At 39.9% G+C, this 230,686-nt stretch carries 184 protein-coding genes, 4 tRNA genes and 2 pseudogenes (1 of these 190 cut by a window edge); 87 read left to right on the top strand and 103 right to left on the bottom strand.

Translation table 11 applies throughout. The features are described from left to right. A protein-coding gene (locus HCG49_RS06295; protein WP_168468691.1) for a YitT family protein crosses the window boundary here: on the top strand, positions 1–143 show its end. Its footprint begins 793 nt before the window's first position; only the last 143 of its 936 coding nucleotides appear in the window; its start codon lies off the left edge, out of view; the stop codon is at positions 141–143. A gap of 122 nt (positions 144–265) precedes the next feature. Beyond that, complete coding sequence (locus HCG49_RS06290) at positions 266–892, top strand: thioredoxin family protein (RefSeq protein ID WP_168468690.1); 627 nt, start codon at positions 266–268, stop codon at positions 890–892. On the opposite strand, the gene HCG49_RS06285 is transcribed toward HCG49_RS06290, so the two are convergent. The 5 genes from HCG49_RS06285 to HCG49_RS06265 form a co-directional block, all read right to left on the bottom strand. Continuing rightward, positions 875–1,561: an energy transducer TonB gene (locus HCG49_RS06285; RefSeq protein WP_240938644.1), complete on the bottom strand. Its 687-nt coding sequence runs from the start codon at positions 1,559–1,561 to the stop codon at positions 875–877. The two genes, HCG49_RS06290 and HCG49_RS06285, sit on opposite strands and share 18 nt — an antisense overlap. A 127-nt stretch (positions 1,562–1,688) precedes the next feature. After that, positions 1,689–2,384 (bottom strand): tRNA pseudouridine(55) synthase TruB, encoded by a 696-nt coding sequence (gene truB / locus HCG49_RS06280; RefSeq protein ID WP_168468688.1) that lies wholly within the window; start codon positions 2,382–2,384, stop codon positions 1,689–1,691. Then, positions 2,384–3,169 (bottom strand): undecaprenyl-diphosphate phosphatase, encoded by a 786-nt coding sequence (locus tag HCG49_RS06275; protein WP_168468687.1) that lies wholly within the window; start codon positions 3,167–3,169, stop codon positions 2,384–2,386. Before HCG49_RS06275 ends, truB begins: the two co-directional genes overlap by 1 nt. Before the next feature lie 3 nt (positions 3,170–3,172). Then, positions 3,173–3,439 (bottom strand): DUF3098 domain-containing protein, encoded by a 267-nt coding sequence (locus HCG49_RS06270; protein ID WP_168468686.1) that lies wholly within the window; start codon positions 3,437–3,439, stop codon positions 3,173–3,175. A gap of 9 nt (positions 3,440–3,448) precedes the next feature. Beyond that, positions 3,449–4,327 carry a cell division protein FtsX gene (locus HCG49_RS06265; RefSeq protein WP_168468685.1) on the bottom strand — a complete coding sequence of 293 codons (879 nt, stop codon included), beginning with the start codon at positions 4,325–4,327 and terminating at the stop codon, positions 3,449–3,451. A gap of 382 nt (positions 4,328–4,709) precedes the next feature. Between HCG49_RS06265 and HCG49_RS06260 the strand changes: the two genes are divergently transcribed. From HCG49_RS06260 to HCG49_RS06250, 3 genes are all read left to right on the top strand, one after another. After that, complete coding sequence (locus HCG49_RS06260) at positions 4,710–7,673, top strand: leucine--tRNA ligase (RefSeq protein ID WP_168468684.1); 2,964 nt, start codon at positions 4,710–4,712, stop codon at positions 7,671–7,673. A 127-nt stretch (positions 7,674–7,800) separates the two neighbouring features. Continuing rightward, positions 7,801–8,055, top strand: coding sequence for a SemiSWEET family sugar transporter (locus HCG49_RS06255; RefSeq protein ID WP_168468683.1), 255 nt, complete (start codon positions 7,801–7,803; stop codon positions 8,053–8,055). A gap of 141 nt (positions 8,056–8,196) precedes the next feature. Continuing rightward, complete coding sequence (locus HCG49_RS06250) at positions 8,197–8,892, top strand: zinc metallopeptidase (protein ID WP_072765187.1); 696 nt, start codon at positions 8,197–8,199, stop codon at positions 8,890–8,892. A 56-nt stretch (positions 8,893–8,948) separates the two neighbouring features. Here the strand turns inward: HCG49_RS06250 and HCG49_RS06245 are convergent, their stop codons facing one another. Together HCG49_RS06245 and HCG49_RS06240 are read right to left on the bottom strand one after the other, a co-directional pair. After that, positions 8,949–9,419: an Lrp/AsnC ligand binding domain-containing protein gene (locus HCG49_RS06245; RefSeq protein ID WP_168468682.1), complete on the bottom strand. Its 471-nt coding sequence runs from the start codon at positions 9,417–9,419 to the stop codon at positions 8,949–8,951. A gap of 48 nt (positions 9,420–9,467) precedes the next feature. After that, on the bottom strand, positions 9,468–10,841 hold the full coding sequence (locus HCG49_RS06240) for a saccharopine dehydrogenase family protein (protein ID WP_168468681.1): 1,374 nt from the start codon (positions 10,839–10,841) through the stop codon (positions 9,468–9,470). 79 nt (positions 10,842–10,920) lie between these two features. On the opposite strand from HCG49_RS06240, the gene HCG49_RS06235 reads away from it, so the two are divergent. After that, on the top strand, positions 10,921–11,313 hold the full coding sequence (locus HCG49_RS06235) for a DUF423 domain-containing protein (RefSeq protein WP_168468680.1): 393 nt from the start codon (positions 10,921–10,923) through the stop codon (positions 11,311–11,313). Between the two features lie 63 nt (positions 11,314–11,376). Continuing rightward, a complete protein-coding gene (pckA, locus tag HCG49_RS06230) occupies positions 11,377–12,993 on the top strand; it encodes a phosphoenolpyruvate carboxykinase (ATP) (RefSeq protein WP_168468679.1) in 1,617 nt (538 codons plus the stop codon). Positions 12,994–13,078: 85 nt separating this feature from the next. Here the strand turns inward: pckA and HCG49_RS06225 are convergent, their stop codons facing one another. Further along, positions 13,079–13,825: a uroporphyrinogen-III synthase gene (locus HCG49_RS06225; RefSeq protein ID WP_168468678.1), complete on the bottom strand. Its 747-nt coding sequence runs from the start codon at positions 13,823–13,825 to the stop codon at positions 13,079–13,081. 5 nt (positions 13,826–13,830) lie between these two features. Then, positions 13,831–14,487: a DUF4271 domain-containing protein gene (locus HCG49_RS06220; RefSeq protein ID WP_168468677.1), complete on the bottom strand. Its 657-nt coding sequence runs from the start codon at positions 14,485–14,487 to the stop codon at positions 13,831–13,833. Between the two features lie 304 nt (positions 14,488–14,791). Here HCG49_RS06220 and HCG49_RS06215 point away from each other — a divergent pair, with 304 nt between their 5' ends. Genes HCG49_RS06215 through HCG49_RS06205 form a run of 3 tightly spaced genes read left to right on the top strand, consistent with a single transcriptional unit; the run spans position 14,792 to position 17,263 of the window. Beyond that, positions 14,792–15,520 carry a polyprenol monophosphomannose synthase gene (locus HCG49_RS06215; protein WP_168468676.1) on the top strand — a complete coding sequence of 243 codons (729 nt, stop codon included), beginning with the start codon at positions 14,792–14,794 and terminating at the stop codon, positions 15,518–15,520. Between the two features lies 1 nt (position 15,521). Further along, a complete protein-coding gene (locus HCG49_RS06210) occupies positions 15,522–16,856 on the top strand; it encodes a dihydroorotase (protein ID WP_168468675.1) in 1,335 nt (444 codons plus the stop codon). 2 nt (positions 16,857–16,858) lie between these two features. Continuing rightward, positions 16,859–17,263: a DUF4296 domain-containing protein gene (locus HCG49_RS06205; protein ID WP_168468674.1), complete on the top strand. Its 405-nt coding sequence runs from the start codon at positions 16,859–16,861 to the stop codon at positions 17,261–17,263. 17 nt (positions 17,264–17,280) lie between these two features. Here the strand turns inward: HCG49_RS06205 and HCG49_RS06200 are convergent, their stop codons facing one another. Continuing rightward, positions 17,281–18,288: an NAD-dependent epimerase/dehydratase family protein gene (locus tag HCG49_RS06200; RefSeq protein WP_168468673.1), complete on the bottom strand. Its 1,008-nt coding sequence runs from the start codon at positions 18,286–18,288 to the stop codon at positions 17,281–17,283. Between the two features lie 265 nt (positions 18,289–18,553). Here HCG49_RS06200 and tyrS point away from each other — a divergent pair, with 265 nt between their 5' ends. Continuing rightward, positions 18,554–19,849 carry a tyrosine--tRNA ligase gene (gene tyrS / locus HCG49_RS06195; RefSeq protein ID WP_168468672.1) on the top strand — a complete coding sequence of 432 codons (1,296 nt, stop codon included), beginning with the start codon at positions 18,554–18,556 and terminating at the stop codon, positions 19,847–19,849. A gap of 92 nt (positions 19,850–19,941) precedes the next feature. Beyond that, positions 19,942–20,472 carry a hypothetical protein gene (locus tag HCG49_RS06190; RefSeq protein WP_168468671.1) on the top strand — a complete coding sequence of 177 codons (531 nt, stop codon included), beginning with the start codon at positions 19,942–19,944 and terminating at the stop codon, positions 20,470–20,472. 351 nt (positions 20,473–20,823) lie between these two features. Here the strand turns inward: HCG49_RS06190 and HCG49_RS06185 are convergent, their stop codons facing one another. From HCG49_RS06185 to HCG49_RS06160, 6 genes are all read right to left on the bottom strand, one after another. Next, entirely contained in the window at positions 20,824–21,339 is a 516-nt protein-coding gene (locus HCG49_RS06185; RefSeq protein ID WP_240938643.1) for a cupin domain-containing protein, read from the bottom strand. Positions 21,340–21,852: 513 nt separating this feature from the next. After that, complete coding sequence (locus HCG49_RS06180; protein WP_168468669.1) at positions 21,853–22,830, bottom strand: acyl transferase; 978 nt, start codon at positions 22,828–22,830, stop codon at positions 21,853–21,855. Between the two features lie 194 nt (positions 22,831–23,024). Next, a complete protein-coding gene (locus tag HCG49_RS06175) occupies positions 23,025–23,342 on the bottom strand; it encodes a T9SS type A sorting domain-containing protein (RefSeq protein WP_168468668.1) in 318 nt (105 codons plus the stop codon). Between the two features lie 174 nt (positions 23,343–23,516). Continuing rightward, on the bottom strand, positions 23,517–23,828 hold the full coding sequence (locus tag HCG49_RS06170) for a T9SS type A sorting domain-containing protein (RefSeq protein WP_168468667.1): 312 nt from the start codon (positions 23,826–23,828) through the stop codon (positions 23,517–23,519). A gap of 182 nt (positions 23,829–24,010) precedes the next feature. Beyond that, complete coding sequence (locus HCG49_RS18445; RefSeq protein WP_205764350.1) at positions 24,011–26,224, bottom strand: hypothetical protein; 2,214 nt, start codon at positions 26,222–26,224, stop codon at positions 24,011–24,013. A 96-nt stretch (positions 26,225–26,320) separates the two neighbouring features. Continuing rightward, positions 26,321–29,149, bottom strand: a complete 2,829-nt coding sequence (locus HCG49_RS06160; protein WP_168468666.1) for a TonB-dependent receptor — start codon at positions 29,147–29,149, stop codon at positions 26,321–26,323. A gap of 294 nt (positions 29,150–29,443) precedes the next feature. On the opposite strand from HCG49_RS06160, the gene HCG49_RS06155 reads away from it, so the two are divergent. The 9 genes from HCG49_RS06155 to HCG49_RS06115 all read left to right on the top strand — a co-directional run bounded on the left by HCG49_RS06155 (position 29,444) and on the right by HCG49_RS06115 (position 36,332). Continuing rightward, the gene (locus HCG49_RS06155; protein ID WP_168468665.1) at positions 29,444–30,130 is read left to right on the top strand and encodes a response regulator transcription factor; all 687 of its coding nucleotides are present in this window, start codon (positions 29,444–29,446) and stop codon (positions 30,128–30,130) included. Then, the gene (locus HCG49_RS06150; protein ID WP_168468664.1) at positions 30,130–31,185 is read left to right on the top strand and encodes a sensor histidine kinase; all 1,056 of its coding nucleotides are present in this window, start codon (positions 30,130–30,132) and stop codon (positions 31,183–31,185) included. The genes HCG49_RS06155 and HCG49_RS06150 overlap by 1 nt, the downstream gene beginning before the upstream one ends. Before the next feature lie 290 nt (positions 31,186–31,475). Continuing rightward, on the top strand, positions 31,476–32,147 hold the full coding sequence (gene trmB, locus HCG49_RS06145; protein WP_168468663.1) for a tRNA (guanosine(46)-N7)-methyltransferase TrmB: 672 nt from the start codon (positions 31,476–31,478) through the stop codon (positions 32,145–32,147). A gap of 3 nt (positions 32,148–32,150) precedes the next feature. After that, a complete protein-coding gene (locus tag HCG49_RS06140) occupies positions 32,151–32,780 on the top strand; it encodes a LysE family transporter (RefSeq protein ID WP_168468662.1) in 630 nt (209 codons plus the stop codon). Further along, positions 32,780–33,127 (top strand): MGMT family protein, encoded by a 348-nt coding sequence (locus HCG49_RS06135; RefSeq protein WP_168468661.1) that lies wholly within the window; start codon positions 32,780–32,782, stop codon positions 33,125–33,127. The genes HCG49_RS06140 and HCG49_RS06135 overlap by 1 nt, the downstream gene beginning before the upstream one ends. Before the next feature lie 247 nt (positions 33,128–33,374). Further along, positions 33,375–34,517 (top strand): Mrp/NBP35 family ATP-binding protein, encoded by a 1,143-nt coding sequence (locus tag HCG49_RS06130; protein WP_168468660.1) that lies wholly within the window; start codon positions 33,375–33,377, stop codon positions 34,515–34,517. Between the two features lie 2 nt (positions 34,518–34,519). Continuing rightward, the gene (locus HCG49_RS06125) at positions 34,520–34,759 is read left to right on the top strand and encodes a NifU family protein (protein WP_168468659.1); all 240 of its coding nucleotides are present in this window, start codon (positions 34,520–34,522) and stop codon (positions 34,757–34,759) included. 73 nt (positions 34,760–34,832) lie between these two features. After that, on the top strand, positions 34,833–35,891 hold the full coding sequence (locus HCG49_RS06120; protein WP_168468658.1) for an NAD(P)/FAD-dependent oxidoreductase: 1,059 nt from the start codon (positions 34,833–34,835) through the stop codon (positions 35,889–35,891). Between the two features lie 111 nt (positions 35,892–36,002). Next, a complete protein-coding gene (locus HCG49_RS06115) occupies positions 36,003–36,332 on the top strand; it encodes a 2Fe-2S iron-sulfur cluster-binding protein (protein ID WP_168468657.1) in 330 nt (109 codons plus the stop codon). Positions 36,333–36,565: 233 nt separating this feature from the next. Here HCG49_RS06115 and HCG49_RS06110 read toward each other — a convergent pair whose 3' ends face one another. Beyond that, the gene (locus HCG49_RS06110; protein WP_168468656.1) at positions 36,566–38,302 is read right to left on the bottom strand and encodes an ABC transporter ATP-binding protein; all 1,737 of its coding nucleotides are present in this window, start codon (positions 38,300–38,302) and stop codon (positions 36,566–36,568) included. 194 nt (positions 38,303–38,496) lie between these two features. Here HCG49_RS06110 and HCG49_RS06105 point away from each other — a divergent pair, with 194 nt between their 5' ends. Beyond that, complete coding sequence (locus HCG49_RS06105; protein ID WP_168468655.1) at positions 38,497–40,674, top strand: acylase; 2,178 nt, start codon at positions 38,497–38,499, stop codon at positions 40,672–40,674. Between the two features lie 57 nt (positions 40,675–40,731). Here HCG49_RS06105 and HCG49_RS06100 read toward each other — a convergent pair whose 3' ends face one another. Beyond that, positions 40,732–41,373, bottom strand: coding sequence for a hypothetical protein (locus tag HCG49_RS06100; protein WP_168468654.1), 642 nt, complete (start codon positions 41,371–41,373; stop codon positions 40,732–40,734). Between the two features lie 600 nt (positions 41,374–41,973). Between HCG49_RS06100 and HCG49_RS06095 the strand changes: the two genes are divergently transcribed. Both HCG49_RS06095 and HCG49_RS06090 read left to right on the top strand, forming a co-directional pair. Continuing rightward, positions 41,974–42,750 (top strand): slipin family protein, encoded by a 777-nt coding sequence (locus HCG49_RS06095; RefSeq protein WP_168468653.1) that lies wholly within the window; start codon positions 41,974–41,976, stop codon positions 42,748–42,750. 211 nt (positions 42,751–42,961) lie between these two features. After that, positions 42,962–43,687 (top strand): energy transducer TonB, encoded by a 726-nt coding sequence (locus HCG49_RS06090; RefSeq protein WP_168468652.1) that lies wholly within the window; start codon positions 42,962–42,964, stop codon positions 43,685–43,687. A gap of 242 nt (positions 43,688–43,929) precedes the next feature. Here HCG49_RS06090 and HCG49_RS06085 read toward each other — a convergent pair whose 3' ends face one another. After that, positions 43,930–44,838 carry a metallophosphoesterase family protein gene (locus HCG49_RS06085; protein WP_168468651.1) on the bottom strand — a complete coding sequence of 303 codons (909 nt, stop codon included), beginning with the start codon at positions 44,836–44,838 and terminating at the stop codon, positions 43,930–43,932. 126 nt (positions 44,839–44,964) lie between these two features. On the opposite strand from HCG49_RS06085, the gene HCG49_RS06080 reads away from it, so the two are divergent. Continuing rightward, positions 44,965–47,316, top strand: coding sequence for a GAF domain-containing protein (locus HCG49_RS06080; RefSeq protein WP_168468650.1), 2,352 nt, complete (start codon positions 44,965–44,967; stop codon positions 47,314–47,316). 38 nt (positions 47,317–47,354) lie between these two features. Here HCG49_RS06080 and HCG49_RS06075 read toward each other — a convergent pair whose 3' ends face one another. Beyond that, positions 47,355–48,542 (bottom strand): Pycsar system effector family protein, encoded by a 1,188-nt coding sequence (locus HCG49_RS06075; protein ID WP_168468649.1) that lies wholly within the window; start codon positions 48,540–48,542, stop codon positions 47,355–47,357. 56 nt (positions 48,543–48,598) lie between these two features. Between HCG49_RS06075 and HCG49_RS06070 the strand changes: the two genes are divergently transcribed. Further along, on the top strand, positions 48,599–52,312 hold the full coding sequence (locus HCG49_RS06070; protein WP_168468648.1) for a metallophosphoesterase: 3,714 nt from the start codon (positions 48,599–48,601) through the stop codon (positions 52,310–52,312). Between the two features lie 65 nt (positions 52,313–52,377). Here HCG49_RS06070 and HCG49_RS06065 read toward each other — a convergent pair whose 3' ends face one another. The 5 genes from HCG49_RS06065 to HCG49_RS06045 form a co-directional block, all read right to left on the bottom strand. Further along, positions 52,378–53,232 (bottom strand): hypothetical protein, encoded by an 855-nt coding sequence (locus HCG49_RS06065; protein WP_168468647.1) that lies wholly within the window; start codon positions 53,230–53,232, stop codon positions 52,378–52,380. 62 nt (positions 53,233–53,294) lie between these two features. After that, complete coding sequence (locus HCG49_RS18725; RefSeq protein ID WP_317167455.1) at positions 53,295–54,191, bottom strand: GyrI-like domain-containing protein; 897 nt, start codon at positions 54,189–54,191, stop codon at positions 53,295–53,297. Positions 54,192–54,277: 86 nt separating this feature from the next. Beyond that, positions 54,278–55,621, bottom strand: a complete 1,344-nt coding sequence (locus HCG49_RS06055) for a vanadium-dependent haloperoxidase (RefSeq protein ID WP_168468646.1) — start codon at positions 55,619–55,621, stop codon at positions 54,278–54,280. Between the two features lies 1 nt (position 55,622). Further along, positions 55,623–58,880: a VCBS repeat-containing protein gene (locus HCG49_RS06050; protein WP_168468645.1), complete on the bottom strand. Its 3,258-nt coding sequence runs from the start codon at positions 58,878–58,880 to the stop codon at positions 55,623–55,625. After that, positions 58,873–62,220 carry a VCBS repeat-containing protein gene (locus HCG49_RS06045; protein WP_168468644.1) on the bottom strand — a complete coding sequence of 1,116 codons (3,348 nt, stop codon included), beginning with the start codon at positions 62,218–62,220 and terminating at the stop codon, positions 58,873–58,875. The genes HCG49_RS06050 and HCG49_RS06045 overlap by 8 nt, the downstream gene beginning before the upstream one ends. Positions 62,221–62,747: 527 nt before the next feature. Between HCG49_RS06045 and HCG49_RS06040 the strand changes: the two genes are divergently transcribed. Beyond that, the gene (locus HCG49_RS06040; RefSeq protein ID WP_168468643.1) at positions 62,748–64,328 is read left to right on the top strand and encodes a solute:sodium symporter family transporter; all 1,581 of its coding nucleotides are present in this window, start codon (positions 62,748–62,750) and stop codon (positions 64,326–64,328) included. Positions 64,329–64,986: 658 nt separating this feature from the next. On the opposite strand, the gene HCG49_RS06035 is transcribed toward HCG49_RS06040, so the two are convergent. Both HCG49_RS06035 and HCG49_RS06030 read right to left on the bottom strand, forming a co-directional pair. Then, positions 64,987–66,561: a RagB/SusD family nutrient uptake outer membrane protein gene (locus HCG49_RS06035; protein ID WP_168468642.1), complete on the bottom strand. Its 1,575-nt coding sequence runs from the start codon at positions 66,559–66,561 to the stop codon at positions 64,987–64,989. Positions 66,562–66,573: 12 nt separating this feature from the next. Then, positions 66,574–69,678, bottom strand: coding sequence for a SusC/RagA family TonB-linked outer membrane protein (locus tag HCG49_RS06030; protein WP_168468641.1), 3,105 nt, complete (start codon positions 69,676–69,678; stop codon positions 66,574–66,576). Between the two features lie 378 nt (positions 69,679–70,056). Here HCG49_RS06030 and HCG49_RS06025 point away from each other — a divergent pair, with 378 nt between their 5' ends. From HCG49_RS06025 to HCG49_RS06000, 6 genes are all read left to right on the top strand, one after another. After that, entirely contained in the window at positions 70,057–71,076 is a 1,020-nt protein-coding gene (locus tag HCG49_RS06025) for a LacI family DNA-binding transcriptional regulator (protein WP_168468640.1), read from the top strand. Positions 71,077–71,081: 5 nt separating this feature from the next. After that, positions 71,082–71,744: a beta-phosphoglucomutase gene (pgmB, locus tag HCG49_RS06020; protein WP_168468639.1), complete on the top strand. Its 663-nt coding sequence runs from the start codon at positions 71,082–71,084 to the stop codon at positions 71,742–71,744. 55 nt (positions 71,745–71,799) lie between these two features. Then, on the top strand, positions 71,800–74,118 hold the full coding sequence (locus HCG49_RS06015) for a glycoside hydrolase family 65 protein (protein ID WP_168468638.1): 2,319 nt from the start codon (positions 71,800–71,802) through the stop codon (positions 74,116–74,118). Between the two features lie 20 nt (positions 74,119–74,138). Then, positions 74,139–75,920 carry an alpha-amylase family protein gene (locus HCG49_RS06010; RefSeq protein ID WP_168468637.1) on the top strand — a complete coding sequence of 594 codons (1,782 nt, stop codon included), beginning with the start codon at positions 74,139–74,141 and terminating at the stop codon, positions 75,918–75,920. Positions 75,921–76,000: 80 nt separating this feature from the next. Further along, positions 76,001–76,690 (top strand): glycerophosphodiester phosphodiesterase, encoded by a 690-nt coding sequence (locus HCG49_RS06005; RefSeq protein ID WP_240938642.1) that lies wholly within the window; start codon positions 76,001–76,003, stop codon positions 76,688–76,690. Next, complete coding sequence (locus HCG49_RS06000; protein WP_168468635.1) at positions 76,690–77,979, top strand: NAD(P)/FAD-dependent oxidoreductase; 1,290 nt, start codon at positions 76,690–76,692, stop codon at positions 77,977–77,979. The genes HCG49_RS06005 and HCG49_RS06000 overlap by 1 nt, the downstream gene beginning before the upstream one ends. Here HCG49_RS06000 and HCG49_RS05995 read toward each other — a convergent pair whose 3' ends face one another. Next, positions 77,980–78,714, bottom strand: coding sequence for an MIP/aquaporin family protein (locus HCG49_RS05995; RefSeq protein ID WP_168468634.1), 735 nt, complete (start codon positions 78,712–78,714; stop codon positions 77,980–77,982). Between the two features lie 15 nt (positions 78,715–78,729). Beyond that, on the bottom strand, positions 78,730–80,229 hold the full coding sequence (gene glpK, locus HCG49_RS05990) for a glycerol kinase GlpK (protein WP_168468633.1): 1,500 nt from the start codon (positions 80,227–80,229) through the stop codon (positions 78,730–78,732). A gap of 103 nt (positions 80,230–80,332) precedes the next feature. On the opposite strand from glpK, the gene HCG49_RS05985 reads away from it, so the two are divergent. Further along, positions 80,333–80,872, top strand: coding sequence for a DUF1697 domain-containing protein (locus HCG49_RS05985; RefSeq protein WP_168468632.1), 540 nt, complete (start codon positions 80,333–80,335; stop codon positions 80,870–80,872). A 314-nt stretch (positions 80,873–81,186) separates the two neighbouring features. Here the strand turns inward: HCG49_RS05985 and HCG49_RS05980 are convergent, their stop codons facing one another. After that, a complete protein-coding gene (locus tag HCG49_RS05980) occupies positions 81,187–81,660 on the bottom strand; it encodes a TspO/MBR family protein (protein WP_168468631.1) in 474 nt (157 codons plus the stop codon). A 94-nt stretch (positions 81,661–81,754) separates the two neighbouring features. Here HCG49_RS05980 and HCG49_RS05975 point away from each other — a divergent pair, with 94 nt between their 5' ends. From HCG49_RS05975 to HCG49_RS05955, 5 genes are all read left to right on the top strand, one after another. Continuing rightward, positions 81,755–82,837 (top strand): diphosphomevalonate/mevalonate 3,5-bisphosphate decarboxylase family protein, encoded by a 1,083-nt coding sequence (locus tag HCG49_RS05975; RefSeq protein ID WP_168468630.1) that lies wholly within the window; start codon positions 81,755–81,757, stop codon positions 82,835–82,837. A gap of 73 nt (positions 82,838–82,910) precedes the next feature. Then, a complete protein-coding gene (locus HCG49_RS05970; protein WP_168468629.1) occupies positions 82,911–83,849 on the top strand; it encodes a mevalonate kinase in 939 nt (312 codons plus the stop codon). 10 nt (positions 83,850–83,859) lie between these two features. Further along, complete coding sequence (locus tag HCG49_RS05965) at positions 83,860–84,765, top strand: geranylgeranylglycerol-phosphate geranylgeranyltransferase (protein WP_168468628.1); 906 nt, start codon at positions 83,860–83,862, stop codon at positions 84,763–84,765. 74 nt (positions 84,766–84,839) lie between these two features. Then, positions 84,840–85,715 carry a pseudouridine synthase gene (locus tag HCG49_RS05960; RefSeq protein ID WP_168468627.1) on the top strand — a complete coding sequence of 292 codons (876 nt, stop codon included), beginning with the start codon at positions 84,840–84,842 and terminating at the stop codon, positions 85,713–85,715. 127 nt (positions 85,716–85,842) lie between these two features. Beyond that, positions 85,843–86,409, top strand: a complete 567-nt coding sequence (locus HCG49_RS05955) for a hypothetical protein (protein WP_168468626.1) — start codon at positions 85,843–85,845, stop codon at positions 86,407–86,409. A 200-nt stretch (positions 86,410–86,609) separates the two neighbouring features. On the opposite strand, the gene argH is transcribed toward HCG49_RS05955, so the two are convergent. The 15 genes from argH to HCG49_RS05880 form a co-directional block, all read right to left on the bottom strand. Then, positions 86,610–87,896: an argininosuccinate lyase gene (argH, locus tag HCG49_RS05950; protein ID WP_168468625.1), complete on the bottom strand. Its 1,287-nt coding sequence runs from the start codon at positions 87,894–87,896 to the stop codon at positions 86,610–86,612. Positions 87,897–88,000: 104 nt separating this feature from the next. Continuing rightward, a complete protein-coding gene (locus tag HCG49_RS05945; protein ID WP_168468624.1) occupies positions 88,001–89,065 on the bottom strand; it encodes a M20 family metallo-hydrolase in 1,065 nt (354 codons plus the stop codon). Positions 89,066–89,067: 2 nt separating this feature from the next. Continuing rightward, the gene (argB, locus tag HCG49_RS05940; RefSeq protein ID WP_168468623.1) at positions 89,068–89,847 is read right to left on the bottom strand and encodes an acetylglutamate kinase; all 780 of its coding nucleotides are present in this window, start codon (positions 89,845–89,847) and stop codon (positions 89,068–89,070) included. A gap of 46 nt (positions 89,848–89,893) precedes the next feature. Beyond that, positions 89,894–90,868 carry an acetylornithine carbamoyltransferase gene (locus HCG49_RS05935; RefSeq protein WP_168468622.1) on the bottom strand — a complete coding sequence of 325 codons (975 nt, stop codon included), beginning with the start codon at positions 90,866–90,868 and terminating at the stop codon, positions 89,894–89,896. A 6-nt stretch (positions 90,869–90,874) separates the two neighbouring features. Continuing rightward, entirely contained in the window at positions 90,875–91,636 is a 762-nt protein-coding gene (proB, locus tag HCG49_RS05930; RefSeq protein ID WP_168468621.1) for a glutamate 5-kinase, read from the bottom strand. A gap of 200 nt (positions 91,637–91,836) precedes the next feature. Beyond that, positions 91,837–92,964: an aspartate aminotransferase family protein gene (locus tag HCG49_RS05925; RefSeq protein ID WP_168468620.1), complete on the bottom strand. Its 1,128-nt coding sequence runs from the start codon at positions 92,962–92,964 to the stop codon at positions 91,837–91,839. A gap of 52 nt (positions 92,965–93,016) precedes the next feature. After that, positions 93,017–93,820: a pyrroline-5-carboxylate reductase gene (proC, locus tag HCG49_RS05920; RefSeq protein WP_168468619.1), complete on the bottom strand. Its 804-nt coding sequence runs from the start codon at positions 93,818–93,820 to the stop codon at positions 93,017–93,019. A 55-nt stretch (positions 93,821–93,875) separates the two neighbouring features. Next, the gene (gene argC, locus HCG49_RS05915; RefSeq protein ID WP_168468618.1) at positions 93,876–94,850 is read right to left on the bottom strand and encodes an N-acetyl-gamma-glutamyl-phosphate reductase; all 975 of its coding nucleotides are present in this window, start codon (positions 94,848–94,850) and stop codon (positions 93,876–93,878) included. Next, on the bottom strand, positions 94,843–96,033 hold the full coding sequence (gene argG, locus HCG49_RS05910; RefSeq protein WP_168468617.1) for an argininosuccinate synthase: 1,191 nt from the start codon (positions 96,031–96,033) through the stop codon (positions 94,843–94,845). The genes argC and argG overlap by 8 nt, the downstream gene beginning before the upstream one ends. A 75-nt stretch (positions 96,034–96,108) precedes the next feature. Then, the gene (locus HCG49_RS05905) at positions 96,109–96,738 is read right to left on the bottom strand and encodes a GNAT family N-acetyltransferase (protein WP_168468616.1); all 630 of its coding nucleotides are present in this window, start codon (positions 96,736–96,738) and stop codon (positions 96,109–96,111) included. Positions 96,739–96,959: 221 nt separating this feature from the next. Next, a complete protein-coding gene (locus tag HCG49_RS05900; protein WP_168468615.1) occupies positions 96,960–98,321 on the bottom strand; it encodes a mannosyltransferase in 1,362 nt (453 codons plus the stop codon). A 141-nt stretch (positions 98,322–98,462) separates the two neighbouring features. Further along, on the bottom strand, positions 98,463–99,947 hold the full coding sequence (locus HCG49_RS05895; RefSeq protein ID WP_168468614.1) for a cellulose synthase family protein: 1,485 nt from the start codon (positions 99,945–99,947) through the stop codon (positions 98,463–98,465). A 2-nt stretch (positions 99,948–99,949) separates the two neighbouring features. Continuing rightward, on the bottom strand, positions 99,950–100,639 hold the full coding sequence (locus tag HCG49_RS05890) for a glycosyltransferase family 2 protein (RefSeq protein WP_168468613.1): 690 nt from the start codon (positions 100,637–100,639) through the stop codon (positions 99,950–99,952). 153 nt (positions 100,640–100,792) lie between these two features. After that, on the bottom strand, positions 100,793–102,373 hold the full coding sequence (locus HCG49_RS05885) for a 4Fe-4S binding protein (protein ID WP_168468612.1): 1,581 nt from the start codon (positions 102,371–102,373) through the stop codon (positions 100,793–100,795). Positions 102,374–102,382: 9 nt separating this feature from the next. Next, positions 102,383–103,729 carry an NAD(P)/FAD-dependent oxidoreductase gene (locus tag HCG49_RS05880; protein ID WP_168468611.1) on the bottom strand — a complete coding sequence of 449 codons (1,347 nt, stop codon included), beginning with the start codon at positions 103,727–103,729 and terminating at the stop codon, positions 102,383–102,385. A gap of 198 nt (positions 103,730–103,927) precedes the next feature. Here HCG49_RS05880 and HCG49_RS05875 point away from each other — a divergent pair, with 198 nt between their 5' ends. Next, the gene (locus HCG49_RS05875) at positions 103,928–104,929 is read left to right on the top strand and encodes a glycoside hydrolase family 113 (protein ID WP_168468610.1); all 1,002 of its coding nucleotides are present in this window, start codon (positions 103,928–103,930) and stop codon (positions 104,927–104,929) included. Between the two features lie 138 nt (positions 104,930–105,067). Here the strand turns inward: HCG49_RS05875 and HCG49_RS05870 are convergent, their stop codons facing one another. From HCG49_RS05870 to HCG49_RS05835, 8 genes are all read right to left on the bottom strand, one after another. Then, positions 105,068–105,775 (bottom strand): TIGR04283 family arsenosugar biosynthesis glycosyltransferase, encoded by a 708-nt coding sequence (locus tag HCG49_RS05870; RefSeq protein WP_168468609.1) that lies wholly within the window; start codon positions 105,773–105,775, stop codon positions 105,068–105,070. Beyond that, positions 105,762–106,514 carry a DUF547 domain-containing protein gene (locus HCG49_RS05865; RefSeq protein ID WP_168468608.1) on the bottom strand — a complete coding sequence of 251 codons (753 nt, stop codon included), beginning with the start codon at positions 106,512–106,514 and terminating at the stop codon, positions 105,762–105,764. Before HCG49_RS05865 ends, HCG49_RS05870 begins: the two co-directional genes overlap by 14 nt. Positions 106,515–106,582: 68 nt before the next feature. Next, positions 106,583–107,548 carry an arsenosugar biosynthesis arsenite methyltransferase ArsM gene (gene arsM, locus HCG49_RS05860; RefSeq protein ID WP_168468607.1) on the bottom strand — a complete coding sequence of 322 codons (966 nt, stop codon included), beginning with the start codon at positions 107,546–107,548 and terminating at the stop codon, positions 106,583–106,585. Between the two features lie 71 nt (positions 107,549–107,619). Beyond that, positions 107,620–108,435 carry a purine-nucleoside phosphorylase gene (locus tag HCG49_RS05855; protein WP_168468606.1) on the bottom strand — a complete coding sequence of 272 codons (816 nt, stop codon included), beginning with the start codon at positions 108,433–108,435 and terminating at the stop codon, positions 107,620–107,622. A 6-nt stretch (positions 108,436–108,441) separates the two neighbouring features. After that, positions 108,442–109,053, bottom strand: a complete 612-nt coding sequence (locus HCG49_RS05850) for a TIGR04282 family arsenosugar biosynthesis glycosyltransferase (protein ID WP_168468605.1) — start codon at positions 109,051–109,053, stop codon at positions 108,442–108,444. Between the two features lie 20 nt (positions 109,054–109,073). Further along, positions 109,074–109,565, bottom strand: a complete 492-nt coding sequence (locus HCG49_RS05845; protein WP_168468604.1) for a rhodanese-like domain-containing protein — start codon at positions 109,563–109,565, stop codon at positions 109,074–109,076. A gap of 530 nt (positions 109,566–110,095) precedes the next feature. Then, positions 110,096–110,168 (bottom strand) — tRNA-Phe (locus HCG49_RS05840). Positions 110,169–110,445: 277 nt separating this feature from the next. After that, positions 110,446–110,518 (bottom strand) — tRNA-Phe (locus HCG49_RS05835). A 103-nt stretch (positions 110,519–110,621) separates the two neighbouring features. Between HCG49_RS05835 and HCG49_RS05830 the strand changes: the two genes are divergently transcribed. From HCG49_RS05830 to HCG49_RS05800, 7 genes are all read left to right on the top strand, one after another. Next, complete coding sequence (locus HCG49_RS05830) at positions 110,622–111,350, top strand: type III pantothenate kinase (protein ID WP_168468603.1); 729 nt, start codon at positions 110,622–110,624, stop codon at positions 111,348–111,350. Then, on the top strand, positions 111,351–112,619 hold the full coding sequence (locus HCG49_RS05825; RefSeq protein WP_168468602.1) for a hypothetical protein: 1,269 nt from the start codon (positions 111,351–111,353) through the stop codon (positions 112,617–112,619). Between the two features lie 39 nt (positions 112,620–112,658). Beyond that, complete coding sequence (locus tag HCG49_RS05820; protein WP_168468601.1) at positions 112,659–114,029, top strand: tetratricopeptide repeat protein; 1,371 nt, start codon at positions 112,659–112,661, stop codon at positions 114,027–114,029. Position 114,030: 1 nt separating this feature from the next. Further along, entirely contained in the window at positions 114,031–114,639 is a 609-nt protein-coding gene (gene lptC / locus HCG49_RS05815; RefSeq protein ID WP_168468600.1) for an LPS export ABC transporter periplasmic protein LptC, read from the top strand. A 2-nt stretch (positions 114,640–114,641) separates the two neighbouring features. Further along, positions 114,642–114,845 (top strand): hypothetical protein, encoded by a 204-nt coding sequence (locus HCG49_RS05810; protein WP_168468599.1) that lies wholly within the window; start codon positions 114,642–114,644, stop codon positions 114,843–114,845. A gap of 2 nt (positions 114,846–114,847) precedes the next feature. After that, positions 114,848–116,137: a hemolysin family protein gene (locus HCG49_RS05805; RefSeq protein WP_168468598.1), complete on the top strand. Its 1,290-nt coding sequence runs from the start codon at positions 114,848–114,850 to the stop codon at positions 116,135–116,137. 91 nt (positions 116,138–116,228) lie between these two features. Beyond that, a complete protein-coding gene (locus HCG49_RS05800; protein WP_168468597.1) occupies positions 116,229–118,346 on the top strand; it encodes a peptidylprolyl isomerase in 2,118 nt (705 codons plus the stop codon). A 117-nt stretch (positions 118,347–118,463) separates the two neighbouring features. On the opposite strand, the gene HCG49_RS05795 is transcribed toward HCG49_RS05800, so the two are convergent. Together HCG49_RS05795 and HCG49_RS05790 are read right to left on the bottom strand one after the other, a co-directional pair. Continuing rightward, the gene (locus HCG49_RS05795; RefSeq protein WP_168468596.1) at positions 118,464–119,426 is read right to left on the bottom strand and encodes a GYDIA family GHMP kinase; all 963 of its coding nucleotides are present in this window, start codon (positions 119,424–119,426) and stop codon (positions 118,464–118,466) included. After that, positions 119,423–120,757, bottom strand: a complete 1,335-nt coding sequence (locus tag HCG49_RS05790; RefSeq protein ID WP_317167458.1) for a hydroxymethylglutaryl-CoA reductase, degradative — start codon at positions 120,755–120,757, stop codon at positions 119,423–119,425. Before HCG49_RS05790 ends, HCG49_RS05795 begins: the two co-directional genes overlap by 4 nt. A gap of 206 nt (positions 120,758–120,963) precedes the next feature. Between HCG49_RS05790 and HCG49_RS05785 the strand changes: the two genes are divergently transcribed. The 3 genes and pseudogenes from HCG49_RS05785 (at position 120,964) to HCG49_RS05775 (ending at position 126,802) form a co-directional block, all read left to right on the top strand. Next, a complete protein-coding gene (locus tag HCG49_RS05785) occupies positions 120,964–123,129 on the top strand; it encodes a S9 family peptidase (RefSeq protein ID WP_317167453.1) in 2,166 nt (721 codons plus the stop codon). Positions 123,130–123,145: 16 nt separating this feature from the next. Further along, positions 123,146–124,384 (top strand): annotated as a pseudogene (locus HCG49_RS05780) (peptide MFS transporter); the annotation flags it as partial. 633 nt (positions 124,385–125,017) lie between these two features. Further along, complete coding sequence (locus tag HCG49_RS05775; RefSeq protein ID WP_168468592.1) at positions 125,018–126,802, top strand: peptide MFS transporter; 1,785 nt, start codon at positions 125,018–125,020, stop codon at positions 126,800–126,802. A 1-nt stretch (position 126,803) separates the two neighbouring features. Here HCG49_RS05775 and HCG49_RS05770 read toward each other — a convergent pair whose 3' ends face one another. The 5 genes from HCG49_RS05770 to surE form a co-directional block, all read right to left on the bottom strand. Next, positions 126,804–128,831 carry a ComEC/Rec2 family competence protein gene (locus HCG49_RS05770; protein ID WP_168468591.1) on the bottom strand — a complete coding sequence of 676 codons (2,028 nt, stop codon included), beginning with the start codon at positions 128,829–128,831 and terminating at the stop codon, positions 126,804–126,806. A 1-nt stretch (position 128,832) separates the two neighbouring features. Then, positions 128,833–129,393 (bottom strand): C40 family peptidase, encoded by a 561-nt coding sequence (locus HCG49_RS05765; RefSeq protein WP_168468590.1) that lies wholly within the window; start codon positions 129,391–129,393, stop codon positions 128,833–128,835. Between the two features lie 181 nt (positions 129,394–129,574). Next, positions 129,575–130,696, bottom strand: coding sequence for a lipid-A-disaccharide synthase (gene lpxB, locus HCG49_RS05760; RefSeq protein ID WP_168468589.1), 1,122 nt, complete (start codon positions 130,694–130,696; stop codon positions 129,575–129,577). 216 nt (positions 130,697–130,912) lie between these two features. After that, positions 130,913–131,194 (bottom strand): hypothetical protein, encoded by a 282-nt coding sequence (locus HCG49_RS05755; protein WP_168468588.1) that lies wholly within the window; start codon positions 131,192–131,194, stop codon positions 130,913–130,915. Next, positions 131,187–131,966, bottom strand: a complete 780-nt coding sequence (gene surE / locus HCG49_RS05750) for a 5'/3'-nucleotidase SurE (protein WP_168468587.1) — start codon at positions 131,964–131,966, stop codon at positions 131,187–131,189. The genes HCG49_RS05755 and surE overlap by 8 nt, the downstream gene beginning before the upstream one ends. A gap of 301 nt (positions 131,967–132,267) precedes the next feature. Between surE and HCG49_RS05745 the strand changes: the two genes are divergently transcribed. Then, positions 132,268–134,448 (top strand): carboxy terminal-processing peptidase, encoded by a 2,181-nt coding sequence (locus tag HCG49_RS05745; RefSeq protein ID WP_168468586.1) that lies wholly within the window; start codon positions 132,268–132,270, stop codon positions 134,446–134,448. A gap of 214 nt (positions 134,449–134,662) precedes the next feature. Here the strand turns inward: HCG49_RS05745 and HCG49_RS05740 are convergent, their stop codons facing one another. The 4 genes from HCG49_RS05740 to msrB form a co-directional block, all read right to left on the bottom strand. Then, on the bottom strand, positions 134,663–136,228 hold the full coding sequence (locus HCG49_RS05740; protein ID WP_168468585.1) for a protein adenylyltransferase SelO: 1,566 nt from the start codon (positions 136,226–136,228) through the stop codon (positions 134,663–134,665). Positions 136,229–136,265: 37 nt separating this feature from the next. Continuing rightward, on the bottom strand, positions 136,266–136,535 hold the full coding sequence (locus tag HCG49_RS05735) for a GNAT family N-acetyltransferase (protein WP_168468584.1): 270 nt from the start codon (positions 136,533–136,535) through the stop codon (positions 136,266–136,268). Between the two features lie 109 nt (positions 136,536–136,644). Further along, positions 136,645–137,196 (bottom strand): peptide-methionine (S)-S-oxide reductase MsrA, encoded by a 552-nt coding sequence (gene msrA / locus HCG49_RS05730; RefSeq protein WP_168468583.1) that lies wholly within the window; start codon positions 137,194–137,196, stop codon positions 136,645–136,647. Next, entirely contained in the window at positions 137,186–137,644 is a 459-nt protein-coding gene (gene msrB, locus HCG49_RS05725) for a peptide-methionine (R)-S-oxide reductase MsrB (RefSeq protein ID WP_168468582.1), read from the bottom strand. Before msrB ends, msrA begins: the two co-directional genes overlap by 11 nt. 174 nt (positions 137,645–137,818) lie before the next feature. On the opposite strand from msrB, the gene HCG49_RS05720 reads away from it, so the two are divergent. Then, positions 137,819–138,622: a DNA/RNA non-specific endonuclease gene (locus HCG49_RS05720; protein WP_168468581.1), complete on the top strand. Its 804-nt coding sequence runs from the start codon at positions 137,819–137,821 to the stop codon at positions 138,620–138,622. Here the strand turns inward: HCG49_RS05720 and rodA are convergent. The 7 genes from rodA to HCG49_RS05685 form a co-directional block, all read right to left on the bottom strand. Then, complete coding sequence (gene rodA, locus HCG49_RS05715) at positions 138,619–139,908, bottom strand: rod shape-determining protein RodA (RefSeq protein WP_205764348.1); 1,290 nt, start codon at positions 139,906–139,908, stop codon at positions 138,619–138,621. The two genes, HCG49_RS05720 and rodA, sit on opposite strands and share 4 nt — an antisense overlap. Continuing rightward, a complete protein-coding gene (mrdA, locus tag HCG49_RS05710) occupies positions 139,892–141,760 on the bottom strand; it encodes a penicillin-binding protein 2 (RefSeq protein WP_168468579.1) in 1,869 nt (622 codons plus the stop codon). The genes rodA and mrdA overlap by 17 nt, the downstream gene beginning before the upstream one ends. Continuing rightward, positions 141,757–142,161 carry a rod shape-determining protein MreD gene (locus tag HCG49_RS05705; RefSeq protein WP_317167452.1) on the bottom strand — a complete coding sequence of 135 codons (405 nt, stop codon included), beginning with the start codon at positions 142,159–142,161 and terminating at the stop codon, positions 141,757–141,759. The genes mrdA and HCG49_RS05705 overlap by 4 nt, the downstream gene beginning before the upstream one ends. A gap of 97 nt (positions 142,162–142,258) precedes the next feature. After that, entirely contained in the window at positions 142,259–143,074 is an 816-nt protein-coding gene (mreC, locus tag HCG49_RS05700; protein WP_168468577.1) for a rod shape-determining protein MreC, read from the bottom strand. A 117-nt stretch (positions 143,075–143,191) separates the two neighbouring features. Continuing rightward, positions 143,192–144,220 carry a rod shape-determining protein gene (locus tag HCG49_RS05695; RefSeq protein WP_168468576.1) on the bottom strand — a complete coding sequence of 343 codons (1,029 nt, stop codon included), beginning with the start codon at positions 144,218–144,220 and terminating at the stop codon, positions 143,192–143,194. 54 nt (positions 144,221–144,274) lie between these two features. Beyond that, on the bottom strand, positions 144,275–145,807 hold the full coding sequence (purH, locus tag HCG49_RS05690; RefSeq protein WP_168468575.1) for a bifunctional phosphoribosylaminoimidazolecarboxamide formyltransferase/IMP cyclohydrolase: 1,533 nt from the start codon (positions 145,805–145,807) through the stop codon (positions 144,275–144,277). Positions 145,808–145,899: 92 nt separating this feature from the next. Further along, a complete protein-coding gene (locus HCG49_RS05685; RefSeq protein WP_168468574.1) occupies positions 145,900–146,352 on the bottom strand; it encodes a GAF domain-containing protein in 453 nt (150 codons plus the stop codon). A gap of 143 nt (positions 146,353–146,495) precedes the next feature. Here HCG49_RS05685 and HCG49_RS05680 point away from each other — a divergent pair, with 143 nt between their 5' ends. The 3 genes from HCG49_RS05680 to HCG49_RS05670 all read left to right on the top strand — a co-directional run bounded on the left by HCG49_RS05680 (position 146,496) and on the right by HCG49_RS05670 (position 149,751). Next, positions 146,496–146,912 carry an HYC_CC_PP family protein gene (locus tag HCG49_RS05680; protein ID WP_168468573.1) on the top strand — a complete coding sequence of 139 codons (417 nt, stop codon included), beginning with the start codon at positions 146,496–146,498 and terminating at the stop codon, positions 146,910–146,912. Positions 146,913–147,085: 173 nt separating this feature from the next. Then, positions 147,086–149,314: a TonB-dependent receptor gene (locus tag HCG49_RS05675; RefSeq protein ID WP_168468572.1), complete on the top strand. Its 2,229-nt coding sequence runs from the start codon at positions 147,086–147,088 to the stop codon at positions 149,312–149,314. 80 nt (positions 149,315–149,394) lie between these two features. Next, a complete protein-coding gene (locus HCG49_RS05670) occupies positions 149,395–149,751 on the top strand; it encodes a heavy-metal-associated domain-containing protein (protein ID WP_168468571.1) in 357 nt (118 codons plus the stop codon). Positions 149,752–150,092: 341 nt separating this feature from the next. Here the strand turns inward: HCG49_RS05670 and groL are convergent, their stop codons facing one another. The 7 genes from groL to miaB all read right to left on the bottom strand — a co-directional run bounded on the left by groL (position 150,093) and on the right by miaB (position 156,847). After that, positions 150,093–151,721 carry a chaperonin GroEL gene (gene groL, locus HCG49_RS05665; protein WP_072764009.1) on the bottom strand — a complete coding sequence of 543 codons (1,629 nt, stop codon included), beginning with the start codon at positions 151,719–151,721 and terminating at the stop codon, positions 150,093–150,095. A gap of 99 nt (positions 151,722–151,820) precedes the next feature. Next, entirely contained in the window at positions 151,821–152,099 is a 279-nt protein-coding gene (gene groES / locus HCG49_RS05660) for a co-chaperone GroES (protein WP_072764010.1), read from the bottom strand. A 145-nt stretch (positions 152,100–152,244) separates the two neighbouring features. Further along, entirely contained in the window at positions 152,245–152,598 is a 354-nt protein-coding gene (secG, locus tag HCG49_RS05655) for a preprotein translocase subunit SecG (RefSeq protein ID WP_072764011.1), read from the bottom strand. Between the two features lie 3 nt (positions 152,599–152,601). After that, positions 152,602–153,519 (bottom strand): hypothetical protein, encoded by a 918-nt coding sequence (locus HCG49_RS05650; protein WP_168468570.1) that lies wholly within the window; start codon positions 153,517–153,519, stop codon positions 152,602–152,604. 3 nt (positions 153,520–153,522) lie between these two features. Continuing rightward, positions 153,523–154,041: an LptE family protein gene (locus HCG49_RS05645; protein ID WP_168468569.1), complete on the bottom strand. Its 519-nt coding sequence runs from the start codon at positions 154,039–154,041 to the stop codon at positions 153,523–153,525. 1 nt (position 154,042) lies between these two features. Then, complete coding sequence (locus HCG49_RS05640; RefSeq protein ID WP_168468568.1) at positions 154,043–155,314, bottom strand: sigma-54 interaction domain-containing protein; 1,272 nt, start codon at positions 155,312–155,314, stop codon at positions 154,043–154,045. Positions 155,315–155,389: 75 nt separating this feature from the next. Further along, positions 155,390–156,847 carry a tRNA (N6-isopentenyl adenosine(37)-C2)-methylthiotransferase MiaB gene (miaB, locus tag HCG49_RS05635; RefSeq protein WP_168468567.1) on the bottom strand — a complete coding sequence of 486 codons (1,458 nt, stop codon included), beginning with the start codon at positions 156,845–156,847 and terminating at the stop codon, positions 155,390–155,392. Between the two features lie 659 nt (positions 156,848–157,506). On the opposite strand from miaB, the gene topA reads away from it, so the two are divergent. The 7 genes from topA (at position 157,507) to HCG49_RS05600 (ending at position 167,133) form a co-directional block, all read left to right on the top strand. Next, positions 157,507–160,008 (top strand): type I DNA topoisomerase, encoded by a 2,502-nt coding sequence (gene topA / locus HCG49_RS05630; protein ID WP_168468566.1) that lies wholly within the window; start codon positions 157,507–157,509, stop codon positions 160,006–160,008. Position 160,009: 1 nt separating this feature from the next. Next, positions 160,010–161,167 (top strand): formimidoylglutamase, encoded by a 1,158-nt coding sequence (locus HCG49_RS05625; protein WP_168468565.1) that lies wholly within the window; start codon positions 160,010–160,012, stop codon positions 161,165–161,167. A gap of 113 nt (positions 161,168–161,280) precedes the next feature. Next, positions 161,281–162,639, top strand: a complete 1,359-nt coding sequence (gene gldK / locus HCG49_RS05620) for a gliding motility lipoprotein GldK (protein WP_168468564.1) — start codon at positions 161,281–161,283, stop codon at positions 162,637–162,639. A gap of 67 nt (positions 162,640–162,706) precedes the next feature. Next, positions 162,707–163,357: a gliding motility protein GldL gene (gene gldL, locus HCG49_RS05615; RefSeq protein ID WP_168468563.1), complete on the top strand. Its 651-nt coding sequence runs from the start codon at positions 162,707–162,709 to the stop codon at positions 163,355–163,357. Between the two features lie 56 nt (positions 163,358–163,413). Next, positions 163,414–164,982: a gliding motility protein GldM gene (gene gldM, locus HCG49_RS05610; protein WP_168468562.1), complete on the top strand. Its 1,569-nt coding sequence runs from the start codon at positions 163,414–163,416 to the stop codon at positions 164,980–164,982. 98 nt (positions 164,983–165,080) lie between these two features. Beyond that, positions 165,081–165,983, top strand: coding sequence for a gliding motility protein GldN (gldN, locus tag HCG49_RS05605; protein ID WP_168468561.1), 903 nt, complete (start codon positions 165,081–165,083; stop codon positions 165,981–165,983). A 94-nt stretch (positions 165,984–166,077) separates the two neighbouring features. Beyond that, on the top strand, positions 166,078–167,133 hold the full coding sequence (locus HCG49_RS05600; RefSeq protein ID WP_168468560.1) for an NAD(P)/FAD-dependent oxidoreductase: 1,056 nt from the start codon (positions 166,078–166,080) through the stop codon (positions 167,131–167,133). Here HCG49_RS05600 and HCG49_RS05595 read toward each other — a convergent pair. Further along, entirely contained in the window at positions 167,123–167,512 is a 390-nt protein-coding gene (locus HCG49_RS05595; RefSeq protein ID WP_168468559.1) for a DUF983 domain-containing protein, read from the bottom strand. The genes HCG49_RS05600 and HCG49_RS05595 overlap by 11 nt on opposite strands. 63 nt (positions 167,513–167,575) lie before the next feature. On the opposite strand from HCG49_RS05595, the gene HCG49_RS05590 reads away from it, so the two are divergent. The 3 genes from HCG49_RS05590 to HCG49_RS05580 all read left to right on the top strand — a co-directional run bounded on the left by HCG49_RS05590 (position 167,576) and on the right by HCG49_RS05580 (position 171,016). Beyond that, positions 167,576–169,489: an ABC-F family ATP-binding cassette domain-containing protein gene (locus HCG49_RS05590; RefSeq protein WP_168468558.1), complete on the top strand. Its 1,914-nt coding sequence runs from the start codon at positions 167,576–167,578 to the stop codon at positions 169,487–169,489. Positions 169,490–169,767: 278 nt separating this feature from the next. After that, a complete protein-coding gene (locus HCG49_RS05585) occupies positions 169,768–170,673 on the top strand; it encodes a hypothetical protein (protein ID WP_168468557.1) in 906 nt (301 codons plus the stop codon). Between the two features lie 160 nt (positions 170,674–170,833). After that, positions 170,834–171,016 carry a CPXCG motif-containing cysteine-rich protein gene (locus HCG49_RS05580; RefSeq protein WP_168468734.1) on the top strand — a complete coding sequence of 61 codons (183 nt, stop codon included), beginning with the start codon at positions 170,834–170,836 and terminating at the stop codon, positions 171,014–171,016. Positions 171,017–171,328: 312 nt separating this feature from the next. Here the strand turns inward: HCG49_RS05580 and HCG49_RS05575 are convergent, their stop codons facing one another. Continuing rightward, positions 171,329–174,049, bottom strand: a complete 2,721-nt coding sequence (locus HCG49_RS05575; RefSeq protein WP_168468556.1) for a M16 family metallopeptidase — start codon at positions 174,047–174,049, stop codon at positions 171,329–171,331. A 163-nt stretch (positions 174,050–174,212) separates the two neighbouring features. Between HCG49_RS05575 and HCG49_RS05570 the strand changes: the two genes are divergently transcribed. The 4 genes from HCG49_RS05570 (at position 174,213) to HCG49_RS05555 (ending at position 178,243) form a co-directional block, all read left to right on the top strand. Then, positions 174,213–175,235, top strand: a complete 1,023-nt coding sequence (locus HCG49_RS05570; RefSeq protein WP_168468555.1) for a formylglycine-generating enzyme family protein — start codon at positions 174,213–174,215, stop codon at positions 175,233–175,235. 141 nt (positions 175,236–175,376) lie between these two features. Continuing rightward, positions 175,377–175,928, top strand: coding sequence for a YceI family protein (locus tag HCG49_RS05565; RefSeq protein ID WP_168468554.1), 552 nt, complete (start codon positions 175,377–175,379; stop codon positions 175,926–175,928). A gap of 126 nt (positions 175,929–176,054) precedes the next feature. Continuing rightward, entirely contained in the window at positions 176,055–177,050 is a 996-nt protein-coding gene (locus HCG49_RS05560) for an FAD:protein FMN transferase (protein ID WP_168468553.1), read from the top strand. Between the two features lie 8 nt (positions 177,051–177,058). Then, positions 177,059–178,243, top strand: coding sequence for a M20 family metallopeptidase (locus tag HCG49_RS05555; RefSeq protein ID WP_168468552.1), 1,185 nt, complete (start codon positions 177,059–177,061; stop codon positions 178,241–178,243). Between the two features lie 148 nt (positions 178,244–178,391). Here the strand turns inward: HCG49_RS05555 and HCG49_RS05550 are convergent, their stop codons facing one another. Further along, positions 178,392–178,862 (bottom strand): hypothetical protein, encoded by a 471-nt coding sequence (locus HCG49_RS05550; RefSeq protein WP_072764031.1) that lies wholly within the window; start codon positions 178,860–178,862, stop codon positions 178,392–178,394. 536 nt (positions 178,863–179,398) lie between these two features. Between HCG49_RS05550 and HCG49_RS05545 the strand changes: the two genes are divergently transcribed. From HCG49_RS05545 to HCG49_RS05535, 3 genes are all read left to right on the top strand, one after another. After that, a complete protein-coding gene (locus HCG49_RS05545; RefSeq protein ID WP_168468551.1) occupies positions 179,399–182,701 on the top strand; it encodes an amidohydrolase family protein in 3,303 nt (1,100 codons plus the stop codon). Between the two features lie 283 nt (positions 182,702–182,984). Then, a complete protein-coding gene (locus HCG49_RS05540) occupies positions 182,985–184,238 on the top strand; it encodes a mechanosensitive ion channel family protein (protein WP_168468550.1) in 1,254 nt (417 codons plus the stop codon). Between the two features lie 392 nt (positions 184,239–184,630). Further along, a tRNA-Met gene (locus tag HCG49_RS05535) sits at positions 184,631–184,703 on the top strand. A gap of 215 nt (positions 184,704–184,918) precedes the next feature. On the opposite strand, the pseudogene HCG49_RS05530 reads toward HCG49_RS05535, so the two are convergent. The 3 genes and pseudogenes from HCG49_RS05530 to HCG49_RS05520 form a co-directional block, all read right to left on the bottom strand. Next, positions 184,919–185,855, bottom strand: a pseudogene (locus HCG49_RS05530) (ISL3 family transposase). A gap of 19 nt (positions 185,856–185,874) precedes the next feature. After that, positions 185,875–186,228, bottom strand: coding sequence for a transposase family protein (locus tag HCG49_RS05525; protein WP_168468549.1), 354 nt, complete (start codon positions 186,226–186,228; stop codon positions 185,875–185,877). A gap of 368 nt (positions 186,229–186,596) precedes the next feature. After that, a tRNA-Met gene (locus tag HCG49_RS05520) sits at positions 186,597–186,669 on the bottom strand. A 185-nt stretch (positions 186,670–186,854) separates the two neighbouring features. On the opposite strand from HCG49_RS05520, the gene HCG49_RS05515 reads away from it, so the two are divergent. Further along, positions 186,855–188,336 carry a Na+/H+ antiporter NhaC family protein gene (locus HCG49_RS05515; protein WP_168468548.1) on the top strand — a complete coding sequence of 494 codons (1,482 nt, stop codon included), beginning with the start codon at positions 186,855–186,857 and terminating at the stop codon, positions 188,334–188,336. Positions 188,337–188,384: 48 nt separating this feature from the next. Continuing rightward, complete coding sequence (gene era, locus HCG49_RS05510; protein WP_168468547.1) at positions 188,385–189,266, top strand: GTPase Era; 882 nt, start codon at positions 188,385–188,387, stop codon at positions 189,264–189,266. A gap of 43 nt (positions 189,267–189,309) precedes the next feature. Here the strand turns inward: era and HCG49_RS05505 are convergent, their stop codons facing one another. Further along, entirely contained in the window at positions 189,310–189,804 is a 495-nt protein-coding gene (locus HCG49_RS05505) for a GTP-binding protein (protein WP_205764347.1), read from the bottom strand. An 80-nt stretch (positions 189,805–189,884) separates the two neighbouring features. Here HCG49_RS05505 and der point away from each other — a divergent pair, with 80 nt between their 5' ends. Next, complete coding sequence (gene der / locus HCG49_RS05500) at positions 189,885–191,189, top strand: ribosome biogenesis GTPase Der (RefSeq protein WP_168468732.1); 1,305 nt, start codon at positions 189,885–189,887, stop codon at positions 191,187–191,189. A 445-nt stretch (positions 191,190–191,634) separates the two neighbouring features. Beyond that, positions 191,635–194,361, top strand: a complete 2,727-nt coding sequence (locus HCG49_RS05495; protein WP_168468546.1) for an outer membrane beta-barrel protein — start codon at positions 191,635–191,637, stop codon at positions 194,359–194,361. A 371-nt stretch (positions 194,362–194,732) separates the two neighbouring features. Here HCG49_RS05495 and HCG49_RS05490 read toward each other — a convergent pair whose 3' ends face one another. The 5 genes from HCG49_RS05490 to HCG49_RS05470 are packed head-to-tail and all read right to left on the bottom strand — an operon-like array spanning position 194,733 to position 197,884. Further along, positions 194,733–195,530, bottom strand: coding sequence for a TPM domain-containing protein (locus HCG49_RS05490; RefSeq protein ID WP_168468545.1), 798 nt, complete (start codon positions 195,528–195,530; stop codon positions 194,733–194,735). Beyond that, positions 195,511–195,948: a TPM domain-containing protein gene (locus HCG49_RS05485; protein ID WP_168468544.1), complete on the bottom strand. Its 438-nt coding sequence runs from the start codon at positions 195,946–195,948 to the stop codon at positions 195,511–195,513. The genes HCG49_RS05490 and HCG49_RS05485 overlap by 20 nt, the downstream gene beginning before the upstream one ends. Before the next feature lie 10 nt (positions 195,949–195,958). Continuing rightward, positions 195,959–196,558, bottom strand: a complete 600-nt coding sequence (locus HCG49_RS05480) for a LemA family protein (protein ID WP_072764071.1) — start codon at positions 196,556–196,558, stop codon at positions 195,959–195,961. A 19-nt stretch (positions 196,559–196,577) separates the two neighbouring features. Next, entirely contained in the window at positions 196,578–196,907 is a 330-nt protein-coding gene (locus HCG49_RS05475; RefSeq protein WP_072764072.1) for a MerR family transcriptional regulator, read from the bottom strand. Beyond that, the gene (locus HCG49_RS05470) at positions 196,907–197,884 is read right to left on the bottom strand and encodes a M23 family metallopeptidase (protein ID WP_168468543.1); all 978 of its coding nucleotides are present in this window, start codon (positions 197,882–197,884) and stop codon (positions 196,907–196,909) included. Before HCG49_RS05470 ends, HCG49_RS05475 begins: the two co-directional genes overlap by 1 nt. A 104-nt stretch (positions 197,885–197,988) precedes the next feature. Between HCG49_RS05470 and alaS the strand changes: the two genes are divergently transcribed. The 3 genes from alaS to HCG49_RS05455 all read left to right on the top strand — a co-directional run bounded on the left by alaS (position 197,989) and on the right by HCG49_RS05455 (position 202,237). Continuing rightward, the gene (alaS, locus tag HCG49_RS05465) at positions 197,989–200,604 is read left to right on the top strand and encodes an alanine--tRNA ligase (RefSeq protein ID WP_168468542.1); all 2,616 of its coding nucleotides are present in this window, start codon (positions 197,989–197,991) and stop codon (positions 200,602–200,604) included. A gap of 69 nt (positions 200,605–200,673) precedes the next feature. Further along, the gene (locus tag HCG49_RS05460; RefSeq protein WP_168468541.1) at positions 200,674–201,618 is read left to right on the top strand and encodes a GSCFA domain-containing protein; all 945 of its coding nucleotides are present in this window, start codon (positions 200,674–200,676) and stop codon (positions 201,616–201,618) included. Between the two features lie 4 nt (positions 201,619–201,622). Next, on the top strand, positions 201,623–202,237 hold the full coding sequence (locus HCG49_RS05455) for a DUF4230 domain-containing protein (RefSeq protein WP_168468540.1): 615 nt from the start codon (positions 201,623–201,625) through the stop codon (positions 202,235–202,237). Between the two features lies 1 nt (position 202,238). On the opposite strand, the gene HCG49_RS05450 is transcribed toward HCG49_RS05455, so the two are convergent. From HCG49_RS05450 to HCG49_RS05440, 3 genes are all read right to left on the bottom strand, one after another. Further along, positions 202,239–203,990, bottom strand: coding sequence for an aromatic amino acid hydroxylase (locus HCG49_RS05450; RefSeq protein ID WP_168468539.1), 1,752 nt, complete (start codon positions 203,988–203,990; stop codon positions 202,239–202,241). 177 nt (positions 203,991–204,167) lie between these two features. After that, positions 204,168–204,725, bottom strand: coding sequence for a DUF4136 domain-containing protein (locus HCG49_RS05445; protein WP_168468538.1), 558 nt, complete (start codon positions 204,723–204,725; stop codon positions 204,168–204,170). A gap of 76 nt (positions 204,726–204,801) precedes the next feature. Continuing rightward, positions 204,802–204,963 (bottom strand): DUF5522 domain-containing protein, encoded by a 162-nt coding sequence (locus tag HCG49_RS05440; RefSeq protein ID WP_168468537.1) that lies wholly within the window; start codon positions 204,961–204,963, stop codon positions 204,802–204,804. 505 nt (positions 204,964–205,468) lie between these two features. On the opposite strand from HCG49_RS05440, the gene HCG49_RS05435 reads away from it, so the two are divergent. From HCG49_RS05435 to hemL, 3 genes are all read left to right on the top strand, one after another. Beyond that, positions 205,469–206,377 carry a 1-aminocyclopropane-1-carboxylate deaminase/D-cysteine desulfhydrase gene (locus tag HCG49_RS05435; RefSeq protein WP_168468536.1) on the top strand — a complete coding sequence of 303 codons (909 nt, stop codon included), beginning with the start codon at positions 205,469–205,471 and terminating at the stop codon, positions 206,375–206,377. An 87-nt stretch (positions 206,378–206,464) separates the two neighbouring features. Continuing rightward, positions 206,465–207,310 (top strand): glucosaminidase domain-containing protein, encoded by an 846-nt coding sequence (locus tag HCG49_RS05430; RefSeq protein ID WP_168468535.1) that lies wholly within the window; start codon positions 206,465–206,467, stop codon positions 207,308–207,310. Between the two features lie 7 nt (positions 207,311–207,317). After that, positions 207,318–208,607: a glutamate-1-semialdehyde 2,1-aminomutase gene (gene hemL / locus HCG49_RS05425; protein WP_168468534.1), complete on the top strand. Its 1,290-nt coding sequence runs from the start codon at positions 207,318–207,320 to the stop codon at positions 208,605–208,607. 70 nt (positions 208,608–208,677) lie between these two features. Here hemL and HCG49_RS05420 read toward each other — a convergent pair whose 3' ends face one another. From HCG49_RS05420 to lysS, 4 genes are all read right to left on the bottom strand, one after another. After that, positions 208,678–209,136 (bottom strand): DUF4890 domain-containing protein, encoded by a 459-nt coding sequence (locus HCG49_RS05420; RefSeq protein ID WP_168468533.1) that lies wholly within the window; start codon positions 209,134–209,136, stop codon positions 208,678–208,680. Positions 209,137–209,319: 183 nt separating this feature from the next. Continuing rightward, entirely contained in the window at positions 209,320–209,511 is a 192-nt protein-coding gene (locus HCG49_RS05415) for a hypothetical protein (protein WP_168468532.1), read from the bottom strand. Positions 209,512–209,703: 192 nt separating this feature from the next. Next, positions 209,704–212,196 carry a zinc-dependent metalloprotease gene (locus HCG49_RS05410; RefSeq protein ID WP_168468531.1) on the bottom strand — a complete coding sequence of 831 codons (2,493 nt, stop codon included), beginning with the start codon at positions 212,194–212,196 and terminating at the stop codon, positions 209,704–209,706. 396 nt (positions 212,197–212,592) lie between these two features. Further along, entirely contained in the window at positions 212,593–214,284 is a 1,692-nt protein-coding gene (lysS, locus tag HCG49_RS05405) for a lysine--tRNA ligase (protein ID WP_168468530.1), read from the bottom strand. A 176-nt stretch (positions 214,285–214,460) separates the two neighbouring features. Here lysS and HCG49_RS05400 point away from each other — a divergent pair, with 176 nt between their 5' ends. Together HCG49_RS05400 and lipB are read left to right on the top strand one after the other, a co-directional pair. After that, on the top strand, positions 214,461–214,616 hold the full coding sequence (locus HCG49_RS05400) for a YqaE/Pmp3 family membrane protein (protein WP_168468529.1): 156 nt from the start codon (positions 214,461–214,463) through the stop codon (positions 214,614–214,616). Positions 214,617–214,836: 220 nt separating this feature from the next. Further along, positions 214,837–215,553, top strand: a complete 717-nt coding sequence (lipB, locus tag HCG49_RS05395; RefSeq protein ID WP_168468528.1) for a lipoyl(octanoyl) transferase LipB — start codon at positions 214,837–214,839, stop codon at positions 215,551–215,553. A 70-nt stretch (positions 215,554–215,623) separates the two neighbouring features. Here the strand turns inward: lipB and HCG49_RS05390 are convergent, their stop codons facing one another. From HCG49_RS05390 to HCG49_RS05370, 5 genes are all read right to left on the bottom strand, one after another. Next, positions 215,624–216,241, bottom strand: coding sequence for a hypothetical protein (locus tag HCG49_RS05390; protein WP_168468527.1), 618 nt, complete (start codon positions 216,239–216,241; stop codon positions 215,624–215,626). 118 nt (positions 216,242–216,359) lie between these two features. Further along, positions 216,360–217,541 carry a DUF11 domain-containing protein gene (locus HCG49_RS05385; protein ID WP_168468526.1) on the bottom strand — a complete coding sequence of 394 codons (1,182 nt, stop codon included), beginning with the start codon at positions 217,539–217,541 and terminating at the stop codon, positions 216,360–216,362. A gap of 76 nt (positions 217,542–217,617) precedes the next feature. Continuing rightward, the gene (locus HCG49_RS05380; protein ID WP_168468525.1) at positions 217,618–218,943 is read right to left on the bottom strand and encodes an OmpA family protein; all 1,326 of its coding nucleotides are present in this window, start codon (positions 218,941–218,943) and stop codon (positions 217,618–217,620) included. Between the two features lie 369 nt (positions 218,944–219,312). After that, the gene (locus HCG49_RS05375) at positions 219,313–221,772 is read right to left on the bottom strand and encodes a ribonuclease HII (protein ID WP_168468524.1); all 2,460 of its coding nucleotides are present in this window, start codon (positions 221,770–221,772) and stop codon (positions 219,313–219,315) included. A gap of 19 nt (positions 221,773–221,791) precedes the next feature. Continuing rightward, complete coding sequence (locus HCG49_RS05370) at positions 221,792–222,397, bottom strand: ribonuclease HII (RefSeq protein WP_168468523.1); 606 nt, start codon at positions 222,395–222,397, stop codon at positions 221,792–221,794. Positions 222,398–222,968: 571 nt separating this feature from the next. On the opposite strand from HCG49_RS05370, the gene HCG49_RS05365 reads away from it, so the two are divergent. The 3 genes from HCG49_RS05365 to HCG49_RS05355 all read left to right on the top strand — a co-directional run bounded on the left by HCG49_RS05365 (position 222,969) and on the right by HCG49_RS05355 (position 230,015). After that, positions 222,969–226,214, top strand: coding sequence for a SusC/RagA family TonB-linked outer membrane protein (locus HCG49_RS05365; RefSeq protein WP_168468522.1), 3,246 nt, complete (start codon positions 222,969–222,971; stop codon positions 226,212–226,214). A gap of 12 nt (positions 226,215–226,226) precedes the next feature. Then, positions 226,227–227,783: a SusD/RagB family nutrient-binding outer membrane lipoprotein gene (locus HCG49_RS05360; protein WP_168468521.1), complete on the top strand. Its 1,557-nt coding sequence runs from the start codon at positions 226,227–226,229 to the stop codon at positions 227,781–227,783. A 243-nt stretch (positions 227,784–228,026) separates the two neighbouring features. Next, positions 228,027–230,015 (top strand): putative porin, encoded by a 1,989-nt coding sequence (locus tag HCG49_RS05355; protein WP_168468520.1) that lies wholly within the window; start codon positions 228,027–228,029, stop codon positions 230,013–230,015. Between the two features lie 481 nt (positions 230,016–230,496). Here the strand turns inward: HCG49_RS05355 and HCG49_RS18440 are convergent. Then, positions 230,497–230,686 (bottom strand): hypothetical protein (locus tag HCG49_RS18440; protein WP_205764346.1); only part of this gene is annotated, 190 nt, incomplete at its 5' end.

Here is a 230,686-nt window from a genome sequence, read left to right as displayed (position 1 = left end):
TTATTTTTGCAGTCATCACTCGACTCGAAATAAGTAAATTAAATACAGAAATAGAAAAAATAGACCCGAAAGCCTTTGTGATTATGAACAGTATTAATGATACCCGTGGAGGCATGATCAAGAAACGAACTTTAAATCACTAAATGGTTTTTCTTCGTTTATTTTGTAAGGATTGGTGCTAGCGTTCTACTAATGTGACTTTTGTCACTTTTTATGAATTAATAGTTGGCTAATTTTACGGTCAAATTTTTATGCTTTTCACCCTATGGAACAAGAAATACTACAAAAATCAACCAACCAAATTATCCAAGAAAGTCTTTCCAAGGCCATGAGTTACGAGGCTTACAGAGCGTTAACATCTAGTTTGGTAGCTAAAGGGGCATCAACGGCAGCAGAACAAAGCGATGACCTTGCCAATTACACCCTTATAAACGAACAGCGGATGAAGCGCTTGGACAAGACCCTTAAGATAGACCCGGCCTCTGAAGCACTGATAACTGGCGTTCAAAGAAAAATAACCTGGTTGGTGCTAACAGAAAGCTGGTGTGGCGATGCCGCCCAAAGTCTCCCTGTAATGAATAAAATAGCCAATTTAAACAGTAAGCTTACTTTGAAATTGGTGCTTCGCGATGAAAACCTGCCCCTGATGGAGCGTTTTTTAACCAATGGAGGTATGGGGATTCCTAAATTGATCGCTATTGACGAGGCTAGTGGAAAGCTTATTGGCGAATGGGGATCTAGACCATACCAAGCACAAAAAATGGTAGACGATTTTAAGGAAAAACACGGACAATTTACGCCAGAGTTTAAGGAAGATCTGCAACAGTGGTATAATAAGGATAAAGGAAAAAATACGCTCCAAGAGCTAGTGGCCTTACTTACTTTGGAATAAGTAGGTGATTGTACCCTTCTGGGATGCCTTGGCACCGTTGGTAAATTTAGATTTTAACGCATATGCAATGGCATTGTCTACCAGGCAGCCATTTAGAGTGTTCGAACTTTTTTTATTTACTTCAGCCTCCAATACCTTCCCAGTGGGGTCCACAATGATATTAATGACCACCTTGCCGCCTTCGATGCAGGTATAAATAGGGATAGGCAAACTTAAATGGGTTCTATCGACCAGGGAGTAGGAGACCGAGGTGTTTTTTCTTGCTAAATTATTGGTCATCACCTCTTTGTTGGCTTCCTTATCACCTAAAAGCGCTTGTTTCTCCCGTCGTCTGTCTGCTAATTCTTTAATTTTTGCTGCGAATTCCGAATTGGATAAAGGAGTGTCTTCGGAGGCATCGCCCTCCTCGGACATTTCTTGCTCTTCCAAGATTTCTTCTAAAGTCTTTAAAGGTTCTGGATTTCCATAGCTCGGTTTGTTGGCCTCGTTAAAAGCCATATGACTTTTTATGGGAGCTGCATTGGCCAATTCTTCCAAAGCTTTTATTTCTTCTAAAAGCTTTTGTTCAGGATCTTCTTCCTCCTCTAAATTTAATTCTATGACATAGCCATCCTCTTCGTCCTGATGTCCTAAATGTATGTTGAATAGCAACAATATAAATAGTGACATGGAAAAAAAGGTAATTAAAAGAGAAAGTTGTTTCCTGTTTAATTTCATAGTATAATAACCATGTTAGGCCTAAAATATTATAAATTCCCGACGAACAGAAAGCTTGTCACTCCTAATTTCGAAAATTTTAGGCTTCTAACTGTAATAAATCTCGGAATTTTTCCGGACTAATAGCCTTATTTACGTTGTAGTCACCAATTTTGGTTCTTCTTAAGGCAGATAAATATGCGCCAGAGTCCAATGCTTTTCCAAAATCGAAGGCCAAAGACCTAATATAGGTGCCTTTGCTACAACATACTCTGAAATGTACTTCGGGAAAATTGATCCCGGTAATTTCAAATTCGGAAATATGGATTTTTCTCGTTTTTATCTCCACTTCTTTTCCTTCTCGGGCATATTCATAAAGTCGTTTCCCATCTTTTTTAAGGGCAGAAAAAACAGGAGGTTGTTGTTCAATTTCGCCAATGAAATCTGTCGTAGTGGCCTGTATGAGTGCTGGCGTAATATGAGAAAGGGGGAAACGTTCGTTTATTTCCGTTTCCATATCATAGGACGGGGTGGTAGCACCTAAGGTAATAGTACCGGTATATTCTTTTTCCTGTCCTTGTAATTCTGTGATCCTTTTGGTGAATTTGCCGGTGCAAATTAATAATAGTCCACTGGCCAATGGGTCTAAGGTGCCCGCATGGCCTATTTTGATTTTCTTTAGTTCAAATTTCTTCCTAATAGCCCATTTTAAGGAGTTTACCGCCTGAAAAGAGGACCAGCCCAAGGGTTTGTCTATTAATAACAGTTGTCCTTCTAAGAAATCTTCTTTTGTCATTAAATTACAGTTAGTGGTCGAACAAAATAATGGATGGCTATTATGGAGAGCCCTACTATAATTCGGTAGTATCCAAACATTTTAAAACCGTGTTTGCTCAAATAGCCAATAAAAGTTTTAATGGCCACTAGGGCTACTAAAAACCCAATAACATTACCAACGATCAATAAATTTATCTGCTCATCGGTAAGGGTAAAACCGGCATTGTAATAATCGAATATTTTCTTTAGGGTAGCCCCCAACATAGTAGGAAGGGCAAGGAAAAATGAAAATTCGGCCGCTGCAGTTCTAGATAGCTTTTGGGACATTCCCCCCACAATACTGGCACCACTCCTAGAAACACCTGGTATCATGGCCAAACATTGGAATAAACCTATTTTAAAAGCCGTGGCGTAGGAGATGTCAGTGTTCTCGGCATCGCCGAACCAATTGTCTACTTTTAAAAGGATAAAACCGCCCACTACCAAAGAAATAGCTACAGTAAGAGGGCTTTCCAATAAGGAGTCTATCACATCGCTTAAAAGAAGACCAAAAACTACCGCCGGAATAAAAGCCACCAAAAGTTTAAAATAAAAGTCCATGCTTTGAAAAAAGCGCTTAAAATAAAGGACCACTACCGATAAGATGGTACCCAATTGAATGACAATGGTAAATAATTTTGTAAACTCCTCCTGTGCGATGCCAAAAAAGGAAGAAACTATGATCATATGTCCTGTGGAAGAAACAGGTAAATACTCGGTGATGCCTTCTATAATGGCAAGAATAATTGCTTGAAATATGTCCAAAACTTAGTTTTTCTTAGTTGGGTTCAACAAAATGGCGTAAATCTCAATACCTAAACCCAATAGTACTAAAGTTGGTGCTAAACGAATTCTTCTGAAATTGTAAATTTCAGGATTAAAAATGTTGGGGTCATCACTACCGCCGCCACTCATTAAAACAAAGCCCAAAATAATAAAGGCCAAACCAAGAAACATAAACTGGTAATTTTTTTTCTGAAAAATAAATTCCCGAGGAGAGTTTTTCTGCTGGGTGTTGTGAAGATTTTTACTCATGCTGCAAATCTAATAATATAAATCGTCTGTTCTAAGGTTTAAAAAGCGTTGTGTGGCAAAAAAGGTGCTTATCAGGGAAATTAAAACCCCTAAAACAAAAATGCCTACAAAAAGGAGGATGAGAATTATAGGGTCTCCAAAAAGATCGAGCTCAGGGAAATATATGGTAACATAATATAATACCACCCCCATGGCTATTAAGGCCAAAACGGCTCCTAGGATGCCCAGCTTTACATTGGTCCATAAAAATGGCTTTCTGATAAAACTTTTGGTAGCCCCCACCATCTGCATGGTTTTTATAATAAAACGCTTGGAATAAATAGAAAGTCTAATAGAACTGTTGATCAGCAAGACAGCAATAAAAGTAAATATACCGCTCGCCACTAAAATCCAAAATCCAAGCCTTTTTACGTTTTCAGTCAATAGTGAAATTAAAGGCTTGTCGTAACTGACTTCCTCTATATAGGCTTTGGCAGATATTTCTTCGGCAATTTCTGTAATTTTTTCCGCAGAAACGAAATCGGCCTTTAGTTGTACGTCAATGGAATTTTTTAAAGGGTTGTGCCCTAAGAATTCAATAAAGTTTTCCCCTATTTCTGCACTGTGCTGTTCTGCGGCCTCTTCCTTAGAAACATAGGTCGCCTTTTTGGTGTAATCGGCCATGGCTAAGGATTTTTGTAGCTGCTCTACTTCAATTTCCTTGGCGTTGTCCTTTAAAAACACAGAAATGGTAATCTGCTCCTTAAAGTGATCGGCTAGTTTTTGGGTGTTCAATACCAATATCCCCAAGATACCTATTAAAAAAAGGACCAAGGCAATACTTAAAACCACTGAAAAATAAGAAGAAATAAGTTTTCTTTTCTGAAAACGTTCAAAAGATGTGCTCATAATTTGAAATCAATATGTAAAAATAGAAAAGTAAATTGAAATAAAAATGGGTTATGCTAGTTTCGTTCGATTAATCTTTATCGCTGTGGTTGTTTTGGGAGAAATCATAGAGGTATTCTCCAATAGTGAAGGCAGAAAAAGAACCTAGCTCATGCAGTTTTAGTATTTAGGGCGTTGCCTGTGATCCCCATAAATATAACAATTGACAAAAATTAACAGCCTTTGGGCCGTAGAAGTGGTACGAAAGTATCCATTTAGTGAAGCTCCTTTAGGGAAGTTCATAATATATTTTCCCTTTTTGGGGATTAAGCCTATTTTTGCCACTGCATGTGAAAAAGAATAAAGTGCCAACATTGCGGGGCATCTAAATACAATCAACAGAATGAATTACGATTTTAAAAAGATAGAAGATAAATGGCAGAAAGAATGGGCTCAAAAAGGCACGTTTAGGGCAGTTAATAATTCTGATAAGCCAAAATTTTATGTGTTGGATATGTTTCCCTACCCCTCAGGAGCGGGCTTGCACGTAGGGCATCCGTTAGGATATATTGCGAGTGATATCTATGCGCGTTATAAAAGACACAAAGGATTTAACGTATTGCACCCAATGGGATACGATTCTTTTGGATTGCCTGCAGAACAGTATGCCATACAAACAGGGCAACATCCGGCTCTTACTACCGAAACCAACATCAACAGGTATAGAGAACAATTAGACAAAATAGGGTTTTCATTCGATTGGAGCCGTGAGCTGCGTACGTCTAATACCGACTACTATAAATGGACGCAATGGATCTTTATTCAGCTCTTTAACTCATGGTATAACAAAGACGCCGATAAGGCAGAGGACATATCTTCTTTGATCGTTATTTTTGAAAATGAAGGAAATACCAAGGTCAATGCCGTTTGTGATGACGAGGTGGCGCCATTTACCGCAGATCAGTGGAATGGATTAGCCGCCAATGAAAAACAAGAAATTCTATTACAATATAGGCTTACTTATTTGGCAGAGACAGAAGTAAACTGGTGTCCTGTCCTAGGTACTGTTTTGGCCAATGACGAAATTGTCAATGGCGTTTCTGAACGTGGCGGACATCCCGTTGTCCGTAAGAAAATGACGCAGTGGAGCATGCGTATTTCTGCCTATGCCCAACGTTTATTGGATGATTTGGCAAAAGTCGATTGGCCACAGCCATTAAAAGATTCACAAACCAATTGGATTGGACGCTCTCAAGGGGCAGCGGTAACATTCCATACCCTTCCTGTAGGCTCAGAAGGGGAGTCTTATCCCATAGAGGTCTTTACAACCCGTCCTGATACAATCTTTGGGGTCAGTTTTATGACCTTGGCGCCAGAACATGAATTGGTTGCCAAAATTACGACTCCCGAACAAAAAGAAGCTGTTCAAGCCTATATAGAAGCTACGGCAAAGCGTTCTGAACGCGAAAGAATGGCCGATGTAAAAACTATTTCAGGGGTATTTACCGGTGCGTATGCTGAGCATCCCTTTACCAAAGAACCTATTCCTGTTTGGATAGGCGACTATGTATTGGCCGGTTATGGTACCGGAGCGGTAATGTCTGTGCCATGCGGAGATCAGCGTGATTATGATTTTGCCAAACATTTTAATATTCCAATCCCAAATATTTTTGAAGGGATCGATATTTCTGAAGCAGCCTATGCCGAAAAAGAAGGTGCTGTTATCGCAAATTCGGACTTCTTAAGCGGATTGCCCTATAAAAAAGCTACCAAATTGGCCATTTACGAGCTGGAAAAACTAGCACAAGGGCAAGGGAAGATCAATTATAGGCTTCGCGATGCAGTATTCAGCCGCCAAAGGTATTGGGGAGAGCCTTTCCCAGTATATTATGTAGACGGGATGCCACAAATGATAGATGCCAAATATTTGCCTATTGTTTTACCCGAAGTAGAAAAGTACCTGCCAACAGAAACAGGGGAGCCTCCTTTGGGGAATGCGAGCGTTTGGGCCTGGGATACGGAAACAAACGAGGTAGTAGCCAATGAAAAAATAAACAACAGCACCGTATTTCCATTAGAATTGAATACCATGCCAGGGTGGGCGGGAAGTAGTTTTTATTTTAACCGGTATATGGATGCTAACAATACGGAAGAGATATTCTCCAAAGAAGCCATTAATTATTGGCAAGACGTGGATCTATATATTGGAGGTAGTGAGCATGCTACCGGCCACTTGTTATACGCGCGTTTTTGGCAAAAGTTTTTGTTCGATAAAGGAATCGTTCCTAAAGACGAGTTTGCTAAAAAACTTATAAACCAGGGAATGATCACTGGTACGAGTGCCTTTGTTTATCGATGGGAATATGGACAAACCGATGAATCGCAACCTAGAGTTCCGGTTTTTGTCTCAAAAGCTATTATTGAGGATGCCGTAAAAAACGGGAAGAAATTAACCGATAATGCAGCGGTTAAAGCCATTGTTGCTGCTATTGGAACTGACAAGATCAGTGTTGCCGACACTACAGACTGGGCTCAATTTACACCTATCCATGCCGATGTCTCTTTTGTAAATGCTTCCGACGAATTAGATATTGAAGCTTTTAAAAACTGGAGGTCGGAATATGCAGAGGCTAAGTTTGCCATGGAAAACGACACCTATTTAGTAGGTAGAGAAGTAGAGAAAATGTCCAAATCTAAATACAATGTGGTGAGTCCAGATAGTATTTGTGAAGAGTACGGGGCAGATTCGTTGCGTTTATACGAAATGTTCTTAGGGCCCTTAGAGCAATCTAAGCCTTGGAATACTGCAGGTATCAGCGGGGTACATGGATTTTTAAAGAAAATGTGGCGCTTGTTCCACGGAGGAGCCGAAGGAGCCTTTAAGGTTACCGATGCCGAGCCTACGGCCGATAATTTAAAAACCTTGCACAAGACGATTAAAAAGGTTGAAGAAGATATAGAAAACTTCTCTTTTAATACCTCTGTGGCTACTTTTATGATTTGTGTGAATGAATTGGCCAGTCAAAAATGTGATAGCAGACAGATATTAGAACCTTTGGCCATTTTGGTATCGCCTTATGCGCCCCATATTGCCGAAGAACTTTGGAGTAAATTGGGATATTCAGAATCTATCGCAACGGTAGCTTTTCCTATATTCGACGGAAAGCATCTGGTAGAAAGCAGTAAGGAGTATCCTATTTCTTTCAATGGAAAAATGCGTTTCAAAATTCAATTGCCGGCAGACTTGTCCAAGGACGATATTGAAGCTGCTGTAATGGCCCACGAAAAGACCCAGGAGCAATTGCAAGGACGAACTCCAAAAAAGATTATTGTGGTGCCTGGTAAGATTGTCAACATTGTTGGCTAAGCAACTAATTATAAGCTTCGGCTACTTGCATCAGTAACTATGTGATTTTAGTGATATTCTTATAAATATTCATGTCAACAACCCCAATTAATCGTTGGGGTTGTTGTATATTATAACATAAAAAAGGATGCAATTTATAGAGATTATAGGTTTGGTGGCAGCCGTATGTACGACTTCTGCCTTTGTGCCACAAGTACTAAAAACCTGGAGAGATAAATCTACAAAGGATATTTCCTTGCCAATGTATTGCATTTTTCTCTGCGGTACTTTGCTTTGGCTTTATTACGGACTATTCCACGACAGTTTTCCCATAGTTATAGCCAATGCGGTTACCTCTTTGTTGGTATGTGTTATGCTTTTCTTAAAATTAAAATACAAATAAGGGAATTAGACATTTTGTCATTAATTTCGTTGGTTGGAATAGGGAAGACTGGCAAGTATTAAATTGGCGAGATTTTTGCTGATGTAGTACTGTAAAGTAGAACTTAAAAAGTTAAAAAAAAACAATTTAAAAGATATAATTATGATAATGTATTACGTATTGATTGGCGCTATTGCACTGGTTAGTTGGTTGGTAAGCAATAAACTGAAAAGTAAATTCAAGTATTATTCAGAAGTGCATTTGCGCAATGGGATGAGTGGGGCCGAAATTGCAGAAAAAATGTTGGCCGATCACGGTATAAGGGATGTTAGGGTAATATCTACACCTGGTCAGTTGACCGATCATTACAACCCGGTAGATAAAACCGTAAACTTAAGTGAAAGTGTATACAGTCAGCGGAACGCTTCGGCAGCGGCAGTGGCAGCACACGAATGTGGGCATGCCGTACAACATGCAACGGCCTACGAATGGTTAACCATGCGCTCTAAATTAGTGCCTGTAGTGAGTGTTACCTCTGGTATGTCTATGTGGGTGGTTTTTGGTGGACTTATGCTAGGAGCAGCCGCAGGGGTTGGATTCGGCTATTGGGTCGCCATAGCGGGTTTAATCATGATGGGATTCGCTACGCTGTTTAGTTTTATTACCCTACCGGTAGAATACGATGCTAGTAACAGAGCCTTGGCTTGGTTAAAAAATAAGAATATTGTAACCCCGGAAGAGTATAAAGGTTCTGAGGATGCCTTAAAATGGGCAGCACGTACCTATTTGGTGGCTGCAATTGGTTCCTTGGCTACTTTGGTGTACTGGGCAATGCAGGTTTTAGGAGGCAGAGATTAGCCTTAAGAAATGGTTTTATAATAAAAAAGACGCCTTTAATGGGCGTCTTTTTTAGTTTATATCGTAATCTGACGGTCTATTTGTTGGTCCAGAGAAATAAAGGTTTCTGTTCTGGACACACCTTCAATAGGCTGAATATCTCGGTTAAGAACCTGCATCAAATGTTCGTTGTCCCTACACAGTACTTTTATTAAAATAGACCAGTTCCCAGTAGTGTAATGACATTCTAACACCTCTGGGATTTTTTCCAATTCTTTTACCGCCACCGGATTGCTCATGGCCTTGTCCAAATAAATACCAATATAAGCCATGGTAGTATACCCCAGTACCTTAGGATTGATCACTAATTTTGCGCCCGATATTAATCCGGAGCTTTCTAGTTTTCGAAGTCTTTGGTGAATAGCGGCCCCCGAAATGCCAATCTTACGTGCTATTTCTAAGATGGGTTTTCGGGCTTCTGCCATAAGGTATCTCAGAATGTCCTTGTCAATTCCGTCAATTTTTATATTATCGTTATCCGATTTCATGTATTAGGTTTCAATATTACTGTAAATGTATCAAATAAATTATAGATGTTAACTAGCGACAAAATCGGGATTGTAGCCCAAATAGGGTGTGTGTTGCTCCTTAAATAGAATTCCGTGCGATTTTAATTCCTCCAAAATAGGTTGATAAACGGCTGGTGTTATAGGGATTTGAACTCCTGGGGTATTTATTTTTCGATTTAGGATCAATAGGGTGGCAATGGCTACAGGCAAGCCTACTGTTTTGGCCATGGCAGTATAAATACGGTCTTTTCCGGTAACAACCATATGGGCGTCTATCTGTTCTTTTTTACCGTTTAGTTCGTAGCCAAACTTATGGTACATGACAATCATGTCCTTGTCTTCTTCTCTTAAGGTCCAACTGTTTTCTAAAATCTCTTGTAATATCTGGGCAGGAGAGGCATTTGACAAGGTTATTTTCTTATTCCTATCAAATAAATCCAACTCCATCAGTTTTTCCCACATAATATCGTCCTGATCTATTTTTAGATAATGACGCATTTTCAGTTCTACGGAATCGGTGGGGGAGTAAGGCAGAAATAGATTGACAAAACTACGGTAAGACATTCCCTTTGAGTTTTCTATGGTGTAGCTGTCATCGGTCATTCCCAACTGTACGAATATATTCCAAGCCTTGGAAAACCCAATTTTTCGAATGGTTCCCCTATATAAGGTCAGGGCATTGTCTAAACCATATACCTCTCTGTATTTTAAAGAATCCCTATTGGCATACGCTTCAAACTTACCGTAACCTTCCACATTTAAAAATTCCGTTCTTCTAAAGAGCTTGTGATATGGGATATATTTATAGGTGCCTTCCTGCAAAAATTTTGCGGTTCCCCCTTGCCCGGCAACCACTACATTTCTTGGATTCCAGGTGAATTTATAATTCCATAGGTTGTTGTCGCTCTCAGGGGCCACTAAGCCTCCGGTAAAAGATTCGAATAAAAGTACTTTTCCGCCTTTTTCACGTATAGAATCCAATACCTGCATAGCACTCATGTGGTCTATTCCAGGGTCTAAGCCAATCTCATTCATAAAAACGAGCCCTTTTTCCTTTACCTCCTTGTCCAGAGCCTTTAATTCATCGCTCACATAGGAAGCGGTAACCAAATGCTTGCCCAATGCTAGACAGTCTTTGGCCAATATGATGTGGAAATGCGCTGGAACCATAGATACTACAATGTCGGCCGTCGCAATGGCTGCTTTCCGGTCTTCATCATTAAATATATCGAGCTTTAATGTCTGGCATGCAGGATGGGATGTAAAGGTATCGGGTAGTAAATCTGGGCGTAAATCGCCTATGATGAGCTGTAGTTTTTCTGATTGGGCTTTGCTTAATAGGTAGTCTATTAAATAGGAAGTAGATTTTCCGGCGCCAATAACTAATATTTTTCGGGTCATTTGTTGCGTAACTTTTTAGATTAAACGGTTACTAAGGTATCAAATTGTTATATTTGTCGTGTAATTGAGTCAATAAGTTATGAACAAAACAATTTTAATCACTGCTGTGATATTTGGATGTACTGCTATTATTTTAGGTGCTTTTGGGGCTCATGGGTTAGAGAAATTGGTCGATCCCAAGGCTTTGGCGACTTTTGAAACTGGCGTTAAATACCAAATGTACCATGCGTTGTTTTTATTGGTGTTAGGAAGTTTTAATGTGTTAGCGGAAGAACAAAAAGGACTGATCTATTATTTTGTAACGGTAGGAGTAGTGTTATTTTCCTTTTCTATCTATCTCTTGGCAACGAATAGTCTTACGGGCTTTGACTTTAAAACCATTGCACTACTGACTCCCCTAGGAGGAAGCTTATTGATCGTCGGTTGGATAATCCTCGGTTTTAGGCTATTTAGTCGGAAACAATTGAGATAAAACGAATTAATAGGCCCTCAATTTATATTTTGTATAATTTTACTAAAAACTAAACTCTATATTATGAATTCATCAACTTCATCAGCGAAATCGATTTCGTTAGCCGAATATGGTATCGATAGTAAACTGATCCACTATCAATTATCACCATCGAAATTGCACGATATGTCCGTTGAAAGAGGGATGGGACAAACCTCTTCTACTGGAGCCCTTGCTATAAATACCGGCGAGTTTACTGGGCGTTCGCCTATGGATAGGTTTATTGTAAAAGATGAAATTACCCAGGACAAGGTGTGGTGGGGAAAGGTCAATATCCCCTTCGAAAGCGATAAGTTCGATGCCCTTTACGACAAGGTGATACAATATCTTAATGAAAAGGAAATATTTGTCAGGGATTGTTTTGCCTGCGCCGATAAAGACTATAGGTTAAACATTAGGGTGATCAACGAGTATCCTTGGTCCAATATGTTTGCCTATAATATGTTTTTAAGACCAACAGAAGATGAGTTGCTGAATTTTGATCCGGAATGGACGGTGATCAATGCTCCGGGTTTTATGGCCAATGCCGAAGAGGACGGTACCAGACAACACAATTTTGCAATTTTGAATTTTACCCGAAAAATCGCCTTGATAGGAGGTACCGGATATACCGGGGAAATTAAGAAAGGTATTTTTTCGGCTCTTAATTTTATTCTACCAGTATATAAAGACACCCTTCCTATGCACTGCTCTGCAAATGTGGGCGAAAAAGGCGATACAGCCATATTTTTTGGCTTATCGGGAACGGGAAAAACTACCTTGTCGGCCGATTCGAGTCGAAAACTTATTGGAGATGACGAACATGGTTGGACGAAAGAGAATACGGTGTTTAATTTCGAAGGAGGCTGTTATGCTAAGGTAATTAACCTTTGTAAAGAGAACGAACCCGAGATATTTGGTGCTATTAAAAAAGGTGCCCTTTTAGAAAATGTAATTTTAAACGCCCAAGGGGAAGTTGATTACAGTGACGTGTCCATAACCCAGAATACAAGGGTTAGTTATCCCATCTATAATATAGAAAACATACAGGAACCTTCCATAGGAAAGAATCCTAAGAATATCTTCTTTTTAACGGCCGATGCTTTTGGCGTGTTGCCTCCCATTTCTAAATTAACCCCCAGCCAGGCCGCCTACCATTTTATTTCGGGCTATACCGCAAAAGTGGCAGGAACAGAGGCAGGGGTGGTAGAGCCTGTGCCATCATTCTCTGCTTGTTTTGGGGCACCGTTTATGCCATTGCATCCAACGAAATACGCCGAAATGCTAAGTGCAAAAATGAAGGAGTCTGGCGTAAACGTATGGTTGGTCAATACTGGCTGGACAGGTGGTCCCTATGGCGTAGGTACCCGTATGAAATTAAAATATACCAGGGCCATGATTAATGCCGTCCTAAATGGGGATTTAGGATTGTATTGTTACGATAAATATCATATTCATTCCGTATTTGGTACAGCCCAACCTAGGGAATGCCCCGGAGTGCCTACTAGTGTTTTAAGCCCAAGGGCAACCTGGAACAATGATGAGGCCTATTATAAGACAGCCTTTAAATTAACGAATGCCTTCCGAGAAAATTTTAAAAAATTTGAAGCGTATGCCAATGAAGAAATAAGACGTGGCGGACCTCAACGATATGGCTTCTAAAGCAAAACCCCCGAGGCTGGCCTCGGGGGTTTGTTTTAACTGATTGTGAAGTGTTAAGCCTTGAATGGCCTTGTGTCTTCGTGTTTTATTTTTTGTTGACGGAAGTAATGTACCGTTGTAACGCCATGGTCATAGAAGGTGTCTCCGGTGTTGGCGCTTGTATGTCTATTCGCAATCCAGCATCATTGGCCGCTTTTACGGTAGAATTTCCAAATACGGCAATCCTAGTGTCGTTTTGTTTAAAGTCCGGAAAGTTCTTTAATAAAGACTCTATTCCAGAAGGACTAAAGAAAACAAGGACATCATAATATACATCCCTTAAATCCGATAGATCGCTGATTACGGTTTTATAGAATATTCCCCTTGTCCAATTAAGGCCAAGATTATCCATAGTTTCGGGTACGATAGGCTTAAGTACATCGGAAGAAGGCAATAAGTACTTTTCGTCCTTATACTTTTTTAATAGTACACTCAAGTCAATAAAATTCATCTTACCAACATAAATTTTACGCTTTCTGTATACTACATATTTTTGTAAGTAGTATGCTACGGCTTCGGACTGACAAAAGTACTTTAAAGTATCTGGAACTTTAAATCTCATTTCTTCTGCAATTCTAAAAAAATGGTCCACTGCATTCCTACTGGTTAGGATGATCGCGGTATAATTTTTTAGATCTATCTTTTGTGCCCTTACTGTTTTAGCATCTACCCCTTCCACATGGATAAAAGGTCTAAAATCTACCTTTATTTTCTCTTTATCAATAAGTTTTGAATAAGGCGAATTTTCCATCTTAGGCTCCGGCTGAGAAACCAAAATTGTTTTTACTTTCATAGGCATCAGTCTTTTAAACAACCCCAAATTATCAATAAAGGAGCTATTTCAAGAGCGCAAAGGTACAAAATAAAATACACAAAATTACTAGCTATAAACTTTTGATGATTTCTTAAGGCCGTAATCCACCCCATTATATGGATCAATAAAATCAAAATAAAACTTATAATGAGGATTGTTTTGGACTGTTTATATACGAAATTGAGCAATAAATTGGCCAGTAACATCAAGAGGCCACTGTAATTTAAATAAGTTAATTTTTTAAAAATAATTTCAGAAATAATACTCTTTGAATTAAAGATAAAACCATTAGATATTTGTAAGAAAATTTTTGAAGTCAAAAATAGCAGCAGTGCCATCAATATAAAACCGTAGACCTTAAATTCATGCGCTCCGAAGGGATCGTAGTAAATATGATAGGCAAAATAAATGAACAGGGAGAAATTCAGGATCTGAAATAGACTAAGAAAAAGGTTGAACCCACTAAATATCTTGTCTTTTTTACTGTATAAAAAAATATATTTATTGTTGAACGGCAAAATAATAAAATTCATAAACCGTGAATAAAAAGAACTCTTTGCCAAGATCATAAAAACGATACTGGTAAAGATTACCACTGTAATCCAGTCTATTGAGTAGGGCGTTCTTAATATGGGTTCCATGAATACAGGTTTTTAATTTTCTTGAGGCCCTAAAATTAAACTATTCCTTTAGTATAATCCTAAAATAAGTATTGGCTTCCATTTTTAACGGGGCAAAAGTTATAAAAAAAGTAGCCCTATTAGCGGTAATACGGCCATATAGGTAGAGGTAAGTTATAATAAAGAGCAGAACAAACACCGAAGGATTTTTAGGCTATACCTTATAAGAATCTTGGCGAGACACTTTTTAAATTAAGCATAAAACCATCCTGATGTTTCGCTACAGATTTTAAAATACTATTTTTGCTTAAATTGCAATATATAGATGGCAGATAGTTTGGTCATTATACCTACATTCAACGAGATTGAAAACATAGAACTTATTATTCGTGCTGTTTTTGGGTTGAAGAAGAAATTTCATATCCTGATCGTCGACGATAATTCTCCCGATGGTACTGCCGAAGCTGTAAAAAAAATGCAGCAATTTTTTGGAGACCGCTTATTTTTGGAAGTGCGACAAGAAAAATTTGGCTTGGGAACCGCCTATATTCATGGGTTTAAATGGGCCATAGAACGAAAATACGAGTATATTTTTGAAATGGATGCCGATTTCTCCCATGATCCAAAAGACTTAATTCAGCTGTATAACTGCTGTAAAAAAGGAGCAGACGTAGCGGTAGGGTCGCGGTATAAGAAAGGAATAAATGTAGTAAATTGGCCCTTACATAGAATATTACTGTCCTATGGGGCCTCTTTTTATGTAAGATTAATAACAGGAATGAAAATATACGATCCTACAGCTGGATTTGTGTGCTATAAACGAAAGGTACTAGAAACAATAAGACTCGATTCTATTAGATTTATCGGGTATGCCTTTCAGATAGAAATGAAATTTAGGGCCTATCTTCAGAAGTATACCTTAGAAGAGGTGCCTATTATTTTTACGGATAGGATAAGAGGAAAATCAAAAATGAGCATTTCTATTATTGGAGAAGCCGTATTTGGCGTCATACAAATGAAAATTAGAAGTGTATTTCAAAAAAGGAAATTTTAATATGGGCAAAATACTTATAAAGAACGCTAAGGTTGTTAATGAGAATAGAATATTCGAAAGTGATATTTTATTGGAGGATGGCATAATACTGAAAATTGATAATCAAATTTCAGATGACTTGGCAAAAGTGATCGATGTTAGCGGCAAGTATGTCCTTCCTGGGGTCATAGACGATCAGGTACACTTTAGGGAACCAGGGCTTACACACAAGGGAAATATCGCCTCAGAGAGCAGGGCCGCGGTAGCCGGTGGGATTACAACTTATATGGAACAACCCAATACCAATCCGCAAACCACCACCATTAAGGCACTAGAAGAAAAATTTGCCTTGGCCAAAAATACTTCCTTTGCCAATTATTCATTTTTATTCGGTGGTACAAACGACAATTTAGAAGAACTAAAAAGATTGGATAAAAATGCCTGTTCGGGGGTGAAACTCTTTTTGGGGTCTTCCACAGGAAATATGTTGGTCGATAATGAGGAAGTTATCGAGAAAATATTTAGAAATACGGAGATGGTCATTTCTGCCCATTGCGAGGACGAAACAACTATTAAAAATAATTTGGCAGCCTATAAGGAACAATATGGCGATGATATTCCTGTAAAATACCATCCGCTGATCAGAAGCGCCGAAGCTTGTTACCTGTCCTCTTCAAGAGCCATTGCCCTTGCCGAAAAAACAGGAGCCAGATTTCATGTTTTTCACCTGTCAACAGGGATAGAAACCAAATTGTTCAGGAACGATATTCCGCTAGAAGAAAAGAAAATTACCGCAGAAGTTTGTTTACATCACCTGTGGTTCTCCGAGGAGGATTACGAATCTAAGGGGAATTTCATCAAATGGAATCCCGCGGTTAAAACCGCTGCAGACAGACAACAGTTATGGGAAGCATTGCTAGACGATCGTATAGATGTAGTTGCGACCGATCACGCCCCACATACTTTGGAAGAAAAGAACAATGTATATACCTCGGCCCCTTCTGGTGGCCCATTGGTACAACATGCCCTTCCCGCTATGTTGGAAAACTATCATTCAGGGAAAATTTCCTTGGAAAAGATCGTAGAGAAAATGTGCCACAATCCGTCAAAATTGTTCCAAATAGAAAAACGTGGCTTTATTCGTGAAGGTTATTTTGCCGATTTGGTAGTGGTAGACCTTCAGGAAGCATGGACAGTTTCCAAAGCTAATATCGCTTACAAATGTGGCTGGTCTCCTTTTGAAGGGAATACCTTTAAATCTAAGATAACCCATACCTTTGTAAACGGTCATTTGGCTTATGAAAACGGTCGTTTTTCAGAAGAAAGAAATGCCAAAAGACTCACCTTTAATAGATAGTCATGAAAAAATATCTTGTAGCATTTAGTATGGTTTTTATGCTTTCCTGTGGCCAAAAAAAGGTTATTGAGAAACCAGAGAACCTTATTCCCGAGAAAGAAATGAGTGACATCCTTTACGATGTGGCCATATTAAATGCTGCCAAGGCTATTAATACTTCTATTTTACAAGAACATGAAATAGACCCAATGGCCTATATCTATGCCAAATATGAAATAGATAGCCTACAATTTGTGAAAAGTGATGCCTATTACGCTTCGGTGCCCGTGGTATATGAAAATATTTATACGTCCGTAGAAAATAGACTCGTGGAAGCGCAAAAGGTCATTGACGATGAAAAATTAAAAAAGAAGGAGGAAGATTCTAAAAAATCTAAGGAAAGCTTAAAAAAGGCAACCAATAAATAAAGACTGTTTTTTCGTATCTAAGCTTGTTCCTCCAAAAATTTTTCACAAGAAAATTTAATGGTTTCCGTTAAAGGTTCAAAAGAGAAATCTAGTTGCTCCTTTGCCTTGTCATTATTATAAAGCTGGTGCTTTCTAAGAGAATTTACCTTGTTTTTACTAAGCTTACGGCCTTTTTGCGTCAAGAGCGATCGCAACCAATCTAAACGCCATAGGATTTCCAATTGCCATAATGCAATCTTTTTGGTAGGGCCTGGTTTCATGAGTCCCTTACTTATCTTATCCAAGATTTCCTTGTAACTGGCATTTTCTGCCACGGCAATAAAGCGCTGGTTGGTTATGGAAGAATTCATCAATTGCACCATAAGACGTACCACGTCCTGTATCCCTACAAAGCCAGTCCCTCCAGGAGGATAATATTTTTGGCCCTTATAAGCAGTCTTAAAAAACTGGCCGCTGCCGCTATTCCAATAGCCTGGGCCTAAAATTACGCCCGGATTTACGATGACTACAGGGATGTTCTCTTGAGAACCACGCCAGACCTCTAATTCCGCATCCATTTTTGTTAAAGCATAGACACTGGCATTTTGGTCGTGCCAATCTGTTTCTTCATGAGCGCTTTGGTGGTTCGGAGTTTTGCCAATGGTAGCAATGCTGCTTACATAACACAGTTTTTTTACATTGTTGGCAATGCATAAATTAACAATGTTCTTGGTGCCCTCATGGTTTACCTTTTTTAGTAACTCGTAATCCTTGGGGTCAAAAGAAATTAAGGCCGCACAATGGTATACCCTGGAAACCTTTTCAAAAGCAAGCTCCAAAGCCGGAATGTCGCTCAATTCTGCCTCGATCCATTGAATTTGTTTAAACAGTATATGGGCATTTGGGGTGTAATACCCGAAGATCTTTTCGACGCCTTTTAGGTCGCTTGTTTTTCTATGGATTGCTTTAACCGTAGCACCAGATTGCACTAATTGCAAAAGAAGATGTGCTCCTACTAAACCGGTACCTCCTGTAACTAAAATCATGGCCCAAATTTACTTAATTGGATGGATAAAATAGCCCTTGAGCGGACTTATTGTCACTTAGCTCAAAATTCTAATTAAAAGAACCAAAACCTACTCCTTTATGCAAAGCTGTTCCCAGGGGTGTAGGAACCAATCCAAAGATTGCTTTTTTAGCATTTATAAACCGAAAAAAGAAATACCTGCAGGGAGATCGCTGGGTTTCATCAGGCTAAAGCGTAGTTTTTCTTTTATATTTGCAGTTATTATTGAAAATAATATAATTAGGATGACTTCAAATTTTGTAGAAGAGTTGACTTGGAGAGGCATGTTGCACGATGCAATGCCCGGTACCGAAGAACATTTATTAAGTGGTATGCAATCTGCGTATGTAGGGATAGACCCTACGGCAGACTCCTTGCATATAGGCCATTTGGTAGGGGTAATGATGTTGCGTCATTTTCAATTGGCAGGTCATAAACCTTATGCTTTAATTGGAGGGGCAACAGGAATGATCGGTGATCCTTCTGGGAAATCTACAGAAAGAAATTTATTGGATGAGCCTACCTTGCGCCATAACCAAGAAGCTATAAAAAATCAATTATCCCGTTTTTTAGATTTTAACAGTGATAAGGATAACAAAGCCATACTGGTCAATAATTACGACTGGATGAAGGATTTCTCCTTTTTAGAGTTTATTAGGGATGTTGGAAAGCACATTACGGTCAACTATATGATGGCCAAAGATTCCGTAAAGAAAAGATTAACGGCCGAAGCCAAGGAAGGGATGTCTTTTACAGAGTTTACTTATCAGCTGGTACAAGGATACGACTTTTTACACCTATATAGAACCCATAACTGTACCCTACAAATGGGAGGTAGCGACCAATGGGGGAATATTACGACCGGAACAGAATTGATCCGTAGAATAGGCGGCGGAAAAGGATATGCCCTTACTTGTCCCCTAATTACAAAGGCCGATGGTACTAAATTTGGGAAATCTGAAGGAGGAAACATCTGGTTGGATGCCGAGAGAACCTCACCTTATAAGTTTTACCAATATTGGCTGAATACTTCCGATGAAGATGCAGAAAAATATATAAAAATATTTACCTTTTTAACGAGAGAAGAAATAGAAGGATTGGTAAAAGAGCATCATGAAGCCCCACATTTAAGAGTTCTTCAAAAACGTTTGGCAGATGAAGTAACCCGTATGGTACATTCGCAAGAAGAATTGGACAACGCTATAAAAGCAAGTAACATTCTCTTCGGAAAATCTACTTCGGAAGACTTGAAAAAACTGAACGAAAAAACCTTTTTAGATATCTTTGAAGGAGTGCCACAAGCAGAAATAGCTAGGGAAGAGGTAGAAAACGGCCTGGATATGATAGGTGCTTTGGCTGCAAAGACAAACTTCTTGGGGTCTAATGGAGAGGCTCGAAGAGAATTAAAACAAAACTCCATTTCCGTGAATAAGGAAAAGGTAAAGGAAGATTACAGTATTACCGCATCGGATCTTATCAATGATAAGTTTGTTTTATTGCAGCGCGGTAAAAAGAACTATTTTGTGTTGGTGGTATCCTAAGGGCCATTAGATAAATATAGAAAGTGTATTTTTAAGTAATAAAGATCGTAAGTTTTTAGGATATAGGGCTTCGGTCAAAATTTAAATAGTATATGAAGAAGTGTTTGTTATTATTGAGTTTGATTGCTGTTTTTAGTGGTTGCGATAAATTGGATGAGCTCACCAAGTTTGAAATGGATTTCAATCAAACTGTAGTGATTCCCTCGAGCACACGAACTAGTTTGCCTTTTGATATTTATACGCCAGAAAAAGAAACTAACTCAGAATCGGAGTTTGCCGTAAACGATACTCGAAAAGATCTTATAGAGGAAATTGTCCTGAGGAGCTTAACGATGAAAGTAACGGAGCCATCCGGGGCGGACTTTAGTTTTTTAGAATCTATAGAGGTGTATATTTCTGCCGACGATTTGCCAGAAATTAAGATGGCTTGGAACGAAGCTGTTTCCGAAAACGCAGCCGGGGAATTAGAACTGAATACTTCTAACGAAGACCTTAAAGAATATATTAAAAAGGACACCTATACCCTAAGGCTTAAAACGGTTACCGATGAGGTGCTGACTTCCGATCATAAAATAGAGGTAAAATCGGTTTTCTTCGTAGATGCTAAAATTTTAGGCCTATAAAAAAAAACTCGCTTGGGCCAATACCTACAGAGCAATATTATACATCCTCCTAATTTTTTAGGAGGATGTTTTTTTTAAAATGGTTTCCTCGGACATAAGAGGTGTATACGTCCCCGGTTAGCGTTGCCCCGTCCTAGACATTTTTTATGGCTAATGGTTAATTGTTCACAGTTTATGGTAAATGCTTTGGGCGTTCCCTCCTTCGTCGGTCGGGCTCTTGGCTATATCCCTTGCCCTGCTGCGGGGATGCCGCCGCGATCCCTAACGCAGAATATTATTTAATTGAAACCATCATTCCATGGATGCATATAGATAGGGATTATTAGATCAGCTTGGCCATTTTTGACAAGATCAAACAAACGAAATTCCAAATTTACCACAGATGGCAGCAACCTTTTCTAAATCTGGTGGGCCCGGAGGTAATTGCCCCAATTCTTCGAACATATGTTCAATGCCAGAAGGAAAAACACTTAATATTACCCGAGCCTTAGTGGTGCCAATGACCTTCCATGAATGGGGAACATTCCTAGGACCAAAGGCTAAATCACCCGCTTTTAATACCGTGGTATTTCCACCAACGGTAAGTTCTAATTCTCCTTCTAAAACTTTAAATATTTCGTCCTCATTGGTGTGTACATGAAGCGGTATCATAACACCTGGCTCGTTGTGTTCTTCAATAAGCGTAAATTGATTGTTAGTGTCCTTTCCGGTTAGTTTAAAGGTCATTTCATCGCCAATAACATTGACCTTGGTGCCTTCATCATTGCGAATGATCTTTGGCTCCAAGTCAGTAGGATTAGGAAGGGCCGTTGTCTTTCTTCTAACGCCCTTGGCCAATAATGTTGTGCCTAGAGTACATGTACTCATTAGGATAGTTGATTTTAGGAAAGTTGATCTTTTCATATCGAACTGATTTAATTAATAGAAAAATAATTCAGAAAGTAGGCCAAAGCAGCCTAGGTCCAATTATGGCCGTTGCAGGGGGTGGGCAACTTCTTGATAAGTTTTTTTAGGGGAAGTTTGCTCCTACACAAAATACTTGATGCATTCAGGAGCAAAAAAAACTTTTTTAAAATAATCTGGTATAAAGTAATGAATTGAGGGAAATGATGGGTAACCTTTTTATAATTGACAGCTAATTGCTTATCAATGGTAGAAAAGGATGTAAAACAAGTAGTGTATAGCTGATTTTTAATAGCGATAATTCATTCACAAGCTTGCACTACCAGAAGATAACTTTAGCCGACCACGACTTGTGGCATATCCCATTTAAAAGTCATGTTTTAGATGACTCCTAATGATTGCTTCAAGGAAGTATCGCTATTCACGGTAGTGAAAGCTTAATGTAGGAGTGTTGCAACAGCGTGTTTAAAAAGGGAATTACAGTAACATGAGGTTACAGCCACGAACATCAGAATGATCGAACCTGCCTAAGACTTCAAAACTTCCATCAGCATGTATTTTTCCTAAATCTTGGGTGGCAATAAAGGAACAAGAATATAGGTTGGCCAAGTCTATGATATTGACACCGCCAGTTTTTCCCGGTTCTTGTAGGGATAAAGGGTCTTCGGTTTCCCTGATCAGGACTTTCATCCAATTAGGTGCTAAAAAACGACCGTCCCCTTTAGAATAGGCTTGAGACAGTAGTTCTGTCATACCGTATTCCGAATGGATGTGGGAAACCCCAAACCCTGCTCTTAAAAGCGCATGCAGTTCTTCCCGAATCATTTCTTTTTTACGTCCCTTCATGCCCCCGGTTTCCATAACAATGGTGTTTTGTAAGGCCATAGGAGCCTCTTCTGCCATATCCAATAAGGCAAAAGAAACGCCAAGGAGCAGTATCTTGGTGTTTTGTAGGTTTAGAAGCTTTAAGGTTTCTCTCAGCTGCTCAATATTGTTTAAATAAAAGCCACTATCCGGATGCTTGCTTTTCCCGATCAAATCCTCGGCCATATAAATCAAGGAAGAACCTTCCCTTTCTAAATAAGAGGGGAGAAGTGCCAAAACGCAATATTCCTCTATATCCCCATAGAAGTGCTTAAAGGCATTTAAATAACTTTTTTCGTAAAGGGAAATGTCCTGGACAAAGTGTTTGCTTACCTCACTGCCGGTAGTACCGCTACTAGTAAATAATGCTTGGTGGTTGTCCGTACCAGTGATTACCGTTTTAGTTTTAAAAAATTCAATGGGTAAAAAAGGAATATCTTCAACAACACTAATATTGTCCGGGTTTTTTCCCAAGTGATTGCAAAATTCTTGGTATACCAAATTATGCTGATATTGAAATTTAAAGACCTCTAGTGTCAAAGCATTAAATTCCGTCGTGCTTGATAAATGAAAAATACTATTGGGATCCATAATCTATTTTGCTACTGCAAAAGTAATAATATAAGCTGCTTGCCGTATCTAAAAAAATCGATTTCTTGGTGAAGGTTTTTATGGGGATTTGTTGGGGGAGTCAGAAAGCAGGAACAAAATAGAAATAGAAGGAAATGGCTGTCATGAAATATTCCTTTTGCCTTATAAAGACCCGTTTTGGCGAGATGAATCCTTTATTTTACCACTAATTTTCGGGTCATCTTTATGTTGTTCTCTGTCACTTGTATTATGTATACCCCTGGCGATAGTTTGGAAATATTTAAAGAGGTCGATGTAATCCTATCTCTTAAAACCTCAGTTCCAAAAATATCATATACTACAATATCTTTTGCATCGTTCTTCTTTGTAGTAAGATACACGGTATCCTCATAGGCGGGATTAGGATATAGTTTTAAGGAATCTACATTGGTCGAAGAATTAGTTTTAGGAAATTCTTGGGCCGCAGCGGTGAAGGAGAATACCAATAGCAAGAAAGTGTAGAATTTAGTCATAAGGCATCTTTATTATCAGGTTCTTATGCTAAAGATAATTAAAGCAAAAAAGGAGTATTTCAAAATGTTGTAAACAAGCCGATTTTGTATATGTAGCGCTTTATTTACTCTATTTTAGATGTTTAATGGAAATATAAAGGGGCCTTAGAGGCCAATAATCATCAAAAAGAAGAATTATTTGACGATCAATTTTCTGGAGATCGTTTTGTTTTTTTCAGTGACTCTTAAAATATAGACCCCGGCAACCAACTCATTCACATTAAGTTCTGTTCCTATTATAGTGGTTTCCAAAATTTTAGAGCCAAAAACATCGAATATAAGGATAGTTTTCGGAGCGTTTAAAGAAGTTGTTATCGTTACTCTGCCATTGGTTACCGGATTAGGGTATAATTTAAATCCCTCTATGTCCCCAGTTTTTTCCTTCGGAGCTTGTCCGTAGGAAAGGGAAACAAAAAAAAAGGCTAAAATCAGGTAGAGGTGCTTCATTGAATCTATGTCAAAAAAAGATTACGCTACTAATGTAATAAAATTTGAAACAGGACGTTGCACTTCTTTTAAGATTGGACAGTTATATTCGATGAAATGCAAATTAAGCTAGGTTGTATATCAAAAACAAGAACGCCCTGCTGGGGCAGGGCGTTCTGAAAAGGTTGGTTTTAAAGGTAGTTTTATAGTCCAACAGTCCAACCGGCAGCCCAATCTGGAGCCTCGGCACCATTACCGGCACCACTAGAAGTTCCTTCTGTAAAGAAAGCTTGGTTGTTACCGCTATAGTCGGTTTTGGTCAATCCAGTTGCTGGAGCGTCAAATTGGAAGTTGGTGATCGTTAAATCATTGGCCTCAATTCTTGCTGCGGCGTGGGTGTCGGTGTTCTTAACCTTTACCCCAAGATTCACACCATGGGTATATAAATTGTTAATGGTAAATTTCCCGCCACCTTCTTTAAAATATAGGGCTCCTTCGGTTACAGGTCCTACGATAGAAATATTGCTTAAAGTAGTTGTGGTCATCGGGGTAGCAGCACCGTTATCTCCATTGTTAGAGCCTTCGATACCTGCTTTTGCCCCTCCGGCAATATACCAGAAATCACCATTTCCAGCCCATCCGTCCGCAAAATCAATAGAATCGTCCCCACTGTTGATAGACACTAAATACTTGCCGTTTACCGTTCCGCCAAAGAATTCGATGCCATCATCACCACCGTTATAAGACTGTACATATTGGAAGGTAGTCCCAGCACCTACACCAAAAAGGGATACGCCGTTAAATTCCTTAGAACTGTTAAAGGTAGCACCGGTATATTCTACTCTTAAGTATTCAACACTACCAGAAGAATCGTCTACAAGAGTACCGCCATAAGTAAGGTCGGCTACTTCCGAGGTAGCAGTAGCGCCAACATTTGTCGGAGCTTTTCCACAAAGTACCAGTCCTCCCCAATCACCTGCAGCAGGGATGGCAGCACCAGAAGTCATAACTACTGGATTAGAAGCGCTACCGTTAATAAATATTTGTCCGCCTTGGGCTACGGCAATATACGCGCTTGTTCCGCCTGTAGCTTTTATGATTGTTCCGGCTGGGATGGTCAATTTTCCACCATCTTTTACCACATAGGCTCCTGTTAATTCATAGGCGATATTGGCATCTAAAGTTACATTTCCGCTAACCTCACCATTTAATTTTTCGGTAGTCGTCCCACTGTTATCCAGACCTCTTGTCCAACCTGCGGTCCAATCTGGAGCGGCAGCACCGTTGCCGGCACCAATAGAGCTTCCTTCTTGGATAAAGTCCGTGTTGGCACCCGTATAGTCCGTATAGGCAAAACCTTCGGCTACATTAGAGAACTGAACATTGGTCATGGTAAGGGCATTGGCTTCAATTCTTGCTGCTGCCTCGGCATCTGTACTTTTAACCTTTACTCCCAAATCTACGCCGGAAATATATATGTTGTCTATAGTGAAAGACCCTCCACCTTCTTTGTAATACAGGGCTCCTTCAGTGACAGGACCAACGATCGAAATGTTTTTTAAAGTCGCTTGGGTTACAGGAGTAGCATTTCCGTTATCACCATTATTAGATCCTTCGATACCTGCTTTGGCACCTCCAGAAATATACCAGAATTCCCCAGTACCTGCCCATCCATCGGCGAAGTCAATAGAGTCGTCACCACTATTGGTAGACACTAAATACCTTCCGTTTACAGTACCTCCGAAGAATTCGATTCCGTCATCACCACCGTTATAAGACTGTACGTATTCAACAGTAGTTCCAGAACCAACCCCAAACAAAGAAAGGCCGTTAAATTCTTTAGAGCTGTTAAAAGTAGCTCCTGTATATTCTATTCTTAAATAGCGGATAGAACCAGAATTGTCATTGGCAAGAGTACCACCATAAGTAAGGTCGCCCACTTCTGAGGTCGCTGTAGCCCCAAGATTTGTCGGTGCTTTTCCACAAACGACCAATCCGCCCCAATCACCGGCAGTAGGATTAGCAGCTCCAGAGGTCATTACTACTGGGTTGTCTGCGGTACCGTTGATGAAGATTTTTCCTCCCTGAGCCACAGCTATGTAAGAACTGGTGCTCCCAGTAGCCTTGATCACGGTTCCGGCAGGAATAGTCAAAGATCCTTGGTCTTCTATGATTAAAGCCCCGGTCAAAGAGTATTCTATACTAGGGTCTAAGGTAATGTCGTTGCTTAATTTTCCGCTAAGAGCGTTGTTTTGGGTACAAACTACTCCTGTAGAACCGCCACAATCTATGCCGGTTTCATCGCCATTTTGAATTCCGTCGTTGGCGGTACTCGCAGGGCCGTCATCTTTTGAACAAGACATAACTAAGGCAGTTGTGGCCGCTAGCGTCAATAATTTTAAATAATTTTTTTTCATCTCTTTTTTACTTTGAATTAGTTACGATGCGAATTAACGATTGGTGTATTAACTAAAGATTATCCAAGGATTATCTCTGGGTGATTTATACGCGATTTAAAAGTTGTAGCTTAAGGATAACTTAACAGAGCTTCCTTTTTTGTATGACAATACGGTGATCTCTTGGGTTTCCTGTATTCTTTCCATAGCCGGATTTAAAAGGTTCTTGGCAGAAAGACCCAGGCTGAGGTTTTGATTTAATTTGGTCTTTACAATTAAATCTAAGCTTCCCATACCTTTCTCTACCAGGTTTCCTTTTCCTTCCGTCCCTAGGGCAAAAATCCGATCCGAAAAATAGTTATAGGCAAGGGTAGCCTGTACGTTCTTGTTTTGGGCATATTCGGAAAAATAGCTTACATCGGCATTGAACAATAAATCCGAAGCTCCTGTAAGTTTGTCCTCTTCAACACTGAAATCGACGCTTAAAGGAAAGCCTGCTTCGGTGGTTTCCCTGATTACCTTATCGGCGTCTAATTTTTGGTTAGAGTACATATAGGAAGCGTTAAAGCCAATGCTTAGGTTGTCTTTTAAAAAATAATCCCCAGCGTCTTTTTCCTTTTCAAAGATGTTTTTTCGGAGCTCAAATTCGGCACCCCCGGCAATGGCATGGTCTCCGGTATTTACATAACTAAGGTCGTTGGTGGCAGAGTTGATGTTAATATCGTTGATTGGGTTTTGTATGTATTTTGCAAATACCCCCAAAGAAATAAGTTCGTCCGATTTAGGGAACAACTCCCATTTAAGGTCCAGGTTATAATCCGTAGAAGCGTATAGCGACGGATTTCCTCGGTAGGTAGTGGTCACTTCCTCGAACTGGAATAAAGCTCTTTCTTTAAACTGTGGCAAGGTATAGGTTTTACTCGCTGCGAATTTTAAGTTTTGTTTTTCGTTTAGTTCATATTTTAAGGACAACATCGGTAATATTTCAAAAGCATCGAAGGTGCTGGTATCACCACTAGGGTCCAAAGAAGTACTCCAAGAGATGGTTTGGTTTATTTGCTCTCCCCTAAGGCCCGCAATCATCGTAAATTTTGAAGAAAATTGGTACTCCCCAGAGACAAAGCCGGCATGTATATCCTGGTTTCCATCATAGGTCTGTGGCGCCAAAGCAATAGGGTTATTGGCATTTCCTCTAAAGGTTTCTATAGAGAATAATCCTTTAGAAAGGTTGTCTTGGTTAAAATAGGCGTCCATATCGTACATGTTTTCCACAATTGGCTGGTCTATCAGACGTCCATTAGCATCTCTTTTTGTGATCCTAAAGTTAAATTGGGTAGCTTCAAAATCGGTGGTTTTTAACCTTCCGCTATATCCCAAGGTCAGTTTTCCTCCATAAGTATCATCTTCCTCGTTTTTATTGAATTTAAAACTGGTGGCGATATTGGCCGCCAATTCATTCTCGGTTAAGGTTTGATAAAAGCGGTGGTTGTCCGATGTATTTAAGGTCTGTTGAAACGACTTAGGTCCCTCTGGGCTGTCCCAATCGTCCGGGGTAAGTGTTATTTGTCTTCTGTTGGGAATGTTGTTGTCTACCGTATTATAGGATACGCCCCAATTAAGGTCTATATGGTCTTGTAGTTTATGGTCTCCCAAAAGCTGGTTGACCAATAATGCTGTTCTTTCAAAAGAAGCCCTCTGAAGAAATGCACCGCCTTCCGGAGCATAATCAAAGGCATCGATAACACCATAGTACTCTTGTTGTTTTTGGCTAGATGTATTGATGTATAGCGAATTGAATTTAAGGCTAGTGGCCGCCGTTTTAAAACCGATATTCCCCATTAGGGTGGTATTGGTGGCGTATTCGTAGGAAATAAAATCCAAATCTTTTCTACTGAGTCCAGAAACTGTTACTCCGCCTCTGTTGATTCCTTCTTTAAGCTGGTACCCATTGTCAAATGAGGCCACCGCAAAAAAGTTTAATCGGCTATCTTCTCCGATAGAAAAGGAGTCACCTCCTTTAAGAGACAGGCTAGCATTGATAGGTGCCGGTGCTGATGTGCGATCCCAGCTACTGGTGAAATTGTAATTGTTTAATGGAAAAGCAGGGTATTTTTTGGTATAAAACCCACTGTAATTAGGCCCCTGATTTAAATAAAATTTCGATGCTGCTGCCGCTTCGGAATTTGCCCCAGTGGCAAGTCCTAATTCCAAAAATCCACTACCGACATAATTTTTTGAGGCAATATCTATATTGGCACCGGCAAAATCGCCGTAATTGGTAGTGCTATAAGTCTTATCTATTCCTATGAATTCTACAATATCGGTAGAAAATATTTCCAGGTCTATATTTTTTCTGGATGGGTTGTTCGACGGTAAGGGCAATCCGTTAAGGGTTGTATTGTTGTAGCGGTCTCCGAGCCCCCTTACAAACACGCCTCCAGAGCCTTCTTGTTTAGAGATTCCGGTGGTCTTGGTTACGGCCGTGGCAACATCGCCAACGCCTTTTCTGGCCAATTCCTGGGCTCCGATCGCCGTTTTTAGGGAAACAGCCTTTTTCTGGTCCAATAATAGGGCATTTTCAGAATCCCTTCTGGCAATGGTGGTAACAACAACTTCGTCCAAAGACATGCCTTCACTGGCAGCCATTGGTATGTTGATGGTAGTAACCTTACCCGAAACTACTTCTACATCATTTACCTCTACCGTTTGGTAGCCTAAGTAACTAAAGGATAATTGGTATTTTCCAGGAGCTAAATTGTCTATGGCATATAATCCGTCAAAATTTGTGGTAGTCCCTGTAGAGGAGCCTTTAATAATTACATTGGCAAAAGCCAAGGGCTCATTATTATATTCCTTGTCCGTTAAAGTACCGGCAATACTCCCATGGTCTTGGGCATGTAATTGAAAACTAACAATTACGAAACATAAACTTAAAAGATATTTCATTAAATCTGGTTTTAGATTTTGTGCAAAGAACGTAGGGCACTGTAAAAGCGATGTTACCTACGGGTTAAGGATTTGTTCGAAGAATGTTATCTTAATGTTACGATATTAAATGATCGTTAAGGGGTTTGGTATAATAGTATTATCTTTACTTTTGACACGAAAATTCAATGCCTTTCAGCAGAAAAATGGGGGGTTAATTAATCATTAAGAGAAGGGGCAAGACTATGACTGTGCCACGCTATTAATTAAATGGTCTAGAAAAAAAGATCAAGGAATAAGCATAAAAATTAGAAGATGAAAAAAAAGGATATTAAAATACTTTTGGTCGATGACGAACCAGACATTTTAGAGATCGTTAGCTATAATTTAATTGCCGAAGGATATGACGTGTTTACCGCTAAGGATGGTTTGGAAGCCGTGGCAAAAGCTAAAAAGAAAAGTCCGCATTTGATAATTTTAGATGTTATGATGCCAGAAATGGATGGCATTGAGACCTGTGGGATTATTAGAAAAACACCCGGTTTAGAAAATACCATCATTGCCTTTTTAACCGCCAGGGGAGAAGATTATTCCCAAATGGCCGGTTTTGATGCAGGTGCCGATGATTATATTACCAAACCCATAAAACCTAAGGTATTGGTGAGCAAGGTAAAATCATTGTTGAGAAGGTTAAAAGAAGACCAAGCAGAAACCGAGGATATTGTTAAAGTAGGTGAGATTGTCATCAATAGGGAAGAATACAAAATAATAAATCAGGGCGAGGAAATTATATTGCCGCGCAAGGAATTTGAATTATTGGCATTATTGACCTCTAAGCCTAATAAGGTCTTTAAACGCGAAGTAATTCTAGATAAAGTTTGGGGCAACGAGGTAGTCGTTGGCGGGAGGACCATAGATGTTCATATTCGAAAACTGAGAGAAAAAATAGGAGACGAGAATTTTAAAACCGTGAAAGGAGTCGGCTATAAGTTTGTACTATAATGGCCACTAGAATTAAAAAATCGTATCGGTTTGCCATGCGTTCCGCAGGCCTAATTTCAATAGTGCTCTCCGCACTCTTAGGGCTGCTTTTTTATCTGCAAGATTATATAGATTGGTTTATATGGATAGTGTTTGCCCTATTCTCCTTTTTAATCTCCCTGCTGATCATCCAGAAAAGGGTAGAGAAATTTATTTATAAAAGAATAGAACGCATGTACAACGATGTGTCCCTTCTACAATCTTCACCAATAGGAGAAAGGACCATTACAACCGATATGCGTACCCTGACCAATGAGATCGAAAAGTTTGCCAAGGATAAGAAAATAGAAGTAGACACCCTTAAAATTAGGGAAGAGTACCGAAAAGATTTCTTAGGGAATGTGTCCCATGAGCTAAAAACACCGCTATTTACCGTGCAAGGCTATATTTTAACCTTATTGGACGGGGCCATGGATGACAAGAACATACGAAAAAAATATCTTCAACGGGCCAATAAAGGGGTAGAACGCCTCATTTATATCGTAAAGGACCTTGACCTGATTACCAAATTGGAGGTGGGCGACCTACATTTAGAGCTGCAAAACTTTGATATTATAGAATTGATTCAAAGCGTGTTCGACCTTTTGGAAATGAAAGCGGCCAAAAAGGACATTTCTTTGTCCTTCGATATGGACTACGAAATGCCCATTATGGTACGGGGAGACAAGGATAAAATTCAGCAAGTAGTCACCAATCTCCTAGTGAATTCAATAAAATACGGCCATAAAAATGGCACCACGGAAGTTGGCGTTGAGAACCTTATTAAAAATAAAGTCATCGTCAGGGTAACCGATAATGGGGAAGGGATTTCTAAAGCGAACTTGTCAAGAATATTCGAGCGCTTTTACAGAGTTGATAAAAGCGGCAGTAGAACCGAAGGTGGCTCTGGATTGGGACTCTCTATAGTGAAACATATTATAGAAGGCCATGGCGAAAAAATCTATGTCGAGAGTGTAGAGGGTATAGGTTCCGAATTTTCGTTCACCCTAGAAAGAGTTCCCGATAGTAAGTCTTAGCTAACAACATTCCATACATTCACCCTTGTTTCTTCCTAGAGCTGTCCAGAGGGCATGACTTAAGTTTTTGGGGTGGATTAAAAACGGTTTTTCTGATTACTTCAACATGTTTTTTTTTAAAATAGCTCCATCTATTTTGTGCTAGGGACTAGGGAAGATAAGGGGTTATTGCGACCAATTTTAATAGGACAATTAAGATTCTAAGCGAATATGCGACAAGAGTATAGGAACTAAATAAAAAACCACCTAAGATTTCCTTAGCTTTGCAGATTCATAAAATTAACTTACCCGTGGGAAGTAAAAATAAACTTAAAAGGTTTAGGGAGAACGAAACCTTTAAAAATGTAATTCAGCCAACAAGGGAAGAGATTGCCGAGGGTAAATTTTCTATAAAAGGAAAATGGAGCGAATATTTCGGTAATGACAACCCCATTGTATTAGAATTAGGATGTGGTAAAGGCGAATATACCGTTGGTTTGGCCAAGTGGGACAAGAGCAAAAACTACATCGGAGTAGATATTAAAGGCGCCCGTTTTTGGAGAGGGGCAAAAAGTGCTATCGAAGATAGTATTGATAATGTCGCTTTTTTAAGGACGCAAATTGAGTTGATAGACGAGTTGTTTGCCGAAAATGAAGTGTCCGAAATCTGGATAACCTTTCCAGATCCTCAAATAAAATACAAACGTACCAAACACCGATTGACGAACGAGAGCTTTTTGGAAAAATACAAATTGATCTTGAAGCAAGACGGTGTGGTAAATTTAAAAACCGATAGCGAATTTATGCACGGCTATACCCTAGGGCTATTGCATGGCAAGGGCTTGGAGGTTATTTATGCCAATCACGATGTGTATAAAAACGAAGGAAGTCCTAAAGAAGTATTGGGAATACAAACCTTTTATGAAAAACAGTACCTGGAAAAAGGGAAGCCTATTACCTATATTAAATTCCGAGTTTCATAAAGTATGGAGCATTTAATTACCCTTTTCTTTGCTACTTTTTCTGCAGCTTTTATGGCAACTGTTCCCCCGGGATTGTTAAACATGAATGCCGCGAAAATTAGTGTAGAAAAGGGTAAGGTAAACGGAATAATATATAGCCTTGGCGTATCCAGTACCATCGTTGTTCAGGCCTATATTGCCGTATTAATATCCAAGTACTTGTATAACAATCCTCATGTTATAGATCTGTTGTTAAAGATAGCCCTCGTCGTTTTTGGTTTTTTTGCCATTTACTTTTTTGTAAAGGCCAAGAAAAAAACGAAGGGACTCCAAAAACCTAAAAAGGTCAGTAAAAAAAACAGTTTTTTTAAAGGGGTCTTATTGGCTGCAGTGAACCTGCTTACCATACCCTATTACAGTGGCCTCAATGCCATGTGGAATGCCTCGGGCTGGATAAAATTTCAGTTCAGGGATATTGCCACCTTTGTATTGGCGGCAGGATGTGGGACCTTTGCCGTACTGTATTTGTACACGGTTTATTTTAATAAACTGGAAACCAAAAGCAGCAAGTTTTCCAAAAACTCCAATTATATCATCAGTGCGCTTATGTTAGTGCTGCTGATCATTACCTTGATCCGGATTTTTTATACTTGATGAAGGCCGAAAACCAACATTTTTTTCAAAAAGTCTACCAAGTGGTACGGCAAATTCCATACGGTAGGGTGACCTCTTATGGGGCCATCGCAAAATATTTGGGGGCTGCCAGAAGTGCCCGAATGGTAGGGTGGGCTATGAACAACGCCCACAGCATGCCCGATATTCCTGCCCATAGGGTCGTTAATCGCCTGGGCTTGTTAACCGGAAAACATCATTTTCCCGGCACCAATCTTATGCAGCAACTGCTAGAAAACGAAGGGATCATAGTGAAGGAAGATCAAATAATAGATTTTGAGAAGTATTTTTGGGATCCTGCCAAAGCCTTGGACCAACACCTAGAGTAAGTTTTTAAAGATATTCTTTATAAAGTGCCATTGCCCAAGTTTATTAGCTTTTAGGGAGATAATGGGGGGTCTGCTCAGTGGCTTTGTAGGTTGTAATGTAGCGCTATATGCTTCCAATGAACCGGCATAAAGGAACTTTAATCTGCCATGTTCGTTTTCAATCCCAACCTTTCTTAATCTCGTTCCTAAGCCTTATCTTTGTAATTTAGAATCAGTTTTAATAAAAGCTGAATAAGAACGGTTTAGGATGAAATTAGACAAGAAAGAAATACTTAAAGCTTTAGAAAACATTACTGTTCCTGGAGAGGGACAAAATATGGTAGAAAGTGGCGCTGTAAAAAATGTTGTAGTTTTTGGGGATGAGGTAGTGGTAGATATTACCATCAATAACCCTAGTTTACAGGCTAGAAAGAAAACCGAAGTAGAAATTTTAAAGGTAATCCATGCCGAAGTGTACGAGAAGGCAAAAATTACCGTGAACGTAAAAGTTGATGCCCCGGCCGCAAAGCCAAAGGTGAACGAGATTAAAGGAAAACCGGTACCAGGCATAAAAAATATTATTGCGGTAGCCTCCGGAAAAGGAGGAGTAGGGAAATCTACCGTAACTGCTAATTTGGCGGTGTCCTTGGCAAAAATGGGCTTTAAAGTAGGCTTGTTAGATGCCGATATTTATGGTCCTTCCATGCCTATTATGTTCGATGTGGCCCAAGAAAAACCATTGGCAGTGAACATAGACGGAAAGTCTAAAATGAAACCTGTTGAGAACTACGGGGTTAAGATTTTGTCGATCGGATTCTTTACACAGCCAGGACAGGCCGTAATATGGAGAGGTCCTATGGCTGCCAAGGCTCTTAACCAAATGATCTTTGATGCCCATTGGGGAGAGCTAGACTTTATGTTGTTAGACTTGCCTCCGGGAACAGGTGATATTCATTTGAGTATTATGCAATCCCTTCCTATTACCGGTGCGGTGGTTGTAAGTACCCCGCAAGAGGTAGCTTTGGCCGATGCCCGTAAAGGAGTTGCTATGTTCCAACAAGATTCCATCAATGTTCCTGTTTTAGGAATCATAGAAAATATGGCGTATTTTACTCCAGAAGAGTTGCCTAACAATAAATACTACATTTTCGGCAAGGAAGGTGCTAAACATTTGGCCGAAGATTTAAAGGTGCCGTTTTTGGGAGAAATTCCATTGGTACAAAGTATTCGCGAAGCTGGAGATGTAGGTCGTCCTGCGGCACTACAGACCGCCACCGCAATAGAAAACTCCTTTGAAGAAATCACTAAAAAAGTGGTTCAGGAAGTAGTGGGGAGAAATGAACATTTACCCCCAACCGAGGCTATAAAAATAACCACCATGGCGGGTTGTTCGGCCGTAAAAAAGAAGTAATTATGACAGCAGTTGAACTTAGAAATAATATAGAAAAGGCTTTGGAAGAAATTAGGCCTTTTTTGCAAAGTGACGGCGGAGACATTTCCCTGATTTCTATCGATAATGAAACCTCGGTAAAGGTGAAATTGGAAGGGGCCTGCGTAGGTTGTAGTGTGAATCAGATGACCTTAAAAAGTGGCGTCGAGATGACCATTAAAAAATATGCCCCTCAAATTCAAGAGGTGATAAATGTTAGCTAAAAAACCTGATGAAAATCATAAAAAAGAGGTTGATTCCATGTTAGTTTAGCCTCTTTTTTAAGCAAACTTTTCCATGATTAAAACAGATATACTTATTATAGGCGCGGGTCCAACAGGACTTTTTACCGTTTTTGAAGCCGGTTTGTTGCAGTTAAAATGTCATCTTATCGATGCATTGCCGCAAGCGGGAGGACAGTGTTCCGAAATTTATCCCAAAAAACCTATCTATGATATTCCCGGGTTTCCGGAAGTACTCGCAGGTGATTTGGTCAATAACCTAATGGAACAAATAAAGCCTTTTCAGCCCGGATTTACCTTGGGGGAACGTGCTAATACCATAGAAAAACTCGACGATGGTACCTTTATTGTGACTACGAACAAAGGGACAAAACACCATGCCCCTGTAGTGGCTATAGCCGGTGGACTTGGTAGTTTTGAGCCTAGAAAGCCATTGATCGATAATATTAAGGCCTTTGAAGACAAGGGGATTGAGTATTTTATTAAAGATCCAGAAATGTACCGCGATAAAAAAGTACTGATCGCAGGAGGAGGGGACTCTGCCCTGGATTGGAGTATTTTCTTGGCCGATATAGCGTCTGAAGTAACCTTGGTACACCGAAGAAACGAATTTAGAGGTGCCTTGGATTCTGTGGAGAAAGTTCAGAATTTAAAGAACCTAGGAAAAATAAAATTAGTAACTCCAGCCGAAGTGGTAAGCGTCTTAGGTGCCGAAAAACTGGAGGGTGTTGTCATTCAGAAATCTGGGGATAATGCCGAAGAAATTATTAAGGAAGTAGACCATTTTATTCCTTTGTTTGGGCTGTCACCAAAATTAGGCCCTATAGGGGATTGGGGATTGGAAATTGAGAAAAACGCTATTAAAGTCGATACGTTCGATTACCAGACCAATATTCCGGGAATCTATGCTATTGGGGATGTGAATACCTATCCTGGAAAATTAAAACTTATTCTTTGTGGTTTTCACGAGGCTACTTTAATGTGCCAGAGTGCCTATCAACGCATATATCCAGAAAAGAAATATGTAATGAAATATACTACCGTTGGGGGTATATCGGGCTTCGATGGCAGTAAAAAAGAAGCTCCTAAGGCCGTTGTAAAGGCAATAGATTAAAATCACAAATTTTTCTAAGTTGTGAAAAGAGCGTATAAATCTGTGTGGGCTACGCTAAAACCCATTAAATTTGATGCTGAATAACAGCAACTAGAAAATATTCTATAACAAATGTCAGATATAAAGATAAAAATTACAGACAGGGAAGGAATTGTTCATGAGGTAGATGCACCAACTGATATGAATATGAACCTGATGGAAATAGTACGCTCCTACGAGTTGGCACCAGAAGGTACAATTGGTATTTGTGGCGGAATGGCCATGTGTGCTTCATGCCAGTGTTATGTTGCTTCGGATCACGAATTGCCCCCAATGTCCGACGATGAAGACGCCATGTTGGCCGAAGCTTTTAACGTTAAGGATAATAGCCGTCTAGGATGTCAAATTCATATGACGGAAGATTTAGAGGGCTTAGAAGTAGAATTGGCTCCAGAGAGCTAAGTCGAGACTCCTTCTACTATATAGAAATACCAAAAAGACCTGTACGGATACTATCTGCACAGGTCTTTTTGTTTTTATCCATTGAAATATTCCATCCAGGCAGCAGGAATCCTTTGTGCCTAATAATGCGTTAGGGATGGCGGCGGCATCCCCGCAGCAAGGCAAGGGATATAGCCAAGAGCCCGACCGACGAAGGAGGGAACGCCCCAATGGTTATTAAAAATTACCGGGCATTAAATTCGGGCCTGATAAGTAAATAGGTTGTAATACCTGCCTTCTTTTGCTATTAATTCATCGTGGGTACCTTGTTCTGCAATACGGCCATTTTCTATCACCAAAATCTGATCGGCATTTCTAATGGTGCTCAATCGGTGGGCAATAACAAAAGTGGTTCTTCCCTTGGTCAGGGCAGCCAAACTCTTCTGTATCAAAGCCTCGCTTTCCGTGTCCAGATTGGAGGTAGCCTCATCGAGGATCAAAATCTTAGGGTTGGCCAATACCGCTCTGGCAATCGCAATCCGCTGTCTTTGTCCGCCCGAAAGTTTAACCCCACGTTCTCCTATGAGGGTATCCAGACCCTCCTCAAACCTTTCGGTAAATTCGTCTACATAGGCCGCCTTAACCGCCTTCTGAACCTCTTCTTCCGAAGCATTGGGCCGTGGGAATAGGATGTTTTCCCGGATAGTGCCTTCAAATAAAAACTCGTCCTGTAGGACCACCCCTAAATGCTGGCGGTAACTATTGAGGTTTACCTCGGCAATATTGTGATTGTCTATGGTGATCGTTCCAGACTGTGGGTTGATGAAGGTAGCGGCCAATCCGGCAATGGTAGATTTTCCAGATCCGGAGCTGCCTACCAAGGCTACCACTTTTCCAGATTCGACTTCAAAACTGATATTGTGAAGCACCTCCTTATCTTCTTCATAGGCAAAGGAAACATTGTTAAAAGCAATATTACCCGCTATATCCTTTAAAACAACGGTTCTTTCCTCCTCATTGGCCTCTCCGGTCATGTTCATTAATTCTTCGGTACGATCTAAACCGGCAAGGGCTTCGGTAAGCTGACTGCCAATATTGCTCATCTGAACAATAGGGGCGACCATTAATCCCAATAAAAAAGTAAAGGTCAGGAATTCGCCAATAGTAATTTCATCGACCATTATCTTATAGCCACCGATACCCATTATCCCGGTGGTAGCGACGCCCAATAGAAAGGTAGAGGAACTGGTCATAAAAGCTGTGGCGGTAAGACTCTTTTTTACATTTTGAAAAAGTCGTTCCACGCCATCTTCAAAAACCTTATGTTCTTGGGGTTCGGCATTAAACCCTTTAATGACCCGAATACCTCCCAAGGTTTCCGTTAACCTACCGGTGACTTCTGCATTTATTTTTCCCCTATTTCTAAAAATGGGCCTGATTTTCTTAAAGGCCTTTAAGGCTATCAGGGCAAAAATGGCCAATGGGGCCAAGGTAAACAAGGTCATGGACGGACTTATCTGCAGTAATAGTATTAAAGAGACCACGGCTGTTATAGAGCCACCTACCAATTGCACCAAACCGGTACCGATTAGGTTTCTAACACCTTCTACATCGGTCATGATTCGGGAAACTAAGGCCCCGGATTTGGTGTTGTCGAAAAAACGAATGGGAAGGGTCAATATTTTTTTCTGTACCTGCGCCCTTAATTCGGAGATTAAAAACTGCGCCTGTACACTGAGGATTTTTGTCAATAAAAAGGAAGTGACTGCCTGTACCAAAATGGCCGCTCCAACGCCCAATACCAACCATTTTAAAAGGCTCAGGTCCTTGTTGGGGATCACATCGTCCATTAGGTATTTTATGGATAAAGGGGCAACAAAACTCGCCGCCTTACTGATGACTATTAATAGAAGACCTAGGAAAACAAGGTTTCTTCTGGGCCATATAATAGTTTTAAAGGCCGTTAGGATATTTACTTTTTTAGTAGACATATATGGTGTTCAATGATTTTTTTAAAGTGATAAAAATAAAAAATAAGAAGACGGTTTCCATGCTATAATTTTATAGGAAAAGACTTGTTATGAATAGTCTGCAAGGTACCTTAAAAAAAGGAAATCCTTGGGTTTCCTGTACCACACCTAGTTTTTTCACTTATTTTAGCGTAAACCCTTAAATCCTTCCTACTATGAGATTTTTATGGCTATTCCTTTTAATCGGACTGTGTTCTTTTACAACCGAGGACCAACTTACGGAAATTGAAGGCTGGAAGGCCCAAGCGAAGGACGTTACCATCATTCGGGACGATTACGGGGTGCCCCATATTTATGGGAAGACCGATGCCGATACCGTTTTTGGATTGCTATATGCCCAATGCGAGGACGATTTTAATAGGGTAGAACAGAACTATATTTGGGCTATAGGGCGTTTGGCGGAGATAGAAGGGGAAGCGGCGATATATAGCGACTTAAGGGCTAAGTTGTTCATGACCCAAAAGCAGGCTATGGAAAATTATGAAAACAGTCCGGCTTGGTTGAAATCCCTTTGCGATGCCTTTGCCGATGGCATTAATTATTACCTATATACCCACCCGGAAGTAAAACCAAAACTGTTGACCCGTTTTGAACCTTGGATGCCCATGTATTTCAGTGAGGGCTCTATAGGGGGTGATATAGAACGGGTTTCTACCAAAAAGATCCGTGCTTTTTACGAAAGCAACCAAGCGATCCCCGCGGCTGAGGCCTATGAGCTAAACAAGGAAAAAGCACAAGAGGAGCCACAAGGATCTAACGGAATTGCCATTGCAGGCCATTTGACAAGATCCGGGAACCCACTACTATTGATCAATCCCCACACCTCCTTCTTTTTTAGGGGAGAGGTGCACGCCGTTAGCGAAGAAGGCTTAAACGCCTATGGAGCGGTAACTTGGGGACAGTTTTTTATATATCAAGGGTTTAATGAAAAAACAGGCTGGATGCACACCTCTACCTATACCGATGTGATGGACGAGTTTATGGAAACGGTGATAGAAAAAGAGGGGAGGCCTATGTATGTTTATGGGGAAGAATTGCGTGCGGTAAAGACTTCCGAAATACGTGTAAATTATAAGGAAGGAGACCAATTAAAAACACGTGTATTTCCGGCCTACCATACCCATCATGGCCCCATTACCCATATGGCCAATAATAAATTGGTGGCTACAGCCATGATGTGGGACCCGATAAAAGCCTTGCAGCAATCCTATATACGGACCAAGCAAACTGGGTATAAAGGGTTTCGAGAAATGATGGATATGCGCACCAATTCTTCCAATAACACCGTTTATGCCGATGCGGAAGGGAATATAGCCTATTTTCATGGAAACTTTATTCCTAAACGCGATGTGCAGTTTAATTATGCCTTGCCGGTAGATGGCAGCAATCCCAAAACAGATTGGCAGGGCCTACATACAGTTGCAGAGAATATAGGGTTGTTGAATCCGAAAAACGGATGGATACAGAATTGTAACTCTACGCCCTTTACGGCGGCCCTGGAATTCAGTCCCAAGAAGGAAGATTATCCCTATTATATGTCCAAGGACCAGGAGAATTTTAGAGGGATACACGCCATAAGCCTATTGACCGATAAAAAAGGGTTTACCATAGATAGGCTCATTACCTTGGCCCACGATCCGTATTTACCAGCATTTGAAAAATTAATTTCGGGCCTAGTCCAAGCTTTTGATGCTTCGGATAAAAACACTGCCCATTTGGGTGAACCTATAAGGATGTTAAGAAATTGGAATTTAAGGACCTCCAAAACATCTGTAGGCATGACCTTGGCACATTATTATGGTACCCTTGTGGGAAAAAAGGGAGTCATCCCAGACACTATGAGCGATATGGAGGGCATGAACTATTTTGGCACCTCTTCACCATACGAGGAGCGTTTGCAATTATTTTCAGAAGTAATATCTCAATTAGAGGAGGATTTTGGGACTTGGCGCATTCCATGGGGCGATGTAAATCGATACCAACGGCTAGATGGGGCTATAAGGCAGGCTTTTGACGATGACAAGCCCAGTATAGCCATTGGGTTTGCTTCGGGGCGCTGGGGCGCCTTGGCCGCCTACGGGGCCAGGTACCACAACAACACCAAAAAATTATATGGTACCCGCGGCAATAGTTTTGTGGCCGTGGTAGAATTTGGAAAAAAAGTAAAGGCCAAAAGTATTCTGGCAGGGGGGCAAAGCGGTCATCCGAGCTCGAAACATTTTGATGATCAGGCACAGGCCTATGCCGATATGGAATTTAAAGAAGTTGCTTTTTACAAGAAGGATGTCTTAAAAAGGGCCGATAAAATCTATCACCCCGGCGAAAAGCTATAAAAAATGCACAGGGATGCTGTCCTAGTAGTAGGGTGACTTTTAAAGCGTTTTTTGTGATTATTCTTTTATGACAATAATGGTAGCCTTAGAGCCGGTTGATAAATTCCACATATTGGAATGGATTAATTTTCCTTGGTCGTCATACACATCTACCTGGGCCGTATTGGGTCCCGATGTTCCTTGGTTCAATGCCTCAAAATCGATGCGGTTAAATCCCTTTTTTAGGTCTAGGTTTAAGCCTTTAAAAGCAGCTGTTAGAAATATATTAGGTTCTACGACCACATCGTTTAGCAATATTCTTACGCGGTCTCCATCTACATATTCATGGTCACGACAAAGGATCCCAACAAATTTTCCGTTGCTCTTGATGTCGCCCAAATACATATCGCCAAAAAAAGTTTTAGAGCCTTCTTTTTCTTTTTCACGGATTTTGGGGTCTAGCTTTAAATCGTGTCCTGCCTGAACCAAATTCCGGGTCGGAAGCATATTAATTTGTCGTGCAGTTAACGAATCCCTGAGGTTGGTAGTAGGCTTTAAATCTATGATGGCCGGCAGTTTTAAGGCCGTACCTTGATTAGGGTTTTCTTTGACACCGCGGTCTCCTTCAATTTTAAGGGGTTGGGTAGTGGGTAAGTCGGTTTGGGCCAATCCCGAGAAGGATACCAAACATAGAATAACAAACAAATAGACAACTCTCATATAACCTGTTAAATATAGCTAGGAATAACAAAAATATCAAATACCCTGCCATAGGTAAACTAAATTGTTGTTAAAAACAAATTATACAGAACGGTAACTAAAAATAAAATAGCGCAGTACATAAAAAGGGCATCTTAGTCTGGCCGAAACAGGGGGGACAACCTATAACACATCGCCGGTATCCTCTAAAATATACTCCCATTGTTCATGGCCACCTCCCAGGTCTTGGGAAGTGCCCTCGACATTGAAAAGCAACAATGTGCTCAAAAAGAGGAAACCAGCTTTTCATCGTCTATATCTTAGGCTATAAAAGTTAATAAATTCTGCTGAGGTTTTATCATAATAGTACCGGGATGGTAGTTCGTAGGAATAAGGTTGCGGTTTATCCAAGTTTATTAGGGAAATGATGTTTTTGTGCATGCTAGAATTTTCGTAACTTTAATAGCGCCGTATACCGAAAAATGAAAGATACCTTTCCTTCATTTTTTGTTGTCAAAGTCCCAATTCACTTTCATTGGGAAGTAATTAAAAGTCGATCTTAAAAGGCTTTATCATTTGATTTTTGGAGCTCGTTGGCTCCCATACTTTAAAACCACATTTATGGCACCTCCAATGTTATTTGGCATCATTATTTTTTTGTTTTTATTGGCCGGGATACGTATTATTTTCGAATACAAAAGGGCTTTGAAATTCCGGTTCGGGAAATATGTAAGCACCCTAGGGCCTGGGTTCAAATGGATTATTCCCATAGTAGAGACCATACAGGTGGTCGATATTCGAGTGATCACTATTAATATTGTCTCTCAGGAAGTGATGACCGAAGACAATGTGCCCTGTAGTATTGATGGGGTGGTATTTTTTAAAATCAACGATCCGGAAAAGGCAGTTTTGGAAGTAGAAGAATATAGGTTTGCCATAACGCAATTGTCACAAGCGGCTCTTAGGGATGTTTGTGGGAAGGTAGAACTCGATACTATTTTGTCTAAACGAGAAGAAATGGGCAAAAATATCAAGGCTATAGTAGAGCAGGAAACCGAGGTATGGGGGATAGAAATCATAGACGTTAAAATTAAAGATATCCAATTGCCCGAAAACATGAGGCGGATGATGGCCAATCAGGCCGAAGCGGAACGATCTAGAAGGGCAAGGATTATCTTGGCACTGGCCGAGGAGCAGGCAGCCCAAAAATTACTGGAAGCGGGGAAACTGATAGACCAATCGCCCTCTGCCATTAAATTAAGATTGTATCAAACCTTATCCAATATAGCGGCAGAAAAGAATTCTACCATCCTTTTTCCATTTCCCGAAGAAATGGTGCCTAAAAACAAAAAAGACAAAACTTCGGAGCCCAAAAAGAATACTAAAAAGAAAAAATAAGAACCCTGAAAATAAAGGGAGACGGGGTCATAAGCAACCAATAATACGGCAGTAACCTACCAGCTTATTTTTAGGGTTGGCGCTTCCTAGGTGTCGATTCATATTGGGTTGGTGGTTGTCTTGTTTGTTAAAGAAAACTACTTTTTGTACTGATTTAAATCATATGAAATGATGTTGATACCTAATAAATTCATAGGTAAAATGCAATGTCATGGAAATTAAAAAAAATCCAAAAGTAGATTTAAACAAAAAAAGTGGTCTTTTTTTTGTGATCGGACTTGCCGTTGTATTGCTTTTGGTCTGGAGAGCCTTGGAATATAAAAGTTATCCCAAAGAAAAGACCTATATACAAACCATAGCGGTGGCAGATTATTTGGCGGAAGAAGCTCCGGTGACCGAGGCACTGAATACGCCCCCTCCACCACCACCTCCCGCTGCTCCGGCCATTATTGAAGTGGTAGAGGATATAGCCGAAATAGAAGAAACCATTATTAAAAGTACCGAAGTAAGTCAGGAAACCGTCGTGGAAAAGCCCCCCTTAAAAGCCGAGGAAATTATCTTGGTAGAAGAGGAGGAGGAAGTGCCAGAAGTACCCTTTGCCGTTATTGAAGATGTACCCGTTTTTCCGGGCTGTAAGGGCAAAAGCAATGAGGAGCAAAAAGAATGTTTCCAGAAAAAAATCCAAGAACACGTTCAAAAGAATTTCTCCTATCCAGAAGTGGCCGTAGAAATGGGGATTCAGGGGAAGGTGTACGTGCAATTTATCATAGATGATAAGGGAAATATTGGAAACTTAAGGACTAGAGGCCCTAATAAATTATTGGAGAAAGAGGCCGATAGGATTATTTCACTCTTGCCACAGATGAGTCCCGGACGCCAAAGGGGAAGGCCGGTAAAGGTGCCGTATACCATTCCCATAACCTTTAGGCTGCAATAAGACAAGCTTCGTAGGCTATGAGGTTTGGTCAAAATGTTTAGGACGTAGAATTGTTCTCTAAGGATTTTTTATTGGCTACAAACAATAAATTGGTGAATGCTTTGGGCGTTCCCTCCTTCGTCGGTCGGGCTCTTGGCTATATCCCTTGCCTTGCTGCGGGGATGCCGCCGCGCTCCCTAACGCAAAAAAACTCGAGTACACTGATGGTTCCGGCCCTGCAATGGTTGTCTAAAAGAATTTCCTTAAGATTTAAACTTATTTTTGGCGTATTCGCTTAAACTTTTTGGACCTTCTAAGAGCACTCGTACAATTTGTAGGGTGCCATCTTCCTTGGTGGCTATTTCCCATTTAATAAGGGAAATGGTGCCTTCTTGTATTTCTAGACCCGTTATGCTGCGAGGGTGTACGCAACTCCCGGTATTAAAAAAAGGTATGGCCCCAGGTGCTGGAAAACGTGGTCTATGGGTATGCCCTGCAATGGTGATGCGGTCATTTTCGGCTACGATCCACTCTTTTATTCGTCTTTCAATCTTTATGAGTTCCTTATAGTTTTTGGCCGGACTCGTAGGATCGGCAATACCCCAAAGTTGTAAGGGCTTCCAAAGCACCCGAACAAAAAAACGGCCCCAGCGCCATAGGGTATAATTCCACCAATCTGCCTGGTGACCATGGGTCAAAAACAATTCTTGTTCGGTGGTGCTATGTTTTAAAACAATAGCCTCGTGGTACTTTATTCCAGGGAAAAGGTCCTTCTGGCAATTTTCAATTGGCTCAAAATAAGAAGAAAGATGTTGTTTAACATAGGAAGGGTCTTTGTACACCATATCGTGGTTGCCCCAAATAAGCTGAAGCCGCTGATGTATATAGTACTTCCTTAAAAGCATGTACACATTTTTATGGGCCTTAAAAATGGTCTCAAAATTGATATTTTCCCAAAGCTCGTCGCCGTCTCCCAATTCACAGTAGGTGAAGCCTTCATTAAAATAATGTTTTAAGGCATGGAAATATATATTCCTATTATTGGCAAATTCGTCCGAAAAGCTATTGTCTCCTCTATGACAATCACTGAAAAGTACGATCTTAGAGGTGTCATCAAAGGGCACAACCTTAGCGTTTAGGTAAGCTCTAGAAAGTCGGGTGTACGATGTCATAGTAGATGTTTGGTATAAATATCCTAAAAATCAGTTGATTATAGAGCGCTTCTTACCTCTAAGTTTTAGGTTTCTTTTTGTAATTTTACACCTGCATAAGGGACTAATACTTCCAAGAATATAAATATGGATAAAATTTTACCACTAGAGTATCATATAAGCTTTAATAAATTGTTAGAGCGCTATGATGAAATGGCCAAAAGTGACGTAGAATTTATAGCCACCAAGGCCAAGCACATTCTGAAAGCCCAAGAACCATTTCCGGAACTACGGGAGGGGTTTTCCGATGTATCCTTGCTAGATAAGCACAAGGACCTCATAAGCCTTATACTACAAGATATTTTTAGCGATCTATTGGGGGAGAACGAAATAAAAACGGCCTCCCTACCGTATAGCAATATTATCTTTAATCGCAGTCAGCGTTTTAAAAAAATACTCGAGAATGCAGGACCTAACTTTGTTCCCGTTATTAGGAACCAAGGGGAAGAGGTGAGCTATATTATGTCTTGTGTGGTCATCCTAAATGTTTATTACGGGTTTAAGTTAGACTTTAGAAGACCGTTTTTTTATGATATTCCCGATGCCAATGGCATCATGAGGCATTACCGTATTTTGTACAATGCCGATTTTATAGAAATCACCCCCAATGGGAAACCCTTGAAAATATCCGAAGAGGATGTGGATGAGCTCTTGGAGAACATAGACGATGTATCGCTTTGGAAACAAAAGATACCACCTAATAGTTTTAAATGTAAAGGGTTTATAATCTCTAATATGTTCGATGTTACCGCGGAACATTCTATATCCGAAATTAAATCCAAACTAATTGTCAACACTAAAACAGGGGAAGCTAATTTTATCGAAGAAATAGAGGATACCTTTAAATCTCTTTTCGGTCTACCAGATATTCAGATTGGGTTTGTGGTGTACAATCCATCGGAAAATCAATTTGAAAAAAGCTATATCAAGGGAGTGAAAAGTTTTCTGTTGAACGGAAAAGATATAGAGACCTGCAATGAGGCGCTCTGCATGTCTTCTTACAAGAAACTGCTCTATAAAAACTCCAATTTTATAATTTCAGACGTAGACAAGTACAATGATATTACCGGGGGACAGGCGCCCTATAGTAGTTTGTACGAACAAAACATTAAGTCGGCCATCTTTGCACCTATTACAAAAGACGGCGCGCTCCTAGGGGTGTTGGAGCTTGTTTCTGGACAAAAAAATGCGCTTAACAGCGTTAATGCAGAGAAACTGCAAGACGTAATGCAATATATCGTTTCTGCGGTCTTACGAGATGTGGAGGAGGAAGAAAACCTCATTGATGCCGTGATACAGAACGAATGTACGTCGGTTCATCCCGCGGTTCGATGGAAGTTTCACGACGAGGCAAAACGTTTCATAAAAGAAGAATCCTTGGGGAATAATCCATCCTTTAAGGAAATAGTCTTTAAAGAGGTACACCCCTTATACGGACAAATAGATATTAAGGACTCTTCCGAATCTAGGAACCTTGCCATTCAACGCGATTTAACGATTCAGTTATCAGAAATACACAAGGTATTGTCCGCTGCTTGGGTTTTAAATAAACTGCCGGTTTATGAAGAGCTTATATTTCAGATAAGCAATTATTTAGAAGAGATAAAGGAGTCGCTATATACCAGTAGCGAACAAACAATTTATGATTTTATCAGTACGGAAATACACCCGGTTTTAGAGCATTTGGAGGATGCATCCCCCGCTCTAGAACAGTTGATAGTGCGGTATAGGACCAATATAGATCCAAGTACTGCTACCTATTATGACCATAGACGAAACTATGACGAAAGTGTTTCACAGATCAATAAAAGGTTGGCCCAAGTCATAGACAAGCATCAAGAGCAGGCACAGCGTATGTTTCCGCATTATTTTGAAAGATACAAGACCGATGGTATAGAACATAACTTGTTTATTGGAGATTCTATGGTGACCGATAGGGAATACCATACCATGCATTTAAATAATCTAAGGTTATGGCAATTACAGGTGATGTGCGAAATGGAAAATACCTTTTATCAATTAAAACCAAAACTTCCGGTACAATTAGATGTTGCATCTCTTTTATTGGTTTATAATACTTCCTTGTCGATACGGTTTAGAATGGACGAAAAACGCTTTGATGTTGATGGTACCTATAATGCCCGTTATGAAGTGATAAAAAAACGTATAGACAAGTCTTTTGTGAAAGGCACCAATGAACGATTGACGGTTCCGGGCAAACTAGCTATTGTGTACTCACAAAAGCAAGAGGAAGTAGAATACCTTCGATATATAAAATTTTTAAAATCTAAGGGATACTTTGGCGATCAAATAGAACTCCTAGAATTAGAAGGCCTCCAAGGTGTTTCTGGATTAAAAGCAATCAGAGTAGAAATTTTATATAGAAAAAAAGGCAATATCTCAAAAACCTATGATTATGCCGACCTTATGGAAGTCTAAAATTTGTTTGCATTTTTTGCCCTATCGATACGTTTTTATCAAACTCGCAAAGAGCCAAAATATTTAAAGGAAATGCCAAAGGCAATCACAGATAAAATCATGCCTATCATAAAGATCAAATAGGTCAGGCGTAGAATTTTATATTTCCTGTCGAGCACTAATCCCAAGAAATATAAGTCTTTCGTAAGGGACGAGTAAATATATTCCTTATCCTTGACCAATTCGTTGATGGCCCATTCAAAATCGGGCAGGCTCATTTTATGAAAATTGCCAAAAAACAATAAATTTACCTTTCGCTGCTCTACATCTTCTTTGGTAAACTTTCCTTGGGTAACGTTGGGGCGTGTAGCAACAATGGCCAATACCATAGAAATAACGCTAAAGGTCACAAATATGGCCGTAGGGTACACCAAATAATAATTGTGGGGATTGTCTAGTTTGGGAATTAGATTAGCAAGGACCAAGGAGATAATAATAGCATTGACAGATAACAAGATGTTGGCCTTGGTATCGGCGATATTACTTAAGGTAATGTGGTTTCTTAGGGTTACCCTATACAAGGTTTGTATGCCCCTGTCCGGACCATCGCTTTTGTATTTGGCCTTTAACCGTTCTTTTTTGGCTATATTTTTTTCGGTCTTTTTATCCTTCTTTAATTTTTGTAAATTTTTATCCTTTTCACCTTTCCAATTTTCAATGGCATAGTCCGTATTGTACTCATGTTCCAATGCCAACATTTTTATATTTTGTTCCCGCCATTTTTTAGGGGTTATTTCCCTATCTTCAATAGCGATCAGTTCTTTGCGCAATAACTCCGATATTTCCTGGAAATTAGGCTTTGAAAAATGAGCGCAATCGGCATCGCGCATAATTTTTTCAGGAAGATTTTGTGGTTGGTAATGTCTTTTTGTAGCAAGGATGTAACTACATACTTTATCGATCGAGGCTGTTGGATAGGCTTGCTCCTCCAGAAAGTCCCTGGCAATTTTACAACTTCTCTCCTCGTGATTTTCGCTTCCTTCTGTATAACCCGTGTCGTGAAGCCATGCAGCCAATGTTATCGACTCGTTTTCTTCTTCCCCTAAATCATAAAAACTTAATAATTCTTTAGTACTTTTAACCACTTGTTCTGTATGCCATAAATTATGGTATACATATTTGGGATTCAGCTTTTTAATCAATAAATCGATGACAAAGTTTTCGGTTTTATGAAGAATATCCGACATGTTTAAAAAATTATATGTCGTACAATGTACAAATTTTTTTTTCTAAAATGGTAAGTATGAAAAATCATTCCATCCTTCTAATTCTTTTTTTTCTGTTAGCCGGTTGTGCAACCTATACCTCTAAATATGGGCCTAATGAACAACTATCGGAGATGCAGGAGGACAAGGAATTGTTGCATCGTTTTTTTCTTATCGGGGATGCCGGAAGATCTGCTATGGGGGAACCTAATGCGGTCCTAAAATTGTTGAAAGTAGAATTAGAGTCCGCTCCAGAAAACAGTACGACCATTTTTTTGGGAGACAATATTTATCCGGCCGGAATGCCAGATCCGAAAGAGGCTCCCCAAGCCTATTCAGAGGCAGCCAATAACCTAGATGCTCAATTGGGAGCCCTTGCCCATTACAAGGGGCAGCCTATTTTTATTCCAGGAAATCACGATTGGTACAGCAATGGATTAAAAGGATTGGAACGGCAACAATTGTATATCCAGGAAAAGCTAGAAAGCGAAGAAGTATTTTTTCCCGAAAATGGATGTCCTATTAAGAAAATCAATATCAACGATGATATTGTTGTTATTGCCATAGATACAGAATGGTATTTGGTTAATTGGGATAAGCACCCGACCATTAACGATGATTGTGAAATTCGGGATAGGGAAGCATTTTTTGAGGAAATAGAAAGTCTTATTAAAAAAAACAGCGGAAAAACCACTATCCTGGCCATGCATCACCCCATGTTTACCTATGGGTCTCACGGTGGACAATTCTCGTTTAAGGAAAATTTAAATCCGATGGGGCGAAAATTCCCTTTTCCGGTTTTAGGTTCCCTGGTAAACTTATTGCGAAAAACAACAGGGGCATCTACCACAGATTTGCAGAATAAACGCTACAATTCCCTGAAAAATAGAATAGTTACTTTAGCTCAGTACTCTGATAAGGTGATATTTGCCTCAGGTCATGAACATTCCCTACAGTATATTGTTGAAGAAAACACGCCACAAATTGTTAGTGGATCCGGAGCAAATTCGGGAACAACGAGATTGCTGAACGGAAGTAAATTTTCGTCCGGAGAAATGGGCTACGCCATTTTGGATGTGTATGCCGATGGATCTTCAAGAGTAAATTATTATGGGCTCGATGATAAGGGACAAAAGAAATTTCTGTATACCTCCCAAGTTTTACCCCCTACTACAAGTGAGGGGGCGCAGCAGTATGCCGACACTTTTCCTTCACATGTCAAGGCCTCAATTTATACCGCGTCAGAAATTGATAAAAGTAAATTTCACAAGAGCATTTGGGGAGAGCGCTATCGCTCTTATTACGGTACCGAGGTTTCGGCCCCTACGGTGCGTTTAGATACCCTTTTTGGAGGACTAGTTCCTGTTCGAAAGGGAGGCGGGCATCAATCCAAATCCTTGCGTTTAGCCGATAAAGATGGTAAGGAATACGTAATGAGGGCCTTGCGAAAAAGTGCAGAATTGTATTTGCAATCCATGGCCTTTAAAGAACAATATATCGTAGGAGCGTTTGAAAATACGTATACAGAAGACCTTTTGATGGACTTTTACACGGGGTCGCATCCATACGCGCCCTTTACAGTAGATGTGTTGTCAGATGCCGCTGGATTGTACCATACCAACCCTGTATTGTACTATGTGCCCAAACAATCGGCTCTTAAAGGCTATAATGACGATTTTGGCGATGAACTTTATATGATCGAAGAGCATGTAGGGGATGGCCATGGGGAACTGAAAAGTTTTGGATATGCCAATAAGGTTAGGAGTACGGACGAATTGTTCGAGAAATTAAGGAAAGACGAAAAATATAAAGTAGATGCTACTACCTATGTGCGAGCACGGCTGTTGGACATGGCTGTGGGAGATTGGGACAGGCATTCTGACCAATGGCGGTGGGCAGAAATTAAGGACGAGGAAAGTGGTACAGTAACCTTTAAGCCCATTCCAAGAGATAGGGATCAGGTCTTTTCTATTATGGGCGATGGACCTTTTATGAACGTAGCAACACGGATTATTCCAGGTTTGCGACTAATGGAAGGCTTTAATAGTGAAATCAGGAGTGTTAAAGGCTTTAATTCTTCGCCGAAAGCTTTTATGTTAGACATGGTGTTGCCTCAAGAAACAAGTCTTGAGGAATGGAAAAAAGAAGCTGCTTATCTGCAAAAAGTGCTGAGCGAAGCGGTTATGGACAAGGCTTTTGAAGCGTTTCCAACAGAAATAAGAGATGAGAACATAACAGCATTAAAAAGAATACTACAAGCGCGCTTAGCAAAATTACCCGAAACTGCAGAAGAATATTATCGCTTGCTAAATAAATTTGCAGTGGTAACCGGTACCGATAAGGACGATTTTTTTGAAGTGGCGTTTTTGAAGAACAAGACAGTAGAAGTAAAGGCCTACAGGATAAAGGGGGGTAAAAAAGCAGATCTTATTTTTCAAAAAAGCTATGATCGCGATATCACCAAGGAAATTTGGGTCTACGGTTTGGATGACGATGATGTGTTTGAGGTCGAAGGGAAAAATACCAGTGGAATTAAAGTTCGGTTGATCGGCGGTCAGAACAATGATGTCTACAAAATTGAAAGCAATAAGGGTATCCTTGTCTATGATTATAAATCAAAAAAGAACACCTTTAAAAGTACCCAAGGTGCAAGCATTAAACTTACCGACACTTATGATGTAAACACCTTTCAGCCTAAAAATTTCCTTAATTCCACAAACCAGTTAATACCTACCATAGGATATAACCCAGATGATGGGGTTAAAATAGGGTTTGGAAACACCTACACCTTCAATGGTTTTCGCAAAAATCCCTTTACACAACAGCACACGGTAAACGGATCGTTCTATTTTGCGACCAGTGGTATTGAATTGGACTATACAGGTGAATTTGCCAATGTAATAGGAAATTGGAACTTGGCCTTAGCGACGCGTTTTACCAGTCCTAATTTTAGCAGAAACTTTTTTGGGATTGGCAACGAGACCCAAAACTTGGACGATGCCTTGGGAATGGATTACAATAGGGTTAGAATTCAAAACCTGAGCTTCTCTCCCTCTTTGGTTTGGAGAGGTTCATTGGGCGGAAAATTCCGTACAGGAATCTCCTTGGAAAGACTAAGGGTAGAAGAAACAGAGGATAGGTTTGTAAATACTTTTTATCAGGCAAACGGTGAAGAAAGTAATAATAGCTTTTTAGGGGTCGACGCTGTCTATTCCTTTCAGAATTACGACAATGCCGCTTTCCCGACCATGGGCATGGCTACTGAACTATTGGTAGGGTACAAGACCAGTATAGACAACAATACCCAAAATTTTGCTTATATAGTTCCAAGCCTATCCTTCGATTATAAGTTAGTGGCAGACGGAAGGATGGTATTGGCGACCAAATGGAAGGCTCATTTTAATATTGGAGATGATTACGAATTTTATCAGGCCGCCAGTATTGGTGGCACCGATGGCCTAAGAGGGTTTAGGAACCAACGATTTTCGGGAAAAACCAGTTACTATCAAAATACAGATATCCGCTATCAGCTGAGAAAAATAAAAACCGGACTCTTACCAGTTAACCTAGGGGTTTATGGAGGGTTCGATTACGGTAGGGTATGGTTGGCCAACGATACTTCGGACCAATGGCATACGGCCTACGGTGGCGGGTTCTTTTTAAATGGTGCCGATATGCTAACAGCAAGGGTAGCCCTGTTTAATAGTGTAGAAGGACCACGGTTTTCTTTCGGTATCGGATTTGGTTTTTAAGTAAGAAAAAGCACTAGTCTAAAAACTGGCATTTGGGATTAAGGGCCTTAGTTTTGTTAAAAACATTACTGCCGTAAGGAAAAGGAATATAAATTCCCGCCAGTTTTTTTAGACCGCTCGTCAGACAACAACAAGTTGTGGTTGTCGGTAAAAGTAACGGATTCTAACTGAGTGCGAATACCTAGGTCGATGACCTTGACCCGACCTTCAAAAAAATGGTCGTCCTTAAAGTCTGTGAAGACCCATAAAAAGCCGTTGCTGAGCAAGACCAATGTTTTTCCATCGGGCGAGATATCTGCTGAGGTTATATTGGCCTTCTTTTTTCCCGCCTTGGCGGTAAAAACATCTAAATATTCGGCCGCATAGTGGCCTTTCTTGGCCGGAACCCTGTAAAGGAAAGCTTCTCCATTAAAAGGATGAGAGCGATTTTTGGTAATGATATAAAGATGGTCTTTAAAATAAAATAGCGACTCGGCATCAAAAAATAGTTCGTCCTTTTTTGGTGGAAAATCTTTCTGCTCAGGATAATAAAAAGATATTATTTCGGCCGTTATCTCGTTCCCCGATACCGTTTCGGGATTGGGGATTTTATAAATGCTTAAATTTTTTCTTAGATTGTCATTGTTGCCAAAATCGCCAATATATACATTTTGTTTGTCGTCTTTGGCCAAATCTTCCCAATCGTGGTTCGCTACATTCTTTATGGTCAACTCTCTTAATAATTGCCCTTTATGATTTACCTTGTAAAGGATGTTGTCATTGCCGCTATCTTCTACAAACCACATGGTAGAATCGATAATAGTGGTCATCCCAGAATTTTCTTTGATACTTTTTGGCAGTTTTACAATATAATTCAGTTGTCCATAATTGGAGCAGCTCACTAAAAAGATCATTGAAAATAAACTGATAAATTTCATCATTTTGTACTGTTAAGATTCGGTAATGGTATAAGAGGCAAGGATAGGCGAAACCCTTCAGTATCTTATTTTTTTAAGGGCATATAAATTTCTGCCATCCAATTCAATTCGTTCCCTCCATAATTGGGGTTGCTGTAAAAAACCTCAATGGGGTTTTCATCAACCGCAATATTATTTTTTTTAGCATAGTCAAGTAAGGCATACCACGCTCTGTCCGAAGTGATATAATTACCGTTATATATGGCCTTTATAGCCTTGCCTCCCTCAAATTGTTTGTAATGTAAAGATTCGTTCTGGGGCAGGCTGTCATTTTTTATAATGGGAAAACAAAAGTTATAGGTAATGCTGTCTTTAGTTCTGTCCCAATGGGAAACCTCTATAAACGGCTGACCGTTTAACTTCACTTGATGATTTACAAGTACCGAACTTAAAAAAGGATAGTTTTTCATCATGGCCGAGGCCTTCCCAAACTGTGGTCCTTCTAAGGGAACATAGGCCGTATAGGTCGATGGAGTGTCTTCTGTGATGCCTACAATACTTACCTTGAAATTTTCAATATGATCGTGTAGCTTTTTATTAAAGTCTACCAAAGTGCTTTTGGTTCTTTTTTCAAAGTTAGTGTTGCTAAAAGGAATACTCAATCTATTAGATAGACTGTTGTTTAAATCTTTGATCAATACAGTAACCTGACTGCTAGAATCCGTTAAAGGAATGATTTTCCACCGGTACTCGTGAAGGGAATCGTTAAATTGGAGTTGTTGGTTTAGTTCCAAAAAGTTTTCTTGTTCTACGAACTGTGAATGGTTATTGGTGTTGCTCCAAAGCTTAATACTTTGGTTGATGGTACCAGGATAGGTTTGGGCTTTAAAAACTACTTTGTAGTCATATGGCTTAAGAAATAAGTACCAAACGAAATAACCAATGAGGGAGAGGCCAATAAATAATTTTAATTTATTTTTCACTAGAGTAATTTTTATGATAGTATCGTACCTATTATAAATAAAGGTATTAAAGCGTTCAAAGGTTTGTTTTTACAAAGTCTAGGGACTTATTCGGCGGTCGCCAAAGATTCGTTTTTTTTCATTTCCAAGGTGTTTACAATAAAGTTTCCAAGGTCTTTACCTTGTTTTATCCCAACTTCTACGGCAGCTCTATAGTGGATACCCCCGTACATTCTACTCATGGCCGCCTCATTAGCGGCTTGATAAAAGGAGGTGAAACTGCGAATAGGGAGTCCAAAGGGTACTTCAGTGTCATCATCAAAATCAAATTCGTCTCCAAAAATACTGGTCAAAGCGGTTGCTGCGGCACCCGAAACAACGGAATGACCACTGGTGTATTCCGGAAAAGGGGGCGTTTGTAATAGAGGTTGCCAGCTATCATCGATATATTGGTTGATCACCGTTTCTGGGCGAATTAGATTACTTCTATATTTTTCGTCCCAACAACTGATGAAGCCATCGGCAATAGCCATGGACGTTTTAGTATAAGCCATAACAGTTTTATCAAAATCGGAAGCTGTTTTTTGACAGGCTATTTTTGTAATTCCCAACCAATGGGCGCCTGGGGTAATCTTTTTGGTAGCAAACATCAAATGTCCACGGGTTACGGAAACATAAGGGTTACAGTCCCAAAATTGCGCAATAGCAACTTCTTCAGAGGTATCTCCTTTGGCGGTAATTTCTTTGTTAATATGATATACTTCCATCACCTCATTATAGAAATCAGATCCTTCTTCCATAGAAAATGCCGGAGGTGGGGCAGGCACAAATTGATTGGCAGAATCGATCACAAAGGGACGAATTTTGCTCCAATGTGGTTCTATACCATCCATATATGAGGGAGGGGTAGGTTGCCAACGAGAAGCATCGTCCGTGTTTATCGTAAACTTGGGCATGGTACGGGTTTGTTTGTAATTGTCCTTGTCTAACCAGGCTGCAATATGGTTGGAAACTCGTAAGCCGTATTCTTTAGAATTGAGAAAGTCACTTTTATTTTTTTGCTCCCAATGACCATATAAACTGTCTCTATACACTTCAATTTTGTCTTCCGAGAAAATCAGGTGTTTGCTTAGGTCGAGGTGGGCAATCAAGGCTGCCAATTGGTAATTGACGGGTTTGTCCGGTTTTGGGATAGGCGTTAAATCTGTTACCTGCCCCACTAAGGACTTGTAGCCTGTTTGGTGAAGGGCTATAATCTCATAAGCCGCTATATTGGGGTATGCATATATTCTACTGGCCACAGGAGGCGAAAATATATCGTGAATCATTACTTCGGTTACCTTATCGATGGCCTTGTGCAGTTCGTCAGCAGAAATCACTATCGGGTCTTCATTTTTATTACAAGAAACTATAAGGGCAATGACTAGAAATAGGGGAATAAGTTTTTTCATTTTAGTTGTTATTATTTTCCAAGGCGTATACTTGGGAACTATCATTATTAAATGTTACAAGCAGAAAGGGTTTTTTACCCATATAAATAATATGGAGATGCCTTGCGCTTTTGTGTTCTAGGTCTAATCCTATCTTAGTGCCTAAAATTACGTCCTTTTCTGATGTAATCAAGGCTCCTGGAAAGGAGTCGAAGCGACCATGGTAAGGTTTTACCCCAAAATAATTACCAGCGGCCAACACTTCTGTATTTCCGTCCCCATCAAAATCAAACTCCAAAAATGCCTGTATAGGCGCTAATTGTAAGGGGCTAGAAAAGGGAACAAAGGTAAATTTACCACCTTTATTTTTTAAATAGCCAGATGCGAGGGTATTTACTTCCATTAAAGTGGCTTTTTGAATAGCTGCTTCTCCTAAGATTTCGGAAATTGGTTTTCCTGCAAATTCCTTATAGTTGGTGAATTTTTTTCGGAGACTTACCAATTGAGAGGAAAGCTCGTCCAAACCGTCCAAGGTATAATAGCTGCCATTTTTTGCTATGGCCAAAATAGTTTCGGTACTGCCGTTGTTATCAAAATCTGAATAGTACATTTTTAAGGGATATTTCCTAGAGGCACTTAATTTGGTATTGGTTCCCCAATTGCCCAACAGGTAATCCATAGAGCCGTCCCGGTCTATATCAAAAGGTAGTATACGTTGCCAAAGTCCGGAATAAGCTTGGTCCAAGGGGAAATGTTCTGATAATTCCCCATTATTGTTCTTAAAAAATTTAGGAGACATCCATTCCCCTATCAGAATAAGGTCTTTGATGCCGTCTCCATCAAAATCGCTCCAAATAGCATCCGTAAGCATCCCGACATCTTGCAATTCAGTATTTTGTACCATAGAAAAAGTACCCCCATCATTTCGCAATAAATAAGATTTTGGAATCTTCCCAAAATCATTGGTGACGGCGTGGTTGCCCACAAAAATATCCAGGTCGCCATCGTTGTCAAAATCGTATTCCCGAACAATACCGGCATTTTCAAAATAGGAGGGCAGCGACATCTTTGTAAATGTATCCTTCCCTTGGCGGTAATAAGAATCCGTTAAGGGTTTCATTTGGTCATAAAAATCGCCTCCACCCGTACCGATAAAAAGATCGTTTAAGCCGTCCTTGTCAAAATCTGCAATAATGGCACTAATATCTTCTTTAATTGAGTCTTTTGCAATGGATGAAATGGTGGTTTCTACATAGGCGTCGTCTTTTTGCAAAAATATTCTGGAGGGAATGTATTTAGAACCTCCAAAGAAAATATCTTTTTTACCATCGTTGTTGAGATCCCCAATAGCCACAGCCGGACCCCGATCGGAAATCTGGTACGGAATTAATTTTTGACGGTTCACATCTAAATAATGGTCCTCTTCATGGGTAAAATTAATGCCCAGATTATCCGAGGTTCTTTTAAAAATTTGCCCAGTGTTTTTTTTCAAGGAACCATAGTTAAAAGCTTTGGTATCCTTGGGTGAAAGCGTAAGATTTTGGTTGGTAGCTACATTTTTTAATACCTGATAGGTCTTATTGGGCCATACGATCTTTATGGAATCTACGAATTTTTCTTGCCCATAACCAAAGTGAATCATCGGTTCTGACGACGCCTGAAACCCTCTCACTGTATATAGTTCCTTGTACTGAAGCTTTCCCTTGTGGTAAGAGAATACCTTAGTGCCAATACCGTATTTATTTTTATCGGTATACTTAAAATGTAGCTTTAGGTAATTAGCCTTGTCATTGGTTTTGTTGATATACAAGCTAGCCGCACTATTAATGTTATTGATCACAAGGTCCAGATCGCCATCATTGTCCAAATCGGCATAGGCAGTTGCTCCAGAAATAAGGGAGTCTTTCATGGTCCAGTGCCCAGATTCGTTTTTAAACTTTAGACCTTCTTCGCCTTTAAAAATATAATTATGCACTTTCCCCGATGGCATTAAATCAAACGCTTGCTGGTCTACCAGCTTGGTATTGTTCATTTTATTTCTGATCTGCTCGCTCGAGGCAAACTTTATAAAATCGAGATCATTAGGTCTTTTAGGAATACCGTTAGAGATAAAAATATCTTGTTTTCCATCCATATCATAGTCCCCAAAAAGGGCGCTCCAGCTCCAATCCGTGGCAGCCACTCCGCTGAAAAGGGCCGTTTCTGTAAAAGCTTTGTTCTGTTGGTTTATAAAGAGCATATTTCTAGAAAACTGATAATGGTATCCGTACCGATCTACCTTTAAATTTTGGGTTTGGGTAAGGTCGTCCCCATCCGATGATTTAAGAACGGTTTCATCTTCTGGCAGCATATCCAGGGTTAGGAGGTCTGGCCAACCATCATGATTGATGTCTGCGGCATCATTGCCCATAGAAAATCTGCTCGTATGCCCAAAATAGGTGCGTAATTGCTCGGTAAAGGTACCATCGCCATTGTTCAGGTAATAATAGTCATCTTCATGGAAATCGTTGCCTATATAAATGTCGGGATAACCGTCCTGATTAAAATCGGCTACCGAAATTCCCAAGCCATACCCATTTACCCCACCGTAAATTCCGGCCTCTTCGCTTACATCGGTAAAAATGCCGTTATCATTACGCAAGAGCTTATCACCGGTTTGTGGGTTTCTGTTTTTTCGAATATCGGCCTTGCCAAAAGAGGCTTGGGTATGTACTGCATGGTTCAGCAAATAGAGATCCAGATCCCCATCCATATCATAATCTATAAAAGCGGCGGTGCTACTGAAGTTTTCAAAATCTAGACCGTATTTTTTCGAACTTTCGGTAAAGGTATTATCGCCATTATTTATAAAAAGTTCATTGTGCCCGTAAAAGCCGTTGATTCCAACTACGGCGCATACATAAATATCTAAAAGGCCATCCCCGTTTACATCGCCCATCACGGCACCAGTGTTCCAAGAGCTATTGCCTTCAATGCCAGAACTGGCAGAAATATCCTTGAATTTTAAATTTCCTTCATTAAGGTATAATTTGTTTTTTACCTGATTGCCAGAAAAGAATATGTCCGGTAACCCATCGCCATTAATATCGCCTATGGCTACCCCGCCACCATTATAAAAATATAGGTAATCTAAAATATTAAGGTCTTCCGTAGGGGTAAGGGTATTTTGAAAAGCAATACCCGTTTCTTCAGCACTGGGATTGCTAAAAAGACGCCCTTCCTTTTGACCACAGCTCCCAAGGAGCATAATAGATAGTATAAAGAATAAGTGTTTAATCATTTAATGAAAAAATCTTAGGTTGATTATTGTTGATAGCCGTAATGATAAACCGCTTGCCCTTTTCGTCCTTAAACAATTGCAGGTGTTTAATCTCGTCCTTGATAAAAAAGCCGCTTTCATCATAATTTTGCCATTCAAAATTTAGTTTGCCATCGCCCAAAAGGACGTTGCCATGGTTAGCGTCTAAACGGGAATACTGAGGTTTAAAAGCAAAATTGTTGCCTCCCATGATGATATCCAAATGTCCATCGTTATTAATATCTGTACAGTAAATTCCACATACACATGAAAACTGAACCCGGTTGGGAAGTTTTTTAAAAACAAATTTCCCTTGCCCCTCATTGATGGCAATGACCGATTCTTGGATGCTTGCCTTCTTTACAATGGTCTGCTGTATTTTCTCCGGAGAAAACAATTCTTCTACAGTTCTCTTGGCGTATTCCGAAGCTTTTAAGTTTTGCTTTTTTAAGGACACTATCTGGTTGGTCAGTTCTTTCTTCTGATGGATGGGATAATCCTTGCCATCGAAATTTTGGGACATAATTTGTTCAATAGTACCGTTATCGTCAAAATCGTTGATCCACAATTTTATGGGATTTTCTTCTGTAGCGGCATAGGGAACATTGCTTCCCTGATTACCTAAAATAAGATCCATATCCCCGTCATTATCCAAGTCAGCAGCTTCAATGGCATTCCACCATCCTGGCATACTATCCAAACTAGTGGGCATTAGGACCAGACGTCTTCCTGTATTTTTGTACACCGTTGCCGTTCCCCATTCAGAAACAGTCACTAGGTCTTTCTTTTGGTCACCATCTATATCTGTCCAAATAGCATCGGTAACCATGCCTGCTTTTTTGGTATCAAAGGCCAATCGTTCCGTAGCGTCTACAAAAGTTCCATCACCTTTGTTTTCTAAAAATAAATGTTCGGGATCTATACCATAGTTGCCTACCACACTTCTAGAGCCTATAAATACATCCATATCGCCATCTCCGTCAAAATCATAAGGGGCAATGACCGATATGTTAGTATAAACACTTGGCAATGTGTTGGGAGAAGGCGTAAATATTCCCTGCCCGTTATTGAGGTACAGTCGGGTTCCGTACGATTTTTCGGCTCCGGTCTGGTTGCCACTACTGCCTACCAATAAATCCATGTCCCCATCCCCGTCAACATCTAAAAAGGCAGCCGCGGTATCTTCAAATACGGCATCTTTTTCCAAGGCAATTTGTTTGGTGGGCGTTAACTTTCCGTTGCCGTTATGCCTGTAAATAACCGCACTGGCAGTAGCACCGCCTCCAATAAAAACATCTTCATGGCCATCGCCATTGATATCGGCGACCGCCAAGGCCGGACCTTCTTGGGAAAGCATTTTAGAAATGAGCCCCTCGTAGTCAAAATCGTTATAGGTGTTTTCCTTATGTGCTAGAAGGCTAGTGTTATTTAACTCGGTTAGTAAGGTTTCTTTAGGAGTATTTTTAATGGGTTTATATAGGCCTTGGGCTTCCGATTGATTTAAAACCAGTAATTGGTTCACTTGTACGGAATCTAATTTTTGGGTTTGGTCATCGGGCCAAATTACCCGTAGGGAATCTATCATTTGGCGCTGGCCCAAACCGATGGTCATAACATAATCCATAGACGATTGAAACCCTCGAGAGGGAATTAGTTCCTGAACGATAACCTCTTGGTTAAGATAAAGTTTTACCGTTGCTCCTATGGCAAAAGTGTTAGGGGCAGTGCCTTTTAATTGTACCTTGATAAAATTATTTTTGCTAAATTTTTCACTGTTATTTTCAAAAATAAAGGCCTGCATATTCACATTGTTTACCACAAGATCTAGGTCTCCGTCATTATCCAAATCTGCATAGGCGGCGCCATTGGAGAAACTTGGAATCTCGAGGCCCCAATTTTTAGTTTCATTGCTAAAAGTAATGTCCCCGTTATTTTTAAAAGCGTAATTGGGTTGTGGCTCAGAAGGCATTTTATCGATAATAGAATCAATGGATTGCTTTCTCCCGGTCAGCGCCATTTTTTGGATGATTTCGTTGGCAAAAAAGTCTACAAAATCTAGATCTGTAAGGTCATGGTTAATACCGTTGGTCACATAAATATCGCGTAAACCATCATTGTCCATATCAAATAAAAGTCCGGCCCAACTCCAGTCGGTCTTGGCAACACCACTAAAATAGGCCACTTCGGAAAAGCTGTTGTTGCCATTGTTTAACTGTAAGGTGTTTTGAATGTACTGCTGGAAAAAATCCTTGCTCTGTTTTAATTTAAAAATATTATAGCCTTCAAACTCCATGACAGATTTTACACGCTGGTCTCCCTCGGGCAACATGTCCGTAATAAATATATCGTTTTTTCCGTCGTTATTAATATCGGCCATATCTACCCCCATAGCCGATAGACACAGGTGAGAGGTCCAATCCTTTATCTCTTCTTTAAAGGTGCCGTCTTGCTGGTTGATATATAGGTAGTCTCGTTCATAAAAATCATTGGATACATAAATGTCCGGGTAAAGATCCCCGTTAATATCACTCACCATTACACCAAGGCCGAAACCAATAAGACTGCCATAAATTCCGGCTTCTTCACTGACATCTACAAACTTGCCATTGTCGTTTCTTAATAGCATGTCTCCAACACCCCTAAAAATTTTGGGCACTCCTTCCCAGTCCTGAGCCCTAATGTCTCGTTGTTCGGCATAGCCCAAACTGCTTACGGGAATATTGCTGTTGTTTAAGATGTATACATCCAAGTCACCGTCTTTGTCATAATCAAAAAAGGAGGCATGGGTAGAAAATCCGGTTTTGGCCAAGTTGTAGTCTGCGGCGCTTTCCGTAAAAGTAAGGTCTCCATTGTTAATATACAGGTCATTATCGTGGTTATTGCCCTCCATGTTCCCGGCATTGCTCACATATAGGTCTAAAAGGCCGTCCCCGTTAATATCGACCATTACCACCCCGGTAGACCAAGGTTTGTTACCGGTAACTCCTGCCGTTTCGGAGATATCTTCAAATTCTAAATTGCCCTTGTTTAAATATAATTTGTTAGGGCCCATATTGGCAGTGAGATAAATGTCCGGAAGACCATCGTTGTTAATGTCGCCAATGGCTACACCACCACCGTTATAAAAATTCCGGTATTTAAAAATGTTGAAATCTTTTTGGTTAACCACCTCATTTATAAAGTCTATTCCCGTTTTTTCGGAGGGCAGTAGGGAGAACAATGTTTTTTCCGGAGCCTTTTCTACTTCTTTTTTAGGGGAACAAGAACTTATGAATGCAATGGTACATAGGATTGCTAAACTTTTTACTTTAAATATTGTCATATTTTTTGATCCTTCTTTTTATAATAACCGCAATGGTTAAATCGCCGATGATACTATTGGCTTATATAGTTGCAATAGGTTGCTAACGCAAGGATCATCGGATCTCGATGGTTTTGAAGACTGCAGTCTTGAATATAAAATGGTATTGGTCCTGTTAAGGTTTTATTGGTTATAGAAGTGCTATGTTTCCGTGCTGAGTTTTGTTTTTACAAGAAGTGAAAACCCCCATTTGGGCACATTGGATGTAAGTTTTAAAGTATGTTTTTTTGGCATGTTTTGGTTGGTGTTAGCTATATAATAATTCTTAGGATTTTCCACAATTACGGTGGTCCAAAGACTTGTGTAATATAGTTAAAGTAAAGTGAATATGGAAGCCATGGGATGTTAATTATCCTGTTGATAATGTTGTGTTTTAAGACTAATACCGTTAAATTTTAATCGAAATTGTTAGAAAATTAAATAGGGTGACTTCTATTAATAAATAATCCAATATATTTATCGGCTACAACCAAAAAATATAATAAACAATGTTGGGAATTCTTTCTTTTGCCGGCTTCACAATTCTTGTGGCCATTATAGCTTATTTAGCTACCAGAAAAACAGACGAAAATTCCTCCGATGGCTATTTTTTAGGTGGCAGAAGTTTGACAGCAGGAGTAATCGCAGGATCTTTATTGTTGACGAATTTGTCTACAGAGCAAATAGTTGGACTTAACGGACAGGCCTATACCGAAGGGCTGTCGGTAATGGCATGGGAAACTTTGGCCGCTATTGCCATGGTAGTGACTGCAATATTTTTGTTGCCCAGATACTTAAAAGGGGGGATTACAACGGTTCCTCAATTTTTAGAAAAACGATACGATACAGCTACAAAAACCATTACCTCGGCCTTGTTTTTAACAGGCTATGTGGTCGTGCTTTTACCTGTGATTCTGTATTCAGGAGCTGTTGCCATTAGTACTATGTTCGACGTTTCCCAATTGCTCGGGGTGTCGGATACTACCGCCTTAACGATATGTGTTTGGGGAATAGGGATAATAGGTTCTATATATGCGGTATTCGGAGGACTGAAAGCAGTAGCGGTATCAGATAGTATAAATGCTATTGGATTGCTTTTAGGTGGACTTTTAATTCCCGTATTTGGATTATTGGCTATCGGTGATGGAAGTATTTTTGATGGACTAAATATATTGGTCGATGAAAACCCTAATAAATTTGTATCCATAGGAGGTCCAGAAAATTCAGTGCCTTTTTCTACCATATTTACGGGAATGATGCTGGTACAATTGTTTTACTGGGGAACCAACCAACAAATTATTCAGCGTGCTTTAGGAGCAAAAAACCTTAAAGAAGGGCAGAAAGGATTATTATTGGCCTCGTTTTTAAAGATTTTAGGTCCGTTAATTGTCGTGCTTCCAGGGATTATCGCTTACCATTTGTTTAAGGGAGAGTTAGAAGTTCCAGATCAGGCATACCCGGCCTTGGTCAATGCTGTTTTGCCAGAATATTTGGTCGGATTTTTTGCTGCCGTTTTATTTGGAGCTATTTTAAGTTCGTTTAATAGTGTGCTAAACTCTTCGGTAACTTTATTTGGGATCGATATTTACAAACAACACATTAATCCGGAAGCTACAGAGAAAACCGTAGTGAAATACGGGAAAATGTTTGGGATCATCTTAGCTATAGCAGCCATGATGATTGCGCCATTAATTGCCAAGGCTGGAAGTTTGTTTGCTTATTTGCAAGAAGTAAACGGAATTTATAGTATTCCAATTTTGACCATTATCGTGGTGGGGTACCTAACCAAAAGAGTGCCTGCTATCGCTGCTAAAATTGGAATTATTTCCGGTTCTTTACTTTATATAATAAGTCAGTTTATTTTACAACCAAGGTTTGATGAGTATCCGCATTTTTTACACGTCATGGCCATACTGTTTATCCTGAATATTATCATAATGTTGGTCATCGGTAAAATTATGCCTAGGGATAAAGACTTTGAACTGGAGTATACCAAGCAGGTTTCTATAGAGCCTTACAAGTATGTAAAACAGGTAGGAATTGCTATCTGCTTGTTGGTAATTGGGATTTATATTTATTTTGCCCAATAAAAAAACGGTAAAGCTATAACAAAGGGTGTCTTGCAAAAGGCGCCCTTTGTTGTTTTATATAGGTAGTAGTAAAATTATTTGGGCGTTCCCTCCTTCGTCGGGCGGGCCCTTGGCTGTATCCCTTGCGCTGCTGCGGGGATGCCGCCGCGGTCCCTAACGCAAAAAAATGGTATTGAAACAATGATGTATTTTGCTAATCTGTCAGCATATTATGTGTGGTATTTCACAAAAGGCGGGTCTTTCTTAAAATAGGCTATGTTAGTTTCCGAGGTACAAAAGTGGGAGATACAGCTTAAAAATTATGTCCCTTCCAGTCTTTTTAAACAGGAACCTGGTTTTCAATTATGGAAATTCCATGGGATGGCGGTGGGGCCATAGCTAGCATTGTGGTATTTCCCTTGGCGATGTTTGATGAGCAATTAAAAAAACAAACGGGCTACCTTTTTTTGGTAGCCCGTTTGTTAATGAAGTTTTATTAAATGCTTGACCGAAGGAGAGAAGAGCAAATAGGCCTTGAACGGTTAATTTGCCCAGTAGAAAATGTATGGAAAATCGGTTTTAATTAAAGCCGTGTTCTTTCATTTTTTGTCCCAAAAAAAATTATCAATCTATTGTACGATAGCATCCATTTTCCCTCCTTTCGGTCCAACACTATTTTTTAATACCCATCGTTCTGTATTAAGTTAGGGTTAGACAATAAGGCTGTTTCTGGGATCGGAAATAGGTTCACCTTTGTGTCGCCGCTGACCTCTTTTAAGGACCAAGGGGCGGTAAACTTACCAAATCTTACCAAATCATTTCTTCTCCAGAATTCAATATAAAGTTCCCTTCCTCTTTCCTCTAGCAAGACATCTTCAGTTACCGAGGGTAGGGCCGGAGTGTCCGTTCTTTTAGCTCGTAGTTCGTTGACAAGGGCAGTAGGATCTCCTCCCATTCGCATGATGGCTTCGGCCTTCATCAAATGTGCATCGGCATATCGATAGATGATCTGGTGTTTTCTAAATGAATTGTTTTGGTTATCGGTATCGGTGGGGTCAAAAGGATGGTATTTTATAACCCGCATTCCCGTCTCTTCAGAGTTACCTACCAAAGATGGAATTTCCTTGGAAAATGAAAGGGGACCGCCCTGTCTATTTTTTAATTCACTTCCATCCGAATCGTATTGTTGATTAATTAAGAATCCGTAGCCAATACCTAAGTTTTGTTCGTTTGCTGTAGTAGCGTCTGGTACAAACCCTCTTCGCTCTTCTTGGCCATCACCTACATAGTTACTGTTGGGGTCACCAACAAAGGTGTCATAAAAATCGGCTAGAGTAGAAAAACCGTTCCATCCTCCACCGGTATTATCGGGAGAATTTTGGTTGTAGTGAAGCGTGTTCCATATTCTCGCAGCCACCTCACTGTTTAAGTGTAAAATGGTTTCGGAATCATCCGTAGGTTCAAAGATTTGAAAATAGCCACTTTGAATATCAAAACCTAATGCCTTAATAGCATCTACGGCATCGATCACTTTTTGCATATCGGCATTGTTAGGAGTTCCGGTTCCGTTATAGATATGGGCATTTAAATAAAGCTTGGCCATCAAGAAATTTGCTGCTGCTTTGGTAGCCTTGCTGGTAGTGGCGGTGCCTGGACTCCCATTGGCCAAATCGGCCATTGCATCCGTCAAATCCGTTTCTATAAAGCTATAGGCTTCAGTTCTGCTAAGTACTTTAGGATTAACACTAGGTCCTTCGTCTACCTCCCTAAAAGGGACAGAGCCAAAAAGGTCCATTACAAAGAACATATTAAAAGCTCTTAGAAATTTGGCTTCCGCCAATACTTGGGCACTCGGATTACTTTCGATAATTTCGGTGGCCCTAAATACATTTTGGTTTAGGGTGTTCCATGCGTTTTTTATGAATAAATGCGAGGAGGTCCATGTATGGGTATGTAATTGTCGCCAAACGCCATTGTCGCCCCAATCCGTTCCTCGGGTTGGAATTAAAAGTTCGTCAGTAGTAACCTGTTCCAGGGCATACATGTTTTCTTGCGTTTGGAAATCGCCTCCAACCTTATTGTAAAGATCGCTTAAAGAAGAGGCAGGATCTGCCAATCCGGTGAATCCGCCATCGCTACTTTCTTTACTGACGATAGAATCGGAAGCTTCAATTTCTAGATTGGTACAGGAAATAGAAGCTGTCAGTATCCCTATGGATAAAAGACCGTATTTGATATATAAATTAAATTTCATAGTTAGAGCTTTTTAAAAAGTTACGTTAAATCCTACGGTAAAAGTTCGTGGTCTTGGAAAAGCACTATAGTCTATTCCGGCAATTGGCAAACCGTTTAATAGGTCATTACCTGCAGGAACAACACTAACCTCAGGATCTAGGCCGCTATAATCGGTGATCACAAAAAGATTTTGGCCAGTAAGGTTTAGTCTCATTGTTTTAAATAATCCCTCACCGGATAAAGGGACGTTATAGCCTATAGAAGCTGTTTGTAAACGGACGAAATCTCCTTTTTCTAGGAACCTTGTCGATACAGAAGCCTCGGCAAACCTGCTTTCTTGCCCGGCAAGGCTAACCACATCCTTTGTTACATTATTACCACTTCCAATGGCACCTGCCGTGAAATAGGCGTTGGCCGTATTGTTGTAGATGTAGTTTCCAAATTGACCGTTGAAATATAGGGACGCAGACCAGTTTTTATAATTGGCACTGGTAGAAAATCCACCGGTGACATCTGGAAGGGCACTTTTTCCAAGAAATTTCTGGTTGTCGGTTCCTCCTTCGTGAACAGGGTTCCCATTGTCATCAAAACCTATAAATTCCCTTAAGTAAAAGGAGAATAATGGTTGACCAGAGGCCAAGCGCTGGGCAAAGGCATTGGTTAAACCTGCACCACGAATGGTTCCTGCGGCAATTTGTCCGGCAAAATCCTGAATCTCATTTTTGTTATAGGCAACATTAAAACCAGCAGTCCAGCTAAAATCGTTCCCTTGAAAAATATCATAATTAAGAGCGAATTCTACCCCTTCGTTTAGAACCAAGGCATCTAAATTTTGAAAAAATGTAGGTTGGGGAGAAGGTTGTGCTGCTTCTATATTTAGCAGAAGATCCCTAGTCTCCTTTCGGTACACATCTACACTACCGTTTAAACGGTCGTTGCTAAAACCAAAATCGATCCCTGCCGTGTACTGGGTGGTTTCCTCCCATTTTAAATCTGGATTGGCGAATTCTACCGTAGTAATCCCCGGGACGTTAATAGATCCTCCATCGGAGATGCTTCCGCCAGAATAACGCTCTCTTCGTATAAAACGTCCATATCCTAGACCGTCCTGATTTCCGGTTAAACCGTAACTCAATCGAACTTTTAAAGTAGAAACCGCATCGCCAATAAAATCTTCCTCGTTAATTTTCCAGGCAAAAGCTGCCGATGGGAAATATCCGTATTGATTATTTGTTCCAAATCGCGAAGAACCATCGGCTCTAACAGTGGCGGTAAATAAATACTTGTTAGCAATCGTATAATTTATCCTTGTAAAAAATGATTGTAGCTCATCTGTATTGTTAAAAGTGTCCGCAAAAACAGATTTTACAGGAATATTGGCATTGCCAAGGAAATCGGTAGTGGTGGTCGGGAAAAGTCTATTGACAAATAGGTCTTCGCCTGTGTCAAAACCGTATTGTTGGTATGGTCCTGAAATCTTCGATTCTAAGATATCGGAAGCAGTCGATAAATCCCTGGACATGTGATTAAGGTTAATAGTGCTATATCCCCAACCTTCTATGTTTCTTCCTCTAGTATTAAAGTCCTGATAAGAAAAGCCTACAAGGGCATCTAATACAGCATTGCTAAACTCTTTTTTGTAGTTTAAAGTGAATTCTACCAAACGATTCTCATTGGTAAGATCGTTAAGAGCTCCTCGTCCATTACCGCCGGCACCACGGCCAACATTAAAGGATTGGGAAGATAAGGATGCTTCACGGGTAGATTCCGAAAGGTCGTATCCTAAGGTTACCTTGGCATTCAGATCTTTAACGATATCATAATCTGCCGAGAAATTCACTAAGAATCGGTCGGTGTGGGTTAAACTTTGCCAGTTTTCCAAAAGATTTAAAGGATTAATCCTATCTCCTGGGTTAAAGGTAGTATTGGCGGGCCAAGTGGGATTAGCAGAATAAGCGGCTCCTAACAAATCTCCGGTAGATCCTGCACTTCCACTTAATGGGGGCGCCTCATCGTTAATTCTAGAAAGGGTGCTTTGTAGATTTAGTTTTAATTTGTCGTCAAATACCCGTTGTGAAAGATTAATACGTCCTGTAATACGTTCTTGAGAAGATTTTGGGACGATACCAAACTGGTTTCCATAATTTAAGGTGGCTCGGACATTTCCACTGCCATAATTTTGGGAGTAGGCCAAGTTATTGTTCGTCGAGGATGAATTTCTGGTCACTAGTGATTGCCAATCCGTATTATTTCCGAAATCGGTCGCAGAACCACCAAAAGCCTGTACCGCATTTAGGTACTCACTTCTATTCAAAAGATCGAAACTATTGGAAGGTTTGGAAAAGCTTACATCTGTGGAAAATTCCCAAATCCCTTTTTGACCTCCCGTTCTACCGCTTTTAGTCGTTATTATAACCACTCCATTGGCACCCCTAGAACCATAAATAGCGGTGGCAGAGGCATCTTTTAAAATACTCATGCTTTCGATATCATTGGGATTTAGAAAACTAAGTGGGTTACGGGCCGCACTAGTTCCTACTCCGATATTTGTTCCTTCAGAGGATGAATCCCCGCTAGGTAGCGGAACCCCGTCGACTACAAAAAGCGGATTGTTGTTGGATCTTACCGAGGAAGTACCTCGAATTCTAATCGCAACACCAGATCCGGGTTCTCCACTTCCCTGGGCTATTTGAACCCCTGCTGTTTTTCCTTGTATAAGTTGTTCGGGAGATGAAATTACCCCAGAGTTGAAATCCTCCGAACTTACCGAGGCTACCGAACCCGTAGCATCTTTTACCGTAGTAGTACCATACCCTATGATAACGACTTCCTCCAAGGCTTGGGCATCTTCTTCAAAGAGTACATTAATGGTTGCTTGTCCGGTATAAGTGATTTCTTGGGTTTTATAACCAATAAAACTAAAGGCTAAAACAGCCCCATTGGCTACGTCGCTTATAGTGTAGTTTCCGTCAAAATCTGTTTGTGTCCCGTTTGTTGTTCCTTTTACAAGGATGTTGACTCCAGGAATAGGACCACTGGCATCAGTTACCGTTCCGGAAACCGTCTGAGCATAGGCGCCACTGAAACATAAAAATGCTCCAAGAAGCCATAAGCTTTTGAGTAGTGAGTTCTTCATAAATGGTTATTTTAAGGTTGAGTTTTTGTTAAATTATGTTTAAAATTAGCGATAATAAAACGACTTAACTGTTTTATTTGGGTTTTTACCCTTCGAAAACGGTTTCGTGTTGATAACTTTTTTAAAAATTACAGATATAGCAATAAGTGTATATTATACATGTAATATTGATAAAATTTAACGTCTGTATGTTAAAAGTATTAAATATTATTTAAAGATACGATATTTTTTAATGTGTATTATTTTGACGAAACAGTGTACTATTTTGTTTTTAGTTTATTTTTAGTGCTTTTTTTGGTGGAAACGAAGGGTCTGCTATTTGTTTCGTATTTTTAGCATTATTTTTAAATCATCTTATATTAAACAGGGAAATCGACTTTGAAACAAAAAATAACTCTTAAGCATATAGCAAGGGAACTTAGTGTATCTATCTCTACCGTTTCCAAGGCATTAAAAAATAGTGAGGAAATTAGTAAGGATACCAAGGATAAAATTCAGGCCTTTGCAAAATTATACAACTATAAGCCTAACAATATCGCGATCAGTTTAAAGAACAGACGCACCAAAAATATAGGGGTCATCATTCCAGATATTGTGCATCATTTTTTTACCACCGTTTTTAGGGGGATAGAAAATTATGCCAATGCCAAAGGCTATAATGTTATTGTATGTATGTCTGATGAATCTTTCGATAAGGAGGTTATCAACATGGAACTGCTGGCCAATGGAAGTATCGATGGATTTATTATGGCCTTGTCTGCCGAAACACAAATAAAGAACGATTACAACCATTTAAAGGAAGTAACCGAGCAGGGCATTCCCTTGGTCTTGTTTGATAGGATCACCGATGAGATCGAATGTGACAAGGTTGTGATCAATGATATGGAGGGGGCTTACAAAGCAGTAACCAAGTTTATTGAGGATGGAAGAAAACAAATAGCCTTAATTACCACAGAAGATTATTATAGTGTCAGTAGGGAAAGAGCCAAGGGGTATAAACAAGCCCTTTTAGACCACAACTTGCCCTATAGGGAAAACCTTGTGCTGAAATTACCCTTTATGGATGTCGATGAATTGGCGATCAATGAATTTCTAGATAGGGAAAAGATCGATGCCGTATTATGTGTCAACGAAATGTATGCCATTCACAGTATGCGTCACGTGCAAAGTAAAGGCTTAAGTATTCCCAAAGACATATCATTTATTGGTTTTACCGATGGTATTTTGTCTAAATATTCTACTCCTGGTTTAACCGCAGTTTCCCAACATGGTGAAAGAATGGGAGAAATTGCGGCCGAAATGCTCATCGAAAAAATAGAGAGCGAAAAAGAGGAAGAATCGTATAAGACCACCGTTTTAGATACGACCATTGTGGCCAGAGGATCAACCAATAATTAAGTGGGATGGCACAACGCGGTTTTATATTCGATTTGGACGGAGTTATTGTCGACACCGCCAAGTATCACTATTTGGCTTGGAAAAAACTTGCCAACGAACTAGGGTTCGAATTTACCCAGCAACAAAACGAAATGTTCAAGGGTGTAAGCCGTAAACGCTGTTTGGAAATCTTATTGCAGATAGGGGGCATTACGGCCTCTGAAGCACAGTTCAATACCTGGATGGTAGAGAAAAACAGGGATTACCTAGCGTATATAGCCCATATGGATGCTACTGAGATTTTACCAGAAGTCCCCAAGGTTTTAAAGTATCTGAAAAAAATGAACATCCCCTTGGCTTTGGGCTCGGCCAGCAAAAATGCGGTCCCAATTTTAGAAAAGGTACACTTAAAGGAATATTTTGATAGTATTATAGATGGCAACCAGGTGACCAAGGCAAAGCCAGATCCGGAGGTATTCTTGATGGCCGCAAAACAACTGGGGCTGGCACCACAGCACTGCGTGGTTTTTGAAGATGCCGTCGCCGGAATACAAGCCGCAAATGCTGCGGGAATGGTCAGTATAGGGATTGGGGAAAAGGAAGTGCTGAAGGAAGCACACTATGTTTTTAAAGATTTTACGGAAATAACCGTGCCGTTCTTGGATCAGCTGATGAAATCGACCCATTGAAGCCCTATTTTTTAATAAAGGACACAAATACCACCAAACAACCAATACAATTACAATGAATCAGGATTACATACAGCCCAAGGAATGGTCTATCATAGAAGAAGGTTTTGAAAAGGACAGGGTAAAATCGTCGGAAAGCTTATTTAGTATTGGGAACGGTGCCATGGGCCAACGTGCTAATTTTGAAGAAGATTATTCCGGAGATAGTTTTCAAGGGAGTTATATCGCTGGGGTATATTATCCAGATAAGACCAAGGTAGGCTGGTGGAAAAACGGCTATCCCGAGTACTTTGCCAAAGTAATCAATGCCCCCAATTGGATAGGAATTAGCGTGGTGGTAAATGGAGTTCCTTTAGATCTTAATACCTGTCTTGCCGTATCCGATTTTCGCAGGGAACTCAATATGAAAGAAGGGTGGTACAGTAGGAGTTTTATTGCGACCATGCCCAATGAGGTTCAGCTTCAAGTAAAATCGGTCCGATTTCTAAGTTTAGAACACGATCAGTTAGGGGCCATAAAGTACGAGGTTTGCCCCATAAACACAGCAGCTTCGGTTGAATTTATTCCTTATTTGGACAGTGGGATAACCAATAAAGATTCTAATTGGGACGATAAATTTTGGAATACCACTAAGGTTTCCTCCCAAGATCGACAAGCTTTTATAGAAGCCCATACCATGAAGACCAACTTTAAGGTCTGTACTTTTATGGAAACTATGGTCTTTTATAATGGTACCCCTCAGAAAGCCTTGCCATATGAAACTTTGTCCGAGACCCGTGCCCTTCATTCTTATAAGAAAGAGGTAAAGCAAGGCGATCTCTTTTCCCTTCATAAATTTGGAGGCTATACCGTTGGGGCTCCTCAGAAACTGACAGATTTGCGAGAGGTAGCCAAAGCTGTTTTACAAAAGGCTACCCATCTTGGTTTTGACACCCTGCTCGAAGGACAAAAAAAGGCTTGGGCCAATATTTGGGCCATGAGCGATATTACTATCCAAGGCGACCTGAAGGCACAACAAGGAATACGGTTCAATATTTTTCAATTGAACCAAACCTATTTGGGCAAAGATTCTAGACTCAACATAGGGCCTAAGGGTTTTACAGGTGAAAAATACGGAGGGAGTACCTATTGGGATACCGAAGCCTATTGTATTCCCTTCTATATGGCTACCAAAGACCAGAAGGTGGCCAGAAACCTTCTAAAATACCGGTACAACCACTTGGAAAAGGCTATAGAAAATGCCGAAAAATTAGGGTTTTCAAACGGAGCCGCCTTATTTCCTATGGTTACCATGAACGGGGAGGAATGCCACAATGAATGGGAAATTACCTTCGAAGAAATACATCGTAACGGCGCCATTGCCTTTGCAATATTTAACTATTACAGGTATACTGGCGATTATAGCTATATCCCCGAAATGGGATTGGAAGTGCTTATTGGGATAGCCCGGTTTTGGCAGCAAAGGGCTTCTTTTTCTACCCAAAAGAATAAATACGTGATATTGGGCGTAACCGGACCCAATGAATATGAAAATAATGTAAACAATAACTGGTATACCAATTATATTGCCCAATGGTGTATTAGATATACCATCAAACAAATACAAAAGGTAAAAGACGGATATCCCGAGGATTATCATCGTATTGTTGGCAAAACTGCCCTTACCGATCGCGAGATAGCAGCCTGGGCCAAGGTGGCAAAGGAGATGTATTTTCCGTATGACGAGGTTTTAGGGGTTTACCTACAGCAAGACGGCTTCTTGGACAAGGAACTGATTCCGGTTCATAAATTACCGAAAAAGGATAGGCCCATTAATCAGAAGTGGAGTTGGGATCGGATTCTGCGTTCCCCCTATATTAAACAAGCCGATACCTTACAAGGGTTTTACTTTTTTGAAGACCATTTTTCCCAAGAAGCATTACAAAAGCATTTCGATTTTTACGAGCCTTTTACCGTACACGAATCTTCCCTGTCTCCCTGTGTTCACAGTATACAAGCTGCTAAATTGGGCCGTATGGAACAAGCGTACTCCTTTTATTTGCGAACTTCTAGGTTAGATTTGGACGATTACAACAAGGAAGTAAAGGAAGGCTTACATATTACATCCATGGCCGGGACCTGGATGAGTATTGTAGAAGGGTTTGGAGGTATGCGCATCTTGGACGATAAATTGTCCTTCCATCCAAAAATTCCAGCGCAATGGCAATCCTACTCCTTTAAAGTTAACTTTAGAAATAGGATTATAGAGCTTACGGTAAGCCAGAAAAAGGTAATTTTTTACTTGAAGGGGACCGAAGAAATGTCCCTTCGGGTCAACGGAAAAAGAATAGTACTGCAACCGGCCCAAAACGTTGAGGTTTTATTGGATTTCTAAAAACGCTAACACTAATTTTGATGAACAAATCCCAAAAGCAAATAGTTTACCAAGTCTTTACCAGACTCTTTGGCAATACCAATACCACAAATAAGCCATGGGGGACCAAGGAAGAAAATGGCGTTGGAAAATTTAGTGACTTTAGTGATAGGGCATTAAAAGAAATCAAAGAATTGGGAGTCACCCATATATGGTATACTGGGGTGCCGCATCATGCCTTAATTGGCGATTATACGGATTATGGAATATCGAACGATCACCCTGGGGTCGTAAAAGGAAGGGCCGGATCGCCCTATGCGGTAAAAGATTACTACAACGTAAATCCCGATCTGGCCGATGATCCGGGCAATAGGCTGGCAGAATTTAAGGCTTTAATTAACCGGAGCCATGCTGCCGGACTCAAAGTAATTATAGATATAGTCCCCAATCATGTGGCCCGAAAATATGAGGGGACCAATAACCCTAAGGGGGTATCCGATTTTGGGGCGAATGACGATACCACCGTTACGTATCGGAAACACAATAATTTTTACTACAATCCACAAGATTCCTTTTCGCTGCCCGAGTGGCGCGATGGGTATTTGCCTTTAGGGGGAGCCTTAGAAGGACAGCCTGAAGAGGGTTTTAATGAAACCCCGGCCAAATGGACCGGGAATGGATCCCGATTATCCCAGCCCGACTTCAATGATTGGTACGAAACGGTAAAAATTAATTACGGGGTCAGACCCGATGGAACCAAAGATTTTCAGGAACTCCCAGACGAGTACGCACAGAAAAACTGTTCCCAACACCTTGCTTTTTGGAAGGAAAAGGAAAAACCGGATTCATGGAAGAAATTTAGGGATATTGCCTTGTATTGGATTGATTTTGGGGTGGATGGATTTCGCTATGACATGGCCGAAATGGTGCCCGTAGAATTTTGGAGTTTTATGAATTCGTCCATAAAAGAACGTAAGCCCGATGCATTTTTATTGGCCGAAGTGTATAATCCGGATTTGTACAGGGAATTTATTTTTAAGGGAAAAATGGATTATTTATACGATAAAGTTACGTTTTATGATTCCCTTAAACATATTATGAAAGGCTACGGATGGACAGATCATATGCCGGTAGTGCAAAGAGATTTAATGGACATTGAACATCATATGCTTCATTTTCTGGAAAATCATGACGAACAGCGTATTGCCAGTCCCGAATTTCTTGGCGATGCGGCTATAGCAAAACCGGGGATGGTCGTTTCGGCTACCATGAGCACGTCGCCCATTTTGCTGTATTTTGGTCAGGAAGTAGGAGAGCCAGCCAGTGAACATGCAGGTTTCGGTTCGCCAAGCCGTACTTCTATTTTTGATTATATAGGGGTGCCTAACCACCAAAGGTGGATGAACAATAAAAAATTTGATGGGGGACAGCTTACCGAAAAAGAAAAGCAGCTGCGGTTATTTTATAAAAATCTTCTTAACTTTTGCCTGAATAGCAGTGCCTTAATGGGAGCGTATCAGGACATACATTATTACAACAGGGATCATACCGAATTTTACAACCACAGGGTATTATCTTTTGTTCGATGGTCAGAGAATGAGAAACTAATTATTATTGCTAATTTTGATGCCAATGATAGTTTTGCCTTCGATTTAAAGCTTCCAGAAAATATCGTAAGGGAATGGGGTCTAGAAGATGGAGATTGGCCACTGCGGGAAGTACTGTATAAAGAAAAACAAAATACGCTTAGCGTAACTCAGGGAACAGGAACAACACGGGTAGCTGTAGCTCCCTTGGAATCCCTGATTTATAGTCTAGGATAATTTTTAAATACCGGCTTATGCAACCAAAACTTAGATATGGAATCTTGTTTGTTTTACTACTCGCTTTAAGTTGTACGAATATGAATAAATCGTTGGTTATTGGGCATAGAGGGGCGATGGGACATGAGACCGAAAATTCCTTGGCTTCTATTCAGAAGGCTATGGAGATGGGGGTAGACATGATAGAGATCGATGTCTTTAAGATTAAAAGCGGCGAAATAGTAGTGTTCCATGATGATAAGGTAGACCGCCTTACCAATGGAAAGGGAAAGATAGAATCTTATGAACTGACGGAACTGCAAAATTTAAAATTAAGAGGGAACCATAACATTCCTACCTTACAGCAGGTCCTTAATTTAATAGACCATAAAGTACGGTTGAACATAGAGCTTAAAGGTGCCCATACCGCAGATAGTGTCGACTTTATAATCAATTACTATCTTAAGGAGAAAGGTTGGTCTTTGGACAATTTTTTAATTTCGAGCTTTAGATGGGACGAATTAAAACAAATGCGAGCGCTAAACAAACAAATAGGCATTGCCATTTTGGTCGAAGGCGATCCGTTGAAGGCCTTGCCTATAGCAAAGGAACTGGGGGCAGAAGCCATTAACCCGCACTATAAAGAATTAAGTCTAGAGAATGTCAAGGAGATTAGAAAAGGCGGATTTAAAATCTATCCTTGGACAGTAAATAGCAGAAAAGATATAAAATCAATGCAGGGGATGGGGGTAGATGGAATTATCACCAATTTTCCGGAAAGAATAAATTAATGTACGACGTACTGATAGTAGGCGGTGGGGCCGCCGGTTTTTATGCTGCCATTCATATGGTAGAAGCCAATCCCAATTTAAAAGTAGCCATTTTGGAACGCGGAAAGGAAGTGCTTACCAAAGTAAAAGTTTCTGGGGGCGGGCGTTGCAATGTTACCCATGCAGAATTTGTGCCTAGTGAGCTCTCTAAAAATTATCCCAGGGGAGAAAAAGAGCTTCTGGGGCCTTTTCACTCTTATTGTAGCGGCGATACGGTAGCCTTTTTCGAAAGCAGAGGTATTGCCCTGAACATAGAGGAAGACGGACGGATGTTTCCGGCGACCAATTCTTCACAAACCATTATCGACTGCTTTGTTTCGGAAACGGAGCGTTTGGGGATTAAAGTATTAAAAAACAGTTCGGTCGTTAAAATTGAACCGAGAGAGAACAATGAGGAGCCTTCTAATTATTCATGGAGCGTTACCTCCATACACGCTACTTATTTGGCCAAAAAATTAGTGGTCGCTACCGGTAGCAACCCTAAAATATGGGACATGCTTCAAAATTTGGGGCATACGATCGTACCTCCCGTACCCTCCCTTTTTACCTTTAATATCAAGGATGAAAGAATAAGCGGAATCCCGGGGGTTAGTACCAATGCCAGGATTCAGGTGATACCTTCAAAGGTCAATACAGGGAAATTTAAGGAAGCCCTTAAAAAATATGGAATTCACCAATCTGATCTAGAATCGGAAGGCCCGCTATTAATTACCCATTGGGGGATGAGCGGTCCTGGAATATTACGCCTCTCGGCCTGGGGAGCACAGTTGTTAAATGATTTGAACTATAAATTCCGTATCCGGGTCAATTGGTTGCCGGAGTATTACGAAGAAGCAGTACTGAGCCAGCTGCAAGAAATAAAGGAAATTGAAGCCAAAAAATCGGTCCTAAGAACCAAATCCTTTGATCTTCCTAAACGGTTGTGGATTAGTTTGGTAAAGGCAGTGGGTATCGCCGATACCGTAAAATGGGCCGATATGACCAAAATACAATTGCAAAACTTGGCGCAACAATTAAGTAGTAGCGAATTCCTTGTAGATGGCAAGAGCACCTTTAAAGAGGAGTTTGTTACGGCCGGTGGGGTCGATTTAAAGGAGATCAATTTTAAAACCTACGAAAGTAAAATTCATAACGACCTTTATTTTGCTGGGGAGGTCATCAATATAGATGCTATTACAGGCGGATTCAATTTTCAGAACGCTTGGACTGGTGGATTTATGGTGGCACAGGCCATCGCTGCCAAAGGGTAGTTATTGGCCAGAAAGTACCAGCATTAATACAGCGGCCAAGCCGCCACCGATTAAAGGGCCTACTACCGGGATCCAGGCATAAGGCCAATCGTTCCCGGCTTTTTCTCGCATGGGGAGCATAGCATGAACGATTCTAGGGCCTAAGTCTCGGGCCGGATTTATGGCATAACCAGTAGTGCCTCCCAGGGAAAGTCCTATTCCCCATACCAAAAAAGCTACGGGTAGTGCCCCCAAGGATCCAAGACCAATGGCGGTTTCTGTATCTGTAATGGAGGCATCGGTAAAATAAAGCACTACAAAAACCAACACAAAGGTCCCTACGATCTCACTGAAAAGATTGGAGAGGGGGTTTCTGATTGCGGGGGCCGTACAAAAAACGGCTCTTTTTGTTTCTTTATCCGGGGTGGCTTCAAAGTGGTCCTTGTACATAAGCCATACCACTAAAGCCCCTAACATGGCACCTATAAATTGCGCTACTATATAAGTAGGTAGCAGTGCCCATGAAAATTTATTGGCAATAGCCAGACCAAAGCTTACGGCCGGATTCAGGTGTGCTCCGCTATAGGGGGCGGCAACGGCTACGCCTATGTATACCGCCAGACCCCATGCCGTGGTAATCACCATCCAGCCGCTATCGTTCGATTTGGTTTTTTTTAGCACTACGTTGGCTACCACGCCCCCGCCTAGAAGAAGCAATAAAAAGGTGCCAATGATTTCTGCAATAAATGGACTCATAGGGGATGTTTTAGTTTACGAATTATTTTTGGACCAATATTGTACGGCATCTATCGCCTTGTACCAACCTTTGATGTTTTTTTCAATAACGGCCCTATTCTCGGTAGGAGTATAACGAACATCGGTCTGCCATATTTCCTGGATGTCTTCTAAACTGTCCCAAAAACCTACCGCTAGTCCGGCGAGGTAAGCAGCACCTATCACGGTTGTTTCGGTGACCTTTGGGCGTACGGTAACGGTATTGAGTACATCTGCCTGAAATTGCATCAATAGTTCGTTTACTGTGGCCCCGCCATCGACTCTTACCTCCTTTATCGTCAGGTTGGCATCGGCCTCCATGGCTTTTAGGACATCCATGGTTTGGAAGGCAATGGCCTCTATGGCCGCACGGGCAATATGGGCGTCGGTACTACCGCGGGTAAGGCCAAAAATACTGCCTTGGGCATGTTGGTCCCAATAGGGGGCACCCAATCCGGCAAAGGCGGGGATAAAATATACCCCATCGGTATCGGAGACTGACGCTGCCAAGGCTTCGACGTCCGAAGATCTTTTTATTATTTTTAAACTGTCCCGAAGCCATTGCACCACTGCTCCAGCGATAAAAATACTGCCTTCAAAGGCGTATTGGGTTTTGCCGTTAATTTGCCAAGCTACCGTAGTTAGTAGGTTGTGTTTGGAAACAATGGGCTTATCTCCTATGTTCATTAGCATAAAGCAGCCGGTGCCATAGGTGTTTTTTACCATGCCCGGTTTGGTGCACATTTGCCCAAATAGTGCCGCTTGTTGGTCTCCTGCGATTCCGGCGATCGGAATTTTTGTGGCAAAAAAGTTGGGTGTGGTATAGCCGTATATTTCGCTAGATTGTTTTACGGTAGGAAGCATGGTCTTGGGGATGGTAAAAAGGCTTAATAGCTCCTCGTCCCAAGCCAAGGTATTAATATTGAACAACAAGGTTCTAGAAGCATTGGTGACATCGGTAATATGGAGTTCGCCTTTGGTCATGTTCCATACCAGCCAAGCGTCTATGGTCCCCATTAGCAACTCTCCGGCCTCTGCTTTTTCCCTAGCACCCTCTACATTGTCCAAAATCCATTTTACTTTGGTGGCCGAAAAATAAGAGTCGAGCACTAGGCCTGTTTTTTCTCGGATCAATTTGGCTTTCCCCTGTTTTTTCAGTTCCTCACAATAGGCCGCGGTACGTTTATCTTGCCAAACAATGGCGTTATAGACCGGTTTTCCGGTTTTTTTGTGCCACACAACGACGGTTTCCCGCTGGTTGGTAATACCTATCGCGGCAATATCGCTGCCGTAAATGCCATTTTTGGAAGTGGCCTCTGCCGCCATTCCTGCTTGAGAAGACCAGATTTCTACGGGATCGTGTTCTACCCAGCCCGGTTTTGGGAAGTATTGGGTAAATTCTTTCTGGGCTATTGAAATAATAGTTCCTTTTTTATCAAAAATAACAGCACGGGAACTTGTAGTGCCTTGGTCTAGGGCTAAAATGTATTTTTCCATAGAAGAGAGCCATAATTAAATGATCTTCAAGATAATAAAATATGTCTTGCTATTTTGGATTTTTCTTGCAACTTTGGAGGGGAACTAATTAAATATTATAGCGATGCCTATTTTTGTAGCCTTTTTGAGAGGGATTAATGTAAGTGGACAAAAGAAAATTAAAATGGCCGAATTAAGGCAGCTGTTGGAAGATTCGGGATTTTTGAATGTAAAAAGCTATTTGCAGAGCGGAAATGTCGTTTTTGAATTTGAAGGAGTAGCTACAGAAATCATAGAAGGGAAAATTAAGGATGCTATAGTAGGTTCCTTTCGTTTGGAAGTTGAGGTTTTGGTAAAAACCCTATCACAACTAACAGAGATTGTCAAGAATTGGCCTTTTGAGGAAGAAGAGGAGCAGGGTCTTACAAAAAACTATTTTGTACTGCTACATACCATTCCAAACCTTGGATTAGCGCAAGAACTAACAGGGAAAAGTTTTCCGAACGAGCAATTTTTAATGACCGATCAGTATATTTATTTAAAATGCCATAACGGATATGGCAGGGCCAAATGCAACAATAATTTTTTTGAAAGGCAACTAAAGGTAATCGCAACCACAAGAAATTTTACGACCATGGAGCGGGTCTTGGCACTGGCAGAATAAGGCTTAGCGATAGTAAATTTCCAATAGGTAGGTAGCAGCATCAGATATCAATACCTAATCTTAGAAATACGGGACTACGGGGCGTTATGACTTATTGATCCATTAAATATACGTTGCCATTTTACATAAACGAATCCCTTCCCATATTGTTTAATGTTCATTGCTACCCCGCGTTAGGGACTGCGGCGGCATCCCCGCAGCAGCGCAAGGGATATAGCTAAAGGCCCGACCGACGAAGGAGGGAACGCCCAAAATATGGTGCGAATGGATACCGGGATTAGGAATACATTGAATAGCGGAAAAATCTAAAAAAATTAGTTTAATTCCCAGATTTTAAAATTTAGAACGGCCGCAAAACAAAGCCATAAAAAATAGGGGATTAATAGGTGGGCCGCGGTTTTGTTCACTATTCTAAACCATTTTATGGTGAAGCCTAACAAAACGATTAGGGCAATGATAATGAATAGGGCGCCTAAAGTGTTTTGAAAGCCAAAAAAGGTGATGCTCCAAAGGGCGTTTAGCAACAGTTGGAAGCAGAAATGGTAGAGGGCTGTTTTTACCCAAATATGATAAAATCCTTTGGCCCATACGATTCCGGCGGCAATGCCCATCATAATATATAGGATGGTCCATACCGGAGCGAAAATCCAGTTTGGGGGATTAAAACTTGGCTTGTTAAGCGTTACATACCAGCTGTTTATAGAGGATTGTGTGGCAAAACTCGATAGAAATCCAACCAGTAGGCATACCGCCACTGCTATTGTGATATAGGTTATTTTTTTTTTCAAAGTTTAGTTGTGAGACGTCTAATTTAACAATTTATTTTAACAGCGACTATGGTAAGATGGGTTAAAAACTATCTTTGTAAAAATTCTTTGTATTATGACTGAAAAAGATTTTATTCCTGTAGCGTATACAAATGACAAGGCCACGGGAGTAGTTTCGTATAAATCGCCCAGTAATATCGCCTTGGTAAAATATTGGGGAAAAAAAGACCATCAGATTCCGGCCAACCCATCGATCAGTTTTACGTTGGACCATTGTGCTACGACCACAGAAGTGGCCTATACCAAATTGGAACAGGCGGCCAGTGATTTTTCGTTCGATCTTTTTTTCGAAGGCAAGTCCAAAGAAGATTTTAAACCAAAAATTAAGACATTCCTTAATAGGATAGAAGGGTATTTGCCCTTTTTAAAGTCTTATCATTTTATTATACGCACCTCCAATTCTTTTCCCCATAGTAGCGGTATCGCGTCTTCGGCAAGTGGCATGTCGGCCTTGGCCCTATGTTTGATGGAGCTGGAAAGGGAACTGAATCCGGGTATGACGGCGGAATATTTTAATAAAAAGGCCTCCTTTTTGGCACGGCTGGGCTCTGGTAGTGCCTGTAGAAGTATCGAAGGCGATATTATACAGTGGGGCAGTCATGAAGAAACCCAGGGGAGTTCTGATCTGTATGGGATTAAATATCCGTACAAGGTTCATGAGGTTTTTAAAGATTTTCAGGATACCATTCTTTTAGTAGATAAAGGGCAAAAACAGGTGAGCAGTAGTGTAGGCCATAATTTAATGCACGAGCATCCTTTTGCAAGCCAAAGGTTCGCTCAGGCGCACGAAAACCTGTTTAAATTACAGTCGGTCTTTGAAGAAGGGAATTTATCCGAATTTATAAAGATCGTAGAAAGTGAGGCCTTGACCTTACATGCGATGATGATGACTTCTATGCCTTATTTTATTTTGATGAAACCCAATACTCTTGAGATTATCAATAAAATTTGGGCGTTTAGGGAAGCTTCCAATACCCATATTTGTTTTACCTTAGATGCAGGTGCAAATGTGCATGTGCTGTATCCGGCCAACGAAAAAGATTTAGTAATTCAATTTATTAAAGATGAGTTGGTTGCATATTGCGAAAACGGGCAGTATATTTGCGACAAAATTGGATATGGTGCAAGAAAACTGTAACTTAATATCATATCTAGGACTTTTAAACGTTATTAATAAACATTATCCCAGGTATTAATATGCCTACTTAATTATGAAGGGACCATTATTTTACTCAAAAATATTATTGTTCGGAGAATATGGGATTATTAAAGATTCTAAGGGACTATCTATTCCTTATAATTTCTTTAAGGGAGCCTTAAAATCTGACACCCAGCTTAGCGAAGTAGCAAAAACCTCGAATAGCAGTCTAAAGGCCTATGCCGAATATTTGGCCGTGATGCAGGAAGAAAATGCTGATTTGGTCTCTTTTGATATAGAGGCTTTAAACCAGGATATAGCCAACGGCATGTATTTTGACAGTTCTATTCCTCAGGGGTATGGTGTTGGTAGTAGTGGCGCATTAGTAGCCGCTATTTATGACAAGTATGCCAAAGAAAAGATTACTGTCTTAGAAAATCTTACCCGCGAAAAACTGCTTACATTAAAAACTGTTTTTGGTAAAATGGAGTCGTTCTTTCACGGAACCTCTTCGGGCTTAGATCCTTTAAATAGTTATTTAAGCTTGCCAATTCTTATAAACTCCAAAGACAATATAGAATCTACGAGTATCCCTTCCCAGAATTTAGAGGGTAGGGGCGCCGTATTTTTATTAGACAGTGGTAGTACAGGAGAAACTGCTCCTATGGTGCAATTGTTTATGGAACAAATGAAACACGAAGGTTTTAGAGCCATGCTTAAAAACCAGTTTATTAAACATACCGATGCCTGTGTAGAAGACTTTATCAATGGTAATGTGAAGTCTTTATTCGGCAATTTAAAACAATTGTCCAATGTTGTTTTGGATAATTTTAAGCCTATGATCCCGGTAGAATTCCACAAGCTATGGAAACAGGGCATAGATTCTAACGAGTACTATTTAAAACTCTGCGGCTCTGGTGGGGGCGGTTATATATTAGGCTTTACCGAAGATTTTAAAAAAGCACAAAAGGCCCTTAAGGGCTATAAATTAGAGGTAGTATATAACTTCTAAAGAATTCTTTATGCTTAATAGAAAAAACAAGCTCTTGATATTAAAATTCCTGAGCTTGTTTTCTGTAGTTCGGGGGTATAATATTGTTATCATTGTATTGGCCCAATACTTGGCCTCCATATTTATTCTAGCCCATTATCTCCCGGTCAGAAGGGTCGTTTTTGACCTAAATTTATTGTTTATAGTGATTGCTACTTCCTTAGCTATTGCTGGGGGCTATATAATCAACAATTTCTACGACGCCGAGAAAGACCTGATCAATAAGCCTAGAAAGAGCCAATTAGATCGGTTGGTGAGCCAACATACCAAGTTAAGCACTTATTTTCTCCTTAATTTCCTATCGGCCTTTATGGCCAGTTATGTTTCCTTTAGGGCAGTAGTGTTCTGTGCGGCGTATATTTTTGGAATATGGTTGTATTCCCACAAATTAAAAAGGTTGCCATTTTTAGGGAATTTTGTTTCGGCCACCTTGGCCATTGCTCCCTTTTTTGCCGTTTTTGTGTATTACAAGAATTTCGACACCGTTATTTTTGTACATGCTACCTTTTTGTTTTTATTGATATTGGCCCGGGAAATGATCAAGGACTTAGAAAATATTGTAGGAGACTTGGCGCAGAATTATAAAACCATTCCCATATTGTACGGGGTCAAATATTCCAAGATAGGGATTGGACTTTTAATAGCGTTATCGTGGCTTCCTTCCTTGCTTTTAATAGCCTATTTTGATGTGGGGTATATGTATTTGTATTTTATGGTCTGCATGTTTTTACAGTTGGGATTTTTAATCTTATTAAAGAAATCGAACTCCAAAAAACACTATGTGTGGTTACATAATATTCTGAAAATGATCATTGTTGTAGGAGTTTTTAGTATTTTATTGATCGATGTGGATTTGGTTCTCAATAGAATTTTCTAAGAATAAGGAATAAACGCCACAATAGCAATATCATATTGTTTCCTTTGCTACCTTTGCAATAAATAAAAGTACATATGAGTAGGTCAGAATCTAATAATGACAAAAAGGCTTCAGGTAGACAGGGAGGAAATTTCAAGAAAAAGAGCCATGCCAGGGGAAACGCCCCTTTAGGAAAGAGAAATGCGAGGGGGAATGCCCCAATAGAAAAGAAGGAAGCGCCAAAAAGGCCTTCAGATCCGAATACAATGAGATTAAATAGATATGTGGCGAATTCTGGGGTTTGTTCTAGAAGGGATGCCGATATTTATATCTCTGCAGGGAGTGTAACGGTGAACGGAAAACCTATTACTGAAATGGGTTTTAAAGTAAAACTTACCGATGAAGTAAAGTTTGATGGTCGTTTATTGAATCCAGAGAAAAGAGAATATGTATTATTAAACAAGCCAAAGGATTTTGTAACCTCGTCCAAGGATGAAAGAGGAAGAAGAACTGCGGCTTCGTTAATATCGAGTGCTTCAAAATCTAAACTTTCCATCGTTGGAAAAATGGATAATTTGACCACAGGTTTAGTTTTGTTCACCAATGATGGCGAACTTACCAAAAGGCTTACCACGCCAAAAAATGGCTTGCGTAAAATATTTCATGTAGAACTAAACAAGAATTTAAGAGGAGAAGACCTTCTTAAAATTAAGGAAGGGATCATGGTCGATGAAAGTATTGTTAGAGTTGATGACATTAGTTTTATAGAAAATGCCTCTAAGAAAGAAGTGGGTATTGAGCTTAAGAGCACTAGGAATAACATCGTACGTCGTATTTTTGAGCAACTGGAGTATGAGGTAGTAAAGATGGACCGAGTAGTGTATGCAGGTCTTACTAAAAAAGATTTGCCACGCGGGCATTGGAGATACCTTACCGAGCAGGAAATAATCAATCTTGGTATGATCAGATAATATTCTTTTCAACATATAAAATGCCCTTTGGAGAATTTCTCTAAAGGGCATTTTTATTTTCCCTCCTTGCTGTTTTGAGTACTCTAGATGGACTTGCCATCATTAAATAATTACATATCTTGGAGGCATGAAAAAACTTCTTTTTATTTTATTGGCAGTACCGCTCCAAATGATGGGGCAGGAGGTGCCGGGATCTGTTCAATTTTGGAATTCGTTAACGACCCATTGTGGCAAGGCATATGAAGGGGTGATTGTGGCAGGAGGCAAGGAAGGCGATGGTTTTACAGGCGAAAAATTGATCATGCACGTTCGTGCCTGTGGCGAAAACGAGATAAGGATACCGTTTTTTGTGGGCGAGGACAAGTCCAGAACTTGGGTGCTTACCAAGGGCGACGATAATTTAATCTTATTAAAACACGACCATAGAAGGAAGGATGGTTCCGATGACGAGGTAACCCAGTACGGCGGACTAAGTACGAACACTGGATTGGCGGGAATACAATTTTTTCCGGCAGACCAGTTTACTTCAAACCTGCTAGCCCATGCCTCTAATAATGTGTGGTGGATTACTTTGGACGATACCTCTTTCACTTATAATCTAAGAAGAATAGGTTCGGATAGATTCTTTTCCGTGAAGTTTGACCTTTCCAAGGAAGTAGACACCCCCAGTGCACCTTGGGGCAGTGAGGACTAATAGGGGGCAGAGGTTTGATCTAAATATAATGCCAAGCCATAAATGCTCCTTATAAGAGACAACTGGCCGTTCGGTAGTTAATTAAGCTGGTATACTAAAATAAGGACGCCAGCCAGGCTTGTTAAAAGTAAAAAGCCCCTTCTTTTTAAAAGAGGGGGCTTTTTATTTTGTGGACAAACCTAGTCTAAATGGTATGGGGATTATTTCCCGGTTATTTTGTCCATTTTTTTGCTGATCTCAGCCAGACATAAATTGCCTAAGCTGCCCTCGTGAGTATGTTTAATATCGCGCTTAGGACTGAAGGTGCCGGCATTTATTTCCTGCCCCATTTGCTTATAAGCATCTCTAAACGGCATTCCGGTCAATACCAATTCATTAAGGGTATCGACACTGAATAGGTAATCGTATTTTGGGTCTTCCAATATACTTTTGTTTACCTTAATTTCCTTTAAGCTAAAGGTAAGGATCTCTAAACATGCCTTTAAATCCTGAATAGCGGGTACGATCACTTCTTTTACCAATTGTAGGTCTCTGTGGTAACCACTGGGCAGGTTGTTGGTGATTAGGATCAATTGGTTGGGCACGGACTGTATCTTATTACATTTGGAACGGATCAATTCAAAGACATCCGGATTTTTCTTGTGTGGCATTATACTCGACCCCGTGGTAAGCTCATCGGGGAAGGAGATAAAATCAAAATTCTGGCTCATATAGAGGCAGATATCCATGGACATTTTAGAAAGGGTAGCAGCGATACTGCTCATTCCGAAGGCGGCAGCCTTTTCTACTTTTCCACGCCCCATTTGAGCGGCTACAACATTGTATTTCATAGCTTGGAAACCCAATTCCTCGGTAGTGAAATTACGGTCTATAGGGAAAGAACTACCGTATCCTGCAGCACTTCCCAAAGGATTCTGATCGGCAACCTTATAGGCGGCATCTACAAAATAAAGATCGTCTATTAAACTTTCGGCATAGGCAGAAAACCAAAGTCCGAAGGAAGAAGGCATGGCTATTTGCAAATGGGTATAGCCAGGTAATAGCGTTTCCTTATGGGTTTCGGCAAGTTGAAGCAATAAATCGAAAAGGATTTTTGTTTCTTCCTTTATTTCTGAGAGTTCATTTTTCAGGTATAAATGCATGGCTACCAAAACCTGGTCGTTACGAGAACGTGCCATATGAATTTTTTTACCGGTATCGCCCAATTTTTCAATGAGGAGATATTCAATTTTAGAATGCATATCTTCAAAAGAATCCTCAATGGTAAAATCGCCATTGGCTATAGTCACAGCTATATTGTCCAATTCCTGTACCAAAGATTCAGATTCCGTTGCAGTCAACAAGCCTATCTTTCCAAGCATTTTGGCATGTGCCTTAGAGGCAATCACATCGTATTTTGCTAAAAGTAGGTCCAACTCCCTATCGTTCCCTACGGTAAAATGGTCTATTTTTTTATCGGTGCTAAATCCTTTATCCCAAAGTTTCATGTTTTCTATACTTTTTATTATCGTTTCGGATGCTACCGAAACCGACAGATTACTCTAATTTCTTATGGCTCACTATTGCTTAAAAAGTGATTATTGCCTACTTGTTATTGTAAAAATCCTTCAAGGATCTTTATATACAACGCTACTCCTTCTTTTATTTCTTCGACATAAATAAACTCATTTGCCGAGTGAGAACGCGTACTATCACCAGGCCCCAATTTTAGGGATTGGCAGGTTAAGGTAGCTTGGTCCGATAGGGTAGGTGAGCCGTAGGTAGTACGGCCTAAAGCTATACCAGACAGTACCAAGGGATGGGCTTTGTCTATAGAAGACGAATTTAGGCGCAAAGAGCGGGGTTTTACTTCGCAAGGCGCCTCTTTGGTCAATATATCGGCGATTTCCTTGTTGGTATAACAGTCATTGACCCTAACGTCTATTACCAAGTCTATATGTGCAGGAACAACATTGTGTTGGCTTCCTCCATTAATCTGGGTAACGGTAAGTTTTACCTCGCCCAATACCTCGGAGACCTTTGGGAAGCGATAGTCCTTAAACCATTGCAAGACCTCTATGGTATTGTAAATAGCGTTGTTGTTATTGGGGTGTGCTGCATGCGAAGGGGTTCCGCTTACCTTGCCTTCAAAAACAACCAAGCCTTTTTCTGCAATGGCCAAATTCATCAGGGTAGGTTCCCCAACAATAGCAACATCAATTTTAGGAAGAATGGGCAGCATACTATTTAATCCGTTAGGACCAGAGCTCTCCTCTTCTGCAGAAGCAACAAGAATAATGTTGTGGTTTAAGTTTTTGGCACTGTAAAAATGCGTAAAGGTAGCTATAAGGGACACTAAACATCCGCCAGCATCATTACTTCCCAGTCCAAATAGTTTTCCGTCCTCAATATGTGGATGAAAAGGGTCTTTGGTATAGGCCGAATTTGGTTTTACGGTATCGTGGTGCGAATTTAAAAGAAGGGTCGGTTTGCTTTCGTCAAAATACTTATTAAAAGCATAGACATTGTTCTTTTCTCTTTTAAAGGGGATGTCGAAACTCTTGAACCATTGTTCTATAGCATCGGCCGTTTTATCTTCTTCAGAGGAAAAAGAAGGAATAGAAATGAGTTCTTTTAATAATTCCAGGGCTTTTTCCGTAAGTATTGTTTGATCCATATTTATAGGGTAATCGTGGTATATAAAGTAGATGAAGGCTGTAGCATGGAAATATCTCCAATACATACTTTGTTCACCTGTTGGTTAAGGGCATGAAAACAGTTTTCTAGTTTTGGTAGCATGCCGTCTGCAATGATGTTGTTTTGTAATAACTCCTGATATTTTTTTGGCTCTATATGGGTTACCACAGAATTTTCATCGGAAATATCCAATAGAACGCCTTTCTTTTCAAAGCAGTAGTAAAGGGTAGTCTCAAATACGCTGCTCATACCTATAGCGATTTCCGAAGCTATGGTATCGGCATTGGTATTTAAAAGCTGTCCTTGTTTGTTGTGGGTAATGGCACAAAAGACGGGGGTAAAATCTGCCTTCAGCAATTTTTCAATCGCAGCGGTATTCACCTTTTCTACATCCCCGGCAAAACCATAATCGATTTCTTTTACGGGTCTTTTTACAGCTTGTATGGTATTGCCATCGGCACCACTGAGGCCTATGGCATTGGTGCCTTTAGCTTGTAGTTGTGCTACAATATTTTTGTTGGCCAAGCCACCGTACACCATGGTGATGACCTTTAGGCTTTCCTTATCGGTGATTCTTCTTCCTCCGACCATTTGGGAGGTTATTCCTAGTTGTTCTGCAATTTGCGTGGCTAATTTTCCGCCACCGTGCACCAATATTTTAGCGCCTTTTAGTTCCGAAAAGAAATCTAGAAATTTATGGAGTTCAGCTTCGTTTTCGATTACGTTGCCGCCAATTTTTACAATGGATAGTTTTGGTTTCATCGCCTTGCCTTAATATGCTCCCGGAGGAGTAATTACTAATATGTTCTTATTTCTCTGTATTCAAATCATTGGTAGCTGTGCTCTGCAGTCCTTCCAATAATTTTTTCAACACTATTTGTGCTGCATAGGTCCTGTTATTGGCTTGTTCTATAACAAGCGATTGGGAACTGTCCAGTACCTCATCGGCTACGACGATATTTCTCCTAACAGGTAAACAGTGCATAAATTTGGCATTGCCCAGTTTTTTGGCGTTCATGGTCCATTTCGGATCTTGATTTAACACCTTACCATAATCCTTATAATTGCTCCAGTTCTTCACGTAAACAAAATCGGCTCCTTCCAAGGCTTTTTCTTGGTCGTATTCTATTTTGGCACCTTTGGTCACTTCCGGGCTAAGTTCATAACCTTCAGGATGGGTAATAACAAAATCGGCATCTTGTAAATGCATCATTTCTACAAAAGAATTGGCCACGGCATGGGGCAGCGCCTTAGGGTGTGGTGCCCATGAAAGGACAACCTTGGGTTTTGCCTTGGTATTTTGCTCGGATAGGGTAATAGCATCTGCTAGGGACTGTAGCGGATGGCCCACAGAGCTTTCCATATTAACGACGGGGATACCGGCATATTTTTTAAAGCCGTTCAATACAACTTCTGCCTCGTCTTTTTCTCTGTCCGTTAGGGAAGCAAAAGCTCTAATAGCTACAATATCGCAATACTGGGCTACTACCTGTGCCGCTTCCTTAATATGTTCAGAGGTACCTTGGTCCATGACGGTACCATCGCCGTATTCCAACGCCCAACCTTCGCTGCCAAAATTCATGACAATAACCTCCATGCCTAAATTCATAGCGGCCTTTTGGGTACTAAGACGGGTTCTTAAACTATTGTTGAAAAAAAGAAGGCAGATGGTTTTGGCGGCGCCAAGGGATTTATATTGAAGTGGATTTGCCTTTAATGATTTTGCCTCTGCTACCCAATTGGGCAGTGAATCTATATCTTTTAAGGATAAATAATGTTCCATTGTAACTTATATTATTTTAGTAAAAGCGCTTTGGTTTCCCATAGCGTTGATGATAAAATTATCTTTAAGACCGTTTACGATCCATGTTTCTATTTCGGCGTTCCTAGCAATGGTCGCCGCTTCTATTTTAGATTGCATACCTCCGGTACCAAGAGAAGATTTTTCCGAGCTGACCTCTTTCTGTAATTCACTCAGACTGCTCACCAGCTCAATGGTTTTCGGATCTTTGTTGGTTATGGAATCTTTGGTGTACACACCGTCCGTATTGGTTGCTATGATCAGTAAATCGACCTTTAAAAGCGATGCGGTAAGGGCGGCCAATTTATCATTGTCCCCAAACTGTATCTCATCGGTAGCCACCGTGTCGTTTTCATTAATAATAGGGATAAAATTATTGGCTACCAAAACACTGATGGTATTGCAAATGTTTTCCTTGGATACTTCCTTCTCAAAATCTGAATACGACAAAAGACATTGTGAGGTAAATAATCCCAATTCCCTAAAATTTTCTTGAAAAATACGCATTAAATGGGGTTGACCAATAGCTGCCAAGGCTTGTTTTACGGTTATTTCCTGTCCGTTGTGTTCTAGTTTTACAAACTGTTTGGCCGCAGCGATGGCTCCAGAACTTACAATGATAAACTCGTACTCGTCCTTTAATTGGGCTATTTGTCTACCAATATCCTCGATTTTCCCACGAGAAATATGATTGGTTTCCTTGGTGAGGGTGTTGGACCCTATTTTTAATAAAATGCGTTTTTTCTTCATTTTTTCCATGGCTCCTGTATCTTCTTAGGTGGCTTCTGATCTTTTTATCCGTGCATTCTGAAAGATGGAGAGGATAGGGCAACAAGACCGAAACCTTTCATTGATTATACTCTAATGGTTGGCCGATAGCTGGGCTGATAAGGCTAGCCATTGGCCAAGGTAAGGGTATTGCGTTCAGTACGCCTGTTGTAACCATACACCTATACCAATTCTGTTTTAAGGGCTTCAAAAAACAGGTCTAAATTTTCTCTGGTAATATTTAGGGCAGGTAGTATTCTAAGCACGTGCTTGTCACTAGCGCCACCGGTAAATATAAATTGGTTGTGAATTAATTTTTTGCGCAGTTCCGCAACTTCAAAATCAAATTCTAATCCCAACATTAGTCCCATTCCTTTGACCCGCTTTACTTGAGGTATCGTGGCAGCCTTTTCTTTAAAATATTCGAAAAGTTGGGCAGAATTTTCTATTAAATTTTCTTTTTCCAAGACTTCCAAAACTGCCAATCCTGCGGCACATGCCAAATGATTACCGCCAAAAGTAGTTCCTAAAAGCCCATAAGAAGCCTCGATGCTTTTATGAATAAGAACTCCGCCAATAGGGAAACCGTTCCCCATTCCTTTGGCAATGGTGATAATATCGGGCTGGATGCCAAAATGTTGAAAGGCAAAAAACTTACCGCTTCGTCCGTAGCCACATTGAACTTCGTCGGCTATAAGGATAACCTCGTGTTCCTTGCATAAGGAAGCTATATTTTGATAGAACTCCTGTGATGGTTGGTCTAAACCTCCGACGCCCTGAATCGATTCTAAAATAACTCCACAGACATCGCCCTTGCCGATTTCGGTTTTAAAGGCCTCCAAGTCTTCGAAGGGAAGAATCGTTACTTTTTGCTGTTTGTTTAAAGGTGCGTTTATTTTTTCGTTGTCCGTAGCGGCTACTGCTGCAGAAGTACGTCCGTGAAAACCATTTTTAAAAGCAATTACCCTAGATTTTCCTGTTTTAAAAGAAGCTAATTTCAAGGCATTTTCGTTGGCTTCGGCCCCAGAATTGCAAAGGAATAAATTATAGTCTTCACAGCTAGAAAGAGCCCCTAATTTATGGGCCAATTCTACTTGGATAGGGTTTTGTACCGCATTGCTATAGAAGCCAATTTTGTCTAATTGGTCTTTTAAGCGGTTCACATAGTGAGGGTGCGAATGCCCTATGGAAATAACGGCATGACCACCATAAAAATCCAAATATTCCTGGCCTTTGTCATCAGTAACTATAATTCCTTTGGCAGAAACCGGAGTTACGTTATATAGGGGGTAAACGTCAAATAATTCCATGAGTAATATTGCTATTTATATTATGATTGATTAGAGGCTAATGTTTGCCAAATTAATTGGGTTGGTTTTTTTTTATGTCACTGATTTTTTCAAAGGAAGTCACGATCCCTCTGATTAAAGAAGAGCTTAAACCTTGGTGTTCCATTTCGTTTAGTCCAGATATGGTACAGCCTTTAGGGGTAGTAACCCTATCGATCTCCTTTTCCGGATGGCTTTCAGATTCTATGAGCAAGCTTGCGGCCCCATTACAGGTATACATGGCCAACTCCTGGGCTTCCTTGGCATCGAAACCTAATTGGATGGCACCTTGAGTGGTAGCACGGATCAATCGCATCCAGAAAGCAATCCCGCTAGCACATATGACCGTAGCGGCCTGCATTTGGTCTTCTGGAATCTGCATAGAATGCCCCATTCTGTTAAAAATTGCCAGGGCCAGATCTACTCTTTTAGTGCCTTTTTGATTGCAACAAATACAAGTCATCGATTTTCCTACGGAAATAGCCGTATTGGGCATGGCTCGGATAATGTAATTGTCCGCTCCTATAATGGATTCTATCTTTTCAATACTAAATCCGGTGATGGTAGAAATAATAACGTGTTTATCCGTGATAAGGTCCTTTACCTCTTCCAAAATCTTTACAAAATGCCCAGGTTGTACCGCAAAAATTAGGATATCCGATTTTTCTACGGCCTCCCTATTGTTTGTGGAGGTAGTGACTATACCATACTTTTCGTAAGGCTGTAGGCTTTCTACATTTCTTTTGGTTAAAAACATGGTTGTGGCCCCATTAGAATTTAAAATTCCTTTGGCGATGGACAATCCTAAATTTCCCGCCCCAATTATGGCTATTTTCATTTGATGCTCTTAGTTGTTGTGATGATTGGTTTTCAATGGTCGGTTTGTGGGTGTTTTAAAAAACACCGGCCTTCAACTGTAAGCCTTCCGTTTCTTTAAATCCGAAGATCAGGTTCATATTATGTACTGCCTGCCCCGATGCTCCTTTTAATAAATTATCGATGGCCGAGGTAATCAACAAGGTATCGTTATACTTGTGCAAATGCACATGGCATTGGTTGGTATTGACCACTTGTTTTAGATTGATCTCGTTATCGGTCACTTGGGTAAAAGCAGCATCCTTGTAAAAATCGTTGTACAATTCATAAGCTTCTTCCAAGCTGCCTTCAAAATGGGTGTAGGCAGTTGCTAAGATCCCTCTTGTAAAATCTCCCCTGTTCGGTAGAAAAAACAATTCGCCCGTATGGGGCTGTAAGCTGTGTAAGCTCTCGTTTATTTCTCCCAAATGCTGGTGCGTAAAGGGTTTGTACCAAGAAACGTTGTTGTTTCTCCAGCTAAAGTGCGAGGTAGGCGATAGGCTTACTCCGGCACCAGTACTTCCGGTAACGGCATTTACATGTACCGCTTGGTTTAGTAAATTAGCCTTGGCCAAAGGCAATAATGCCAATTGGATAGCCGTGGCAAAACAGCCAGGGTTAGCAATATGCTTGGCTTTTTTAATATCTTCTTTGCGGAGTTCCGGCAAACCGTATACAAAAGTCTTGTCGTTTAGGACAGCATCTGCGGCCAATCTAAAATCATTGCTTAAATCAATAATTCTAGTGGTTTCGGAAAATTCGTTTTCAGTGATAAATTTGGTAGAATTCCCATGCCCAAGGCATAGGAAAACGACATCTACATTCTTGTTAACTTCGCCGGTGAACACAAGATCGGTAACTCCCAATAGGTCGGGGTGTGCCCCAGATACTTGTTTTCCTGCTCTAGTAGTACTATATACAAAGTCTATCGTAACTTCTGGGTGGTTTAAAAGGATCCTAATAAGCTCTCCACCAGTATAGCCCGATCCGCCAATGATACCTGCTTTAATCATGATTTTGGTTTACGTGGTTATAAATTTTCCCAGAGTTAGAAAGTATTTTAATAAAGCCTTTGGCATCATCTGACGTCCAACCTTTGTTCATTTCACCATAACTGCCAAAAGTGGCATTCATCAAATCGTGAGAGGAATCTATACCGTTTAATTCAAATCTATATGGGTGTAGGGTAACATATACATCACCAGAAACATTTTTCTGAGTATCGGTCAAGAAAGCCTCAATATTTCTCATTACCTCGTCCAAGTAATTTCCTTCGTGCAATAGCATACCGTAGAAATTCCCTTGTTGTTCCTTTTGGAATTGTTGCCATTTGGTCAAGGTGTGTTTTTCTAATAGGTGATGTGCTTTGATGATAATCAAGGATGCAGGAGCTTCAAATCCGACTCTTCCCTTGATACCAATAATAGTGTCGCCTACATGGATATCTCTCCCGATGGCATATTTAGAAGCTATAGCCTCTAATTTAACGATGTTGTTCACAGGAGTATCGTTCTCCCCATCTATGGCAATTAATTCTCCTTTGTTAAAAGAAAGTTTTAATTGCTGGGCCTCAGTTTCCTGTAATTGGCTTGGGTAAGCATTATCAGGTAACGATTTGTGCGATGTAAGGGTTTCATCACCTCCAACGGATGTTCCCCAAAGCCCTCTGTTAATAGAGTATTTAGCTTTTTCCCAAGGATAATCTACACCATTTTCTTTTAGATAGGCGATTTCTACTTCTCTTGACAATTGATTGTCACGGATAGGAGTGATAATTTCTATTTCTGGGGCAATGATCTGAAAAATCATATCGAACCTCACCTGGTCGTTTCCTGCACCAGTACTTCCGTGGGCAATATATTTTGCGCCAACTTTCTTTGCGTAATTGACAATCTCAATAGCCTGTACAATTCGCTCTGCACTTACCGATAGAGGATAGGTGTTATTTTTTAAAACATTCCCAAAAATAAGGTACTTTACTACCTTGTCATAAAAGGTCTGTACGGCATCGATAGAAGTATATGAAGTGGCCCCTAATTCTAAAGCCTTTTGATGGATAGTGTCTATTTCTTCTTTGGAAAAACCACCGGTATTTACACTTACGGCATGTACTTCAAATCCTTTGTCTTTAGATAAATATTTGGCACAGTAAGATGTATCTAATCCACCGCTATAGGCTAAAACTAATTTCTTCATTTTTCTTGTAGCTTTTTTTATTCTTTTATAATTTGGTTCAATAAGATAGGTCGCTCCTTGGTTAGGAGGATTTTATCAAGAGGTTGTTTTTTTCTTCAAAAAAAGAGATTCCTTAATACTTTTCAATCTTGTAAAGGCTTTGGAATTTACCTTTTCCTTCTCCTTTTCTTTTTCCTTTTCTTTCAAACTCGGATCGTAAAGCATGCCGGTACACAGGCACATTTTTTGTTCTGTTCTAGTAAGGATATCGAAGTTTTTACAAGTTTGACAGCCTTTCCAGAACTCGGGGTCATTGGTAAGCTCTGAAAATGTTACCGGTTTATAACCCAACTCATAATTCATTTTCATTACCGCTAGACCAGTGGTAATTCCAAAAATCTTGGCATTGGGGAATTTTTTTCTCGAGAGTTCAAAAATTTCCTTTTTAATCATTTTCGCCAGACCTTGATTTCTGTAGTCTGGATGAACAATAAGTCCGGAATTAGCAACAAATTTTTCGTGTCCCCAAACTTCTATATAGCAGAAACCGGCAAATTTATCGCCATCAAGGGCAATAACAGCATTGCCGTTTTGCAACCTTTTTTGTACATATTCGGGAGTCCTTTTAGCAATACCAGTACCCCTTACTCTTGCAGATTCTGCAATGGTATCACAAATGACTTCGGCATATTTAAAATGCGACTCGTTAGCAATTACAATCTTCATTGAATGTTGCTTTAAATTAAAATTAAAATTATTTGTTGGTTTTTCGAGAGGGGAAATGGACACACCTATTTCCATGAAAGTATTGCACCCTTACGGGCGGCGACGTGTAGGCGTAAATGAATAAGTAAGGTTAGTAACCCCCTTAAAATTAAATATGTGCTTGTTGTTATTCATTGTTAATTCAAAAGTACAAATAATATTGTACCAACAAGAAGAATGAATTAAATTTTACGAAATATTGTCTTTTTGTTATATGCTTTAATAATTTCATAAAGCATAAAACCATAAATTGCTATATACTCAACGATTAAGATAATTTTATGCTCCTTATAATCGGGATTCGAGTAGGTCCAATAGCTTAAAAACACAAAAAATGACCATATAAGGGGATGTTTAAGGTCTGTAAATAAGCAAGTTAGCACTAAAAACACAATATACCATGGGTGCACTGTGGTGGCCAATAGGTAATATATGCTTAAAATCCATACCATGGAGGTGAAGAGGGTGGGGGTCTTTTTATTATCGGCCAAAAAGGTGAATAGGCCTACTACGGTGATAACGATAGGAGGCGTTATTTTTCCATATACCTTGATAAGTTCCCAGGGCTTGGCGTCAAAAGAAACGGCTATGTGTTTCACAAGATTGTACAATCCGGCATTAAACTCAAAATTGGAAAACCAAAGTCCAATAGTCTGGGCGTAGTTCTCTAGAAATTGTACGCTGAAAAAAGGAAAGAAGAACAAAACGGAAACTCCAGCCACAAGACTGTAAAAAACCAGGCTTTTCTTTAGCCCCAAATGCTTTATAAAAAGGGGAAGGAATATTATAGGTACCAATTTTACGGCGATGGACATGGCGTATATCGGGGCAGCAATCTTCCATTTTTTGTTGTGTAAAAGATACATAGACCATATAAAAAAGAATAACATTACTCCTTCGAAATGAAGGTTCCCCGTTAATTCTAGGATAATCAAGGGATTTAAGAAATACCAAAAAATAAGATGTACGGGTTTGTTCAGTTTAAGGAGTAATAAACGGCCAAAATAAAGAATGCCTATATCGGCAAGAATTATAAAAACGCGCATAATGAGTAGGGAGCCGGCAATGCTTTTTCCTGATAATAAGGAGGAGATCGCAAAAATAAACTGGTTTAATGGAGGGTAGTTGCTATAATTGGAAGCACTGAGTTCGCCCATTCCTACTACTAATTGTTGGGCCTTGTTTAAGCTAAAGTCTTCCTGCGCAATAAGATCTATTGGCAGATGTAAATATGGGTTTAGTCCTTGGACAATAAGGTTGCCGTCCCAGATAAACCTAAAAAAGTCCTGTGACAGATTGGGAGTGGCCCCAAGAAAAATAAGCCTAAAAATAATCCCGGTAATCACAAGGAACCTAAAGTTCCACTTTTCGAACTGTATGAGTTTGTAGCAGAAAAAAAATAGTCCTGCGAAAAGGGTAATCAGCTTAGTGAAATCCTTCCGGTCCAAATCGTAGGCGAAGCTAGTGTAGAGAAGGATACTAACAATCGCAAATAGGATTGGAAATTTATGAAGGTTCCAATAAGTGATGATTTTATGAAACATAAAAAAGATTTAAAATCAACCGAGTCTTGTGTGCTACTCGGTCAAATTTAAATCTTTTTTTATTAGGAATCCCACTTCTTTCGCCCTCGCTTATAGAGGAAAGGGTGAGCTGATATTTTTCTTCTTCTTACAAAGCCATGTTTAGGCTTTTGAAGTAAGCGATTTGAAAAATACAAAACCAAAACCTAGGAACAACATAAAGTGGAACGGAAAAAGTCCAAAGTCGTTCAAAGGGATGGCGCTATACATTCCAAATAGGAAATAAATCATTAATGCGGCCTCTAAGATCATGTTTGGCGAAAGCTTTTTAGCCAAGTATTTGTTGCCCTTCCAAGTATCGGTTAAATTATTGATGTTGAATTTAGGGGTTCTTACAAATTCACTGCGTTTACCCATATGGCCTTCGATAACGGCCATGGAGTTGTGCAATGAAAATCCGAGGGCTACCGAGAAAAATGTAAAGAACAGCTTTATGTAATCTATGAATTTCTCAAAGCTACTTCCTTGTATGCTCTTATAAGTAAACCAATAACATACGAATAAGATCACGGTACTAACGATAAAGAAACTAGTGGCTTCAAAGATCCATGCCAAGTGACCAAAAATATTTTTTATATATAGCATCGGAATACTTAAGACCGCTACTATAAAAACACAAAGGAACATAGAGCTGTTAAGCAAGTGCATTACTCCGTGGAACTTGGTCTTAAAGGAAATGTTCTTAGAGGTAATAACCTTCCACACTGTTTTTCTAAAGTTTTCGGCCCCACCTTTATTCCATCGGAACTGTTGAGAACGCGCAGCACTGATTACAACTGGAAGTTCAGCTGGAGTTTCTACGTCTTCTAAATATTTAAATTTCCAATTCTTTAATTGTGCTCTGTAGCTAAGGTCCAAATCCTCCGTTAAGGTGTCGCCCTCCCAGTTTCCAGCATCCAGAATACATTCCTTTCTCCAGATACCTGCGGTACCATTAAAGTTAATAAAATGACCTTTTGCATTTCTTCCTACCTGTTCCAAGGTAAAATGTGCGTCCAAGGCAAAAGCTTGGATACGGGTCAGGGTAGAGTAATCTCTGTTAATATGGCCCCAACGGGTCTGTACCACTCCGATCTCTTGATCTTTAAAATAGATGACGGTTTTCTTTAACCAATCTCCATCGGGTAAAAAATCGGCATCAAAAATAGCTATGAAATCGCCCTTTGCAATTTTTAAGCCTTCCTTTAAGGCGCCCGCCTTGTATCCTTGTCTATTGGTTCTTCTGATATGGGTAATATCCAATCCGGTAGCTTGTAAGGCTTCAATACGTTTGGCGGTATCTAAAACCGAATCGTCCGTAGAATCGTCCAAAACCTGGATTTCCAGTTTATTGGAAGGGTATTCTATTTTTGCAATATTGTCCAATAAGCGTTCCACAACATACTCTTCGTTGAATATAGGAAGCTGAATGGTGACAAAAGGAATCTCTTTAGGATCAAGAAGATTGTATTTCGGAGCCTCCAGATTTTTTCTTTTGTTGCCCAAGTAGTTAACCAAAAGGTTTAACTGAGCTAGGCTGTAAAAGAAGATCAGCATTAAAGAAATGCTATAGATAGTAATAATGATATAAGTAATTGTTAGTTCCATTTTTATTTTATACTGTATTTAAATATCCAACTTAGGATTTTTGCGCCTGCAAATATAGTTCCTTTTATGGTTCCTGATACTTTTGAGACCCCAATTCTTTTTTTGTAACGTACTGGTACTTCGGTGTATGTAAATTTATTTCTTAAAGCTTTTAACTGCATTTCTACAGTCCACCCATAGGTCTTGTCTTCCATGTTTAAAGCCAAGAGCTTTTGGTATTTAATGGCTCTAAAAGGCCCTAGGTCGGTGTAGGTGGCGTTGAACATCCATTTCATTAGGGTAGTAGCTAAAGCGTTGCCAAACACCTGCTGTGGGGTCATTGAGCCTGCTTCCCGTAATTCTTTGGTTCTTGCTCCAATGACAAAATCAATGTCGTCCTTTAGAATTGGGGCTATAAGTTTGGAAAGTTCTTCTGGGTAGTCAGAATAATCTCCATCCATAAATACAATAATATCGGGAGAACTAGACTGTTCCGAAATATAGTTCATACCGCATAAGCAGGCATAGCCATATCCTCTTTTATTTTCTGTAAGTACCGTCGCGCCTGCTCCTTTGGCATTTATTGCGGTGTTATCGGTAGAATTATTGTTGACTACAATTACTTCGCTAACAAAATCGGGAATATCCTTAATTACCTTGGCAATGGAATCTGATTCATTATATGCCGGAATTATGACTCTAATATCCGTCATTTAAGATTGGGGATTGTTATTTTTCATGCGGCAAAGGTATAAATAGTTTGTTCGATAGATACTTTTTTGATAAAAGTTCTACAGAAAATCCTATGTTTTTTAACAAGGCTAATTCCTTGGATGGGATAGGTAAATTTATATTGCCTTAACCGCCTATTTTTTGTTTAAGAGATCCATTAAATCTACGTCGTTGCCCAAGAGTATTTCGGTCGGATTTATTCTTCCTTTTTCAGGGCCGTTTTCCAATTTTAAAACACCACGGGGACAAACAGCAGCACAAATACCGCAGCCCACACAGCTCGATCTTATGATGTTTTCTCCTTTTTGTGCATAGGCACGTACGTCTATACCCTGCTCGCAATAAGTAGAGCAATTGCCACAGGAAATACACTGGCCTCCATTGGTGGTAATTCTGAATCGCGATTTAAAGCGTTGTACTAATCCTAAATAGGCTGCCAAAGGACATCCAAATCGGCACCATACGCGGTTTCCAAAAATGGGATAAAATCCCGTGCCGATGACCCCCGCGAAAATAGCGCCTATGGCCAGCCCGTACACATTCTGCACACTTTGAGTCCTTATACCCAAAACAGTGCCGCTGCCAGTAAAGAAACTGTATAGGGTCATTAAGGTCATACCTACCACAAAAACCAATACCAAATGTACCAACCAGCGCTCTACTCGCCATGAAAATAAGGATTTACTGGAATGCTGACGGTACGGATCTCCCAATGTTTCGGCCAATCCGCCACAACCACAGACCCAAGAACAATACCAGCGCTTGCCAAAAAAATAGACCATCATGGGGACAGCGATCAGGCTTAGGGCAATACCCCAACCCAAAATAAACAAGCCTATACCACCGCTGGCGATCAGAGATTTTAAATTCCATTGAAAAAAGAAATCGTAATCTAAGGGGAAGATGTTTTTAAAATCATAATAAGGCATCTGTAGACGTACCATTATTTCCGGGATAAGGAAGGCAAATACAATTTGAAAAAATAAAACGGAGGTCGTCCGTAACATCTGGTACGCATTATGTCTGTACTTAATATACATTCGGACCGCCATGACCGTCATCACCGTGCAATACATAAAACCGTACACAAACCAGTGGCCAGCTTCATTGCCGCTTAAGGAAAAGCTGATAGGGTCTACCAAGAATGTCCAGTTAACTGCAAATTGTGGACGGAAGTATAATACCAGATAAAAGGTGACCAAAAAAACAAATACCATCCAGGCAATCCAGCCCCTATTGGTAGCGTTTTGCAGATAGATGCCATTGTTTTTAATGCCTTTTTTTCCCAATAGAATCACATTTGGCAGTATAAATAGTAAGGCCCCGATGATTCCTAAACCAAAGGTGAGCCACCACATAAGGCCTTTGTTGTCAACAATAAAACCATTGGCAGACTTTTTTGCGATAAGCGCCGTCAAATCGTGGGCACTAGTATAAATAACTTTATTGTACTCCTTGTTTTTGCGGTGATAAGCATTCGCCTGCTCTAAGTTGGTAGCAATTTTGGGCGATAAGGAGAGCAAACCAGAAAATTCCTTTCCAACCACCGTAGAGTGAAGCTTGTCTAGAAATATCTCACTGTTTATATTTTTTTCCTGGGCTATGGTGTCCAAAGTGGTTTTGGAAAGTTCAAAGGAACCAACAAAAGGCAGGAGGGAGAATATGGTTAGGCCAAGTAAAAATATGAATAGACCTATGTTTTGTATCGTTTTCATGATGGTGTTTTATGCGTTGCTAAAAATGCGTTTCCAGCTTTTCTTTTTTGGCCTAAGCGAAGTGTTATATTCCTTATTATAGCTAGAAATGATGGCAGCTTCGTAGGACTTATAAAACTCTGGGTCAAAGTTGGCGTCTTTTAAGTGAATAAGGACGTGGTCTATAGCTCGTTTCTCGGTCAGCCAACGATCTATGACATCGTGCCTCATTCGAATGCCAAAGGTATTGATCCCTAAAAATTGTTTACTGTCTTTATGAAAGGCCATGGTAATACATATCTTTTCCTTCTCATGTCTCCAATGAAAATGGGTCTCCTCTGCTGGCTTCCCTTTATTGCCATGAACCCAACCATAGGTTTGGTATTCTATATCGAGAAATTTGGCAGAATTAAACCAATGCCCCGGATTGTACGGCATTTTATTGCCGCAAACTGTCTGGGCAACTACCTCGCCCATCATTCTACCGGTATACCAAACGGCCTCTATAGCCCTTCGGTTGCCAATAGCCTGGTGCTGCTCTGCACAATCCCCAATGGCATAAATATTGGGAATATTGGTCTCTAGAAACTGGTTGACCTTTACTCCTTTGCCCAGGGTTATTCCAGAATCTTTTAGGAAATCTATATTAGGGGTAACCCCGGGAGCAAGGCCTACAAAATTGCAGGCAATGGTTTCCCCATTATCTGTGGTAACAGCTTTTACCCTGCCAAATTCATCAGGGATTATGGATACAAGATTGGTGCTTAGCCGTAAATCTATATGATGTTCCAAAATATGCTCGTTAATCATTTGCGATTCGCCCAGAGGCAGTACATTGCTCCAATAGCTGTCTTCCCGCACTAAAAAAGTAACAGGAATATCTCTAGAACGAAGCATTTCGGCCATTTCGATCCCTATTAGGCCCCCTCCAACAATTACGGCCCTGGTGCAAATTTCCTTGTTGGGGGCCAAGGCTTCCATAGTTTCTAGGTCTTGCTTGGAATATAGGCCTTGAACACCTAGTAAATCCTGTCCTGGCCACCCATATTTACTGGTCTTAGAACCAGTGGCGATGATTAATTTGTCATAAGGGACCTCCTGGGAATCCTGAAGGTGTATGGTATTGTTGCTAATGTCTACACGAACTACGAGGCCATTGATCAGGGCGATCCTGTTTTTTTTCCAAAACCAATCTTCATAAGGCTTAAGATGATCGAACTTCATATGTCCCATGTACACGTACATTAATGCCGTACGAGAAAAAAAATGGTCGGATTCTGAGGAGATCACCGTGATTTTTTTATCGGACTGTTTTCGGATATGTCGCGCCGCAGTAATGCCTGCAATACCATTACCAATAATAACAATATGTTCCATAGGTGTATACTTCTAGTGTATGGGTCGCTAATAAAGTTAGAAACTTAATTTTAAACCGTAATTTAGAGACAATAAAACAATTTTAGGGTGTCGGCTATTAAATAGGTCTAGATTTCTAGGTCAAATATACCTGCTGCCATTTTACTTTTTGGGAAAATAAAGTTAAAGAACTGTTCTAAGAACTAAATATGATATAAAATGCGCAGCATTGGAATACTTTTAATTTGCGTATGCCTGCTAGGTTGCTCCAATAAGGCCATGGAAAAAATAAACGGCCTTAGTTTTGTAGCGGCCAGGGAAGAGGTGCGTTTAGAACATATTAAACCAGTGCTTAGGGTTCACGCCAATTTTGCAGCCGTAATGCCCTTTGGTTTTATAAGGGATAAAGAGTCGCCCGAAATTATTTTCGATACAGAAAGGCAGTGGTATGGAGAAACTATAAAGGGCGCTGAACAGTATATAAACACCCTCCATAAAAATGGGGTTCGGGTGATGTTAAAACCACAACTGTGGATTGCTAGAGGGCAGTTCACAGGTACTTTAGCAATGAAAACCGAGGCCGATTGGAAGGCCTTGGAAGCTTCCTATTCCAAATTTATCCTGAGCAATGCGGAACTGGCAGAAAGGACCGGTACGGAAATATTTTGTATCGGTACCGAATTGCAACTATTTGTGCAGCATAGGCCACAGTATTGGGAAAGCCTGATAAAGGGAATTAGAAAAAGGTATAAAGGAAAATTGACCTATGCGGCCAATTGGAACGAATATTCCGAAACACCCTTCTGGGAATCCCTAGACTTTATAGGGGTAGATGCTTATTTTCCTTTGTCGGAGGCCAAGACACCCGATGTAAGTAGCTTGCGAAAACAATGGCAGCCCCATAAAAAACAAATCGAAACCCTGGCCAAAATTACCGACAGGCAAGTGCTTTTTACGGAATATGGGTATAGGAGTACCGATTATGCTGCAGAAAAACCATGGCATACCGAACATAAGGAAGCAGCGGTAAACCTAGAGGGGCAAGTAAATGCCATCACGGCTATTTTTCAGGAGTTCTGGCAAGAAGATTGGTTTGCAGGTGGCTTCTTGTGGAAGTGGTTTATCGCCCACGATAGGGTAGGCGGGCCTACGGACAACCGTTTTACTCCTCAGAACAAACCGGCAGAAAAACTGATACAGGAATATTATAAAGCATATTGATAAGGTAAGATCAAAAGGAGAAAATAGAAATGAGTGACGGTTACTAAATAGATAAGCAGCAGATTTTGGCCCCTGAAATATACGGCCTATGAGCATATGGATATTGCTAGGACTGCTGTAGGGTTTTAAAGCTATCGCCTAAGAAACAATTTTTCGTCTGTAGTAATCGTATAATTTATCCGGACCCGCCCCAAACATATTTTTTAAATGGATTACTCCAAAATGATACTGCAATCTTAATAATCCGATTTGACGGTACTTACGGGCCGAGGTGGTGACGTTTTGCGGAATCACTTTAAAGGTCGTCATTTGGTATAATCGACCAATAAATTCACTGTCTTCATAAATTATATACTGCTCATTAAATCCTTTGGCGCTTTTAAATAACGCTTTGCTGATAAAAAGGGATTGATCTCCCCCGCGACAAATTTTTAGGTTTAACCGAGAAAGGAAGGCAAAAAAACGCAGAAACCAATGTCGGCTATCAAAAACCATCCTAAAACAACCAGTTTCATAGCCTTGGTCGACTTCCTTTAGGATGTGCTGATCAAAGTTGTTTGGTGGAAAAGTATCGACATGTAAAAAATAAAGGATATCTCCCAAAGCGTGTTTTGCCCCATGGTTCATTTGTTTGGCTCTGCCTTTTTCGGACTGTAATAAACGAACGCCCATTTCCATGGCAATAGATGCACTTTGGTCATCACTTCCGCCATCGATGATCATAATTTCTTCGATGTTTTCTTTATGGCTATTGGCCTTTAGATAACCGATTAATCTGCCCAGGTGCTTTTCCTCGTTTAAAACAGGAATAATAATACTGATGGTTTTTTGGTTATTGTTTTTCATTTAAGGCCCAATTGTATTTTAGATAGCTAAATTTTGTGTCCGAGGGTAGTACTTTGCTGCTATAGCGGTTAATATATGCTATTAGACTACCATCTTTGGTAAAATCTTTTTTGTACCAATTAAAAATTTGTGACAGGGATACCTCAGGGCCCGAAAGTTGATTCCTTGAGGGATCGTTGATGAAATCCCGGGCGGCCTTGTTCAGTTGGGTATCTATAGTGGCGGAAATAAAAGCTTCGTTCAGTAATTTGGGGCAGGAGTAGGAGGCACAATTAATGGCAAAATGTATCCTTGGATCGTCCATCTTCCGCAAGATTCGGTGTTCCAAATGGCCCAAGGATATTTTGTCCTTCCCAAGAGGTACCACTTTGCTGCCCCATGGGCTTTTGAGCTCCTTGATACTTTTAAGAGGGTAATGGTCTAAAATAAGCTTTACCGTTGCCGCATTGTATAGATTGATGTAATAGGCGAGTTTTTCCTGTCTTGTCCAGCTTTCCAGGGGGGCGTTCTTGGTCAGATAAGACAAATATTGCGCTAGGGCAGGGGAGTCGGCAGCAAACTTCTCATAGGCTACATTGCCCGCCGCATCGACATATTTTTTAAGCAAAAGATCCCATGCAGAATGGTCTAGCGGTACTTGTTGTTCAAGCCTTTCATTAGGCAGCTTCCCATAACTAATAGGATGTGGGGTGGCACTAACGAAAAAAATAAAAACTAATACTGCTGCTATTCGTTGCATGGGATCTCATATTATCTTACTCTATAGTAGTATATAAGGTGTTTTATTCCTTACATCGCAAAACTACATTAGCAGCATCCGCCACCATTATAGTGCCAAGTGCTATCGCTAATATGGATCTGGCTATTCGATTCTTGTAGGGCCGAAGCTGTTTTGTCGCAAACCGCCAAAGGTTGGTTTTGCATTAATACATGACCGTTTTTATCGTCAAAGTATTCTTCGTCTCCATAATAAATGGCCGTTTTTCCGGTAAAAATACAAGGCCCGTCTTTTGGCATTGGATCCTTAATGGCGGCAATTTCTATAGATTCTATAAAGATCAATTCGTCCGTTGGATAGTGGTTGGGAGATAAAACCCGGTACGATTTTCTTGCGCGTACTTCAATAGTGCCAAAACCGGCATCGGTCAGTACCTTAATATAGTCCTTAATAGGTATACTGCCGCTTAGGCACAAGGCTCTAAGCCGATCATCGTTCCTTAAAGCCTCGTTCATAGGCTGCTCGCAAGTAGGGTCGCTCATCACCAAGCGGCCATGGGGTTTTAATACGCGGTACATTTCTGCTACGGCTTTCTTAAGGTCCTCGGCCTTAAAAATATTGAACAAACAATTCTGTGCAGCCACATCTATACTGGCATCGGCAATAGGTAGATTAAGGGCGTCGCCTTTCACAAGGTTTATGTACTCGCTCTTAAACCAATCGTTTTCTTCTTCGGCGATTTTAAAGTTCTTTTTCGAGGCTTCTAGCATTTCGTCTACGACATCTACCCCGGTAACCCCTCCTTTTTGCCTAGAAAAATAGGAGAACTGTAATAGTTCCATGCCTCCGCCGACACCTACATACAATACCTTAGGGTTGTTAACCAGGTCTTGGGCAGAGACCGTACTGCCGCAGCCGTAGTTCATCTCTTGCATTATTTTAGGAATCGATAGTCCCGGAAACTGCCAAATAGGATTGGTGGTGCAACATAGCCCAACATCTGGGGTCAGGGCAGCTTCTCTATATAAATCATTGGTGGCGTCTAAATAGCTCATATATCTGTTGTTTTAAGATTGATATTTCGGAATACGAAAATCAGCCTGTTCCCTTTCGGGATTGGTAAATTTTAAAGGGTTCTTATAAGTTCCCTAAATAAGGTAATCATTTTTGGCTCGGTACTTTCCGCGATCTGTATAATTTCTGAAATATTAACAGGTTTTAAATTGTCAGGATCGCATTCGTCCGTTAGCACGGAAATGGCCACTACTGGCAATTGCAGATGGTTTGCCACGATAACTTCCGGGACGGTACTCATTCCTACGGCATCGGCACCAATGATTTTTAACATTCTGTATTCGGCCTTGGTTTCCAATTGAGGTCCAACAACCGAAACATATACTCCTTTTTGCAGGCTAATATTTTCTTTTTCCGCAATTTCAATCAAGCGTTTGCGCATCGAAACATCATAGGGTTCGCACATATCTGTAAAGCGGCTACCGTGTTTGGCGACATTTTTAAAGGCTAAAGGAGATCCTCCCTGTAAGTTGATATGGTCTTCGATCAGCATTAGCTCGCCTTTTTTAAAGTTGAGGTTGATGGCTCCGGAAGCATTGGAAATAAAGAGTTTTTTTATGCCTAGCTGATGCATTACCCTAATAGGATAGGTGACATCTTGTAAATCGTAGCCTTCATAAAAATGAAAACGACCATGCATGACCACTATTTTTTTGCCTTCATAGGTCCCGTATATTAATTTCCCCGAGTGAAATTCTACCGTGGCCAACGGGAAAAAAGGGATATGGTTGTAATGGGCCTCTATGGGGTTTTCTATTTCATCGGCAAGCTTGCCCAAACCTGTACCCAAAACAACGCCTATTTCGGGGGCGTCAAATCCTTTGCCTATTAAGTACTCTTTAGATTCTTTTAATTGTTTTTCTAGCATATAATATTATTTTTTTAAAAAAGGATCAAAAGCGTCAATGCCCTTAAGATCCTCATAATAATCAATGTCGTTCTTGGGAGGCAATAAACAAATGCGCTCCCCTTTAATATCGTCCAATGTGTCTTTTAAAACCGATGAGCTTCCCCATGCTTTGTTCTCAAAAAGAGATGGCGTATAACGGGTCATTCCCAATAAGTAGTACCCGCCGTCTATGGCCGGGCCAACTACAAAATCGTCCTTGTCCAACGACGCAAAGGCATGGGCTAAATTATCGGTACTTAAATCGTACATATCACTCCCAATAATAACGATTTTTTTATAACCCTGCGCAAAACCGTCCCTAAAAGCATTGCTCATACGTTGTCCCAGGTCTTCACCCTCCTGCAGTCTCTTTTTATAAATAGTAGGGTCCCAAATATCGTTTTCCCAAATGCTTTCGGAATAATATACCGTTTTGGTAGCGCTTAAGGGAGTAGTGATGGTTTGGGTATGGCGCAGTAAAAACGTATAAATAGCTAGTGCAGGCTTATCGCCAATGGTGGCCGCTAATCTTGTTTTGCATTTTCCTAACTCTGGATTGCGGGTAAAAATCAAGAGCAAGTTTTCTTTTTCTGTCATTAATAAGAAGCATTTTTATCTTAATATATTTTATCTGCATTCGTCAAAAAGCTGCCCCAATGCTTGTTATAGGCATGTACTTTATTGGTTTCTTGGCCTTGTGGGTCATACACGGCAAGCCCTAAATTTTTCCATAGAAAAATACCGCCGTACAAATTATAGACCTTCGAATAGCCTTTTGCCATAAGCTTTTCGCCTAATTTTTCGGATCGTACGCCAATAGAGCAATACACCACCATGGGGGTATTTTTATCCGTAAATTGAAGAAGGATTTCTTTTAACCGATTTTTTTTGTGGCCTACCCAAAGGGCATCTTTAAGATGGCTCACTTGAAATTCTGTTTGGGTCCTAGCGTCTAAAAGCACAAAATCATCGCTATTGTTCAGGGTTTCGGCCTGTATATAAGGAACGCTATTTGAATTGAGTTTTGCTAGAGTTGTTGCGATACTCCTTTGTCCGTAAGTACTATAAATACAGAGAAAACAAGTAAGTATATGAAGTAAAAATCTCATTTAGGGCAACTTTATACACAAATATACGGTATTGAAAAGATTTTGTGTCAGCGTCCTAGTTTTGTTTCCACAACTGCTGCGTTTCGGATATCGTTAGTAGGAAGTATCAGGTCTATATACCTTATAGGTGGTTTTTTTATTTGGGCGTTCCCTCCTTCGTCGGGCGGGCCCTTGGCTGTATCCCTTGCTATGCTGCGGGGATGCCGCCGCGGTCCCTAACGCGGCTGTCCATGCCTGAATACTATAGACCACTTTTACAGTGTTTATTGCTAATTGAAAATGTCTGCAGCCAATTCCAACGCTACAGCTGGCCCCTTACTCCAAGGGCAAATCGTTGTATTTTCCGTGCGTTCCTTTTGCAGTGGCATCCTTTTTTAGTGGGCCATGGGACCTTTAAAAAAGATACAGCGTAAAGAGCGACCCCATTGGGGAACGTCCATACTTATATAATATGAAGCTTTGCACCGTCTTTCAGGCCAATAGGAAAGGTGTAAAATGAAAAAAGCCTCGTAAAAACGAGGCTTTTAAGGTGGTGCCTCCAGGAATCGAACCAGGGACACATGGATTTTCAGTCCATTGCTCTACCAACTGAGCTAAGGCACCTTACTTGCTGTAAGCGGGTGCAAAGATAATGGGTATTTTTAAATATGCAAATAATCGGAGAAAATAGTCTAAAACAATTTTTTTTCAGGTGAAAATGTTAAAATTGAAAATCTTCCCTGCAGCTAATTTAAAACTATGCCCCGTCACATTAAATACAACTTATTGTAAGAATATGATTCTTTTTCCATGAACGGAAAACCTCGGTAAAAGTGAAATGGCTGGGGTATCAGGAAAGGTGTAAAATAAAAAAAGCCTCGTAAAAACGAGGCTTTTAAGGTGGTGCCTCCAGGAATCGAACCAGGGACACATGGATTTTCAGTCCATTGCTCTACCAACTGAGCTAAGGCACCTTACTTGCTGTAAGCGGGTGCAAAGATAGGGGCAATTTTCTTATGTGCAAATAAAAATCATAAAAAAGGTGTTTATTTTTTATTGATTTATAATCTTTGTAACATGAATTTAGTTGTTGATGCCGGAAATACTTTTGTGAAACTCGCTGTTTTTGAGAAAACTAAAGAGGTTTCTTTTCAAGTTTTTGCCCTTGAAGATTTCTGTAAAAAAAGTAAAGAAACTTTTAAGGCCTACCCACAAATTAGCCATGCTATTGTTTCTTCCGTGGGGTTTTTGAGTGAAAAGGAAATTGCAATGCTTTGTGTTTTTTGCAAAGTTCACGTGTTGTCGCACAAAAGTAAAGTGCCTTTTAAAAATTCTTATGCCTCTCCCCAAACACTGGGCGTAGATAGGATGGCACTGGCCGCAGCTGCATTTTATTTTAATCCCGCGGGGAATACCTTGGTTATAGATGCGGGTACTTGCCTTACCTATGACATGGTGAACGATTACGGCGAATATTTAGGCGGTGCCATTTCGCCAGGGGTTGCCATGAGGTATCGGGCCATGCACCAGCAAACCTCAAAACTTCCGCTGTTGGAAAAAGGCGGATTTAATGATTTTATCGGGAATTCTACTGAGTCGAGCATGCATAGCGGAGTGGTCAATGGTATTTGTAATGAAATAGATGGCGTTATAACCCAATATAAACAGCGATTTTTAAATTTAACAGTAATTTTTACGGGAGGAGACGCTCAATTTTTGTCAGAACGAGTAAAAAATACCATATTTGCGCATTCTAAATTTCTCCTATTGGGGTTAAATCATTTGCTAGAATACAACAAACGCTAGATGATCAAAAACTTTGTAATTGCAATTTTATGTCTAACTTCAGTTAGCATATATGCTCAGAACAGTACGTCTTCTCCATATTCTTATTTCGGTATAGGGGATTTGAAATTCGCTGGTACAGTGGAAAATCAAATGATGGGCGGAATAAGTGTTTATGCTGATAGTATACACTTAAACTTAAGAAACCCTGCTGCTTATAGCGGATTGGGATTAACAACCTACACCGCAGGGATCTCTCGAAAGGAGACCAGTTTTAAAGGTAATGGGGTGCGTGAAAATGCTTCGAATTCTACACTAGATTACCTGTCCCTTGGATGGAGCCTAGGAAAAGGATTTGGGATGGGATTTGGTATAATGCCGTATTCTTCGGTAGGATATAGATTTGTGTCTACCCGTACCGGTGCCAATGATGCTGCCGTTACGAATTCTTACTCCGGAGATGGGGGCCTTAATAGGGCATACCTGTCCATTGGATACGAATTGTTTAAGAATTTTAGTTTGGGGATTACCTCTAATTATAATTTCGGAAAACAGAGTGCTCAGAGTTTTCAGACCATAGAAAATGTTCAATTGGGCTCTTTTTCAAAAGTATCCTCTAGGATTGAAGGTTTCGATTTTAATTTTGGGGCCATGTATACCCCTAAGATTAAAGAAAAATATACGCTTTTTACTAGTGTGTCAGTAAATACACAGGCAAATTTGGTGTCGGAAAACGAAAAAACTTTTGGCTCGTATTCTACCGCTAACGGTATGGATGTGGAAGTCCGTACAGTAGACCTGGAAGCACAAGGCTTGGCTAGAACTGGCGTGCAAATCCCTACAACTACAAACATAGGTTTAGGGTTTGGAAAGGATATGAACTGGTTCCTTGGCGCTGAATACAGCTTTCAACAACTGAGTTCCTTTGAAAATGAACTGTCGCCGTCTAGCAACTTAGAGTATCAAGACGCTCAGGTTATTAGAGTTGGGGGGTACTATATACCTAACTATTCTGCCTTTTCTGGTTATTTCAATAGAGTAGTGTATAGGGCAGGTGCTAAAATATCAAATAGTGGTATGGTAGTAGATAATAAAGAAATTAATGATTTTGGCATAACTTTTGGACTAGGGTTACCATTGGGACGAACCTTTTCCAATATTAACTTAGGATTCGAACTCGGGAAAAGAGGAACCAAAGCAGGAGATTTAATCGAGGAGAATTACTTCAAAGTTAATTTAGGTCTTTCGTTGAGCGATACGGAATGGTTCAAAAAAAGAAAAATTAATTAAATTAAAATTATTACTTTAACCACCTTAAAAAAATATACTATGAAAAAGAAACTCTACATCGCAGCAATTGCCATCATGGGGGTTGTTGGTTTAGGGAATGCACAGGCACAAAATCCGGAGTGTATGACCAACCTCTCAATTTATACCGAACATGTAAAGGTTAAGAATTATGAGGCTGCCTATACTCCTTGGAAAATGGTGTATGATAACTGTCCTGCTCTAAACTGGGCAAACTTCCTTTATGGAGAACGTATTCTTAAAGATAGGATCGAAAAATCTGAAGGAGCTGAGAAAGAAGCAAATATTAATGCTTTGATGGAGCTTTTCGATAAGAGCGCAAAGTATTACCCAGCGAAAAATACAGTAGCAGGAGTAGCTATTGATAAGGTGTTGTTGAAGTACGATAATAAAATGATTTCCAACGAGGAAATCTACAGCAGCTTGGATAAGGCTTTTAATGAGGATAAAGCTAACTTTAAAAACCCTAAAGCCCTTTACCTATATTTCTCTAGTTTGGTCGATTTGAACAGTGAGGGAAAAAAGGAATTGGAAGAGGTTTTTGAGAAGTATGACATTATTACTGAAAAAATCGAAGAGGAAAACGATACGTTTACGGCAGGGATCAATAAATTATTGCCAAAAGAAGATGCTGGAACGCTAACCTCTAAGGAGAAAAGACAATTGTCTTCTTACACTAGCTATTCTGAAAGCTACGGTAAAATTTCCGAGAGTATCGATAGTAAGTTGGGAGCTTTGGCGAACTGTGAAAACCTGATTCCTTTATACCAAAAGAACTACGATGCTAAAAAAGGCGATATCGCTTGGGTAAAAAGAGCGGTAAGCAGAATGTTTAGCAAGGAATGTACAGAAGATCCATTGTTTAAGAAATTGTTCGAAGCCCAATTGGCTTTGGAGCCTTCTGCCAGTGCTTATATGTACGGTGGTACCTTAAAAAATAACGCTGGAGATACCAAAGGTGCTATGGCCGATTTTAACAAGGCTTTGGAATTGGAAACCGATTCTAGAAAAAAATCGAACATTGCGCTAAAAATTGCTACTAGCTACAGAAATCGAAATAAATCGGCTTCTAGAAACTATGCGCAAAAAGCGTTGGATGCCAACCCTTCTAACGGAAAGGCCTATTTGTTAATTGCAAGTTTATATGCCAATAGTGCCAACGATTGTGGTAATACTGCCTTTGAGAAAAGAGCTATTTATTGGAAGGCCGAGGATATCGCTCGCCAAGCAGGTCGTGTAGACCCTTCTTTGAGCGGAAAATCTGCCCAAGCCGCAGCAAGTTATGCAGCGAAAGCTCCTTCTAAAACAGATGTTTTTAACTCTGGGATGGCAGGTAAAACATTGTCTTTTCCATGTTGGGTAGGTGGTAGCGTAAAAGTACCAAGCCTATAAGATGAAAAAATCTTATTCAAATATATTTTTAAACATTGCCATAGTTATTTCTATGGCTTTGTTTTTTTCCTCATGTACCGATACCTATAAAAGAGTAGGTGATGAGGCCGTTAAAAAAATATACCCCTCCGGGGTTGCACAGGACTTTGTCCTGACCTCTACCGAAACCGATGACAAAGAGGAAATAGATAATAAGGAAGCAAGACGGCAATCGAGGGTGGTGGTAGTGTTAAAGAGCCCCTTGTGTAACGATTTTGACAATTTGGAGTTTCCTTACCTAACGTTCCCAAAGGGATTGTTGGTAGAGTTTTTTGATGAAAAAGGTGAAAAAAGTACGATCTCTGCCGATTATGGTATTATTTATTCCAAGACTAATTTAATAGATTTGCAAGGAAATGTCATTATTGAGACCAGTGATGGTAAAAGGTTAGAGAGCCCTCAACTGTATTGGGATAGAGCCAATGAATGGATTTTTACCCAAGAGAAATTTACATTTACCAATCCAGAAGATGGAACCGTTATGGATGGGGAGGGAATGGATTTTAATAGAGATCTGAGTTTTTTTAATGCCCATAGAACCTATGGGTTAATGAGTATAAAAGAGGAGTAATTATGATTAAAGTTTTAAGATATACCGAATATTTGTATTTAGCAGTAGCTGTCGTTTCTTTGTTTACCATTTGGGAGGAGTGGAACGTAGATAGGGATCGCGCTTATTTGTTTGTATTCTTTGCAGTGATTTCTATTGGGATGTTTATTTTTAAAAAATCGTACCGTAAAAAGTTCGAAAATCGTCAAAAAAATAACAAACAATAATTTTGGACACCGACATCGTTATTATTGTTTTATCCCTTTTGTTTTCTGCCTTCTTTTCGGGAATGGAAATAGCCTTTATTTCCGCTAATAAAATCCATATAGAAATAGAAAAGAAGCAAGATGGCTATTTAGCCAAGGTATTGACCTTGCTTACTAAAAAGCCATCAAAGTTTATTGCAACCATGCTTATAGGTAATAATATTGCCTTGGTGGTGTACGGGCTCTATATGGGAGAGTTGTTAATGAATTGGTTTCAGGGAATGGAGACGGGATCTAATTCCTTTCTGCGTCTTTTAGTAACCGATTTTAGTCTAGTGGCCCAAACGGTAATATCGACCATTGTAATATTATTGACGGCAGAGTTTTTGCCAAAGGTATTGTTTCAGATATATAGCAATACCTTATTGCGGTTATTGGCAATTCCGGCTTATTTTTTCTATGTGATTTTCTCGGTAATATCCAATTTTATTATATGGGTGTCAGATTTTATTCTGAGGGTTCTTTTTAAGACCAATGGAGATAAAGTTCCCTTGGCCTTTAGTAAAATAGAACTGGGAGACTATATAACCGAACAGATGGAAACGGTAGAAAAGGAAGATGTTATAGATTCTGAAATACAAATTTTCCAAAATGCACTGGAGTTTTCCGCGGTAAAAGCAAGAGAAGTGATGGTGCCCAGAACAGAGATCGCTGCGGTAGAATTGCACGAGACGCCAAAAAATCTGGCTAAACTTTTTACCGAAACGGGTTTTTCTAAAATTTTGGTCTTTAAGGATACCATCGATAATATAATCGGATATGTACATTCTTATGAGCTGTTTAAAAAACCCAAGACCATTAAAAGCATCCTGCTGCCAGTAGAGTTTGTTCCAGAAACAATGCTGATCAACGATATATTAAATGTGCTTACAAAGAAGCGAAAAAGTATCGCCGTTGTGTTAGATGAATACGGGGGTACATCTGGAGTGATGACGGTTGAGGATATTGTTGAAGAGTTGTTTGGAGAGATTGAAGATGAGCACGATACGCAAGATTTGTTCGAAGAGCAAATAAGCGAAAACATGTATAAGTTTTCGGGCCGTTTAGAGGTCGATTATGTAAATGAACATTATAATTTAGAGCTGCCAGAAAGTGACGAATACGAAACATTGGGCGGGCTGATAATGAATGAAACCGGTGAAATTCCAGAAAAGGATTCCGAAATAAGAATAGATGATTTTCTCTTTGTGGTCTTGGAGGTTTCTAGTAACAAAATAGATTTGGTTTCCTTAGAGATAGGTAAAAGGGACTAAGGCTGATACGTCAAAAATTTTGATTTTTTTTAGTTTTTAATATTTAAAAAGAAAGTGGTAATTTGGCCACCATATTTAAACATTTTATATAATGGCAGTTTTAGAAAGTATAAGAAAACGAACCACCGTTTTGATTTTAATTATAGGTTTGGCATTGTTCGCCTTTGTTATATCGGGGGTGTTTAGTAATGGAGGCATGGGAGGCGGAAAAGTTGGTTCTTCTATCGCAGAAGTTAATGGCGAAGAAGTTTCAATCGATCAATTTAGAAGACAGGTAGAGAATATGTCTAGAATGGCAGGGCCTAACGCTTCTTCATTACAAGTGGTGAACCAAGTTTGGGAAAACGAGGTGAGAAGCCTTTTGTTGGCTCAGCAGTTTGAGGATTTAGGGATTGAAATTGAACAAGATCAAATTATCAACTATGTAAAAACTATTCCTAATTATGTTCAGAACCCGGAGTTCCATAATTCGAACGGAGTGTTTGATGAAAATGTATTTAGAGGAGCTGTAGCAGATTGGAAAGCTAATAATCCTGCTCGTTATAACATGTGGTTGCAAGATGAAGCTGCAATTATTCAAAATGCAAAAGAGCAAACTTATTTTAACCTTATTAGAGCTGGTTTAGGAGCTACTTTAAAAGAAGGTGAATTGGAATATAAACTGGCCAATGATAAGGTAGATGTTAAATATGTCCGTGTACCATACACTACTATTGCCGATTCTACTGTTCAAGTATCCAAAAAGGAAATTCAAAAATACTTGGAAAACCATAAAGAAGAATTTAAGCAAGAAAAATCTAGAGACATACAGTTCGTATACTTCGAAGAAAAAGCATCCTTGAAAGATGAGAATGCTGTAAACGAAGAAATTACTGCTCTGTTAAACGATACAGAGGTGTACAATGCTCAGAAAGATGCCAATGAAACCCTTCAAGGATTCTCAAATACTACTGATATAGCTGCCTTTTTAGACCGTAATTCAGATATTAAATTCGATACTATCTATAAGGCAAAAAATGAACTGTCTGCAAAATTTGCCGATACTCTAATGGCGTTGTCTATAGGAAGTATATATGGTCCTTATCGCGATGGAGACTTTTTCAAGATTTCTAAAATGATGGCGAAAAAGGCTGACGGAGCTGTAAAAGCTAGCCATATCCTTATTTCTTATGCTGGGGCGCAATCTGCAAGTCCAGAAGTTACGAGATCTAAAGAGGAAGCCGAGAAAAAAGCTAAAGAATTATTGGCAGAAGCCAAAGGAAAAGATGCCGTTTTTGCCCAATTGGCAAGAGACAATTCCGATGGACCGTCTGCACCAAGAGGTGGAGATTTAGGGTTCTTCCAAGAAGGAATGATGGTAGAAGCTTTTAACGATTTTGCCTTTAAGAATTCTAAGGGAAGTATCGGATTGGTAGAAACCGATTATGGTTTTCACGTTGTAAAGATCGATGATAAACAAGATGTTGTTCAAATCGCTACCCTGGCAAGAGAAATTGAGCCTTCTGAGGAAACCATCAATGCCTTATTTACGGAAGCGACCAAATTTGAAATGGAAACGACTGAAGGAAAGTCATTGCCAGAATTGGCCAAGGAAAATAATTTTGTAGTACGACCAGTAAACAAAATTAAGGAATTGGATGAAAATCTACCAGGCTTGGGAGCGCAACGTGCTATTGTACAATGGGCTTTTAATGAAGAGACTAATATCGGAGATATTAAAAGATTCAATGTTAATAACGGATATGTAGTGGTGCAAGTAACCGCTGCCTACAAAGAAGGTTTAATGAGCGTAGAAGATGCTTCTGCCTTGGTTTTGCCTAAGATCAGAAAAGAGAAAAAGGCTGCTCAAATTATAAGCGCAAGCAAAGGAAAGTCTATGGAAGATTTTGCAAGTAGCTATAATGTAGTTCCATCTACTGCAACTGCCTTGACCATGAAAACACCTACTATCCCTGGTGCTGGATCGGAGCCTATGGTGGTTGGAAAGGCATTTGCCTTGGAGCAAGGAGCTACTTCAGGTTTAATTGAAGGGCAGACTGGAGTGTATATGGTTACTGTTACCAAAAAGGAGGAAGCTCCTAAATTAGACAACTATAGTACCTATGCCAATAACTTAAGGGCTGCGGAAGAAGGTAGAATAACTTTTTCTGTGTATAACGCCTTAAAAGAAGCTGCTACTATCGAAGATAAAAGACCTAGTTTTTACTAGTTTATCCATATTGTATCAAACAAAAAAAACCTTCCGTTTGGAAGGTTTTTTTTGTTTTGTACTTTTAGTATTGCTGAATGATAGTCTTTTGCAGGATTGCAAAACTCTAGGCAACAATTACTTTACCATTTTAGAGTAGGGAATCACAATAGAATACCCTTTGTTTTTAAAATAATCCGGCGTGTTTTTATTTCCGGTTACCAAAATAAAATCGCCGCCCCAAGCGCCCAAACTTTTAATGGCACCTTTAAAATCGGGGAACAAACGTTCTTTGATGGGGGTAATTTCTAAAACCTCACTAATGGCTTCTTCGTGTTTTTTTAATAATTTCTCAAACTGAGATAGACTGCTAGCCGTTAATACACGCTGCGTGAAATTATTGATCTTTGATAGGAGTCCTATTTTATTGAAATCCTTGCTCTTGTATGCTGCAATGCCTTCCCTGCTATTTTGTTTTTGATTTAAGTAAACAAAATAAAGACTGTTTTTATACGAGGGGTTAAAAGAAACTTGTTTTACTTGAGGTTTATTGTCCGTTAGTTTATACGTAATAGGTGAGTGGTGCTGGGCACAAGCAATATCATATCCACTGCCAGAAAAAGAATTCCAAAGCAAGCTATAGGCATTTACATTGGCCCAACTAGCTATATTATTAATTAAGGTAGATGATGTCCCTAAGCCCCAATTTCGGGGGAAATTTAATGAGGTGGTGACCTCATATCCTTGCTGTTGGGCTAAAAAATCCGGATTTAAGTTTCTGGCTTCTTTAAGTATGTTTGACAAAGTGGTGGCAATAGCTATTTTTTCCTCAGAAACTGTGTCATTATAGGAACTTGCCGTAGAAAAGCTGTAATCAGATTCCTTGGGCGATAATGCTAGCGTTTCTAATTCAAATACTCCCTGAAACCAAACATTTCCTTTTTCATCTAGGCTTCGCCAAGCAAGTAGCGGCTCCTCAATTTGTTTTAACCCCAAGGACTGGCCATAAATAGTGGGGATGGCCAAGCTTTCGGCTCCGTCTAAAACGGCATACTCCCCGGTGATCAATAATTTTCCGTTACTGTAAAATTCTGTTTTCATAGGTTATTTCTCAAGGCCTCAAAAGCGGTTACGACAGCGCTATGCGATGCAGTGTTCTTTTTAAAATGGTGTACCAATGTTAGCTTTTCGGCTTCAGTGGCTCCCAATTGGTTTAAAATGTTTAACAGGTGCATTTTCATATGCCCTTGTTGTATGCCTGTTGTTACCAAAGATTTTACGGCAGCAAAATTTTGTGCCAATCCCGCAACGGCAACAATTTCCATCAGTTCCTTGGCCGTTGGGTTTTGCAATATCTCTAATGCCACCTTTACTAAAGGGTGTAAATTCGTGAGTCCGCCTACAGTACCGATAGCTAATGGTATTTCTATCCAAAATTTGAATTGATCATCTTCAATACTGGCATGCGTTAGACTCGTATATTTTCCGTCCTTACTGGCATATGCATGCGCGCCAGCTTCTATAGCTCTAAAATCGTTCCCAGTGGCCAAAACAACGGCATCTATGCCGTTCATAATACCCTTGTTGTGGGTAACGGCCCTAAAGGGTTCTACCTTGGCAATATTAACGGCGCGAACCATTTTTTGTGCAAACTCTAGGGAAGAGACAGCATCTTGGGGTTTTAAATCGCTAACAGCACAGCTTACTTCTGCACGAACCACACAATTGGGGACGTTGTTAGAAAGAATGCTCATCACAATCTCTATGTCCTTTTCCTGATCGGAAAAAGCAGGGTGATTTTGGGCCTCGGACTTTAGCGTTTTTGCAAAAACCTCTAAACAGGAGTTTATAAAATTGGCCCCCATGGCATTCATGGTTTCAAAGGTGCAGTGCAGTTGATAGTAATGATCTAATTCCGCTGTTTTGTTCCTTAGTTCAATGGCGCTAATACCACCGCCACGCTTTTCCATGTTTTTGGTAATGGAAGCTACATTGGCCAAAAGTTTTGGTTTTAAGGCCAAGAAAAATTGCGATAATTTATCAGCATCGCCCGTATACATAAAATGAACCTGTCCTACCTTTTCTGTTCCTATAATGGTCGTTTTAAATCCGCCACGAGTCAACCAAAATTTGGCAGCCTTACTGGCCGCGGCCACTACCGAACTTTCTTCTATGGCCATTGGTATGGCGTATAAACGGTCGTTGATTAAAAAGTTTGGGGCAATACCAAAAGGGAGGTAAAAGTTGGTAATCGTATTTTCTATAAACTCGTCGTGCAACTTTTGTAGCTGCTCGTCCTTGTTCCAGTACTGTTGTAATAATTTAAGCGTCTGCTCAGAATTATGGGTGTAATGTTTGGCAATCCAACTAATTTTAGCTTCTTTGCTAAGCTTGGAAAAACCTTCAATCGGTGCAATCATAAGGTATTTGATTTCTTGCGGCAAAGATAGTGATTAAGGAAATAAGCAAGGGGTGTCTAATTTAGAGGAAAAGGCAAATAAAATTGTTATTATTTTGATCTAAAGTAGATGTTTCTGTGTTTTTTTTAGTAAACTTGACAGTTTTAAGCAATTTTAAAAGTTTAAACGAATTTTCAATCAAAATTATTGGGAATAATTAATAAAATTCAGTGAAAAACGTGAGAAAAATTTCCTTTTTTGTAGCATTAACGTTCAGTATTTTTTCAACCATTACCGCCCAAAACAAACAAATTTCCCTTGAGGAAATTTATGGGGGTCACTTTAGAACCGAAGGTTTGGAAAGGTTGAGATCCCTAAAAAATGGCAAACAATACACCATCTTGGATTTCGATAGGAGCAAGGGTACTACCTCCATAGACAAATACGATTATTCTACCCAAGAAAAAGTAGAAACCATAGTTTCTTCCGCAGATTTAGAGGAGATTTCTCATTTTAGTTCTTATGAATTTAGTAAGGACGAGTCTCAGCTGTTATTAGCAACTCAGCTAGAGTCTATCTATAGGCGTTCAACCCTTGGAGTTTATTATGTCTACGATCTTCAGTCAAAAGATCTTGTAAAAATCTCCGACACTAAAATTCAAGAACCTTCCCTTTCTCCCGATGGTACCCAAGTGGCCTATGTGCAGGAGAATAATATTTATACTTTTAATCTAGCGAGTAAAAAGACTACGCAAATCACCACCGATGGGGTGAAAAACAAGATCATTAATGGTATTACAGATTGGGTGTACGAAGAAGAGTTTTCTTTCGTTAGAGCCTTTGAATGGAATGCCGATGGTACTAAAATAGCTTTTATCCGTTTTGATGAAACCGAGGTTCCTGAATTCTCAATGGATATTTACGGTTCTGAGCTTTATCAGACACAGCAAGTTTTTAAATACCCAAAGGCAGGTGAAAATAATGCCGTGGTATCTTTACATATGTTAGATGTAGCTACTGGAAATATAACCGAAGTAGCCCTAGACGATGCATATTACATTCCTAGGATTAAATGGATGAACGATGCGAACACCTTAAGCGTACAGACTTTAAATAGACATCAAAACCATTTAAAACTGTTGGCTGTTGATGCTAAAAAGAACCGTGTAAGCGTTTTGTTGGAGGAAAAGGATGCGGCTTATGTAGATGTTGCCGATAACCTTACCTTTTTAAAAGACGATAGCTTTATATGGACCAGTGAAATGGACGGTTATAACCACATTTACCTGTATAACGCCAAAGGGAAACTTGTGAGGCAAATTACAAAAGGCCTATGGGAGGTAACCAATTATTATGGATACGATCAAAAGCAAGATAAAATATATTATCAGTCTACCGAAAACGGCTCTATCAATAGGGATGTTTACAGTATAAAGAGTAATGGTAGAAAGAAACAACGCTTAACTTCTAAAGAAGGGACTAATGCTGCTGATTTTAGTGCCGACTTCACCTATTTTATAAATACTTTCTCTAGCGCAACCACTCCGCCCGAATATACTTTGCATGCTGCTAAATCCGGCAAAAAGTTAAAGGATATCAAGGACAACAAGGCCTTGCTTCAAAAACTTGAGGACTATTCCTTAAGTCCAAAAGAATATGGAACCATTAAGGTCAATGGCAACGATTTAAACATGTGGATGGTAAAACCTGCCGATTTTGATGCCAACAAACAATATCCCTTGTTTATGACACAGTATAGTGGGCCAGGTTCCCAGTCGGTGTCCAACAGTTGGATGGGTTCTAACGATTATTGGTATCAAATGTTGGCCGATGAAGGCTATATTGTGGTTTGTGTCGATGGCCGTGGAACTGGATTTAAAGGACGCGATTTTAAAAAGGTTACCTATAAGGAATTAGGGAAGTATGAGGTTCAAGACCAGATCGATGCGGCAAAACAACTTAGCGAACTGCCGTATGTAGATGAAAGCAGAACCGGAATTTGGGGATGGAGCTATGGTGGATTTATGTCTACCAACTGCTTGCTAAAGGGCAATGATACTTTTGAAATGGCAATCGCTGTGGCACCGGTTACTTCATGGGGCTTTTATGATACCATTTATACGGAACGTTTTATGCGTACCCCACAAGAAAACCCAAGCGGGTACGATGACAACTCACCTTTTAACTATCCAGAACTATTAAAGGGAAAATATCTATTGGTTCACGGGAGTAGCGATGACAATGTACACGTACAAAATACCATGCGTATGGTAGAAGCCTTGGTGCAAGCCAATAAGCAGTTCGATTGGGCCATATATCCAGATAAAAACCACGGAATTTACGGAGGGAATACACGGCTGCATCTCTATACTAAAATGACCAATTTTATAAAAGAAAATCTATAACTAACTAAAGACACCTATGCAAAGTTCAGTAAAGGAAATACATCGGAAAGAATTATTTGGCCATCCCGTTGGTCTGTTTATATTGTTTTTCACTGAAATGTGGGAGCGTTTCTCATATTATGGGATGCGGGGAATCTTGGTGCTGTATATAGCTACCTCTGCCACTGCCATCGATCCTGGTTTGGGTTGGTCTAATAAAGATGCTATATGGCTATATGGATGGTATACCATGTTGGTATATGTAGCCTCCATCCCTGGAGGTTGGATCGCCGATAAGTTTTTAGGGCAGAAAAAAACGGTCATGCTCGGAGGGCTACTGCTTTGTGCAGGGCACGTCACCCTGGCCATTCCACAAGATTGGGCCTTTTTCACAGGATTAATCCTAATAATCTTAGGGGTTGGTGGACTAAAGCCTAACATTTCTACTATGGTAGGTGGATTGTACCAAGAAGGAGATATAAGAAGGGATAGCGGATTTACTATATTTTATATTGGGATTAATATAGGTGCTTTCTTGGCTAGTATTTCTGTAGGCTTAGTAGCTTATTATTACGGTTGGCATTATGGTTTTGGACTTGCAGGAGTAGGAATGTTGCTAGGTCAGGCTGTATTTATTTGGGGACAGAAGTACCTAAAAGGAGTGGGAGAATTTAGTGGCGGAAAAAATGTGTCCGAAGAGGAGCGTATTGCCGCTAAAAGGCCATTGAACAAAATAGAAAAGGATAGAGTCCTTGTATTATTGCTTTCATTTTTGATCGTGATCGTTTTCTGGGGAGCTTTTGAGCAAGCAGGAGGCCTAATGAACCTGTACACGGATGCCAAAGTAGATAGAACTATAGGTTTAAGCTGGTTACAAGAAATCCCTGCTGCTGTATTCCAATCTTTAAATGCTGGATATATTATCATCTTTGGAACGCTAGTGGGAGGATTCTGGATCTGGTGGAAAAAAAGTGGGAAAGAATCGTCGTCTTTATTTAAAATGGCCATAGGGACCATTATAATGGGACTTGGTTATATTTTTATGATGTTCGCTTCTAAAGAAGCTAGTTCGGAAGTCTTTGGGAAAGCAGCTATGATTTGGATCTTTCTAGCCTATCTATTTCATACCATAGGAGAATTATGTACTTCTCCGGTGTCCCTTTCATTTATCACCAAACTCGCCCCAATAAAGTATGCTTCTATTATGATGGGGGTTTATTTTGCGGCTACCGGATTTGGAAATAAGTTGGCAGGTAGTATAGGGGAGTCTTCTCAATTGCACCCTTATCAGGGAGAAATGATCGTAAGTAAGGAAGCTATGCTTCCATACATGAGCAAGGATTCCATGGAAATCAAAAATATGGATAAAAAGATTGTCAAGATATATGATTATCCTATTAACGAGGATAAAAACTTTGGTATTAAAACCCAAGTGTATTTGGACAATGATGCGGTAGTATTCCAGGAAATAAATTCGGGGAAACCTCTTAATGATCTGTTTAAGCTAACGGACAATAAGAACAATAACCTAACCAAATTAAAAGAAACGCTTCAAGAAAACAACGCAACTTCCAGCAATCCATATCACGCCAAACTCGTATTCGAGAAAGATAGGGATGCCGCCCAAAACCTGGCAAATAAAGGAGATGGGAAAAACTACGAAGTTTCCTTTGTTTTGGAAGAGGAACAAAGCGAACAAGAATACAGCACCTTTTTATGGCTAACTGTTTTTACCGTGAGTTTTGGTGTCCTTCTTATTCTATTCTTGAAAAAATTGAAGAAGCTAACTCATGGTGCAGAAGATCATGAGCATGATATGAAGGATAATGAGCCTTATGAATTGGCCGATACAGATATTAACAAAACAAATTAATCTACAGTTAAGGAAGCATTTAACGAATATAGAAATATGAATACCGATATTGAAAATTTATTTAAGGATAAGGTTATAGGGCATCCGGCCGGACTTTTTGTCTTATTTTTTACAGAGATGTGGGAGCGGTTTTCCTTTTATGGAATGCGAATCCTATTAGTACTTTTTTTAACGGCTCCTTTAATTGGGGACAATCCTGGTTGGGAATGGCCCCGTGAACACGCCTTAGCATTGATTGGAACCTATGCTTCCTTGCTTTATCTGACGCCAATTATCGGTGGCTATGTAGCGGATAAATTTACCGGCTATAAATGGGCCGTGATCATAGGGTGTTTTATAATGATGTTGGGCCATGCTGCCATGGTCTTTGAAACGCAATTTACCTTATATCTAGGCTTGGCATTTTTGGTTATTGGAACAGGATTCTTTAAGCCTAATGTTACTTCTATGATTTCCGAAATGTACAAGGGCAAAGAATCTAAGAAAGATGGTGCATACACTATATTTTATATGGGGGTTAATGCCGGTGCTTTCTTTGGAATGATGCTTTGTGGGTACTTGGCCGAGAATATCGGTTGGAGCTATGGCTTCGGATTGGCAGGGATTTTTATGTTCTTGGGAATGTTGCAGTTCTGGTTGGCCAAAGATTTATTTGGTAGTATAGGGGAAAAACCTAGTAAAAAATACGAGGTAGAATTGCCGCAAAATATTAACGAAGAAAGTGTAGTAGTCGATGAGAATAAGGAAGCAGAAGAAAAACTAAACCCTTTTACGACACTAGACAAGGTACTAATGATCTTATCTGCCATCGGAGGGGTGTTATACCTTTTTAACGATCCGATGTCTAAAATTGGCGACGTAAACCTTTTAAATTTCAGTGTTGGAAACTATGATGGTTCTACGGTAACAGTGCTTGCCGCCCTGGTTATGTTCTTGTGGCTTATTATTAGCAGGATCTTTAGATATACCAGAATTGTGCGCGATAGAATCATTGCCGTTTCTATTTTTGGATTATTTACCGTGTTTTTCTTTGCGGCCTTTGAGCAATCTTTGGGTTCTATGACCATTTTTGCCAGAGATTATACGGCTAGGGAACTATCAGGAAATTCGGCAACAATTTTTAAAATCATAGATTTAATTCTAACTGTTGGGCCTTTGGCTGTAATTTCATGGGTGTTGGTACTATTGTTTAAAAAAACCTATACCAAGATTCCGTATTCCAATATTGTTTTGGCCCTTGCCTTTGTTTCGCTATGGGGGGTTGTTATTTGGAAAATCGACAGAGAGTTTAGTAAGGATGCTACCGAGGTAGGCGCTTCATGGTTCGGGATTTTAAATTCCTTTTTTATTATTGTTCTTGCGCCTTTCTTTTCTAAATGGTGGGAAAGTAAATACAATCCTAGTGCAGCCATGAAATATGGTTTGGGATTAATTCTATTGGGACTAGGGTTCGGATTTTTGGCCTTTGGAACAGCAGGAATACCTCCAGGAGCACAAACGGCTTCTGTGAGTATGGTGTTTTTAATTTGTACCTACTTTTTCCACACTATGGGAGAGCTGTGTTTGTCGCCTGTAGGCTTGTCATACCTAAGTAAATTGGTGCCCGGAAGAATGATCGGTTTTATGTTTGGTATTTGGTATTTGGCCATCGCCATTGGTCAAAAAGCCGCCGGGAATATGGGAGGAATGATCGACAAAATAGCGACTGAATATTCCTTAAGTACCTTCTTTTTAATTTTTACATTGATACCAGTGGGTGTAGGTTTTGTATCCATTGTATTAAATCCGATAATTAAAAAACTAATGCACGGAGTACGTTAAACTACTTAAAAGTATATATCAGAGCTCCCTTTTCACCAGTATAGTGAAAAGGGAGCTTTCTTTTTTTACAACTTGCTTTCCAATGTGCTATGTAGCTTTTGTAATTACTGCCATCGGCAACAATAATTTCTGGGTGAAGCGTGTCAATTAGGCGATCTAAATTTATTTTTGGGGACTGTGTCAATAGTAAAGTAGTAACCTTGTAATCGGTCTTGGGGTAAAATCCACTGCTGTCTACCACAAACAAGGTATTCTCCCCGTACCTAAAACTGTTTTGTAAGGGACTGTATTTAATTTCTCCAATATTTTTAGAAAGGCTAAAATCGTTCACCACCCTTGCCGTGGCAAGACTATCTCTATGAAGAACACTTAAACAATTGCCGCTTTGATACAGAATGGCAGAACTTCTGGGGATATGGGCTATCAGAATTGTTTCAGTTTTATATTGTTCCAAAGAAACATAGTACCACCACAGCTGAAAACATAAAATTCCTAAAAAACATATCAGTATTCGTTTAAAAGAAGCCTTTGTGAACAAGATTCCGATAGAAATAATTATGACAAAGCTTAGGACTAATTGTACGGCATCAAAATAAATATTTTTAAAAAGAAACAACTCTTGTTGTGCTATTTGTTCAATGGCCCAATTCATACTTTTGATCATAGTATTATACCCTAGGGCCAAGAAGGACGGTAAAATATCGCAGACAACTAAAGCTAAAACCAGTATCCCCATTCCCAGGATAAAGGCAAGGAAGGGAACTACTAAAAGGTTCGATACAAAGAAGAGCCCAGGAAATTGATGGAAATAAAATAGGCTAATGGGCAATACGCCCAGTTGTGCTGCGATACTGACCGAAAGCAGTTCCCATCCTCTTTTTAGGAACCAGTTTTTTGGGGTCCAAAATTGTTGAAGCTTGGGGAATATCAAAACAATAGAAAACACGGCGGCATAACTTAATTGAAACCCTACCTGAAATAACAACATGGGGTTGATGAGGAGAAGGATAAAAAGCAGGGACAAGGCCAGTACATTAAAATTACTGGTGGGTCTATTTAGGTACAGGGCATAGGCTACAAAAGAAAACATGCTAACTGCCCTGATAATAGAGGCCGATAGCCCAGCTAGGAAGGCGAAACCCCACAGGCATACTACAATGACGAATAGTTTAATACTTTTGCCCTTAGGGAGCAATTCTAAGGGTTTTAGGAAGAAATGTAGCAGGCCTAACAAGATGCCAATGTGCAAACCAGAAAGTGCCAAGATATGAAAGGCCCCGGCATCCTTATAATGGGTATTGGTCTCTTGGCTAAGCTCATTGCGCTCACCGAGCAATAGGGCTTGTATGACTCCCAATTCTTCTCGGCCAAAAGGATATTCCTTTAATTTTCCGATGAGATGGTTTCTTGCCCTTGCCGCTATACCTATAAGGGTTTTGGAGGGGGCATCCTTTTTTACGAATTGGGCAGCGTTTATTTTTAGTTGATGGTAAATACCCAGGTCTTCCGCGTATTTTTTATAGTTAAATTGCTGTGGGTTTAGGGGAGAAGAAAGGGGGGTAAATGCGGAATAGACCATAATTTCATCGTCTACAAAAAGTGGGGCACTGGTAGAATCCCTGTTTACATTGATAAATATTTTGCCAGAGGTCTTTAAGGAATCGGCCTGTTGTACTTTCGCAATGTAACGATGGCTGTAGGGGGTAGGTTTTAAGACCTCCCTAATTTTTAGAGTCCATTCCTTTTTTTCATGCTGTGAAAGATGACTGTAGTGGTCCGGCCAGTTTTTGGGTTGGGAGATGGAAAAGGAAAGTGTTCCTATAGAAATGGCCAAAAGCATGGTAATAGTGCCAAATAATACAGAAGAACTATGATGGTGTTTTCTTATAAATACCATCCCTAAAATTAGGAGAAATATTAGGGTAAGGGAAATGGGAATAATAGGGGAGGGGGTACTAAAATACCCTAATAAAATACCAAAAATAATGCAAAGAGTAAGTTTAACGGCTATGAATTTTAGCCATTGCATTTTATAATATTCTTGCAGCCTTTACAAAGGCATGGTTCCAGAATCCTTCGCGTAGAGAGGAGATAATAACCCCTCTAGAGGTGGAGGAGTGAATAAACTGTATGTCATTGCCATCTACGGCTACCACCAATCCAACATGGTTGATTTTTCTGCTTTTTCTAGAAGTTTTAAAAAAGACTAAATCCCCTTTGTTAATCTCGTCCAGCTTTATGGTTTCTCCGTGTTCCGCCATCTGATAGGAAGAACGAGGCAAGGAAATATCGTGTTGTCCAAAGCTAACATACATTAAGCCGGAGCAATCCATTCCATTAGAATTAGTACCGCCATATCGGTAGTTTACCCCAGAATAGGAAAGGGCAGTATTGATTACCTGATCTGTAAGTTTAGGGACTATATCCTTAATTTCTTTGGGAGCCAACACCACTTCGTTTTGATCTTCCAAAGGAGGGATAGAAGCTGCAACACTTATTTTTCGTTCATCGCTTTGTGTGGCACTTCTTTTAGAAACCCCACAACTGGCAAATAAAATGATAAGCAATAGAGAAAGATGTTGGTGTTTCATCAACTTAAAAATTAATACCCTTAAGGCCAAATTTAGAATAATATTTTTATATCAATCTAAATTTTAACCTTTTATATGGAACGGCAAATTTAACTAGTTTATTGTATCCCATGGCCAATATTTGGCATTCCGTAAGAAGGAAGTTTTCTTGGGCCTTACCAAGAATAAAATGTTGATGCCTTTACGAGCCAGCTATATTTTCTACTATTAAGTCAGCTGCTTTTTCACTGGCACCCTTACCGCCTAATTTTTTTTCCAAAAGGGTATAGGCTTCAATTTGTGTAGCTCTATAGGGCCCTTCTAAAATTTTAGAAAGTTCTGTTTTAATGTTTTTGGTATTAAGGTCGTTCTGAATAAGTTCTTTTACCACTTCCTTGTCCATTATTAAATTCACCAAGGATATAAATTTAAGGGTAATGATCCGTTTTGCGATCGCGTAGGATATCCAATGGGCACGGTAGCATACTACTTGTGGCACTTTAAATAAGGCTGTTTCTAGCGTAGCAGTGCCACTGGTTACCAGAGCAGCATGGGATAAGCTTAGAAGATCGTATGTTTTATTGGAAATTAAACTTACCTGGGAGGCCTTTAGAAAAGGGAGGTAAAAGTCTAAATCTAAGCTTGGAGCCCCAGCAATGACGAATTGGTAGTCGGGAAAAGATTCGACCACCGAGAGCATCAGGGTCAACATTTTTTGTACTTCTTGCTTCCGGCTTCCCGGTAATAATGCTATAATAGGTTTTGTAGGGTGTAGTTTGTTCTCTTCCCTAAATATGTTGTCCGGGGTCCTGGGCAAATCGTCTATGGCGTCGATTAAAGGATGACCGACAAAATTCACTGGATATTGATGTTTCTTTTCGTAAAATTCCTTTTCAAAAGGTAGAATGACATACATGGCATCGATATCCCTTTTTATTTTGTGGATCCTAGATTCCCTAGAGGCCCATATTTGTGGGGAAATATAGTAATTGGTCTTAAAATTATTTTCTTTGGCCCATGAGGCAATACGAAGATTGAATCCGGAATAGTCTATAAAAATAATGACATCAGGGTTAAATTTGGCAATATCGGTTTTGCAGAAAGCGATGTTTTTAAAAATTTTATTGATATTGGTCACTACCTCAATAAAGCCCATAAAGCCCATATCCTTGTAGTTTTTAACCAAGGTACCACCAGCTTTTTCCATTAAATCGCCGCCCCAACAACGAATGTTGGCCTCTTTGTCCTTAATTTTTAATGCTTTTATAAGGTTAGAGCCATGTAGGTCTCCCGAGGCTTCTCCTGCAATGATGTAATATTTCATATGTGGATAAATATTGTTTTTTTGACGGTCATATGTAATTCGCATGGCTATAATCGTAGTAGCGACCTATTATCGGTCATGCTCATTTCATATGAAATGTCTATTTCCAAATTCCTTAAACCGATCCTTTCTATGGAGCCTTTTTTCTAGGCGCTTTTCGGGAACCGATTCAGGGCTGATTATATTTTTAAACCGATGAATAAATTTCGTTTACTTTTAAAAGACTTTATAATATAGAATTAGAATAGCGGTTAGCAATGTAGCCAACATCACTCCTCTGGCCCTATAATCTCTTCGAATCTTTAAAAATCCAAAAAAGGCAAATAAATTCAATATAGCTCCAAGTGCCAATAGGCTTCCTACATGTCCTTGGACAACAGCTGCCTGGTAGGTTTCCAAAATTCCGAAGTCCGAGAACAAAACGATATAGGCAAGGGTTCCTATCGTATTAGCTATTAACCCTACTATAAATCCTATTAAAATCTCTTTTTTAATCATTTAGGCTCCAGTTGTTAATGAGTTGTATGGCGTGGTGTGCGGTTAGGTCAAATTGGGTAGGGACCACGGATATATATCCTTGCGACAAGGCAAATTCGTCGGTGTCTTCTCCTTTATCCAACAGTTCAAATTCACCGGTAAGCCAATAGTATTCTTTGCCCATTGGGTTGGTGCGCTTATCGAATTTTTCCTTCCAATTAGCACGTGCCTGTCTGCAAATCTTGATGCCTTTTGGGGCTTCTGAAGTAGTTTTAGGAATGTTTACGTTTAGTACGACCCCTTTTGGAATACCGTTTTGCAAGGCTTCTTGGACTATTTTTTGAATACTTTCCTTGGCCAAGTCAAAATTGGCGTCCCAAGAATAATCGCAAAGGGAGAAACCAATGGCCGGGATTCCTTCGATTCCGGCTTCTATGGCCGCGCTCATAGTACCCGAATAAATAACATTTATGGATGAGTTAGAGCCGTGGTTGATGCCACTGACACAAAGATCGGGTTTGCGACCTAATAATTCCTGTAGTCCCAATTTTACACAGTCGGCAGGGGTGCCACTACAGCTATATTCCTCGTCTACACCATTAACAAGGTCTCTTTGGGATTTCTTAATATAAAGGGTATTGTCTATTGTAATGGCATGTCCCATTCCAGACTGTGGACTGTCCGGAGCAACAACAACTACATCGCCTATTTCTTTCATAAAACGAATTAATGCCCTTAAACCAGGGGCAGTGATACCATCGTCATTGGTAACAAGAATTAAAGGTTTTGTCATGGAATATAATTTATGGGGCAAAAATACGTTTTTAAAGTGTTATTGGTTTTAGCCTATATGGCTAGCTTTTAGAAAGTTTAAAAATTAAGATACATTTTTTGAATTATCAAGGGAAATCCTTAGTTTTCTAGGAAAGGGGCTATGGAATATTAACAAAACATTAATGTCACAAATGCTAATACTGGCATGGTTTTTACTTTATTTTAGGCGAATCCTTATAATTTCTGGGATTTAAATGGCAAAGCTAGGATTACGCTTGTCATTTGATTAATTTTATAGAATCCGAATAATATAAAAATAAATGAAAAGAAATTTAGCTTACGCATTATTAGTAATGCTTGTTGCGGTGGCTTCATGTAGTTTTACCAATAAAACTTTTGAAACCGATGATAAGGATAAGTTATTGTTGGATTTGATTACCTATGTACTGGAGCGAGGGCATTATCAGCCCAAAGATATTAACGATGATTTCTCGGTAGAAGTGTTTGATAGTTTTATAGATATTATAGATCCGACCAAACGTTACTTCTTAGCGAGCGATATTGAAGAGTTTGACAAGTATAAATTTCAGATTGACGATCAGATAAAGAATGTCGATATCACCTTTTTCGATATGGTTTACGGGCGTCTTGTACAAAGAATGGCAGAGGCCAAGGAAATTTACAAGGAAGTTTTAAAGGAACCTTTTGATTATTCCAAAGAGGAAACATTGGATGTTAAATACAATAAGCAGCCGTTTGTATCTTCTAAAAAGGAATTGAAGGAGCGCTGGAGAAAGCAATTGAAATATGCTACTTTAGGGACTTATGACAACAAATTAGAAGGCAGCAAGCTTAAAGCGGTAGAAAAGGAAGCCGATGTAAATGAGGAGGGGCCTGCCACTGTTTTTGAAGACAATACCCCTTCGGCTCCATTGAGTCCGGCGGAAGCAGAGAAGGCGGCCAGGGAATTGACCAAGAGCACCTTGGACGATTATTTTGATTTCATAGATGAATTGGAGCGTAAAGATTGGTTTGTACAATACTTAAATACTATTGTAGAAGTTTTTGATCCCCATACTTTTTATTTTGCCCCAGATGACAAAGAAAAGTTTGATACCAGTATGTCTGGAAAATTTGAAGGGATTGGCGCTAGGCTGCAAAAGAAAAAAGACCAGACCAAAATTGTCGAAATTATTTCTGGTGGTCCGGTATGGAGGGACCAACAAATTGAGGTTGGAGACGAGATCTTAAAAGTAGGTCAAAACGGACAGCCCCCAGTTGATATTGTGGGGATGCGTTTAGATGATGCCATTAAATTTATTAAAGGCCCAAAAGGGACAATTGTAGATTTGACAGTAAGAAAAGTAGACGGTTCCTTAATCGTGGTTTCTTTGATGCGCGATGTTGTGGAATTGGAAGAATCCTATGCTAAATCTGCCACCATTATAAAGGAGGATCAGAAATTTGGCCTGATCAATCTGCCTAAGTTTTATGTAGACTTTGAAGATTATAACGAACGAAATGCCGCCACCGATGTGGCCAAAGAAATAGAACGTTTAAAAGAGGCCGGTGTCGAAGGATTGATATTAGACTTAAGGGACAATGGTGGAGGATCTTTAAAGACCGTAGTCGATATGGCCGGATTGTTTATTAAAGAAGGACCTATAGTACAGGTGCGTTCTACCAATAAAGCACCAGAAGTATATAACGATAAGGATGACCGAATTCAGTGGGACGGTCCTTTGGTTATATTGGTGAACGAACTGTCTGCCTCAGCTTCGGAAATTCTGGCAGCTGCGATGCAAGATTATAAAAGAGGGGTGGTTATAGGTAGTAAACAGACCTTTGGTAAAGGTACCGTTCAGAATGTAATTCCTTTAGAGAATATTGTTCGTAGTAATGAATACGGAGATTTAGGGGCGATAAAAATCACCACCCAAAAATTTTATAGAATTAATGGGGGCTCTACCCAGTTAGAAGGGGTTAAGAGCGACGTGATTGTTCCAGACCGTTATAGCTACATTGATATAGGAGAAAAAGATCAGGAAAACCCATTGGGATGGGATAAAATAGCCCCGGCAAAATATGCTCCTTGGGACGGATACATAGATTATGAAGCTACTATTGCCAATAGCACCAAAAGGATGGCCGGTAACGAGCAGATAAAACTGATAGATGAAAATGCTAGATGGATTAAGAAAGCCCAGGACGAAACGGTAGTTTCCTTAAAATATAACAACTATAAGAGAGAGTTGGAAAAGGATAAGGAGACAGCCAAGTATTTTAAAACTATCAATGATTACAATTCTCATTTGCTATTTGAATCTTTAGGCTACGAAAAAGAGCTTTTTGCAAAAGATACGGTGCTAAAGGAAAAACGTGTTCGTTGGCATAAGGACCTGGCAAAAGACGTATATATAGAAGAAGCGGTAAACGTTTTACAGGATTTAAAAATGAACCATGTAAATGAGACAAAGGTTGCCAGTGTTAAAAATAAATAGTTGCCATAAATAATGGTATATAAAAAAACCTGCTCAAGAGCAGGTTTTTTTATATTTTGATGGTGTTGGAGCCTACTTTTTTTATTGATAATCTAGATATTGATTCCCGCGTTAGGGACCGCAGCGGCATCCCCGCAGCAAGGCAAGGGATATAGCGAAGGCCCCGACCGACGAAGGAGGGAACGCCCAAATTATTTTTGTAAAGATTAAAAAACTATGAACTACACGATAGCATAGAGCAGCCTGCCTTATTTCTTGCCCATTCGGGCCGTTTGGCAAACCAATTTTCCTTTTCCTCTTGTTCGTTATACGGAGCTTTTAAGAGCTGGTACAGTTCTTCGATCACGGAATAATCGCCCTTGTCCGCGGCTTCAATGGCCAATTGTGCCATATAATTTCTAAGCACATATTTAGGGTTTACGGCATTCATCTTTTGTTGCCTCTCTGTATCCGATATACGTTCTTGCTTTAAACGTTCTACATAGGAAAGGAACCATTGTTTCCATGTTTCGCGTATATTTTCGTCCAGTTCTTGGGGCGCATAGAAGGCGTCCATTACTACGGATAAAAAATCGTCTGAGAGGGCTTTATCTTTTTTGACGGCGGCCAGGTTACGGAAGAAAATGGTCATATCCGTTTCGGTCAGCTGCAAGTTTTCCTCTAATGTATTGATCAGGGCAATGTCGCGGGCATCTTTTTCGAACAGTCCAATCTTAGCCTTCATCATACTAAGATATTGTTGCTGATAAGCATCTCTGTAGCCCTTAAGAATGGCCTCCACGGGCGCGGTCTCTTCTATGAGCGGGTAGAGGGCATTGGCCAGGCGATACAGGTTCCAAAGCCCTATATTGATCTGGTTGCCGTATCGATAGCGTTTATGCTGACGGTCCGTGGTGTTCGGGGTCCAGCCTTCATCATATCCTTCGAGCCAGCCATAAGGTCCATAATCGATCGTTAACCCTAAAATAGACATATTGTCGGTATTCATTACCCCGTGAACAAAACCAACCCGTTGCCAATGAATAAGCATCTCCAAGGTGCGATCTGTGACTTCTTTAAGGAATTGTAGGTAACCTTCCTTGCTGCCCGCTTGAATGTGGGGAAAGAAGTGTTTTATAGTATAATCCGTCAGGGTTTGAAGCGTCTTCTTATCTTCCCTGGCCATTAAAATCTCGAAATTTCCGAACCGCAAAAAGGAGGGGGCTACCCGGCACACTACCGCTCCTTTTTCATATTCCGGATGTCCTGAATATAGGATATCGCGTAAAACCTTATCTCCGGTTTCGCATATTGATAGGGCTCTTGTGGTAGGGACTCCCAAATGAAACATGGCTTCGCTACATAAATATTCCCTTATTGAAGAACGAAGTACGGCCAAACCATCGGCTGTTCTAGAATAGGGAGTTTCTCCGGCCCCCTTAAGTTGAAGGGCCCAATGGTTGTTGTTATGGGTTGTTTCGAACAAATTTATGGCTCGGCCATCGCCTAACTGTCCGGCCCAATTCCCAAATTGATGTCCGCCGTAACACATGGCATAAGGCTGTGTATCTGGATAAATAGCGTTGCCAGAAAATATGTTTAAAAAGGTCTCGGAAAGCAGGTCTTTTTCTTCAATTCCTAATTCCTTGGCCATCTCCTTAGAGGTGTGTACCAAAACAGGCTTGGATGTCTTCTTAGGGCTTACATAAGAAAAGCAAGCGTTTACCTGTCTTCGGAAATTTTCTTGAAGGGGATCTGCAGGGAGTTCCTCGGTAAATGTATTTTTGATGTTAAATTTCATGTGTGTGCTATGTTGGACTGCTTACAGCGGTGTCCGATTATTCAATGATGGCATTCCATTTTTTACTGCTACGGGCTATTTTGTCGACGTAAGAGCAAACGGCTACTGCCTTGTAGCCTTCCTCGGTTAATTTTTCAAAAGTTTTTTCGACTAAAATTTTTCCATACCCCTTTGATCGTAAATGAACGGGAACTTCTGAATACGTTAAAAACATTTTCCCTTGGCTAAGACTATAATCTACCGTAGCGAAACTGTCTTCTAAGGGCATCTTATACTGGTGGTTTTCCTTGTCGTGTTGTATTTCCAATTTGTTGTTTTTTATGAGGTTGTGGTATTTTTATTAATTCGACTTTCTTGTGCAAAGGTGCCGAATATTGCAGTAGCATGCCTACGTTTATTATAGAAGGACTATGCCACTATACCTTAGTATTCTTTAATTTATCGGCATGAAGCTGTCTTAGTTTTACCAGTTTAGGAGTAATGACCGCACTGCAATAGCCTTGCGTTTTATTATTCCGATAATAATCCTGATGCTCTTTCTCGGCATCATAAAAAATGCCGGCTTTGCTAATTTCGGTTACTATAGGATGGTCGTAATATTGCGCTACTTCCTTCACCACTATTTCGGCTAACAGTTTTTGTTGGTCGTTGTGGTAATATATTACCGATCGGTATTGAGTGCCAACATCTGCCCCCTGACGGTTTAGGGTGGTGGGGTCATGACTTGTCATAAATACGAACAGCAAATCTTGGTAGGATATTTTGTTGGCATCAAAGGTTATTTGTACCACTTCTGCATGACCGGTAAGGCCAGAACAGACTTCCCTATAAGTAGGTCTGCCCGGGGCGTTGCCTCCGGTATATCCGGAAACAACTTTTTCTACGCCATTCACTTCCTGGAATACGGCTTCTATACACCAAAAGCATCCGCCGCCTATGGTGATCAATTCTAATTTTTTATTGCTCATGAGTGTGTTTTGCCAAGGTTATCGATTCAGAATTTACACAAAAGCGCAAACCGCTTGGGGGTGGCCCATCGGGGAATACATGTCCCAAATGACCGTCGCAGGTATTGCACATAACTTCTACTCTAATCATCCCATAACTACTGTCCTTTTCGTATTTAATGGCATTTTGTTGAATCGGCTGGGTAAAACTAGGCCATCCTGAACTAGAGTTAAATTTTATGGTAGAATCGAATAGGGGAGCATTACAACAAACACAGTGATATTTTCCGGACTCATGACTACTGCACAAGGCACCGCTATGTGCGGGTTCTGTTCCTTTTTCCCTAGCAATCCTATATTGGGAAGGAGAAAGTAGTGCTTTCCATTCTTCGCTAGTTTTTTCTACTCTTTTGTCGGGCTTTGGATTGCCCATGACACAGTAATTAATAATGTCTTTCCAAGTAAGCATAGTGAAATTTCCTTTATTGTTAATTGAGTTATTTTTAGTGTCTTTTTGGCATAGGATGCAAAATAGTTATATACAGCCTTGATGGGGGTATTCCTTTTCCATTTTGTCGCTCCTAAGCCGGTCAACTTACAAAGTTACCCTTAGCAATATAGGGAATTCAGTTATCTTTGGACTATGCATGCAACTAAGAAAAATAGACGTATTTATACTTTGTTATTGGCCATATGTATGGTTGGGTTTTGGCTTTTTGAAAACTTCTATAGCCCTTCTGGTCCTACCGATTCTAAGGAGCCGGTAACAACAATAACAACCTTATTGCCTCAATCGACTACAGGGGTGGTGGTTAACCATAATTATTATACGCTATCCTATAGCGAGGCCCACGAACAGGCAGAATGGGTAGCTTATGTTTTGGAGCGGGGGCATTTGACCTATGACAATCGAAAAAGACCTTTTTTTATCGAGGACCCCAAGGTGGGGAGCAGGTCCGCAGATTGGAGAAACTATAAGGGCTCTGGTTATGACCGTGGACATTTATGTCCGGCTGGGGACCGTAGGTTTTCGGAAGCGGCCTTTAACGAAACCTTTTATACCAGCAATATCAGTCCACAAGACAGGGATTTTAATGCAGGGGTATGGAATCGTTTGGAGAAACAAGTGCGGTATTGGGCCAAAAAAGAAGGGCCTTTGTTTGTGGTTACAGGGGGAGTGTTGGAAGGGGGACTTCCCAGTATAGGCGAGGAGGAAGTGACAGTGCCTAAATTTTATTATAAAATAGTAGCCAAGGGGAATGGGGCCGACTTAAAAGTGCTAGCCTTCCTTTTTCCTCATAGAGAAAGCAATGCCAAATTAAGCCGTTTTGTAGTGCCAGTTGATGAAGTGGAAGCCTTGACGGGAATCGATTTTTTCCCGGAACTTCCGGATACTCAAGAAACAAAATTGGAAGCGGCGAAAGACCTTTCTACTTGGAAGTTTTAAAAGAGTTCTTTTAATCTGTTGGCATCTAGTTTTAGGAAAATAAACAATAAGGCCGTAAAAAAGAGTAGGCCCGAGCCTCCATAACTAAAAAATGGCAAAGGAATCCCGATCGTGGGCAAAATACCGATAACCATACCTATATTGATAAAATAATGGACCAATAATATGGAAATCACCCCATAGCCGTACATTCGGCTAAAGGGGTTTTTTTGTCGTTCTGCTAAATATACGAGCCGCAGCAGCAGTGCCGTAAAAAGGATCACTACCGTTGATGTCCCTAAAAAGCCCCATTCTTCGCCTACAGTACTAAAAATATAATCGGTATGTTGTTCGGGGACAAAATTTCCCTTGGTACGGGTACCTTCTAAAAACCCTTTTCCAAAGAAACCTCCAGATTCAATAGCTTTTTCAGATTGATAGGTGTTGTAGCCAATAGTTCTAAGGATCTCATTTAATTTTCTCGGATCTTTTTCTAAGCGGAGCCATAGACTAAAACGGTCGCGGTGCCTTTGTTCAAAGACAGAATTATAAATAAAACTAACCGAAAAGGAAAAGAGTATTGTAGCCACAAAAACAAAGGAAAGGGGTATGACGGGGACCTTAAAAGACGGTTTTTTTAGCAATAGGAATAAAACCAAAAGCAGGGCTAGAATAATCAATACCCAAAGGGTTCCGTATATAAGGGTAAGAATGAAAATCACTAAAAGCGTAGTGGCAATACCCAAGTAATATAGAGGTAAGCCTTCTCGGAAAATAACAAAGCTCATGGCAAAGAAGACCAAGGCACTCCCAGGGTCGGGCTGAGGCACGATAAGAATAACCGGGATAAGCAGTATTCCCAAGGCGTACAACTGGTCCTTAGGGCGTTTAATATCGGTCCGTATATCGCTGAGGTACTTGGCCAAGGCGAGGGCAGTGGCAACTTTAGCCAACTCCGAGGGTTGTAAATTAAAAAAACCGAGGTTATACCACGAGGTTGCTCCGTTAATGGTTTTTCCAAAGGGGTATATACCCAGTAATAACACCATGGAAACAAGGTACAGCAAGCCCGAAAAACGTTCATAAAAATTAGCCTCTATCGCCAAAAGGAGGACAATAGCAATACCACTGGCTATAATAAAGGACAGTTGTTTGCCGTGTAAGGCAGAAAAGTTGAAAATGTTTGCGGTATCCTCTGTTACCGTAGCCGAATAAATATTAAGCCATCCTATAAAAACCAATGCTATATAGAGCAGCACACTAAACCAATCTAACCTCTTAATGACACTTTTACCAGACACGCTCATTTATTTTAAAAGGTTGCCCACTATATGGTTTTGCATATTCGGCTTCCAATGTTTTTTCTAACATTCTTTTCTCCAAGTCCGTTCTTGTAATTTCTCCCTTGATATATTTTTCGATCATCAAGGAGGCTATATGTCCGGCATATCTAGATCCGAAGTACCCGTTTTCTATATATACAGCAATGGCAATTTTCGGGTTTTCTACAGGGGCAAAAGCGATAAATACGGAATGGTCCGTTAATTGGGTACGCACCCCGTCTATTCTGGTAAAGTTTTCTACCGTTCCTGTTTTTCCGGCCATGGTGATATCCCTTACCTGTAGCCATCTGGCGGTTCCATGTTCATATACGTCGGCCATGGCTTGTACAACGCCATCAAAATGCTTTTTGTCTATGGTGGTGTGTTTAGGTGTGGTGTATTCTGGAAAGTCAATAGGTTCTCCTTCTATTTCCTTGAGGATATGTGGCGTATAATAATGCCCCTTGTTGGCAATGGCAGCGGTCATGTTTGCCAATTGTATAGGCGTAGTGGCAATTTCACCCTGCCCTATGGAATTGGATATAATATAGGAAGAAGCCCACCTGTTCTTTCCATATACCCTATCGTAATATTCCTTGGAAGGTACGCGTCCAGGTCTCCCTGTAGGAAGGTCGTACCCGAGATAGGTACCCAGGCCAAAACTTTTGACATGTTCTTCCCAAACATCCATGCCTTCGGCAGTAGTTTTATATTTGTCGTAAATTTTTCTAAAGGCTACAGCAAAATAGGCATTACAAGACTTAAAGGTCCCAACATTAAGGTCTCTCATTCCACCTCCACAGTGACAGCCCCTTTTCTTATTTCCAACATAAAATCCGTTGTAACATGGAATTGTGGTAGCGGGGGTAATAACACCTTCTTGCAAGGCGATAAGGGCATTTATTATTTTAAAAGGCGATCCAGGAGAAGGTTCGGCCAAAATAGAACGGTCCCAAGTAGGTTTTGCGATACTATCGTAATGCAGTTTGCTGTAATTCCTAGAGCGATCCCTACCAATTAATAGAGAGGGATCATAGGTAGGGCCAGAAATCAGGGCCAATATTTCACCTGTACTGGGTTCCAAGGCGGCGATACCTCCCCGTTTACCAACCATTAATTTTTCGCCGTATTCTTGCAAGGCCTTATCTAGGGTAACGGTTATTTCCCTTCCTTGGGTAGGTAGCGTATCTAGAAGCCCATCTTTATAGGGGCCAATATCTCTGTTAAATCGGTCTTTTTGAATGTATTTTACCCCTTTATGGCCTCGTAAGATGTGTTCATATTGTTTTTCTATTCCGGTGCGGCCAATAAGTTCCCCTGCTATGTATTGTGGGTTGTTCTGTAAATCTCGCGCATTGACCTCTGCGATATATCCTAAAACATTGGCACCACTATCGGTGTCATAATATCGCAAGGATCGTTTTTGGATGTAAAACCCTTGAAAACGCCTCATTTTTTCCTGAAGCCTAGCATAGTCTTTTTTAGACAGTTGGGGCACTAAAACAGAAGGTAGTCTAGGGGAATATACCCGTGCCTTGGCCAGTTGGGATTTAAATGTTTTTTTATCGATCCCCAATAAGGAGCAAAATTCTAGGGTGTCCAAGGATTGAACCTCCCTAGGAATGACCATTACGTCATAAGCTGGTTGGTTGGCTACTAATAGCTCACCTTTTCTATCAAAAATATAACCGCGTTCTGGGTAGTCGTAGATTGCTTTTATGGCCGGATCTTCCATAACTTGGTTAGGGGAAAAACTAAATATCTGTAGATAAGATAATCTGGCGATAAAAGTTATCCCTATAACAAGGATTATAGCAGCTAATAAAAATTTTCTCATTCTTTTTTCACACTAAAGAGTGACCCTAAAAGCAAGCTCATGATTAGGGTCGCAAGGCTTATGGATGAAACTTTTTTCAAAATTAATAGGACGTTTTCATAACTAAAAATTTCCAGGTTAAAGAAAACGAAGTGATGAATAACGATCATTAAGGCCAAACATGTTATGCGCTGAGCTCTGTTGGTGTTGGTCAGTTTAAAATTTTGGAGTTCAAAATTCACTCCAAAACAAAAACGCATAATGGTTGGTCGCAAATAGGCGAGGGTTACGGTTGATGCCGCATGAATGGCCATGGTGTCCGAAAAGATATCGACCATAAGTCCCAATAAAAAACTTATAAAAATAAATAGGGACCTATTTTGGGTCAATGGATACCAATACAGAAACAAAATATAAACCATAGGGTTTATATATCCAAAAAAATTGAGCCTATTAAAAACAAGGACCTGTACCAAAATTAGTAATATAAATCTAGTCGTATTTATAAGGTAGCTATTACTAGTCATTTTTGGTCGTAGATTCTAATTGTTGTATTTCTTCCCGGTGGTGGTTCTCTAAAACATAAATATGTTTAACATTGGTCATATCGTTAAAGAGGGCCACATCTATGTGATACGAGTTTTGAGTGTTGTTTAGATCGAAATTTTTTATAATTCCAATAGGAATGTTTTCTGGAAAGATACTAGAGCTTGCCCCAGTAACGATGGTGTCTCCAATATTTATAGGTACTAACCTTTGTATATCGGTAAGTTGAACAGTGTTGTAATCTTTGGTGTCCCAAACCAAGGAGCCAAAATGGTTGGTATTCTTAATTTTGGCATTGATGCGAGAGTTGGTATTTAAAATACTCTGTACGGTGGCAAAATTCGGGGAAATGTTTTCTATAATTCCCAGGATACCATTGGCGGTAATAACGCCCATATCGGGTTTTATGCCATCATTTCTTCCCTTGTCTATAGTGATATAGTTTTTTGGCAAAGAGAAGCTATTCTTAATAATTTGAGAGGCAATTACAGTGTATTTGTTATAGCTGCTGTCTAAAGGGACAGTATCTTTTTCTTTTTTGTTGAACAAAAGAAATCGAAGTCTTTGGTTTTCTTCCTGGAGTTTTTGGTTTTGCTCATTTAAGCTAAAATAGGAGGAAATATTACTTTGTGTTTGAAAGATATTCCCAGTGAGCCAATTAGCAGAGTTAAAGAACTTGGAATGGTGGTACAAATGAGATTGCACCGTAAAAGCAAAAGAAATAGTGAACAGCAAGACATAGAGTAAGAAATTCTTGTTTCTTATTATAAAATTGATAATCTGCTGCATTCACCTAGATTGTTTTTTTTAATTCTTTTTTATAAAGGATTAAAAGGAAGGCCTTTGCAGACCTTCCTATATTTAATTTCAAAATTTTTCCTAGAAGGAAGTACGTTAATCTAATTGTTATTTGATTAAAATACTCTTGTAGCGATCTAGGTTTTTTAGAGCAATACCAGTACCTCTAACAACGGCTCTTAAAGGATCCTCGGCGATATATACGGGAAGATCGGTTTTTTGGGACAATCTTTTGTCCAATCCTCTTAACATAGAACCTCCACCGGCTAAATAAATACCGGTATTGTAAATATCGGCCGCCAGTTCTGGAGGAGTCTGCGATAAGGTTTCCATTACCGCGTCTTCTACTCTTAAAATGGACTTGTCCAATGCCTTTGCTATTTCACGATAAGAAACGGCAACTTGTTTTGGCTTTCCTGTTAAAAGATCGCGCCCTTGAACAGACATTTCTTCTGGAGGTGTTTGCAAGTCTTCTGTCGCTGAGCCTATCGTTATTTTTATGTTTTCGGCAGTAGTTTCCCCAACATAGAGGTTGTGCTGCGTTCGCATATAGTAAATAATGTCATTGGTAAAAACATCCCCTGCAATTTTAACGGATTTATCGCATACAATTCCTCCTAAGGCAATAACCGCAATTTCGGTGGTACCACCCCCTATATCAACGATCATATTTCCTTTTGGTTGCATGATATCCAACCCAATACCGATAGCTGCTGCCATGGGCTCATGAATAAGGTATACCTCTTTGCCATTCACTCGTTCGGCAGATTCTTTTACCGCGCGCATTTCTACCTCGGTAATGCCTGAAGGAATACAAATAACCAATCTCAATGCTGGGGGGAACCATTTTTTCTTTAAGGCCGGAATGTTTTTAATAAACATCATCAGCATCTTTTCAGAGGCATCAAAATCTGCGATAACGCCATCTTTAAGAGGACGTACGGTTTTGATGTTTTCATGTGTTTTTCCCTGCATCATGCTGGCTTCTTTCCCGACAGCAATAATTTTACCACTAATTCTGTCCCTAGCAACGATCGATGGACAGTCTACGACCACCTTATCGTTGTGAATAATGAGGGTGTTAGCAGTTCCTAAGTCTATTGCTATTTCCTCGGTTAAGAAGTCAAAAAATCCCATTTAATAATTGTTAGGTGTCTGTTTTTTAATGTATAATTCTCTAATGTATTAAATTTAATGTTTAAAATGACGTGTTCCTGTCATAACCATTGCAATTTTATTGTCATTACAATAATCAACACTTAATTGATCTTTGATTGATCCTCCTGGTTGTATAACGCTTGTTACCCCACTTTTATGCGCAATTTCTACACAGTCTGGGAATGGGAAGAAAGCATCACTAGCCATAACAGCTCCATTCAGGTCAAAATTAAAGGACTGTGCCTTGTGAATCGCCTGGTTTAAGGCATCTACACGAGAAGTCTGTCCTGTTCCACTAGCACATAATTGTTTGTTCTTTGCCAAAACAATCGTGTTACTCTTGGTGTGCTTACATAATTTAGAAGCAAAAATCAAATCTTCCAATTCTCTTTCCGATGGTTTCTCGGTAGTTACATTGGTCAGGTCTTCAAGGGTATCGGTCTTATCGTCCTTTCCTTGTACCAATATCCCGTTTAGACATGTTCTTACCGTCGTTGTTGGTAAGGCAGCGTCGTTTTGGATCAAAATAATACGGTTCTTTTTCCCTTTTAGAAGTTCTAAGGCCTCGGCATCATAACTTGGCGCAATTACTACTTCACAGAAAAGTCCGTGAATTTCTTGTGCTGTAGCCAGGTCAATAGTGGTATTACTAATCAATACCCCTCCAAATGCTGAAACTGGATCTCCGGCCAAAGCATCTACATACGCTTGGTGAATAGTGCTTCTTGAAGCCAAACCACAGGCGTTATTGTGCTTTAAGATAGCAAAAGTAGGCTCGTTGTCTTTAAATTCGTTGATAAGGTTCACGGCCGCATCAACATCTAACAAGTTGTTATAAGAAAGTTCTTTTCCGTTCAGTTTTTCGAACATAGCGTCGAAATCTCCAAAGAAGAATCCTTTTTGGTGTGGGTTTTCCCCATAACGCAATACTTGTCCGTTATCTTCACTGATTTTTAAGGTAACCTCTTGTTGGTTTTGGTTAAAGTAGTTGAAGATAGCAGAATCGTAGTGAGAAGAAACGTTGAACGATTTTGTAGCAAAACGTTTTCTGTCTTCCAAGGTCGTACTACCGTTTCCTTTGGTGATTATATCAAGCACTTCATCGTAATCCTTCATAGAAGAAACACAAAGAGTGTCCTTATAGTTTTTGGCAGCCGCTCTGATCAACGAAATTCCGCCTATATCTATTTTTTCAATGATATCTTGTTCTGAGGCACCGCTAGCAACCGTTTTTTCGAACGGGTATAGGTCAACAATAACGATATCCAATTGCGGAATTTCAAATTCTTTTAATTGTTCCTGATCTTTTTCGTTGTCCTGTCGGTTTAAAATACCACCAAAAACTTTTGGGTGTAATGTTTTAACCCTGCCGCCTAAAATAGACGGATAGCTGGTAACGTCTTCCACAGGAACTACATCAATACCTAATTCTTTTATAAACGTCTCAGTACCGCCAGTAGAATAGATGGGTATACCTAGTTCGTTAAACTTTTTTACTAATGGCTCTAGGCCATCTTTATGAAATACAGAAATTAAGGCTGAAGTAGCTTTTTTTGTGGTACTCATTTTTATGTGCTTATTGTTAAGGATTATAAGGACGCAAAAGTAATATTTTGAGCGCAAATAACAGTAGTAATACTAATAATCAATGGAAAGTTTTACAGAATTTCTGCTACTTTCGCATTTATGTATTCCAAAAAGCGCTCATCGGCTTCGGAAAAGGGATCAGCGGTATTAGAATCTATGTCTATTTGTCCTATGTTTTTGCCATTGACAAACAATGGAACTACGATTTCGGCTTTTACCGTTATACTACATGCTATATAGTTGTCCTGTGCTTGCACATCGGGGACAACAAAATTTTGATTGGATACAGCAACCTGTCCACAGATACCCTTGCCAAAAGGAATAATCGTATGGTCTGTCGGTGCCCCGGCATAAGGACCTAGTTTTAGCTCGTCCTTGTCTCCATTTTTAAAATAAAAGCCTACCCAATCGTAATATGCTACATTTTCCTGTAGTAAATCACAAATGGCTTGTAGTTTTTCGGTGGTATCTATTTCTTTATCCGCCAGGATAAGCGCAACTTTTGGCTGTAATGCTTCTAACATAAAATAAATTTGTTCAAAAATAAGGCTAATTCAAAATCTTTTTATGTTAATGCCCCTAAAATTAAGTTGATAAACTAGCTAAATTTTAGTTAATGTTATTTGGAGGATTCCTAATTTTGCACTTATTGTATACTTTAGCACTTATGAAAGGAAAGGCTTTTAGGATCTTGGCGAGCGTGATGGCATTTTTGATGCTACTCTCTAGCGTGTCTTGGACCATAGAAAAGCACTACTGTATGGGAAGCCTTATCGATGTTGCTTTTTTTCATAAGCCCGATAGCTGTGGGGTGCCTTTAAGCGATTCCAATGTATCCCAAACTGTGATCAGGGATCTCAATGCCTGTTGCAGTAACGAAATCATAAATATTCCTGGACAAGAGGAATTAAAATTGTCTTCCGGAAGTTTTGATTTAGATCAACAAGTATTCCTTTCTGCATTTGTTTTCTCCTATTACAACTTATTTAAAGTAGCTTCGGAACGTCTTGTTCCCTTCAACGATTATCAGCCTCCAATGGTGGTCAAGGACATTTGTGTGCTGGACCAGGTTTTTCTAATTTGATTTTTCAGGGTTTTAAGTAAGGTGCTTGCCGTTTTTTAATGGGGAGCATGACTTGGTGTTTTATCAAGTGAAAATTATTTTTAATAAATTGAAAAATCCAAGGTGTCCTTATAAATAAAGCTTTCTACGGCTATATGGTACCTTGATTACGAAAACTATAATACTAAAACTCAATGAAATTTTATATATTTTTATTGTTATTGCTTCCTTGTGTGGCCTTGTCGCAAAATAAAGTAGAAGGAAGGATTAACGAAGCCAATGCCGAAAATAAACCCATGGGACTTTCTGGTGCCAATGTGTATTGGTTGAACTCTCCGATAGGTACGGTCACCAAGGACGACGGTAGTTTTGTGATACCTTTTGATGCTGCGTATTCGCACTTGGTCATTAGTTATGTGGGTTTTGAGACCGATACCTTAAAGATAAGTGCCCCTGTAAAGGTGCAACATTGGATGCGTCCTTCAAACTCCTTGAACGAGGTCGTTGTTCAGCAGAAAAGGGAGGCTGTTCAAAAGTCTTTCTTCAGCACTCAAAATGTGGTCACCATTAATAGCGCGGAACTGCTAAAAGCGGCTTGTTGTAACCTGTCGGAAAGCTTTGAAACTAATCCGGCCATAGATGTAAATTTTTCCGATGCCCTCACCGGGACCAAACAAATACAAATGTTGGGACTCACCAGTCCATATTTGTTAATTACCCAAGAGAACATACCTATGGTGCGGGGCGCTTCTCAGGCCTACGGGTTAACCTTTACCCCAGGGACATGGGTAGAGAGCATTCAGATAACCAAAGGGGCCGGGAGCGTAGTCAATGGCTATGAGAGTATTTCGGGCCAGATTAATACCGAATTGGTAAAGCCTTTTACCGATAATGCTTTGTTTGTGAATGGCTATGCGAATTTAAACGGCAGGTTAGAATTGAACACCCATTTTAATAAAAGACTGACCGATAAATTAAGTACCGGACTCTATGTTCATGGCAGCGAAAGGAGAATGAAGGAAGACGAGAACAATGACGGATTTTTAGATGCTCCTTTGGGCAACCAGATCAATGTTTTAAATAGATGGCAATACCAAAACGCAGAGACAGGTTGGGTCAGTTTTTTAAATGTACGTTTTTTAAATGATGAAAAGCAACTGGGCGAAACCCGCTTTGATGCCGATACAGATAAGTTGACAACAAATGCATGGGGAAGCGAGATCGATACCAGAAGGTTCGATGCTTCGGTGAAATTGGGGTATGTATTTCCCGAACTTCCTTTTCAGAGCCTAGGCTTTCAGGCAGCGTATAACATTCATAAGCAAGATTCTTATTTTGGCCTTAACCAATATAATATTGATCATGAGAGTTTGTACAGTAACCTAATGTTTAACTCTATCATCGGCAATACCTTTAATAAGTTTAAAACGGGGCTTACTTTTGCCTACGACGGGTATAACGAATTGGTAAATGTGCAAGATTATGCTAGAACCGATAAGTCTGTCGGTGCCTTCTTTGAATATAGTTATGATAACCAAAAGGCCTTAAGTTTAACAGCAGGAATACGTATAGATACCCATAATGCCTTAGGGACTTTTATTACGCCAAGGGCACATATACGATATATTCCTTGGGAGAGAGCTACCCTTAGGGCTTCCGTAGGCCGTGGGAAACGCGCAGCGAATATTTTTGCAGAAAACCAACAGTTGTTCGGATCCTCGAGGCAAATAATTGTAGAGGGGGGTAACACGGGTATTTATGGGTTGCAACCAGAAGACGCATGGAACTATGGCGTGAGTTTTTTACATGGATTTAGGTTGTTTGATAGGCCGGGGAGTATATCCTTGGATTATTATGTGACCGATTTTAAAAATCAGGTGGTCGTAGATTGGGAGCAGAAGCAAGAAGTATCTTTTTATAATTTAGAGGGAAAGAGCCAGGCCAACAGTTTTCAGATAGAAGTAAACCACGAAATCTTGAAAAATGTGGAATTAAGAACTGCCTATAAATTTTACGATGTTAGCACCGATTACAAATCGGGTACTTTACAAAAGCCTTTACAGGCACAGCATCGGTTTTTTGCGAATTTGGGATATGCTACCAGCGCGAACGAAAGGGGAGGGCAGTGGCGTTTCGATTATACCCTGCATAGTTTGGGGAAACAACGATTGCCTGCCAGTAGTGCTGCTTCAGAAACGATGAATGCATATTCTCCTACCTACAGTCTGATGAATAGTCAGATTACCAGGGTTTTTAATTCGCAATTTGAGATATATGTAGGCGGGGAAAATTTAACTAATTTTACCCAAGAACATGCGGTGATGGGTGCCGATAATCCATTCGGCCCCGATTTTGATACCACTATAGTATATGCGCCAATTATGGGGCGAATGTTCTATGCAGGGTTTAGGTTTAAAATATAACGGAACGATTAGGCCCGGTGGTCTAATTGAATAAGAGATAAGTAAGTGTATTTATAAAGTAATATTTAAAATAAAGAAAGATGAAAAAAATAATTTTAGGATTGGTATTTGCTTTTGTTTCTGTGGTAGTGAGCGCACAGGAAAAGAACAAAAAAATGAGTTTTGAAGTCGATGGAAAATGCATCATGTGTAAAGAACGTATAGAACAGGCGGTATTGGGCGTAAAAGGAGTAAAGTATGCTTCTTGGGATATTCCGACACATGAATTATCCTTAATCGTAGATGAGCGCAAAACGAATGCGATGAAAATAAAATCGGCTATTGTTGCCGTTGGGCACGACACCAAAGAACTAAAGGCTACGGAGGAAGTATACGATAAGATACATCCTTGCTGTAAGTACCGAGAAGATAATACTGATGATAGTGGACATCACTAGGGGTGTCTAAAAAGTAAAGGGGTGATTCCCGGGGCGGTTAGATCGGTCCGGGGAAGCCTCTTTTTTTAAAGGGTAGCTTAGGGTTCCCTATTTTCAAGAGAAGTAAAGGGCTAGGATTTTTCTCTTAGTTCATTATTTTGCGTTAGGGATCGCAGCGGCATCCCCGCAGCATCGCAAGGGATATAGCGAAGCGCCCGACCGACGTAGGAGGGAACGCCCAAAGCGGTATGGTTAAAGATATCGGGAATTGAATTTTTTCCCAAACTTTTATAAAAATAAAAACCGTCTCTGGAATTCCAAAGACGGTTTTTTTGCGTTTTAAGGCATGTTGTAGTGTGCTACTACATCATTCCAGGCATTCCGCCACCCATTGGAGGGGCAGCAGGAGTGTCTTCCTTAATATCTGTTAAAGCACATTCGGTAGTTAAGATCATACCTGCAACAGAGGCAGCATTTTCCAAGGCTACTCTAGTTACTTTCTTAGGATCTATAATACCTGCTTTAAGCATATCTACATAAGTTTCTGTTTTGGCATCGTATCCAAAATCACCAGAACCGTCCAATACTTTAGCGACAACCACTGAACCTTCTCCACCAGCGTTTTCAACGATAGTTCTCAAAGGCGTCTCAATAGCTCTGGCTACAATTTGCAATCCAGTTGCCTCGTCAGCATTTAGGGTTTCGATAGCGGCAAGGACAGCTTTAGCTCTTACCAAGGCAACACCACCACCGGCAACGATACCTTCTTCTACAGCAGCTCTAGTAGCGTGCAATGCATCGTCTACCCTGTCTTTTTTCTCTTTCATTTCTACTTCAGAAGCAGCACCTACGTAAAGAACAGCAACACCACCGGCTAATTTAGCCAAACGCTCCTGTAATTTTTCCTTGTCGTAATCTGATGTAGTAGACTCTATTTGAGATTTAATTTGGTTTACTCTTGTTTTGATAGTTTCAGCATCGCCAGCACCGTTCACAATAGTAGTGTTGTCCTTATCGATAGAGATTTTCTCACAAGTACCCAACATATCCAAGGTAGCATTTTCCATAGTGAAGCCTCTTTCTTCGGCAATCACGGTACCACCTGTTAGGATAGCGATATCTTCTAACATTGCTTTTCTTCTATCTCCAAATCCTGGAGCTTTTACAGCGGCAATTTTTAAAGATCCTCTTAATTTGTTTACTACCAAGGTAGCTAGGGCTTCCCCGTCTACATCTTCAGCAATGATCAAAAGTGGTTTTCCTGATTGTGCCACTGGTTCTAGTATTGGCAACAAATCTTTCATGGAAGAAATTTTCTTGTCGTATAACAAGATGTAAGGGTTCTCCAAATCGGCCGTCATTTTTTCAGAGTCGGTTACGAAGTATGGAGAAAGGTATCCTCTGTCGAACTGCATTCCTTCAACAACGTCTACATAGGTATCTGTACCTTTTGCTTCTTCTACGGTGATAACACCTTCTTTTCCTACTTTTTCAAAAGCTTGGGCAATAAGGTCACCAATAGTTTCGTCGTTATTAGAAGAGATGGCAGCAACTTGTTTGATTTTTTCTGAAGAATCGCCTACTTTTTTGGTTTGTTTAGACAAATCTTCTACGATAGCCTCAACAGCTTTGTCGATTCCTCTTTTAAGATCCATTGGGTTAGCACCGGCAGCAACGTTTTTTAAGCCTTCTTTTACGATAGCTTGTGCCAAAACAGTAGCGGTAGTAGTTCCGTCACCGGCCAAATCGTTGGTTTTAGAAGCAACTTCCTTTACCATTTGCGCACCCATATTTTCTAATGGATCTGCCAATTCGATTTCTTTAGCTACAGTAACACCATCTTTTGTGATGTGTGGTGCTCCGAATGATTTGCTAATGATTACGTTTCTACCTTTTGGTCCTAAGGTTACTTTTACAGCGTTTGCCAAAGCATCGACACCTCTTTTTAGGCCGTCTCTTGCTTCGATATCAAATTTTATATCTTTTGCCATATTAAATATTCTTTTTTGTTGCCTGAGTATACAAGCAACGAATGTGATTAATTAGTTGATTTGAATTCGTCCTTAGCTTTTGCTAGAAAGAAAAACAGATTATATGATTGCTAAGATGTCGCTTTCGCGCATCATCAGGTATTCTGTGCCTTCAAGTTTTAATTCCGTACCGGCATATTTCCCGTAAAGAACTGTGTCTCCAACAACAACGGTAACTTTTTCGTCCTTTGTACCTGGACCAACAGCAACAACTTTACCTTTTTGTGGTTTTTCTTTTGCGGTATCTGGGATATAAAGACCTGAAGCAGTCTTTGTTTCAGCAGCCATAGGCTCTATAAGAACTCTATCCGCTAACGGTTTAATGCTAAGTTTAGCCATTTTATTAGATTTTTATGATTTAATAGTTTTGCATTAACATGGCAGAAATTATGCCATCTGTATAAAACTGACACTTTGTTAAAACAAAAATGCCAGCTTGTCATTAAAGCTGGCATTTTTTATATGTTATGTACGTGTAGTCTTGTTATTCTGCACTGTCCTGTGGTGTTTCCAATTTAGTGGCAGGTGCTACTGGTTGCGCTTGCTCAGTTTTGGTTTCGACAGGGGCGCCATTCAGTAATTTTGAATCGTTACCGCTAAAATTTCCTTTTACGGCCACGTTCGAAAGTAAAATAAGCACAACTAATAAAGTTGCTAATGTCCATGTACTCTTATCTAAGAAGTCGCCTGTTTTCTTTACTCCTCCTACGACTTGGTTACTGGCTCCAAAGCTCGAAGATAGTCCGCCTCCTTTAGGGTTTTGTACCATTATTACAAGCATTAATAATAAGCAAACCAAGATGATAAGTGCCAAGAATATTGTAAACGTTGTATTCATTCTCTAAAGGTTTTCGTGTTGTATTTTTTCTATCTCTTTTATTCGGTCAGCAAAGAAACTACTTTTTTCTGGATATTTCAAACTTAAAATCTTATAAGCCTGAATTGCTTTTTTATATTTCTTCTGTTCTAGATATACTTTTGCCAGGGTAACGGTCATTAATTGATTTTGATCAAAGGTGACAGAGTCGGCAATATTTACCTTGGTGGTATTTTCTTTAGGTACTATTTTGGGGTTGTTCTCAATGAATTTATCGATGAGTTCAAACTTTTTGGTCTTAAGGCTATTCATCTTTTTTTGTGAAGCGTTTTCCTTGTTGGGGCTAGGTGGGTTGATAGTTTCTCTTGTTACTGGTTCTTGATTGGTTAATTGTAACCATTCCCCGAAGGAATATTTTTCTTTTTTTGTAAACGGCAAAGGCTGTCCGATCTCCAGTGTATCCTCAACTTTTTTTTTATCCTCCGCTATAGTTTGGTCTATTTTGGGATCCTTGGATTTAAAAAGGGAAGGGTCTAGGATATCGTCTGCATCTTTTTTGCTTCTTGGCAGGGGTTCGTCTTCCGAGGTTTCTATAAGGGCCTTGCCTTCCTTAAAATCCTGGACAAGCTCTTCCGAAACAATTTCGGTGTCGTTCAAGGAGGTCGATTTTCCCGAAATAGCATCTGCAATGCCATTTTGAAGAAAATCTTTGGAGGTAATAAAGTCGAACAATATATCCCGGTCTGCCGTGTAGGCTGCCGTAATTTTTAGGGCATTGTTGTATTTAAAACTGTTTAGGTTTTTGAGTCCTTTTAAATGTAAAGCTCTTGCCGCCTGAAAATATGGGTACTCGGCCAGTACATCTTCTAGGTGATTTGTCTGTACAGGGGTAACCACCTTGTCGGGGTGTTGTAATAGATATGTAAAGTCCTGTACGTTCATAGTTTACCAGTCGGCCAATGATTTGTTAAAAATATCTTGTGTAATACGCTCAAAAATAATTTGGTGTGCCTCGTCTTTTACCGTAGCTAACTGTGAGTTTGCCGGATAATCGAAAAAGAATGAAAATCGTTGTTCAAAATCTACATTATCCTTGGTATTGTTAAAAAAACGTACCTGTACGGCAATGCTCAAACGGTTTTGTGCGGCATTTTGTTGTGCGGTAGCCGACATGGGCGATACGCGGTACTCAACAATTTCGCCTTCGTACAATAGGTCTCCATTGGCCTTGACCAAGTCTAGACTGGTCTGGTTTAGGATTAAATCTTGTAAGGCTAGGGTGAAATCCCTGTCTACTCCCGGTTCAAAGGTAGATCCCGGATTTTGGGAGGCGTAATTTTGGAAATAGTTTACCTGAAAGGTTTTTGCGGTTCCTACGTCCCCGCCCGTAAAATTATATATTCCGCAACCCATAGCCGTTGCAAGGACCATAAGAAGGAGTAATTGGTTTTTTATTTTAAGCATTTTAAAGGTCGTATTGTTTGATTTTTCTATAAAGGGTGCGTTCTGAAATTCCTAATTCTGTTGCTGCCGCTTTTCTTTTTCCCTTGTTTCTTTCCAGCGATTTTTTAATAAGTTCTATTTCCTTGTCGTGTAAAGATAAGGTTTCTTCCTCTTCAATTTCCTCGGCAAAATGATACTTGTCTTCAATCACAGGTTTGTTTACAACGGGCTCTCTAGGCGGCTCGGGTAGTTGCAAAACATTAAGTTCCGAGCTATCTTCCTCATCGTTATATTGCTTTTCTCTTTCCCCGTAAATTTTTCGGATCAGGTTTTCGTTTTCTTCCTGTACCTTTTCCGTATCATTATTTTTAAGGATCTCTAAAGTTAATTTTTTTAAATCGTTCAAGTCACTTTTCATATCAAAAAGTACCTTGTACAAAATTTCGCGTTCATTGCTAAAATCACTTTCTTTTTTCTCCTTGGCTACAATAGCCGGGAGATTGGTATTAGAGGAGTTTGGCAAATAATTGTTCAGGGCTGTCATGGTGATGTTTCTGTCTTTCTCCAAGACAGAAATTTGTTCCGCAATATTTCGCAATTGTCGAATGTTCCCTGGCCAACGATATTTTATGAGCAGCTGAATGGCATCATCGGCTAACCTAATGGTAGGCATTTTGTATTTCTGGCCAAAATCGGAGGCAAATTTTCGGAAGAGGATGTGGATGTCTTCTTTTCGTTCTCGCAAGGGTGGAATATTGATTTCCACGGTACTTAAACGATAGTACAAGTCTTCTCTGAATTTTTCGTTTTTAATGGCTTCAAACATATTTACGTTTGTTGCCGCTACGATTCTAACATCGGTTTTTTGAACTTGTGAGGAACCTACTTTTAAAAACTCCCCATTTTCCAGCACCCTTAATAATCGGACTTGGGTGGTCAGGGGCAGTTCACCTACTTCATCCAAAAAGATGGTACCTCCATCGGCAACTTCAAAATAACCGCTACGGGTAGCGGTAGCTCCGGTAAATGCTCCTTTTTCGTGTCCAAAAAGTTCACTGTCTATAGTTCCTTCAGGAATAGCACCACAGTTGACAGCGATATATTTGGCATGTTTCCTGTGCGAAAGGGAATGGATGATTTTAGGGATAGCTTCCTTTCCAACACCACTTTCACCAGTGACCAATACAGAAATGTCCGTAGGGGAAACCTGGATAGCTTTTTCTATGGCACGATTGAGTTTTACATCGTTGCCAATGATTTCAAAGCGTTGTTTTATAGATTGAATCGATTCCATATTCTTAATAGAAATATTAGGCTGACCTTAAAATGTTGTTAAGTGAATTTTGGGGTTTCAAATCAGGTCCTGATTTTAATTGTTGTCCGAGAGACCTACTGCAGTACCTAATAGGGTACCAGAAGTACAGTCGGTAATTTTTACCAAAACAAAATCCCCAACCTTATAGTTTTCTTTAGGGAAAACCACCACAGAGCTTTGGGAGTTTCTTCCCATCCATTCCTGATCCGATTTTTTGGAGGTTCCTTCGATGAGGACCTCTTCTATTTTTCCTATATGCTGCTTGCTCCTAAAGTGTCCGTGCGTGCGTTGTAAGGCGATAATTTCTGAAAGCCTTCTGCTTTTTGTCTCTTCGGGCACATCGTCTTCCAGGTTACGGGCAGCGGAGGTGCCTGGTCTTTCGGAATAGGCATACATATAGCCAAAATCGTACTGTATTTCTTCCATCAAAGACAAAGTGTCCTGATGGTCTTGTTCGGTTTCTGTTGGGAAACCAGTAATCATATCTTGTGAAATAGAGCAGTCTGGGATGATGGTTTTAATATTTTTTACTAGTTCTATATATTCTTCACGAGTATGCAGGCGGTTCATTTCCTTTAAAATTCTATTGCTACCGCTTTGTACGGGAAGGTGAATATAGTTGCAGATATTTTTGTGCTTGGCTACCACTTTAACAACATCCAAGGTCATGTCCTGTGGATTAGAGGTAGAGAAGCGGATTCTTAATTTAGGTTGTGCTACGGCCACCATGTCTAGTAGGTCCGAAAAGTTTACGGCAGTAGCTTTCTGCATATCCGAGGCTTTTACAAAGTCTTTTTTAAGACCACCGCCATACCAAAGGTAGCTGTCTACATTTTGGCCAAGAAGGGTAATTTCTTTAAAACCTTTTTCACATAGGTCGTTTACTTCTTCTAAAATAGATTGTGGGTCGCGACTACGTTCTCTTCCTCTGGTGAATGGCACCACGCAAAAAGTACACATATTATCACAGCCACGGGTAATGGAAACAAAGGCCGTAACTCCGTTTGAATTCAGTCTGACAGGTGCAATATCGCCATAGGTTTCTTCCTTGGACAAGATTACGTTTACCGCATTGCGGCCATCATCAACTTCTTGTATTAGGTTGGGAAGGTCTTTATAGGCATCAGGGCCAACGACCATGTCTACAATTTTCTCCTCTTCAAGTAATTTTGTTTTAAGACGTTCTGCCATACAGCCTAGAACTCCCACTTTCATGTGCGGTCTTGTTCTTTTAACGGCATTGAATTTTTCAAGACGTTTCCTTACGGTAAGCTCTGCTTTCTCACGGATAGAGCAGGTGTTTACCAAAACAAGGTCTGCGTCTTCCAATTCCTGAGTGGTACTAAATCCTTCTTGGGAAAGAATGGAAGCAACAATTTCACTGTCCGCAAAATTCATGGCGCATCCATAACTTTCTATATACAGCTTGCGGCTGCTATTAGGTTTCTTTTCGATAGATAAGGCAGTGCCTTGTACAGATTCATCTATGGTCTTTTCCTCGTTATTGTGCATTTGTCTTAAACTTTAAGGGTTTGCAAAGATAGCACTATATAGAGAGTTGTGACAAATTGACAGTTAAATATTTCTCAAAAATCAATAGGAGTTATAAGATTGCGATTGGTAAATAAGGGGCTGAAAGCTGGTTTTGTGCAATGGGTTTTTTAATTTCGAAGCTGCCTCGTATTTTGCGTATGCAGATATTTATTGTTTTTTTAAGGGGCATATGCAAGTCGCACTTGCGAGCAGTTGTAGGCCACGCTCGTTTTAGAAATTGGTTTGTCCTTATAATAAGGTCATACTTATTTAGAAAATCCGTTCGGTCTTATAATTAAGGTGTGTTTAACTTTATAAAAATATCGGTTGCGATTTTTATGAAGAAGTGGGTGTAGTAGACTACTGTAAGACTTGTAGGTTTGGAAGAGCAGTGTTGAAAATGTAAAATCTAATTCCATTGAAGACGATGCGATAAAAATTAGGGAAAAGAGAAGAAGTTTTTTACATTGGAGGAATCTAAAAAAAGAGGCGTTTTTTAAAGGGCTTTTCAGCGAGGCAATTGGAATAAAAAAGCTGTGAAATACAGCTTTAAAAAGGGGTTGTTTTTAGGGCGTTAGGAAATGATAATCTTATAAATAAAAAAATTGGTATACTTTTGTGTATCCAAAAACAAGTTAATGGCAAAGAATTTAGTAATCGTAGAGTCTCCGGCTAAAGCGAAAACAATAGAGAAATTTTTAGGTAAAGATTTTAAGGTAGAGTCCAGTTTTGGGCATATTGCCGATTTGCCTTCTAAAGAATTGGGGGTGGATGTCGATAATGATTTTACACCTAAATATATTGTTGATAGCGATAAAAAGGCCCTTGTTAAAAAATTAAAGGATTTAGCGAGTAAGGCAGAAACGATATGGTTAGCGAGTGATGAAGACCGGGAGGGTGAGGCCATTTCTTGGCATTTGGCCGAGGAGCTTAAATTGGATAAAGACAAGACCAAACGTATTGTTTTTAACTCCATAACCAAATCGGCCATTCAAAAGGCAATTGAAAATCCAAGGGAGATCAATTTTAATCTAGTAAATGCCCAACAGGCAAGAAGGGTATTGGATAGATTGGTAGGATACGAACTTTCGCCAGTTTTATGGAAAAAGATCAAACCGGGTCTTTCTGCCGGTAGGGTACAATCTGTGGCGGTGCGTTTAATTGTAGAACGTGAACGCGACATAGAATCCTTTACCCCGGAAGCTTCTTTTAGGGTAGCAGCATCGTTCAAAACTGCTGAAGGCAATGTGTTCAACGCAAAATTAAATAAGACTTTTGCCAGTAAAGAAGAGGCAGAAGCCTTTTTAAAGCAAAATATAGGGGCTAATTTTTCTATTGCCAGTTTAGATAAAAAGCCGGCCAAGAAATCCCCGGCCGCTCCTTTTACGACCTCTACCTTACAACAGGAAGCTTCGCGAAAACTGTATTTTTCGGTTTCCAGAACCATGCAGGTGGCCCAACGTTTGTACGAGGCCGGACTTATTACGTATATGAGAACCGATAGTGTCAACCTTTCAAAAGAGGCCCTTGACGCTGCTAGGGAAGCCATTATTTCCAATTATGGAAAGAAATATAGTAAGGAAAGAAATTTTACGGGCAAATCTAAGGGTGCACAGGAGGCTCACGAAGCCATTCGCCCTACAGAAATGACCAATCAATCGCCATCCTTAGAAAGGGACCAGGCTAAATTATACGAACTTATTTGGAAACGTACCTTGGCATCTCAAATGAGCGATGCAGAATTGGAACGTACCAATGTCAGGATAAAAACAGATACCCATAATGAAGCCTTTACGGCCAATGGGGAGGTGATTAAGTTTGACGGTTTCTTAAAAGTTTACTTGGAAGGAACCGATGATGAGGACAATGCCGAAGAGCAAGAAGGAATGCTTCCTGCCATGAAGGAAGGGGAAGAGATATTGAATAACCATATCACTGCTACCGAACGTTTCTCTAGGGCTCCTTACAGATTTTCTGAGGCTTCTTTGGTTAAAAAGCTCGAAGAATTGGGAATTGGAAGACCGTCGACCTATGCGCCGACAATCTCTACCATTCAGAATAGAGGATATGTAGAAAAGGGAACCATAGAAGGGGTAGAACGAAAATATGTTCAGCTTGTTCTCGAGTCAAATAAGGTGGCTACCAAGAACCTTTCGGAAAATGTAGGGTCGGATAAAGGTAAGATGGTGCCTACAGATATAGGTGTTATTGTAACCGACTTTTTGGTTAGTCATTTCGAAGGTATATTAGATTATCACTTTACGGCTAAAGTAGAGGAGGATTTTGATGAAATTGCTTCCGGAGATGAGGATTGGAAGAAAGTGATGAAAGAATTTTACAGTGACTTTCATCCTAAAGTATTGCATGTAGAAGAAAATGCAGATAGGGCCAGTGGTGAACGTATTTTGGGTACCGATCCCAAAACGGGGAAACAAGTTTCTGTACGTTTAGGGCGTTTTGGACCCATGGTACAGATAGGAACTGTTGATGACGAGGAGAAACCGACCTTTGCGAGCTTGTTGCCAGAGCAGTCCTTGGCTTCCATTAGTTTTGAAGAGGCAATGGAGTTGTTTAAACTACCGAGATCCCTAGGCGAATATGAGGGGGAAGAAGTAGAAGCAAATGTGGGAAGATTTGGACCTTATATCCGATTTGGAAAGAAATTTATTTCTTTGGATAAAGACGAGAGTGCCATGGATATAGGTATGGATAGGGCCATTGAACTTATAAAGGCAAAACAAAAAGCCGATGCTCCTATTGCCGAATACGAAGGTCATGAAGTGACCAAAGGAGTAGGTAGATTTGGTCCGTTTATAAAATGGAACGGGATTTTTATTAATGTAAGCAAGAAATACGATTACGACAATCTAAGTAAGGCCGATATCGAGGAGCTTATAGAAGTAAAAAAACAAAAGGAGATAGACAAGGTTGTCCAGGATTGGCCCGAAGAAGGAATCAGAATAGAAAAGGCCCGATGGGGAAGGCATAATATTATAAAAGGGAAAATAAAGGTTGAGTTGTCGAAGGATATCGATGCTGCCAATTTTCCGCTGAAAGAGGCGATTGCTCTGATAGAGAAAAAGACGCCTAAGAAAAAAACAAAGGCAAAAGCAAAACCAAAGCCTAAGGCTAAAAAATAATATGGCATTTGATTTTTTGGTACCTGTTAGTGAACAGGTATTGGACCATTGTGAACAATTGCCTTCCCAAGCATTGGGAAGGCATATTAATAAGCATACTGCTCGTTATGGGCTACCAGAATTAGAGACGGTACATCTTGCTATTTTGGGGGTGAACGAGTCTAGGAATGCACTAGAGACCAAATCCGAGCGATTGGATTTATCCCAGATCAGATTGCAGTTATATGCGCTGATGAAGGGGAATTGGAATACTTCTATAGTCGATTTGGGAGATATAGAAGAAGGGAATTCTATAGCAGATACCTATTTTGTGGTGAAAGAGGTAGTGGCCCAACTGTTAAAAGACAATATAGTTCCTGTGGTAATAGGGGCAACCCAAGATATTACCTATGCTACCTATAGGGCCTTTGACGGTTTGAAAGAAATGGTCAATTTGGTGGCCATTGATAGTAGGTTCGACTTTGGGATGGACGAAAATATTATTTCTACTCATTCTTATATGAGTAAAATTATTACCGACAAGCCCAATAATCTTTTTAATTTTTCCAATATAGGCTACCAAAGCTATTTCAATTCTCAGGAAGAAATAGACTTAATGGATCGGCTTTTTTTTGATGCCTATAGGCTTGGCGAAATAATTTCGGATATTAGCTTGGCAGAGCCGGTGCTTAGAAATGCTAATCTGGTGAGTATGGATGCCCGCGCTATAAGATCGGCAGATATAGGGTATTCCGATAGTTTTTCTCCGAACGGATTTACAGGGCGCGAAATCTGTGCCATTGCTCGTTATGCCGGAATTAGTGAAAAAGTGTCCGTATTTGGAATCTACGAAATAGAAAACTCAAATCAGTCTTTTCAGTTGATGGCACAAATCATCTGGTATTTTATAGAAGGCGTGAATTTTAGGATAGTGGAAGAGCCTACTAGTGAAAGCAATGATTTTAGCAAGTACACCGTTCCTACCGAAGATAGGTCGTTGGTCTTTTTTAAAAGTCATCTTACCGAAAGATGGTGGGTAGAAGTGCCTTCTGTTTTAAGTTCCCATACTAAAATATATTCACCGGCGTTATTACCGTGCACTAAGGCCGATTATTTAGAGGCCTGTAACCAGAATATTCCTGAAAGATGGTTTAAAGCCTATAAAAAAGGATTTAATTAATCAATTAATTTTAAGAGGATAGATTGTTTTAAACAATAAATTATTTAAAAAGCAGTTTTAAGAATAGTAATTGTGTTGGCATTTATAATCATAATCGAAATTTAACCTAAAGTATGAAGAAGCTATTGTTGTTATCTATAGCATTTGTTTTTTTACTCGCAAGTTGTGGGTCCAAGACAAAAGGAGAACTAGTCGGAGTCAAGGGAAAAAAATGGTACCCCGAAAAGCCTTATGGTATGGAGTTAATCCCACGTGGATCTTTTATCATGGGTAAGGCGGAAGAGGATATGGCCCAAGTTCTGAATGCACCTACAAAAACCGTTACCGTACGTTCTTTTTATATGGATGATACGGAAATTACCAATAGTGAGTACAGGCAGTTTGTAGAGTGGGTAAAAGATTCTATCACCAGAACTAAATTAGCCATTCTTGCCGATGAATTAGGACTAGGTCCTGACGATGGCGGTATTGGAAGATATGCCTTTAAAGATGCCGATACTACAAGGGCATCCGTATATGATAAGTATATGCTCGATAATTATGCCGGAATGGGCACTACAGGTTATGAGGAAAGAGCTCTTAATAAAAAGATAGATCTTATTTGGGACGTAGCTAAATATCCGGATGAATATTATGCGGAGATTATGATCGATTCTATTTATCTACCCCTGGAAGATTCTTATAATGGCCTAAGTTCTATCGATGTTAAAAAACTAAAGTATAAGTACAGTTGGATGGATATCGAAGCAGCTGCACGCGCAAAATCCGGTAAAAGAAAAGATTTTATTCGTCAGGAAGAGCTTAACATATATCCAGATACAACGGTATGGATTAAGGATTTTGAATATTCTTATAACGAACCCATGCACAACGATTACTTTTGGCACGATGCCTATAGCGACTACCCTGTAGTAGGGGTTACTTGGCAACAGGCAAAGGCATTTTGTAACTGGCGTACCAAGTATAAGAATGACGACCAAAAAAGCAAGGGGAAGCAATTCGTGAACCAATTTAGACTACCCACGGAAGCCGAATGGGAGTATGCCGCCAGAGGGGGTATCGAAGGAGGTACCTATCCTTGGGGAGGGCCTTATGTGATAGGGGATACAGGTTGCTTCATGGCAAACTTTAAGCCTAACCGTGGCGACTATGCTGCCGACCAAGCACTGTATACCGTAGAGGCAAAGTCGTATGAGCCCAATGATTACAATTTGTACAATATGGCCGGAAACGTATCGGAATGGACGAACAGTAGTTATGACCCAAATTCTTACGCCTATGTTTCTACCATGAACCCTAATGCCGGGTCTAACCAGAATGCCAGAAAGGTTATTCGAGGAGGATCATGGAAAGATGTTGCTTACTTCCTACAAGTAAGTACCAGGGATTATGAGTATCAGGATTCTGCCCGTAGTTATATCGGTTTTAGAACCGTGCAAGACTATATGGGAGAGGAAGATGCTACCAGATAAAAGCATAACATTTAACCTACGTACCAAATACTTATTATTTATATAACCTAATTAAAAATCTAAAATCATGGCGCAATCAAAATCAACAAAAAAATTATTTAATATGGCCTATGGCCTTGGAGCTTCGGTGGTAATTATTGGAGCATTGTTTAAAATTCTTCATTGGCAATTTGGCCCCCTTACGGGCGGATTATTATTGGCGGTAGGTCTTATAACCGAGGCATTAATTTTTGCGATAAGTGCTTTTGAACCTGTAGATGACGAATACGATTGGTCTTTGGTATATCCAGAGTTAAACGGAGGAGCTTCCGCAGGGAAAACCAATGCCATTGCCGAAACCAAAGAAGCAGAAGCCTCCTTGTCTAAAAAATTAGACGACTTATTAAAAGAGGCCGGGGTAGATGCCCACCTTATGGAGAGTCTAGGTTCGAGCATTAGAAATTTTGAAGGCGCAGCCAAAGGGATTGCCCCAACAGTAGATGCTATGGAATCTACAAAGAAATATTCTGATGAAATGGTCCAGGCGGCAGCGCAAATGGAATCCTTAAACAGTCTGTACAAAGTACAATTGGAAAGTGCCAGCAGACAAGCGACCATTAACGAAGAAGTAGTTCAGAATTCTAGCGCCCTAAAAGAGCAAATGCAATCGTTGGCTACCAATTTGTCGTCCTTAAATGGAGTGTATGGAGGAATGTTATCTGCCATGAACAGAAACTAGTTAGTGGTTATCATAACCAAACCCAAATCAATTTAACAATTAAAACTAATTAGAAAATGGCAGGAGGAAAAGATACACCACGTCAGAAGATGATTAATCTTATGTATTTGATTTTCATCGCGATGTTGGCCTTAAACATGGGAAAGGAAGTGCTTTCGGCTTTCGGTCTTATGAACGAAAAGTTAGAAGCCTCTAACGTTAAGACCACCGAAAATAACATGGCTTTCCTTAGCGGATTGGAAACCAAAGCTTCGGAAAATAAAGAAAAATTTGGTCCCCTTTTAGAGGATGCAAAAAGAATAAAGGAATTGTCTCAAGAGTATTACCTCTATCTAGAAGGGCTGAAAAAAGAGATGATGGCCGATGTGAAGGATCCTAAGGATTATCAAGTAATGGACAAGACCGATTTCTTGGATCAACGGTTTTTTCAAGGAGATAATTTAAGTAAAGAAGGGCAAGAGTTCTTGGATAAATTGATAGCATACCGTACTCAGGTCTCTGAGGCTATGCCCGAGGCATTAAAAGATGTCAGGTCGTCTGTACAATCCAGATTCGAAACTGGCGATGCCAATGGAAAAGTAGAAAAAAGAGACGGTTCTAAACAGGACTGGTTAAACTACAACTTTGAAGGGTACCCTTTAGTGGCTTCCTTGACAAAAATCACTTCTTTGCAGGCCGATGTGAAGGCTACCGAAGAAGATGCCTTAAAAGCAATGCTGCAAGGCCAGTTGAGCAGTGAAGTATCCATGACCAATTATACCACTCTTTTAGAGCAGGAGAAGTCTGCTTTTTACGCAGGGGAAAAGTTTGTGGGTAACATTGTATTAGGCCGTAAGGATGCCTCGACAAAACCAAATGAGGTAAACTTAACCTTGGATGGTAGAAAATTGGTGGAAGGCACGGACTATGCCATCGAAGATGGAAAAGTTAGGTTAATGGTGAGCGCCGGTAGTGCCGGAGATCACAAGATAGAAGGTAATTTGGTGTTCTTACAAGATGGGGAGCGTACCGAAGTACCAGTGTCGTCTACCTTTGCAACGATAACCAAGCCAAATGCAGCCGTTATTTCTGCCGATAAAATGAATGTGGTGTATCGTGGGGTGGCAAACCCTATTACCATATCCATTCCAGGAATACCAGATAACAATGTGAGTGCTTCTGCGGCGGGACTAAGCAAACAAAGCGGTAGCAAGTATGTTATGAATCCTGGTACGGGAAGAACAGTGTCTATTACAGCCTCAGGAAAACTTCCAGACGGACAAACGATACGTACTTCTTCAGAATTTAGGATCAAAGATATTCCAAGACCTTCGGGATCTATCAGAGGGGAGTCTGGAACTGCCAAAATGGGTAAAAATAATTTGGAAATTGCTACCGTGGGGGCTCTTTTAGAAGACTTCGACTTTGATTTAAACCTTGCCGTAAGCGGATTTAAATTTAAAGTTCCAGGGCAGCCAACAGTGAGCGTCAACGGAAATAAATTGGATGCCAGAGCTAAGTCGGCCTTGCAAAGAGCAGGGCGTGGTGATGCCGTTCAAATATTCGATATAGAAGCGTATATTACGAATAATAAAAACTATAAGCTTAAAAAAGTATCTCCGGTAGTTGTGGAGATCACAAACTAGGAGCTAGTGATTTTGTAACATAAACCAGTACATAGTGAGGCTGCTACAATATGTACTGGATATTACATCTGAGCTATAAGAACTATAAATTTTAACAGATGAATTGGAAGAATGTTTTATTAATTGGTGCTGTAACGCTGTTACCGATATCTATTTCGGCTCAGGCAAATATTTTAAATGCCAAAAAACCGGAACAAATTGGATTAAAGACAGAAGCACAGAAGGAGAAAGATAATGACGCTCCGCTAAAATACGGCTATGTAGACGACAGGGATATCCTTTGGTCTAAAACCGTGTGGGAAGTGATAGATTTGGACGAGCGTGTTAATTTCCCATTGTACTATCCATTGGATACCATTGATATTGGTACCGATAGAAGGTCTCTGTACGATGTGCTGATTAAAAACATTAAAAATGGAAAGTTAAAAGACATCTATGTAGATTCTTATTTTACCGAAAAAAGAGAGTTTAAAGACCTAGAGGCTACCTTGCAAAAGGTAGATACCACCGATATGGGGTATGAGCAGTACAACGCAGGAGAACGGGTTTCTCCAGAGTATATCAACAGACGTAATATTGTGGCGGCAGATTTAGAGGAGTACCTAATTAAAGGAATGTGGTACTTTGATAAAAGACAGGGAGAACTTAAGTACCGCTTGCTGGGCATTGCTCCAGTGGCCCCGGATGTAAACTTTATAGATGATGATTCTATGGATTTGGCAGAGGCAAAAGTACCTTTGTTCTGGGTATGGTACCCAAGCGCAAGACAAATTTTGCACGAGGCAAAGGTATTCAATCAACGTAATTCTGCCCAACCAATATCTTTTGATATGTTGTTGAATTCTAGACGTTTCAATGCTACTATTTACAAGGAAGACAACGTGCATGGGGACCGTAGTGTAAAAGATTACATTTCCGATAATGCCCTGTTTCAGTTGTTGGAAGCCAAACGTATCAAAGAAACTATCAGAGATAGGGAACAAGATATGTGGGCTTACTAAGGACCTATAAAAAAATACAATTTATCTATATAAAAAAGAGGTTATCTTTCTGAGATAGCCTCTTTTTTTTTGTGCCTTTCACTACCTTTGGCCTATGGTAGATTATTTGGTAGTAGGCTTGGGATTAGCCGGAATTTCCTTTTGTGAGCATTTAGATAGGAACGGTAAGTCTTTTATGGCGATCAGTGACAATTCCCAAACCTCGTCCGTGGTGGCAGGCGGATTGTACAATCCGGTTATTTTAAAGCGATTTACCCTGGCATGGGACGCCCATGAGCAGTTAACGGAAGCCATCCCTTTTTATAATGCCATAGAAAGAAAGTTAAATGCCACTTTAGATTATAAAGTTCCGGTTTTGAGGCGTTTTGCCTCTATAGAGGAACAAAACTTATGGTTCGAGGCGGCAGACAAACCCAGTTTGGCACCTTTCCTTTCTACCAAAATACGGGTCAATACTAATGCTAGTATAGAAGCGCCGTTTGGGTATGGCGAAGTTTTACATACCGGCAGATTGGATACTCCAAAACTATTAAGCTCCTATGCTCATTATTTGAAAGAATCAAATAGGTTTTTACAAGAGAGCTTTTCTTTTAATACCCTTGAAATACAGGATGATAGTATAACCTACAAGGGTATAAAAGCTAAATATTTGGTGTTTGCAACCGGATTCGGGCTTCATCACAATCCTTATTTTAACTATTTGCCCCTCAATGGTACCAAAGGTGAGTTATTAACTATAAAGGCTCCAAAATTGAAGGAGGAAAATGTTATTAAATCTTCGGTTTTTATTATCCCTATGGGAGATGATCTGTATAGAATAGGCGCTACTTACAAGTGGAAGGACAAAACCAATACCCCCACAGAAGAATCTAAATTGGAGCTGATAGATAAGTTAAATACCTTTTTAAAATGCGATTACGAGGTAATAGACCAGGAAGCGGGAATACGGCCTACCGTTGGCGATAGGCGCCCTTTAGTGGGCAGCCATCCGATTCATAAAAACTTGTTCGTTCTCAACGGCTTGGGAACTCGGGGTGTAATGATAGGGCCCACAGCCGCTAAAAAATTATACGGTTATATAGAAAATAATATGCCTTTAGATGCTGAAATAGATATTGCCCGGTTTACAAAAAAGCACTTTAAGAGGTAATTTTAGTAGCTTTTGGATCGTAACTTATAAAGAAATTGATCCAAATGTTACGTGAGACTCGTATAATAAAAGGCATGAACACGAAAAGGGTGCCCAATATTGCATAAAAAGATTGCAATAGTGTTGTGTCAAAAAATACAAAGGAAATAATAAAGGCAGCCACAGAAAAGGCTACACCTACCCCATAACTAACATACATGGCCCCAAAAAAGAACGAAGGTTCTATTTTGTATTTTGTTTGGCATTGGGAACAACGCTCATGCATTTTAAATATATTAAGCATATTATAAGGGTTTTTATCCTTATACATGCTTTCTTCGTGGCACTTAGGACAAGTTCCTGTTAAAATGCTGTAGAGTTTGCTTCCTTTTTTTAACATTTGCAAAAGTTTTTCCAAAAATACGCTTTTGATAAGCGACTTAATAATACAATATTACAAATTATGCTGAATATCCATAACCTCTCTGTTTCATTTGGTGGAGAATACTTATTTGAAGAAATCTCTTTCCGATTACTGAGCGGTGATAGAGTTGGACTTATTGGAAAAAATGGGGCAGGGAAGTCTACCCTATTAAAAATATTGTCCAAAGATATGCCTATCGACTCTGGAACAATAGCCTCTGATAAGGATCTTAAAATGGGGTTCTTACGTCAGGATGTCGATTTTGAATTGGGAAGAACTGTTTTGGAAGAAGCTTACCAGGCTTTCGAAGAAATAAAAAGCCTAGAGTTACGTCTAGATGATATCAACCATCAATTGGCAGAACGTACCGATTATGAGAGTGAAGCCTACAATCAGCTGATTATTGATCTTAACGATGTAACCCATCACTACGAAATACTCGGTGGATACAATTACCAAGGGGAAACAGAAAAAGTGCTGTTGGGACTTGGGTTTAGACGTGATGATTTTGATAAAAAAACAGAAACCTTTTCGGGAGGATGGCGAATGAGGATAGAGTTGGCAAAGCTGTTGTTGCAAAGCAACGATGTGCTGCTTTTAGATGAGCCTACCAACCACTTGGATATTGAGTCGATCGTATGGTTAGAAAACTATCTTAAAAGCTATACGGGAGGGGTAATGATCGTTTCCCACGATAAAATGTTCCTAGACAACGTTACCAACCGTACCATTGAGATTTCCTTGGGTAGAATCTACGATTACAACAAACCCTATTCACAATATTTGGTGCTGAGAAACGAAATCAAACAGCAACAATTAAGTGCTCAGAAAAATCAGGCCAAGGAAATACAACAGGCAGAGCGACTGATCGAAAAATTTAGGGCCAAGTCAACAAAGGCTTCTATGGCGCAGTCCCTGATAAAGAAACTCGATAAGATAGAACGTATCGAGGTCGATGAGGACGATAATAGTGTGATGAATTTGAGATTTCAAGTTTCGGTGACCCCAGGAAAAGTGGTAACCGAAATAGAGAATTTATCTAAAAGCTATGGGGACAAACATGTGCTTCAGGGAATAGATCTTCTTATAGAAAGAGACTCTAAGACTGCCTTTGTGGGGCAGAACGGACAAGGGAAATCTACCTTGGCCAAAATAATGGTCGGAGAACTAGAGCACCAAGGACATTTAAAATTAGGACATAATGTGCAAATAGGATATTTTGCCCAGAATCAGGCAGAATATTTAGATGGTAACAAAACCATATTGGATACCATGATCGATGCCGCCAATGAAAAGAATAGGAGCAAGGTAAGAGATATCCTGGGATCATTCTTATTTAGGGGCGACGATGTAGATAAGTACGTAAAAGTACTTTCTGGAGGGGAAAGAAACCGTTTGGCCTTGGCCAAAATGTTGTTGCAGCCCTTTAACGTGCTTGTAATGGATGAGCCTACCAACCACCTCGATATTAAATCTAAGAACGTACTGAAACAAGCCCTTCAGAATTTTGACGGTACCCTGATATTGGTGTCGCACGATAGGGATTTTTTACAAGGCTTAACCAATAAGGTATACGAGTTTAAAGACGGTAAGATAAAGGAGTATTTGGGCGATGTTAATTTTTACTTGGAGCAGCGAAAGGTAGAAGACTTTAGAGCGATAGAAAAAAAGCAGACCATCAATATTAAAAAGGAAAAGCCCCAGGAGAAACAATTAAGTTTTGAGGAGCAGAAGAAACTTAAAGCTCTTAAGAATAAGCTGAGTAATATTGAGAGTGACATAGCAAAGCTAGAAAAACAGATCGCAGATTTAGACGATGATCTGCTGAAGGATTATGACGCTACGATGGCTAAACCTAACTTTTTTGAGAATTACGAGAAGAAAAAAAGAAATTTAGAAGCCCTAATGGCCGACTGGGAAGAATTGACCATGGAGCTAGAAGAGGTTTCCTAGGTTAAAATTGACTATTGGATTTTTGTGGTTTCACCACAAGATTTAAGGGTTTCACCACAAATACCATAGCTCAAAGGGTTCGTTATCGAGTATTTTTGCTGTTTATCTAAGAATAAACGAGGTTTGTGGTGTAATTCCTTCTTGCCTAGTGCTTTATTAAGCGTGTAATTGCCATAAAAAGCAAAGATATGAAATGAGCATGGCCGGAAACTGGTCGCAAATATGAATTCAGCTATGCGAATTACATATGACCTTTAAAAATCCATAAATAGCCTCATATGAAATCAGTTTGCCACAAACTCGCCCCCAAGTTTATAACAACTCTTCTTATATGTTTATTTGCATGTCACAACTTTGTAGAGGCGCAAGTATCTAAAAAGGAAAAAAACGCCTTAATAGCGCTTTTTGAGAACACCAACGGCGAAAGCTGGGTCCATAGCTGGGACGTACATACGGATGTTGCTTCTTGGCATGGGGTTCGTATTCAAAACAACAAAGTAGTGGGTTTAGACCTTTTTAGAAATAACCTTAGTGGTAGCTTGCCGCAGCAGATAGGAGATCTAAAACATTTGGAACAGCTTAATTTGGCTTTTAATAATTTAAAAGGCGAATTGCCAAAAAGCATAGGGAAACTGAGAAAACTACAGCTCTTAAAAATAGAGATGAACCAAATGAATGGACCTATCCCTACGGAAATTGGTGATATGGAGTCTTTGGTGAAATTTATCGCATTCAATAATTTCTTTTCAGGCGAAATTCCAGAAAGCATAGGGAATCTTTCTAATTTACAAGAGCTTAATTTATCTAGTAACGATCTGGCCGGTAAAATTCCTGTTGGCATAGGAACACTCACAAAATTAGAACGTTTGGGGCTTTTTCAAAATAGGTTAAACGGGGTTATTCCAGGCCAGTTGGGCCATTTAAAGCAATTAAAGGAACTGGTACTTGCTAACAACGACCTTGGGGGAGGCATTCCAAGGGAATTTGAACAGTTGGCAAATTTAGAAGTGCTTCAAATTCAGAATAACAATATTTTTTCCTTCGATAATATCCTCCACCTAAATACTACCAAGTTGTTGGTGTTGGATTATGATAGAGAGAAAGCCGATAACAGGTTTAAGGAGTTTGAGATCGATAAGACAAGGATGGCCGATACTAAATTTGAAGATGAAAAGATAGACTAATAAATACTTTCGTTAATTGATCTATGAGAGATGCCGCCGGTGTCTCTTTTTTTTTGATCGGATATTTTATGGTTTTATAAACCACCTTTGATCCTTTAGAAGTTTCTATATTTAAGTGGTCAATATTTTGCTATCTTGTGAGGAATGAACGAAAAATATGATGTACGAACACTATTTCCAATGTCCGTATTGCTGGGAAGAAATTTCCTTTTTGTTAGATCCTTCCATCTCCAAACAATCGTATGTAGAAGACTGTGAAGTGTGTTGCAATCCTATCGCTGTCTACCTCAGTTTTGATCAAGGAGTGCTAATGGATTTTGGTGCCGTAAATTTGGAACAGTAAAAAGATTGATCTGGCCCTTTAAAAAATGACTGCCTTACACCTGATGGGCGGTATTTAAAGGGGCATATCAATAAAAAATCCGGATGTAGTAATGAATATGTGTATTTTAATATCCGTATTTATTGGCATACTAATGTGGGCGTTCCCTCCTACGTCGGGCGGGCCCTTGGCTATATCCCTTGCTGCGCTGCGGGGATGCCGCCGCGGTCCCTAACGCATCATTGTGTTCCATTAATACAATCCTTCTATTTGAAAGAGAAACGAGGATGCAAACCCTTATACAGGGGCTTCTGAATAGTGGCCCCTAGGTTTCTAGGGAGCTTGAAAGTCCCCTGCATTGATTACAGTCCAGTTTTCAAAAGCTTGTACGTATTTTTGAATCACATTGTTAACATCGGAAACAGTTAAATCGCTAATTTTCTTTTCTAATAATTTTTGAAATTCTATCCCGCGGTTATAAAAGATGTTATTGTTAATGATACTAGCCAATTCTCCGTCTTTGGCCCTGGAAACATTTTCTTCCTGTATCCATCCATTAACGGCATTTTTAAGTTCTTCCTCGGTGATACCTTCATTGATAAAGCGATCAATTTCTTCTTTAAAACCAAGTTGAACCTTGTCGTAATTGGCAGGGGCATATATAGCGTATAAATACATGGCAGAATTTTCATCTTCCCTATTGGAATCAGCTTGGAACCCTGCGCCAGCCCCATAACTAACACCATCTTTTTGACGTAATCGCTCTGCTATTCTCGAGTTTAGGAATCCGCCTCCTAAAATGGTCGCGGCGATGTTGAGCGCTGGGTAATCTGGGTGGACATCGCTTATTTTTAGATGCAAACGACCAAGGGTCATGGCATTCTTTTTATCTGGGGTGATTATATTTTCATTGATTGCTATGGTAGGGAAATAGGGGTCTTTTAAGCGTTCGTAGGGGTGTTTGCCTTTAAACCCGGTAAATTCTTTTTCCATAAAATTCTTTACTTCTTGGGCTTGCATAGTACCAATGCCAACCATAATGGCCTTTCCTAAACCATAGAATTCAGAATGAAATTTTTGTATCGCTGCTATGGTTGTTGCCTTAATTGCGGCTTTTTCCTCTTCAACGGTCATGTTGTATAAGGGGTGTCCCTTGGCAAAGCGGTTTTCTATTTGTGCCATGCGTTTAGAGGCCAAGAATTGCGGTTCGCTGCTATTCATTTCTAAATAGGCCAACTGTTCTGTTTTTAATTTTTCCAATTCCTTGGGCTCAAAGGCCGGACTTTTTAACATTTCTGCCATTAGGGCCATCGAGGCCATTAGGTTTTCTTGGGTAGATACTACGCTTATATAGGTGTTTCCATTGCTGGCCCGAAAGCTTATAGATGATTTTAGCTTGCTGAGTTGATCCTCAATTTCTTGCCTTGTTTTATTTTTAGTGCCCTTGTTGAGCATACTGGCGGTTAAAGATGGTATTACCCCCTTGTTAGAAAGGGACACGGCATTGCCATTGCGAATACTGAAATTTACCCTGACCGTATTTCCTCGGTTGCTTTTTTCAATGATCCCGTATTCAATACCATTGGATAAGGTTCCAAGGGCTAGCCTTTTTTGGATCGCATCATAGGCAACGTCAAACGACTCTCCGGTACCCATATCTTCTCTCCCCTGGTAATTGGAGACAAGGGAATCCAGGTTTTCTGTATGGGCAATGCTAACCCGTTCGGGATGTTTGCTAGGGATAAATCTTCCGATGGTTCTATTGGTAGGAATAAAATATTTTTGAGCAACCTCATTGATCATTTCCAAACTCATATTTTCTATCCTGTCCCTATGGATAAAGTTAAGTCGCCAATCGCCGGCCCCAATAAACTCGCTCATATAGGTGCCCAAGTAAGCCGAATTTCGGCTTATTTGATCGATGCGTTTTAGCAAGTTGGCCTTGGCTCTTTCTAATTCTTGTTGGGTGATGGGGGTAGCCCTTATGCCATCTAAAGTGCTTTTTAAGATTTTTTCGGCATCATTGGCATTTTTATCCGAAGGGACATCTACATTGATATAAAGAAAACCTGGTTCCTTGGTAAAAGGAGAGAAGGCCCAAATAGAAGATGCTTTCTGGGTTTCGACCAATGCTTTGTACAGGCGGCCCGAGGGTTCGTCCGAAAGGATGTTCCCTATGATAGAAATGGCCGCATAATCTTCATGGGAACCAGCCGGCGTATGGTAGAGCGCCGAGGCAATTTGTAAATCCCCGACCCTGCTAATATGAACGGTTTTTTCCCCGTCCTGTGGAGGTTCTTCAGTATAAGAGTCCCTTAAAGGAATGGAGGGGTTTTCAATTTTCCCAAATTTTTCCTCAATCAAGGAAAGGGTTTTGCTCTCATCGAATTTCCCTGTTACCATTAGGACCGCATTGTCGGGGCGGTAAAATTTCTTATAAAAAGCTTGTAGGTTTTCAATGGGTACCCGTTCTATATCCGAACGGTTGCCTATAGTAGAATTGCCATAGTTGTGCCATACGAAAGCAGTATTGATTACTTTTTCCATAAGTACCCTTGTAGGGTCGTTTTCCCCACTCTCGAATTCATTTCTCACGACACTGAATTCGGAGTCAAGATCTTTTTTGGCGATAAAGGAATTCACCATTCTATCGGCCTCTAAGTCTAGGGCCCATTCCAAATTGTCGTCCGTTGCATTAAAGGATTCAAAATAATTGGTTCTGTCATACCAGGTAGTGCCATTGGGGCGGGCTCCACGAGCACTTAATTCTTTGGGAATGTCTGGATGGTTCGGAGTACCCTTAAAAACCATATGCTCTAAAAGATGGGCCATTCCTTTTTCTCCATATCCCTCATGACGAGAACCGACCAAATAGGTGATGTTTACGGTAATGGTCTGAGAAGAATTGTCGGGAAATAATAACACCTTTAATCCATTATCCATCCTATATTCGGTAATGCCTTCTACAGAAGCTATTTTTTTTAGTTGTCCATAACCTACAAAACAATTAAAAAATATCCCTATAAGAAAAATTGCTAAGAAATTGGTTTTCATGGCAGTGCGGTTTTATGGTTTAGTCAATATTACAAAAAATATGAACAGTTTTTAAGGGATATACCTCACAAACTTTTAAATAATTTAAGTAAAATGTAGCTTATTCTTATTTTTTTCAAATAATAGTAATAATTTTAGTGGTTGACGCTAATTAATCAAACCAATGCTTAAAATTAATCCAGGTTTACTAAAGCCTTCTTTATTTATTATTCCAGCCATTTTTATGTCCCTACAATCCTGTAAAACACAAAATACAGTGGTTCAGGGAAGTCCGAAAGCACCAGCTGCTCCGAAAGAATTTACAGAAAACATTCCAGCAACGGATATTTCCTTTGATATGGTACTGATCCCCGAAGGAAGTTTTATGATGGGGAGCCCGGCTTCAGAGCCCAATAGAAAAGCCGACGAAGGTCCAGTTAAAGAAGTGGCCCTAGATGCCTTTTGGATGGGGAAATATGAACTTACCTGGGAAGTGTTTGAACTCTTTTTTAAACAGAATAAGGAGTTGTTTCAGGAAATAGAAAAGGGCAAACTGGCAGATTTGGATGCTATCACCAGACCGAGTCCGCCTTATGAAGATCCGTCTTATGGAATGGGAAAGACAGGATATCCGGCCATTAGTATGTCTGCTTACTCAGCTTTGGTGTTCTGTAAGTGGTTAAGTTCTGTAACGGGCACTTTTTATCGTTTGCCTACAGAGGCAGAATGGGAATATGCGGCCAAGGCAGGGACCAATACCGCTTATTCTTTTGGGGACGATATCTCAAAAATAGACGATTATGCGGTTTATTATAAAAATTCCAATAATCAATACGCTAAGGTAGGTACCAAATTGCCGAACCCTTGGGGCTTGTATGATATGCATGGGAATGTCGCCGAATGGACCTTGGACGAATACAAGGAAAATGCCTATGCCAGTACCAAAGAAAATAATCCGTGGGTACAACCTACCGTAATTCACCCGAGAGTGATCAGAGGAGGGTCATGGGACGATGATGCTGAGGTGTTGCGATCTTCAAGGAGAGTAGCATCGAGCTTGAAATTACAGAAACGAGATCCGCAAATTCCGAAAAGCTTTTGGTGGAATACCGATTCTAATTTTATCGGATTTAGATTGGTAAGTCCAAAAACACAGCCTAGTGCAGAAGAACAAAAGAAATTTTGGCAGACGGTATTGGATGAATAAAAATGATTTGTACTCCTAAGTTTTAAATAGCGAAGGATGGCTAGGAGGACTTTTTGGAGAAGAAACCATATAAAACATAAAATAAACAACCACGGAGCTACTTTCCTATAGGCAATGTAGACTTCCATAAACGAAAAATACATGAAAAACATATTGTTATTGCTTCTTTTGTTACCAGTGGTTTTTATAAGCCAAGCACAAGAAAAATATTCCTTATCCCCAAAAAGTGTAGTCACCATTAATGGTAGCTCCACGGTAAGCGACTGGATAGTGGAGGCAAATGCCATGAAGGGAACAATTCAAAACAAAGAAAATCTTATCAAGGAGCTTACCTTAGAAGTAACAGTAGAAAAGATCAATAGCGAACGTGGAGCGTCTATGGATAAGAAACTCCATAGCGCTTTAAAAATGGAAGAACATCCGCAGGTGACTTTTAAATTAAAGGAACTAACAGAAAAGGATGCCGATGCTTCCAAGGGTACTATTAAGGGTTTGCTTACCATTGCAGGAGTGACCAAGGACGTTGTCCTTAGCTGTGAAATCCGTAAAACAGGCAAGGAGTATTTTATAAAGGGGAATAAAGAAATAAATTTAACAGACTATAATATAGCACCGCCAACAGCAATGTTTGGCCAAATAGTGGTAGGTGAAAATGTTACCGTAAATTTTGATTTGGTGTATTCTAAGGCCTAATTTTATTGTGTAAAAAAACGATCTAGTTGCTCCTGTTGATAAGTAGTATACCAGAGCGACTATTGTAGTTCATTGGGTTTCCTAGGAATCAAATAACGAATACATTACCCAGTTTAATAGGACGGTATGAAAAAAATGAATTACGTCTTTTTATGTTTTCTTCTTTGGTTTGGGGTAGCAAATTCGCAATCTAGATTTGAATATTCCCACCAACAAATGGGAACGCAAATCAGGTTGGTTTTCTATGCCCAAATTCAACAAAACCCCGATTCCATAGCGCAATTGGTATTCAATAGGATCGATGAACTGAACGGTGTTTTGAGTAATTATTTGCCCGATAGCGACCTGACAAGACTGAGTAAGACGTCAAAAATAAACGTGTCCGTTCATGACGACTTGTTCAATATTTTACAGCTATCCGTACAATATGGTCAAAAGACCCATGGCGCCTTCGATATCACCATGGGGCCCTTAATAGCGCTTTGGAAGACGACGAGAAAAACAAAGGTGTTGCCAACAACAGAACAGATACAACTGGCCATGAAGAATACTGGCTCTCACAATATTCATTTTCCATCACTAAATGTAGTAAGCATACAAGGAGACGCCATGCAATTAGATTTTGGGGGGATAGGAAAAGGGTATGCTGCCGATGAAGCGATAAAACTTTTACAGCAAAACGGAATATCATCGGCAATGGTAGACATGGGAGGCGATATCACGGTCAGTGATCCACCGGCCGATAAAGATTATTGGGTTGTAGGGTTTGGCTATTATAACAAGGAAGGAAAGGAGATAGTACAAAGGATCAAATTAAAAAATAGGGCAATAGCTACTTCTGGCGATTTGTACCAATATGTATGGGTAGATGGAAAACGGTACTCCCATATCATAGATCCAAAATCGGGAATGGCATTGAGTAATAATATACAAGTTACCACCATAGCTCCCAATGGAAGTATGGCCGATGCCTATGCCTCGGCTTTTAGTGTAGGAGGCCAAGAAAAGGCTGGTTTGATAAAAAATGGGAATACAGCAGTGGAGTTTTTTATGGTTTCCGATGTTCCGGGGAATTATCAACAACTGAATTCTGTTGGTTTCGAAGATTTTTTACTTAAATAGTAATAGAAATGGGATTAAAGGAGAAAATAAAACAATTGGCAAAAGGGTATGCGAACGACTATGTGGAGGTGAGGCGGTATTTGCATAGCCATCCCGAGCTTTCCTTTAAGGAGTATAAAACAGCGGCTTTTGTAAAAACACAATTGTTGGCAATAGGAATAGATTCCATTGAAACTGTTGCGGGAACTGGATTATTGGCAAGTATAGAAGGGAAAACAAAGGGAAAAACAATACTCCTAAGGGCCGATATGGATGCGCTTCCTATTCATGAAAAAAATGTAGTATCCTATGCTTCCCAAAATGAAGGGGTTATGCATGCTTGTGGCCATGATGCCCATATGACTTCCTTATTGCTAACGGCAAGAATCTTATTTGAACTGCGAACAGAATATTCTGGCACTATAAAATTATTGTTTCAGCCCGGGGAAGAATTGATGCCCGGAGGCGCAACCTTGGTAATGAAAGAGCCTGCCTATAAAGCCTTGGGTAAGGTCGCTCATTTAGGGCATCACGTTATACCTAATCTGCCAGTAGGAAAGGTAGGTTTTAGGGGAGGGCAATTTATGGCAAGCATGGACGAAATATACCTTACAGTAAAAGGAAAGGGCGGACATGCTGCGGTGCCCGAAGAATGTATAGATCCTATTCTTATAGCATCGCATATTATCGTGGCGGCCCAACAGCTGGTTAGTAGAATGGCTTCGCCCAAAACACCAAGCGTATTGTCTTTTGGAAAAATTATTGGCGATGGTGCCAATAACGTGATCCCCGATGAGGTAACCATTGAAGGTACTTTTAGAACCTTTGACGAAAACTGGCGGACAGAGGCCATTGAGAAATTAACCAAATTGGTAACGGCCATTGCCGATGGGATGGGAGCAGAGTGTATCGTAGATATTCCCAAAGGATATCCACATCTGCGGAATGATTTGGCCTTAACCGAATCAATGAAAAACAGTGCCAAAGGGTATTTGGGAGAATCACAAGTGGAAGATTTAGAACCATGGATGGCCGCAGAAGATTTTGCCTTTTATACCCAAAAAAATCAAGGCTGCTTTTATTTGTTGGGGGTTGGGAATGAAAACAAAGGAATTACTTCCGGATTGCACACCCCTACTTTTGATATAGACGAATCTGCCTTGGAAATAGGAGGCGGATTAATGGCCTGGTTGGCCGTTCAAGCGCTGTTGTAGAACCTGTTCCTGTCTGAGGTAAAAATACAGTGGTGTAAAATAAAAAGAGGCATCCAAAAGTGGATACCTCTTTGATAGGTGTTGTTAGGAATCTTTAGCGTAGTTAGGTCAATGTCCGTGCCTAGTGCTAAATTCCTGAAGCTATTATTTAAAACTGGTATCTAATCCCCAAAGCAATATCTAAATCCAGGTCGTCTGAATAACTATTATTAAAACCAAGTTCTGGTCTCATATCCAAGGACAATATAAGGGGGAAATCAAAATTGTATTCAATTCCAATATCACCTGCAATAAGTGCAAACGTACCATCACCGTTCGGAGAATCGTAAGAACCTAGTCCGGCACCAGCACCCACAAACCAGTTAAAGCCACCTTCAATATTCATAACCCACTGGTACAAGCCTACAAGTTTAAAAGCATCTACATTGTTAGAGTCTCTCCAACCTAGATCAAATTCTAATCTGTTGTTTTCGGAAAGCAATCTTTGGTAGGAAATTTCCCCTCCAAATCCGTCATTATCCCCAATTCTCAGTCCCAAAGCATTGTTGGAAATAGCTTGAGCATTAGCGCCGATAGCAGTTAAGGTGAACACAGTAAATAAAACTAATAATTTTTTCATGGTTCTTAATTTTTATGATTAATGCTGGCAAAGTTACTGTATATTCTATAGGTTTTATAAAATTAGGATTATTTTATAATATCAATAAGAATAGGGGGTAGGCCCTGTATTTATGGTTTAGCGGGAATAAGATTCCATCTAAAAGCTATTCATTCTGATAAACTCAAATATCTAAAGGTTTTTGACATTCTACTCTGGGCGTTCCCTCCTTTGTCGGGCGGGCCCTTGGCTATATCCCTTGCGCTGCTGCGGGGATGCCGCCGCGGTCCCTAACGCGGGTTTATATCAAAATGTAGCCACTAAACCTTAGTGATCGTCCAAATTATTGTTGCATTTCCGTAGGTAGTACAGTACAAAACCTTGAACCATAATTAAGGTATCAATAGTTGTTTAAGTAAAATAAACAAAAAAAAAGGATTGTGGGGTTTTAACAGTTCAAACCAAAACATTGTCGGGCAAAACTCAATAAGAAAAAGGCATATTATGTTTCTATTAAGTACATTTGGAAATTCTATAATTAACGACTCATTAGAACAATGAAAAACAGTATCCTTTTTGCACTGCTCCTACTTAATTGTATAACCTCCTATTCCCAAGATAAAGAGGAGGCCAAAAAAGAAAGTTGGGAGGTATCCACTCCAGCACTTCCTTATAAAAATGTATCCATCACCTCGGACGAGGGTTCTTGGATGAGCCTCGATGTAAGTCCAGATGGCACTCAAATAGTATTTGATATGCTTGGTGATATCTATACGATTCCTATCACTGGTGGTGATGCCACCCTGATCAGGGGAGGACATGCCTTTGAAGTACAGCCCAGATTTAGTCCAGATGGCAAAAGCATTAGCTTTACCAGCGATGCTGGTGGGGGAGACAATATATGGGTCATGAATACCGATGGTACTGATGCAAAGCAGATAACCAAAGAAGATTTTAGATTGGTAAACAATGCGGTGTGGTCCGTTGATGGGAACTATATTTTCTGTCGAAAACATTTTACTGCAACACGTTCCCTAGGAGCGGGTGAAATTTGGATGTACCATAAATCTGGAGGAAAGGGTATTCAGCTTACAAAAAAGAAGAACGATCAGCAAGATGCTGGAGAGCCTTGGGCATCACCCGACGGCAAGTACGTATACTTTAGTGAAGACGTGTACCCAGGAGGTTTTTTTCAGTATAACAAGGACCCTAACAGCCAGATTTATGTCATTAATAGATATAACCTAGAAAATGGCAAAATAGAAAAGGTTACCGGTGGTCCTGGAGGTGCCATACGTCCAGTGATATCACATGACGGAAAGCTAATGGCTTTTGTCAAGAGAGTAAGGGAAAAAACGGTACTTTACCTACACGATCTTGCCTCAGGAAAGGAGTGGCCTCTATACGATCAACTTAGTAAAGACCAACAAGAAGCATGGGCCATCTTTGGGCCATTCACCGGATTCAATTTCACACCAGATGATCAACACATTATTATCTGGGCTCAGGGGAAAATCAAAAAAATCGATATTAAATCCTTAAAGGTTACCGATATCCCTTTTTCTGCCACGGCAGAACACAAAATAGTAAATGCGCTTAAATTTAAAAACGACCCTTCCCCGGAAACCTTTAATCCAAAGGCTATACGCCACGCGGTAACTTCTCCGGATGGTAAAACTTTAATTTTTAACGCGGCCGGGTATTTATGGAAAAAGGCACTTCCAAATGGGGAGGCAGTTCGCCTTAGCTCAGGGACGGATCTTGAATTTGAACCTTCCTTTTCTAAGGACGGAAAATACTTGGTTTATGTGACTTGGAACGATGAAAATATGGGAGCTATACAGCGGTTGAACCTAAGCTCATCCAAAAACAAACCTGAACAATTAACCACAGAGAAAGCCATATACAGAGAGCCTTCATTTTCGCCAAAAGACATTAATCGCATTGTGTACCGGGAAGAGGAAGGAAACGGGAACCAGGGGTATGTAAACACCAAAGAACCCGGTATTTATTTATTAGATGTTGTTAAGTCCAAAAAATCTGGTATCAAGGCCACCAAGAAATTAGTTGTAAAAGAAGGTCAATTTCCTTCTTTCAACAAGGATGCCAATAGGATATATTACCAAACTGGGGGGTATCTATTTGGGGAATTAACCAAAACCCTGAAAACAGTCAACCTAGATGGAAAAGCACCTAGGGAATTAGTGAAATCTAAATACGCACAAAGAATTATTCCAAGTCCAGACGATAACTGGGTAGCCTTTACCAATTTATACAAAGTGTATATTGCGGCCCTTCCAATGACAGGGAATACTATTGAATTGGACGGAAACGCGACAAATGTTCCTGTGGCCCAGGTAGCACGTGACGCGGGAATTAATTTGCATTGGTCTGACAATAGCACTCAATTGAATTGGACCCTAGGTGACGCATATTTTAGTGCCGACATTAACCAAAGATTTCTCTTTTTGGAAGGTGCTCCGGATTCCATACCAAAATTAGATACCGTGGGTGTTAAGATTGAGCTAAGCCTGCCTACGGATAAACCACAGGGAATGATTGCTTTTACGGGAGCAAGAATCATTACTATGGATGGTGATAAGGTTATAGAAAATGGTACCCTACTGATCAAGGACAACAAAATTATGGACCTTGGTGCCAAAAATGCCGTTAGCATCCCTGCTGACGCTAAGATCATTGATGTAAGTGGCAAAACAATTATGCCCGGATTAATAGATGTACACGCACACCTTGGGCATTTCAGGTTCGGAATTAGTCCACAAAAACATTGGCAATATTATACCAATTTGGCCTATGGTGTTACCACTACTCATGATCCTTCGGCAAATACTGAAATGGTGTTCTCACAATCGGAAATGGTTCGTGCTGGAAATATGGTGGGCCCAAGGATCTTTTCTACAGGGATCATATTGTATGGAGCAGAGGGAGACTTTAAAGCCACTATCAATAATTTGGACGATGCGCGCTCGGCCATTCATAGAACAAAGGCATTTGGCGCATTTTCTGTAAAAAGTTACAACCAGCCAAGAAGGGACCAAAGACAGCAAATTATTAAAGCTGCCCACGACAATGAGATAGCGGTGGTTCCAGAGGGAGGTTCCACATTCTTTCACAATTTGTCCATGATTTTGGACGGACATACCGGAATAGAACACAATATACCCGTGGCCACTGTTCATAAAGATGTTACCCAATTATGGGCTGCTAGTCAGACCGGATACACCCCTACTTTGATCGTTAATTATGGCGGATTGAATGGGGAAAACTACTGGTACCAGACTACCGATGTATGGGAAGATGAAAAACTTTTAAAGTATACCCCAAGGAGCATCATTGACGCTCGTTCTAGGCACCGTACCATGGCACCGATAAAAGAATATGAAAACGGTCATATCCTAGTTTCAAAAAGCGTCAAGAAATTGGCAGATGCAGGCGTTAAGGTGAACTTGGGCGCTCACGGACAAATACAAGGCCTTGGAGCTCATTGGGAACTATGGATGCTGGCACAAGGAGGAATGACCAATATGGAAGCTTTAAAAGCAGCAACCATAAATGGAGCCAATTATTTGGGAATGGACGATTATTTGGGCTCACTAAAGACAGGAATGTTGGCAGATTTGATCGTTTTGGATAAAAACCCTCTTGAAAATATTCAAAATTCCAACTCTGTCATCTATACTATGATTAACGGTAGATTATACGATACGGAAACCATGAACGAGGTGGGGAATTATGAAAAAGAAAGAGGTGCATTTTATTGGGAAATGAATGACTATGCTCCTGCTTTTGACTGGCATGGGGAAACCCGAACAGGTTGCTCTTGTGAATCTGGTCATTAAGAAAAGAACTATAATACTGTTCACATTACTAACAAAAAGCTTCAAGGAAACTTGAGGCTTTTTTTATAGCCTTAATCTAGGGAGGGAACTATAAGGACCGGATAATGTATTCATTATTTGGAAGAACTACTTGGGCCAGTGCTTCGAAATTTAAAGTTGCCAAAGGTTAAATCAAAACCTTTAATAAGCGTTTCAGTTTATATTCCAATCTTTTGCTATCCTAACGTTGCTTTTTCATTTTCGAAACGATAGTTTTGTTTCTTATTTCTTTAACCCTCTTACAATGACTGAGCAAAAAAATCAATTTTTTGTTGATTATCTTACTAGTATAGGAGTTTCCCAAAACCTCGCCGAATATCTGAATCTTTTCGGGCTTTTTATACTTACCGTTCTGCTAGCCTTTTTATTGGATCTCCTAATTTGGAAAGTTCTAAGAATAATAACTGTCAGAATAGCTCGGAAATCAAGGACAAATTTTGACAACTTCTTGGTTACTAACCGGGTACCAAGGTATATCGCTCATATTATTCCGATGCTATTGGTCTGGGAGGCCCTGCCTTTTATCTTCCTTAATTTTTCTTATTTAGAAGGTATAGTTTCAAAAATCACTTTAGTCATTGGAGTCCTCTTAACACTTCAAATCACCAATAGTCTCTTACGAAGTGTCAATGACTACCTAAAGACCTTGGAGCGGTTTAAGGACAAGCCCATCAACAGTTATATTCAGGTATTCATGATATTTGCCTGGATTGCAGGTATCCTAACAGTCTTTGCTATTGTGTCAGGGACCTCCATTTGGAAGTTTTTTACCGCTCTTGGTGCTGCTTCAGCCGTTATACTATTGATTTTTAAAGATTCTATCCTGGGATTGGTAGCCAGTATACAGGTAAGTATTAATGATATGCTACGCATTGGGGATTGGATTACCTTTGATAAATATGGGGCAGATGGAAATGTTATGGAGATAAATTTAGCAACTGTTAAGGTTCAGAATTTTGACAGGACCATCACCACCATTCCTACCTATGCATTAATCTCGGATTCCTTTAAAAACTGGAGGGGCATGCAAGAATCTCCTGGAAGACGCATAAAACGTGCGCTCATCATTAAACAAAATAGCATTAAGTTTTTAAGCCCGGAAGAGGTCGAGGCCTTGATGAAAGTTCAAATCATCCAACAATATATTTCCGATAGAAACGATAAGATAAATAGCTATAATACGGAAAACAATAGGGATAAGGCTTTGGCTATCAACGGTCGTAACCTCACCAATATAGGTGTTTTTAGAAAATATGTAGAAACTTATTTGGAAAACCATTCGGCCATCAATAAAAAGATGACCCTTATGGTAAGACAACTAAGTCCGACCCCTCAGGGAATCCCCATAGAGATCTATGCTTTTAGTAGTGATAAACGATGGGCAAACTACGAATATATTATTGCCGATATTTTTGACCATCTGTTGGCTGCCGTTCCTTATTTTGATCTTGAGGTCTATGAACTTCCCACAACTTTTTCTATGCAAAAAGAAAAATAATTTTTTTTCACCTTAAGTTAGGTGTATGTGAAAACGAGTTTGGCCTTTGCAGTAAATGTCACGTTATAGAGTAGTAGGTGGCTCTTTGTGCTCCTATCCGCCCGAGGCGGACACTGGTTCCAGGTCTACTAGTTAGAAGCAATCTTCCCGAATCGAAAAGAAAAAAACTTTTTTCGTCTTTAGTTAGGTGTATGTGAAAACGAGTTTGGCCTTTGAAGTAAATGTCACGTTATAGAGCAGTAGGTGGCTCTTTGTGCTCCTATCCGCCCGAAGCGGACACTGGTTTCAGCCCTGCTAATTACATACATTCTTCCCGAATCGGAAAGAAAAAAACTTTTTTTCGCCATTAGTTAGGTGTATGTGAAAAAGAGTTGTACTTTTGCAGCATATATCGCGGGATAGAGCAGTAGGTAGCTCGTCGGGCTCATAACCCGAAGGTCACTGGTTCGAGTCCAGTTCCCGCTACAAAGAAAACCAGCTAGAAATAGCTGGTTTTTTCGTTTTACGTAAAAGCAATGCTCGCATTAGCTTTGGAGGGAAACAAAAAACGGGCGCAAAGCGACCATGGTTTTCTTTGTAAAGCCACCCTCAAGGCCCTTTCCGCAGTGAAACGAAGGAAAGAATCCAGTTCCCGCTACAAAGAAAAAGCCTCTAGGAAACTAGAGGCTTTTTTTATACTTTTATTTCAAGAAATTGGTATGGAAGAATTCTACATTTTTTACACCTCTGAACTGCACCCTAAATGCTTTGATCTTGGCATTGAATGATTCTGCCGAGGCATGCGTACTTTTGTTTATAAAATAGTTCAGGATTGATCTGTAATTAACGCTGATACTGTTAGCCACTGTTTGGAAGCTTTTAAAGCCCGAAGCCTCTACGTCTTTGTGCCAGTTTCGTGTATGCCGTTTGTATAGTAGTGGCCGTATTGAATATGTTCCTGAGCCCCTGCGCAAGATTGAAGGCGACCTTTATATCGGGATATTGGGCGAACAATATTTTACTTCTTTCGGATTGGTTCTGCGTCCAATTGTTTGGTGATTTGTAAAGTAGGTACCTACTTCTGGCTAAGAGTTGTTTTCTAATGTCCCCATTGCTAAACTCTTTTGGGACGAATGTCCCGTTCTTTGCCCTGGCCTCTATAATCTGTTGGTTCTCTTGGTCTATGGCCTCCCATCGGTGTTTGATCCGAATGTCCTGAAGGGCCTCCAGTGCCAGTTTTTGCACATGGAACCTGTCCGTTACCTGTATCGCCTTTGGGAAGCAGGTCTTGGCGATGGTCTTCATGGAGTTGGCCATATCCAGAGTGATTTCTTTGACCATGGCCCTTTTCTTGGCCGATATCTTTAACAGCTGCTCTATAATCGGCCCCACCTTGGTACTGGAGAATATGGCCACTATGGACCCTTTCTTGCCCTTGGCTTTTTTATTGGTGATTATGGTGTAGAGTTCTCCTTTGGAGAGTGCTGTTTCGTCAATGGACAGATTAGGCCCTATGTTTTCGGGGAATATAAGCCATTGCTTGGCATGGGATTTCTCCTTCCACTGCCTGAAATCGCTTAGATAATCCCTAAACTGTCGCTGTAGTTTTTTGCCGTTTACCCCATAGAATTGGCTGATGGTATGACAGTCATTTGCTTTAGTACTGACCAAGTACTTTTAAAAAAGCAGCGAACTCTACGGTCATACGAGTTCCCTGGGCCACCAACTCCCAATCTCTTTGCACGGCTTGCCCCGTGGCCTTGTCCAGCCAACGGCGGCGCTTAATGTGGAGAAAGACCGACTTTCCCCGTAATGGGAAATCCTGGACGACGATCTCCTTATGAAAGCCATGATCTTTTAAAATGCGGTGTTTTTCTTCTTTAGGGGTATCCTCTTTTTCTTCAAAATATAAATGAAGCGTACCATCTTCAGTTTTATGGGAAACTAGTTTAAAGTGGGTAATTAATAGTTCCGGCAGTATAAGCTTTAATAGGTCGATAGATAATTCCAATGCTGATCGTTTTTCTGCAAATATCGAACTCCTATTTCAATTCACACACAACTTTTGAGCTTGATCCAAACAAACATTAATCATAAACACAATAATTAGTCATGATCCAAATGGATTTTTTTAGATATTTTTATAAATTCCGATTTCGCTAATACACATAAAAAAAACCTCTAGTTTCCTTGAAGCTTTTCCTTTGTAGCGGGAACTGGATTCTTTCCTACGTTTCACTACGGAAAGGGCCTTGAGGGTGGCTTTACAAAGAAAACCATGGTCGCTTTGCGCCCGTTTTTTGTTTCCCTCCAAAGCTAATGCGAGCATTGCTTTTACGTAAAACGAAAAAACCAGCTATTTCTAGCTGGTTTTCTTTGTAGCGGGAACTGGACTCGAACCAGTGACCTTCGGGTTATGAGCCCGACGAGCTACCTACTGCTCTATCCCGCGATATATGCTGCAAAGGTACGCCCTTTTCCCATTCTACCAAACATAAAACAATTAAATTTTAAATTATTTTTTATAGGCTTGCGCTGAGTTTTAAAAATGAGGATGTTGTAGTCTAGTTTCTAAAATCTTTCTATTTTGTACCCCTTATTAATAACTAACCTGCAATTCTAATTCGCCCCTTATTTATGGATACCTACGGTTTTCTTTCCATTTTACCACCTGTAATAGCTATTGTGTTAGCACTCAGAACTAAACAAGTGTATATAGCCTTGCTTTTTGGGATATGGATTTCATGGGTGATCATCAACGATTGGAATTTTTTTACCGGAACCCTTGCTGCAATAGAAGGATTGGTAAATGTATTTAAATCGGCCGGAAATACTAGAACCATCATGTTTAGCGCCCTTGTGGGAGCCCTGTTGCTGTTTATTCAGTATTCTAAAGGGGTAGAAGGGTTTGTAAACGTATTAAACAAGCTTATCGCCTATTTTGAAAAAAAGCAAAGTGGGTATAGTAGGGTAGTGGTACAACTTTTGGCCATGTTTACGGGTATTCTATTGTTCGTAGAAACGAGTATAAGCTCCCTCACAGTAGGTACCTTGTATCGTCCCATCTTTGATAAATTAAAAATTCCAAGGGAGAAATTGGCCTATATAGCCGATTCTAGTTCTGCGCCATCTTCTATTTTAATCCCTTTTAATGCCTGGGGAGCCTTTATTATGGGGTTACTATTGACCCAAGGTATAGAAAACCCATTTGGACTTATGATTTCTTCGATGGCCTATAATTTTTACCCTATTCTGGCTATCCTCATGGTGTTTTTAGTAATAGTTTTCAAAAAAGACATAGGGCCCATGGCCAAAGCCGAAAAGCGGACACGCGAGACAGGGAAATTATTAAATGATAATGCCAAGCCTATGTTATCTAGTGAGGTAACCTCCTTTGAGTCTAAAAAAGGAATAAAGGCTAAGGCGTATAATATGATAGTTCCCTTGGCGACCATGGTGTTCATGATGCCAATTAATTTGGCGTTTACCGGTTGGGATGCTGTTGAGAATGCTGTTTCCTTTTCCGATCATGTGTTTAAAGCTATCGGAAACGGATCGGGGTCTTCCTCTGTATTATACGCCGTGCTGACCGCAATTATAGTGGCCATGGTTTTGTATAGGGCCCAAGGTATCATGAAAACCAAAGAAATGGTCGAGTTGGGCTTGAAAGGGATTAGTGAGTTAATGCCCTTGGCCTTATTGATGTTATTGGCTTTTGCTATTGGGGATGCCTGTATTGAATTGGGGACAGGGCCGTTTGTAGCCAATTGGTCCAAAGAATGGTTGTCTCCTGCATTTTTACCGGCTATTATATTTGTGATCAGTTCCTTTGTCGCCTTTTCTACCGGTACTTCTTGGGGTACTTTTGCCATCATGATGGCTATTGCGATCCCTATGGCAGAAATTCACGGCGCCCCATTGCCCTTAGTGGTCGCTGCTACTTTGGGAGGTGGAATTTTTGGAGATCATTGCTCTCCAATATCCGATACCTCTATCATTTCTTCTATGGCTTCGGCCAGTGACCATATAGATCACATCAATACCCAATTGCCATATGCCCTTATAGGCGGACTCATCACGGTTGTGTTATATGTAATTTTAGGCTTTATTATGATTTAAATACTAGGATTCCACTACCTTTGCACTTATAAAAGATAAAAAGAGAACATGTCTCATAAAGCAGGATTTGTAAATATTATAGGAAATCCCAACGTAGGGAAATCTACCCTAATGAATGCCTTTGTAGGTGAAAAATTATCCATAATCACCTCCAAAGCACAAACAACCCGTCACCGTATATTAGGAATTGTCAATGGAGACGACTTTCAGGTGATACTTTCCGATACCCCCGGTATTATAAAGCCTGCCTATGAATTGCAGTCTTCTATGATGGACTTTGTAAAGTCGGCCTTTGATGATGCGGATGTTTTAGTTTATATGGTAGAAATAGGGGAGAAGGCGCTAAAAGACGAGCGTTTCTTCGAAAAAATTAAAAATAGCCCTATCCCTGTATTGTTGCTTCTTAATAAAATTGATGTTTCCCAACAGGGAATATTGGAAGAGCAAGTACAATACTGGCAAGAACAATTGCCAAAAGCAGAAATTCACCCAATTTCTGCCTTGCAGAATTTTAATGTAAAGGAAGTCTTTTTGCGCATTATAGAGCTGTTGCCAGAAGCACCTGCCTATTATCCTAAAGATCAGTTGACCGATAAGCCGGAACGCTTTTTTGTAAATGAAACGATTCGTGAAAAAATCCTTCAGTTTTACAAAAAGGAAATTCCATATGCGGTAGAAATAGAAACGGAAGAATTTTTCGAAGATGAAAAAATTATCCGGATGAGGGCAGTAATCATGGTAGAGCGCGAAACGCAAAAAGGAATTATTATTGGTCACAAAGGTGCCGCCTTAAAACGGGTAGGGGTAGAGGCCAGAAAAGATCTAGAGAAATTCTTCGATAAGCAAGTACATTTAGAGCTGTATGTAAAAGTAAATAAAAATTGGAGGAGCAATCCTAACCAATTAAAGCGATTTGGATATAATAATTAATCCTGAAAATTGTGAAAACCAGCCCCTAATCGACGAAAGTTGATTAGGGGTTTTTTAATGTTTTTTTTATAAATAGAATCAGCTCCGCTACTTGTGGCTTTCCTTTTCTTTTTCCATGCAGGCCAAAAAAGTAAAGCCCCGCCCAAAGGGCAAGAACAAAAGCAAATAGCCCCATTTGCAGTGCTATGGCTTTGTGTAGTACATGATGGGTATAGGCCCAAATGGCAATAATGATCAATAAGGTGACGGCACCAAAGTGTAAGAACATAAAAAATGTCCATAAAGTGGGGTTTGGACCAAATAATCCATTAATAAGGCAGTGGTCCTTATCTTTTTCTAAAATTTCTAATTGAAGTTGGGGCGACCAAAAGTGAGAGGCTTGAGCGTCGAATTTTATGAAAATATGATCGTCTGATCGCTTGACAATAAATGGGGAAACCCTGCTTTTTTCGAAGGACGCAAGCGTTTTTTCCTTCGATAGCGGATGGGTTAATTGAAACCTTGAGCCTGAGGCAATTTCATTGGAAATAAGGGTCACTTTTTCGGTATAACGAAGTAGGATAAAAAGATACTATATTTCTTCGGATTTAAATAGTACTTTTGCATCAAATTATTAGTATGAGTGCTATTGTAGCCATTGTAGGAAGACCTAATGTAGGCAAATCAACTTTTTTTAATCGACTTATTCAACGTAGAGAAGCGATTGTCGACGCTGTTAGTGGGGTTACCCGTGATCGTCACTATGGTAAAAGCGAATGGAACGGAGTAGAATTTTCCCTGATCGATACCGGAGGGTATGTACTGGGGAGTGATGATGTTTTTGAGAAGGAAATAGATAAGCAAGTAGAATTGGCCATCGATGAGGCCGATGCTATTATATTTATGGTAGACGTTGAAACCGGAGTTACCGGAATGGACGAAGATGTTGCCAAATTATTGAGACGCGTAGACAAGCCCGTGTTTTTAGTAGTAAATAAAGTCGATAATAATAAAAGAGGCGAAGATGCCGTGGAGTTTTACTCTCTTGGACTAGGGGAGTACTACACCATTGCCAGTATTAACGGTAGTGGAACCGGGGATCTTTTAGATGAACTGGTAAAAGTTTTGCCAGAGAAGGAAAAGCAAGAAGATAATTTACCGCGTTTTGCAGTGGTAGGTAGACCTAATGCCGGAAAATCGTCCTTTATTAACGCCCTTATTGGGGAAGACCGTTATATTGTTACTGATATTGCAGGAACAACAAGAGATAGTATCGATACACGGTACAATCGTTTTGGGTTCGAGTTTAACCTGGTAGATACTGCCGGTATCCGAAGAAAGTCTAAAGTTCACGAAGATTTGGAATTTTATTCTGTAATGCGTTCTGTAAGGGCTATTGAACATTCCGATGTTTGTATCCTTATGCTCGATGCTACACGTGGTTTTGACGGACAGGTAGAGAATATTTTCTGGTTGGCACAACGAAATAATAAAGGGATCGTTATTTTGGTGAATAAATGGGATTTGGTAGAGGATAAGGAAACGAACTCTATAAAAGAATATACCCAAAAGATTCAAAAAGCGATAGCTCCTTTTACCGATGTGCCTATTATTTTTGTTTCTGTACTAACGAAACAACGTATCTATAAAGCTATAGAAACTGCGGTTCAGGTATATGAAAACAGAGGGAAAAAGGTGGTGACTAGAAAACTAAACGATATTATGTTGCCGATAATAGAAAATTATCCGCCACCAGCATACAAGGATAAATACGTTAAAATAAAATTCTGTACTCAGTTGCCTACGCCTTACCCACAGTTTGCGTTCTTCTGTAATTTACCACAATATGTGAGAGATCCGTACAAACGTTTCTTGGAAAACAAACTAAGGGAACATTTCGATTTTACCGGAGTTCCAGTGTCTGTTTTTATGAGGAAGAAGTAATACGTTGTTGCTATATAAAACTAAAACCCTTGGCAATTTGTCAAGGGTTTTTTGTTTCCATTTGTTTTCCTTGGTTTATTCTACCTATAAGTTCGCATTATGTTGCGTTAGGGACCGCAGCGGCATCCCCGCAGCGCAGCAAGGGATATAGCGAAGTGCCCGCCCGACGAAGGAGGGAACGCCCAAAGTATTATCCACTGGGTTTTCCGTGTAATACCAACCTTATACAGGCCGAATGCACCAATTTTGGGACATAATCTTGGATGCGGTATATCTTTTAAGCCCTATGCTCCTCTGCGCGAACTGCTTATTTTAGTTTTAGTAAGGAATGAATATGGGGTGAGTTGCTCCTAAAATTCTGTTAAACCTTTGTGTGCTGTAGGTGCTTACTTTAATTTAGGCGGTTTTGAGCCCTGATAATTAACTAAATAACCATTTGTATTTCATGAAGAAAATTCTGATTTCTTTATTTCTTGTTTTTTCTACCGCAGCTTTTTCCCAAGATTTTTCTATCCGTGGAAAAGTAGTCGATGCCCTTTCCAAACTACCCTTAGAGGCATCTACTATATATGCCGAATCTGTAAAAGATAGTTCCTTGGTGTCCTATACCATTACCAACGAAAAAGGTGTTTTTGACCTGGAAGGAAAAACAAAACTATCAGAATTGAAAGTTTTTATTACGTTTAACGGCTACGAGCCATTGGTGGTAAATGTAAAACCTAAGAAGGTGCTAGAGCTGGGAGAACTGCAGTTGCAAGAACAAGCTCAAGAATTGGACGGTGTGCAGTTGGTGGCAGACAGAGTGCCCATTACCATAAAAAAAGATACACTGGAATTTAATGCCGATTCGTTTAAAACTAGGCCAGACGCTTCGGTAGAAGATGTGCTTAAAAAATTGCCGGGGGTAGATGTAGACAGTGATGGGAAAATAACGGTTTATGGTAAGGAAGTAAACCAAGTACTGGTAAATGGTCAGGTCTTTTTTAGCAATGATCCTAAGGTGGCTACCAAAAGTTTGCCAAAGGATATAATCAGTAAGATCCAGATTACCGATACCAAAACAAAGAAACAAGAGTTTACCGGAGAAGATAGTGACGGGGAAACAAAAACCATTAACCTGACCATTAAAAAGGACAAGAATAAAGGGGTCATGGGAAGAGTGGCAGCGGCCTATGGCACGGACGACAGATATCAGCTTAACGGGGTGTTTAACTACTTTAATGACAAGGAGCGCATTAGTGTTATTACCGGTTCGAACAATATAAACAGTTCTGGTTTTTCCTACGATGAGCTCGAAGGCTTGGGGGGTAATAGTCGCCGATGGAGCATGGCAGAAGGTCCAGGTTCTAGCAATGGAATTACCACATCTTCGAGTATAGGAGGCAGTTATGCGAACTCTGAAAAAGGAAAATATAAAGCCGATGGAAACTATCTGTTTTCTTATGAGGACACATATAATAATCAGAAAACCTTTAGAGAAAATTTACTGCCCGACAATAGATATTTTTCAGAGTCCGAAACTAGTTTTAACGGGAGTACTAACTCCAATAGGGGAGGCGCTACCTTAGAGTATGATATAGATGAGACTTTTCGCATATCTGTACAGCCAACATTGAGCGTTAACCGTACAAATTCTTATAATACTAGCAAGGACGTTTCTAGGAATGAAGGGGGTGCTCTTATTAATAGTAATGAGCAGTTTACGACTAGCGATGGAGTACGTCGGAATTATTCCAACAGGATTAATTTTATGAAAAAACTCGATACCTTAGGGAGGTTTGTAACCCTTTCCTTTTCCAATAGAAATACGGAAAATAAAAACCTATCGAACCTAAATTCTATACGCAGGTTGTTCGGAGATGCCGAGAATGAAGAAACGCTGGACCAACGTGCCCAAGTAAATAATAAGGGTAATGCTTACGAGCTAGAGGCGGGGTATAGACAGCCGTTGACAAAAGAATTATTCCTAGATGTTGGTTATGAGTATGCAGATGATCGCAGCGATAATACCAAAGAGGTATTTGATTATGATGAAGACGATTTTGGGTACACCAATTTTAATATGGAGCTAAGTTCCGATTTTAATTTTAAGAACATTCAACATTCCCCCTCCTTAGGAATTCGTAAGAATGGCGAAAAATTCTCTTTCGATGTCTATGCTACCTATAAATTGTCCGAGCTTAGCAATCAGGACTACTTACAGCAGACCTCTTTTTCCAATACGTATACAAACCTGTTGTTTAGAAGTAGTGCCCGGTATATGCTTGGCAAGAACAAAAGAATTCATCTACGCTATAACTCAAATTTGAGTTTACCGTCCATTAATCAATTGCAGCCAGTGCCTAATGTTAGTAATCCGCTGAATATCGTAATTGGGAACCCTAATTTGTTGCCTTCTGTAAATCACGGTGTAAATTTTTATTACAGCGATTACAATTGGAAAGAACGCAGTGGTGTTTATGTGTATTCGGGCGTCAATATACAAGACGATAGGGTTTCCTCTATTTCTGTCATCGATGAGAACTTTTTAAGGACTACCAGATATACCAATGTAAATGGTAATTATAACGGCTATATGGGGGCAGGCTTTACCAAACAGATTAAAAAGGATAGTTTATACACCTTAAAATTTAATGTAAGGCCAAGTATAAATTTTGGGCAATCTGTAAGCTACTCTAATGGCGTTAAAATAAAGGCCAAGAGTTTTGGAATGTATCCTTACGTATCTACGACCTTTAATTATAAGGAATTGATAGAAATTGAACCCGGATACGGTCTTTCTTTAAACCATACCAAATATAGCTTGGAAGGTTATGAGGATGTGAAAATAACCGCTCAAAATGCCAGTTTAAAACTGAGTTCTTATTGGCCAAAGAATATTATTTGGGAAAACGATATTACCTATAGCTACAACGACAATGTGGGGCCTGGGTTTAAAAAGGACGCTATTTTTTGGAATATGAGTTTGGGGCTTCAGGTGATGGATAAAAAGGGAACGCTAAAACTACTGGCGTACGATTTGCTCGATCAAAATATCAATACCAGACGCTCTACGGGAGACGATTATATTCAGGATTACCAAGGAACCGTACTGCAGCAGTACTTTATGGCCAGTTTCTCCTATAAATTCGACCAATTTGGAGGTAAGAGACCTATGGGCAGAATGAGGTAAGGCCCTCGTAAGCCCCTTAAGAAGGGAAAAGTTGTTGAAAAGCGGTATGGGTTAAGGGCCTATTTAAAGTGCGATAGGCGTTATGCTACTGCTTTGGGCGTTCCCTCCTTCGTCGGGCGGGCTCTTGGCTATATCCCTTGCTTCGCTGCGGGGATGCCGCCGCTATCCCTAACGCACATTAGGGGCCGAATCGTACCCTTGGCTGATACAATGGTGGTTGCCATCCTTTATTAAAGGTAGCGCTGGCATACAGATTTAAAAATCCCCTAGGGAAGTTATCATAAAAAACTTCTCTAGGGGATTTTCTTGTAATGCTGTTGATCTGATTACAATTATTATCAGTTTTGAGTTCTGGATTTTCCTTGGCAAATTTACCAGCTCCCCGAGGAGCCTCCTCCGCCAAAGCCACCGCCACCAAAGCCACCGCCGAAGCCTCCGCCTCCGCCGCTAAAACCGCCTCCCGATGATCCGCCGCCGTACCCGCCGCGGCCCATGCTGCTAAGGATAATAATATCGAGCAGGTCCATTCCTCTAGAACGGCCACCGCCGCTGTTATTGCCCTTACCGCCACTTCTGGCTGATAGAATAATGAGGATCACGATAAATATAATGAACGGCAAAAAGGATTCAAAAGGAAGCCCTTTGTCTTTGGCTTTCGTAGGTCCTTGTTTAAATTCGCCATTGAGCGCCATAAAAATGGCATCACTTCCTTTGTTCAGTCCCCCATAAAAATTGTTCCGTTTAAATTCTGGGATAATGACCCTTTCTATAATTCTTTTAGAAAGGGCATCGGTGATAAGGTGTTCAATACCATAGCCGGTATTAATGGCTATTTTTCGGTCGTCCTTGGCTAAGATAACCAATAGGCCGTTGTCTTCCTTGGCTTGTCCAATACCCCATTTTTGACCCCATTGGGCGCCCAAATAGTTAATGCTTTCACCTTCCGTAGAAGCAATAATAGCAATGACGATCTGGGTAGAGGTACTGTCCGAATAACGGATCAGCTTTTGTTCCAAGCTGTTCTTTTGTTCAGAAGATAATAGGTTTATATAATCATAAACACTGGATTGTTCTTGGAGTTTTGGTTTATCCGGTATTGGAAATTGGCTAAAACCAAAAGCGAAATGTAAAAATAATACTAGAAGTAAGCTATGCTTTAGAAACTTCATTACTCAGTTCATTTGTGGTGTCGTGGTTCCAGGGGAAATGTTTTTGCAACGCTTCCCCTGCTTGTAATATACCATCGATTATTCCTTGTTTAAAGTTTCCTTTTTTAAATTGGTTCTGAATGACGTCTTTGGTAGCATCCCAAAAGTTATTGGGGACTACCTTGTTGATACCGCTATCGCCGAAAATAACAAACTTTTTGTCGTTAACAGCCACATAGATCAGGACCCCGTTTTCTTCCTTGGTATTGTCCATTTTCAAAAAATGGAAAACCTCCTTGGCTCGGTCAAAATGATCTAGGTCGGTATGCCCTTCTATATGAACCCTGATTTCGCCAGAAGTGTTTTTTTCAGCCTGGACAATAGTATTCACTATCTCCTGTTCGTCCTCGGGGGTTAAAAAATTTTCTACTTCTGTCATTGGACTTATTTTAGTTGAATTCGAAATTTACTTCTGGTGCCTTTTCGGCTCCTGCATCTGCTTTAAAATAAGCCAATTCCTTAAAGTCGAATACGCCGGCTAAAATAGAATTCGGGAATATTTTTATATGCTTGTTATAAGGCATTACGGTTTCGTTAAACCTATTGCGCTCTACGTTAATTCTGTTTTCGGTTCCTTCTAACTGTGCTTGCAATTCCAAGAAGTTTTGGTTGGCCTTTAATTCCGGGTAGCGCTCTACCGTTACCAATAGGCTCTTTAAAGCACCGCTAAGTCCGCCTTGTACTTCATTGAATTTGGCCAATTGTTCTGGTGTAATATTCGTTGGGTCAATACTTACAGAAGTAGCTTTTGCTCTTGCTTCGATAACATCTGTTAAGGTGTTCTTTTCAAAATCTGCAGCTCCCTGTACGGTTTTTACAAGATTGCCTATCAGGTCGTTCCTTCTTTGGTAAGCACTTTCTACGTTCGCCCAGTTCTGGGTAGAGCTTTCTTTAAGCTCAATGGCAGTGTTGTTAAAGTTTACAGCCCATCGGTAAAGACCAAAAGCCAAAACAAGTATAATACCTAACGCAATTAACCATTTTTTCATAGTAGGGGTGTTTTAATTTTTAAAGTTGATTTTTAATTTTTATTAGTTCTGCTTTTACCTTTTCCAGTTTTTGGATGACATCAAAAGTAGATAGGGTTTTAGACTTATCTTCCTTGAGGTGTAATTTTGCGCCTTCCAAGGTAAAACCACGTTCTTTTACCAAGTGGTAAATCAGCTGTAGGTTTTTAATGTCCTGGGGGGTAAATTTTCTATTGCCCTTTGCATTTTTCTTAGGCTTTAGCACATCAAATTCCTTTTCCCAAAACCGAATTAGGGAAGTGTTTACCTCAAAGGCATCGGCAACCTCGCCAATACTGTAATATCGTTTCTCTGGAAGATCTATATGCATTAATCCAAGGATTGGTTTTCTTGATTAGCCAGTTTCAACATATTTTCAAATTCTTCTGCCGTTAAACTTCCGTAATAGAAATTAATGGGGTTGGTACGCTGGTCGTCTTTCCACACCTCGTAATGCAAATGGGGTGCTTGCGAACGGCCGGTACTCCCAACAAACCCAATAAGGTCGCCTCTTTTTACTTTTTGACCTGGTTTAACGTTGTATTGGCTTAAATGGCCGTATAGACTCATATAGCCATATCCGTGCTCTATTCTTATGTGCTTTCCGTATCCAGAGGAATTATTGTCTGCCCTCGATATTTTTCCGTCGCCAGAGGCATAGACCGGAGTACCTTTTGGAGCGGTGAAATCCATTCCCCAATGCATTTTTCGGGCCTTGGTAAACGGATCCGAACGCCAGCCGTAACCAGAAGCCATTCGGGTAAGTTCTTTGTTGGTAATGGGTTGTATGGCCGGAATGGAAGCTAAGAGCTTTTCTTTTTCTCCTGCAAGTTTGGTGATTTCGTCCAAAGATTTGGATTGAATGACCATTTGTTTTTGAATGATATCCAAACGTTTGCTCGTTGCGATGATCATTTCCGAGTTGTTAAAGCCTTCCAAAGCATTGTAACGGTTTACGCCCCCAAAACCAGCACGGCGTTGTTCTTCTGGAATAGGATTGGCTTCAAAATATAATCGGTAAATATTATTGTCCCTTTCCTCAATATTGGCCAAAACTTGCTCTATCTGGCCCATTTTTTTGTTTAATAGTTCAAATTGTAGCTCGTAGTTTTTAACTTCGCGCTGAAGAGAAAGTTCTTTGGGCGTATTGATTAAATTAGTGTTCAAGAGAAAAATAAGTCCGAGGAAACCAAAAATAAATGCCCCTAGAATGAACAGGGAAATGTTCCTGTATCTTCTAGATTTCTTAGCCTCTATCTTTCGATAAGATAAGGTGTCTGGATCGTAATAATATTTTACCTTAGACATGAATGTAATTTATGCTATTTTTGCCGTTGTAACTTTAGATAACAGGCAAATTTAATAAATGTTTGCTACGAACTGTTAAAATTATAAAAAGCTTATCAATTTAGATGAAATCCCAAGACATTAGAGCCAAGTTTTTAGAATTTTTTAAGGAAAAATCACATAAGATAGTGCCTTCGGCACCCATGGTCATAAAAGACGACCCTACACTGATGTTTACCAATGCCGGTATGAATCAGTTTAAGGAGTTCTTTTTAGGGAATTCTATCCCTAAAGAGACAAGAGTCGTAGACACTCAAAAATGTTTGAGGGTAAGTGGGAAACATAACGATTTGGAAGAGGTAGGGAAAGATACGTACCATCATACCATGTTCGAAATGTTGGGGAACTGGAGTTTTGGTGATTATTTTAAAGAAGAAGCTATAGCATGGGCCTGGGAGTTTTTGACAGAAGTATGTAAGATAGATAAGGACTGTCTGTACGTGACCGTTTTTGAAGGAAGTACGGACAAGGATAACTTGGCAAAAGATGAGGAGGCCTTAGAATTATGGCGTGGAATCGTAGCAGAAGACAAGATCCTTTTTGGAAATAAAAAAGATAATTTTTGGGAAATGGGCGACCAAGGGCCATGTGGGCCTTGTTCAGAGATTCATGTCGATATTCGCCCTGCAGCAGAAAAAGCAAAAGTATCTGGTGCTAGCCTTGTAAACCAAGACCACCCGCAAGTGGTAGAAATATGGAACTTGGTATTTATGCAGTACAATAGGAAGGCCAATGGGGATTTAGAATCCCTGCCTTCTAAACACGTAGATACCGGAATGGGGTTTGAACGTCTTTGTATGGTGATGCAAGGGGTACAATCTAACTACGACACCGATGTGTTTACACCGATCATCCGTGAAATAGAAACTATCACCAATGCTAAATATGCAAAGGACGAGGCTGTAAACATAGCTATTAGAGTAATTGCAGACCATATCAGGGCCGTGTCCTTTTCTATAGCAGACGGACAGTTGCCAAGTAATACAGGGGCAGGATATGTTATCCGTAGAATCTTAAGGCGTGCCATTAGATACGGATTTACTTTCCTAGATACCAAGGAACCATTTATGTACCGATTGGTAAAAGTACTTTCGGATACTATGGGAGATGCGTTCCCAGAATTAAGAGACCAAAGACAGTTGATAGAGAATGTTGTGAAAGAAGAGGAACACTCCTTTTTAAAGACATTGGATCAAGGTTTGGTGTTGCTCGATAACATAGTCGCTAACAACAAAGGAAAAACGATAGACGGTAGAAAAGCATTTGAGCTTTATGATACTTTTGGTTTTCCTATAGATTTAACAGCCTTAATTCTTGGGGAGCGTGGATATGAGCTCGATGAAAAAGGCTTTGAAATTGCCATGCAAGAACAAAAGAATCGTTCTAGGTCTGCCTCCGAAGTATCTAAGGAAGACTGGGTGGTGCTCGATAGTGATAACGAACAAGAATTTGTAGGTTACGATATGCTAGAGGCCAGCGTAAAGTTGGTGAAATATAGAAAAGTAACCTCTAAAAAAGAAGGCGAGCAATTCCAAATGGTATTTAACCTAACGCCATTTTATCCGGAAGGAGGAGGACAAGTAGGCGATAAAGGTTACTTGGAACTCGTGAACGGAGATGTGGTCTATATCTTGGATACGAAAAGAGAAAATAACGAAATCGTACATTTCTCTAAAGAACTTCCGGCCACGCTGACCGATAAATTTAAGGCGGTTGTCGATAAGAAACAACGCCAAAGAACCGCCGCTAACCATACGGCTACCCATTTGTTGCACCAAGCTTTACGTGAGGTGTTGGGAGAGCATGTAGAACAAAAAGGATCGGCAGTACACTCCAAATATCTGCGATTCGATTTTTCGCATTTTGCAAAACTTACCGTAGACGAACTAAGGGAAGTAGAGAATTTCGTGAATGCCCGAATTAGCGGTAATTTGCCCTTAGTAGAAAACAGGAACATTCCTATGGAGGAAGCTCTGGAGCAAGGTGCCATGGCTTTGTTCGGAGAAAAGTACGGCGATGCAGTAAGAACGATCCGTTTTGGACAGTCGGTAGAACTATGTGGAGGAACGCACGTGCAGAATACGGGCGATATATGGCATTTTAAAATCAAGTCCGAAGGGGCCGTAGCAGCAGGTATTCGAAGAATCGAAGCAATTACCTCCGATGCGGTAAAGGATTTTTATTCCGAAAACAACAAGATGTTATTCGAAATAAAGGACTTATTGAACAATACGGCCGATCCGGTAAAATCCGTGACAGCCCTGCAAGAAGAAAATTCTCTGTTGAAAAAACAGGTTGAAGCGCTTTTAAAGGAAAAAGCAAAAAACTTAAAAGGAGAGTTGTTACAGGAGTTGACCGAAGTAAACGGGGTACAGTTTTTGGCCAAACAATTAACCTTGGATGCCGCAGGGATTAAAGATCTTTCTTTTGAAATGGGAAATAATAAGGACAACCTTTTCTTATTGTTTGCCGCGGAAAATGAGGGGAAAGCACTGTTGTCTTGTTATATCTCCAAGGAATTGGTAGCACAAAAAAGTCTTAATGCTGGAACCATCGTTCGCGAATTAGGGAAATATATCCAAGGTGGAGGAGGGGGACAACCTTTCTTTGCCACGGCAGGAGGTAAAAATCCTAACGGTATTGCCGAAGCCTTGGAAAAGGCAAAGGATTATCTAGGATAGGCGCTTAGGAGTTACAATCTCGGCGTTTGTCATAGTGAATACATAAGGGAAACAGAAGTATTAGTACACATGAAACTACAGACCCAAATACAGCTAAAGAAAATGCCCGATCCTATTGATTACAATAGTCGGTTGCTGTTATTGGGGTCTTGTTTCGTGGAAAATATGGGCGAGAAATTCGCCCATTTTAAGTTTAGGGCATTGCAAAACCCTTTTGGAATATTATTTCATCCCAAAGCCATAGAGAATCTTGTCGTAAATGCCATTGGCAATAAACAATGTTCAGACAAGGATGTTTTCTTTTTCAACGAACGTTGGCATTGTTTTGATGCGCATTCCGCACTGAGCGATATTTCCAAAGAGGCATTACTACAAAAGCTTAATGATGGTTTGGCACATACTGCTAAGCAGTTGTTACAAGCAAGCCATATTATTATAACGCTAGGGACTGCCTGGGTATATCGCAATCGTACAACCGGTGCCGTGGTAGCAAATTGTCACAAAGTGCCCCAGGCGGAGTTTTCCAATGAAATTTTGGAGGTCGATGCTATCGCAGCATGCTTGGAGAATATTATTGCCCAAATAAAATCGGTCAACAAAAATTGCAGGCTGATATTTACCATTTCCCCAGTACGCCATTTAAAGGATGGTTTTGTAGAAAACCAACGAAGTAAGGCTCATTTAATAACGGCCCTTCACAACGTATGCTCCCAAGATCAAACGTCCTATTTTCCTTCTTATGAGATTATGATGGACGAACTGCGCGATTACCGCTTCTATAACGAGGATATGGTACATCCTAATGCCTTGGCTATAAATTATATTTGGGAGAAATTCCGTGAGGTTTGCCTTTCCGATAGTACCGCTGCCATCATGAAAAAAGTCGATGCTGTTCAGAAAGGGTTGCAGCACAGGCCCTTTAATCCCAAAGCAGAAAAACACCTGGAATTTTTAAAGACATTGGAGCAAAAAATACAGCAGCTACAAAGTGATCATTCATTTATGAAATTTTAAGGGCATGAAAAAGGTACTCATAGGTGTAATATTGATATTGGCGGCCTTTTTGGTCTTTAAATCATGGAAAACCAAAGAAAATGACGCGTCTATTCTTCAGGAAAATTCCATGCTGCTGCAAAAGCAGATAGACAATGTGTCGAAGCTTATCGTTACTGAGGTGCATTTTTCGGAAGTATATACCTATAAGGATTCCCAGAAATTGTTCGGCGCTTTACTTACAGCAGATAAAAGAGCGCTGGTTGTGGTGAATGCTGAGGTAAATATTGCTTACGATCTAAGTCTGATAAGCTTTGAAATAGACGAAAGCCAAAAAACGCTACGAATCCTAAGTCTGCCTCCTGCGGAGGTTAAAATCTATCCGGATTTTGAATATTACGACGTTACGGCCGATTATTTAAATCCGTTTAAGGCCGAAGATTATAACAAGATTAAAAAGACGGTCAATGCGTCTTTACGGAAGAAAATAGAAGCCTCTTCCTTAAAATCTAATGCTAAGAATAGGTTGATAAGCGAACTTTCCAAATTTTATATTTTGACCAATAGTATGGGGTGGACCTTGGAATATCAAGATCAAACCGTATCCGAGGATTTGCCAGAACTCCTTTTTAAGGATTAAATTAAGAAACCAAGGCCTTATTAACCAAATCAATACCGTCATCTATTAAATGGCCAACTAGTGGTTTGTGTTGTTTTATGGTTTCTAGGTGTAAAAGGATATCATCGGCAAAGGATTCATCACCATTGGTTTTCGCTAATTCGTACAATTCCACGGATAAAAGCCAGTCGTTGGGGTAATTGTTTTTAATTTCTTGGAAGACCTTATTTCTAGAAATGGTAATGTTAGTTCCTTCTCTAAAGTCTCTTACCTGTTGGTACAATTGTTCCAATGCTAATCTTTTTTTGCTTTTTGGAGTTTTAATAGTGGTGTTGGTTATTTTGTGGGTAACCAAATCGAAGCTTTTTATGTCTGCAGGTCCGTTGAACACCGAAGTGATATTTTCTCCTACGGCCATATGGTATAATCCCCAGGCTGGTTTAAAAAGAATAGTTTCGCCATGGGTAACGGTACAATTGTCCAAGGTTATTAGGATAATTTCGCCCTTAAGGTTTCTAGTTCCGGTTATGATCTTTCCCTTTATGGTGATGTTGCCGATAAATTCTAGGGTAATCTCTTTTCCCTCATAAATATCATAGGCCTTTAAATCGCGGGGACTCATATCTTCTATGGCGAGATTTATTCCCTTTAATTTCCCAATGGGCGACCCAAAGCCATCGGAATGCTGTTTGGTGCCATGGCCTATCAATTCTTTTTCTCGATAAGATAGCGCTGTTTTTCCCTTTGTTTGTATATAAACGGGTTTGCCGTCATGGGCTATGGCGCTTTCAAAGTAACCCGATATCTGCAGCCCCGTACTTAATTCTATAGTTCCTAATTCTTTAGAATCTATAAGCTTTCTTAGTCCTTCTAAACCACCTTTTCGCAACGACATAGTATTGGTAAATTCTTCCAAAACCTGATTGAGAAAAGCAAAATCGGGAGTCACAAATAATTGAGGCTGTGGTTTTGTAATGTCAAAGGACGTATGCACGGCTTCGATAGTATAGGGTATTTTCTTTACCTTATCGGTCATACACCAAGCACTTTCGCCAATAGAGGACAATAGGCCAGCACCGTATATTTTAGGGTTTTCCACACTTCCTATCAACCCGTATTCTACCGTCCACCAGTGTAGGTTACGGATCAGGGCCATTTCACTGGGTGCTCCCATATTCTTTTGAAGCGCTTCAATTTTTTGCTCTGCCTTATCGATCAATTCTTGCGGTGTACCTTCGGCTTCTTTTATGATAGAAAGGTAGCGTACCGCCTCATAAAGCTCATAATCTTTGGCACTCGATAGCGCTTTGCAGCCAATTTCACCAAACCTTCTTAGGTATTCTGCATATTCCGGATTGGCAATAATAGGGGCATGGCCCGCTCCTTCGTGGATAATGTCGGGAGCAGGGGTATATTCTATATGTTCTAATTGTCGGATATCGGAAGCAATGACGAGGACATTATACGCTTGAAACTCCATAAAGGCAGATGGAGGAATAAATCCGTCAACTGCAACAGCAGCCCATCCTAGATCTTTTAAAATGCGGTTCATACCGTACATATTGGGAATATAATCTATAGAGATCCCTGTTTTTCTTAGGCCTTCCAAATAGCTGTTATGGGCAACCTTACTTAAGTAATCCACATTTTTTCGCATTACATAACGCCATACTGCCTGGTCGATGGCCGAATAGTCGTCGTAGTTTTGAGGCTTTATATATTGCTTCAAATGTTCTGGTAGCTTGTCTAGTATAGGGTTGCTCTGGAAAGACATAGTAAAGGTTTTAAAAATCTAAAGTTACAAAAAACCATGAAGATCCAACACAAGGTGTATTTCAAACTTATTGAGACCTAAATGTTTATGGCTTTTAATATAAAATAGAGTAGTCACCACAAACGGGTTAGTAGCAAACAAAAAAAACCGCTTTTTAGAGCGGTTTTTTTTTAAGTGTTATTTCATAGAGCTTCCTGGAGGGTAGGCTTCTAGTATTTCTGAAACAAATTCTTTAATGCGTTGTTCCTTTTTTTCCATATTTCTAATATTGTGCAGGGTTCCTACTCCTCTTCCTTGCCAAACCAATTCTTTGTTTTTGGCATCGATAATGTCAATGTAAAGCGACCCTTCTGTTCTGGTGCTCACATTGTTGCCTGACCATGGCCCGCCCCAGTAATAAGGGTGCCATCCCCAGCCGTAATAACCGCCGCCCCAATAATTATTATAGACATCTACTTGTTGTTTTTCTTTTGTAAAAATACTCAGTAAAATATCTGGCTCGTTAGATTTTACAAAACCTCTGGCACTCATTTCAGTATCTATGGCTTTTAAAATTCTTTTTTTGTCCAAATCGGAAATTTGGGCCTTATCAATACCTGTTTTATAAAAAGCATAGGTTTTGAACGAATTAAAATTGGCCTCTTTATCGTAGTCCGATAATACTTGAATAGAAGTACAAGAACTAATAAAAAACAACATCAAGATGGGGAGGAATAAAAATTTAATATTTTTCATAGCTGTTTTTATTTTGAGTTATAACTTAGAATATTCTATAGGAAAAACATCAATAATCATGCCGAATGCCTTATTATCAGCCTTGTGTATTTGTTTTTCGACTGTAGCCATAAGGGCAGTGCCTGCAGCCACTTTCGCAACAGTAACCTCGTTTTAAATGGAATTGTTGCGTAAAGACCTTGTACCCTTCTTCCGAAAGATAAAAATCGCCGTCCTCCAATGGTATTGTTTTCTTCATTTTTGTAAATTTATATCAATATTTTTGAAACAATATAGCTTAAGATGGCTTTTTAACAGAGTTTGGCATTTAAAGAAACCTAAAAACCATTATTTTGCCAGTAGGCGAGTTCGCTAGATTCTTTCTCCTAGGGACTATACTTTTATAGGTCCTAAAGTAATTCATCATGATTATAGTATTCAAATATTTTTTTTATAAGGATTATATAGGGCTCGCTCTATGGCCGTTTATCATTGTAAAAAATCGCGCCTTAAAAAAGGACTTGGTTCTTTTGAATCACGAAAGAATACATTTAAAACAACAAAGTGAATTGCTCCTTCTTCTTTTTTATTTTATTTATGTCTTTGAGGGGGTTCTTAAACTTTTAATATATTTTGATCGTTATAAAGCATACCGGAATATAAGTTTTGAGCGAGAAGCTTATCAAAACGAAAAAAATTTAAATTACTTAAAAGAACGAAGACCTTTTAGCTTTATTAAATATCTTTGGGTCTGAAAAATGTCCATGTTGCAGGTATTAAATCAGGAAATAAACCTATCTATATTAACGGATAAGCAGATTTCTCTTTTTATAAAAAGGGAAGATCAGATCCATCCGTTTATTTCCGGGAATAAATACCGGAAATTAAAGTATAATATACTGGAGGCCCAGCATAGGGGAGAGACAACCTTACTGACATTTGGTGGGGCATATTCCAATCACATTGCTGCTACAGCCTATGCCGGAAAAATAGCAGGCCTTAAAACTATTGGCGTCATTCGTGGAGAAGAGCTGGTAGATCAATGGAGGCAAAACCCTACCCTTAGGATGGCTAGTGAACAGGGAATGGAGTTTCAGTTTATAACCAGAAATCAATATAGGGATAAAACCGACGACGCATTTCTAGAAAAACTAAAGGAAGCGGTGGGGCCTTGTTATATTATTCCCGAAGGAGGCACCAATGCTTTGGCCGTAAAAGGGTGTGCGGAAATATTGACTTCTTCCGATATGGACTTTGATGTTGTTTGTTCTAGTGCCGGCACTGGTGGTACCTTGGCCGGAATTATAGAAGCATCGGATCCATCACAAAAAATCCTTGGTTTTCCTGCTTTGAAGGGCGATTTTCTGAAAAAGGATATTTGTAAATTTGTCACCAAGGAAAATTGGGAGCTTATAACAGATTACCATTTTGGAGGATATGCCAAGGTAACCGAATCCCTAGTGAATTTTATAAATAATTTTAAAGATAAAACGGGTGTACCCTTAGATCCGGTGTATACCGGAAAATTGCTGTATGGGATCATTGATCTTGTACAACGGGATTATTTTAGTCCTGGAACCAAAATTTTAGCCATCCATAGCGGAGGGCTCCAAGGGATTGAAGGAATGAACTTAGTATTAAAAAAGAAGAACTTACCATTATTGAAAGTATGAAATGGGCAGGACCGATAACTGGTCGCCAATACGAATTCAGCTATGGTGAATTACATATGACCGTTAAAATGCTATAAATATCTGTATATGATAAAAAGAGTTGTAATTGTTGTCCTTTTAGGGATGTTTTTGTCGAGTTGCGGGGCCAAAAGAAAAGCAGCCCATAGCAAAAAGCCTGTTAGGAAATCTGTAGTTTCCAAGGTAGATCGAGCGCAGAAAGTAGATAATAAAAAAGCCGACGATGGATTTTATGCGTTGCCCGAAGATTCTGGGGAGTTTGTGAAGTTCTCCGTGAATTCCGTTGGTGAGTATATAGAGACCTTTGCCGAAATGGCCAAATTTGAAATGATAGCGTACGGGATTCCAGCGAGCATTACACTAGCACAAGGGATTTTAGAGAGTGGGGCAGGAAAGGGCGCATTAAGTGCAAAGACCAATAACCACTTTGGGATAAAATGCCATACTGGTTGGACCGGAGATTACGATCATCACGATGATGATGAAAAGGGAGAGTGTTTTAGAAAGTATAACCACCCTATGTATTCCTTTAGGGACCACAGCATATTTTTAACCACAAGGGCTAGGTACGCTTCCTTATTCAGTTTAGACCATGACGATTATAAATCTTGGGCCCATGGCTTACAGAAGGCAGGGTATGCTACTGATAAACGTTATCCTGAAAAGTTAATTTCCTTAATAGAACGCTATCAATTAGATAAATACGACAGGGAAGTTTTAGGGAAGGGGCCTTTGGCAAAGAGAGAACCAAGGACAACGAACCACAAAATCCATATCGTTGAAAAAGGCGATACCCTATATTCGATTTCAAAAAAATATTTTGTATCCATTCCAGAATTGATGAAGTTGAACAATATGAAGAACAGTAATTTGGCCATTGGACAAAAACTGACCGTTACATCAGAATTAAAATAATTTATACATGATCTATAAAAGAAGTAGTGCTTTATTTGAAGAGGCCCAGCAATTTATTCCTGGTGGTGTAAACTCTCCAGTGAGGGCATTTAAGGCTGTTGGAGGAACTCCTATATTTGTTAAGGAAGCCAAAGGAGCCTATTTGTACGATGAAGATGGCAATCGCCTAATAGATTACATAGCCTCTTGGGGGCCGTTAATTTTAGGACATGCCTATGAGCCCGTAATCAATGCAGTAATCGAGAAGGCCAAAAAAGGGACTTCTTTTGGGATGCCGACAGAAATAGAAACACAATTGGCAAAATTGGCGGTTTCTATGGTGCCCAATATTGATAAGATCCGTTTTGTAAATAGCGGTACTGAAGCTTGTATGAGTGCTGTTCGGTTGGCCCGAGGTTATACCGGAAAAGATAAAATTATAAAATTCGCGGGTTGCTACCATGGGCATTCCGATTCCTTTTTAATTCAGGCCGGTAGTGGTGCCGTTACTTTTGGAAGCCCTAATAGTCCGGGGGTCACCCAAGGAACGGCCAAAGATACGCTCTTGGCAGAATACAATGATTTAGAAAGCGTAAAGGCGCTGACCACAGCGAACAAGGAAGAAATTGCCGCCGTGATTATTGAGCCTATTGCGGGGAACATGGGCTGTATTATTCCAAGCGATAGCTTTATTAAAGGGCTTCGTGAACTGTGTACCCAAGAAGGGATCTTATTGATCTTTGATGAGGTAATGACCGGATTCCGATTGGGAAAAGGAGGTGCTCAAGAAGTTTTGGGGATCGATGCCGATATCGTAACCTTCGGAAAGGTTATCGGTGGCGGATTGCCAGTAGGGGCCTTCGCTGCTAGGAACGAAATTATGGCCTATTTGGCACCAGAGGGACCTGTGTACCAAGCAGGGACCTTAAGTGGAAATCCTTTGGCTATGAGTGCGGGATTGGCAATGCTGACCGAATTAAACGAGCATCCAGAAGTGTTTGAAAGTTTGGCCAAAAAGACTGAGTATTTGGCCAAGGGGATAGAAAAAGTCTTGGATAAACATGGAGTAGTGTATCAAATGAATAGGTTGGGCTCTATGATGTCCGTACATTTTACCGATGAACCAGTGGTAGATTTTAAATCTTCGGTTAAAGGTAATAATGACTTTTTTAAGAAATATTTCCATGGGATGTTGAACCATGGGGTGTACTTGCCACCGAGTGCCTTTGAAAGTTATTTCTTAAACGATGCACTATCTTACGAAGATTTGGATGCCACCATTTTGGCACTAGATAAGATAGCACCAACGCTTAAATAGTTGAATACAATATAGAAAAAGGCCCTATGTGCATTATGCACTTAGGGCCTTTTTTATTAGGGCGATTGTATTACTTCTGATGGTGACCGTGTTTATGATGATCGCCTCTTTTTTTACGTCTTTCAGTATGACCTTTGTGCGCCATTTTTTGCCACTTTGAAAATTGTTCCGGTGACAAAATTGTTTTTAAATTTCTTTGATGCGCTATTTTACGATCGAGCATTTCTGCTCTTAAAGCGTAACGCTGTTCCGCGGATAGCCTCGCCTCTTCTCCTTTGGCCTTTGAAGCCATTCGCTCTTGCATTTTCTTGTTGCGTTCTTTGGCGGCTTTTAAGTTAAGGGTCATTAATTGTTTTTCTTGGGCTTGACTTAAGTCCAGTGCAAGGGTCATTTTTTTTGTCCGTAAGCTTGCTATTTGCTCGGGAGTCATTTCCTGTCTCGTCTCTCCAGCATTTTTTTGTTGTCCTTCTTTTTGTGCCAACGCAGTTAGTCCTATTAACATTGCGAATACTATAATAGCATTTTTCATAGTGATACCTTTTTATGTTATATAGGTAAGACTAGAATAAGAGGAATTGGTTTAAAACCGATAAGCACCTTAAGCGCTGTAAATGTGAGGGAAACGAGGTAGGTAGCTTAGGGGATGGCCCAACAGTCTTAGGGAAATTTCTATCTGGAGGAGTGGGGGGGTAGGTAAGAAAATGGTTAAAAATTATTGCAAATCTTGCAATTTTTCTTTTGTTTGAACCACTTCTTTGGAATCTAATTGTTCAATTTCTTTTACTTGGGGTTCTAAATGTTCAACCTTATGCTCGGAGTTATTTTCTGGTTCAAGACTTAAGTAAAGAACGGTTGATGCTATAAAAGCTAGTAAATACAGTAGGCTTTTTATTTTATAGGACATATAGCGGGAACGATTTATGTTCATCCTAAAACTACAAAAATAAAAGTATAGTTTACAGGAATTGTTGTGAAATGCCTGTTTATTGTGGTGTAACTAAATTCTTACTCTAATTTTAATGGATTTGAAGGATGAATTAAACAAAAAAGGTGCGATAAAAACCGCACCTTTTAGTTGATGTTACTAGAAACTATTTTATTTTGGATCCAAAATGGCCTCTATTCTTTCTACGACATCTTGTAAGTGATATTTGCTCATAGAATCTCTTGTTTTTGCAACGGCATTTTTAGCTTCTCTTTTGAGAGTATTTAGTTCTGCCCTAGCAATAGACCTAATATCAGACTGACTAGTGTTTATGACAGTAGACTTTTGGTATCCGCCAGAAGTAGACTTTTTACCTTCGCTAGGCGCGGTCATCAGAAATTCCAATCTGTCTATATGGGCTTTTTGTAGATTCCTTCTATAGGTATCTATGGTACGTCCAGATTTGGTTTCAGACCAAATTCCTTGTCGAAGGTCTTTCATCATCTCTAGAATCTTATAAGCTTCTGAAGGATTTGCAGTTTCGTGTTCTATTAATCGCGCTAGCTTTCCTAAACTCAAAATATTGTTCAAAGTATTTACTTGAACTTTTCTAAGACGTTCTACGGATCCGGAGTATTCTATTCTATTAAAAATATTCTGATCGATTAACCAGGTCGGTGTTTCGAACAATTGTTCCTGAATAAAAACCAAGCAGTTTTTTTGGTGGTCTTTGTCAACCGGGGTATATACGGCTCCTTCTTGGTCGTAGGTTTTGTAGTTTTCGTATACACCTCCTATATTATTGCTAACATGCCCCATATATCTGTTGAACTGAGATACTACCTGTCCGTACATTGTGCCAAGGTCGTCGTAATTTTTACCATTTTCGGCCGTCCATTCTATCAGTCTAGGTGTAATTCGTTTTAGGTTTTCAATACCATAGTAGCTTGCTTTTATGGCATCGTCCCCTAAATCCTCGGTTTGCGAGCTTGGATCAACGACATCTCCTACTTGTTGGTGTCCAAAACGGTATAATGGGTCACCGGCATGCTTTAGGATCCAACGGTCTAAGATTTCTTTTTCTTCTTCCGCAGTTTTATCCAATATCGGTCTATAGCCCCAAGCAATGGAATATTTGTCGTATACCCCAATTTCTGGCATCATGGCAACACCTTCATCACCTGGTTGTGCTATATAATTAAATCTGGCATAATCCATTATGGAAGGAGCTGTACCATATTTTTTGGTGAAACTAGCAGAGCGTAAAGAGTCAACAGGGTAGGCAACGCTGCTTCCCATATTGTGTGGTAATCCCAAGGTATGTCCTACTTCATGTGATGACACAAAACGGATTAATCTACCCATAACCTCATCTTTAAAAGCAACCCCCCGAGCCTCTGGATTAATAGCGGCGGTCTGTACAAAATACCAGTTTCGCAATAAACTCATAACGTTGTGGTACCAGTTGATATCCGATTCCAATATTTCCCCTGTCCTAGGATCACTAACGTGAGGTCCGTTGGCATTAGGAATCGGGGAAGCTAAATAACGCACTACAGAATAACGCACATCTTCTGGCGACCATTCCGGATCTTCCTCTACTGTTGGAGGGTCTTTGGCAATGATGGCATTTTTAAAACCTGCCGCTTCAAAAGCTACCTGCCAGTCTTCTATTCCCTGCTTAATAAAAGGCACCCACTGTTTTGGAGTGGCCCTATCTACATAATAGACAATTTGTTTTTTGGGTTCAACCAATTCTCCTCGGTTAAATTTCTCAATGTCCTCATCTTTTACTTCCAACCTCCAACGGTCAAGAAATTTGATGGTTTTGCTCTCTTGTACATCCAAGCCGTAATCTATCTGTCCACGGGCAAACCAACCTACGCGCTCATCAAAATAGCGTCGTTTCATAGGTTCATTCGGTAAAAGAATCATAGAATTGTTGATTTCGATAGATATAGACCCTAAACTTCCGTTGGAAGGGGCATTACTGGCAACATATGTTTTTACATGTCTGGCTTCAATGTTTAAAGGGTAACTTTTAATTGATTCGATAAAACTTCTAGAATCGTCTAAACGAGATACCTTAAATTGCTTGCGATACCCTTCTGGCATTCCCAAGGCATTAACGTCTTTTTCGAAGAGTTCATTAATGGCAATTACGGTAGCCGGGTTTACCGAATCTTTTTTAATGGTCTTAACATCGAAACTATACAATACAGGTTCAAAATTTGAATTTATAACCGCCTCATGTACCGGTAAAGAATCTGCGGCAACCACATCATAACTAACCACACGTAATAATACCTTTTTAGCGTTCTTTTCCCATCGTAAGACCTTGGTGTTTATTTTTCCTCCACCAAAACCAATGCCACTAGCTGTTTTGGAAATTCTAGTCACCATTAACATTTCTTTGTTGAACAAAGAATCTGGTATTTCATAATAGTATTTATCCCCGACCGTATGAACATCAAAGAGACCTTTGTCTGTCTTGGCTTCTTTGGTAATTACTTTGGCATAGGGCTCTAATTCTCCCTTTTTAGCTTTTGTGTCCGATTGATCGGTTTTTTGTTTTTTCTTCTTAAAAATTTGGGCTTCTGTGGTGGTGATACAGCCCAACAACAAAAATGTAAATAACATTTTTGGGAGTAATTTTTTAAACATGCTTAAATTAGATTAGATGATTTCTTCAATTTATCAAAGAACTGAAAAATATTTAATTTTTAGAAACTTATAACAGCCTTAAAAAAACTACTATGATTTGGGGCGGATGGAAGGTACTCTTGAAGCGTAAACTGAATGGAAATTATAATTATTTTTTGATCAAAACCCTTAATTATGTGTAACTTGTACATTCATAGCGATCTACAAATATTTTGTAGGTAATATTTGAGTTAGTCGAAGGTAAAGTCTTTGTTCAGCAAAGACTTTGCTGATTTTAGGGGGGATTCTTTTTTTAGGGGAATTGTATTTTTTAGTTGCATGATTTCCTTTAAAACAAAAAGAGACCGCCTTTACAGACAGTCTCTTTACCTTTTATTTAATACAAGAATTTTGTGCTTAAGCCTTTAATTCGCAAATTAAAGCATCGCCATCCTTGATAACATTGGTCAAGCCGTGTTTGGCCAAACCTTTTATTCCTTTGTCCCAAGCCTTGTTGCTTAGTTCCGAAGCTGCTTTTAGAGCTTCTAAAGGCATTCTTTTTTCTTTTTTAATAATATCGAAAATAGCCTTTTCGTTTTCGGAAAGATCTACAGGCTTTTTCTCTGGCCTCATTTGAGGAAAGAACAATACTTCTTGGATAGAGGCATTGTTAGTCATTAACATCACCAAACGGTCTATACCGATACCGATACCACTGGTAGGAGGCATTCCGTATTCTAAGGCTCTAAGGAAGTCTTGGTCAATAAACATGGCCTCATCATCACCTTTTTCCGACAGTTGCAATTGATCTTCGAAGCGTTCGCGCTGGTCAATTGGGTCGTTCAGCTCGGAATATGCATTCGCTAATTCCTTACCGTTTACCATCAACTCAAAACGTTCTGTTAAGGCAGGGTTGTCTCTATGTTCTTTAGTAAGCGGGCTCATCTCTTTTGGATAATCCGTAATAAATGTTGGTTGGATGTAAAAATGCTCACACTTTTCACCAAATATTTCATCTATAAGCTTACCAATACCCATAGTTTCATCTACTTCTAGGCCAAGTTTTTTGGCTACCTCACGCAACTCTGCTTCTGGCATACCGGCAACATCATAACCAGTATGTGTTTTAATGGCTTCCAAAATTGGAACTCTAGGGTAAGGGGCTTTAAATTCTATTTCATTTTTACCAACCTGAACTTTGGTAGCACCATTGGAATCGAGCGCTACTTTTTCTAACAACCTCTCGGTCATATCCATCATCCAGTGGTAGTCTTTATAGGCAACGTATAGTTCCATAACCGTAAATTCCGGGTTGTGGGTACGGTCCATCCCTTCGTTCCTGAAATCTTTGGCAAATTCATAGACCGCATCAAAACCACCGACGATTAATCGTTTTAGGTATAGTTCGTTCGCAACTCTTAAATACAAAGGCATATTTAAGGCATTGTGATGAGTCATAAACGGACGCGCGGCAGCACCTCCTGGAATTGGCTGTAAAATAGGGGTTTCTACCTCTAAGTAACCGGCTTCATTAAAAAACTGACGGATACTGTTGGTGATTTTGGTACGCTTAATAAAGTTCTTCTTTACCGACGGGTTCACCACCAAATCTACATACCGCTGACGGTAACGTAATTCTGGATCATTGAACTCATCGTAAACCTTGCCTTCTGCATCTACCTTTGGTAATGGTAAAGGGCGTAAAGATTTACTCAATAAGCTAAAGTTTTTTACCATTACTGTTTTTTCACCTACTTGGGTGGTAAAGGCTTCCCCTTCGATACCGATAATATCACCGATATCCAATAACTTTTTATATACTTCATTGTACAAGGTCTTATCGTCTCCTGTACATATTTCGTCTCTATTAAAGTAAACCTGTATACGTCCTTCGCTATCCTGTAATTCAGCGAAAGAAGCTTTACCCTGAATTCTTCTAGACATTAGCCTTCCGGAAAGGACTACCTTTTTGCCTTCTTCGTAGTGGTCCTTAACTCCTTTAGAAGTATTGTTCACTGGGTATAGGGCCGCTGGGTAAGGGTCTATGCCCAGCTCCCTTAATTTAGTAAGTTTTTCTCTCCTGATTACTTCTTGTTCCGAAAGTTGCATATGCTTATAATTAAGGCTGCAAATATAGGTACTCTAGCTTAATCTATCAATCCAATAGTTAGGATTGTTGTGTTGCTAAATATTAATTTTATACTCTTGTAACATTCTGCCTAATTTTGGGTCATATAAGTATCCCTTTATCTTTAAAGCGATACCGTAAAAATTAAAAATAAAAAATGAGTTTCTGGAGAGTATTATTAGCTATTTTTTTTCCGCCTCTTGCCGTTATAGGGAAAGGATGTGGATCTATTCTTATTGTTTTTCTTTTAACCCTGTGCGGATGGGTGCCAGGAGTGATAGCAGCTTTGATTATCCTTAATAACCCTGATTAACTAGGACTAGATTCAGCCCAAAGTATTATGAATTAAGGAAGGGGAGTTGCTTGCAGCTTATGCCCAAAGCCATATAGGGTAGTTTGTTAGATCATAACCAAGTTGATGAGGCATTATAGGGACTAATGGTATAGCCATTGTTTTTTAATACAACACAACAGCATGGCTTAATTGGTGTTTTTTGATATAAAATTCTTTACAGACTTTGTACCTTTGTCACATGAATAAAAAGATTCTTTTAGAAGATTTGGGTCGTAAGGACTATAAAGAAACTTGGGATTATCAGGAATCTTTGTTCCAGTCTATTCTAGATGTTAAAATAAAAAATAGAAGAGAAGACACCCAATTGGAAACTTCCAACCATATGCTTTTTGTAGAGCATCCTCATGTGTATACCTTGGGCAAGAGTGGTGACATGACTAATCTTTTGGTCGATGAAAATGTTTTAAAGGAAAAGGGCGCTAGTTTTTATAAGATTAATAGAGGCGGCGATATTACCTATCACGGGCCAGGGCAAATTGTAGGATATCCTATTTTGGATCTGGATAATTTTTTTACCGATATTCATAAATATCTGAGGTTCTTAGAAGAAACCGTCATTCTAACCCTAAAAGAGTATGGTTTAAAAGCCGAACGTTCTCCTGGAGAAACGGGGGTCTGGTTAGATGTAGGCACTCCTTTTGCCCGTAAAATATGTGCCATGGGCGTAAGGGCCAGTCGATGGGTAACCATGCACGGTTTTGCCTTAAATGTGAATGCCGATCTTGGTTATTTTGATTTGATGATCCCTTGTGGGATAAAAGGCAAGGCAGTAACTTCCCTAAACGTAGAATTGGGAGTTGAAAAAGTGGACTTGGAAGGGGTGAAAGAAAAATTATTGAAACATTTTTCCGCTTTGTTCGAGGCAGCGTTTTTGCCCGTGACCAAGCAAGTATAATAAAACAAAAACCGAGGCCAAAGCCTCGGTTTTTGCTTTAAAGCAGCTGGTTTATCTTTTCTTTTAAGTTTTATTTCTTGAGCATCTTTTTTAAATCGTCCGTATCGGAATAGGGTACCCCCGAAAATTTAAGATCGGAAACGGTGATGAGAATGTCCGAAGCATTGCCAAGCTTGTCTTTTTCAAAGTCGTTTTGAACAGTAAAAAGGGCATTGCCTGCAGCGACACGTTCGTCTTCCGATAAGGTAACAGTCCCCGCCATGCTGGCCTCGGGGTTTCGATCTAACTGGTTTGCCGATTGATTATAAAAATTGGTAAATAAATTACCTTCCTTATCGGGGCGTTTAAGTTCTGCCAAAACACGGGTAAGGGTATTGCTATCCACATCGTATTCCAGCTGTACCGCCTCACTGCCTTTAGGAAGTTTTTTTTCAAAGGTTAGCGTGGCCGTACGCACCTTGGTAGTACTGTTGCGGGATACCAAGCCAGAGGCGGAGGTGTACCCCCAATCTTCACCGTTTATTTTGCACAGCAAGGTGGTGTTGTGCGCGCTTTTTTCGGTTGTTTTGTCCATGTTTTGTGCAGGTATTTCTGCTTGACTTTCCGGTGTGTTCTCTGTTTTTTTAGTGGTTTCTCCACAGGATATGACAAGGGCCAATAAGAGAATCGTGCTAAGGAACCATTTCATAGGTGAGTGTTTTAGTTATATAAGGTGAACTTGGATGCCGCAAACTAGGTATAGCTATAAGGTTGTCAGAACAACTGTTCTTTTCTAAGATAATCCTACAGTAGATACCCCTTGACCACTATCCTCCAAAGAGGTTAAATAAGCCGGGAGCTTCCTGAGAAGGTGGAATGGTGACGTTATGGTTTTCATAAAAATATTCCGCTTTTCCTTGTTTACGTGTTTCTATTATTCGCAATCTTCCTTGAGAATCAAAAATTATAAAAGAACCTTGATTGTCTCCGCTATTGAGGGTAAACTTGGTAGAATTATTGTCACCTTGGTAAGCAACGGTTTGCTCGGTTATCTCCGGCCTATTTCTAAAGGCATCTTCATAATAGGTAAAGGCCCATTCCAATACAGGAAATTTGTTAGGGCCAACATCGATCCCGTAGTTATTATCGGCGTTATCGATAAGGGAACTATTCATGTTTTTTAGCAATTTCATCATTTTTGCAAAGGGAGTCTTATAATATCCCTGCTTTTTTGCATAGGTATATACATACCCGTCATTGTCAAAAAACATTGGCTTTTGTTTTTCCTTAGGATCAAACTCTACTCGCATGGCAATGGCATTGTGATCAAAGAAATAGGTTTGTATTCTGTTTTTATGATCGGTTAAAAGCATTCTTATTCCTGTAGGGCAATCTTCAGGGGAGGTATATGCCTTTTTAGAATTAAAGGTAGTTTCATCATTGGCCTCACTTTTAATTTTATTTTTAATATCCTGTCCGTCGCCGTCGTCTTCATCATCGGGGTCATCAACCACCTCTCCGTCACCGTCGGTATCTACACCATTTCCAAAGATGCTATCAGTATCGTCTTGGTCGCATATCATTATTTCGGCCAGATAGAGAGAACCTTCGTAATTTAAAAGGGTGGCTGTAACAGTAAGAAGGACCTTTTCTGATTTTGGTAGTTGTTTTATGATCCATACCCCTGATAAAGCGTCATAGTTGCCTTTGGTACTAGAGGCATTTATAAAAGCATAACCATTAGGCAAACTTGCTAAAATTTCTATGTTGGTAGCATCCCCAGGTCCATTGTTGTTAATGGCTATAGTAAAATTAACTACCGTGCCAATATCTGCTGTTGGGTTGTCAACGGTCATTTCCAGTTCTAGGTCAACGTCCTGTACAACTAAAGGATTTACAATTAATCCGCTAATTTTATGGGCAGAAAATGCCATAGTAATATTGATGAATAGAAAACAGGTCAAGAAAAATGAGATCACAGGCTTGCCAATAAATTTATTTTTATTCATGATTTTATTTTTTAAGGTTTACAAATTCATCCCTTTTGTTTTTGCCTGCTACATTCGGATACAATAATGATAGAAATCAATTTTTTTTGAATACAACGCGCCTATTTTGGGCTTTTCCGTCAGTGGTGCTATTGTCCGCTATCGGTTCGGTTTCTCCTTTGCCGTCGGTTTGCAGGCGTCCGGCATCAATACCATATATGTTTACTAATGCATTTTTTACGGCAGCGGCGCGTTTTTGGGATAAGCTCAAATTGGCATCGTCGGGACCATCGGTATCGGTATGACCAATTATAATCAAGTTCATGCCGTTTTCTTCCTGTAGTACTTGGGATATTTGCCGTATGATCCCCATAGATTGGGGCTGAATATTGGCTGAGCCGGAATCGAATAAAATTCCGTTGGTAGAAACCTCCCCTTCTGAAATCAACTTGCGTCGTAGGTCTATTCCACCTTCGGCTACCTTAAGGTTTTTAATGAATAGCCGTTCCTTTCCATCTTTAAAATTGTTCATATGGAATTTTAAGGTGGTCAATACAGTCCCTTGGGGCACAATCCTTGGGATATCGATATGCTTTTCTTCATTGACCCATAATCGGAAACGTTGTTTGTTGACGGCTATGGAAATATGTGGTACATTTAAAACCTCCTCCCTAAGATCGGCCCTGACTACGCTGTAAATTTCCCTTTTATTATTGATGCGGTTTTCCATGGTAATCCCTTTATCGATATATTGAACAAAAGAGATATGGGCTTGTACAAAGTTGGCTCCTTCTTTAAATTTGTCGTCATCACTTAAATCTACCCTCAGGATAGCATTGGAAGAGGTCTTATTGTCTAGGCCTAGCCCTAATACATCAAATTCAATGGTGTAGTCTTCCGGTAAATCTGGTACGTCGGGGATAAAATAGATGTTGTAACCCGAAACCAATTCCAGCCACTTTTCGCCAGAATCATTTACCGACACCACTTCTCCTCCACCATTGGTATTCCATTTGGAGGGAAAGTCTCCTAAGAATTCATCGGAGAAATCATCAAAGAATAAAATTTTGTCCCCAGGAACAAAATCAAATTTACTGTACACGGCAATGGTGTTTGGTGTGCCTTGGGCGTTTGGGGCATGCCCACCTATACTTTCAGGATTGTTCTGTCCTCCGGGGGGTATTGGGTTTCCAATGGACGGATCGGTAGTGGGGCCTTTACTTCCGGGTTCTAGGATACTGTCCAATACTTGATCTGTTTTCTCTTGGGTTTCCCGCTCTACCCTGCGTTCAACGGTGCGTTCGGCCGCCTTTTGGGCTCTTTTTCCGAGCTTTTTAAGGATTTGGGCATTAGTCCCTTGGGTAAAACAGACAATAAATAATAGGGATAATACCGATGTAGGAAGAATTTTTATAAAATTCATAATCGTATTATTTTAAAGTGTTCAAATAAAGCTATGTCTATACTTAAAAAAGACTATCGCTATAACCTTAAATATAATGAATTTGCGGGTCTTAACTATATGGTATTGTGTGTGTTGAGTGTATCCTTGTGCTGTTGGTTATTTGGTAGTGTTGGATTGGAAGTAGGGTGCCGATCACATTTTTTTTTGCGTTAGGGACCGCGGCGGCATCCCCGCAGCATGGCAAGGGATACAGCCAAGTGCCCGCCCGACGAAGGAGGGAATGCCCAAAATATTGTCCCTAAACCAGAAAGGAAAAGGAATAGTCCTTATTTAGCTGTAAAATGCACTTGCCAAATCAGGGCAATCATGATGTGTAATGACGGCACATTAGTTGATCCTGTACACCAATATGCCGTTGTTCTGATCCTTGACCACCAGTTCTAGTTTATGGTCATTGTCCATATCTTCCAGATCTATAATAGAATTTCCCGGTACCGGAAAATTGGAAATAGGGAGGGCCTGACTATCGAAAAGGTAAATCTTTTGGTTTTGGATGTCCGTTACACTGACGTAGATCTTATCGTTTAGATAAAATATCTTCGGTTTCGAATAAACGCCAAGTTCCAGTTCAACTTTTTTGTTTCTAATACTCAGAATATTATCGTTCATAACGGCTAGGGTTTTGTCCGTAGCGTCTATGCCATGATCTGGTTGTAACTTTAGGTTTTCCCGATTTATTTTTCCTTTTTCGTCAATTAGAAAAAGGGTGCCTTTTTGATCGGTCACCGCAAACTTATTTTTATGAAGGAGCACCGGATTATCGGAAAAGTTTATGGTTTCCTTCACCGCAATGCGGGTCTCGCCGGTACGGGATAGTATTTGCAAACGCCCTCCTTCATTTTTAAAGACCAGGTAATCTTTTTTTCCTATCCTAAAATGTTTTGGTGTGCCTATCACAGGGCTTTCGGCCTTATCGTATTTAAAGCCTTTTACGATCTTGCCGGCGCTGTTGTACATAAATATTTTGGTGCCTTGGGAAACTACAAACCTATAATTCTTATTGCCGTCATAGTCGAATACGGCCAGCGGATTAAGGTTGCCGCCCTCATAGGAGAAATTAAAGGGGCGTACTTCCTTGCCGTTGCGGTCTAAGATCAGGAATTGGTTATGAGTGGTAAAGGCAAGTTGGAGCCTGCCATTTTTGTACAGGTCTACCTGTTCAATAGCTCCTTGGATCTTGCCATCGAGTTGTTTTTTCCACAGTACTTTCCCCGAGGTAGAGATTAGATAAAGAATATTCTGTTGATCTTGGAAAACAATCTCTTTTAGTTTGCTGTTGTGGTTGGTGACAAATTGAGGGTTGGTAGCAATTTGATGGTCCAGCCCTAAGGTAAAAAGAGGCGTGGTCGTATTTAAATGGGTTTCATGGGCTATTTTTTGGGCCAGTAAAGTGGTGTGATGAAAATTTTCATCGCTTACCATTTGGGCAGCAAAGGTGTATTGGGAGAGCTCATCGGTGGTTATTTGGGAAACCGTTTTTTCGTCGGCGAATTCATTGAGGAAGTATTCTATTCCTTTATGATTACCCACAAAGAGTATAGACGATTCATCGGCCAATTGCGTACGGGCCGTTTTGTAATACGATGTTTTCTCAAAAGTAGAGGCGTTTTTGAAATTGCTTATAAATGTTTTCAGAAGTTCCATGGAAGGCGCAAAAACAAAAGCATTTTCTAAAATGGTATAGTGCTTGGCCTGGAATCCCTTAACAAGTGGATTGAAATAATGGTTTAAAAAATCGCCTTTGGATAGTGTTACAATCTCATTGCCCTGATATTCGTCCGATTGTACTTTAAGCTCATCTAAATAATGAAGGATCGTTTCTGCATTATAGGTATGAACAAGAACGGCCTTTTGCTGGTTTACATAAACAAAGCCAATTTCTTCGACTGCTTTAAAAGTGGTGTCGATCACGACAGATCTGTCCAAGTATTTTTTTTGGTTTTGTGAAAATATTTTATAATCTTCAAAAGTATGGGAAACAATGGCCTCTGTTCCGAAAGGCGCAAAGTTTGGCGTTCTATTGGCCATGGGCCGGGTATTGGAGAAAAGTTTACTGTATTTGGAAGCCACATCGGTAGCGATACTAATTCCGCCTAGTTTTACATGGTCCTTGTTCATGTCAAAATCAAATGCAGCCCAATCAGAAAACTTGGAGATGTCTACTTTTCCCGCATCACCCAAAAATCCCAAAGGAAAAGACTTGCTAAGGTTGAGGTTGATGAATATATTGGCGCTGCTTTTTTGGTTGGCTATGGTGAATAGTTTGTGAAGGGACTCGTTGGTCTTGAGGTTATTTTGATTCCTGATTAAATTTTCTATGAGGAGTTTAGCGGTACTGATAATCGTTTTATCTTCTATTTCTATAGTGTAATATTCTTCCTGGTCTAATTGGTAGGTGTGAATGGTTTTACCTTGGTAAGAATTATTCGCTACCGCCTTTTGTATGCTGTCGTTCAGCTGAAAGAGGTCCTCGGAGCTTTCGGTGATATAAAGTCCCTCGAAATTTCCTTTCCCTAATTCTACAAAAGTTAATATACTTTCGGAATTGGACTTTAGGTATTTTAGGCAAGAAGTTTTTTCTGCGATAGTATTATAAGCGCTAGTAGCGGACAAAGTTTTTAAAAGATCGTTCTGGTCCAATTGACTTAAAAAAGCCGTTTGATCATTAATTTTTATAATGAGGGAGCTGTTTTCTGGAACGAACGATAATAGCGGAAAGGAGTTGGTAGCTTTTTTTGCACATCCTACGGTAAGTAAAAACAAAATGGCCAGTATTCTAATTCTCATAATCAAGGTTTCGACAAATTTAAGGTTTTAATATATCTAGCTTTAATTGTTGGGGCAATTGTCTAAAACTTTTTCTGTGGTAGGGAGTTAGACCAAATTCTCGGATAGCTTCCCTATGTTCCTTAGTGGGATATCCTTTGTTTTTTTTCCAATTGTACATGGGGAATTCCAAGTGGATTTTTTCCATATAGGCGTCGCGGTAGGTTTTTGCTAGAATCGAAGCAGCGGCGATGCTCAAGTATTTTCCGTCTCCTTTTACAATACAGGCATGGGGTATATTTTGGTAAGTAGTAAACCTATTGCCATCTACAATAATAAAATCGGGTTGCTTTTCAATTAGGTCCAAGGCTTTGTGCATGGCTAAAAAAGAGGCGTTCAGGATATTTATCTTGTCAATTTCGTCCGGAAAGACATGGGCCACTCCGAATGCCAGGGCATTTTCCTCTATGACTGGTCTAAGATGGTTTCTCTTATGTTCTGATAATACTTTGGAATCGTTTAAAATGTCATTTTTAAAATGTTCGGGTAAAATTACTGCGGCTGCAGTTACGGGGCCCGCTAAGCACCCGCGGCCCGCTTCATCCGTGCCCGCTTCATTAAGGGTGTTAAAGTATGGTTCCAACATATTCTGATATTCAATTTTTATGGAAATTTCTAATTCGGAATGCTATAGCCAAGAATAGCCGGGCTAAATTTCTAATCATAGAAAAATCTAGATGAAAGATATAGCGTCATGCTAATAGCATAACGGTCCAAAATTACAAAATAAGGAAGCATGAAGGAAGTAAGGAAGCTTTAAATTTAAAAAGCCTAGGCGCTCAGTGCAAACATTTTTTTTTAAGAAAAACACAGCGAAATCAAAAAAATATAATTAACAAAATATTATGTTAAAATAAGTTCTGTGAAATTTCAAAAACACAGGCGTAAATTCAGTAACTGTAAAGAATACAGTTAATTATAAATTATAGTGAAATTAAGGAATTATTAATGAAAATTAAATAATACACGTTTATGTAAGCTATAATCGCGTAAAATGGTTTTATTGGTTATAATAATTTAATAAAAATTATAAAATATTATTAAAAACGTAATAATGGGTTTTAATTTAACAAATAGAGTTCTTAATGTTAGAAAAAATAGGATTGTTAACTAATTTTTATGAAGTTTGAGGGTAACTAATTCAAAAAAATAAATAAATGAAACCAAAATTGACTTGGATTTTGACGCCTTTAATGGTGTTCATAATGGGGTTGTCCTATGGGCAGGATAAAACTATTTCAGGAAATGTAACAGATGGAAACGGTATTCCATTGCCTGGGGTAAATATTATTGTACAAGGAACAACCAATGGTACTCAATCAGATTTCGACGGTAATTACACTATTCAGGGCCAGGTAGGGCAAACGCTTTTGTTTACGTATTTAGGACAAAAGAGCGTGTCTGTCGTGATAGGTGCGTCATCTACCATTAATGTTTCTATGGAAGAGGATGCGCAGGCGCTAGAAGAGGTTGTAGTAACTGCCTTGGGTATTTCTAGGGATAAAAAATCCTTGGGATATGCCACTCAGGAGGTAAAGGGCGAGGAGCTGAACACTGTTAAGAGCGGGAATTTTGTAAACGCGCTTTCAGGAAAGGCTTCTGGTATTCAGATTAAGAAAAATAACAACTTCGGAGGGTCTACCAATGTGGTCATCCGAGGAAATGCTTCTTTGACGGGAAGTAACCAGGCCTTGTTTGTGATAGATGGGGTTCCTGTAAGTAATGCAACTTCTAATGCAACAGGACAAGCTAACGGTAGCGGAGGGTATTACGATTATGGTAATGCTGCTTCCGATATTAACCCAGAAGACATTGAATCTGTAAACGTGCTTAAAGGTGCTGCGGCATCGGCACTATACGGATCTAGAGCAGCCAACGGTGTTATTATGATTACTACAAAAAAAGGTGGTAAAACCGATGGTATCGGCGTAACGGTAAATTCGGGAGTTTCTTTTGGATCCATAGATAAAAGTACTTTTGCCAAGTATCAGACCCAATACGGTGCTGGTTATGGACATTATTACGATGGTCCAGACGGATATTGGTACGAAGAAGATGTGACTGGCGATGGAAATAATGACCAAGTGGTAGTATATACCGAAGATGGTTCTTATGGAGCGCCTTTTGACCCTAATTTATTAGTGTATCAGTGGGATTCTTTTGATCCTGAGTCTCCGAACTATAGAAAAGCAACGCCTTGGATAAATGCTAAAAATGGTCCGATAAGCTTTTTTGAGACACCGGTAACCACTACTAATTCTGTTTCTATGGAAAAGGCTTCCGATGCTGGTTCCTATAGAATGAACTACACTCAGTTTGATCAAAAAGGGTTGATGCCGAATAGTTCTATTAAGAAGCACAACTTTTCAATGAGCGGTACCATGAAGCTTAACGATAAGTTTACCGTAACAGGGTACGCAAATTATATTAAAACTAGTGGCTTGGGTAGAAACTCCACCGGATATGGTGATAACATCGTTGGGATGTTTAAGCAGTGGTGGCAAACGAACGTAGATTTAAAGGATTTGGAAGATATCTATAGAATTACTGGTAGGAATGTCACTTGGAACCCAGCGACTTCGGAGGCGGGATCAGTTCCTATTTTCTGGGACAACCCTTATTGGACTAGATATGAAAACTATCAGAATGATTCGAGAGGTCGTTTTATCGGGAATGTATCCTTAAATTATGAGGTGACAGATTGGTTAAGCGTTATGGCTAGGGTAGCTACAGATACGTATTCTGAGCTGCAAGAAGAAAGAAGGGCCAATGGGAGTGTAGCGAGTAGTTTTGGAGTAAGTAGAGGAAATGTTGATGCCGGTTATGCTAGAAGAAACATTGACAATACAGAAACGAATTATGACCTGACCCTTAACTTTAATAAGGACCTAAGCGAAAAGTTTAACCTGAAAGGAATCTTGGGAACCAATATTAGACGTAGCGAATACCAATCTATTTATTCGTCTACCAGTGGTGGTTTGAGTGTTCCTAAATTATATTCCCTACAAAATAGTGTAGGTCCGCTTCCATTGCCTGTAGAGCGCGACGAGAAAGTTGGCGTTGATGGTGTTTTTGCCAGTGCTTCTTTAGGGTATAATAATATGTTGTATTTAGATGCTACCATTAGAAGAGACCATTCCTCTACGCTTCCTGAAGATAATAGTGTTTTCTATTATCCTTCTGTTGCCGGTAGTTTTGTGTTCTCGAGCATTGTTGATGCCCCCGCTTTGTCATTTGGTAAGTTGCGCTTAAACTATGCTGAGGTAGGAAATAGTGCGCCATTCGATTTTCTTTATGATAGTTATATCGTAAATACGCCGATCGGAACACCGAACACTTCTGTTGGTAACAGAAAAAAGAATCCAGCATTAAAACCAGAGAGAACCCAAAGTTTTGAGGCTGGTTTAGAAATGAAGTTTTTTCAAAATAGGTTAGGATTCGATTTTGCATACTATAAAACCAATTCTGTAGATCAAATATTTGGAGTGCCAGTTTCAACGGCAACAGGGTATACGGAAAAAGTGTTGAATGCTGGGGAAATAGAAAATAAAGGTCTTGAGGTTTCCTTAATGGGGATGCCTGTGAAAACCGATGATTTTAGATGGAACGTAAACCTTAACTGGACTAGAAATAGAAACGAAGTTATTTCTTTGGAAGAAGGTATCGAAAACCTTCAGCTAGGATCTTTTCAGGGCGGTGTTACCATTAATGCCACCGTTGGAGAACCTTACGGTGTTATCCAAGGGACAGACTATACTTATTTGAACGGAGAACCAGTGGTAAATGCCGCCAATGGCGAATACGTGAAGACTTCTAGTTCCAATAATGTTATTGGCGATTCTAACCCAGATTGGTTAATGGGTATCTCTAATAGCTTTAACTACAAAAACCTATCGCTTAGCTTTTTGATCGATATTCAAAAAGGAGGAAGTATCTTCTCTCTAGACCAGTATTATGGTAGAGCCACCGGTTTGTATGCCGAGACTGCTTTTATCAATGATCTTGGAAATCCAGTAAGAAATACACTTTCTGATGGAGGTGGATTTATTAATCCAGGTGTAAATGCAGACGGGTCTCCTAATACTACACGTATTCAGGCAGACAGGTTTGGGGCCTTTGGTTATCGTAGAGGGTTGCCAAACAAAGCATTTGTGTACGATGCTGGATATGTAAAACTAAGAGAGGTGGCCATTGCTTACAATTTGCCTAAAAAAATAATTGAAGATACTTTTTTAACGAATGTTTCTTTAAGTCTTGTTGGTTCTAACCTATGGATCATTGATAAAAATATTCCTCATGAAGATCCAGAAGGAGGATTGGGAGCTGGTAATTTACAAGGGTACTCGGTGAGTCCTTTACCAACGACCAGAGATATAGGTTTTAATGTTAAAATACAATTTTAAAAAAGATATAAGATGAAGAAAATATTAATATTGATGACAGCGGTAATGCTCGCTTCGTGTTCTGATAACCTCGAAGGTTTAAATGAGAACATTAAGGATCCGTCTACTGTTCCTGGGGAGAGTCTGTTTACAGGGGCACAAAAGAGTCTTGTAGATCAAATCGTCGATTTGAATGTGAACAACAACAATACCAAGTTGTGGGCGCAGTTTTTACAGGAAACAACCTATACCGATGAAAGTAACTATGATCAGGTAACGAGAAACATTCCGCAAACACAATGGGATGTTTTGTATAAGGATGTGCTTAAAGATTTGAACGAAGCCGAAATAAATATAGCGGCTACCACCTATCTGCCAGAATTAGAGGTTCAAAAACCAAACAAGCTATTGGTAATAGAAATTTTAAAGGTGTATGCTTATAGTGTATTGGTAGAGACTTTTGGCGATGTTCCTTATTCTGAAGCCTTGAATATCGATATCCTGACGCCTAAATATGACGACGGCTTAACCGTTTACAAGGATCTAATCGAAAGGTTGACCATTGCAATCAATGGTTTGGATGAGTCTGTAGGGAGTTTTGGGAGAGAAGACAGGATATATAATGGCAATGTTACTCAGTGGAAAAAGTTTGCCAATTCCTTAAAACTTAGAATGGGGATTTTATTGTCGGATGTAGACAATTCCTTTGCAAAGACTACGGTAGAAAGCGCTGTGCTTTCTGGAGTATTGGCGAGTAACGATGACAACGCTACCTATGCGTATTTATCGGCCGACCCGAATACAAACCCAATACACGACAATTTGGTTTTAAGCGGGAGACACGATTTTGTGGCGGCAACAACCATAGTAGATATTATGCAGCCAAGAAGTTATGAGTATTTGGAAGATTCCAATGATGATGGAGTTATTAATGAAGAAGACAACCGTACGGTAGTGCCAGGATCTGTAACCAGTACTGATCCTAGGTTGAAGTATTATTTCGCTCCCAATATCGATGCAGATCCATCGGTTGAAGAAGTTGTTTATTTTGGCGGTGAAATTGGTAATACGGCAAATTTTTCTTCTCATAGCCAAGTGGCACCTAGGGTAGAAGCGGCTACGGAGCCAGGAGTTATAATGGATTATGCCGAAGTGGAGTTTTTATTGGCAGAGGCTGTAGAGAGAGGTTTTGCAGTAGGAGGTACCGCGAAAGAACATTATGATATGGGAATCACAGCTTCCATAGAATACTGGGGCGGAAATGCCGCGGAAACAGCAGATTATTTGGCCTTGGCGCATGTCGATTACGATTCGGCTATCGCAGCTAGTACGGCAACTACGCCTTGGAAAGAGGTGATCGGTACTCAGAAATGGATCGCTCTTTATAATAGGGGATTGGAAGCTTGGACGTCTATAAGGTTATTAGACTACCCAGTAATGGCAACGCCAGCGGAAGCCGTATCCGGCTTCCCTAATAGATATACCTATCCTATCGTAGAGCAAACCCTTAACGGTACTAATTATACATCGGCTTCTACCGCTATAGGTGGTGACGAAGCGGAAACTAAATTGTTTTGGGATTTAAATTAAAACTATAGTTTTTAAAGTCATATTTTAAAAAGGCCTGTAAAGAAAATCTTTGCAGGCCTTTTTTTATGGGGTTGGGAGGGGTGGAAAGAAGGGAGTCTTGACATATGAGTTTTAGGAAGTGTGGAATTTTGGAAATCCTTTAAGGGGAATCCTTATTTTAGCAAGGAAATGTGAAGCTGTTTTTTAAACTTTTACATTCCGTTAAGGACAAAAAAAGTAACTTTGCCTTCGTAAGTTTGTACAATGAGATATTTATTGACGCTTTTTATAGTGTTTTTTGGTCAGGCCGTTATGGCACAAGAAGATTCGATTGCAGCCCCAAAAAAGTTGGAGGCTTCGCCTATGGAGAAAAACAGGCGAAATTTGCCGTCTAAACAAAAAGGAAAGCCGAATGTCCAGGAAATTACGATCAAGGATTATAAGATTATAAACTATCAAAGAGATACTACCTTTTTGGATACTACTATTTCTATTCAAAAAGAATATAAATACAATTTTTTAAGACGGGACGATTTTGAGCTAATGCCATTTTCCAATGTCGGTCAACCTTATAATAGGTTGGGTGCTAATTTTGACCAAAAAACGAACTACCCTGGGATAGGGGCAAAAGCCAAACATTTTAATTACCTAGAGGCATATGAGATCGACTATTATAATGTCGCTACCCCTATGACCGATCTTATGTTTAAAACCACCTTTGAGCAGGGGCAGTTGCTCGATGCGCTCTTGGCTTTTAATACCTCTAAAAGATTAAATTTTTCTATTGCCTATAAGGGTTTTAGGTCCTTGGGGAAATATCAGGCAAATCAGGCAGAGTCCGGTAATTTTAAGATGACTTCTAATTACCTGACCAAGAATAACCGCTACAGGCTTAGGATGCATATGGCAGCCCAAAATGCAATTACCGAAGAAAACGGTGGCTTGGCCAACAAAGAATTGCAATTCGAATCCGAAGATCCAGAATTTAAGGATCGCTCTAGATTGGATGTTCTATTTTCCAATGCCAATAATAGGGTGTTGGGGAAACGGTATTTTCTAGATCATCAATACCAATTGTTCGGGAAGAAGTCAGATTCGGCCAAGACAAGAAAAACGGCGCTGAGCCTAGGGCACGAGTTTAATTATGAGACTAAATTCTACCAGTTTAAACAAGCCCAAGGGAACAGGTATTTTGGAGAAAGCTTTTTATCGGTTATAAACGATAAGGCTACTTTAAAGACCATGTATAACCAGCTAAATGGTCAGTTTCAGAATAACACCCTAGGGGTGGTAACCGCATTTGTGGATCTCTACCAGTATAACTACTTCTTTAATTCTGTAGTGCAAACCCCGGAGCAGCTTATACAAAGTCAGCTTAAAGGAGATGAGGTTGCGATAGGGGGTATATACCATAAAAAGATAGGTAACCTGCGTATTGACGGAAAATTTAAAACTGCTGTTTCCGGAGCCTTAACAGGGAGTCTGCTCGATGCTGCTGTAGGGTATAAGATCAATAAGAACAATGAGGTAGACGTTTCGATTCATTCCTCTTCCAAGATGCCCGATTATAACTTCTTGTTGTATCAAAGTGAATATAGCAACTACAATTGGCAGCATACAGACGACTTTAAAAAGCAAGACATACAGAGCCTGGAATTTAATTTGCGGGCAAAAGTATGGGGTAATATTATGGCCAAGTACACTGCCATGGACAATTATACCTACTTTGCTTCCGACCCAAATCAGGCTATCGTAGAAGGTGCGGAACAAGCATTTGTAAAGCCTTTTCAGGAAAATTCTAGTGTCGATCTTTTAAAGCTTAAGTATGCAAAGGAGTTTAAGTGGAAGAATTTTGCCTTGAATAATACGGTGATGTATCAAAACGTAACCCAGAACAATGCGGTGTTAAACCTTCCGGAATTGGTTACCAGAAACACGCTATATTACTCCAATGATGTGTTTAAAAAGGCCATGTACTTGCAGACCGGCATAACGCTTAAGTATTTTACGGCCTATAATATGGATGCTTATAATCCGGTGTTGGGTGAGTTTTTTATTCAGGACAAGGAGGAATTAGGAGGTTTTCCAATGTTAGATTTTTTTATAAATGCCCGGGTGCAGCAAACCAGGATATTTTTAAAGGCAGAGCACTTCAACTCTCTTTTCTCTCCCAAAAAATATTATGCCGCGCCTAACTATCCGTACCGCGATTTCGTAATTCGCTTTGGCTTGGTCTGGAATTTCTTTTCATAGAGGTTATAAGGGAGGGCTAAAAATGGTTTGTTGAGGTTCCTTTTGTAGGTGCCATGGCGATTATACTTTGTTTTTAAGTATGTTTTGGGCGTTCCTCTAAGGGGCGGGCTTTCCGCTATATCTTTTTTAAAGGTCCTGTGGCCCTCTAAAAAAGGATGCCGCTGCAATCCCTAACGCTTTTTACAACTAACAGTAAACAAATGGCCTGTTCCGCAAAGTCTCCCGACTTTGCGGAGCGGGTGCATTATAGTGGAAGGTTCAAAATGGTGTATGCCGTGAAGTCGTGAGACTTCGCGGAGCGAACGAGAAGCTAATTAATAACGAAAGTCATTGTTTATTGCTGATCAATTTTTGACTTTCAAGCAGCTTAGGTGTGTAAATAACTGAAAACAAATAGGTTAAAAGTGTTTCTGAAAATAATCATAAAATCTTTCAAAAAAAACCTTGCCAGTTTTAGAAAGTGGCGTACCTTTGCCGTCCGCTAGCGAGGCAGTGCCGCGCAAACGGAAAAGGCGTTAAGAGCGCCATGTTCATTGAGTTTTGTTTCCATTATCGGCCGGGCCAAAAAGAAAGAATTTAATTTTTTCAAAAAAGCTTGCCGGATAAAAAAGAAGCTGTACATTTGCAGCCGCTTTGGGAGACAGGGCGAAGAAGAAAAGAATAAAAAGTTC

The sequence above is a fragment of the Arenibacter sp. 6A1 genome, from assembly GCF_012272855.1.
GTDB lineage: Bacteria > Bacteroidota > Bacteroidia > Flavobacteriales > Flavobacteriaceae > Arenibacter.
This window is presented reverse-complemented; position numbering and strand designations above follow the sequence as displayed.

Bases quoted from the DNA above. Each gene is read 5' to 3' on its own strand.
- HCG49_RS05770 (WP_168468591.1), bottom strand. From the start codon at position 128,831: ATGCAATGGCTAAAATTCATAGCCGTTAAACTTACTCTTTGCATTATT.
- HCG49_RS06005 (WP_240938642.1), top strand. From the start codon at position 76,001: ATGAATAAATCGTTGGTTATTGGGCATAGAGGGGCGATGGGACATGAG.
- HCG49_RS05435 (WP_168468536.1), top strand. From the start codon at position 205,469: ATGTTGCAGGTATTAAATCAGGAAATAAACCTATCTATATTAACGGAT.
- HCG49_RS05800 (WP_168468597.1), top strand. From the start codon at position 116,229: ATGGCAGTTTTAGAAAGTATAAGAAAACGAACCACCGTTTTGATTTTA.
- HCG49_RS05360 (WP_168468521.1), top strand. From the start codon at position 226,227: ATGAAGAAAATATTAATATTGATGACAGCGGTAATGCTCGCTTCGTGT.
- HCG49_RS05825 (WP_168468602.1), top strand. From the start codon at position 111,351: ATGATCAAAAACTTTGTAATTGCAATTTTATGTCTAACTTCAGTTAGC.
- tyrS (WP_168468672.1), top strand. From the start codon at position 18,554: ATGACTTCAAATTTTGTAGAAGAGTTGACTTGGAGAGGCATGTTGCAC.
- lipB (WP_168468528.1), top strand. From the start codon at position 214,837: ATGAATAAAAAGATTCTTTTAGAAGATTTGGGTCGTAAGGACTATAAA.
- HCG49_RS06070 (WP_168468648.1), top strand. From the start codon at position 48,599: ATGAAAAATCATTCCATCCTTCTAATTCTTTTTTTTCTGTTAGCCGGT.
- HCG49_RS06105 (WP_168468655.1), top strand. From the start codon at position 38,497: ATGAGATTTTTATGGCTATTCCTTTTAATCGGACTGTGTTCTTTTACA.
- HCG49_RS06185 (WP_240938643.1), bottom strand. From the start codon at position 21,339: ATGAGTACATGTACTCTAGGCACAACATTATTGGCCAAGGGCGTTAGA.
- HCG49_RS06150 (WP_168468664.1), top strand. From the start codon at position 30,130: ATGGCCACTAGAATTAAAAAATCGTATCGGTTTGCCATGCGTTCCGCA.
- HCG49_RS05595 (WP_168468559.1), bottom strand. From the start codon at position 167,512: ATGTTAAAAAAAGGAAGCAAACTCTACAGCATTTTAACAGGAACTTGT.
- HCG49_RS06135 (WP_168468661.1), top strand. From the start codon at position 32,780: ATGAAGGCCGAAAACCAACATTTTTTTCAAAAAGTCTACCAAGTGGTA.
- era (WP_168468547.1), top strand. From the start codon at position 188,385: ATGTCTCATAAAGCAGGATTTGTAAATATTATAGGAAATCCCAACGTA.
- HCG49_RS05385 (WP_168468526.1), bottom strand. From the start codon at position 217,541: ATGAATAAAAATAAATTTATTGGCAAGCCTGTGATCTCATTTTTCTTG.
- HCG49_RS06290 (WP_168468690.1), top strand. From the start codon at position 266: ATGGAACAAGAAATACTACAAAAATCAACCAACCAAATTATCCAAGAA.
- HCG49_RS05455 (WP_168468540.1), top strand. From the start codon at position 201,623: ATGAAAAAGGTACTCATAGGTGTAATATTGATATTGGCGGCCTTTTTG.
- argC (WP_168468618.1), bottom strand. From the start codon at position 94,850: ATGATTAAAGCAGGTATCATTGGCGGATCGGGCTATACTGGTGGAGAG.
- HCG49_RS05970 (WP_168468629.1), top strand. From the start codon at position 82,911: ATGAAGGGACCATTATTTTACTCAAAAATATTATTGTTCGGAGAATAT.
- lptC (WP_168468600.1), top strand. From the start codon at position 114,031: ATGAAAAAATCTTATTCAAATATATTTTTAAACATTGCCATAGTTATT.
- truB (WP_168468688.1), bottom strand. From the start codon at position 2,384: ATGACAAAAGAAGATTTCTTAGAAGGACAACTGTTATTAATAGACAAA.
- HCG49_RS05380 (WP_168468525.1), bottom strand. From the start codon at position 218,943: ATGAATTTTATAAAAATTCTTCCTACATCGGTATTATCCCTATTATTT.
- gldM (WP_168468562.1), top strand. From the start codon at position 163,414: ATGGCAGGAGGAAAAGATACACCACGTCAGAAGATGATTAATCTTATG.
- HCG49_RS05975 (WP_168468630.1), top strand. From the start codon at position 81,755: ATGACTGAAAAAGATTTTATTCCTGTAGCGTATACAAATGACAAGGCC.
- HCG49_RS06015 (WP_168468638.1), top strand. From the start codon at position 71,800: ATGAATCAGGATTACATACAGCCCAAGGAATGGTCTATCATAGAAGAA.
- HCG49_RS06160 (WP_168468666.1), bottom strand. From the start codon at position 29,149: ATGAAATATCTTTTAAGTTTATGTTTCGTAATTGTTAGTTTTCAATTA.
- HCG49_RS06040 (WP_168468643.1), top strand. From the start codon at position 62,748: ATGTTGGGAATTCTTTCTTTTGCCGGCTTCACAATTCTTGTGGCCATT.
- HCG49_RS06170 (WP_168468667.1), bottom strand. From the start codon at position 23,828: ATGAAGCACCTCTACCTGATTTTAGCCTTTTTTTTTGTTTCCCTTTCC.
- argG (WP_168468617.1), bottom strand. From the start codon at position 96,033: ATGAAGAAATTAGTTTTAGCCTATAGCGGTGGATTAGATACATCTTAC.
- HCG49_RS06010 (WP_168468637.1), top strand. From the start codon at position 74,139: ATGAACAAATCCCAAAAGCAAATAGTTTACCAAGTCTTTACCAGACTC.
- HCG49_RS05490 (WP_168468545.1), bottom strand. From the start codon at position 195,530: ATGAAGTTTCTAAAGCATAGCTTACTTCTAGTATTATTTTTACATTTC.
- HCG49_RS06220 (WP_168468677.1), bottom strand. From the start codon at position 14,487: ATGGAACCCATATTAAGAACGCCCTACTCAATAGACTGGATTACAGTG.
- groES (WP_072764010.1), bottom strand. From the start codon at position 152,099: ATGGCTAAACTTAGCATTAAACCGTTAGCGGATAGAGTTCTTATAGAG.
- HCG49_RS05445 (WP_168468538.1), bottom strand. From the start codon at position 204,725: ATGAAAAATATTAAATTTTTATTCCTCCCCATCTTGATGTTGTTTTTT.
- HCG49_RS05955 (WP_168468626.1), top strand. From the start codon at position 85,843: ATGAAAAAACTTCTTTTTATTTTATTGGCAGTACCGCTCCAAATGATG.
- HCG49_RS05795 (WP_168468596.1), bottom strand. From the start codon at position 119,426: ATGAAAACAGAATTTTACAGTAACGGAAAATTATTGATCACCGGGGAG.
- HCG49_RS05560 (WP_168468553.1), top strand. From the start codon at position 176,055: ATGAAAAAAATGAATTACGTCTTTTTATGTTTTCTTCTTTGGTTTGGG.
- HCG49_RS05365 (WP_168468522.1), top strand. From the start codon at position 222,969: ATGAAACCAAAATTGACTTGGATTTTGACGCCTTTAATGGTGTTCATA.
- gldL (WP_168468563.1), top strand. From the start codon at position 162,707: ATGGCGCAATCAAAATCAACAAAAAAATTATTTAATATGGCCTATGGC.
- HCG49_RS06000 (WP_168468635.1), top strand. From the start codon at position 76,690: ATGTACGACGTACTGATAGTAGGCGGTGGGGCCGCCGGTTTTTATGCT.
- HCG49_RS05765 (WP_168468590.1), bottom strand. From the start codon at position 129,393: ATGAAACACCAACATCTTTCTCTATTGCTTATCATTTTATTTGCCAGT.
- HCG49_RS05640 (WP_168468568.1), bottom strand. From the start codon at position 155,314: ATGGAATCGATTCAATCTATAAAACAACGCTTTGAAATCATTGGCAAC.
- HCG49_RS05485 (WP_168468544.1), bottom strand. From the start codon at position 195,948: ATGACAGAAGTAGAAAATTTTTTAACCCCCGAGGACGAACAGGAGATA.
- HCG49_RS06100 (WP_168468654.1), bottom strand. From the start codon at position 41,373: ATGAGAGTTGTCTATTTGTTTGTTATTCTATGTTTGGTATCCTTCTCG.
- HCG49_RS05570 (WP_168468555.1), top strand. From the start codon at position 174,213: ATGCTTAAAATTAATCCAGGTTTACTAAAGCCTTCTTTATTTATTATT.
- der (WP_168468732.1), top strand. From the start codon at position 189,885: ATGAGTGCTATTGTAGCCATTGTAGGAAGACCTAATGTAGGCAAATCA.
- HCG49_RS05410 (WP_168468531.1), bottom strand. From the start codon at position 212,196: ATGTTTAAAAAATTACTCCCAAAAATGTTATTTACATTTTTGTTGTTG.
- proC (WP_168468619.1), bottom strand. From the start codon at position 93,820: ATGAAAATAGCCATAATTGGGGCGGGAAATTTAGGATTGTCCATCGCC.
- HCG49_RS05415 (WP_168468532.1), bottom strand. From the start codon at position 209,511: ATGTCCTATAAAATAAAAAGCCTACTGTATTTACTAGCTTTTATAGCA.
- lpxB (WP_168468589.1), bottom strand. From the start codon at position 130,696: ATGAAATATTACATCATTGCAGGAGAAGCCTCGGGAGACCTACATGGC.
- HCG49_RS06175 (WP_168468668.1), bottom strand. From the start codon at position 23,342: ATGACTAAATTCTACACTTTCTTGCTATTGGTATTCTCCTTCACCGCT.
- HCG49_RS05985 (WP_168468632.1), top strand. From the start codon at position 80,333: ATGCCTATTTTTGTAGCCTTTTTGAGAGGGATTAATGTAAGTGGACAA.
- HCG49_RS05680 (WP_168468573.1), top strand. From the start codon at position 146,496: ATGAAAGGAAAGGCTTTTAGGATCTTGGCGAGCGTGATGGCATTTTTG.
- HCG49_RS05775 (WP_168468592.1), top strand. From the start codon at position 125,018: ATGAATACCGATATTGAAAATTTATTTAAGGATAAGGTTATAGGGCAT.
- HCG49_RS05925 (WP_168468620.1), bottom strand. From the start codon at position 92,964: ATGGAATTATTTGACGTTTACCCCCTATATAACGTAACTCCGGTTTCT.
- HCG49_RS05905 (WP_168468616.1), bottom strand. From the start codon at position 96,738: ATGAAGATTGTAATTGCTAACGAGTCGCATTTTAAATATGCCGAAGTC.
- HCG49_RS05820 (WP_168468601.1), top strand. From the start codon at position 112,659: ATGAAAAAGAAACTCTACATCGCAGCAATTGCCATCATGGGGGTTGTT.
- HCG49_RS06130 (WP_168468660.1), top strand. From the start codon at position 33,375: ATGAAATTAGACAAGAAAGAAATACTTAAAGCTTTAGAAAACATTACT.
- HCG49_RS05645 (WP_168468569.1), bottom strand. From the start codon at position 154,041: ATGCTTAAAATAAAAAACCAATTACTCCTTCTTATGGTCCTTGCAACG.
- HCG49_RS06140 (WP_168468662.1), top strand. From the start codon at position 32,151: ATGGAGCATTTAATTACCCTTTTCTTTGCTACTTTTTCTGCAGCTTTT.
- HCG49_RS06205 (WP_168468674.1), top strand. From the start codon at position 16,859: ATGAAAAAATATCTTGTAGCATTTAGTATGGTTTTTATGCTTTCCTGT.
- HCG49_RS05810 (WP_168468599.1), top strand. From the start codon at position 114,642: ATGATTAAAGTTTTAAGATATACCGAATATTTGTATTTAGCAGTAGCT.
- HCG49_RS06285 (WP_240938644.1), bottom strand. From the start codon at position 1,561: ATGTCACTATTTATATTGTTGCTATTCAACATACATTTAGGACATCAG.
- HCG49_RS06190 (WP_168468671.1), top strand. From the start codon at position 19,942: ATGAAGAAGTGTTTGTTATTATTGAGTTTGATTGCTGTTTTTAGTGGT.
- argB (WP_168468623.1), bottom strand. From the start codon at position 89,847: ATGAAACCAAAACTATCCATTGTAAAAATTGGCGGCAACGTAATCGAA.
- HCG49_RS05565 (WP_168468554.1), top strand. From the start codon at position 175,377: ATGAAAAACATATTGTTATTGCTTCTTTTGTTACCAGTGGTTTTTATA.
- HCG49_RS05895 (WP_168468614.1), bottom strand. From the start codon at position 99,947: ATGGAACTAACAATTACTTATATCATTATTACTATCTATAGCATTTCT.
- HCG49_RS06030 (WP_168468641.1), bottom strand. From the start codon at position 69,678: ATGAAGAACTCACTACTCAAAAGCTTATGGCTTCTTGGAGCATTTTTA.
- HCG49_RS05590 (WP_168468558.1), top strand. From the start codon at position 167,576: ATGCTGAATATCCATAACCTCTCTGTTTCATTTGGTGGAGAATACTTA.
- HCG49_RS06115 (WP_168468657.1), top strand. From the start codon at position 36,003: ATGTCAGATATAAAGATAAAAATTACAGACAGGGAAGGAATTGTTCAT.
- HCG49_RS06215 (WP_168468676.1), top strand. From the start codon at position 14,792: ATGGCAGATAGTTTGGTCATTATACCTACATTCAACGAGATTGAAAAC.
- HCG49_RS05460 (WP_168468541.1), top strand. From the start codon at position 200,674: ATGAAACTACAGACCCAAATACAGCTAAAGAAAATGCCCGATCCTATT.
- HCG49_RS05995 (WP_168468634.1), bottom strand. From the start codon at position 78,714: ATGAGTCCATTTATTGCAGAAATCATTGGCACCTTTTTATTGCTTCTT.
- HCG49_RS06095 (WP_168468653.1), top strand. From the start codon at position 41,974: ATGGCACCTCCAATGTTATTTGGCATCATTATTTTTTTGTTTTTATTG.
- HCG49_RS05650 (WP_168468570.1), bottom strand. From the start codon at position 153,519: ATGAACGTACAGGACTTTACATATCTATTACAACACCCCGACAAGGTG.
- HCG49_RS05675 (WP_168468572.1), top strand. From the start codon at position 147,086: ATGAAATTTTATATATTTTTATTGTTATTGCTTCCTTGTGTGGCCTTG.
- HCG49_RS05965 (WP_168468628.1), top strand. From the start codon at position 83,860: ATGCTTAATAGAAAAAACAAGCTCTTGATATTAAAATTCCTGAGCTTG.
- HCG49_RS05515 (WP_168468548.1), top strand. From the start codon at position 186,855: ATGGATACCTACGGTTTTCTTTCCATTTTACCACCTGTAATAGCTATT.
- HCG49_RS05870 (WP_168468609.1), bottom strand. From the start codon at position 105,775: ATGAAAAACAATAACCAAAAAACCATCAGTATTATTATTCCTGTTTTA.
- HCG49_RS05880 (WP_168468611.1), bottom strand. From the start codon at position 103,729: ATGGAACATATTGTTATTATTGGTAATGGTATTGCAGGCATTACTGCG.
- HCG49_RS06055 (WP_168468646.1), bottom strand. From the start codon at position 55,621: ATGAAAAAACTTATTCCCCTATTTCTAGTCATTGCCCTTATAGTTTCT.
- pgmB (WP_168468639.1), top strand. From the start codon at position 71,082: ATGGCACAACGCGGTTTTATATTCGATTTGGACGGAGTTATTGTCGAC.
- HCG49_RS05480 (WP_072764071.1), bottom strand. From the start codon at position 196,558: ATGAAAAAATGGTTAATTGCGTTAGGTATTATACTTGTTTTGGCTTTT.
- HCG49_RS06200 (WP_168468673.1), bottom strand. From the start codon at position 18,288: ATGATTTTAGTTACAGGAGGTACCGGTTTAGTAGGAGCACATCTTCTT.
- HCG49_RS06085 (WP_168468651.1), bottom strand. From the start codon at position 44,838: ATGACATCGTACACCCGACTTTCTAGAGCTTACCTAAACGCTAAGGTT.
- HCG49_RS06240 (WP_168468681.1), bottom strand. From the start codon at position 10,841: ATGACCCGAAAAATATTAGTTATTGGCGCCGGAAAATCTACTTCCTAT.
- HCG49_RS06235 (WP_168468680.1), top strand. From the start codon at position 10,921: ATGAACAAAACAATTTTAATCACTGCTGTGATATTTGGATGTACTGCT.
- HCG49_RS18445 (WP_205764350.1), bottom strand. From the start codon at position 26,224: ATGAAAAAAAATTATTTAAAATTATTGACGCTAGCGGCCACAACTGCC.
- pckA (WP_168468679.1), top strand. From the start codon at position 11,377: ATGAATTCATCAACTTCATCAGCGAAATCGATTTCGTTAGCCGAATAT.
- HCG49_RS05670 (WP_168468571.1), top strand. From the start codon at position 149,395: ATGAAAAAAATAATTTTAGGATTGGTATTTGCTTTTGTTTCTGTGGTA.
- HCG49_RS05850 (WP_168468605.1), bottom strand. From the start codon at position 109,053: ATGACAGAAAAAGAAAACTTGCTCTTGATTTTTACCCGCAATCCAGAG.
- HCG49_RS06080 (WP_168468650.1), top strand. From the start codon at position 44,965: ATGGATAAAATTTTACCACTAGAGTATCATATAAGCTTTAATAAATTG.
- rodA (WP_205764348.1), bottom strand. From the start codon at position 139,908: ATGAGCGTGTCTGGTAAAAGTGTCATTAAGAGGTTAGATTGGTTTAGT.
- HCG49_RS05890 (WP_168468613.1), bottom strand. From the start codon at position 100,639: ATGACGGATATTAGAGTCATAATTCCGGCATATAATGAATCAGATTCC.
- arsM (WP_168468607.1), bottom strand. From the start codon at position 107,548: ATGAGCTATTTAGACGCCACCAATGATTTATATAGAGAAGCTGCCCTG.
- HCG49_RS05685 (WP_168468574.1), bottom strand. From the start codon at position 146,352: ATGTTAGAAGCATTACAGCCAAAAGTTGCGCTTATCCTGGCGGATAAA.
- HCG49_RS06245 (WP_168468682.1), bottom strand. From the start codon at position 9,419: ATGAAATCGGATAACGATAATATAAAAATTGACGGAATTGACAAGGAC.
- HCG49_RS05370 (WP_168468523.1), bottom strand. From the start codon at position 222,397: ATGTTGGAACCATACTTTAACACCCTTAATGAAGCGGGCACGGATGAA.
- HCG49_RS05575 (WP_168468556.1), bottom strand. From the start codon at position 174,049: ATGAAAACCAATTTCTTAGCAATTTTTCTTATAGGGATATTTTTTAAT.
- HCG49_RS05865 (WP_168468608.1), bottom strand. From the start codon at position 106,514: ATGCAACGAATAGCAGCAGTATTAGTTTTTATTTTTTTCGTTAGTGCC.
- HCG49_RS05705 (WP_317167452.1), bottom strand. From the start codon at position 142,161: ATGGTTTATATTTTGTTTCTGTATTGGTATCCATTGACCCAAAATAGG.
- HCG49_RS05450 (WP_168468539.1), bottom strand. From the start codon at position 203,990: ATGTCTTTCCAGAGCAACCCTATACTAGACAAGCTACCAGAACATTTG.
- HCG49_RS05625 (WP_168468565.1), top strand. From the start codon at position 160,010: ATGGCATTTGATTTTTTGGTACCTGTTAGTGAACAGGTATTGGACCAT.
- HCG49_RS06155 (WP_168468665.1), top strand. From the start codon at position 29,444: ATGAAAAAAAAGGATATTAAAATACTTTTGGTCGATGACGAACCAGAC.
- HCG49_RS05960 (WP_168468627.1), top strand. From the start codon at position 84,840: ATGAGTAGGTCAGAATCTAATAATGACAAAAAGGCTTCAGGTAGACAG.
- HCG49_RS06210 (WP_168468675.1), top strand. From the start codon at position 15,522: ATGGGCAAAATACTTATAAAGAACGCTAAGGTTGTTAATGAGAATAGA.
- HCG49_RS05720 (WP_168468581.1), top strand. From the start codon at position 137,819: ATGCATGCAACTAAGAAAAATAGACGTATTTATACTTTGTTATTGGCC.
- HCG49_RS05555 (WP_168468552.1), top strand. From the start codon at position 177,059: ATGGGATTAAAGGAGAAAATAAAACAATTGGCAAAAGGGTATGCGAAC.
- HCG49_RS06270 (WP_168468686.1), bottom strand. From the start codon at position 3,439: ATGAGTAAAAATCTTCACAACACCCAGCAGAAAAACTCTCCTCGGGAA.
- HCG49_RS05390 (WP_168468527.1), bottom strand. From the start codon at position 216,241: ATGAAATGGTTCCTTAGCACGATTCTCTTATTGGCCCTTGTCATATCC.
- argH (WP_168468625.1), bottom strand. From the start codon at position 87,896: ATGAAACTTTGGGATAAAGGATTTAGCACCGATAAAAAAATAGACCAT.
- HCG49_RS06035 (WP_168468642.1), bottom strand. From the start codon at position 66,561: ATGAAATTTAATTTATATATCAAATACGGTCTTTTATCCATAGGGATA.
- HCG49_RS05755 (WP_168468588.1), bottom strand. From the start codon at position 131,194: ATGATTAAAAAAGAGATTTTAATAGGATTTATAGTAGGGTTAATAGCT.
- HCG49_RS05585 (WP_168468557.1), top strand. From the start codon at position 169,768: ATGAAATCAGTTTGCCACAAACTCGCCCCCAAGTTTATAACAACTCTT.
- HCG49_RS05470 (WP_168468543.1), bottom strand. From the start codon at position 197,884: ATGTCTAAGGTAAAATATTATTACGATCCAGACACCTTATCTTATCGA.
- msrA (WP_168468583.1), bottom strand. From the start codon at position 137,196: ATGAGCAATAAAAAATTAGAATTGATCACCATAGGCGGCGGATGCTTT.
- HCG49_RS06265 (WP_168468685.1), bottom strand. From the start codon at position 4,327: ATGAGCACATCTTTTGAACGTTTTCAGAAAAGAAAACTTATTTCTTCT.
- HCG49_RS05745 (WP_168468586.1), top strand. From the start codon at position 132,268: ATGAAAAGAAATTTAGCTTACGCATTATTAGTAATGCTTGTTGCGGTG.
- HCG49_RS05420 (WP_168468533.1), bottom strand. From the start codon at position 209,136: ATGAAAAATGCTATTATAGTATTCGCAATGTTAATAGGACTAACTGCG.
- HCG49_RS05475 (WP_072764072.1), bottom strand. From the start codon at position 196,907: ATGCATATAGATCTTCCAGAGAAACGATATTACAGTATTGGCGAGGTT.
- HCG49_RS05440 (WP_168468537.1), bottom strand. From the start codon at position 204,963: ATGAAGAAAACAATACCATTGGAGGACGGCGATTTTTATCTTTCGGAA.
- HCG49_RS05900 (WP_168468615.1), bottom strand. From the start codon at position 98,321: ATGTTTCATAAAATCATCACTTATTGGAACCTTCATAAATTTCCAATC.
- HCG49_RS06180 (WP_168468669.1), bottom strand. From the start codon at position 22,830: ATGGATCCCAATAGTATTTTTCATTTATCAAGCACGACGGAATTTAAT.
- HCG49_RS05695 (WP_168468576.1), bottom strand. From the start codon at position 144,220: ATGGGATTTTTTGACTTCTTAACCGAGGAAATAGCAATAGACTTAGGA.
- topA (WP_168468566.1), top strand. From the start codon at position 157,507: ATGGCAAAGAATTTAGTAATCGTAGAGTCTCCGGCTAAAGCGAAAACA.
- HCG49_RS05375 (WP_168468524.1), bottom strand. From the start codon at position 221,772: ATGAGAATTAGAATACTGGCCATTTTGTTTTTACTTACCGTAGGATGT.
- gldK (WP_168468564.1), top strand. From the start codon at position 161,281: ATGAAGAAGCTATTGTTGTTATCTATAGCATTTGTTTTTTTACTCGCA.
- mreC (WP_168468577.1), bottom strand. From the start codon at position 143,074: ATGCAGCAGATTATCAATTTTATAATAAGAAACAAGAATTTCTTACTC.
- glpK (WP_168468633.1), bottom strand. From the start codon at position 80,229: ATGGAAAAATACATTTTAGCCCTAGACCAAGGCACTACAAGTTCCCGT.
- groL (WP_072764009.1), bottom strand. From the start codon at position 151,721: ATGGCAAAAGATATAAAATTTGATATCGAAGCAAGAGACGGCCTAAAA.
- mrdA (WP_168468579.1), bottom strand. From the start codon at position 141,760: ATGAGAAAATTTTTATTAGCTGCTATAATCCTTGTTATAGGGATAACT.
- miaB (WP_168468567.1), bottom strand. From the start codon at position 156,847: ATGCACAATAACGAGGAAAAGACCATAGATGAATCTGTACAAGGCACT.
- HCG49_RS06045 (WP_168468644.1), bottom strand. From the start codon at position 62,220: ATGACAATATTTAAAGTAAAAAGTTTAGCAATCCTATGTACCATTGCA.
- HCG49_RS06110 (WP_168468656.1), bottom strand. From the start codon at position 38,302: ATGTCTACTAAAAAAGTAAATATCCTAACGGCCTTTAAAACTATTATA.
- alaS (WP_168468542.1), top strand. From the start codon at position 197,989: ATGAAATCCCAAGACATTAGAGCCAAGTTTTTAGAATTTTTTAAGGAA.
- HCG49_RS06050 (WP_168468645.1), bottom strand. From the start codon at position 58,880: ATGATTAAACACTTATTCTTTATACTATCTATTATGCTCCTTGGGAGC.
- lysS (WP_168468530.1), bottom strand. From the start codon at position 214,284: ATGCAACTTTCGGAACAAGAAGTAATCAGGAGAGAAAAACTTACTAAA.
- surE (WP_168468587.1), bottom strand. From the start codon at position 131,966: ATGACAAAACCTTTAATTCTTGTTACCAATGACGATGGTATCACTGCC.
- hemL (WP_168468534.1), top strand. From the start codon at position 207,318: ATGATCTATAAAAGAAGTAGTGCTTTATTTGAAGAGGCCCAGCAATTT.
- HCG49_RS06225 (WP_168468678.1), bottom strand. From the start codon at position 13,825: ATGAAAGTAAAAACAATTTTGGTTTCTCAGCCGGAGCCTAAGATGGAA.
- HCG49_RS05845 (WP_168468604.1), bottom strand. From the start codon at position 109,565: ATGAGATTTTTACTTCATATACTTACTTGTTTTCTCTGTATTTATAGT.
- HCG49_RS05855 (WP_168468606.1), bottom strand. From the start codon at position 108,435: ATGCTAGAAAAACAATTAAAAGAATCTAAAGAGTACTTAATAGGCAAA.
- HCG49_RS06255 (WP_168468683.1), top strand. From the start codon at position 7,801: ATGCAATTTATAGAGATTATAGGTTTGGTGGCAGCCGTATGTACGACT.
- HCG49_RS05430 (WP_168468535.1), top strand. From the start codon at position 206,465: ATGATAAAAAGAGTTGTAATTGTTGTCCTTTTAGGGATGTTTTTGTCG.
- HCG49_RS05875 (WP_168468610.1), top strand. From the start codon at position 103,928: ATGCGCAGCATTGGAATACTTTTAATTTGCGTATGCCTGCTAGGTTGC.
- HCG49_RS06065 (WP_168468647.1), bottom strand. From the start codon at position 53,232: ATGATGAAATTTATCAGTTTATTTTCAATGATCTTTTTAGTGAGCTGC.
- HCG49_RS05830 (WP_168468603.1), top strand. From the start codon at position 110,622: ATGAATTTAGTTGTTGATGCCGGAAATACTTTTGTGAAACTCGCTGTT.
- HCG49_RS05580 (WP_168468734.1), top strand. From the start codon at position 170,834: ATGTACGAACACTATTTCCAATGTCCGTATTGCTGGGAAGAAATTTCC.
- HCG49_RS05545 (WP_168468551.1), top strand. From the start codon at position 179,399: ATGAAAAACAGTATCCTTTTTGCACTGCTCCTACTTAATTGTATAACC.
- HCG49_RS05600 (WP_168468560.1), top strand. From the start codon at position 166,078: ATGGTAGATTATTTGGTAGTAGGCTTGGGATTAGCCGGAATTTCCTTT.
- HCG49_RS06125 (WP_168468659.1), top strand. From the start codon at position 34,520: ATGACAGCAGTTGAACTTAGAAATAATATAGAAAAGGCTTTGGAAGAA.
- HCG49_RS05355 (WP_168468520.1), top strand. From the start codon at position 228,027: ATGAGATATTTATTGACGCTTTTTATAGTGTTTTTTGGTCAGGCCGTT.
- HCG49_RS05400 (WP_168468529.1), top strand. From the start codon at position 214,461: ATGAGTTTCTGGAGAGTATTATTAGCTATTTTTTTTCCGCCTCTTGCC.
- HCG49_RS05935 (WP_168468622.1), bottom strand. From the start codon at position 90,868: ATGGAACATTATTTATCCTTAAAAGATATAGATTCACTGCCCAATTGG.
- gldN (WP_168468561.1), top strand. From the start codon at position 165,081: ATGAATTGGAAGAATGTTTTATTAATTGGTGCTGTAACGCTGTTACCG.
- HCG49_RS05540 (WP_168468550.1), top strand. From the start codon at position 182,985: ATGACTGAGCAAAAAAATCAATTTTTTGTTGATTATCTTACTAGTATA.
- proB (WP_168468621.1), bottom strand. From the start codon at position 91,636: ATGAAGAAAAAACGCATTTTATTAAAAATAGGGTCCAACACCCTCACC.
- HCG49_RS05885 (WP_168468612.1), bottom strand. From the start codon at position 102,373: ATGAAAACGATACAAAACATAGGTCTATTCATATTTTTACTTGGCCTA.
- HCG49_RS05945 (WP_168468624.1), bottom strand. From the start codon at position 89,065: ATGGATCAAACAATACTTACGGAAAAAGCCCTGGAATTATTAAAAGAA.
- HCG49_RS05495 (WP_168468546.1), top strand. From the start codon at position 191,635: ATGAAGAAAATTCTGATTTCTTTATTTCTTGTTTTTTCTACCGCAGCT.
- HCG49_RS05550 (WP_072764031.1), bottom strand. From the start codon at position 178,862: ATGAAAAAATTATTAGTTTTATTTACTGTGTTCACCTTAACTGCTATC.
- secG (WP_072764011.1), bottom strand. From the start codon at position 152,598: ATGAATACAACGTTTACAATATTCTTGGCACTTATCATCTTGGTTTGC.
- HCG49_RS06260 (WP_168468684.1), top strand. From the start codon at position 4,710: ATGAATTACGATTTTAAAAAGATAGAAGATAAATGGCAGAAAGAATGG.
- HCG49_RS06120 (WP_168468658.1), top strand. From the start codon at position 34,833: ATGATTAAAACAGATATACTTATTATAGGCGCGGGTCCAACAGGACTT.
- purH (WP_168468575.1), bottom strand. From the start codon at position 145,807: ATGAGTACCACAAAAAAAGCTACTTCAGCCTTAATTTCTGTATTTCAT.
- HCG49_RS06090 (WP_168468652.1), top strand. From the start codon at position 42,962: ATGGAAATTAAAAAAAATCCAAAAGTAGATTTAAACAAAAAAAGTGGT.
- HCG49_RS06075 (WP_168468649.1), bottom strand. From the start codon at position 48,542: ATGTCGGATATTCTTCATAAAACCGAAAACTTTGTCATCGATTTATTG.
- HCG49_RS06250 (WP_072765187.1), top strand. From the start codon at position 8,197: ATGATAATGTATTACGTATTGATTGGCGCTATTGCACTGGTTAGTTGG.
- HCG49_RS05740 (WP_168468585.1), bottom strand. From the start codon at position 136,228: ATGAAATTTAACATCAAAAATACATTTACCGAGGAACTCCCTGCAGAT.
- msrB (WP_168468582.1), bottom strand. From the start codon at position 137,644: ATGCTTACTTGGAAAGACATTATTAATTACTGTGTCATGGGCAATCCA.